Below are 225,139 nucleotides of genomic sequence, written 5' to 3' on the forward strand. Positions count from 1 at the left end.
GCGGAAAGGATCAGGTCCATCTCTTTTATCCCACGCCGCATCGAACGCATTTTCATGCGTTTGATCCGGACCTCGCGCGTTTCAGTCAACTGTCCCGCTCCAACATCAGGCGCAGCTTTTTCTCAAGACGCGCCGCGCGCTCGGCACAGGATCGCATCTCGCCCCGAATGGCGCGCAGTTCCGCAACGGCGTCCGCCAGCTCGATATCGCCTTCCATAGCCTCTTGTGGCGCATCCATCCCTTCGCCTTCGCCGGTCAGCAACCACATGATCGAGACATTGATCATACCCGCCATCATCGACAACCGGTTTGCGCGCGGCTCGGACAGGTCATTCTCCCAAGCGACGATTGTGGATTTTTTCACGCCCAGCCGCCGGGCCATCTCGGATTGGGTCATCCCCGCCGCTTCGCGCGCGCCTGCTAGCCGGTCTCCGAAAGTTGCTGCATCCGGACCGTACCAGTCGCTTTCGTCGTTCATCGGGGTCTCCAATTCCTGGGTTCATATCGCTTGATCGTCATTCGGGCGCACCCTATGACAGTCAGGTTGATCATTCAAACCGAGGCCGACCATGAGTTTCCTGTCTGCGACACTGTCACGCGTTAAACCGTCGCCCACGATCGCAATGACGGCAAAAGCCGCCGAATTGCGGGCCGCAGGGCGCGACGTTATCGGGCTGAGCGCAGGCGAGCCGGATTTCGACACGCCCCAGAACATCAAGGATGCGGCAGTGGCGGCCATCGCGGCTGGCAAGACGAAATACACTGCGCCGGACGGTATCCCCGAGTTGAAACAGGCCGCCTGCGCCAAGATGAAACGCGATCACGGGCTGGATTACACGCCCGCGCAAATCTCGGTCGGCACCGGCGGCAAGCAGACGCTATATAACGCGCTGATGGCAACGATGAACGAGGGGGATGAGGTGATCATCCCCGCGCCCTACTGGGTCAGCTATCCCGATATGGTGCTGTTGGCGGGCGGCACGCCGGTCATCGTGGAAACCACGCTGGAGAACAGCTTCAAGCTGACACCCGAACAGTTGGAAGCCGCAATCACGCCAAAGACCAAGTGGTTCATTTTCAACTCACCCTCGAACCCCACCGGCGCTGGCTACAGCCCGGCGGAATTGAAGGCGCTGACCGATGTTCTGATGCGCCACCCTCATGTCTGGATCATGTCGGACGACATGTATGAACACCTCGCCTATGACGGGTTCCAGTTCTGCACACCGGCTGAAATTGAGCCCGGGCTTTATGACCGCACGCTGACCTGCAATGGCGTGTCCAAAGCCTATGCCATGACCGGCTGGCGCATCGGCTATGCGGCGGGACCGGTCGAGATCATCGTCGCAATGCGCAAGATCCAGTCGCAATCCACCTCGAACCCCTGCTCGGTCAGCCAATGGGCGGCGGTTGAGGCGCTGAACGGCACGCAGGCGTTTCTGGCCCCGAACAACGAAACCTTCAAGCGCCGCCGCGATCTGGTGGTCGAGATGCTGAGCGCCATTGACGGCATCACTTGCCCCAAGCCGGAAGGCGCGTTCTACGTCTATCCCTCGATCGCCGGGCTGATCGGCAAAACCACCCCTGCCGGAACCGTCATCGACAGCGACGAAACCTTTGCAACCGCCTTGCTGGAAGAGGCCGACGTGGCCGTGGTGTTCGGCGCAGCCTTCGGCCTGTCGCCCAATTTCCGCGTCAGCTATGCGACCTCGGACGAGGCGCTGAAAGAGGCCTGCACCCGTATCCAACGCTTCTGCGCCGCCTTGACCTGACCGGAGCCGCACATGTCCACCGAGTTGCCCGAATACTATTTCCGCGTGCGAGAAAACGGGGCCGTTGTGTTCAGGATCGACACCGAGAACCGATTTCGGCGCATCGAAATGGACCAGATTGCAGTGATCAACATCCGCAACGGCGAGGTCAAACCCCATGGCCAGCGCACGCTGACCGAGGCGGATAGGGCCGAGATCACCCGCTGGATGGACGCGCGCAAGGCGTTGTTGGCGCAGCGGGATATCGACGACATTCACCGCGCGGTCGATTACCTGAACCTAACCGCGCAATGGGCGCAGTCAAAGGCGTCGGATCAGCAGCTTGAGGATGTGACCGACCGGTTGCTGATGGCAATGCACGATCTGCGCTCGGTGCTGGTGCGGAAAAAGGCGGACCGGCTGGAGAAGGACTAGGTTTATTCTGCCGGAACGCCGATTTCCCGCACAGATCTCAGCCAGAAGCGGGCCATCAGCAGCACCGCCGCGCAGGCCAGCCCCAGCACCAGCCCCGTCCACACACCGATCCCGTCCATCCCCTGAACGAACCCAAAGTAATACGAGGCCGGGATACCCACGGCCCAATAGCTGAGCGCCGCCATGACCATCGGAATCTTGGCGTCCTGCAGGCCGCGCAGCAGACCCAGCGCGATGACCTGCGCCCCATCCACCAGTTGGAACAGCGCCGCCATGGCCAGCAGGCCGGTTCCGATCAACAGGATTTGCGGGCGCTGAGGATCATCGCTTTCCATGAACAGCGAAATCAGCGGCTCGGCGCAGGTCAGGAACAGGATCACCGTCAGCACCGACGTGACCAGAGACATCCCGGTCACCGCAATCGCCCCCTTTTCCAGATGCGCCCGGTCCCGCCGACCCAGCGCATTGCCCGCCCGGATGGTGGCCACATTCGACAGGCCCAGATGCACCATGAAAGTCGCCGAGGCGAGGTTCAGCGCGATCCCATGCGCCGCCAGCGGCACGGGCCCCAGCCAGCCCATCATCACGGCTGAGGTTGCGAACAAAGAAACCTCGGCCAGCGTTGTCAGACCGATGGGCACGCCCAGGCGCAGGACGCTGAAAAACATCTCCCAATCCGCGCGCCAGAAGCGTTGGAACAGGCTGTGCTCGGGCAGCGCCCTAACCGCATAGATCACAACCGCCACCAGCGACACGACCTGCGTCAGGACCGAGGCGATGGCTGCACCGATTACGCCAAGCTCGGGCGCACCCCAGTTGCCAAAGATCAGCGCATAGTTCGTCACCCCGTTGACCACGGCGGCCACAACAGTGATCCACAGCACGATCTGGGTCCGCTCAAGCGCAGCCAGATAGGATTTCAGCACCATCACCAGCAGCGCAGGGAATAACCCCCAACCTGCCACCCGCAGGTATTGTGCTGCGGTTTCAGCAATTTGCGGCTCTTGCTTCAGGGCGATCAGGATCGGATAGGACCACCACAATAGCGGCATGACCACGACGGCATAGATCAGCGACAACCACAGGCCCATGCGGGTCGAGCGGCGAATACTGGTCTCATTCTCCTCCGCCGCGGCGGTCGCCACCATTGGCATCACCGCCCAGCCGAAGCCCGCACCAAACAGAAATAGGACAAAGAAATAGCTACTTGCCAGCGTGACCGCAGCCAAGGCCTCGACCCCGTACCAGCCCAGCATGATGGTGTCGGTCAGACCGATCGCATACTGCGCCAGATGCCCGCCGATCAGAGGCAGGCCCAGCACCGCAATCGCACGCGCATGGCCGGGATATGTCATCACTTTCATCATCGCCCCAGCCATATGCGCGGGCCGAAGCCGGGACAAGAGCGGAACGACAAAATTTCAATATGAGACAAACGGCCATCACGCCGGGCACCCCGGCGTGATGAAGTTACCGCGCCGGTTAGCGCGCTTCCGGATGCAGGGCCGTGCCCAGAATATGCTCTGAGCGGTGGATCACATGATGCGCCTGCCCGACGATCAACGGATCGGGCTCGCCGACAATTTTATGATCCTTGTCCGGGTAATCCAGCGTCGACAGGAAGTGACGCATGCAATTCAGCCGCGCGCGTTTCTTGTCATTGGATTTGACGATGGTCCAAGGCGCATCGGCGGTGTCAGTATAAAAGAACATCGCCTCCTTCGCCTCGGTGTAATCATCCCACTTGCTCAGGCTCGCCTTATCGATCGGAGACAGCTTCCACTGCTTCAAAGGATCGGTTTCGCGGCTCTTGAACCGACGCTGCTGCTCTTCCTGCGTCACCGAGAACCAGTATTTGTAAAGCTGAATGCCCGACCGCACCAACATCCGCTCCAACTCGGGCGTCTGGCGCATGAATTCCAGATATTCGTTGGGCGAGCAGAAACCCATCACCCGCTCAACCCCAGCGCGGTTGTACCAGGACCGGTCATAGAACACCATCTCGCCCACGGTGGGCAGTTGCTGCACATAGCGCTGGTAGTACCACTGCCCCTTCTCTTCCCAGGTCGGCTTGTTCAGCGCAACCACACGGGCCTGACGCGGGTTCAAATGCTCCATGAAACGCTTGATCGTGCCGCCCTTACCGGCCGCATCGCGTCCTTCGAACAACAGCACAAAACGTTGCCCGGTCTCTTGCGCCCATAGCTGAACCTTCAAAAGCTCGGCCTGAAGCTGCGCTTTCTCGGCCTCGTAAACCGAGCGCGCCATTTTGCGCCCGTAAGGGTATTTGCCACTTTCAAAAGCCTGCCGGATTTTTTCCAGATTGGGCGCAACCGCCCCTGTTTTGCCGACCGGCTCAGCGGTAATTTTCTGGGGTTTTGTATCGACCTTGGCAACTGCGTCCATGCATAATCTCCTAGCGTTCACTGTTCGCAGTGACGGCTAGCAGAAAAGGCCAAGACGCGCTTTGATTGGTATCAAACCTGAGTCTGGTACAGATAAAATATCTACGGACCACCCCTTCTTCTGTTCAAAAATACTTCGGGGAGCGCGAGGGGCTGGCCCCTCGCCCCTACCGATGTCCCCAATCGTCTGGACTATCCGAATTGTTCGGCGACAAGCCCAACACATCCCCCTCGGTCGAACACCCCAACCCCAGCACCGTGCGGTTGGCATATGAAAAATACGCGCAGACCTGATTGATCTCGAGTATCTCGCCGTCGTCCCACCCGGCATCACGAAGCGCGATCACGTCCTGTTCCATCAAATCCGCCGGGGTCTCGGTCAGCTTGCGCGCATAGTGCATCGCCGCAATCTGCGCCGCGTGCAACGGGGCCTGCTCGGGCGCGCGCGCCTCAATCGCCGCACGGATCGCATCCCCGCGCGCAGCATCACCCAGCAACCGTTGCAACCCGCTGAAATGATGTTCAACGCAATACCCGCAACGGTTCAGCGAACTGACCCAGACGCCAAGCACCTCAAGAAACCACTTGGGAACCTGATTGGCCGAATGGTGCAGCACGTTCTTGTATATCGCCATATGGCCTTCCATCGAATGCGGCCGCAGGGAATGCGCCATCATGATGTTGTCGATGTGGTCAATTGAGCCCACGCCTTTGAGTCGATCATATAACATTTTTAGCTTACCAGACGCTGCCGCATACTCGATCGTTTTGATCCATGCCATGAGTCTCTCCCTGCTTTAATGGGCACAGTTTAAAGGGTTTTCTATCTGCCTCGAAGAGGCACGTTGCCCGTCACGGCAATGCAAGGGACGCCGTTGGGGTAGCAAAGGAGATCCCAATGGCACTTGAAAAGCAGTTCAATCTGGAAGCAGCGGAAAAGCCCAAAACCACGCAGCCGTCACATCAGCGTCGTCAGAAATTCATCGCAGCCATCGAAAAGCAGTTGGCCGGTATGGCGACAGGGGAAATCAGCAACCCGACGAAAAGCACTTGGGTTTGGCAGTCGAGCAAAGGCGAATGGTTCATCTCGCCGAGGTACGGTAAAGCGTCTCTCGAACTGGCTCCGGGATTGTCAGCGATCAAATGCACGGACGCAGAGGACGTGGTGCAAAACCTTGAAAAGCTGAAAAGCCTCACGAGTGACGGCAAACTGGATGCGGTCCTTGAGACCGCTGCAACAGCCATCCGCAGCCGGTTCGGAAAGTGACATCAGCCAGTTGCTTTGGGCATTCAATTGGTCCCGTTGGGTTTGGATAGAACGCAATGGGACCTTTTGCTTTCCGGTCTGTTCTTATCACGAGCAACAAAAACCCAAACCATGCGAAGCACTTCACGAAGTGAAGTTGATAGCGAAACGGTAGCTGGATGATTGGGATGGTTGACAAGCGTTGATCTCATAGGGGCTGTCAGGTCCAATATGGATGGTAGTGGGATCAAGTTTATCATCCCGTCAGCCCAATCATCGAACCAAGATCACCAAGCACATGCGAAGCATTTCACGAAGTGAAATTGATGGCTATTCAATTGCTGGTGGATGGCAATAGGTAGAAATCATGTTCCATTTTGGTCCTGACGGCCACCAGACCGAACGCCATGGGACCAATTACTTTCCCCGGCCAGCCCAACCAACCGGTTGAAACAAGCACATGCGAAGCACTTCACGAAGTGAAGCAGGTAGCTATCTTCTGGCAATGATTGATCAATCGCTTGCTTCGCAAGACATTCGCTGCGCGAATGTTATTCCTTTTTGGTCAATTTGGATTTTGGACATACTTCTCCTATCCGTTGAGGAGAAGTCCGACGAACCCGGGGGTTCTGTCATACCATCCACACACGATTGCTTTTCCAAAGCACGGCTGGCGGTTATCCGGTCTCAGCCTACGTGCTGCTTAAACAGCGGACCGATATGCTAGCTTTGCGTGGACGGCGGCGGGGCTAGCTCGGCGACGGCACTTCCCCGTCTCGTGATGACAATTATTTTGCTCTGGCTCTCTTATGGGGGCTTTCATCCTTCCCCCGCTTTCGCTGTTTCCTGACCCTACTATTCGATGACGTCATGTCTGCTGGCCTACTGAATTCGGTTCGTCACCATCCGGCGGAAAGTACCTTCTGATCGCATGACGCTTCGGGCTGTCTATATGTGGTTTGCATCGCGGTCCTGATGCAAGAGAGCTACGAGCTGTGTTCGATGTGGCGATGTGTGTTGTCGTGTGTGGTGTGTGCCTGCGTATGATCTATTTAGGGGGCACAGATCGAAACTTGGTCGTGAATCCATGATTAAAACGGGGTCGGCACAAATTAGGGAGAATGTCCCACGTCATACGTGGATTGGGGCAAATTCTCCCACGACTGTGCAGTCGGACATCGGCAAAAAAATAGTAAAAGTGCCGTGTGGGTGTAAGGGATTAACAATTACCATTTTTGCCGCTATGGCAGCGTGGCACCTTCCAGCATTTTGATCTGAACTTGGGGTCCCATGCAAGCCAAACTCACTTTTCGGAATGACCAGTTTTATCCGAAGAACCAGAAGAACTCTCGGCACATTCGTTACCTCGTCATCGGCTTTGACACCGAGTACCAGAGGGAACCGTTTGTAAATGCAGATGGTCTGGCTGAGGTCCGTAATCAGGTGTTGTCCTACCAATACAGCTGCCATGTCATTACGCCGGGCAATGCAGGGGATGAACAGCACTGGTCAGGCATTGTATTGCCTAAGGGGCCAGCAGATGAAGACCGGCTGACCTTGGCCGAGTTTGTAGAACATGCGCTGCGGGATGGATTTACCCAGCACCCCAATCTGAAAGTGCCGGTGAATGTCTATCTGGTCGCTCACTTCACACGTGCAGATGTGCCGGGGTTCTCTGACTTCAAGGAGGAGAAAACCCGGAAGGCCATGAATCTGGAGAACGTCCGCAATCTGTTCATGAATGTCGAAAAGGACATCAAAGTTAATCTGAAGCGGGGTGGAACGCTCAGGCCGATCAAGCTGCATGTGGCAATCCGGGACACGATTGCTCTGGCCCCTGCAGGAGCCAAAAGCCTTGCCAAGCTGGGGGAAATCCTTGGCTTTGAGAAGCTGAAGCTGTCGGACGATCCAGAGCAGGAGCAATACTACAAGGAGCATATGGGAGAACTGCTGGATGCCAATTGGCCCCTGTTCCGGGACTATGCCATCCGGGATGCTGAGGTCTGTGCGCAATATACTGTTCGAATGATCCGGCTTTATTTTGAAAAGACCGGGGAGTTCAAATTGCCGGTAACACTGACCTCCATCGGCGTTAATCTGTTTCAAGCACATTGGTGGGAAAAAGGGATCGACCCGCTCGACGTTGTTGGCAAGGAAATCGTGTACGAGAAACACTGGAACAAGAAGCATGGTCGATACCAATCCAAGCAAAAGATCGTCCCTATTCGAAAGCTGTTTATCAATGAGGATTTCTTCACCGAATGCTATCACGGTGGCCGTAATGAACAGTTCTGGTTTGGCCCTGCACCTGATGGCGTTTGGTATGATTACGACCTGACAAGTGCGTATCCGTCAGCCATGGCACTTATTGGTGTGCCCGACTGGTCAAGCATTCGGGAGATACGGGATACTCATGAGTTGTTTAGCGGTGAGTTGGTTCATGGTGATCTGGCATTCGCCAATGTGAACTTCGAATTTCCGGATGATGTGCGGTACCCTGTTCTGCCGGTGCGGACAGAGAACGGTTTGGTGTTCCCGAGGAAAGGGAACAGTTCCACCCATGTCAGCGAAATATTCCTGGCCCAACAACTTGGGGCCGATATTGAGTTGGTGGATGGCAAGCGGATCGACTCCCGCAGAGTTGGTAGGGCTGATGGAATAGACGCTAAACGACCTTTCACCGGCTTCACCCATCACTGCATCGAAGAACGGGCCAAGCATCCCAAGAAGACCCTGCACAATCTGTTTTGGAAAGAGCTGGTCAATTCCACATACGGCAAGACGGCGCAGGGTTTGCGGGAGCGGCGTATCTACGATTTGAGGGAAGCCGAAACCAAACCGCTGGGGCCGAGCAAGATCACCAATCCGGTTTTTGCATCCTTCATTACGGCCTTTTGTCGGGGTGTTCTTGGGGAGATCATGAACGCTCTGCCTGAGGATGTCAGTATCTTCAGTGTGACGACCGATGGCTTTCTGACGACGGCCACAGATGAGCAGATGAAAGCAGCCGCGACCGGATTTCTTGGCCGCAACTATCTGGCATCACGACGCAGACTTACTGTTGGCGATGAGCCTTTCAACGAAACCAAGATTTATGAAATCAAACATATCGTACGAAAGCCGGTTGGTTGGCGTACCCGTGGCCAAGCCACATTGGAGCGGTCTGAGCCCAAGGATTGGGACGGCACCGGCATGGTGCCCAAGGGAGACGAACGGGTGGTGCTGGCCAAGGGCGGGATCAAACTGGAGTCCAAACTGTCGAAGGCGGAGCAGAATGGCAAAATCGTTGATCTGTTCTTTGACCGCAAGCCTACTGACACGATGACCGTCACGATGGGTGCTGGTATCCGGGAGATGTATGAACAGGGGATGGACTTCGTGGACAAGACGATGACCAAGCGACTGTCGATGGAGTTCGACTGGAAGCGGCGACCGGAGGCTGCAGGGGATGTGAACGTGGCGACCAAAGATGGTCAAACCCGTTCCCATTTGGCATTCTCGACGCAGCCGTGGGACACGGTAGATCAGTTCAACACCACTCGAGAAATCTGGTCGGACTACAACAAGCAGACTGCGCATTGTCTGAAGTCGCTGTCGGACTACCGGGCATGGGCTTTGTACTTTGAGGGCAAGCTGGCCGCTCAGGGTCCGGCTGGGGCTTACATTGCCAAAGAGGATGGTGTCCTGAAACGTCTCCGCCGGGACCTGAGCATTGCGCATAGGCTGCGGAAAGCAGGCACCCACAAGATTAACGTGGGGTCGTACCAGCGGGATAACATCACCCCTGACTACAAGCTGAAGGTGAAAGAGCTAGCCCAAATCCTGAATGATGGCTTTGGTATTCCCTGCACAAAAACGGATGTGGACAATGCCCGGAAGAAGAAGGTGTTCGTGCCACATCAGGTGCCTCGGACGGCACAATCCGTTGAGCTGTTGGAAAACATCAAGCAAGCGTTGTTCCCCGAACTTGATGTTGAACAATTCCTGACACCGAAAGCGGCGTTTGATCTGGCGGTGGAAGAGGCCGATATGACGCTACACCCTCGGGACCCTGTGAAAGATGCGCTGGATGCTTTGGTGAAAGGTGAGGCGTAAGTCGGTCCAATGTGTCTAGTTTTGGCCCAATAGAACCTGCTTCTGTGCAACTGACCAATGTCTTATTTAAGAATGTGGGCGCTTGACACAGTAGTCACGAGCTTAATTTACTGTCACGTCTTGCCGGGCGTCTTTTGATCGTAGGCCGCTGAGAAGTCTTACCCAATTCAAAAAAATCATAGGTGTCGCAAAGATAGGGTGATATCATGCTCGGCAAGTTTTCTACCTTTAGGTGAGTTTCCATAAGGCTTTTTCTATGAGGAAGATTTTCCAATTTGCGGACGTTTCTCTAAAGCGAGCGGGTGAGAATGCAGATTTTATTGCCGGTCTCTTTCTTGTTCTAGGGATTTGTGTCGCTGCGATGTCACCGTTGCTTGGTGTGGCCAGTGTTGAATGGGACGGCGTCATTGGTGGTCAGTCAGTAGAGGGGTTCGAGGGTATCACGTCTAAGCAGGTTGGGTATCTTTGGGCTCCCAATTGGGCATTGGCCTCGGTGATCCTGCTACCCCTTGCTCTGCGCAACTTGTTACTTGCGCGTCAGGCTATAGAACCGCTGATCGACAGCCTTGTCGACAATAACATGCTGATATCGACATCCGACACCCCGGTCGACAAAGCGACGCTAACACTAATCTGGGAAAAGACCTCCAGACGATGGTCCTTGGTCAGCCTTTTGCTTTTTTTAGTTGCAGCAATTTTCACCATTTTCGGTGACTTCTATGTGGTTGTCTTTCAGTGGAACGTTTTTCCGGAAAGTATGTTGGCACAGTTCAGCGCAGACGATCCGTTGGTTTTAAGTCACCCAATATTTGAGTTCGACTGGTCGGTAGCTTCAGCATTTTCGAACCCACAGGTTGGTCCACTTTCCAACTCCTTGTTTGCTTTAGCCGCCTACGTTCTTGTTGCTGTAATTGGCGCCGGTTTCTTGCTTTCTGGGTTCGTTTGGATGATTTGTTTTTGTATCTTCTTTTCACGTCCTCAACTGCGCAGACATGGACTTATCTTAGTCCCCGATACAGAAAGTACGGACTCGCGATTGGGTTTTGAACGCTTCGAGGAAATGTTTGATCACCTCGTTCAGGCGGCACTTTTTACCTCTTTGTTAGCGCTTGTGATGCATCTGCAGAATGTTTATTTGCGTTCTCCGACCCACGAAAATATTGTTCAGATGGTTTTCGGAGGTGCAACAGACACATTTGCCCAGTTCTTAAACGGGGACTGGGCGCTGGGGCTGATTTGGAAGTTCCTCACCACTGTTGAAGATGCGATAGGTGTCCAAATTGATGGTGCGAACTTTAACATCTTCATCTCGGCTTTAGCTATGATTCTGATTGCTGTAATCGTAGTTGGTTTTGTCTGGACTTGCCTAAGACGTGCTGCAATCGACGGGTCCCACTATCTTTTGGAGAAGTCCAACCTACCGGAAGAAAAGGAGGATCGCATCAATGCGATGGTAATCTGGCCTGTCGGTTGGATTTCTTTGAACTTGCTAGGGATAATTGTATTCGTCGTTTTCATGTCGATGTATTTCGTAAACTTCGTTTCGCTCGTGGTTTTGGGGGCCTTGGCATTCTTCGCAGCGCAGATCATTTCCAGGATAGTGAGGGCGGTTTTCTCGGGTGGACAATCGCAAAGAAACAACCGGCCTCCACGGTAGCGTTACGAGATTTCCGAAAGATTCTTATGCAGGTTAAGAATATGCTACTTTTTACTTTCCTTTTGATCGGGACCCTTCTGGCTGGCTGCGTGGTGGCGAACCGTTTCTATGTGCCACCAGAGCTAGAGGCGGCAGAGTTTACTTCTGGTAAAACCGCTCCGCTAGCAGGTGATCGCCTTTCCGTTATCACTTGGAACATCGGATATGCTGGGATGGGTAGGGAGAGCGATTTTGTCTTTGATTTGGGCGAGCAACGTCGCCCGCTCAATGCTGAAATCGTCGACAAAAACCTTTCAGGGATCCAGCAACAATTGTCTCGCATGGACGCAGATGTATTTTTTTTGCAGGAAGTTGCGCTGCCATCTTGGAACACCTATCAGCGTGACGTTCTTAGCGGTGTAACTGGAACCTTGAAAGACTACGCTTGGACTTTCGGGCCTGATGTGAACACTCGATTCGTGCCTCAAGCACTGAACGTCAGCGTGGGTAATATGATCCTGTCGCGATTGGATATCTCATCCGCCGAACGCCGTGGATTGCCTTTAGAGCCCGATTTTGAACTCGGTATGTTCCGCAAGGGATACCGCATGCACATCGCTCGTATTGAAGGCAATCGGAGTTGGGTTTTGGTGAATATACACCTCTCGACCTTCGACTCCGAGGAAGAGGACGTGCGGCGGCGCCAAGTTGCTGCTCTATTGAAATTCGCTGAAGCTGAATACAAAGCGGGTCATCACGTGATAATCGGAGGAGATTGGAACTTGCGCCTCTCGGATCGAGAGTTCCCGCATCGGACCGATGAACGCTTTCTTTTCTGGATCAGGGACTTTCCTAAGGAACTTATCCCAAATGGGTGGCGGTGGGCCGTGGACGCAGACGTTCCAACGGTGCGCACGGCCTATCAGCCCTATGTGCCCGGCGAGAACTATGTGTTAACTATCGATGGCTTCTTGACGTCACCTAACGTCTCGATTGTTGAGAGCAAGGGTTTAGAGCTTGGCTTCGAAATGACAGACCACAATCCGGTGCGCGCCATCTTTGAGGCCCAGCCGCAGTGAAGTGCGCAGAGCACAGGTGCCTCAAGCGCTTTACGACTCAGCGCTGTTCAATGTCACTGCGTAGTTGATCACTGTCTGCGGATGCCAGCGCCTGCTCGAACTTAGGGCGTATCATTTGGAAGAATTTTCGCTTCCCAGTCCTACGTTGTATCCGACCCGTTTAGGCGGACTTGACTTGGTCTTTGATTTAAAGCCAATTTTGATGTATTCTGTGCCCGAAACGTTTTTTGTAGCGTATATCAGTTTCAGGCTGGGAATTGCGCAATCCTTGGTTATCAATTAATTAGAGTTTGTTTTTGTGTTTGACAAAGACTTCCTCAAAAACGGTGTTATTGTAGGCCTTCCAGCCAAAGGGCGCTGTAAAAACAGAGAGTTTCGGCGAGCACGTTTTCACTGCTTGCGGAGCTTGGAATATGGATAACTTGTAAGCATCCAAACTTAGTAGAGAGGCGCTGTATTCTGGAAAACTTTACGTCATATTGCGTATCGGTCACTCCAAGATTTGAGTGAGTATTCGAGAAAGGCAGATCACCTCAAACGCATTGCAATGACGCTTTAGACTGGCTTTTGTACAAGACTGCATTGACGAATAACTTATTTAAATGAAAAGGGGAATTCTTATGTCCAGTGTTAACGTATCCGACAATCTAGTAAATTCTCAACCCGTGCCGACCGGAAACTATATTGTACAGATGCAGCCGGGGACAAAAACCACAACTGCGGTTAAAAAACTTGCGGCTGTTAGTAATATGAATGTTGCCGTTGCGTCTGATTTCGAGGGTCAGGTGGATTCCTATTCTGATGCTCTTTCGGAACAAGCCGTCTTGATGTTGGAGAATCTCAATGTCGCTGTCATAAGGCCGAGCGAGAACATGCCGGCGGCATCAATCATGACAGCTATGTCGAGTAGCTCGGATGTGAAATCGGTGCGTCCGGAATTTCATATGTTCGCAATCGATTCTCTAGAAGAACGCTACAACGAATGGGTTCGTCAGGGACTTCGTATCTTAGCAGACGGCCCCCTGCGCGCAGGACTGACGGATATGCCCACCAAGATTGCAAAGGTTCAAGCAGAAGACGTTGCCACTTGGGGCGTTCAAGCGGTCCGAGCTAGCAGTTCGTCTTTCAGTGGACGTGGGATTAAGGTGGCAATCTTAGACACCGGCTTTGATCTTGAACATCCAGATTTTGTGGGACGCGAGATTGTTGCTCGCTCGTTCGTCGCCGGAGAAACCGTACAAGATGGCAACGGCCACGGCACTCACTGTGTTGGTACAGCCGCAGGGCCGCTATCACCTTCGGGAGTGCCGCGATATGGTGTAGCGTATGAGGCTGAAATCTTTGTGGGAAAGGTCTTGAACAATATTGGTTCTGGTCGTGAAGGAGAAATTCTTTCGGGAATGAACTGGGCGATAGGGGAAGGTTGCCATGTTATTTCTATGTCACTTGGGCGCCCCACGTCGCCGGGCGAACCCTTTGATCCCATTTATGAAGACATCGGACAGACAGCACTAGAAAATGGTTGCTTGATTATTGCGGCGGCTGGCAACGAAAGCGCCCGCCAATTCAACCACATCGCACCAGTTGGAGCGCCCGCCAATTCTCCATCCATCATGGCGGTTGGTGCTGTGGATGAAGAATTCCGGGTCGCACGTTTCTCTTGTGGTGGCATTAATTCTGACGGAGGAGAGGTAAACATCGCGGCGCCAGGCGTTGATATTCTATCGTCCTCTCCTATGCCTCGTCGCCATGTTCGTTTACAGGGAACGTCTATGGCTTGCCCACACGTCGCTGGAGTTGCCACATTACTTGCGCAATCTGACAGTAATCTGAGAGGTCGTGAGCTTTGGGATGCTCTGCGTAGAAGCGCTGTCGATATCAGGTTGCCAATCCGTGATGGCGGAGCGGGGTTGGTCCAGTCCCCGGGCTCCGGAGGTTCTCTGATCGCCTGATATAGGTTGACCTGACGGTCCCTCACCCCCAATTATTGGTTAGGGATCATTTAGAAAGGTCGTGAGATCATGTCAGAAAAGAGGCTTGTAGTACTGGTTGCTCGTGAGCAGCGAGACCAAATTGCAGGTATTGCCGAAAAACTTGGTAGAGTCGGCATGAAGATTGAGCAAAAACTCAACAAAGTTGGCGTAATCACGGGTTCCGCTGATGAGTCCGTTGTCGATGCACTTCGAAAAATAGACGGTGTTGAAAACCTTCGCGACGAAGGCATTCTCCACGCTATCTAGGTTAGTTGGACGGAGCAGCCTACACATAATTGGCGATTTTGTTGACAGTCGCTAATTAAAATACTGAATTAGCGCTATAGTAGCGCATTTTGACGCGGGTATAATAAGGGACTAAGAAAAGAGGAATTTGCTACTTAGTGTCATCGATGAAAACGGAGTAATTCTTAACGGTCTGCGGATGCCAGCGGCCACCCTTGCATGTTGTCACACCACGTTCGTTCAGCAGTCTTGCCGCCCCTGAATATGATCCTGCCTCAGCAACCGCCCGTTCAAACTCAGTTCGGATGGTCTCGAAGAACATCCGCTTCTCTGTCTGCCGTTGGGCGGCCAACGCCTGTGCATTCCATCCGAGGACGGTTCCCCGGTTCTTTGCCGCTCTGAGTGCGGCTCTGGTGCGTTCTGATATCTGTCGGCGCTCCTCCTCGGCAAAGCAGGCCAGCAAGTGCAGAAAGAATGTTGACACGTTCGGGTGTTCGCAGACGACCAGCTCAATCCCTTGGTCGATGATCCCGGATATGAACGACACCTTCCGGGAAAATCTGTCCAGCTTTGGGATCAGCAGCTTTGAACAGGTCTTCTTCACAAGGTTGATGGCGTTCCATAGCTCGGCTCGGTCGTCCCGTTTGCCGGATTGGATTTCGGTGAACTCGGCAACCACTTGATCGGCGGGTGTCAGGAATTGTTCCACCATCGCCCGCTGTGCTTCCAGCCCAAGGCCGGAACGTCCCTGCCGTTCGGTCGAAACTCGGTAATAGACAACATACTCGACCATGGCTCATCTCTCCGTCACCGACAAACGTTGGTTTGTCGTAGAAGGCGTCGGAATTTTCGGAAGGGAGGGCAACGGGTAGTTGGTTTCGTCAATGGTTCTACGCAGATTGCCGTTGATGCATCAAAGCTGACGTTGGCTGTTAGGTAGCCGATCTTCATGGGAAAAGGCTAAAAAATCACGCCGAGATACGCACTGGATTTATGCACCATATCCACATCCTGATTTTCGGAGTCCTCACATGTGGTGCACAAATCGTGACTTATGCGCTGCGCTCTCAAAAGAAACGAGCGTAGCTCATTGCTAGGCCCAAGACTGCAAGTGACGTTCCGATCACCCATTTCCACTCCCGAGATACGAAACTGACCACGGCGCGCGCAACATTAGCAGACCAGTGCCGTCGGTATGTCCCTCCCATCAAGAAGACTCCGCTGTCGTCATCGTTGTCGTAGGGAACAAAAGTGCCATTCCACCAATGCTTGATCAATCATCTACCTCCTCATGAGGTTTATGAACCTTCCAACCATTCACATCGACATACACCACATCGGCAGTGTAGTCGTAGTGCGGTGGAAACTCATCACTAACCGTGAATGTCAAAACAGTCCCCGCTTCCAGTCCCTTTTTGTACGTGTCCATTCGTATCGTGACTTCTGAGCCAATCGGGGGAACGATGCCTGTTTCACTCTTAGCAACGACACTTCCGCTTATACAAAACCAAACTTCCATATTTTCCTCTTTGCATTTTTTGACTGCTATGCCGAAGTGACCAAACCGCCATAGACTTTGACCGCTTCGCGATCCCAAGCTTTGTTGAACCACTTGATGTGGTTTCTAACCTGATGTCTGATCTCTGACGCATCGAAAATATCAGCCGATTTATAAGCGTACTGAATAAAGTTACGCCGTATTCCTTTGTGCGTGTATCGACTCAACAGTTCTCGTTTGAACACCTTAAACGATGGAACTCCTTGCTGCTTCGCCGCTACTAATTTCGCATGGATGCCGTGTTTCATCTTTGAGCGGTATGCATCCATAGAAGAGGGCCGGATCAAGGTCTGCTCTCCATCGAAAGTGAATCCTAGGTACTGAATCGGTTTATCGCCAACCAAGGCACCGCCGTTGAAGTCTGCGGTTTCCGTTTTGTCGGTAGACAGCGCGAGCGCAAAGTCTGCGATGAACTTTTCAATAAGTCCTACAACATGATCTTGCTTTGCTCCTAGCGGCAGTGTGACCGCGATGTCATCGGAATAGCGACGGTAGGAACCGCCAATACTGTTCACCAATCGAAAAATTTCCTGATCAAAAGTCCGGAGGTAAATGTTGGCATACAGCCCAGAGACAGGGGTTCCTTGGGGGATACCAAAATCGAATTCATGCTTGCGGACCAAGCCACTTTTGCGACCTCTGACATGCGATTTGAATTGATCGGGTGTACACACCCTCCCGTGCCGCTTACGTTTTTTACCGAGCAACGTATCCAGATCATCGCATTCCACCCAAGAATATCGGGTGACATTGTGGAAGACCGTCCAGTCGTGATCATTCAACCGATCTACACCGACCAAACGCGAAACTTCATATTTCAGATGATCATGGTTGAGGCAGTCAAAGAACCCAGAAATGTCCAAGGCGAAAACACTGCAATTTTGCCGCTGTGAGATTTCGTCAAAGAGCGACTTTGCGTGGTGAATATTGGTTCCCCCTCCACGCCGATAGGCAAGGACACTGCCGCTCGTTCCGTCTTCCATAAGTGCGGCCTCATAGATTGGTCCAAGGTGATCAGCATATGCTTGCAGATATGCGGCATCTTCGTGAGCCGCAAAACGAATGGGCCGCTTCTTAATCTTTTCGTGTCGGTTGCCGCTATCGTCCCGAACAAACTTCCGGGTGATATCTGTGTACCCCAACAGTGGTAGAAAACGGCGTGGCGCGACCTCGGACGAAAAGTCGAACTGCTGGTTTCGAGCTTCATCTGATAAAGGGAGATCGAAGTGCTGATATTGGCGTTCTTTTGCCAGGCAGTGAAGAATGAAAGCGTCGGTGTGGGGATCGAATTCTTCTTCAGTAGGTAGGTAAAACCCGGGCATAGCGACTCCGTTCGTCAAAAACTGCCCGGGCTATTTGAACCTAGCTCCCATCAACAGGCGCAAGCGCCCTCCGGTACGGAATAACCTAGCGTGGTATATTACAACCACATTGTGCCAAGTAGGATGCGACATGAACCCAATCACGCCGATGATCCCGCCGCGCGCGAAGATAACGCTTGCGGTCCTTAACACGGTTCATCCGGGTCCGATGCCCCGAAGCGATATATACCTAGGCACTATAAATTCTGCTTCAAGGGTCTACCCGTACAAAATCTGGTGATTTCAGAATTGATAGGCGCATAGGCCCTTGTATGTTTTTCTGAACCGTCCAGTACAAAAAAAGCTGACCTTCGTGCTCGGCGCAGCATCCGGCAAAATGAGCTCTTAGCTGTCGTGTTTTGCATGAGATACAAATGTCAGCATTCAACTTTGGCCGTCTGTTTTATCCACTGCCAACGTTTTCTAGCCGCTCACTTTCGTCGCGCCAATCACGAATGGTCCGGCATATGGTGCTAAGCGCCATTCCCACCCGCAAGCCGCTGCTAAGAAAGACCACCCCTTCGGTGAACAATGGTTCAGTTTCGCCATCTGCGACAAATTGAAACTCACCAGTGTCCTCCTCTTCGTTTTTGATGAAGGTCCAGGTCCCAAGAAATTCACCGTCACGGGTAATCACGTCGCCACTGGTGGCACCGTGTTCAAAACCAACGAAGTTGATGGGGTATGTAAGTTCCATGTCCGACACGTAAGTCGTTAGATTCATGCATACAACCGTTTCGGCTGATGTTGTTCAATTGTTCATCATTGAGTGGCGGAAACACCCGCAATCTTGGGTGCGGCTAAAGTGCCCGTCGATATAGCCGAGATACACTGTTTGTTTGGCTTAAGTTCGAGTGGCCTACGTGCACAACAAAATTGTTAACTCTCGTGCAAATCTATTCCCGCAGTCGCTGTTGCAAGGGCCACAAAACGACGGAGTACGTCATTGGTAAGCCAAGTCTTTTCGGTCAAGTGTTGTACCCATCCCAAAATCTGCGTGCTCGTTTCGCATTTGTGCAAAGGGATATTGTATTCACTTGGGGCATCACACAGCTCGAATAGGTCGATAACAATATGACCATCCTTCACACAAACAATGCGCTCCATTTTTTCTCGGTGGGCCAGTGCTGCTGCTTGTGCCTCTTCAAGTGTACTCATTGCAAACCCCTATTTTTTGTGAGCAAACTAGCTGTCTATACTGTCTTCGCAACGGCAGAAAATTTGCGTCGCGTGTGAAGCTCTTACGTTGATATCAGTGGCGTTAATCTTAGTGATCTCTCGCCGGGTCAAGCTCCTCAATTACAGATGTGAGCCGGGCAAGCCGTCTTCATCAGAAAATAGCATGTGGTCTGGGAGTGGTTGACACTCATGACCAGTCCCCACTGGATACCAAGCCATGGTTTCGGTTACCGCACAACTCTCGTTCCGGGATGTGACGAGCTCAGGCATAAAGTAATTACCATATACCATACGGAGATCCGTCTCAGCGGGTTCAAATTCCATCATGACCTGTTGGTTGAGATGGTGACGAAGTCCATCAACACTGTTCCCTCCGTTGGCTTCATAGCCCACGTGGATTGCGCTAGGTATGTCGTCTGGAAGTTGTTGAGACGCCCGCCCCACCACGCTCCGAAAATGCCGTGCCTTTCGTTGAGCCGCAGCCTCAGAAGTGCTCCTCCATATAACGAGACTCGCTTGGTCTACCCAAGTCGCATGTAGGGGGCGTCCTTCTGCTGGTGTCCAACATCCATCCATCGAAAAATCCATTATGGGATCGTAATGTCCCAACACAAGCTCGACCATCCGACTGGACCCAAAGTAAATATCGTCATGTGCCATCACGGCACGCAAGTCGGTCCAAGGCATTTCGAATACTACACCATGACTGCCCTCTGCCTCCCATTCAACGGGCCCAGTGCTTTGGAGAAAGCGTTCAACTTTGTCGTCAAGGTATCGCTCACCTAAAGCAGTAACTTCTTCTGTGTAGTAAGCGAGCACTACTAAGGATTTGCCCGATTTTTTGGACAACGAATGTACGCTCGATGCGATTTTTTCCGCAGCAAGTCGCTCTTCATAGGCATAGCCGGATCGCCCTGTGCGCTTGCACTCAATGGCCCAATGTTCCGTATTACGTTCCACCCTAAGATCATTGCGTTTTCCCATCCCCGGAGTTTCCGCCAAGAATTCAACTTTTTCCCAGTCCCGGCTCTTGTAGGCTCCCGCCACCAGAAGCTCGTATATCCCGTCATCGGGTTGAGCCTTATCTCTTCTTAGTAAACGCTCAACGCAGTCTTCTGCAGCTTCGATTGTGCGCAATTGCGGGATGATCTGTCCAAGGCGTCTGAAAAGCGGTGCAATGCGGTAGCCTTCGGGCAAGAAAAAATCAGGTCTCAAGGCCGGATCAGCATATCGTAGCGCTTGATGCAGGTACCAAGAAATCTTGTCTTTTGGATTAAATAATGGGACACGATTTCCTTCTGCCCATTGCTGCTTTGCGGATTGAAAATAGCTCTCGGCTGCCTCTATTCGTCCCTCCAATTCAGCCGATGGCAATATTTCGTGTAACCAGTTCACTGCGGCCAGCACATATTCGTCGCGCCAGTCCTGACCATGACGTTGAGCAATCCAAACATTGCCATCACTTCCGCTCATTGTTTTTCCTGTCAAAGATTTAGTCGATGCGTGAACTAAATTGTGTTCATGATGCTTAGTGCTATCTTGGCGCGCCCATATCAAGCACCTATGTCTTTTCAATGCGTTTCGCGGTTTTTGAAGACAGTAGAATCGAGGCTGAGCCCGGTGCAGTCGGGTTTTGCCCGGGGTGCAACTCGTCGTTGGTTGCAAGGTGCGGCACTAAAAAGGTATGGCACTGGGCTCACAAAGGGCAGCGCCACTGCGACCAGTGGTGGGAATCTGAGACGGAGTGGCACCGATCTTGGAAGAATCGCTTCCCGACGGATTGGCAGGAAATTCCTGCCCGCGATGAACAAGGCGAACTCCATATTGCGGACGTGAAGACCCCGAGCAATTTTGTGGTGGAGTTTCAACACTCAAAAATTGACTTTGATGAAGCCCAGAAACGCACGGTGTTCCATGCACCCATGATCTGGGTGGTTGATGGTCTCCGGCGTAAGACCGACAAGACACAAATTGAGAATGCGCTGCGGTACAACCCGGGGCATCGATTTGAGGGTCACATCATATCGCGGTTGTCTGTCCACGATGTCCGTTTGATTGATGAGTGGTGTGACCTTCGAGTAATTGTCGCATTCGATTTCGGTGGTGCTAACGTATGGCTCATGAGCGGCCGCGACTATGCCTGCGGAATCGGGTTTTGGTATAATAAAGACGACCTCGTAAAGAACATCAGCACTGGTACGCCGATCCCTCATGTCTTTTTTGAGCGCACGAACCGCGCCGGGAAGGTCTTGAAGCGCACGCATACTATCCCGAATTCAATTCCGAAGGCTGATGTCGTTTGGGGAGTTTAGGGCGCAAGGCACCAAATTTGCCCTGCGCATTTTTTGTCCAGTCCAGCTAAACCAGACTGGCCCATCCTACTCAGGATACTGGCGCTGTGCAGTTGCTAGCCCAAGTTTCTTGCCGCCAGATTTCTTGGTACGGGCTACAGCGGACCATTCGTAGATATGTGCTCCGTTCGGTGGGCAAGGGCTTTTGTACTTGAACGCTCCCGATGACACAGTGCCATCCGCTGACATCTTCACAACGCCACCGCCGTGATTGTAAGAACGTACATCCAAGTCTTTCATCGTGAACCGGACATACTGTGTCCCCTCAGGCAATCCTTTGACCACAAAGCTTGGGTTGCCAACACGGTTGGGATTTCCTGACGTGCAGGGTTTCAGGCCATCCCATGTAAATGAGATTGTGAAGTCTTCGGCCACTGCCCCCGTGGCAAACAGAGACAGAAGTCCGGCAAAGACTATGCGATTGATCATTTTGATATTCCTTGGTTGTGATGCGAGTTCACCATCTTGGTGATTGGATGAAGGCCAACGACGAAACCGCACAGCAATTGCCTGCTGTGCGTCGCAAAGGTCATTCGGCGATTTCTGCGATCTGCCTGAGGTCGAAAGTGAATTGCCTATCAGTCAGTTTGGGCTTCGCTCCGAACAGGACAGAGCCGATGGTATCCAGGCATTGGTTTTCATACATATTGCCCGGCTCGAATGACCCTGAAAATGTGACCGACTTGCCGTCTTCGATGTTCAGCACCGTGTTCCGCAATGCCTCCGGCACTTCGGTACGGATTTCGTTGCCGTGGCCGATGTCGATCTCAACATACATTTTCGAGCTTGAGTCTGTCAGGTCAGCACCATCGAAAACTCCGACCCATCCAGTCTTCATGCCGAACGGGTCAAAGGTTTGACCAGAGCAAAGCTGTTCGTTGGCCGCAATATATGCTGCTGTCGTGGCTGCATCGTTGCTGGCGCTGTCAGCGGTTGCGATGGCCGAGCCGACTATATCGAGAAACACTCTCTGGTCAGTGGGTGCGCTTGTCTCAACCAACTCGTTGAACTGGTCGCCACGAGGGTCGGTGAAGAAAATCACGTACATAATATAGCAGACAACGCCGAAGCCGATGAGACGGAACACGTCCCAGATGCTGCCTTCGTCGTTGTTGTCGCCTGTGTCTTGTGTGTCTGTCATGTCTTAATGCCTGTTGTCATGGATTGATGTGAGGCGGGGTGCCCGCACCGCCCCCGATACGGCCAACACCGATGAAGGCCGACAGGGGATTTGAATGTTCAGGTGGTTTGAATTGGAAGCGGCGGGAACAGCGCCCTGTGCTTTGCTCTGCATCGATATTGTGAAGGTCTTTTCCGCATGCCCCGATCTGCGAGCGCCCTCGCGGTTGACTGGTGATCGGGGTGTTGGAAATCCGCAAGTACACGGACCCTGTGCCTTTAGCCGGAGCCTGTTGTATAACACAGGCACCCCGACCATAGGTCAAAGGTGTTCAGCCGAAATTTCGGCCTAGTACTTGAGGGGTTTCCACGCCCCAACATGGCCGCGTCTGCCATGTCAGGAGCAGTCCTAGCAGTTAATGGGGCGGAGCTAAAGGTCTGTTAAATGGCGAATAAGAGCGGAGCGCACTCTGTAACGATTAACCAATTTGGGATGCTTAATAACAATGCATTCTTTAGGGATGCTTCTTTGGACGGAAAACTCTTCACCGAAGCGTAATCGGGGCGAATTCACTTTTTCTCAAAACCCGCCATTCTTTCTGAGCGAATGACAATTGCCCCATCCACGCCCGGTCGGACATATCTGCTAACACCGTTTCGGAAAGTGACGACAAAGTACCTTTCACACTTATCATGCATCACTCTGCCCGTCTGCTTGTTCAGATATTCTGCGATCTTCTCACTAGTATCCATACCCATCTTTTCGACTATCCGTCTAAAACGGTCGGAAATGTTTTCCACTTCCCACGGAAACACTCGGAATCCGTTGAAGCATTCGATCTTTTCCACTGAGCGCTTTATGATACTTGAAAGGTGAAATCTCACCTCTCGGAGTTCAGCTTTATCGGACAAACATTCATACTTTTCTATGAAGTCATTTTGAGTGGATGCGACATTCTCTGCTGTCAGGTTTGCAATCGTATTGTCGATTTCCGTCAGTTCTGCTTTCGATGATTGCAGCTCAATTTGGGCGCTTTGTTCTCGTTTGGACAAGGCTGCAATCATCGTCTCGCTTAGATCTATTCGGACCATTCTGTTAACGATTGTGTCAATCGATTTCTCGATTTCTGCAATCTTCTCCTGGACCACAGTTCGTTGCTTGTAGAGTATTGCGGTCTGTTTGCCTGCATCCTCGCCAGCAAACACTTCAACGAAGTTCACCTCTTTGACGAACCGATAGAACGCTTCTTCAAACTCTGGGTACTGCCAGCCAGGACAATTGCAGCCTTTGTTCTGGTAGCTGCCTTGACAGCGCAGCATGTCTACGCCTTTTCCACTGGAACCGCGAGCACGGTAGACCATCGCCGAACCACATTTCCCACATCGAATTATCCGGCTGAACAGGTTAGTCTTTGTTTCACCTTTTCGCCCAGCACCCTTGATTCGTCTTCCAGCCATCGCTGATTGAGCAAGTTGGAATTTTCCTTCGCTGATGATTTTTGGGTAATAGTCCGTGATCACATCACCGACTTCTGACCGTTTGCCACTGACACTGCTGAATGGCTGCAGTTCGCCCAGCACATGACGAGAAGTCAGAATCTTTCCAACATATGCTGTGTTCCAGCCCTTTCCTCCTGAAAATGTGGGGAATTTCTCAAGGTTGGAGTTCATGTGTTTCGTGACAGAGTATGCCCCCATACCGTTGATACAAAGGTCGAAAATTGTCGTGATTGTCTCAGCCGCACCCTTTTTGACGTGAAATCTACCATCGACAACTTCAAGCCACGCAGGCGCTCTAGTCGTCATTAACTCGCCAGCACTCCGCTTTCGCTTCCAAGCTGCTATTTGGCGGACGCTTTTAGTCTTTGACTCATCATGTGCCCGCAGCATTGAGCCGAGAGACAAGAATAGCTTACTTACATCGTTCTTTACCGACTCAGGGGAATAGACCTGACGATCGACCAGCGTAACGATAGAGATACCTTTGCTAATAATTTGGGAAAACTGAGTGAACGCGCTCATCGGGTCTTGTCGGCTCAAGCGGTCAAGGCTTTCGACAATCAGCAAGCTGCCAGACACAATAACACCTTGGTCAATAGCGGACAGAAATCTGCTCAGCGCACCTTCTTTAGCATTCTTGCCTTGGAATGCAGAAACGCCCACATCTTGCAGAGTTTCAACGAGTTCGTATCCATGCTGTTCCGCATACTGTGCAGACGCTTCCATCTGCCGTTGGATGCCGCCACCTCGGGTTTGTTTTTCAGAACTGATTCTGAGGTATGAATATGCCTTCGCCATGGCTTACCCTTTGCCGCGCCGTGAGAGTGTGGTCAATCAGATATGACATCTTGTCCACATTGTTGTCGGGGCCAGTCACCCGCTCGTACAGCTTTTTTAGCTTTCCGGTGGCTTGGTCGAAGGGAATGGTTTTGATCCAGCTCATGATCGCCCTTTTGCTCGTTGCGTTTCTGGCCTTAAGCTGTTGCAGAGCAAGTCATTGTGCAAGCTATGAAATTACACAACCGCCCATTCTGCCGTTGAGTAGCCCTTGATAAGTACATCGGCTCGTCTACGCTGCCCGTACCCCCAAAAAGCGATTGGTTAACAGCTATGACATTCGCAAGACTGATAAAACTGTCCGGCCTGACAACGCTCCTGCCACTCTCTGCCTTTGCGCAAGAGGTTGCCGGAACCGACATCACAAACAAAATACTCACCAACAGGTCCGGAGACTGCGCGGACTATGTGGGCGCATACTCTGCCACAGTTGAAGACATCCAAAAATCAACGACCTATCAGGCGCAGGTCAAAATCGTGGCTGACGAGGAAACTTGCACCCTTGCGTCCAACGGCACCCCCAACCATGATTTCAACGGGGCAACCGCGCGTTTCGCCAATGATTTCAGACCTCTGATTTCCGAGTTCCAAATACCGCGAAACCCAAAGAATGCGGCACAGCCAACCCCTTTGGGACAACGGGCATACAACGCGGTCCTGTTCAACGGCGTGCCGGTCGATTTGCTGTCTGCCGGGTGCTACCGCCCGGACGGGCCGCGCGCGGACAAGAACGGCAATGTGTTGGCCGGTTGCACGGTCCGGGACCCGTGGCTGATCGACCCGCCCTCATACGACAAGTATTTCGGTGTGGATTTGCACAACGCCCATACCCAGCCCGATGGCCGGTATCACTATCACTCGAACCCGAACGCGCTGTTTGTTGACCGCGAAGTCACCGAGCCGTCACCCGTAATCGGCTTCGCATCGGACGGGTTTCCGATCTTCGGAACCATCTTCAAAGACGCCGATGGCACGATCCGGGCCGCAACCTCGGGGTACGAGTTGAAAACGCAAGAGCGCCCCTCCCCGCCGGGCGGTCCAGGCGGCATGCCCGACGGCACGTACATCGAAGACTACACGTTTACTGGCAAAGGAGACTTGGATGAATGCAACGGCATGACCGTTGACGGCCAATACGGCTACTACGTCACCACGACCTATCCCTGGATCATGAATTGTTACGTCGGCACTCCCGATCCGTCTTTCAGAAAGTGATCGTTTCCGGTCAAAGAGGGGCACAACACCTCGCGCCCCTCTTCCCCCGGACCACATCACCTGCCATAATGGGGAAAACTTGAAAACAAGAGCAGCACCCATGCCCGACGATCTTTTGACGCCCGAGAACACGACCGCCTATGACGCCTCCTCGATCGAGGTGCTCGAAGGTCTGGAACCGGTCCGCAAACGCCCCGGCATGTATATCGGCGGCACGGATGAGCGCGCTTTGCACCATATGGTCGCCGAAATCCTCGACAACTCGATGGACGAGGCGGTCGCAGGCCACGCCAACCGGATCGAGGTCGAGCTGCACGAAGACTACGCCCTGACCGTGCGCGACAACGGGCGCGGCATTCCCATCGACCCGCACCCCAAATTCCCCGACAAATCCGCGCTCGAGGTCATCCTGTGTACCCTGCACGCGGGCGGCAAATTCTCGGGCAAAGCCTACCAGACCTCGGGCGGTCTGCACGGCGTGGGCGCGTCCGTGGTCAACGCGCTTTCTGATTCCATGGTCGTACAGGTGGCGCGCGACAAAAAACTGTTCGAACAACGCTTCTCGCGCGGCATCCCGCTGGGTCCTGTCGAAAAGATCGGCGCGGCCCCCAACCGGCGCGGCACCACAGTGACCTTCCACGCCGATGCCGAAATCTTCGGCCACCACAAGTTCAAACCGGCGCGGCTGTTCAAATCCATCCGCTCAAAGGCCTACCTGTTCTCGGGCGTCGAGATTCGCTGGAAATCCCATATCGACGACGGCGAAACCCCGACCGAGGCCACCTTCCACTTCCCCGGCGGCCTCAGCGATTACCTCAAGGAAACGATGAACGGCTCGTCCACCTATGCCGAACAACCCTTTGCCGGAACCGTGGATTTCAACGAAAAATTCGGCACCCCCGGCAAGGTCGAATGGGCGATCAACTGGACCCCCTCACGCGACGGGTTCATCCAGTCCTACTGTAACACCGTCCCCACGCCCGAAGGCGGCACCCATGTGGCAGGTTTCTGGGCCGCCGTCCTCAAGGGCATCAAGGCGTACGGAGAGCTGATCAACAACAAGAAAGCCGGTCAAATCACCCGAGACGACCTGATCACCGGCGGCTGCGCGCTGGTGTCGTGCTTTATCTCCGAACCCGAATTCGTCGGCCAGACCAAAGACCGCCTCGCCACGGTCGAGGCGCAACGGCTGGTCGAAAACTCGGTCCGCGACCATTTCGACAACTGGCTCGCCGCCGACACAAAATCCGCCGGCGCGATCTTGGATTTCCTCATCCTAAGGGCCGAGGAACGCCTGCGCCGACGGGCCGAGAAAGAAACACAACGCAAGTCCGCCACTAAGAAACTTCGTCTCCCCGGCAAGCTGGTGGACTGTTCCAGTTCAACACGGGACGGAACCGAATTATTCATCGTCGAGGGCGACTCGGCGGGCGGCTCCGCCAAAATGGGCCGCGATCGCAAGACGCAGGCCCTGCTGCCCCTGCGCGGCAAAATCCTGAACGTGCTGGGCGCGGCCAGTTCGAAACTGGGCACCAATGCCGAGATCAACGACCTGACGCAGGCCTTGGGTGTGGGCCTTGGCACCAAGTTCAACGTCGACGACCTGCGCTATGACAAGATCATCATCATGACCGACGCCGATGTCGACGGCGCGCATATCGCCTCGCTGCTGATGACGTTCTTCTTCACCCAGATGCGCCCGATGATTGACGCAGGCCACCTGTATCTCGCGTGCCCACCCCTCTATCGCCTGACCCAAGGCGCCAAACGCGTCTATTGTCTGGACGAGGCCGAGCGCGACGAATGGCTGGAAAAAGGTCTGGGCGGCAAAGGCAAGATCGACGTGTCCCGCTTCAAAGGTCTGGGCGAGATGGACGCCAAAGACCTGAAAGAGACCACAATGGACCCGGCATCCCGCAAACTGATCCGCGTCACGATTGACGAGGACGAACCCGGCGAAACCGGAGACCTCGTCGAGCGCCTGATGGGCAAGAAACCTGAGCTACGGTTCCAGTACATTCAGGAGAATGCGCGGTTTGTGGAGGAGTTGGATGTTTAGGAGAGTGGTTTAGCTGTCTTTGATGATCCACCTGGTCAACTGTAGGAGATGATCAGGCAGCACAGCACCTAAATAAAGGTCGTTTTCATCAAAAATGGTGATTACTGGCTTTCGCTCTTTGCAGACTTTGTCGATTAGAAGCTTTATCGAAGTGTCTTTGGTTACCTTGTACTTATAGTTCGGGAAGCACACATCAAGAAACAATTTATGACAAGTTTTACGGTTCAAAATATTCACAAACTGTTCAATCCGCCCCATAATACTTTGATTTTCATGATGCCTTTGGCGCTCTCCGTCTTCGACAAAGAAGTGACTCATCGGAATAATCCAAACCTGTTTTTCATCCTTTACAACTTCCAAAAAACTGAGATTTGGTAGAAATTGAAAATAGGCCAGCAAAGCGGATGGATCATATCCCCCATCTTGATCTACGTTAAACCTTAGAATTTGGATCGCCTCAGCTTCCGCTTTTTCTAAACCCTTCAAATAATCAACTGATAGTTTTCGCAACGTCCTATTCTGAGAGACATTCAGCAACCGAGAAGCCCCAAATTCTTCAATTCTCGCCCAGAAGTCTCCTATTGGAGAGCTAAGGGCGAGCTCAAATTCAATGCCAAGCGCCTTAGCCTTAGAAATGACGCCGCCGAAAAGAAGGAAGAACAATAAAGGTAACATTCCGATAGCCACCCAGTGTGCCTCCAATTCCATTTCCGCTGGATAATTTTCACGCAGAGCCCCTAGTGCGAGAATAAGAAGCACGGAAGTAACGCAACCAAAAAAGAACACTAATTTCTTTCTTCTATCGAATTCCATGCTTCATTTACTCCTTAGGCGTTTCAATCCACTCTTCTTCTGGAAAAATATTTCAGTATAAACTATATTAAATCATTGGACGAGTGACTGTACTATTCAACTGGAATTTTCTGCATCATGTTTGTTCAACAACAACATCCTACTAAATAATTGAATATGTCAGATAGATACTCTGGGACGTCCGTGAAATCACTCCCCCTTGCCTAACCCGTTGATCCCGTTCACACTTACCCTCAATCCGTCATCCAAGAACGACATCTGAGGTTCCGGGCGTCCAAGACCCAAATCGAACGACAATTTCCGAACGGGAGGACGACATGAAAACACTAACCCTCGGGCTGGCGCTGACGCTGCTGGCCTCGGCAGCCGCCGCGCAGCAGACGCTGAGCCTCGCCTCACCCATTCCGGACGGCGCGGAAAAGCGGTTTTGCTATTACGAAGGTCTGGCCTATTCCGAGGACGCCTTTGTCTTGCTGACGGGCGACAACACCGTCACCAGTACGGTCAGCACGGTGCAGGAACGCCTGTTGCGCTGTCATCGCGAAAGTGACGATACGCTCAAATGGAAACCGCAAAGCACGTTTTCGACCAACAACTGACGTCGGGCCGGTTTAGCCCAGCTTTTCGTCCAGCCAACCGGCGATCTGCCCGGCGGGGCCTTCCCAGCCGGGCTCCATGAACAGGAAATGCGCGTGGTTTTTGACCGACAGAAAGGTCGCGCGGTCCCCGTAGAGCTTCGCCAGCGCGCGGCAGGTGTTGGGGTTCACGGCCCGGTCCTCGGTGCCTGAGACGATCAGCACCGGGCAGTCTACCTTGTCGATATCCACCTTCATCGCGTGGTGATCGTCGAACATCCAAAAGAACATCTCAAACATCGCCCGCCCGCTTTCCGGGCCGAGTTGGTCGAACACTTCGTGCTGCTGCGCCTCGGGCATTTTGTTCAACGCAAAGGGGGCCATCAGATCGAAATCGACGCGCATGGACTGTTTCCAGAAGGCCCCGCCCTCCATCAACGCACGCGGCACGGCGCGTTCGTCGTCGGTTTCGGGCAAGGTGCCCCAGGGCGCATTCGGGTTGATCAGGACGATGGCGCTGGCCAACCCGCGAGACGCCACCTGCTGGGCGACGACGCCCGCGATGGCATGGCCCAGCAGCACCGGTTTGCTGTCCAGCCCCTGCACGAAATCGGCGATGTCATCGGCGTAGTCCTTGACGCTGGTGTCGGTCAGGCCCGGATCGGGCTCGGCCCTTAGATCTCCGCCATGATAGCGCAGCGCGGGGGTGTGCACCGTCCAGCCGCGGTCGCGAAAGAACCCGGCATAGTCCCGCATGCACCACGGCCCTGCAAAGGCCCCGTGGATCAGAACGATTTCTTTGGTCATGGGTCATTCTCCCTCTGCGCAGGCCCAGTATCTCTATCCTGCAGCGGGTTACAACTGAACGTGATCACTGTTGCGTCACGGATCGGACTTCTTACACTTGAGGCCATGAGTTTTGTGACGGACAATCAACTGCCTCTGCTGATTCTGTTCTTTCTGATCGGATCGGTGGGCACCGGTTTTCTGTTCCGCAAACCTGCGGGACACCGGGCGTGGAAGGTGGCCGATCTGGTCTGGGTCGTGCTGGGCGGTATCGGCGCGCTGGTGGCGGTTCTGGCGGGGCTGTATTCGGCGGACAGTTCGCGGCTGGACCGGCAGATTGACGTGGCCTACGCCGCCACACTGGCCTTTGACCGCGACGCGGCGCGATTCCGGTTGCGGTTCTGCGACCCGGCCTATGACCCCGATACCGCCGTCTTGTGTGAAAAGGTCGAGTTCCTGTCGGCCTCAACCGCCAGCAACGCCGATCTGCCCCTGTTCATTGCGGTCACGAATGAGGTCGCGCCACTGCAGGGTCTGCACTTCCTGTTCGGGCGTCAGGCGAAAGATGACATGGAGGAAATCCGGGGCATGGCCGCCAAGGCCGACGCGTTCGACATCGATCAGTTTCTGGTCTTTACCTCGCTGGACGAGCCAACACAGGCCGCCATCGACAACATGCGCCGCAAGGTACCTGCGATTGCGGGCGACTATCTGATCCTGGCGCAGGCATATGACGATCTGATCGACCAGGTCAGCAAGCTGAAGGATGAATGGGAATACCTGCAGGCCAACGCCCATATTCTGGTGCTGCAGATCATCGCCCTGTGTCTGGTCAGCTTCGCCGCGCCGTTCCGATTGGGCAAATCGCTGGTCGAGCTGCGCGGCGCACGGCTTAACGCCGGTAAGCCTGCGCCAGCGCCTTTGGGTCGGCCCCAAGAAAGTAGCGCAGCAGAGTCCACAGATTCCGCGCCCCGCGCCGAAACCAGCCCGCCCTCTCGTACCGTTCCGAACTCGTAACCGCGTGGGATGGCAACAGGGTGATGCGGGGCAGTTTGCGGGCCAGCCCGACATCCTCCATCAACGGCTGGTCGGGGTATCCGCCTGTGGCCAGATAGGTGTGGCGGGGCAACAGCAGGCCCTGATCCCCGTAGGGCAACCCGAAGATGCGGCTGCGCAGGTTAGCCCACCCGGCCACCCAAGCCGGGGCGAAGCCCTTGGCGCGGAAGGCCAGCCTAAAGGCAGCGGGTTTGCCGGTTTGCAGGTGGTCCGCGACCACTTTCGTCCAACCCTCCTGCAACACAGTGTCGGCGTGCACAATCAGCAGCCAATCGCCTTTGGCCTGCGCGCAGCCCCGGCGCAGTTGGCCGCCTCGGGACGCTGGGCCTGTGACGAATTCGGCCCCTGCTTCCTCGGCCATCTCGGGGGTATGGTCCGCTGATCCGCCATCGCTGATCACAAGCTCGCGGATCAGACCTGCGTGCAACCCCTCCATCAGAGCCTGCAGGCAATCGGGCAAGGCGGCTTGCGCGTTCAGGGTCGGGATCACGATGCTGATGGGCGCGGGCACGTCGGATAACCTCTGGTCTTGGCGGCGAGACTTCCTATATCACGGTGCCCAAGCAATTGACGAGGACCAAGCCATGCCCACCCGCCGCATTCTGCGCCTGACCGGCTCGGACGCCGAGAGTTTTTTGCAGGACCTGATCACCAATGACATTCGCGGGCTGGACAACGGGCTGGTCTATGCCGCTCTGCTGACGCCGCAGGGCAAGTATCTGGCCGATTTCTTTCTGAAACGGGACGCAGAGGCGATCTTGCTGGACGTGGCCGAGGACCTGGCGGATGGGTTGTTCAAGCGCCTCAGCATGTACAAGCTGCGCGCGGATGTGGCGATCGAGGCGACCGACCTGAACCTGCAGCAGGGAACCGGGCCTGCGCCCGATGGGGCCCTGCCCGACCCGCGCCATGTCGATCTGGGCTGGCGTGCGTATGCCCCTGAGCCCGAAGGAGATGATGGCACCGATTGGGAGGCAATCCGCGTGCGCCACTGCATCCCCGAAAGCGGGATCGAACTGACCCCCGACAGCTACATTCTGGAATCCGGGTTCGAGGTTCTGAACGGCGTTGATTTCAAGAAAGGCTGCTATGTCGGGCAGGAAGTCACCGCCCGCATGAAGCACAAGACCGAACTACGCAAAGGCCTGCGCCGGGTGAACATCGACGGCAGCGCCCCGATTGGAACGGCGATCCTGTCTGGTGGGAAACCTGCGGGCACGTTGTTCACGCAGTCCGGGGATCAGGCGATTGCCTACCTGCGCCTCGACCGCGCCGGGGACGAGATGCAGGCCGACGACGCCAGGATCACTCTGACCGACTAGGCACCGTTTGTTGCGCGCGCGGCACACCGGATATTCAGCGACCATTTGAACCGCGCCAGCGGTCCTGTCACAGTGCAGGCAAACGATCAACACAGGTGCCTGCATGTTCCAGTTATACGCCGCCATCTGGCGCGCCAGCGCCGGGCGTCAGATCATCCTGATCCTACTGTCGCTGGCCGTGGCGGGGTTGGCTGCCGCACCGCTGGAGTTTCAGCGCAATATCATCAACCAGCTGACATCAGACGATATTGACACAAACCGCCTGTTTTTGCTGGGCGCGGGCATGTTGGCCGTGGTTCTGCTGAGCCTCGCGCTCAAGTGGCTGTTGGGCTACCGCGCGGGCACGTTGGGCGAGGATCTGATCCGGATGATCCGGCTCCGGCTTCTGGCGCGCTCGGCCGATATGGGTCAGACAGGTGAAACCGTCCGCAAGGGCACCATGACCACCGCAATCTCGGCCGAGGCAGAGGAGCTGGGCAAATTCGCGGGTGGTGCGTTTTCCGATCCGGTGGTTCAGATCGGCACCCTGATCACCGTCATCGGCTTCATCACCTCAACACAACCGGGGCTGGGCCTGATCGCCCTGTCGATGATCGCGCCGCAGATCGTCATCGTTCTGGTCTCGCAGCGCAAGGTGAACGTCTTTGTCGCCGAGCGGGTCCACATCCTGCGCAGTGCCACAGACACGCTCACGACCGAAGATATTGAAAACACGGTTGCGGATGTCGAGGCCAAATTCGATGACATCTTTGAGACACGGCGTCGGATGTTTGTCTGGAAGCTGTCCACCAAATTCCTGCTCAGCGCGATTAACGGGGCCGGAATGGTTGGCGTTCTGATGCTGGGCGGCTGGCTGGTTTTGCAGGGCCGGACCGATGTGGGCACCGTTGTGGCGGCCACCAGCGGGCTTGCGCGGATACAAGGGCCAACAGCCTTTCTGATCGCCTTCTACCGGCAAGTCAGCGCCAACCGGATCAAGTTCGACCTGATGCGCGGCCTGTTTGGCCCCGATCCCGCGCGATACCGCAAATACACCAGACATAAAAAATGACCGCGCAGCCCTGCTGACACGGTCATTTTCCGGAAATCGCCAAGCGTTATGCGCGTTCGGAATACTCCATGGTCTCGGTGTTCACCACGATCATCTCATCCTGACCGATGAACGGCGGCACCATCACCTTGACGCCGTTGTCCAAAACCGCCGGTTTGAACGAGTTCGCAGCGGTCTGACCTTTGACCACCGGCTCGGTCTCGACGATCTTGCAGGTGACTTTCTGAGGAAGCGTCGCGTTCAAAGCCTCGGATTCGTAGAACTCGACGACAATGGTCATGCCGTCCTGCAGAAACGGGCGGCGTTCACCCAGCAGATCGGCGGGCAGTTCGATCTGCTCATAGGTCTCGGTATCCATGAACACCAGCATACCGTCAGATTCGTAGAGGAACTGCTGATCTTTCTGTTCCAGACGCACACGTTCGACCTTGTCCGCTGACCGGAAACGTTCGTTCAGCTTGGACCCGTTGCGCAGGTTGCGTAGTTCGACCTGCGCAAAAGCACCGCCTTTACCGGGCTTTACGTGATCGACTTTGACAGCGGCCCACAGCCCGTCATTATGCTCAAGCACATTGCCGGGGCGAATTTCGTTCCCATTTATCTTGGGCATGACATAAATCCTTCACAAACGGTTGATGCGTCAGTTGCCGTCCCTATATCTGGCGGGACCACACCTGACAAGACAACGAGACCTAGTGCTGCACTTGCAGCAAGCCATGCAAATGACGCAACGTAGATATGCATTTTAGGTGTATCCGAATCGCACCTAATAGGTCATAAGGACCGTCACGCCGAAAATGCAAGAGCAAGAACAACAAGGAAGACGAGATGAGAGATTTCGTTGACGGCACTGCCTTTAACAACGAGCAAGGCAATCGTGCACGCAAGCTATTCGCGGCCGTTGTGCTGGCTGCTCTGGATGACGCCATCGCCGATGACAAGAAATACGGCAATGGCCCCGAACAAATCGCCCGCTGGGCCCGCTCGCGCGATGGGCGCGAGGTGCTGTCCTGCGCCGGAATCGACCCGAACGAACGGGTTGTCAGCGGACTGATGGAGTTCGTTGGCCGTGGCGTGCGCACCTCGGTCGCGCTGTCGCGTGAAGAAAGCGAGCGCCGTAACGCCGCTCAGCAGGCAGAAGCCGCCTGATCCAAGGCGCATTCTGATGAAAAAGCGCGCTCCCATAACCGGAGCGCGTTTTTCTTTTACCCTAACCTCAGAAGTATAGCAGCCACTGCCGGGCCACCCAGATTTCGGCAGCCAGCATGAGCGTAAAGAGCAGCTTGGCCCAGACGGGTGCCCCCCGCCGCCACAAGACAACGTAGGCCGTCAAACAGGCCGCCGCCGAAACCGGCGCGACCCACAGGGCATGATGGGCGCTGTCCCAATAGCTGACCGGGCTGTGAAAGACCCATGAACTGAGCGGCCAGAATTGCGGCCTGCCATCGCCTGCGTGCAGGAAGAAATCCAACGCCAGATGCAGCAACCCTGCGCCTGCGGCGACCGTCAGAAACCTCCATCCGCGCCAGAGGCCGAGCGCAAGGGCCAGCCCCCAAAGGATGAACGAGTTGTCGATGGCAAAGACCGTTTGCCATGCGGTTGAGAAGTAAAGCTGGTCGAAAACCACCTGCGGCGGAATGCCCAGAACGTAAAGCGACGTCCCGGCCATCAGATACAGCGACAGATCGGGCAATAGCGAACCCAGCAGCGCGGCCCACAGGGTTGCCCCCCTTGCAGGGCGCGCAAAAGCGGCGGCACCAATCAAAAGATGCGCGGGCGTGTTCATCCGGGGCTTTCCCTTTTCGGCCAAATCAGGTCATCTGCGCCTCAACGTATAGGAGACAGCCATGGTTCGCGCCATCATGATTCAAGGCACCGGCAGCAATGTCGGGAAATCGGTTCTGGTGGCCGGGCTGGCGCGGGCCTATACGCGGCGGGGGTTCAGGGTCGCTCCGTTCAAGCCACAAAACATGTCCAACAATGCCGCTGTGACCGAAAACGGGGGTGAGATCGGGCGGGCGCAGGCGCTGCAGGCGCGCGCGGCCAAGCGTCCGACGCATACGGATATGAACCCCATCCTGCTGAAGCCTGAAACCGATACCGGCGCGCAAATCATCGTGCAGGGCCAGCGCGCGGGTACGATGAAGGCGGGCGACTACCGAAAGGACAAATCCAAGCTGCTGGGCGCGGCGCTGGAAAGCTTTGATCGCTTGTGCAGCGATGCCGATCTTGTGCTGATCGAAGGCGCGGGCAGTCCGGCCGAGACTAACCTGCGCAAGGGCGACATCGCCAATATGGGCTTTGCCTGTGCCGCCGACATTCCCGTGGTTCTGGTCGGTGACATTCATCGCGGCGGCGTGATCGCGCAGATCGTGGGCACGCAGGCCGTGCTGGAGGCCGATGATCTGGCGATGATCCGGGGCTTTGCGGTCAACCGCTTCAAGGGCGACGTATCCCTGTTCGATGATGGGCGCGATGATATCGCTACCCGCACTGGCTGGCCCTGCCTAGGGGTCGTGCCGTGGTTCCATGACGCCTGGAAGCTGCCCGCCGAAGATATGATGGATATCCGATCCCATACCGGCGGTGCCTGCAAGGTAGTTGTCCCTCAGCTTGAGCGTATGGCCAATTTCGATGACCTGGACCCGCTCTCTGCCGAGCCCGGCCTCAGCGTTGAAATCATCCCCGCAGGCCGCCCCCTGCCCGGCGATGCGGACCTTGTGTTGCTGCCCGGCAGCAAGTCCACCATTGGCGATCTGGCCTATTTCCGTGCGCAGGGGTGGGATATTGACCTCTACGCCCATGTGCGCCGGGGCGGGCACGTTCTGGGCCTGTGCGGCGGGTATCAGATGCTGGGCAAAACGATCTCGGATCCGGACGGGGTCGACGGTCGCCCCGACAAAGTCGAAGGCTTGGGCCTGCTGGACGTGAACACGGTCATGGCGGGCAAAAAGCAGGTCACGCTGACCGAGGCCCGCGCCATACCCGGCGGAGAACCGGTCAGCGGCTATGAAATCCACATGGGCCGGACCGAAGGCCCCGACTGCACCCGCGCGTGGCTTGAGGTCGAGGGCCGCCCCGAAGGCGCTGCCAGCCCAAACGGTCGCATTTTTGGCAGTTACCTGCACGGTATCTTTTCGTCAGACGCCTTCCGCGCCAGCTATCTGTCAAAGCAGGGGGTCACGTCGGAAAACGCTTATGAGGACGGGGTCGAACAAACGCTGGACGCTCTGGCCGATCATCTGGAACGGTACATGGATCTGGACCTGCTGCTGGAACTGGCGCAGACGCCCCGGCGCTAGGCCTTATTCCAAGTCCTGCGCGGCCAAGGCGCGATGGATCTCGCGTCGCACCATTTTGCGGACGTTTCGGGTGATGCGCTCACCCAGCACGCCCTGCAATTCCTGCCGGACGACATCCGCGATCAATTCGCGCAGGGCATCTTCATCAATGGGTAAGGCCTGAGCGTTAGCTTCTTCCTGCGCGTCGATTTCCGGCTCAGGCGTTTCCCGCTCGACCTGTTCCGGTTCAGGCGCTGAGACTGTCGAGCTTCGGACGAAGGTCGCCGCAGCCTCAGGCTCTTTTACAAAGACGAAAGACTCTGGTTCATCCTGTGTTTCCGACTTCTCAGCGGCAAAGCCTTTTTCCGCATTCCACGGCAAGGACTGAACAGGCGTACCGGAATAGGCGTCATCGCTGTCGCCATCGGGTTCCCACTGATCCTCGGTTCGGGCAATCGCAGCCTCGAGCGCTTCGATCTTGGCGCTCAGGCTGACTGTCGGATTGTCTTGCGAGGCCGCTGGTTCACTTTCCGCCACAGGGTTTGCAGCAACCGCTGGTGCCTTATCATCCCGATTGGCCGGAGTGCCCGCACGAACAATATCGCAGGTCCGCAACAGCATCGGCTTCGCCGATTTCTCGGCGCTGTATTCCGGTTCAAGCTTCAGCGGTGCCGCATCCCCTTTCGGAGATTTGCCAATGCGCAGGGCATCCGTCAAAACCAGCCGCCCCGGCTTGCGCGCGGCAGCTTTCGGGTCCGACCCCGGTTCTTTCCGGGCTTCTTCGCTGACAAGACGTTTTACCGAAGACAGCACATCTTCGATACCGGCTTTTACGACATTATCCGTCATTGTTCTCTACCGCTCTATCCTCGGGATCGAGTGTAGCCAAACAATGCAGACCTCACAACAGGTAGTATCGCCCCTTAGTCCCGCCGCAACGCTTTGAGGACTCGATCCAGATCCTTGCTCTGCTTGCTGACGCGTGCCGGCGCTTTCTTGACCAGATTGTAATACAGTGTCGGATCATAGATTTGCACCGCAAGGCCCAACCGTTCCGCAGTCAGCAGCCCCTGCGCCTGCAGCAACTGATAGGCTGCCAGTGACCGTTCAGTGCGCGAGGCGACTTCGGCCAATTGCGCATCCAGCAAATCCTGCTGGGCGTTCAGAACGTCAAGCGTGGTCCGGGCACCCAAGGTGGCCTCCTCGCGAATCCCGTCAAACGCGACCTGTGACGCGCGTACCCGTTCGGTCGAGGCTGTCAGGCTGGCGGTTGCAGAATCAAAGCGGGCGAAGGCATCGGCGACCCCTTGCGTGATGTCCTTTTGCACATTTAACAGGTTGGCGCGGGATGCATCACGGGTCGCCATGGCCCGGCGCACCTCGGCGGCCAGACGGCCACCGGCATAAATCGATTGATTGAGCGTCAGCGCAACGCCTGCGGTGTTCTGGTAATCGTCATCGTCAAAGTTTTCCCGCACACCGGCATTCGCCCCAAAGCTCACGTTCGGGCCAAGATTGGCGCGTTGCTGCTGTACAATCAGGTCCAAGGCCCGCACCTGGTGCTGGGCCGACAGGATGGCCGGATGGTTTCGCTGCGCCAGGCTTACTGCCTCGGACTGCGAGCGCGGCAGATTGGGCAAGCCCGGCTGACCGGCCGTCCGGCCCGGGGACTTGCCGACCGCGTTCACATATTCGGCCTGCGCGGTGCTGAGATCGCCCCGCGCATCCGCCAGATCCGCACGCGAACTGGCCAATTGCGCCTCGGACAGGGCAACGTCCGTTCGCGTCACTTCACCCACTTCGAACCGGTCGTTCGAGGCGCGCAGTTCCTCGCTGGATACGTCCACGTTGTTCAGGCGAATCTGAACCGTTTCTTCCTGCAGAAGAACGCTCAGATACGCGGTTGCCGCGCGGAACAGAATCTGCTGTTCGATATCGATCAGCGTTTGCCGGGTCGACAGAACAGTCTCTTGCGCAGACTGCTTGCCCAACACAGACGCGCCGCCGTCATAGATCAGCTGGGTCAGAGTCAGCCCGGTGAAGAACCGGGCCGGGTTGGTCGTCGTTACCGTCGTTCCGGTGCGTGTTCTTGTGTATTCCTGGCTGATATCAACCGTCCAGTTGATGATCGGACGCAGGGCCGAAAGAGCAATTGCCACATCTTCATCCGCTGCACGCAACAGGGCCCGGTTCTGTTCCAGCAGGCCGCTGGTGTTATACGCGCCGATGAACGCATCTGTAATATTGTCCGCCCATGCTGCACGTCCGGGAACCACGCTGATGGCAATGCCAGCGGTCAAAGCCAACGCCCTGACCAGCTTACCTGTCGCCGTACCACGCATAACCAAATCCTCTCAAATCGAAATAACGCTGCCTCTCCGGCAGTTTGCGTCTTTGTTTTCAACTAATCAAGGCAGCAAAAATATCTGTCAAATAACTATAGCGAAAATGCACACTTTGCGGAAAAGCTTTCTAAAACCGGTGCGCTGGCGTTAAAGGCATCCCGCCAACTGACCCGTTCACCGGATTTGCGGCCGATCCGGACGGTTCCCAGATTGCCTTCGATGAACAGGCAAGCAATGCGGCCATGATCCTTGAGCTGACCCAGCAGATCGTCCGGTATCTCCTCGACCCCGCCCTGGATCATGATCACGTCATACGGCCCATGTTCAGCCGCACCCTGCGCCAGAGGTCCCACATGGACAATCGCATTGTCGGCATTCGCGTCACTGAGCAGGCTTTGCGCCTCGGACGCAAGGGTTTCGTCTTCCTCGACACCCACAACCAACTCGGCCATTCGCGCCGCAACAGCGGTGGAATAGCCAAGCGCCAAACCAATATCCAACACCGCTTCATCACCAGAGATATTCAGCAGATCCAGCATCTTAGCCAGCGTCCGCGGCTCAAGCATGCAGCGCCCGTTTCCCAGGTCGATCAAGCCATCGGCATAAGACGCCTCACGCTGTGACGCGGGCACAAAGCTTTCGCGCGGCACGTTCAGCATAGCGTCGATGATCGGAAATTTTGTGACGTCCGAGGGCCGAACCTGCGTGTCAACCATCGTGCGGCGCCGGGTGGCGAAATCTGTCATGTGATCTCTCGTCTTGAACCCTTGATTATCTGGCTTGTGCCACATCCCTTGAGCACCGGCAACGGCCCAGATGCCGCAACCGAGGTTTTGTGACAGGTTTGGTACCGGGGCGAGGGCGTTCAATTTGCGAGGCGAGCGCCGATTTTACATTCTTCCCACTGGACGCCCCCAGCGAAAGCTGCTAAAACGCCCTCCACACCACGGCAAGTATTTGATTTTACTTGAAAAGGCGAGTTGGCGGAGTGGTGACGCAGCGGATTGCAAATCCGTGTACACCGGTTCGATTCCGGTACTCGCCTCCATCTCTCTGAAACACCTCGGTTTTGCGGTTTGGCTGCCAGCGTTATTCTGCGGCGCGCCCTTGCGGGATGACTTCATATCCTGGCTCTTCAGGCTCATCATCCTCCATTTCAGCCGGAAAACCGGGCGCGCGGATGTCCAGGCCGGTGGCCTCTTCCAGCCGTCGGATGATGTTCGGCGACAGTTCGCGGTCGCCGTAGCGCGCGATCCCGTCTTCGAAAATCTTGATCATCAGCGGGTTGATCTCAAGCGGCACTCCGGCGCGGTCGGCCACGTCCTGAAACAGGCCAATATCCTTTTTCACCAGATCCATGGTGAACGAGATATCGCGCGAGCCGTTCAGGATGACTTGACTTTCCGTCTCATGCACAAAGGATGTCCCCGACGAAATCTTGATCGCCTCATAAGTGGTCCCGAGGTCCATCCCGGCGGCCTTGGCGGTCACCAAAGCCTCGGCGCAGGTGATCAGGTTGGCGGTGGCCAGATAGTTGGTCAGCACTTTCAGCACCGAGGCCGAACCCAGATCGCCCGTATGCAGGATGCGCCGCCCCATGGTGGTCAGGAAGGGCAGAATACGCTCGAACGTCTCGCGATCACAGCCCGCGAAGATCGAGATATTGCCGGTCGCAGCCCGGTGGCAGCCGCCCGAGACCGGGCAATCCACCGCAGCCCCGCCCCGCTCGATCACCATCGCGCCAAGGCGTTTGACTTCGGCTTCGTCGGTGGTCGACATCTCCATCCAGATTTTGCCGGGGGTGACCTCGGGCAGCATCTCTTGCATCACCGCATCCGAGGCAGCGGGGGATGGCAGGCAGGTGATCACCGCATCGCAATCGCGCATCAGCTGGGCCGGGCTTTCAGCGGCCTTGGCCCCTTGCGCAACAAACGCAGCCACCAGATTGGGGTTCAGATCATGCACCGCCAGATCGATCCCGTTGCGCAGCAGCGATCCCGAGAGCTTGCCCCCCACATTGCCCAGCCCGATAAACCCTACTTTCATGCGCCGCACCCTCCTGTTCGCGTCTTGCGAGCCATGCCAGCACGTTGGCCCAACCGGATCATGCCGCCCAGCGACCCGGACAGGTCGCTTTTTAGCCGCGCAATCACGGATCAGCGTGTTGCGCTTGACAAGCGGGGCAACCCTGCCGCATGTCCCTTTCGTTGGTGTCTGCGACAGCAGATGAAAAGGGAATGCGTCAGCGGGTTTTCCGTCAAACGCAGCCGCCCCCGCGACCGTGACCGGAGAGGGTGCCCAAGCCACTGGCGAATGCCGGGAAGGCGGGACATCCGACAGAGGACGCCTCTGACATCCGCAAGCCGGGAGACCTGCCAGCACCCGAGAATGAAACCGGACGGGGTGTTCCGGTGTCGGGTCAATGGACCCGCATGAAACCCCGTCCCCCACGAAGAGGATTTGGGGGGATGAGAGACATGACCGAGACCGCTCCGGTCGAATTGCTGGTTTGCACCACTTGCCGTCGCGGGCTGCCCGTCGAAGATGATGCGCAACGCCCCGGCACATTGCTGCACAAGGCGCTGGAACAGGCAGACCTGCCCAAAGGGATCACTCTGAAAGCCGTGGAATGCCTGTCGAACTGTGACGAGGGCTGTTCCATCGTGCTGCGTGGCGGCCCGGATCGCTGGACATTCGTCTATGAGCATCTGAACGAGGTCGACCACGTTGACGTGATCGTTGACGGCGCCACCAAGTACCTAGCGACCGAGGATGGCCTGGTCAAATGGCGCGAGCGCCCTGAACATTTCCGCAAAAACTGTGCGGCCCGCATTCCCCCGATTGGAGCCCTGAAATGAGCAATCTTGAGAAACTCCCCGTCACCGTGATCACCGGCTTTCTGGGCTCGGGCAAGACCACGCTGGTCCGTCATCTGATGCAGAACCCGCAGGGCAAGCGTCTGGCTGTTGTGGTCAACGAATTCGGCGATGTCGGCGTCGATGGCGATATCCTGAAATCTTGCGCCATTCCTGACTGCCCTGCCGAAAACATCATGGAGCTGGCCAATGGCTGCATCTGCTGTACTGTGGCCGACGATTTCATCCCCACCATCGAGGCCCTGATGGCATTGGAGCCACGCCCCGATCACATCCTAATTGAAACCTCTGGTCTGGCCCTGCCCAAACCGCTGCTGAAGGCATTCGATTGGCCCGATATCCGGTCCAAGATCACAGTTGATGGCGTGATCGCTCTGGCCGATGCCGAGGCCGTCGCTGCCGGTCGTTTCGCGCCCAATGTCGAGGCCGTGGACGCCCAGCGTCTGGCGGACGATTCCATTGACCACGAAACACCGCTGTCCGAGGTATTCGAAGATCAGATTTCCTGCGCCGATATCATCCTGCTGACCAAGCCCGATCTGGCCGGTCCCGAAGGTGTCGCGAAAGCGCGAGAGATCATCGCCGCCGAAGCCCCGCGCCCTTTGCCCGTCGTTGAGGTGGCCGAAGGTGCCGTAGACGTGCGCGTCGTGCTGGGCCTTGAGGCCGCCGCCGAAGATGACATGGACGCTCGTCCCTCCCATCACGACGGCCATCACGATCACGAGCATGACGATTTCGAAAGCATCATCGTCGAGCTGCCGGAACAGGCCGACCCGCTGGATCTGGTTGCCAAGATCGAACGTCTGGCCAAGGAACTCAACATCCTGCGCGTCAAAGGCTATGCCGCCGTTCAGGGCAAACCCATGCGCCTGCTGGTGCAGGCCGTAGGTGCGCGTGTGCGTCATCAGTATGACCGTCCGTGGGAGCCCGGCGAAGACCGCCGCTCGCGCCTTGTGGTCATTGCTGAGCATGACGACATCAAAGAGGCCGAAATCCGCGATATCCTTGTGGGCGTGACCGAGACCGCCGAGTAAGCCATGCACGTCGTCTTCCGCGAAAGCCACGGGCTCGAGGAAACCGAGACCCCGACCGATCTGGGCCAAAGCCCGGCGGATCTGGTGGTGCTGTCCTTTTCTGACAGTGACCTCGGCGCTTTCGCGGCAGGCTGGCATCGTGGCGGCGGCCCAGAAGGGCGGATGCCGACCCTCCGGCTGGCCAATCTGACGGCGCTGAAACATCCCTTGTCCATCGACACCTATGTCGAGCAGACGCTGGAAGGGGCCAAAGGCATCCTGATCCGTCTGATCGGAGGGGTGCCCTATTGGTCCTACGGTTTGCAGCAGGTTCTGGCGCTGGCGCAGGCCAAAGGGATCGCTTTGGCCGTCCTGCCTGCCGATGGGCGCGAAGACACGCGGCTGGATGAGTATTCCACCTTACCCGTCTCGACCCTCCGCCGTTTGGCGCATCTCTGCGACACGGGCGGAGAGGTTGCAGCGCAGGCGGCACTGGCGCAGATGGCGCTGGCAGCGGGGCTTTACGCAGGTCCCGTGATGGGGGCAAAAACCATCCCCGAATGCGGTGCATGGTGCCCGGATCGCGGTGTGATCCCGGTAGATGAGGCGTTCTCCGGCGATACCAAACGCATCCTCGTCACCTTCTACCGCGCCTATCTGACCTCCGCTGATACCGCCCCGGTCGCAGCCCTGATCCGCAGCCTGCGCGCGCGGGGTCTGGAGGCTGTGGGCCTCTTCGCCCCCTCGTTGAAAGCGCCCGCAGCCGCCGATTGGCTGCGCGACACCATTGCGGCCATGAACCCGTCTGCCATCATCAACGCCACGTCGTTCTCAGGTAAAGGCGCGTCGGGCACCTCGCCTCTGGACGCGGCGAATGTGCCAGTGTTTCAGGTCGCGCTGGCCACCTCGCGCCGCAAAGCATGGGCCGAAGCGGAACGCGGTCTATCTCCTGCCGACCTCGCGATGCATGTCGTTCTGCCCGAGGTGGACGGGCGGATCAGCGCAGGCATCGCGTCGTTCAAAGAACCCGGCAAACGCGACCCACATCTGGAATACTCCCGCTTTGCCCACCGCGCAGAGCCTGAACGGATTGAGGCCCTCATCGACCGCGTGACCGGCTGGCTAAACCTGAACGACAAGCCCAAGGCGGATCGGGTGCCCGCGCTGGTCATGTCCACATATCCCGGCAAGGATTGGCAGATGGCACATGCGGTGGGTCTGGACGCGTTGGCCTCGGCCGAGGCCATACTGTCCGACTTGCAGGCCGAAGGCTACAGCACTGCGCCGGCCGAGCCGATTGCTGAAACGCTGCCGGATGTCTGGTTGTCGTGGCCCCTTTCGGAGTATCAAACCGCGCTGGCGGACCTGCCTGAACAGTTGCGCACAGACCTGCAAACCGTCTGGGGCAAACCCGAAGACGACCCCGCCTGCACTGATGGTGCCTTCCACTTCACCGCTCTGCGCCGGGGCAAGGGCCTTGTCGCGCTGCAACCCGAACGCGGTACGCCCGAACTGCGCGATGACGATTACCACGATCTGTCTCGCACCCCGCGCCACGGCTATGTTGCGTTTTATTTGTGGCTGCGTAAATGCCTGCGGGCGGATGCTCTAATCCACATCGGTGCCCATGGCACATTGGAATGGCTACCGGGCAAATCGGTCGCCCTGTCCGCCGATTGCTGGCCCGAGGCGCTGATCCGTGACCTTCCGGTGATCTACCCCTTCATCGTCAATGACCCCGGCGAGGCCGCACAGGCCAAACGCCGGATCGGAGCCGTCACACTGGGCCACATCCCGCCCGCGCTGAAGGAAAGCGGCACGCCAGATCGGATGGTGCGGCTGGAGTCGTTGCTGGACGAGTTCTCGAACGCAGATGGGCTCGACCCCAAACGCCGCGACCGACTGCAGGAAGATATCCGGGACGAGGCACAGGCTATCGGTTTGGAAAGTGATTTGGGGCTGGATCAAGCCACCTGCACCGCCGAGGCGATCACCCGCATTGACCGCTTTGTCTGTGACATCAAGGAAAGTCAGTTCGGCGACGGGTTGCACATCTTTGGCCGGGTGCCCGAGGTCACTGGCAATTTCGACCCCGCACCCTCGGCCCATGCCGAACGCAAGGGCCTGCTGGCCGCGCTGGCCGGAAAGCGGATCGAGGCCGGTCCCTCTGGCTCCCCCTATCGCGGGCGCTCTGACGTGCTGCCGACGGGGCGGAACCTCTACACCACCGACCCGCGCTCGGTGCCGACCCGCGCCGCCTATACCCAAGGCGTGAAGCTGGCCGAGGAATTGGTGCGGCGGCATTTGCAAGAGGAAGGCGATTATCCAAAGGGTCTGATCGTTGACCTCTGGGGCTCGGCCACGATGCGCACGGCAGGGGAAGAATTCGCCATGGCGCTGCATCTGCTGGGCGTGAAACCGATCTGGGACAAGGGTTCGGAGCGGGTAGCGGGCATCGAAGTGCTGCCGATCACCGACCTCAGCCGCCCGCGTCTGGACGTGACGCTGCGGGTCTCGGGCCTGTTCCGAGACGTCTTCCCGACGCTATCAGCGCTTTATGGTCAGGCGATCCGGGCGCTGTCGGCGCGCGATGAGGCACCCGATTGGAACCCCTACGCCGGTCAGGAACCCGCAGCCCGCGTCTATGGCCCGGCCCCTGGCAGCTATGGTCTGAACATGACCCACCTGTCCGAAACCTATACTGACGAGGCCCGCGCACAGGCGGGCGAGGCATGGCTGGACGCCAGTTCCTTTGCGTTGGAAGGTGAGCATATCGCGCAGGACAAAGACGGGATCACGCAGCGCGTGGCCAATGCCGACAGCTTCGTCCACCTGCAGGATTTGACCGAGACCGACCTGCTGCTGGCCAACGACTTTGCCACGCACGAGGCCGGGTTCGCCGCCGCCAAGAAGACCACCGGCGGCAGCGCGCAGCTTTACCACTTGGACAATACCAACCCCGAAAACCCCCGCGCCCGCACTTTGCCCGAAGAGATCAGCCGAGTGGTCCACGCCCGCGCCGCCAATCCGGGCTGGATCGCAGGGATGCAGCGGCACGGCTTCCGTGGCGCGGCTGAGATCGCAGCGACGCTGGATCACATGGCCTCATTCGCACATCTTTCGGGCACGGTCGCGCCGCATCTGTTCGACCTTTATCACGATGCGACGCTTGGGGATGCCGAGGTCGACAGCTTCCTGCAAGAAGCCAATCCGCAAGCGTATCAGGCCATGCAGGACCGCTTCCGCGCCTTGCTGGAGGCGGGGCTTTGGAACACCCGCCGCAACTCGATCCGCGCCGATCTGGAGGGGCTGCGATGAGCGCCCCCATCGTCCAAGGCTGGTGCCCCGGCGCGCACCGCCCGATGATGTCGGGCGACGGGTTTGTGGTGCGGGTGCGGCCCCGGCTGGCGCGTCTGGATGCCGCGCAGGCCATGGGTCTGTGCGATCTGGCCGAACGCTTCGGCAATGGCACCATCGACCTGACCAACCGCGCCAATCTGCAACTGCGCGGGGTGGCCGAGACGGATCATCAACCGCTGCTGGCCGAACTGGCCGCGCTGAACCTGCTGGACGCCGAGCCGGGCATCGAAGTACGGCGCAATATTCTTGTCACGCCGCTCTACCAAGCGGGCGACCTAACTGCGCGTCTGACGCAGGAACTGATCAACCGTCTGTTCGAATTGCCCGGGCTGCCCGCCAAGTTCGGCTTTGCCATCGACACCGGACCCGCGCGCCTTCTCGCAGCAGATTCGGCGGATATTCGACTTGAGACCAGCCCCGATGGCCTGATCCTGCGCGCTGACGGGGCCGAGACGGGACGAGTCGTGTCCGAAGCTGAGGCCATCGATCACCTGATCGCACTGGCCGGATGGTTCGCCAAGACCTACACCCCCGAGACCCGCCGCATGGCACGGGCCGTCGCCGCACATGGTCTGCCGCCAGAGTGGCAAGGCACCGCGCCCGGACCGATTGGCGCAGCGCTGGGACCCGGCGCTTGCGCGCAAGGGACGCTCTATGGTGCAGCCTTTGGACAATTGCCTGCGCGCCAGCTTGCCGAATTGATTGAGACCAGCGGCGCAACGGCCCTGCGGGTCACTCCGTGGCGGCTGATCCTGCTGGAAGGCGGGGCGGCGATACCTGCCCCCGCCTTTGTCACGGACGGCACCGACCCGCTTATGACCACCGACGCCTGCCCCGGCGCGCCGTTCTGCCCGCAGGCGCAAGTAGAAACCCGCGACATCGCCCGGGCACTGGCCCCGCGCGCCCCCGGCACGTTGCACGTTTCGGGTTGTGCCAAGGGATGCGCTCGGATGGGGCCTGCCGATATCACTCTGGTCGGCCGAGATGGACGATTTGATCTTGTCAAACAGGGCCGCGCAGGGGATGAGCCCTGCCAGACCGGCCTGACCGAAGAAACACTTATGACCATGGACTTCACCTGATGCCCTACACTTATGAAACCGATGGCGCGGCGATCTATAGGGAAAGCTTTGCCACCATCCGGTCCGAGGCCGATCTGGCCCGGTTTGATACCGACGAGGAACAGGTTGCCGTCCGCATGATCCACGCCGCCGGGATGGTCGGGCTGGAAGAATTCGTGCATTTCTCACCCGGTTTTGTTCAGGCCGCCCGTACTGCGCTGGAAGGCGGCGCGCCGATCCTGTGTGACGCGCGCATGGTCAGCGAGGGCGTCACCCGGTTTCGACTGCCCGCCGAGAATGAGGTGATCTGCACCCTGCATGACGACCGCGTACGCCCCTTGGCCGCTGAGATAAGCAACACGCGCTCGGCTGCCGCGCTGGAGCTGTGGCGCCCGCATCTGCAGGGTGCCGTAGTCGCCATCGGAAACGCGCCCACGGCACTGTTCCACCTGCTGAACATGCTGGAAGACCCCGATTGCCCACGCCCGGCCGCCATTATCGGCTGCCCGGTGGGCTTTGTCGGCGCGGTGGAATCGAAAGACGCGCTCTGGGCTGCGCAACCGGTGCCGTGCTGCATCGTCAAAGGCCGTCTGGGCGGCAGCGCCATCACCGTCGCCGCCGTCAACGCCATAGCGAGCCGCGCGGAATGAGCGCGGGTAAAATATACGGCGTGGGCCTCGGCCCCGGCGATCCAGACCTGATGAGCGTCCGCGCCGACCGCCTGCTACGCAACGCAAGGCATGTGGCGTTTTTCCGCAAACCGGGCCGCAGCGGTCAGGCCCGCAAGATCGTCAACGGGATGATCCCCGAGGATGCTGTGGAATTCCCGATGGAGTACCCCGTCACAACGGAAATTCCGCTGACCGATCCTCGCTATAACAAGCTGCTTTCGGCTTTTTACGAAGACTGCGCGGCGCATCTGAAGGCGCTCTCCGAGCAAGGTGAGGATGTGGTTGTATTATGTGAGGGTGACCCGTTCTTCTACGGTTCTTTCATGCATCTTTACAGCCGCTTACGCACCATATCTGATGTAGAAGTTGTACCCGCCATCACCGGCATGTCCGGCGCTTGGACGGCGACCGGAGATCCGATCACATGGGGCGATGACGTGCTGACCGTGCTGATGGGCACCTTGCCCGAGGATACGCTGGCCGAGCGGATGACGCAGACGGACGCTCTGGTCGTGATGAAGATCGGGCGCAATATCGACAAGGTGACGCGGGCGCTGAAGACCGCCGGTCTTTATGACCGTGCGTGGATCGTGGAATATGCCCAGATGCCCAACCAGACGGTGACAAAACTGTCCGACGCCTGCGACAAGATCACCCCATATTTCTCGATCATCCTCGTCCACGGACAGGGCCGACGGCCATGAGCGGTTGGGTCAAGATCGCGGGCCTTGGCCCGGGTGATGAGGCTTTGGTCACACCCGAAGTGACCGCCGCTTTGGCCGAGGCCACCGATGTTGTGGGCTACATCCCCTATGTCGCCCGCATCGCCGAACGCCCCGGCCTGACCCTGCACGCCAGCGACAACCGGGTCGAGATCGACCGGTCACAGCACGCTTTGCAAATGGCGGCCGATGGCAAACGCGTTGTCGTGGTCTCGTCGGGTGACCCCGGCGTGTTCGCCATGGCAGCTGCGGTGTTCGAGGCGCTGGAGAACGGTCCGTCCGAGTGGCGGAACATTCCGATTGATGTGCTGCCGGGGATCACGGCGATGCTGGCGGCCTCGGCCCGTGCCGGGGCACCGTTGGGGCATGATTTCTGTGCGATCAACCTTAGCGACAACCTCAAGCCATGGGCGTTGATCGAGAAACGTCTGCGGCTGGCAGCGCAGGGTGACTTTGCGATGGCGTTCTACAATCCGCGCTCGAAGTCCCGCCCGGAAGGCTTTGTAAAAACGCTGGAAATCCTGCGTGAGGAATGTGAACCCGAACGGCTGATCCTGTTCGCCCGCGCGGTCTCGCGCCCGGACGAGGCGATCCGGGTTTCCACGCTGGCCGAGGCAACGCCCGACATGGCGGACATGCAGACGGTGGTCATCGTCGGGTCATCCCTGACCCGCATGATCCGGCGCGATGGCCTGCCGATCGTCTACACCCCGAGGTTCACAACGGAATGAGCGAGCCAGTCCAGAACCTGCGCGACGCTTTCCAGTTCGGTCCGCTGCGGCAAGGCCGGTCGGTCGATCATCAGCACCGGCACCCCCAGCCTCCGCGCCGCGTCCAGCTTGGCCCGCGCGCCGGTGCCGCCCGCATTCTTGGACACGACCAGTTGCGTGCCTTGTCGTTGCATCAACGCGCGGTCTCCGGCCTCGGTGAACGGCCCTCTGGACACGACAACTTCGCAATTCGGCAGCGGCAGCGCAGCGGGTTCATCGACCAGCCGCAGCAGATAGTGGTGGTGGGGCTGGGCCGAGAAATCCTCGAGATGCATCCGGCCCACGGCCAGAAACACGCGGCGCGGCGCACCCGCCAGCGCCTGCACCGCTGCGGGGATGTCGGGCACGTGCTGCCAGTTGTCACCCTCTTGCTTCACCCAAGCGGGACGGGTCAGCGCAGCCAGCGGCACGCCGGTCTGACCGCAAGCCTCGATCGCATTTCGGCTCATCTGCGCAGCAAAGGGATGCGTTGCGTCGATGACATGGGTAATCTGATGATCGCGGATATGGCGAGCCAGCCCGTCGACCCCGCCAAAACCGCCCACCCGCACCGGGATGGGCTGCGCGCGCGGAGTATCGACCCGGCCCGCGTAGGAATAGGTCGCCGCAACGCCGCGCTCTGCCACTGCGCGGGCAAGGGCATTGGCCTCAGTCGTGCCACCAAGGATCAGGAGGTGAGACATGCGTGAAGCTCCGTGGCTGACCGTTCTGGGGTTGGGCGAAGATGGACTGGATGGCCTGTCGCCCGCAAGCCGTCAAGTGCTGGACCGGGCCGAGGTCATCATGGGCCCGCCACGCCACCTCTCGCTGATCCCCGAAGGCCAGGCGGACCGCATTGAATGGCCTGTTCCTTTTGCCGATGGCCTGCCGATCCTGACAAGGTTGCGCGGGCGGCGCACTGTGGTGCTGGCCTCGGGCGATCCGTTCTGGTTCGGCGCAGGCTCAGTCGTCGCGCGCAATTTCGATGCCGCCGAGTGGAGCGCCCTGCCCGGCCAATCGACCTTTTCGCTGGCGGCGGCCCGGTTGGGCTGGCCGCTGGAAACCACGCTGACCTTCGGTTTGCATGCCGCGCCCCTGACGCGTTTGCGGCCTCACCTGTCTTCGGGTCTGCACGCCATTTTGCTGCTGCGCGACGGCAAAGCGGTGGCAGAGCTTGCGACCTATCTGACGGAGACCGGGTTCGCCGACAGCGCGTTGCACGTCATGGAAGCCCTCGGCGGGCCGCGCGAACGGTCGCGCAGCGTGTCGCTGACAGAGGCTCTGTTGGGAACGTTCGAACATCCGGTCTGTGTAGGGTTAGAGGTGCGTGGTAACGGACAAGCGTTACACAAGGCCTCGGGCAAGCCGGACGAGATTTTTGAGACCGACGGCCAGATCACCAAACGCCCGATCCGCGCGCTGACCCTGTCGGCGCTCGCCCCACGGCGCGGGGAGCATCTGTGGGATATCGGCGGCGGCACCGGCTCGATCAGTATAGAATGGCTGATGTGCGACCCGACCTTGACGGCCACAACGATCGAGCCGCTGGAGGACCGTGCGGATCGCATCCGCCGCAATGCCGATACGCTGGGGCAGGATCGGCTGGATGTCATACATGGCACTGCGCCCGATGCTCTGCCCGGTCTGCCCCATCCGGATGTGGTTTTCATCGGCGGTGGGCTGAGTACGGATTTGCTGGACTGGCTGCACACCAATCTGCCCGCTGGCACCCGGCTGGTTGCCAACGCCGTGACGCTGGAAAGCGAGGCGCTTTTGGCGCAGTGGCACGACAAACTGGGGGGCGATCTGCTGCGCATCGAACTCGCGCATTCGGCCCCGCTGGGCCCCCGGCGCGGCTGGAAATCCGCGTACCCGGTTGTGCAGTGGAGCGTGACCTTATGATCGTTGCGGGGTTCGGGTTTTCCTCGGCAGCTACAGCCGACAGCCTACGGGCGGCGTTTGACCTGGCCTGCGCAGGGCAGCATGTCGACGCGCTGGCCACTGTAGCCGACAAGCGGGGCCATGCTGGTCTTGCCGCCTTCGCCGAAGACACCGCTCTGCCCCTGCATTACGTTGCGCCGGGCGATCTGGACGGGCAGCGCACGCTCACCTGCTCGCCCCGCAGCCGGGCCACCCATGGCACCGGCAGCGTGGCAGAGGCATCCGCCCTTGCTGCCGCCGGACCCGGTGCCCGGCTGCTTGCCCCCAGACAGATTTCGGACGACCGGCTGGCCACCTGCGCCGTCGCCATCGGAGGACAGACATGACCGTTCACTTCATCGGCGCCGGTCCCGGCGCTGCCGACCTGCTGACCTTGCGCGGGCGCGATATCATCGCGTCCTGCCCAGTGTGCCTGTATGCGGGCTCGCTGGTGCCGGATGAGATTCTGGGCCATTGCCCTGATGGCGCGAAGATCGTCAACACCGCGCCGATGGATCTGGATCAGATCATGGCCGAGATCAAAGCCGCTCATGACGCCGGTCACGACGTGGCGCGCCTGCATTCCGGCGATCTGTCGGTCTGGTCGGCGATGGGGGAACAGATTCGGCGGCTGAAACAGATGGGCATCCCGGTCAGCGTCACCCCCGGCGTGCCCTCCTTTGCTGCTGCGGCAGCGACGCTGGGCGCGGAACTGACCCTGCCCGGCCTCGCGCAATCGGTGGTTCTGACGCGGACGCCGGGCCGCGCCTCGTCAATGCCCGAAGGCGAGACACTGGAGAACTTCGCCCGTACTGGCGCGACTTTGGCGATCCATCTGTCGATCGGCAATCTGGATAAGGTGATCGCCGATCTGACCCCGGCCTATGGCGCGGAGTGCCCGGTCGCTGTGGTCTACCGCGCCAGTTGGCCGGATGAGAGGGTAATTCGCGCAACGCTGGCCACCCTGAAGGGCGCGCTGGACGAGAGCATCTCGCGCACCGCCCTGATCATGGTCGGCCCCGCGCTGGCCGGTGAGGGCTTCGACGAAAGCTGCCTCTATTCTAAAACCTACGACCGCCGCTACCGCCCGCAAAGCGCGGACAGCCCGTGGTCAAGCTGGAGACATGGCGATGACTGAGGTGATGGCGAACCCTCCGGGCGTTCTGATCTCGGCGCCTTCGTCCGGCACTGGCAAAACGACGGTGATGCTGGGCTTGTTGCGGGCTCTGGCCGAGGATGGTCTGACCGTGCAACCATTCAAAAGCGGCCCGGATTACATCGACCCGGCCTTTCACCGGGCGGCGGCAGGGCGTGCCTCGTTCAATCTGGACAGTTGGGCGATGGGTGAGCCGCTTTTAGGCGCGATTTCGGCGCAGGCCGGGGGCGCGGATATCGTGGTGGCCGAGGGCTCGATGGGCCTGTTTGATGGCGTCGCGAAGCCCGGGGAGCTAGGGCACGGCTCCAGTGCCGAGACTGCGCTGCGCATGGGCTGGCCGGTGGTGCTGGTTCTGGATGTGGGCGGTCAGGCACAATCAGCGGCCGCCACGGCGCTGGGGTTTCGGATGTATAACCCGGACCTGCCCTTTGCCGGTGTAATCCTGAACCGCTGCGCCAGCCCGCGTCACGAACGCCTGACCCGTTTGGGGATGGAACGCGCGGGCCTGCCTATACTGGGCGTGCTGCCGCGTCGGGGCGATCTGACGCTGCCGGAACGCCATCTGGGCCTGATACAGGCGGTGGAACATCCCGATCTGGAAAGCGCCATTGCCGGATATGCCGCGTTTTTGCGCGAACATGTGGACCTTGAGGCGATCAAGCGGGCGGCCTCCTCAGGCCCTGTTGGGCCATCGTCAGCCGCGCTGCCGCGCCCTCCGGCCCAGCGGATTGCGCTGGCTCGGGATGAGGCGTTTTCCTTTACCTATCCACATTTGCTGGAAGGCTGGCGCGCAGCCGGGGCGGATATTCTGCCGTTCTCGCCATTGGCGGATGAGGCTCCGGCAGCGGATGCCGATCTGGTCTGGCTGCCGGGGGGATACCCGGAACTGCATGCTGGCAAATTGGCCGCAGCCGAGACCTTTCTGACCGGACTGCGCAAACATGCCGCAACCAAGCCCGTTCACGGCGAATGCGGGGGCTATATGGCCTTGGGCGAGGGACTGATCGACAAGGACGGCACCCGGCATGCGATGGCCGGGCTGTTGGGTCTTGTGACGTCTTATGAAAAGCGCAAGTTCAACCTGGGCTACCGCCGGGCAGAATTGCTGGCCCCGATGCCGGGTCTTGCTGTGGGCACCGCGCTGCGGGGGCATGAGTTCCACTATTCCTCGATCATCGAACAGCCGGATGCCCCTCTGGCGCGGGTGTTTGACGCCGAAGGGACCGAGGGGCCGCAAACCGGTTCCGTCCGGGGCAATGTCACCGGCACGTTCTTCCACCTGATCGCCGAGGCCTCGGCATGAGCGGGTTTGTTTCCTTCATCGGGTCCGGCCCCGGCGACCCGGAGCTCTTGACGTTGAAGGCCGTGGACAGGATGCAAAAGGCCGATGCGGTGCTGTTTGACGACCTGAGCAGCGGGCCGATCCTGACCCATGCGCGCAAGGACGCCGATCTGGTAGGTGTCGGCAAACGGGCCGGTCGCCCCTCACCCAAGCAGGATCATGTCAGCCGGTTGCTGGTGGAATACGCCCAGACCGGGCAGCGCGTCGTTCGGCTGAAATCCGGCGACGGCGGGCTGTTCGGACGGCTTGAGGAAGAACTGGTGGCCCTGCGCGCCGCCGGGATCGAGTATGAGATTATTCCGGGCATCCCCTCGGCCGTGGCAGCGGCAGCGGCGGCAGGCATCCCGCTGACCCGCCGCCTGACAGCGCGGCGGGTGCAGTTCGTCACCGGCCACGATGTCAGTGGCAAATTGCCCGAGGACCTGAACCTGCCCGCCCTCGCCGACCCCGGTGCGACGACGGTTGTGTTCATGGGCAAACGCACTTTCCCGCTATTGGTCGAGGCGCTGCATGCCCACGGCTTGCCGCTGGACACGCCCGCGTTAATGGCCGAGTCGGTTTCGACCCCCAAGCAATCCCTGCAACGCTCAACCGTTGGCGCGTTGGCAGGCCAGTTGCAGTCCGAGATCGGTACGGCCCCCGCATTGATCCTCTACGGCCCGCTGGCAGAGTTCGACGATGTATGACCTGACTCTGATCGGCATCGGTACGGGCAACCCCGATCACGTGACCTTTCAGGGCGCTAAGGCCATCCGTGCGGCGGACCTGATCCTGATCCCCCGCAAGGGTGAGAACAAGGCCGATCTGGCTGGTCTGCGCGAGCAGATCATCGCACAGGTGTCCGAGACGCCCCCCAAAATCGCCTATTTCGACATCCCCAAACGCCGCTCGGAAGGCGGCTATCTGCGCGGCGTTGATGAGTGGCATGATGCCATCGCCCTGCGCTGGCAAGAGGCGATTACGGCGCATCCCGAAGCGCGCAAAGTCGCGCTGCTGATCTGGGGCGATCCGTCGCTCTATGACAGTTCGCTGCGCATCGCGGCGCGGCTGGACCCGCAACCGCCAACCCATGTAATCCCCGGCATCACCGCATTACAGGCGCTGACCGCCGCCCACGCGATCCCGATCAACGATATCGGCGCGCCTTACGTGGTCACCACCGGGCGGCGCATCCGCGAGGAAGGCTGGCCCGAGGCCGGATCGAACGTGGCGGTGATGCTGGATGGCGAATGCTCGTTCCAGACCCTTGAGATGGCCGACTTTGACATCTGGTGGGGGGCGTATGTGGGCATGAAGGAAGAAATCCTGATCTGCGGTCCTTTGGCTGAGGTTGCGCAGCAGATACTCGACACCCGTGCCCGGGCCCGCGCCGATCACGGCTGGATCATGGACATCTATGTGCTGAGAAAGCGAGGGACCTGACGCACCGGTCTGCAAAGAATTGACGCACGAGACACAAGAATGTGACTGCCGTTTGCGTCGCTTTCTGGCATCAATCACGCACCCTTAGCTAAGGAGGTTGCCCCGATGAAAGCGCTCTGGTCGATGTTATGTGTTCTGGCCCTGCCCGTCAGCGCCGAGATTGCGGACCCGCCTGCAGGCTGGGCCGTCTATCCAACCGGCAAAAGCTATGCGCAACTGGTCGATGACACCAAGGCAGCCGTGAAGGAAAACGGGCTGATCGTGGTCACTCAGGCCGGACCGACCAAAGCCGCTGCCTCGCGCGGGATCACCATTCCGGGCAACCGGGTCATCGGGGCGTTCAACAATGACTACGCCGTTCGGGTCTTGGAAACCTCGACCGCCGCGATGATCGAAGCGCCGATCCGGTTCTATGTAACCGAGAACGAGGACGGAACGGCCACGCTGTCCTACAAAACCCCGAGCTTTGTCTTTGCGCCCTACGTTTACGAGGGCGGCGAGCCCCTGAGCGATATCGCGCTGGAACTGGACGAAAAGTTTCAGGCGGTGGCGGAAAGCGCAGTCAAATAGTCACACTGGCGTGATCCGGCTTGCTTCCGGGGGCATCCTCCGCAATCTGCATTGAAATAACGAATTCGGAGCACGATTGATGCAGGACCTGCCCCCCCGCGCCGCTGATCTTCTGGCACAACGACTGTACGAGGCCGGATGCCGCCACGCGTTCGGCATGCCCGGGGGCGAGGTTCTAACTCTGGTGGATGCCTTGGAACAGGCGGGGATTACCTTTCATCTGGCCAAGCACGAAAATTCCGCCGGGTTCATGGCCGAGGCCGTGCATCACCGCGATGGCGCGCCAGCAATCCTTGTAGCAACGCTCGGCCCCGGTGCGATGAACGGGATCAATGTGGTCGCCAATGCGCTGCAAGACCGGGTGCCGATGATCGTGCTGACCGGCTGCGTCGACGCGGATGAGGCGCTGACCTACACCCATCAGGTGATGGACCACGCGCAGGTCTATCGCTCGATCACCAAGGGCACGTTCCTGATGACGGCCGAGGGCGCGGATATCGTCGCCGACAAAGCGGTCACGCTGGCCAACCAGCCCCGCCCCGGCCCGGTGCATATCGACGTACCGATCTCGGTCGCCGATACGCGGGTATCAGGCGTCAAGCGCCGCCGCCGCGCCAAGATCGCCGCTGTCGCGCCCGAGGGGAACTGCGTGGAAAAGGCCCGCCGCTGGGTGGCCGAGGCCGAACGGCCCATCGCCGTTGTCGGTCTGGACGTGCTCTATGACGACTCGCGCAATGTAGTACAGGCGTTTCTGGAACATTTCAGCATTCCCTTCGTGACCACTTACAAGGCCAAGGGCGTCGTGCCCGAGGATCATCCGCTGTGCCTTGGTGGCGCGGGACTGTCTCCGCTGGCCGACAAGCATCTGGTGCCGCTGGTCGAACAGGCGGATCTGGTGCTGTGTCTGGGCTACGACCCCATCGAAATGCGCCCCGGCTGGCGCGAGATCTGGGACCCCGAGGAAAAGCGCGTCATCGACATCTCGGCCGTGCCCAACGACCACTACATGCATCAGGCGGGGTTGAATCTGGTCGCCCATACTGGTGCCACGCTGGAGGCTATCGCCAAAGGCAATCCCGCGCGCCAGACGTGGCCCGGAGGGGAACCGGCCAAGGTCAAGGCCGCGCTGGCGCAGGCCTTCCCGATCGGTGACGACTGGGGCCCGGCGGCTGTGATCGCCGAAACCCGCGCCGCCCTGCCGCCGGAAACGCTGGCCACCGCCGATAGCGGCGCGCATCGCATTCTGCTGAGCCAGATGTGGAATTGCTCTGAAGAACGCGGGCTGATCCAGTCCTCGGCGCTTTGCACCATGGGCTGCGCCGTCCCGATGGCAATCGGCCTGAAACTGGCCGAACCGGACCGTCCGGTGATCAGCTTTTCCGGCGATGCAGGGTTCCTGATGGTCGCCGGAGAGCTGTCGACCGCCGCCGAAATGGGCGGCAACCCGATCTTTCTGGTCTTCGTCGACGCCAGCCTTGCGCTGATCGAGTTGAAGCAGCGCCAGCGCCAGATGGGCAACCGTGGCGTGGATTTCGACCGCCATGATTTTGCGGCGATGGGGCGGGCTTTTGGCGGCTATGGTCATACAGTGCGCAACCGCTCAGAACTGCGCGCCGCCCTGAATGAGGCCTTGAAGGCCGACCGTTTCACCGTTATCGCCGCCGAAATTGAGCGCGGAGGATATGATGGCCGGATCTGAAGGACCACTGAAAGGCGTCAAGGTACTGGACCTGTCCCGCATTCTGGCCGGGCCGACCTGTACTCAGTTGCTGGGCGATCTGGGGGCCACCGTCATCAAGATCGAAAACCCGGCCACTGGGGGTGACGACACCCGCCAATGGGGTCCACCTTACGTGGAAGATGCGGACGGCAACCGATCAGAACTGAGCGCGTATTTCATGTCCGCCAACCGCAACAAGAAATCCGTCGCCATCGACATTGCAACACCCGAAGGACAGGCGGAAATCAAACGGCTGGCCTCGCATGCGGACATTCTGATCGAGAACTTTAAACCCGGTGGGCTGGCGAAATACGGGTTGGACTACGCGACCCTGTCGCAGGAGTTGCCGGGCCTCGTCTATTGCTCGATCTCGGGCTATGGCCAGACCGGACCCAACTCTGACAAACCCGGCTACGATCTGATGGCCCAGGGCTATGGCGGGATCATGTCTCTGACCGGTGACCCCGAGGGTATGCCGATGAAAGTCGGCGTCGGGATCGCGGATGTCATGTGCGGCATGTATGCGGCGGTGGGCATTCTGGCAGCACTGCGCCACCGCGACCTGACCGGAGAAGGCCAGCAGATTGATCTGGCCCTCGTGGACGCGCAAATCGCGTGGCTGATCAATGAAGGTGTGAACTACCTGACCTCGGGCAGCGTGCCCCAGCGGCGCGGCAACGGGCATCCCAATATCGTTCCGTACGAGGTTTACGAGACCTCGGATGGCCATGTAATTCTGGCGGTTGGAAATGACAGCCAGTTCAAACGGTTCTGCGGCTTTATTCAGATGCCCGAACTTGCCGATGACGCCCGTTTTGCCACCAACCCGGCCCGGCTGGAACATCGCGACGCGCTGAACGATGTGCTGCGCCCAGCACTGCGGGCGCTGGCAACGGAAACGGTGATCTCCCAGCTCGAGGCGGTCAAGGTTCCGGTCGGTCCCGTGCAGTCCCTGGATCAGGTCTTTGCCACCGATCAGGTTGCCGCCAGACAGATGCAAATTGCGATGCAGGCCGACCCCGGCGCGGTACAGTTGATCGGGAATCCCCTGAACCTGTCGCGCACGCCTGTAACATATCGCAACGCGCCGCCGGTCTTTGGGGCCGATACTGACGCTATTTTAAGCGCTGAAAATCCGTTCGAAGACTGAAACACTTGCCTTTTTCGGCAGCATGTTGCTGAAACATGCCCTTGAATCGGCGGTTTTTTTCGCTTTTTGCGTACACGGGTTTTCACCAATTCGAGAGCAGGGTCGATACTGATACGACGCATTCGCACACTCTGATAAATCGGACAGTGTCACATGTCGCAATCAGATTGGACCCAAGCATGAAACAAGACGTTTTTGGACAAATGAACACCCTGACCCAGCCGGCCAGTGTCGATGCCTGGAATGGTGTTCTGCTTGGGTTCATGGCGCACGCAGCAATCACACCTCAGCATCTGGGTAAAGTGCTAGAGCTTGAGCCCGATTTTGCTCTGGGTCACGCCACCAAGGGCCTGTTCATGGTTCTGCTGGGTCGCCGCGAGATGATTGCGGTCGCGGTCGACGCGCTGAACGCGGCCAAATCCGCGATGGAGCGTCAGCCGGTCTCGGCGCGCGAAAGGTTGTATGTCGAAGCGCTCGAGATGTATCTGGCCGACCTGCCCTCGCAGGCCATTCAGAAATTCGAAGAGATTTTGCGCGCCCATCCCGAAGACACGCTGGCGATGAAGCTGAGCCATGCGACCCGTTTCGTTCTGGGCGATTCTGCGGGCATGCGCCGGTCGATTGAACGGGTTCTGCCCGCATACGCGCCGGATCATCCCGGGCGCGGCTATCTGCTGGGCTGTCACTCCTTCGCGCTTGAAGAAACCGGTGCTTATGAGAAGGCCGAGATCGCCGGTCGTCAGGCGCTGTGGATGGTGTCGGACGATGCCTGGGGTCTGCACGCCGTGGCCCATGTGCACGAAATGACCGGCAACGCGCAGCTGGGGCTGGACTGGTTGGCCGGGCGCGAGGACGCCTGGGCGCATTGCAACAACTTTCGCTATCACGTCTGGTGGCACAAGGCGCTGATGCATCTGGATCTGGGTCAGGTCGATCGCGTCATGGAACTGTATGACGAACATATCCGCAAAGACAAAACCGACGATTACCGCGATATTTCGAACGCGACCTCGCTGCTGTCGCGGCTGGAGTTGGAGGGTGTCAATGTCGGCAACCGCTGGGAGGAACTGGCCGACCTCAGCGCCACCCGGACCGAGGATGGCTGCCTGATCTTCGCCGATCTGCACTATCTGCTGGCCCTAACCGGCGACAACCGCACCGAGGCGACAAGCCAGATGCTGCAGCGCATTCAGAAAGACGCGCAGCGCAATCAAGGCGACACACCTGTTCGCATGTCCGATCCGGGCATTGCGGCGGCCAAGGGTTTGGAAGCCTTTGGTGACGGTCTCTATGGCCAAGCCTTTGATTTTCTGTCAAATGCACGCGACGGAATGCAATTGGCAGGTGGCAGCCACGCCCAACGTGATGTATTCGAGCGCATCACAATTGATTCCGGCCTGCGCGCCGGTCGTCTGGATGCTGTCGAGCGCATCCTGGACGACCGCCGCGCCAAACGGGACGGAGGCGAGGACAATTACGCTCTGGCGCGCCGCGCATTGATCGACGCGGCCCGCGACAACGGAGACGCACAAAGCGTCCCGGCTGAATAACAAAAAGACCAAGAAGGACAGAAACCGTATGGCGACAGTATCGCCCGCTTCTGATTTTGCGCCTGTGGCGGCCTCGGCCGCCACTCCTGCCCGCACGCGCGATCCGCGATTGGATTTCTATCGCGGCATTGCGATGTTCATCATCCTGATCGCGCATATTCCCAACGACCCCTGGGCCAACTGGATTCCGGCGCGCTTCGGGTTCTCGGACGCGACTGAAATTTTTGTGTTCTGCTCCGGCATGGCCTCGGCCATTGCCTTTGGCGGGGCCTTTGCGCGCAAGGGATGGTTGATGGGCACGGCCCGGGTCGCGTTTCGGATCTGGCAGGTTTACTGGGCGCATATCTGCCTGTTCTTCTTTGTCGCCATGACCATGGCGGCGCTGGATAACTCGGGCCTGTTCCAGAAAAGCTATGTCTCGTCCCTGAACCTGCAGCATTTCTTCAAAGATCCCCTGCCGCAGATGGTGGGTCTGTTCACGCTGACCTATGTGCCGAACTACTTTGACATCCTGCCGATGTATCTGGTGGTTCTGGCGATGATGCCGCTGTTCATGGGACTGCACCGGATCGGGTTCTGGGCGGTTGCGGTGACGTCAATCGCCATTTGGCTGGTGGCCCAGTTCGGCGTTCTGGCCCTGCCTGCCGAGCCTTGGTCGGAGCGCCAGTGGTTCTTCAACCCCTTCGGCTGGCAGTTGCTGTTCTTCACCGGGTTTGCCTTCATGCGCGGCTGGATACCGGCCCCGCCGGTATCAAAAACGCTGATCTGGGCGGCTGCGCTGTTCCTGATCCTGTCCATGCCCTTTGGGTCGTGGAAGGTGTTTACCTGGATCAACGCCGCATTTCCTGATCTGGCCGAGGAAATCCGCAAGGTCTGGCCGATCACCAAGGAGCTTCGCAACAAGACCGAGTTTGGCTTGTTCCGTTACATCCACTTCCTGTCGCTGGCTTATCTGGGCTGGGTTGTTGCGGGGGAACATGGCCACCGCCTGATCGCCTCGGGGCACAGTGCTGCGGCGCGGGTCTGGCAGGTGGTGCTGACCCTGATCACCAAGGTCGGCCAGCAATCCCTTGCGGTTTTCGTGTTCTCGATGGCTGCCGCCCGTCTGATCGGCGTGGTGCTGGACCAGACCGGGCGGGATGTTGCCAGTGTGTTTGCAGCCAACATGATTGGCTTTGCCATGATTATCGGTGTGGCCTATCTGGCCGCTTGGTTTAAGTCTCAACCCTGGAAATCGAAAAAATGAATTTTACGCGTCGCGCATTTCTGGCATCGACCTCGGCACTCGCCTTTGCCCCGGCCACCTTTGCCGTGGGCGGGGATGTTCCCTTTGACCGCAACGACGTGATCGCGCTGGCCCGCGAGATGGCCAGCCGCCCCTATTCTGAGCGCGAGATGGTCCCGCAGGAATGGCAGGACCTGACCTATCAGCAGTATCGTTCCATCCGCTTCCGGCTGGACCGCGCGCTGTGGTACGAGACCGAGACGCCCTTCAACGTCGATTTCTTCACCCCCGGCCTCTACTTCCCTCGCACCGTCAAGGTGCACACGGTCGAGGACGGGATGACCAGCCCAGTCGCCTTCGATCTGGGAATGTTCGACAAGTCCGAGGATGTGCCGACCCTGCCCATCGACGACACGTTGGGCTTTTCCGGTCTGCGCCTTCGCACCGAAATGCACCGCCCCGGCAAAACCGATGAATTCTGCGTCTGGCAGGGGGCCAGCTATTTCCGCGCCATCGGATTGCATGAGGTCTACGGCCTGTCCGCCCGAGGACTGGCCCTGAAAACCGGCGACCCGGATGGCGAGGAATTCCCCGAATTCATCCGCTTCTGGCTGGAACGTCCCAAGCCCGGCCAGCGCAACATGGTCGTCCACGCCCTGATGGACAGCCCCAGCGTGACCGGGGCTTATCGCTTCAACGTCACTGCCGGTGCCGACTGCATCATGGATGTCGAGGCCACGCTGTTCCCGCGTGAGGAGCTGCCGCATGTGGGCATCGCCCCCGGCACCTCGATGTTCCTGTTCGATCAGACCAACCACAGCCGGTTCGACGATTTCCGCCCCGCCGTGCATGACAGCGACGGTCTGCTGATCCGCAACGGGGCCGGAGAGGTGCTATGGAGACCCCTGGCCAACCCCACACGCCTGCAAATTTCGTCCTTCGTGGACATGAACCCGCGCGGGTTTGGCTTGATGCAGCGCAAGCGCAAGTTCTCGGACTATGCCGATCTTGAGGCGAATTACCACAAGCGCCCCGGCCTGTGGGTCGAGCCGAATGGCGACTGGGGCAAAGGCACCGTCACGCTGGTCGAAATTCCGGCGGATCAGGAAATCTATGACAACATCGTCGCCTATTGGCGCCCGATGGAGCCCTATGCGGCAGGCAGTCAGGTCGATCTGTCCTATCGCCTGATCTGGGGCGAGGAACCCCAGCGCACCCCGATGCCGCGTGTGATCAACACGGCAATGGGTGAAAACACCTTTGGCGAGGGCCGTCTGGCCGTGATCGACTTTGAGGACAGCGAGCTCTTCGACGACCCCGAGGCGATGACGATCTTTGTGAACTCGCCCCACGCCGAAACCTCGGACGGTGTTCTGCAGCGCAATCCCGATACGGGCGGCCTGCGGCTGGCGTTTTCGTTTGAACCCGGTGAACGCACCTATGTCGAGCTGCGCGCGCAGTTGTTGAAGGACAAACAGCCAGCTTCCGAAGTCTGGCTTTACCGTTGGACCACATGAACCGCGATCTGCATATCATGCCGCCCGAGGCTCCTCTGGCGATGCCTGCGCAAGATTTCAGCGCAGGCTTCCGCGATGCGCAGGTGCCACAGGGCAAGCGCGCCTCGGCTGGGTTCTGGCGCGCTTTGGCGTTTTCGCCCGCAATGGCGGCGGCTCTGGGTCTGCTCTGGGTCATGTCCGACTGGTTCAGTGCGGAGGGGATCAATCTGGTCGAAGGCATTCTGCTGACGCTGATCTCGTTCAACTTCTTCTGGATTTCCTTCACGGTCTGCACTGTGCTGCTGGGCATGGTATCGCTGTCCCGGCAGGAGCAACCCAAGCGCGAAACCCGCCCGCAGCCCCTGCGCGTGGCGCTTTTGACACCGGTCTATAACGAGGTGCCGTGGAACGTGCTGGGCAATGCCCGCACGATGCTGGAAGACCTGCAAAAACGCGGCGGTCAGCATCACTATGCCATGTTCATCCTGTCCGACACGCGCGACCCCGAGATCGCCGCGCAGGAACAGGCCAGCGTCGAGGCGCTACGCACAACCCTGGCCCCCGGTCTGGAGCTTTATTACCGCCGCCGTCCCGAGAACACGGACCGCAAGGTCGGAAACATCGCAGATTGGGTCAGCCGCTGGGGCGCGGATTGGGATGCGATGCTGGTGCTGGACGCCGACAGCCTGATGACGGGCCGCGCCGTCAGCCGCCTGACCGACGCGCTGGCGCGCGATCCGCGCGCGGGCCTGATCCAGAGCTATCCGCAACTGATCGGCGCGCAGTCAGTCTTTGCCCGGATGCAGCAGTTTGCCAACGGCGTCTACGGCATCGCCTTCGCCGAAGGGCTCGCCCGCTGGTGCGGGCAAGAGGGCAACTATTGGGGCCACAACGCCATCATCCGCACGCGAGCCTTTGCCTCAAGCGCCGGTCTGCCGAAATTGCGCGCCTTGAACGGGCAGGAAAAGCTGATCATGAGCCACGATTTCGTCGAGGCCGGTCTGCTGCGCCGCGCCGGATGGGGCGTGCGCTTTCTGCCGCGCATTCGGGGCTCGTATGAAGAGACACCACCCACCCTCATTGACCACGCCCTGCGCGACCGGCGCTGGTGTCAGGGCAACCTGCAACATCTGAAACTGCTGGGCTCGGCAGGGTTCCGCGCTGTGTCGCGGTTCCACATGTTCCACGGCGCGGTCGGATATCTGATGTCGCCGCTGTGGTTTGCCCTGCTGGTGATGTGGGCCCTGATTGGTGAGGGCAAGGACGCCTCGGTGCTGCATTATTTTAGCCCCGACAACCCGCTGTTCCCGCAATGGCCCGAGATGTCGGAAACCCGGCACGTGCTGATCATTCTGGTGATGTACGCGATGCTGTTGGCCCCCAAGGTACTGGGCGTATTGGCGCTGCCTTTGAGCGGGGTGCGATACTCGGAATTTGGCGGCGGGCGCAAATTCCTGACGTCCTTTTTGGCTGAGGTCGTGCTGTCGATCCTCTACGCGCCGATCCTGATGGTACAGCAGATGATCGCGGTGATCCGGACGGCCTTTGGCATCCAGAAAGGCTGGACGCCACAGGCGCGCGACGGCGGCACGTATAACCTGCGCACGCTTATTCTGTGCCACACGCTCGAGACCATCAGCGGCGTGGCGCTGAGCGTGGGCATTCTGGCTGGGTTGGTCTCAGTCTGGTTGGCCCCGATTGCCATCAGCCTTGCCTTGGCGATCCCGCTATCCGCGCTGAGCGGCGTATCTGCAGGCGCGGCGCGGCGTATGGTTGGCATGCGCGAGGATGTACGTGAGCCTGCGATCACCCGCTCGGCCCGCCGTCACAGGGACGAGCTAAAGCGCCTGATCGAAGGCAAGGGCATCGTCACCCCGGCCGAGTGATCAGCCGCCCGGCAGCCCTTCGTACCAGTCCACCATCATGTCCGCCCAGCCTTTGGGAACGGTGTGCCCGCCCGGGAACAGGGCAAATTCAAGTGCACCACCTTGGTCGCAGCCGGTCCAATATCGGCGCATGAATTGATCCGTGGTGGAAAACCCGCTTGGCTTGGTATCGACGCAGCCATTGGCAACGCGCCAGATTTCCAGACCGGCAAAGATATCGCCCTGATGGAACCTGCCACCGCCCAATAGCCGCCCTTCAAGCGGTACAACGTTGTCGATCCAGCCGTGGGTGTGAAACATGCGGACCGGGCCGTCGCAGGCCTCGGGGTGCGGTCGCCAAAACCCGCCAGACACGGGGACATAGGCCGAGAACGTATCGGGCGCGGCGCAGGCCAAGTAGTAGACCATGAACGCCCCAGCCGAGAACCCGCCAAGAATGGACCGCTCCGCGTCGATACCGAACCTGTCTGCGGCGTCCTGCACAACCTCGGTCAGAAAGGCGGTTTCATCCCGATCGCCAAAGCCTGGATAGAAGTTCCAGCTTTTGACCCCGGGCCGGTTTGCGCGTTCCAGCCCCTCGGGTGCCATCACAGCGTACCCCCGCGCTAGCAGAGGGTCCACCATGCTACGATTTTTCATCGTCCCCGTGGCGCTGCCGCCATAACCATGCAGGAACACGACAAGCGGCGGGTTTTCGGCCTCGGGCAATTCGATGAAATATCCGCCGGATGCGGTTTCGCACATCTGGTCGGCGTCACCGCACGCGGCTGTGGCCGCTTGGCCTGCAATCGCAAGGCACAGGGCCAACCCGTATTTCACGCTCATCCGTCATCCTCTGTGTATGTCTCAATCGGCAACCCGGTGCGCACCCACCCCGGACCCGCCGCTGACCCCAACATGCCTTCGGGCACATCAATGATGTTGGTAAACCCGGCCCGCGTCAGTTGATTGCTCAACCGGGCCGAGCGGACACCGCGCGCGCAGATCAGCGCCACGGGCGCACCCCGATCACCGTCCACAAGCTGCGTCAGGGCCGCCACGAAATCGTCGCGCCGCATGTCCAGCGGGTGGGCTCCTTCGCCCACACCGGTCGCCCGCCATTCGTGCGGCGTGCGGATATCCAGCAGCAGTATCTCATCGGCTAAAGCCTGCCTGTGTGCCCGGGCAACATCAAGCTGGCCACCCCCATAGGCTTCGGGGATCAGGCGATATTCGCGGATCGCAAAACCCGCAGCGATCGCTGTGCAACCGCCCAACACTACCCACCTGCGGGTTTTTGTTCCTGTGTTCGCCATGTCGTGTTCTCCTGCGCCGACAGGTCGCTTTTACCACAGCCGGGGCGGCATTGCCGCGTTGAAATCAGACCTCGGGATCAAGTTCGCGTCATTTTTGGCACCAAACTGAATAGGACGTTCCGCACCTAGAACTCTGTGAAATACTTGCAATATCTGGACAGCCAATAAATTATCTTTAGAAATCGGCAGAACACAGACCGCCCAGACCGGAGTATCGCACTTGTCCCTATTCCTTATCGCGGCCCTTCCCTTTCTTGGCGCTGTCTTTCCAGCCCTTCTGATCCGGGCTGGACGAAACGCAGCAGCCTCGGCGGCAGGGTTGACCACGTTCCTCGCGCTGATGGGCCTGCTGATCCACATCCCCGCAGTCATGCGCGGCGAGGTCGTCACCGCCCGTTTCGACTGGATACCGGGGCTGGGGCTGAACGCGAATTTCATGCTGGACGGGCTTGGGTTTCTGTTCGCGCTGCTGATCCTTGGCATTGGTCTGCTGATCATCCTGTATGCCCGTTTCTACCTGTCGCGCGAAGACCCAATGGGGCAGTTCTACACCTATCTGCTGCTGTTTCAGGGTGCGATGGTGGGCATCGTTCTGTCCGACAACATCCTGCTATTGCTGGTTTTCTGGGAGTTGACCTCGCTAAGCTCATTCCTGCTGATCGGTTATTGGAAACACCTGCCCGAAGGGCGGCAGGGCGCACGGATGGCGCTGGCGGTTACCGGCGGTGGCGGTCTTGCGATGATCGCGGGGATGCTGATCCTTGGCAATATCGTGGGGTCCTATGACCTGAGCGTCATTCTACAGAACAAAGAGCTGATTCAGGCCTCGCCCCAATACATGCCCGCGCTGATCCTGATCCTGCTGGGTTGTTTCACCAAATCAGCGCAGTTCCCGTTCCATTTCTGGCTGCCGCACGCCATGGCCGCGCCGACGCCGGTTTCGGCCTATCTGCACTCGGCCACGATGGTGAAGGCCGGTCTGTTCCTCATGGCGCGCATGTGGCCGGTGCTGGCCGGGACGGACGCGTGGTTCTACATCGTCGCAACCACAGGGTTGGTGACGATGTTGATCGGGGCGGTGATCGCCCTGTTCAAAGACGACTTGAAGGCGCTGTTGGCGTTTTCCACGGTGTCCCACCTTGGGCTCGTGACCATGCTGCTGGGCTTCGGCACAAAATTTGCAGCCGTCGCCGCGGTGTTTCACATCATCAACCACGCGACCTTCAAGGCGGCGTTGTTCATGACCGCCGGGATCGTGGATCACGAGACCGGAACGCGCGACGTCAAGCGGCTGGGCGGGCTGCGCCACCTGATGCCGATCACCTTCACCATCGGCACCATCGCCGCCCTGTCAATGGCGGGCCTACCGCCACTGAACGGTTTCCTGTCGAAAGAGATGATGCTGGAGGAAACGGTCCACACCACATGGCTGCACTCGCACTATCTGGTGCCGGGGCTGGCGGTTCTGGCGGCGCTGTTCTCAGCCGCCTATTCCTTCCGCTTTATCAGCCATGTCTTCCTTGGGCCCAAGCGCGACGATTATCCTGCGCATCCGCATGACCCACCGGTCGGGTTGTGGCTTGCTCCTGCGTTCCTTGTCATTTTGGTAATCCTGATTGGCCTTTATTCCGCTGCCATTGTCGGCCCGCTGGTCGCAGTTGTGTCCAGCGCGGTGATCGGGGGCGAAAAGCTGCCCTATTACTCGCTGAAACTGTGGCACGGGTTCACACCCGCCCTGTTCATGTCAGCCGCAGCAACGGTTGGCGGTCTGGCCCTGCTGGCCGCACATAAACGTGGCGAGCAGATTTGGAACGCCCTGCCCCGCCCCGAGGCCAAGGCAATTTTCGAGGCGGTGATCCTCGCCCTCACCAAGCTCAGCCGCTGGATTACGGACGAGCTGCATAACGGTGTCCTAAGCCGCTATGCGATCATATTCGTCGCCTTCACGGTCGGGCTGGGCTACTACGCCTATTCGACCGGCACCATCGGCGTAGAAACGCGCGTGCCGCTTCCGGCGCAGATCATTCCGATCATCGGCTGGATCTGTCTGGTTGGTGCAACGCTGGCCATCATGTGGTTCCATCGCAACCGCCTGTTGTCGCTGGTTTTGATCGGTGTCGTCGGCCTGATCGTATCGATTGCGTTCAACTACCTCTCGGCCCCCGACCTCGCGCTGACGCAGATTTCGGTCGAGGTGGTGACGATGATCCTGCTGCTGCTGTCGCTGAACTTCCTGCCGACCGAAACGCCCTGGGACAGTTCCGCCGCGCGGCGCTGGCGCGATGCAGCGATTTCGGTAGTGGCCGGTCTGGGAACCGGGGCGCTGATCTATGCGATCATGATGCGCGACTTTGCGTTTCCGACGATATCGGAATTCCATCTTGCGAACTCGTATAAGGGTGGCGGCGGCACCAATGTGGTCAACGTCATCCTGGTGGACTTCCGGGGCTTTGATACGTTCGGCGAGATCATCGTGCTCGGCATCGCCGCCCTGATCATCTTTGCCCTGACCGAGGCGGTGCTGAGCACGAATGTGCGCGGCTACCTGCTGAACCGCAAACCGCATTGGCCTCAATCCGGCGACTCGCACCCGCTGATGATGGTGGTCGTAACCCGTGTGATGATGCCAATCGCGTTGATGGTAGGGGCCTATATCTTCTTCCGCGGCCACAACCAGCCCGGCGGCGGCTTCATTGCCGGCCTGATCGTCGCCATCGCCTATCTGATGCAGTACATGGCCAGCGGCTACACATGGGCCATCGAACGGCAGCGATTCTACTATCACGGCACCATCGGCTGGGGCGTTCTGATCGCCGCCGCCACGGGCCTTGGCGCGTGGTTCAACGAGCGTCCCTTCCTGACCAGCGATTTCGGCTACATCAACTGGCCGCCGCTGGAAGAGTTCGAATGGGCTACCGCCATGCTGTTCGACACCGGTGTTTTCCTTGCGGTGCTGGGTGCGGTGATGCTGGCGCTGGACAGCCTGTCGCGCTTTGCCTGGCAGCCGGGTATGGCGCAGGAGTTCCCGATGGATATCAACCCGCTGCGGGATGATCCGCCGGAAGAAGACGAAGAGAAGGAGCAGGCCTGATGGAAGCGCTCGTAGCCTCTGCCGTAGGCATCATGACCGCCGCCGGGATTTTCCTGATCCTGCGCCGCCGGACCTTCCCGGTCATTCTGGGCCTGTCCCTGATCACCTATGCGGTGAACGTGTTCCTGTTCGCAACGGGCCGACTGGCGCTGAACGCCCCGGCGGTTCTGAACAAATACGAAGAGGTCCCCTATACCGATCCGCTACCGCAGGCGCTGGTGCTGACGGCCATCGTGATCTCGTTCGGGATGACAGCGGTGATCGTGATGATCTCGCTCTCGGCCTATCTGTCCGCAAAGAATGACCATATCGACATGAGCGCAAGCGACAGCGTGGACGCGCCGGGAGAAGACGCATGAACCACTGGATCGTTGCGCCGATCGTCCTGCCCGCGATCCTGGCCCCGTTCATCATCATGGTCCTGCGATACCATCTGGATCTGCAACGCATCTTCTCGGTCGCAGGCGTTGTCGGGTTGTTGGGGATTGCCCTGACCATCACCGCGCAGGCCGCCGGAGGGGACATTCAGATATACGAACTGGGCGACTGGCCCGCACCGTTCGGCATCGTCATGGTGCTGGACCGGCTGTCCGCCATGATGGTCTTACTGACCGCCCTGCTGGCTTTGCCCATTGTGCTTTACGCCATCGCATCGGGCTGGGACGAGCGCGGGAAACACTTCCACGCGCTGTTCCATTTCCAACTGATGGGTGTCTGCGGTGCCTTCCTGACCGGTGACGCCTTCAACCTGTTCGTGTTCTTCGAGGTGCTGCTGATCGCCTCATACGGCCTGATGACCCATGGCGGCGGTGCGGTGCGACTGAAAGCAGGTGTTCAGTACGTGGCCTACAACCTGCTGGGCTCGACCCTGTTCCTGTTTGCGCTGGGCACACTCTATGCTGTGACCGGCACGCTGAACATGGCGGATATCGCCGTGCGCGTCGCCGAAATTCCGCCCGAGGATACGGCATTACTGCGGGTCGGCGCGGTCCTTCTGCTGCTGGTCTTTTGCATCAAGGCCGCTGTTCTGCCGCTGCATTTCTGGCTGCCTGCCAGCTATGCCAACGCGCCCCTGCCCGTGGCCGCGCTATTTGCCATCATGACCAAGGTCGGGGCTTATTCGATCCTGCGGATGTATACGCTGGCCTTCGGCCCCGAGGTTGAAGCGACCCAAGGACTGGTCGGAGCCTGGCTGCAACCGGCGGCACTTGTGACGCTGGCGGTTGGGGCCGTCGGCATTCTGGGATCGCAGCATATCGCCCGGATGGTGGCGTTCTGCGCGATCACCTCGATGGGCACGCTGCTGATTGCGATTTCACAGTTCACACCGGGTGCCACGGCGGCGGCGCTTTACTACGTGTTTCACTCGACGCTGGCGACCGCGCTGCTGTTCCTGGTGGCTGATCTGGTCATGGAACGGCGCGGCGGCGTGATCGAGCCCACAAGACCCATGGCACAAAGCGGCCTTATCGCGGCCCTGTTCTTTGTCGGCGCAATCGCTATGGCCGGTATGCCGCCCCTGTCTGGCTTTATCGGCAAGCTGTTGGTTCTGGATGCCTCGCGGGGCGCGCCGGACGCCCATTGGGTCTGGGCGGTGATCCTGATCGGGTCCTTTGTCACCATCGTTGGGCTGGCACGGGCCGGGTCGCTGATCTTCTGGAAGAGCCACGCGGCTGAATACAAGGGCGATCCCGACGCGGAAGAAGCGCCCTCCGCGCCAGAGCCCAAACCGGGCCTCGCCTTCAGCTCGGTCTTTGGTGTTGTGGCCGGTCTGATCCTGCTGACGTTGTTTGCAGGACCGGCGCTTGAATACACAAGCAACACAGCCGAACAATTGTTCACGCCCGATCAGTACATCTCGGCCGTTTTGGGAAGGGAAGAGTAATGAAGCTGCTGCACCGTATATTCCCGCATCCTCAACTGACGTTCCTGCTGACGCTGGTCTGGATATTTCTGGCGAACAAACCGTCGCTCAACTCGTTGGTCTTCGGTCTGATACTGGGGATCATCATCCCCTTTGTCACACAGCCCTACTGGCCCGACCGGCCAAAGCTGCGCAACTGGCCAATGATCGCCGAATACATGCTGGTGGTGCTCTGGGATATCGTGATGGCCAACATAACCGTCGCCCGGATCATACTGTTCAAACGGAACGACGACCGGCACCCGAACTGGATCAGCATCCCGCTTGAACTGCGCACGCCCGAGGCGATCACGGTGCTGGCCGGCACCATCACGATGACGCCCGGCACGGTCAGCTGCGATCTGTCTGCGCAGGGTCACAACCTGCTTGTCCATTGCCTGGACGCGCCGAACCCGGACGAGGTGCGCGACCAGATCAAGCACCGCTATGAACGCCGCCTGAAGGAGATCTTCGAATGATGGACTACGCGATTTACTTTGCATTTGCCTGTTTCGGGGCGGCGATCATGATGTGCTTGTGGCGCATCATCACCGCGGATGGCGTCGGCACCCGCGTTCTGGCGCTGGATACCATGGTCATCAACACGATCGCCCTCATGATCCTGTACGGCCTGTTTCAGAACACCGAGATATTCTTCGAGGCCGCCATGATCATCGCCATGCTCGGCTTTGTCTCAACCGTGGCCTACGCGCGCTTCATGCTGCGCGGCAACATCATCGAGTGAGGGCGGCATGACATTCATCTTCGAACTGCTGATCGCCTTATTCCTGATCGTCTCGGGCATCTTCGGCTTTGTCGGGTCGTTCGGTATGATCAAACTCAAGGATCCGATGTCGCGCCTGCACGCGCCGACCAAGGCGACGACGCTGGGCGTGGGCGGGGTGGTGCTGGCCTCGATCACCCATTCGGTTTTGATCGAGGGGTACCTGTCGCTGCATGAGCTGCTGATCACCCTGTTCCTGTTCCTGACCGCCCCGATCACGGCGCTGTTTATTGCCAAGTGGCACATTCACCGCCATGAAAAGCCAAGCGATCTGCCGGATGCGGGCGAGGACGAGTTGTGGGCCACCCACGCGGTCGAGCAGGTCGAAGACGTCCCTGATCACAGCACGAACTAGGTCCAATGCATAATCCTCCGCTGCCCCTGACCCGCGATCTGGTTCTGATAGGCGGAGGCCACACCCACGCGCTGTTGCTACGCAAATGGGGCATGAACCCGCTGCCCGGCGCGCGCGTCACGGTGATCAACCCCGGCCCAACCGCGCCTTATTCTGGCATGCTGCCCGGCTTTGTCGCAGGCCACTATGACCGGTGGGAGTTGGATATCGATCTGGTGCGGCTGGCAAGATTCGCTGGGGCACGGGTCATTCTTGGCTCGGCCCAGGGGATCGACACGGACCGGCGAGAGGTCCACGTGCCCGGACGCCCTCCCGCTGCTTTCGATGTCGCCTCGATCAATGTCGGGATCACGTCCGACATGCCATCGATGCCCGGATTTGCCGAACACGCGGTTCCGGCCAAACCACTCGGGCCGTTTTCCGCGCGTTGGTCCGAGTATCTTGCGGGCAGCGGACCGGCCTCGGTCGTTGTGATCGGCGGAGGCGTCGCCGGGGTGGAACTGGTCATGGCGATGGCCCACGCGCTACGGTCCAAAGGGCGGGCGGCGCAGGTGGCTCTGATCGACAATGCGCAGGCCCTGACGGCGACGAAACCCAAGGCTGCGGCCACCATCCGGCAGGTGATGCGCTATCTGGGCGTTGATGTCATCGAAGACGCCGCGATCACGCGGATTACCGGTGATCATGTGGACTTATCGGACGGTCGCCAAATCCCCGCCGCCTTCGTGACCGGGGCCGCCGGGGCCCGCCCCTATGAGTGGGTCGCGCACACCGGTCTGGCGCTTCACGATGGGTTCGTGAAGGTGAACGGGCACTTGCAGACAAGCGATCCGGCGATATTTGCGGCTGGCGACTGCGCGCACCTTACGGAGAACCCGCGCCCGAAGGCGGGCGTTTATGCGGTGCGCGAGGCTCCGGTCCTCTACCAAAACCTGCGGGCGGCTTTGGGGGCCGGTCAGATGCGGGCCTACGTGCCACAGAAGGACTACCTGAAACTGATCTCACTGGGCGGCAAGTCCGCCTTGGCCGAGCGATTTGGCACGTCGTTCAGCGGCCCGTTGATGTGGAAATGGAAGAACCACATCGACCAGTCCTTCATGAACAGGTTTCGCGATTTGCCACAGATGAAGCCGCCGGCGCTGCCGCGCGATCATGCGGCGGGTCTGCGCGAAACGTTGGGCGACAAGCCCATGTGCGGCGGCTGCGGCGCAAAGGTCGGGCGCGGCGCATTGCGGGAGGCACTGGACGGGCTGCCCGGCCCCACCCGGCCCGACATTACGCCTCTGCCCGGCGATGACGCGGCCCTGCTGACCACCGGCGGCGCGAGACAGGTGATTACCTCTGACCACCTGCGCGCCTTCGTCACCGACCCTGCCCTGATGACCCGCATCGCTGCTGTACATGCGCTGGGGGATATCTGGGCGATGGGGGCCAAGCCCCAGGCCGCGATAGCGACCATCATCCTGCCTCGCATGTCGCCCGCGCTGCAGCAGCGCACGATGGCCGAGATCATGGTGGTCGCCACCGAGGTCTTGCGCGAAGCCGGGGCCGAAATCGTCGGCGGGCACAGTTCGATGGGGGATGAGATGACCCTCGGCTTCACTCTGACCGGCCTGTGCGAGCAAGAGCCAATCACCCTGTCCGGCGGCAGGCCCGGAGACACTCTGATCCTGACCAAACCCTTGGGCAGCGGCGTGATGATGGCGGCAGAAATGGCTGGTCAGGCAAACGGCGCAGACATTGCCGCCGCGCTGCGTCAGATGTGCCAGCCGCAAGGCGAGGCCGCGCGCCTGCTGGCAGAGGCTCATGCGATGACCGACGTCACCGGATTTGGCCTTGCCGGTCATTTGCTTGGCCTCTGCGAAGCCTCGGGCTGCGGCGCGACCCTGAATTTGGACGCCGTACCGGTGATGGATGGCGCGCTCGAACTGAGCACTCAGGGCGTCAGATCAACGATCTATGCAGACAACCGCTCCATAGCGCCGGAATTGCTATCCGACGGCAAGGCCGATCTGCTGTTCGATCCACAAACCGCCGGCGGTTTGCTGGCCGCTGTCGATCCGGAACGGGCCGACGCGCTGCTGGATGAATTGCAGAAGGCAGGCTATCCTGCTGCGATCGTTGGCCAATTGACGGAATCTCCTGGCCTGCACCTTCACACCTGATCCAACAGGCTTTCGATCTGTGCCGCGGCAGCCGTAAGCCCCGCGTCATCCAGCGTTTCGATGTCGATTTCCGCAAGAACATCAACGCGCTGAGAACGACGGGATTTCGCATAGGCCGGGTCATAGTGCTGCTCCATCAACGCCCTGGTCAACGCCCGCCTGTCGCCCGCCTCGATCAGCTTCAGCCAGCCATCGACAACCTCATGCCCACGATGGAACCGCAGGGGCGAGAGCCGGTCGCGCAGGCGCTCAGAATCTGAGAGAATGTCGTCATAGGCCTGGGCCAAATAGGTCGAACGCGCCCCAATCGAAGCCGCGATTTGCACCCGAGGCGCGGCGCACAAAGCGGCCCAAAGACTGGGCGGCAGGATCAGGCTGCCGATCTTCGACGACTCGGCTTCGACAACGACGGGGCGCGTCGGATCAAGCCCGCACAGGGCAGCGGCCAGAGCGGATTCAAACGCTTTCTGGCTGGGTTGTCCGCCGGGCCGTTCCCCCAGCAGCGAGCCGCGATGGTTGGCCAGCATCTCAAGGTCCAGCACCTGAACCCCGCGCACGCCGAGGTGGTCCAAAAGCTCGGTTTTGGCCGTTCCCGTGTACCCATCCAGCGCCACCAACCGGTGCGGCAAGGCGTCCTTGTACAGATAGGCGTTCACCAGACGGCGATAGGTGCGGTACCCACCCTCGACCACCTCGGCCCGCCAGCCGATCTGTTGCAGCATCCAGGAGAAGGACCCCGACCGCTGCCCCCCGCGCCAGCAATAGACCAGAGGCCGCCAGCCGCCCTCATGATCACTGAGGCTGTGTTCGATGTGATTGGCCGCATTGCGAAACACCAAAGCGGCGCCAAGCTTGCGCGCTAGAAACGGGCTCTCCTGCACGTAGATCGTACCAACCCGCGCGCGTTCTTCGTTGTTGAGCACCGGCAGATTGATCGCCCCGGGCAAATGATCCTCGGCAAATTCCGCCGGGCTGCGCACGTCGATCACGCTGTCGAACGGGTGGGCATAAAGCTGGGGCAGATTGGCAAAAGATAACGGCATAGCAAAGGTCTAGCCTGCCGGTCTGGGGAAAGAAAGGCCGGGCTCACTGCGCCGCCTCGATCAGTTCCGGACCCTTGGCCTTGTTGGAGTTCACAGCCGGGTCGACGCGATGGAAGGTCAGAATACCCTCAGCCCCCGGTCGCATCAGACGCGCCGCCCCCTTGCCGCTTTCCCCCAGCCAGAGCGGCCAGTCGGCGGGCTCAACGACCAGCGGCATCCGGTGGTGGATCGCGCCAAGGTTTTGGTTGGCCGCCGTGGTCACAATCGCGCAGGTTCCCATCCGGGCCTCTTTCGGCCCCCAATCCTGCCAGACCCCCGCAAAGGCAATGGCAGCCCCGTCCTGCCGGTGGATGTACCACGGCAGCCGGGTTCCGTGTTCCGTCTTGGTCCATTCATAAAACCCTGTCGCCACGATCAGACATCGCCTTTCCCGGCAGGCGGACCGAAAGGCGGGTTTGTCGGCCAGTGTCTCGGCGCGGGCATTGATCAACAGGGGACCTGCTGTTTCGGATTTGTACCAGTGTGGCAAAAACCCCCATCTCAGCGCGCTTAGTCTGCGCTCATGCCCATTGGATCGCACCACATGCACCTGATTTGTCGGACAAACATTATAGTTCGGCACATCTGGTAAGAAATTCGCGGGCCGCGCCGAAAACAGGCGGGCCATCGCGTCAGAGGGAAGAGTTATTGCAAACCGTCCGCACATGGGTAATGAACCATCGACAAGCTTTTCATACAGGCACAGAATCTCACGGGGTCATATGGAAAATCAAACAACGAAATCCCTGAAGGGCAAGGCAGTTCAGCTTTTGGATGCCGGGAAACTGCCGCAGGCGCTGAAAAAGGCGCAGCTGGGTATCAAGAAATTCCCCAAGGATTCAGACTATCAGGCAATCGCCGGGTTTGTTCTGACCGAAATGAAGCAATACAAACGGTCGATCCCGCATTTTGTCGAAGCGTCGCGGATGAAACCGGACGATCCGCAATTCGTCGAAAACCTGGCCAATGCGCTGATGCAGACAGGCCAGATTGACCGCGCTTTGACTTATGCGGAACAAAAGGCAGAGAAATTCCCAAACAACAAGGAACTGGCCCGCGTTATCGAGGAGATCAAACTCAAAGGGCAGAACTGGCGATCCATAATCGACTACGCGACCGAAAAACTGAAATCTGACCCTGACAATCCGGAGCTTCTGACCAAACGCGCCCGCGCTTATGCTCGTGTTGGTTTCGTTGTGGAAAATACACGCGATATTTCTAAAGCTTACGAGTTAGCCCCGACGGATCCAAGAGTAGCTTTCGCAAAAGCTCTGAATCTACACCAAAGTGGCGACAAGCCAGGCAGCACGAAAATTCTGCAAGACGTTCTGGAGATTCAGCCGCATCATAGACAAGCGCTTTTTCAGATGTCTTCGATTGTGGACAAAGACGATGTTCCCGACCTGTTAAAATCTGTCGAAGATGCAATTCAGGAAAATGAAAACGTCTTGTCCGACCTGGAATTCGCCAAGGCCCAGTTGATCTCGAAAAGCGAAGGGCTGGATTTCGCCTTGCCGCAGTTTGCCCGCGCCAACGCGGCCCAGCACGAGACCAACCCGTATCGCTATTCCGATGAAGATAAGAAGTTTGAGCAGATTACCGGAATGTTTCCCGTCGGTGTCGACCTGCCAGCCTCTGATCTGGCAGAAGCGCCCCTGCCCATCTTCGTCATTGGGCAACCCAGATCCGGCACGACACTAATGGAAATGATGCTGAGCTCTGCACCAGACATCACCGGGTGTGGAGAGCTCATGCTGGGCGCTGACCTTTCGGCTGAGTTCGTGCAGGACCGACGAACCTTCGACACGGACGCCGCAGAGAAATATGCTCAGGATTTCCGCGACCTGATGCCGCCGCTGCCGAGCGACGCCATCGCTTTCGTCGACAAGATGCCCCACAACTATCAGCGTGTCGGCTTCCTGCTTTGCGCCTTCCCGAATGCGAAGATCATCAACATGATGCGTGACCCGCGCGACGTGGGTTTGTCGAAATGGATTAGGCGTTTCCCGGCGGGTGGGATGAACTATGCTTCAAATCTGGAGTCCATCGCGCATTCCGCCAACCTCTATCGCCGTTACATGCGGCACTGGGACGAGGTGTTTGGCGGCAGGATTCTGACGATCTCTTACGAGCAACTGGTTTCCGATCCCGAAACCTACAGCAAGCAGGTCGCCGAATTCTGTGGAATCGAATGGCATGAGAGGATGATGCATCCGGAAGAAAACACCAAACAGGTGCGCACGGCCAGTATTGATCAGGTCCGCAACAAAATCTCGACCAAATCCATTGGCGGCTGGCGCAAGGTGGCCGATCATATTCAACCGATGCTCGATGGGTTCGATCCCGAGCTTTGGCCGGAATATGATTTTAGCTGACCATTAAAAAAGGCCGCATCGGTTTGATGCGGCCTTTCTCAGCGAATTATTTCTGTTTGATACGACCGTCCAGATATGGCTGGTAGGGTGCGTTCTCGGCCAGGTATTCGGCTGTCACATCCGCCAAATCGGGGCCGAAGTCGTAGGCATTCTTGTCATCACCTTCGAACATTTTGTACCCGTCGCCGCCGTTTCGAACATAGTTGTTGGTCACGACAAGATAGGTCGCAGAAGGATCAATCGGCACAAAACCATCGCCCTCGGCAACCATAACGTCGCTGATACGGCCTTCGTTTGGAGCCACAGACGGATCCCATGCAAAAGTCAGGCCTGCGACCTGCGGGAAACGTCCCTTGACCTCTTCTACCTGGCTCACTCCGTTCTCAAGCGCGTCGATCACGCCCTGACCGCTGATCTTAAAAGTGGACAGGGTGTTTTGGAACGGCAGAACCGTCAGCACTTCGCCCATTGTCACATCACCCGGATCAATGGACGCCCGCAAGCCGCCAGCGTTCGCTATGGCGATTTGTGCGCCCTGATCCGCAACCCGCGCCAGCATGGCGTCGGCGACCAGATTGCCCATCTCGCATTCCTGCACCCGGCAGATATCGCGGTTCCCCTCGATTGCGGCAGCGGAGCTGGCTACGACGCGTTTTTTCATTTCCTCGATCGGTGCGCCCATTTCCGCCACGCGCGCTGCAATGTCCGCGTCAGGTGTGACCGAGGCGTCCAGCAAGATCGGTGCGCCCTCGGCCCCAATCAGATTGCCATCATCGTCGAAGGTCAGCGTGATCTCGCCCAGATATTTGGAATAGGCATAGGCCTGAACCACCGGCACATCGCCGACCATAGTCGGATATGATCCTGCCGCGTCTTCGTCCGTGTTCGACAACAGCGTGTGCGAGTGGCCACCAATCACCAAATCCAGCCCTGGCACTTTCTCGGCGATCTCCATATCTTTCGGAAGGCCAACATGGGTCAGTGCAATGACGATATTCACCCCTTCGTCGCGAAGGGCGGCAACATCTGCCGTCAGGCTTTCAATCTCATCCTGAAAAACGACATCCTTGCCAGGGCTTGAAGTATCCACCGTATCCGTCGCCAGCGCCGAGACGATGCCGACTTTCTGCCCACCGACATCCAGAACCACGTGGTTCTTCACCTTGCCCTTCAACTCGGCCGAAGACGACAGGTCGAGGTTGCCCGAGATAACCGGGAAACTCACCGTGTCAATGAAAGCGGCCAGACCTTCGGGGCCATCGTCGAATTCGTGGTTCCCGACGGCCATAACGTCATAGCCGATGGCTTCCATGAACTCGGCTTCGGCGGCCCCTTTGTATGTGGTGTAGAACAGCGAGCCCTGAAACGGATCGCCTGCATCCAGCAACAGAACGTTTTCACCCTGCATCGCCGCGCGTTTGGCGTCGACAGCCGATTTCAGACGCGCCACCCCGCCGAAGCATTTGCCTTCTGCTTCGTCCTCCGCATCGCAGGTGGAATCGTATTTGTTGATGGATTCAATCCGACTGTGAATGTCGTTTGTATGCAGAATGGTCAGCTTGTACTCAGCAGCAGCCATGCCTGCGGTCAGGCCCAGAACGGCCACGGATGTCAATATTCGGGTTAACACGTTCAAACTCCCAGTTGTTGTTTTTCGAAATCGTGCGCCGGGGCGGTCGGAGAGTCAAAGGGGAATTCCAGCTTGATTCCCCCCGCGCCCCAAGGCATCAGGAGCACATGCTGATCTACAAGATTTTCCGCACCGAGGAATGGGCGGCGCTGCAGGCTCAGGGTGCCTCGGACGGTGCGCCGATTGATGTGGCGGACGGGTTTGTGCATTTCTCGACCGCCGAACAGGCCGCTGAAACCGCGGCTAAGCATTTCGCCGGGGTTGATGGCCTGACCCTGCTGGCCTGCGATGCGGATGCGATGGGTGATGATCTGAAATGGGAAGTGTCGCGCGGCGGCGCGCTGTTTCCGCATCTCTACCGCCAGATTCGCACGAAGGATGTGATCTGGTCGCGCCCTTTGCCGTTTGACGGCCAGGCGCATCACTTCCCGCAGGAGTTGGCATGACCGCCTATATCGACCCCGAGCGTGAGCAATTCGAGGCTTTCAAGGCGCTGGACCGCGATCAGCCCATCGCGATGCTCAATCTGGTGAAGTTCCGAGACAAAGCGGCGTATCCGTCAGATCATGAACTGGCGAAAGCGGGGCTGACCGGCGCGCAGGCCTATAGAAACTATGGCCGCGACACCGCGCCGATTATCGCGCGGATCGGCGCGTCGATCCTGTGGCGCGGTGCGTTCCAAACGGTCCTGATCGGACCGGCGGATGAAGTTTGGGATGAGGTGTTCATTGCCCACTATCCTTCAGCCCATGCGTTTCTGGACATGGTGACAGACCCGATTTATCGCGCGGCTGTCGTGCACAGGCAGGCGGCTGTGGAAACATCCCGACTGATCCGCTGCGGATCGGCAGAAGGCGGAGCATCGTTCGGATGAATCTGACCGAGAAACTGGGGCTGACTGTCCTACACCGTTTTGACCCTGAGACCGCGCATGGCCTGTCCATCATGGCCTTGAAAACCGGTCTGGTCCCTGCGCCCGGGCCGGTCACATCCCCGCGCCTGCGCACCCGGGTCGCCGGCCTGGACCTGCCGAACCCCGTGGGCCTTGCCGCCGGGTTCGACAAGAATGGCGAGGTTCTGACGCCTCTGTGCCGCGCCGGGTTCGGGTTCATCGAAGTGGGGGCCGTGACGCCTCGCCCGCAGCCGGGAAACCCCAAACCGCGCCTGTTCCGCCTGACCGAGCACAAGGCGGCGATCAACCGTTTCGGCTTCAACAACGAAGGCATGGAGGTGATGGCGCAGCGTCTGGCGCAGCGCCCAAAGGACGCGGTGATCGGGCTGAATTTGGGGGCCAACAAGGACAGCGACGACCGACCCGGTGATTTCGCAAAGGTGCTGGCCCATTGCGCCGCGCATCTGGATTTCGCCACCGTCAACGTGTCATCCCCCAACACCGAAAAGCTGCGCGACCTGCAGGGTAAGGCCGCGTTGAGCGCGCTGTTGAACGGTGTCATCGAAACCCGCGATGCTCTGCCCCGACCCTTACCCATCTTCCTGAAAATCGCGCCGGACCTGACCGATGCCGAGTTGCAGGACATCGCCGAAGTCGCGCAAGAGACCAAGGTGGACGCGGTGATCGCCACCAATACCACTCTGTCCCGCGACGGGCTAAGCAGCGTGCATAAGGCCGAGGCCGGTGGTTTGTCGGGCGCGCCTTTGTTCGAAAAATCGACCCGCGTTCTGGCCCGTCTCAGCCAGTTGACCGACGACAGCATTCCCCTGATCGGGGTTGGCGGGATCAGCACCGCCGAAGACGCCTATGCCAAGATTTGCGCTGGCGCATCGGCGGTGCAGTTCTACACCGCGATGGTCTATGGCGGCCTTTCTCTGGCCGCCGAAATCGCCGAGGGTCTGGATAAACTGCTGGCCCGCGACGGGTTCGAGACCGTGGCGCAGGCGGTGGGCAGCAAACGAGAGGACTGGCTGTGATCGAATACTGGCACAATCCGCGTTGTTCGAAATCGCGGGCAGGTCTGGCGCTGCTCGAGGAGCGCGGGGCAGAGATCAAGCTGCGCAAGTACCTTGAAGATGCGCCGACCGAGGACGAACTGCGCGCGGCGCAGTCCCTGCTGGGCGTTCCCGCGGTTCAGATGATCCGCGCTGGCGAGAAGCGGTTCAAGGAACTTGGGCTGACGAAAACATCGCCGGACGCAGAGCTGATCCAGGCAATGGCGGAGAATCCGATCCTGATCGAGCGCCCTCTGGCGATTGCGGACGGCAAGGCGGCCATCGGGCGGCCTCCGGAGACCCTGCTGGCGCTGCTTTAGGCGACCTGCGCCTCTAGCTTCGGATAGCGCCAGCCCATCGTTAAGCCGCGTGCCGTGTTCAGAACCATCAGAGCAGCCCAAAGGCCATGGTTGCCGAAGGCGGGCACCAGAACGAACAGGGCGACGATGTAGATCGCAACCGATTGGATCATCGCGTTGCGCATGGCTCGGGTCCAGGTCGCACCGATATAGATGCCGTCGAACATCCAACTGGCAACGCCAATGACCGGCGCGATGGCGGCCCAGACCAGGAATTCACGCCCGGCTTCGCGCACCTCGGGCGAGGTGGACATAAGGTCGATCAACGCTGGCCCGGCAGCAAAGAAGATCACCGCCAGAAGAACCGCGCCGCCGACACCCCATTGCGAGGCCATGACCGAGGCGCGGCGCACCTGATACCGGTCCCGCGCCCCGACCGCGCCGCCCACCAACGCCTCAGCCGAAAAGGCGAACCCGTCCAGCGCGAAGGCGGTGATTTCGAGGAATTGCAGCAGCACCTGATTGGCCGCCAGATTGACGTCGCCAAGGTCAGAGCCAACGAACAGGAACGTGGTGAACGACCCGGTCAGCAGGACCGAGCGGATCATGATGTCCGCATTCACCTGCATCATCCGGCGCAACCGCGCGGCGTCAAAAATCCGCGCCCAATCGCGCCAGAGTCTGCCTTGGAACGCATCGCGGCACAGCCACAGGCCCAGCGCCAGCCCCGTCCACTCGGCAATCAGGGTAGCGATGGCGACACCTTCGACGCCCCAGCCCAGTCCGAGCACAAACCACAGGTCCAGCAGGATGTTCAGGCCGTTCATCCAGATTTGCAGGACAAAAACACCGCGCGTGCGTTCGACCGCAATCAGCCAGCCCGTCACGGCGTATAATGCGATCGTCGCCGGTGCGCCCCAGATGCGAATCTCAAGGTAGGCGCGTGTCAGCGCCTCAACCTCGGGGCTGGCCGGGGACAGGGCGAAGGCCCCGGCAAAGACCGCGACCTGTGCCACGATAAAGACCAGCCCGGCGGCACCGCCCAGCAACAGCCCTCGCATCAAAAGGGCGCGAGTCTCGGTCAGGTCCCCTGCCCCGCGCGCCTGCGCAGCAAGGCCCGTCGTGCCCATTCGCAGAAAGCCGAAAATCCAATAGATCGCGGACAGGATCACCGCGCCAATGCCCACTGCCCCGATGGGTGCAGCCTGCCCCATCTGGCCCACCACGCCCGTATCCACGGCACCCAGAATCGGCACCGTGGCATTGGACAGCACAATCGGCACCGCAATCTTCAGCACCCGCCTGTGCGTAATGGGCGCCGAGGCGTCCTGCATGCTCAGCCCTTGTCTTTCGCCGGTTGCGGCATCAGGAAATGGCCGGTTGCCTGCGCGAATAGTCTGGCGTGATTGTCCTGCCAGGCCTCGACCCGGACCGAGGCATAGCGTCGCCCGGCACGGTTGATAAACGCGCGCGCATAAGCGTCTCTTGGCAAGCCCGAGCGGAGGTAATCGACCGTGAAGTCGATGGTCTTGGGAAAGCGGATGCTGTGATCGCTCAGGATAGCATCGGCGTCAATTTCACCGTTTTCGATGCCGGGAAACATATGTTCCCAACTCAGGGTGATTACGGCGGTCACCTCCAGAAAGGCGGCTGTCACCCCGCCGTGGATGGCGGGCAGCAGAGGGTTGCCGATCAGCTTGTCGTCGAAATTCAGAACGCCGGTCAGCTCATCCCCGCGCCGGTCGAAACTGATGTTGAGAAAACGGATATAGGGCACACCATCGACCAAAGCGCGCAACGCCGCATCGCGCCGCTGTTTGACCACCTGCATGGGTTCGGGACGGGGACGACGGGCCATGTTACTTCCCCTCAACCGTGAAGGACCCGGTGGCGGTCGCCACGGGCCGGTCGTGATCGTCATCCATCGCCGTGGCCCGCACAAAGGCCACGTTGCGGGTGATGTGATAGCAGCTTGCCCGCGCGGTGATCGCCTGACGCGGCGTTGCGGCGCGCATATAGTCGATGCGCAGGTCAATCGTTGCCGTCCCACCGGGGGCCGACGGGTGGCTCATGACCGCCGCGCCACAGCACGTATCCAGAATGGTCGAGACCGCCCCGCCATGAATAACCCCGGTGCGCGGGTCGCCGATCAGATCTTCGTTGTAAGGCATCGAGATGACGGCCTCGCCTTCACCAATTTGCTGCAGCGTCAGGCCAAGCGCCCGGGCGTGCGGGATGGCCTCGATGAATTGACGGGCCAGGGCTGTCTTGTCGACCATGGGGATGCATCCTGTTGAGTTTCCCCTTTATGAGCCGCAGTTTCCGCAAAGGGCAAGACCGCCTGTTGCGCTTACCGCCACGACATCCTACGCTGCCGCCAAGGAGAACAGGAATGTCCGACAATCGTTTGTCATTCAAAGAGATGTGCGCCGAGTTCGACGTAACACCACGCACCCTGCGCTACTACGAATATATTGAACTTCTGCAGCCCGATCGCGAAGGCCGCTCGCGGTTTTACGGCCCCCGCGAATGCGCCCGTATGAAGCTGATCATGCGGGGCAGAAAGTTCGGCTTTCCGCTGGAAGAGATTCGCCAATGGCTGCTGATCTACGAAGATCAGGGCAACAAGGCGCAGATGGCGACCTTTGTTGAAATGGCCGACCGGCAGATGGAAGAGCTGCGCCAACAGCGCAAACAGTTGGATGAAGCAATGGACGAGCTAAAACGTCTGCGCGATCAGACCGAGAAATCGCTGTCCTGATCGCCCGGCCCCTTTCCGGAATACCCTGATCGTATCGACGCCCCCGGCGTGGCGTGTTTCAGGCGTTTCAATGCCCGCACCGACACCTGACGTTGGGGAAAGAAAATTGCGCTATTCGTTGCTGACGCATTCGGAAGTTACGTCAGCTTTGAAGTGACGCAGCGTCTAGATTACGTAAACGTCATTCTCGTGTTGTAAAGCGCATATCGACTGCGCAACTCATAGCTCATGACGCCAGCGACGAGAGTTTGACGAATGACCGAAGATGTAATGACCATCCGAGAGATGTGCGAGACCTATGACGTCACGCCCCGCACCTTGCGGTTCTACGAGGCCAAGGAACTGTTGTTTCCGATCCGCGAGGGTCAGAAACGCCTGTTCACCAAACGTGACCGGGCGCGGCTCAAGCTGATCCTGCGCGGTAAGCGCTTTGGTTTCAGCCTGGAGGAAATCCGCCAGCTTCTGGATCTCTACCATGTGGGTGACCAGCAGGTGACCCAGATGTCCCGCACGTATGAGATCGCGTGCGAACGTCTGGCCGACATGGAATCGCGCCGCGAGGAACTGACACAGGCCATCGACGAATTGAAAGAGCAGTTGCGCTGGGGCGAGAAGGTTATTGCCTCGATGAAACAGGAAAAGAAGGCGGCTGAATAAACCCGCCTCCGGACATATGAATTAAGGGAGCTTCACATGCCCGTCTACAACGCGCCAACCAAAGACACGCAGTTCATCCTGCATGACGTTCTGAAAATTTCGGAGTCCGATATTCCCGGATATTCCGAGCTTGAGGCCGATTTCACCGCTGCGGTTCTGGAAGAAGCTGGCAAGGTGGCAGCGAACGTGCTGCACCCCCTGAACGTGGTCGGCGACACTGAAGGGTGCCGGTTGGAAAACGGTATTGTGTATACCCCGACGGGTTTCAAAGAGGCATTCGAGCAGATGAAGGAAGGCGGCTGGCCCGGTCTGGACATGCCCGAGGAATATGGCGGCCAGAACATGCCCTATGTCATCGGGACTGCAGTGGGCGAGATGTTCTCGGGCGCAAACCAGGCATTTGTGATGTATCAGGGCCTGACCCACGGCGCGGCCTCGGCCATTCTGGCGCATGGCACCGACGCGCAGAAGAACACCTACCTGCCCAACATGGTCAGCTGTGAATGGACCGGCACCATGAACTTGACCGAGCCACATTGCGGCACCGATCTGGGCCTGATGCGCACCAAGGCGGAACCGCAGAGCGACGGCAGCTATAAGGTCTCGGGCCAGAAGATTTTCATCTCGTCCGGCGATCACGACATGGCCGACAACATCATCCATCTGGTGCTGGCGAAGATCCCCGGCGGCCCTGAAGGCATCAAAGGTGTCTCGCTCTTCATCGTGCCCAAGTTCATCGTGAACGAAGACGGCTCCTTGGGCGAACGCAACGGCGTGTCGGTCGGCAAGATCGAAGAGAAGATGGGCATCCACGGCAATTCAACCTGCGTCATGAACTATGACGAGGCGACTGGCTGGCTGCTGGGCGAGGAACACAAAGGCATGCGCGCCATGTTCACCATGATGAACGAAGCGCGTCTGGGTGTGGGCATGCAGGGTCTGTCTCAGGCCGAGGCTGCGTTCCAGAACGCCCTGGAATACGCCAAGGACCGACTGCAGGGCCGCGATGTGACAGGCGTGAAGAACCCTGACGGGCCTGCCGATCCGTTGATCGTTCACCCGGACATTCGCCGCAACCTGATGGATCAGAAAAGCTTCACCGAGGGTGCGCGCGCGTTCATCCTGTGGGGCGCGACCATGATCGACAAGGCGCATCGCTCGGGTGACGCGGATGCGGACGGGCTGATCTCGCTGCTGACCCCTGTGATCAAGGGCTTCCTGACAGATCAGGGCTACGACATGACCGTTCAGGCGCAGCAGGTCTATGGCGGCCATGGCTACATCGAAGAATGGGGCATGTCGCAGTATACCCGCGACGCCCGTATCGCGATGATCTATGAGGGCGCAAACGGCGTTCAGGCGCTGGACCTCGTGGGCCGCAAGCTGGCTCAGGATGGTGGCAAGCACGTCATGGCCTTCTTCGAGATGGTCAAAACCTTCTGCAAAGAGAACGGCGGCAAGGATGAGAGCTATGACAGGGCCTTCATCGAGCCACTAAAGGCTGCGTCCAAAGACCTGCAGGCTGCGAGTATGTATTTCATGCAGGAAGGCATGAAGAACCCGAATAACGCGCTGTCAGGGTCCTATGACTTCATGCACATGTTCGGCCATGTCTGCCTGGGCCTGATGTGGGCGCAGATGGCAAAGGCCGCTCAGGACGCGCTGGACGGCGGTGCCTCGGACACCGAGTTCTACGAGACCAAGATAGACACCGGCCGCTTCTACATGGCCCGCCGCCTGCCCGCGACTGCAATGCACCTGACTCGCATTCAAACCGGCGCGGACACGGTCATGGCACTGGACGCGGCAAACTTCTGATTTCAGTCTGGGTTCGGGCTAACCGCCCGAGCCCGTCCTGGAGGAGACATAATGCCAAAACGCTTCCGCCTAACCCGCCGCTTTCCGGTCGCCATGACCGAGGACGGCTACCGTCGCCTCAAAGGCTTTGCTCGCGAGGCCGGGTTGGATGAAGGCGAGGCGCTGTCTTTTCTGTTCGAAAATTTCAACAGCGTGATTGATGAGGAGAACCTGACTCACCGGCTGCGAATTTTTAATTCCGAGCTTGAGGCGCGCAAACGGTGAAGCCGCGCAACGAACAAAATCTGAGCATGCTCCATCCGCTCTATCCGCCTCCGGCGGCCGTATTTGGGACAAGAAGAAGATATGGACGCACGTCCACCCCGCCATCCGGGAACTGATCTCACTAAGTGGCACTCAGCCGGGACGGCGGGGCTTCTCCTCGTACGGTCATCGGCTCGGCAGCCTGTACCGCAAAAAGGATGAAACAGCATCAACCTTAAGAAATCGTTACGAGAAAAAGCGAAACCCGTCCTTCTTCTCGTTAAAAATACGGAAATACGGACAAAACCACACACGCCACGGGAGGGGCGTTCGCATGACCATCAAACTGCATTGCTTCGGAGAAAGCGGAAACTCCTATAAGGCCGCGCTAGCGCTAGAGATGTCGGGGCTGGACTGGGAGCCGGTCTTTGTCGATTTCTTCAACGGTGCAACCCGCACCCCCGAGTACCGTGCCGAGGTCAATGCAATGGGCGAGGCCCCCGTCATGATCGATGGCGATTTCCGTACCAGTCAATCGGGCGCGATTCAGGCCTATGTGACCGAGAAGTCGGGAAAATTCGGTGGCAAGGATCGTGATGAGAACTATGATATTTTCCGCTGGGTTCTGTGGGACAATCACAAACTCAGCTCGGGCGCCGGGATGACGCGCTTCCTGTGCAATTTCCTGCCCGAAGAACACCGCAACGCGGATGTCATTGCGTTCAACCAGGGTCGCCTGAAAGCCGCCTATGCAGTTCTGGATTCCCATCTGGATGGTCGTGACTGGATCGTTGGAGATGGCGTGACAAATGCCGATCTTAGCTGCTGCGGGTACCTCTATTACCCCGAACCCTTCGGCTTTGACCGCGCCGACTGGCCCCATATCGACGCCTGGCTGACGCGCCTGTCCGAACAGCCCGGCTGGAAAGCCCCCTATGACCTGATGCCCGGCAACCCGTCGGATCGAGCTTGAGGAGAAGACCCCATGACCGAAGCCTATATCTATGACGCCCTGCGCACACCGCGCGGCAAGGGCCGCAAGGATGGCAGCCTGCACGAGGTGACCTCGGTGCGCCTGTCCGCCCTGACCCTGAACGCGATGAAAGAGCGTAACAATCTGGAAGGTCATGCCGTCGAAGACGTGATCTGGGGCAACGTCACGCAGGTGATGGAGCAAGGCGGCTGTCTGGCACGCTCGGCTGTTCTGGCGTCCGATCTGGATCAGTCGATCCCTGGTCTGGCGATCAACCGGTTCTGCGCCTCAGGCATGGAAGCCGTGAACCTCGCCGCGAACCAAGTTAGGGGTGGTGCAGGCGAAGCCTATATCGCGGGTGGTGTCGAGATGATGGGTCGCGTCGCCATGGGCAGCGATGGGGCAGCGATTGCCGTGGACCCCTCGCTGGCGATGGAGACCTATTTTGTGCCGCAGGGTATCTCGGCCGATATCATCGCCACCGAATACGGGTTCAGCCGCGATCAGGCCGATGCGCTGGCGGTTGAATCTCAGAAACGGGCGGCAGCAGCCTGGGAAGACAACCGGTTCGATAAATCGGTCATCAAGGTCACCGACCAGAACGGCCTGACCATTCTGGACCGCGACGAATATATGCGCCCGGGCACGGATATGCAGAGCCTTGGCGCGCTGAACCCGTCCTTTGCGATGATGGGCGAGCAGATGCCTGGCTTCGACAAGGTGGCGCTGCTGAAATACCCGCATCTTGAGCGGATCAACCACATCCACCATGCGGGCAACAGTTCCGGCATCGTGGACGGGGCTGCGGCTGTGCTGATCGGCAACAAGGAATTCGGTGAGAAATATGGCCTGAAGCCCCGTGCCCGGATCAAGGCGACCGCCAAGATCGGCACCGACCCGACCATCATGCTGACCGGCCCGGTTCCTGTGACTCAGAAAATCCTCGCCGACAATGGCATGAAGATCGGCGATCTGGACCTGTTCGAGGTGAACGAAGCCTTCGCCTCGGTCGTGCTGCGGTTCCAGCAGGCGTTTGACGTGGACCCTGAGATCGTAAACGTCAACGGCGGCTCAATCGCGATGGGGCACCCGCTGGGCGCAACCGGCGCGATGATCATCGGCACCCTGCTGGATGAGTTGGAGCGTCAAGACAAGGAAACCGGTCTGGCCACGCTCTGCATCGCGTCCGGCATGGGCGCGGCAACCATTATCGAGCGTGTCTGATGCCCAAGATTGATCTGTCCAAAATCCCGTTTCGGAACGGGTCCGGTTATCCCGGCAAACTGGCGCGCGCGGGCGATGACCGGTACGTGCAGCCTTTGGGCGACGCCAACGGCCTGACCCAGTTCGGGGTCAACATCGTGCGGCTGGAGCCAAACGGCCTGTCCTCGCTGCGCCACTACCACATGGAGCAGGACGAGTTCGCCATCATGCTCAGCGGCGAATGCACCCTGATCGACGATGATGGTGAGCACCAGATGCTGCCCGGTGACTGCGCCGCATGGCCGGCGGGTGAGGCCAATGGCCATCACCTTGTCAACAGAACCGATGCGCCCGCGACATTCCTTGTGGTGGGCACGCGAACCCCGACCGAGACCGGCTATTACAGCGATATAGACATGATGGTGAAGTTCGACCCCGATGGTTTCGCCTTCACCCGCAAGGATGGCAGCCCGCTGACGGCTGACCAGATTGGAGATGACAATGACTGATTTCACCCTCAGCAAAGACGCCGACGGCGTCGCCTTCATCACCTGGGACGCGCAGGGCAAATCCATGAACGTCCTGACCCGCGAGGCGTTTCAACTGGTCAGCGCGCTGATTGATCAGGCCCTTGAGGATGATGAGGTCAAGGGCATCGTCATCACCAGCGGCAAGGAAGGCTCGTTCGCGGGCGGCATGGACCTGAACACGCTGGCGACGATCCGTCAGGAAGCAGGCGATGAACCGGCGCAGGCGCTGTTCGACTTTGTCATGGGCGGCCACCACATCCTGCGCAAGCTGGAACTGGCGGGCATGGACCCCAAGACCAAGAAAGGCGGCAAGCCCGTGGCCTGCGCCATCAACGGCACCTGCGCGGGGATCGGGACCGAGATCGCCCTGGCCTGCCATCACCGCGTCATGACCAGCAATCCGAAATCCAAGATCGGCCTGCCCGAGATCATGGTCGGCATCTTCCCCGGCGGCGGCGGCACCATGCGCTTTAGCCGCATGGTGGGCGCGATGGCAGCGGCTCCGGTGCTGCTGGAAGGCAAGATGATGGACCCGAAGAAGGCCAAAGGCGCGCAGTTGATCGACGCCGTGGCGGATGATCCGGTTGCGGAGGCGAAGGACTGGGTTCTGAACGCCACCGACGCCGATCTGGTCAAACCTTGGGACGCCAAGGGCTACAAAATGCCCGGCGGCGCGCCCTACCATCCGGCGGGTTTCATGACCTTTGTCGGGGCCAGCGCGATGGTGAACGGCAAGACGCAAGGCGCGTTCCCGGCGGCAAAGGCGCTGCTGAGCGCGATCTACGAAGGCGCGCTGGTCGATTTCGACACTGCCCTTCGGATTGAGGCGCGCTGGTTTACCAATGTGCTGATGAACCCCTCCTCGTCCGCCATGATCCGGTCGCTGTTCCTGAACAAGGAAGCGTTGGAGAAAGGCGCGGTGCGGCCCAAGGATGTGCCCGATCAGCGGGTCAAGAAGGTCGGCGTTCTGGGCGCGGGCATGATGGGGGCCGGAATTGCGCTGGTCTCGGCGCAGGCCGGGATGGAGGTTGTTCTGATCGACCGCGATCAAGAAGCCGCCGACAAGGGCAAAGCCTATTCCGAGACCTACATGGACAAGGGCATCAAGCGCGGCAAAGCCACGGCTGAGAAGAAAGAGGCCCTGCTGGCGCAGATCACCGCCACCCCTGACCTAGAGCACCTGAAAGGCTGTGACCTGATCATCGAGGCCGTGTTCGAAGACCCGGGCGTCAAGGCCGAGATGACCAGACGCGTCGAAGCGATCATCCCCGAGGATTGCATCTTTGCCTCGAATACCTCGACCCTGCCGATCAGCGATCTGGCCAAGGCCAGCGTGCGGCCTGAACAGTTCATCGGCATCCACTTCTTCTCACCGGTTGAGAAGATGTTCCTGGTCGAAATCATCAAGGGCAAGGAAACCGGCGATCGCGCCGTCGCCAAGGCGCTGGACTATGTGCGCCAGATCCGCAAGACGCCGATCGTGGTCAACGATGCACGCTTCTTCTACGCCAACCGCTGCATCATTCCCTACATCAACGAGGGTCTGCGGATGATCACCGAAGGCGTCAGCCCGGTGCTGATCGACAATGCCGCGCGTCAATTGGGCTTCCCTGTCGGGCCGATCCAGTTGAATGACGAGACCTCGATTGATCTGGGGGCCAAAATTGCCCGCGCGACTAAGGCTGCAATGGGCAATGCGTATCCGGAAAGTCCGGGTGATGACCTTATCTTCTGGATGGAGGCCGAGGGGCGTCTGGGCCGTAAAGCCAATGCGGGCTTTTTCAACTACGACGAAAAAGGCAAGCGCGTCGAATACTGGAAAGGTCTGCAGGACAAGTACCCGCTGGCCGAGGATCAGCCCGACCTGATCGAGGTGCAGGAACGCCTGATGTTCGCACAGGTTCTGGAAGCGGTGCGCGCGCTGGAAGAAGGTGTTCTGGAAGACATCCGCGAAGGTGACGTGGGAGCGATCCTGGGTTGGGGCTTTGCGCCGTGGTCGGGGGGCCCGCTGTCATGGCTGGACATCGTCGGCACGCCTTACGCCGCCGAGCGTTGCGACCAGCTTGCCGCGCAATATGGCGAGCGCTTCACCTGCCCGCCCCTGCTGCGCGAGATGGCCGAAAAAGGTCAAAGCTTCTATGGCCGCTTCAACCCGGAAGCCAAGGCCGCGTAACAAACCGAAACCGGCGCGGGATGGCCCGCGCCGGTTTGTACCTTACTGGTGGGTCAACATCATCCACTCTGGCTTCAGAAACAAGGTCGGCTGCGGTGGCCGTCCGGGCCGTCCGGGCCTGCGGCACCCCCTCATGGGGCGCAGCGGAATGACCGGGTTGTCTGATACCGGCGCGGGCAGCGCCCCCAGCGGGTTCGCCAAAGCCGTCATGTCTCCCCGCCGCGCAATCGAATCCACCAGAGCGCTGGCAACATCGTCGTCGGCCACCTGATAGCGGTTCAGGTTTGCCGTCCGACGCATGCTGAACCGGCCCGACGGGCAAAAGGCTTGCAGGCCACCTTCGACAAAGATCACCTCGTCTTCGTCGAAGAACAGGCTGGTCACATCGAAAGACGCCTCGGGTGCCTTTGATTTCAACCGTCCCAGACCGCTCAGCATCCGGGCTGGTATCACCGGACAGCCGTCGGCGACCACGTCGACCTTACCGGCATCCAGCGCCACGCCCTGTTCCGGCATCAGCCAGACAGGGCGCCCGTTATACGCGGTGCGCGCCGGAACGTAGACCGGCAGATACTCCGCCCGCCTCTCGCCCCTTGGGATTGTCACTGAACTGGTAGAAATCCGGCGCACCTCTTTGAATCCGTGATCCAGAGTGCGGACCAGATCGCCAACGGCAATCCTTTCGATCCGTTTCCAACCGCTGGTCGTGGCAACCTTGGTGCCTTGCAAGAATCCCCCGCGCCGCGCGGTGACCGCTTCGCGTGTATTTAAATGTTCAACATTCTCGGAAAAATCCGAGATACTCACTACTTCCAACACGTGCCTAGCCCCCCTTGGCACTGATTTATGATCCTGAAGTTCTAGCACTGAACCGCAGGCCACGGCTTATTTTTGACATATTTGCGCCTGATTTGGGCCATTTGGGGCGCTTTTGGACCCTTTGGCGGGAACAAAGCCGGGTGCGAGCCGTGCATTAGTTTAGAACAGGAAACCGATAGCTTAATGAGGCCGCCGAATCTGGGGGCAATCCCACACGAATGGCCTAGGCGTTTTGCTCTGCAGATGCCCCGGCGCGCCAGCCCAGCAGACCACCGGCAGTCGCAATCAGCCCAATACCGGCGATCTGCAGCGCGTCAAGCGACTGGCCGAAAGCGACCCATGCGAAAAGCGGGCCGAAGATCATCACCGAGTATTCGAACACCGCCACATAGGATGGTTCCCCTACCTGATAGGCCTTGATCAGCATGAAAACGGCGATGGTCGATCCGACCGCCTGCAGGATGATCCAGGGTGCCGCCGGTTGCATCTCCCAGACCCAGCCGCGGGTCACGAACCCCTCCGGTCCGTCCGGGACTGCGACGGGAAAGGCCGTAAAGATCGCCAGCCCGATGCCGCCTGCCAGCCCCAATGTGATGACCATCGCCGCCAGCAGCGCCACCGTGCTTTCACCCGCGCAATGGGTGCGGGTGATGATCGCGCTCAGCGCGTAGCAAAACCCGCCCGCAATCGGTAGCAACGTGCGTGTATCGAAATTGGCGGGGTTAGGTTGCAGGACCAGCAGAATGCCTGCGAAGCCAAGCAGGACGGCCAGAATGCGCCACGGGCCGACGGGTTGCTTTAACGCCAGCGCCGAAATCAAAAGCACGAAGATCGGCGAACAAAACAGCCCCGCCAGCGCCTGCGCAATCGGCATCAGGGCCAGCGATGAGAAATAGAACAGCATGGCCAAGGTGATCAGAACACTGCGCAACGCGACGGGTCCCGGGCGTTTGGGCCGCAATCCCCCAAGCCCGAACAGGGACAGCCCAACGATCAGCGGCAGCATCAACAACGCGCGGCTCAGGTGGAACTGCCACAGGCCGATATGTTCCGCCAGCAGGACCACGACATTGTCGATCACCCCGATGATCGCCATCGCCGCGATCATCAGCATCAAGGCCAGAACCGGCGATGTTGGTGTGTCTGGCTGCATTTGGGCCTCGATCCGTTGCGCCGTGCTATCCAGCACATTTCCAAAACCCTGCGCAACAGGTTTGCGCCCTGCGATTTCACCATGCTAAGCTGTAGCAAAACGAAAACGAGCAGACCTCAACCTGATGACGGCCCTGAAACAGTACCAGCGGATCGAAGCCACCGGTCTGTGGCGCCCCTCGCCCGATGAACAGCGGCGCGAGGTGGTGGTGTCGATTGGCGAGGCGACGCTGACGATTTCCGATTTCAACGACCGGGCGCTGACCCATTGGTCGCTGGCGGCGCTGGAACGGCAAAACCCAGGCGCGTACCCGGCCATCTTCAACCCCGATGGGGACCCAGATGAAACGCTGGAATTGGCCGAATCCGAAACCACGATGCTTGAGGCCATCGACCGGTTGCAACGCGCCATCGACCGCTCGCGCCCGCACCCTGGACGGCTGCGCTGGCTGAGCGTTGGGGGCGTTGCCGCGGCGGTGCTGGCTGTTCTGCTGCTGTGGTTGCCGGGGGCGCTGCAAAGCCATGTCGTCTCGGTCGTGCCCGAGGTCAAGCGGCAGGAAATCGGCGAAACGATCCTACATCGGATTGAACGTGTGTCCGGGCGCGCCTGCTCATCCGCGGACGCGAAGGTTTCGCTGGATCGGTTGGCCAAACGCACCGGGGTGCGCCAGATCATCATCCTGCCTGCGGGTGTAAAGGACAGCCTCAGCCTGCCGGGCGGGACGGTTCTGCTAAGCCGCGCGCTGGTCGAAGATCACGAGGACCCGGCCGTCGCCGCCGGTTACATCATCGCCGAACGCGCGCGGGCCGAACATCAGGACCCGCTGGACGACCTGTTGGACCGGACCGGCGCGTCATCGGCATTTCGGCTGCTGACAACCGGAGGGCTGACGGCAGATATTGTCGACACCTACACCGAACAGGTTCTGACAGAGCCACGGCCTTCTCTCAGCGATGAAGAGTTGCTGGCCGTGTTTGCGCAAGCCGCACTGCCCTCGACCCCTTACGCCTACGCCCGCGATATCACCGGAGAAACGGTTCTGGGCCTGATCGAGGCCGACCCGATGGCGGGTCGGACGCTGGAACAGGTTCTGCCTGACCGCGATTGGGTCCGGCTGCAGAATATCTGCGGAGAGTAACCGGATTACTTGGTGCCGAACATCCGGTCGCCCGCGTCTCCCAGCCCTGGCATGATGTAGCCCTTCGAATTCAACTCGCGATCCAGAGAGGCGGTGACGATATGCACATCCGGGTGCGCCTCTTTCATGCGGGCGACGCCTTCGGGCGCGGCCAGCAGGCAGAGGAAACGGATATCGGTCGCTCCGGCTTCTTTCAACAGATCAATCGCTGCGGCCGAGCTGTTGCCGGTGGCCAGCATCGGATCGACGGCGATAACCAGACGGTCCTTCAACCCCTCAGGGGCCTTGAAGTAATACTGCACGGGCTTCAGCGTTTCCTCGTCACGGTAAAGGCCGACAAACCCGACACGGGCCGAGGGTATCAGTTCCAGCACCCCGTCCAGCATCCCGTTGCCTGCCCGCAGGATCGACACCAGCGCCAGTTTCTTGCCGGCCAAAATGGGGGCGTCCATCTCCTCCATCGGGGTTTCGATATGGCGGGTCGTCAGTTTCAGTTCGCGCGTGACCTCATAGGCCAGAAGCAACGTGATCTCGCGCAGCAACTGCCGGAACACGGCGGTCGAGGTGCCCTTGTCCCGCATGAGCGTCAGCTTGTGTTGCACCAACGGGTGATCGACGACGGTCAGATGTTCGCTCATGATGTCTCCAGTCTTTTCTTGACCCGCGCGCGGGTGTCTTCATCGCAAAAAGCGGCGTTCAGGGCCATTTCGTTCAGGGCCGCGAAATCTTCAGCCTCCCAGCCAAAGGCCGCGTTCAACATCTCATATTCCTGCCGCAGGGTCGTGTGGAAAAACGGCGGATCATCGGTGGAGACCGTGACCTTTACGCCCGCATCGCGCAACCGCGCAATCGGATGCGCCGCGAAATCGGGAAACAAGCCCAGAACCACGTTCGAGCCCGGACAGACCTCGAGCGTGATGTCGCGGTCGATCAGTTCGCGGACCAGATCGGGGTCCTCAATGGCGCGCACGCCATGACCGACCCGTTCAACACCCAGATCGCGAACGGCGTCGCGCACGCTGTCAGGGCCGCCGAATTCTCCGGCATGGGTGGTCAGTCGCAGACCAGCTTCGCGCGCGCAGTCGAAGGCCCATTTGTAGTCGCCCTGCGTGCCAATGGACTCGTTGCCGCCCAAGCCGAACCCGGTGATCCAGTCCCCGGCGGTTTCCGCCGCGCAAAAAGCGCTGCGTTTGGCCTGTTCCGGGCCGAAATGTCGGACGCAGGTGACAACGCCGCGTAGGGTGATGTCGTATTTCCGTTCGGCTTCGTCGGCCGCGTCCTGAATGGCGGTCAGGTAGTCGCGCCAGGCGTGCAGGTCCCCGCCGCCGCAGAAATCGGGGCTGAGGAATGTTTCGGAATAGACGACTCCGTTCGCGGCGCTTTCTTCGAGAATCGCCAGCGTCAGGCGGCGGAAATCCTCGGGCGATTTCAGCACCTCGCAAGCGGCTTCGTAGACGCTGAGGAAATGAGCGAAATCGCGAAAGTCGTAGCTGCCGTCTGGCTTGAAAATACCGCTCAGGTCGATGCGTTTTTCATGGGCCAACTGGCGGATAAAGGCAGGCGGGGCAGCGCCTTCATGGTGCAGGTGCAATTCAATCTTGGGCAGGTCGGCGATGGTCATAGAAAGCTCTTTCCCGGCCCCTGCGCCGGAATGTTCAGGTGGTGCGCAATGCTGGCGGCGATATCCGCAAAATCGACACGACCGATCTGGCCCGCGCCCTGCCCTGCAACGAGCACCGGCACTTGTTCGCGGGTGTGATCGGTTCCTGTCCAGCTTGGGTCATTGCCGTGGTCTGCGGTCAGCAACATCAGATCGCCGGGGCGCAGGCGCGACAGGATCGCGCCGATTTCGCGGTCGAACCATTCCAATGCTCTCGCATAACCGCTGATGTCGCGGCGGTGGCCGTAAAGGCTATCGAACTCGACGAAGTTGGCGAAGGTCAGGCTGCCCTCTTCGGCCTCATCCACCAGATCGGACAGGTGGCGCATCAGATCAGCGTCCGAGCCCTTGCGCAGCGTGTCGATCCCCTGCATCGAGAAGATATCGCCGATTTTTCCGACCGCATGTACCCGCCGCCCGGCGTCCTGCGCCCAGTTGGTCAGCACCGGCGCGGGGGGTAGGATTGCGAAATCCTTGCGGTTGGTGGTGCGGGTGAAGCCTTGCTCAGGGCTGCCGACGAAGGGCCGTGCGATGACCCGGCCCACCTTCATCTCATGCAAGCGCGGGGCCAGCGTGCGGCACATGTCCAGCAGTCGGTCCAAGCCAAAACTTTCTTCATGCGCGGCGATCTGGAACACGCTGTCGGCAGAGGTGTAGCAGATCGGCCAACCGGTCCGCATATGCTCGGCCCCCAGATCGGCGATGATCGCGGTGCCCGAGGCGTGGCAGTCGCCCAGAATGCCCTCGGTCCCCGCAGCCTCAGCAGCGGCACGGCTGAGATCTGCGGGAAAGGCAGGCTGCGTGTCGGGGAAATAGTGCCAATCCCACGGCACCGGCAACCCGGCCAGTTCCCAGTGGCCCGAGGGCGTGTCCTTGCCCGGCGAGTGTTCCCGCGCGAAGCCCCACAATCCGGTGGGCTCCGCGTCCAGGCCCGGTGTGTCTGCGCCCGAGGCCAGACGGGCCGCCGCGCCCAGGCCCAACGCATCCAGATTTGGCATATGCAGCGGGCCAGAGCGCCCATCCTCAGCCCGACCCTCGGCGCAGGCCTGTGCGATATGGGCCAGCGTGTTGGCCCCAGTGTCGGGGGTCTCGCCGTTGAAGAACTGGTCTGCATCCGGCGCGCCGCCGATCCCGACCGAGTCCATGACAACCAGAAAGGCGCGGGTCATGCCCTGATCCTTTCGTGCACAAGGTCCGGCACCTCTGCCGGGGAGTCCTCGACCCGGATGGCGAACAGAACACTGTCTGCCGCAAGGCGCGCGGCGTCTTCCCGGGCCGCGTGGACAACGGCCAAAGGCGCACCCTTGGTCACCCGATCGCCCAGCCGCGCAATGTCGGACAGGCCCACGGCAGGGTCGATCTGATCGCTCTCAACCTGACGCCCGCCGCCCAGCGCGACGACGGCGAGGCCCAAAGCCTCACCATCAATGGCGGTCACATAGCCATCCTTTGGGGCAGGAACCTCCTGAATGACATTGGCCTCGGGCAGAAAGCGCGCCCAAGTCTCGACGAATTGTACCGGGCCGCCGACAGCGGCCATCATCCGACCGAACCGTTCTGCCGCACGGCCATTGCGGATCACCTCGGCGATTCTGGCGCGCCCCTCTTCCACCGTGTCGCACATCCCGGCATCGGCCAGCAGGACACCGCCCAACTCGGCGGAGATTACCGCCAGCGGGGAGTCATACGCACCCGTCAGAACCTTCATCACCTCGGCCACTTCCAGCGCGTTGCCCAAGGCCGACGCCAAAGGCTGGTTCATGTCGGTGATCACCGCCGAGGTCCGGCAGCCTGCGGCATTTGCCGTCTCGGTCAGGGCCGTGGCCAGCTTGCGCGCATCCTCAAGAGTTTTCATGAAGGCCCCGCTGCCGACCTTGACGTCCAGCACCAGCGCATCCGGGCTGGCGGCCAGTTTCTTGGACAGGATCGAGGCCGTGATCAGGTCCAGGCTTTCAACCGTCGCCGTCACATCCCGCACCGCGTAAAGCCGCTTGTCCGCAGGCGCGATCTGGCCGGTTGCGCCAACGATGGCTGCGCCGTGGTCCCGCATGATCTGAGCCAGCCGGTCCTGCCCGATCTGGGTGCTGACGCCGGGGATGGCCTCGAGCTTGTCCAGAGTGCCGCCGGTATGCCCCAGCCCCCGGCCCGAGATCATCGGCACATAGGCACCGCATTCCGCCAATGCCGGAGCCAACACAAGGCTGACGCAGTCGCCCACCCCCCCGGTCGAGTGCTTGTCGATCACCGGACCATCCACGTCCCAGTTCAGCACATCGCCACTGTCGCGCATGGCCACCGTCAAATCGGCGCGCCCCTGCGCGCCCAGCCCACCCATGCAGACGGCCATGGCAAAGGCCCCGGCCTGCGCGTCGCTGATGCTGCTATCGGCCAGACCTTGCGCGAACCAGATCAACTCGTCGCTGGTTGGCACCTCATTCCGCCGCAGCTTGGCAATGATTGAACGGGCGTCCATGGATCAGGCATCCTTCATGTGCGAGGCGTCAAACGCACCGGGCAGCAGTTGGCCGATGGTCGTTTCCAACTCGGCCCCGTCGACGGTGGCCAGCGTGACCTTGACGTCGCGCGCGCCGAATTCGGCCAGTTTCTGGCGGCACCCACCACAGGGCGGCACCGGTTGCGGGCTTTGGGCGACGACATAGACCTCGGACAGTTCCGTTTCGCCTGCGGCGACCATGGCGGCAATCGCACCGGCCTCGGCACAGGTGCCCTCGGGGTAGGCCACGTTTTCGACGTTGCATCCGATGTAGACCGTTCCGGACCCAGACCGGATCGCAGCGCCAACCTTAAAGTTGGAATACGGCGCATGGGCGTTTTCGCGGACCTTCAAGGCAGCATCTTTGAGCGACATGGCGATTCCCCGATTTTTGATCGTCTGGTCAGAAAAACTCACCTTACCGGAAACCGAAGGGAGAGTTGAAGCCCCCGCGCCGGTGTTTTTGCCTAACCGAAAGTGGTGTTGAAGGTGCCGGGCAACGTCACCTCGAGCAGTTCAACATCGTCCGATGGATCAGCCAAACGGGTGCGCATGCCCGGTGGGATCACGAACGCATCCCCCTGCTCGAGCCGGTACGGCTCGCGACCTTCGCCCTCAAGCGTGACCGCGCCGTCCATGACGAAAGTAAAGTGGATATCGGTGTCGTGACTGGCCCAGACCGGATCGCCCTTCCCCCGGCGCACGACCTGCACCCCGGCAACGCCTTTGGTATTTTCGGCAATCGTCGTGTCACGGCAGATATAGCCGGGCAGACGGAAGGGCACCCAGTCGGCATCCTTTGCCTGATTGTAAACGAACCGCTGCCCTTGCCATTCCCGATCCGGGTGGTAGTCGGGAGTGGGCAGCTCCATTTCATGATCAATCTCAGTGACATGCTCGGCAGGCACACCGATTTCGATCACCTGCACATTGTCCGAGGCCTCGAGCACGCGGTGGCGGATTTCCGGAGGCTGGATAAAGCAATCGCCTGCGGTCAGACGCATCTTTTCGCCCTGATCCTCGTAGACCACATCGACCCAGCCGTGGATGCAGAAGATCAACTGAAACCCGACCTTGTGGAAATGCACCATGTCGGGCACCGGGCCCCCATCGGGAATGCGGATATGGCTGGCAATGATCGAGCCGCCCAGCCTGTCGGGGACAAGATCGCGGTAGTGCATCCCGGCCCGTCCGATGATCCACGGGGCCTGATCCTTGAGCCTGCGCACCACGAAGGAATGCACCGTCTCGGGCATCACCAGCGGCGGATCACGTTCCTCAATCTCGATCCGGGTGCCGTTTGGGGCCACGAGCACACGTTTACCATCCGCAAACTCATCCGGGTTGTCTGTCAGAATCCGCAGGGTTCCCGGCGTTTCAGGCGCGTCTTTTTCGATGCGCAGCCGCAAGCCATGCCCGGAAAACACGCCGACCCGGGGATCGTCCGCCGGATAGATCATATCCATCTTCATCCCCAACACACGGGTAAAAAACGGGATGTCGTCGCGAAGCTCTTGCGTGGGTAGGCGAATTTCAGCGCGTGTCTGCTGTGTCTGGCTCATGAATTGTCTCGTCGATCTGCGATTTCGGCCATCCGATCAGAACCGAAGCCAAAATGCCAATCGAAAAGAGCATCTCGAGCGTTTCTTCCAGAACGAACAGCCGCGTCGCCATCGTCGTCGATAGATCCGTGTCGTAGAAACCGGAAACTTCTTCCAGCACTTGCGCGATCACGGCCGCCACTCCGGCAATCACGAAAACCTTGAGGAACGGGGCCCGCATCTTAAACGCACGCCAGCCATTGGGGACCCCGTGCCACAGAAACCCGCCAACAACCAGCAACGCCAGGACTATGCGCACGACGGTCATATCCAACAGGTTGTCCAAACCATTGAGCACAAGGAACGGCACGCTGTCGGTGGCATAAATTTCTGCCTCCAACTCTCGCTCCGCCAGCAACAGACAGACAAGCCCGATATACAAACGGTTCAGCCCCCGAAACCGACAAAGCGCCACCACACCCGCTATCAATAACCCGGCGGCTGACAATGTCTCAATCAGCCCACCTTCTTGGTTGAGTGCCGAGGCTTGTATGGGCCACAGGATCACAGCCCCCAGAAGGAGTGCAATCAGCAAGACCGCCGCCCAGACGGCATATCGGTGCCCGGTTGATCCACGCGCCGTTTCGCGCAGACCGTTCGCGGTCTGAATTTCAGAATTGTTCGCCATGCTGGTTTTTGTCGCTGCTACGCGGTCCAGGTTTTCAGGAAGCTGGCAATGTAAAAATTTTGCGACAAAAAGCAACCACGGGCTGCTGCGATCCGTCCGAGCGGTCAAAAGTGACGTAGCGTAGCCAAATAGTGAAAAACCCTTTAGCACTAACCCAAATTCATAATGGAGCAGAATCGCCGATGTCTGACACCCCAAACCTGCGACAGGCCGCGCTTGACTATCATGCCTATCCAAAGCCCGGAAAGCTTGAAGTCAGGGCGACCAAACCGATGGCCAACGGCCGCGATCTGGCCCGCGCCTATTCCCCGGGCGTGGCCGAGGCAAGTTTGGAAATCAAGGCCGACGCGTCGAACGCCGAACGCTACACCGCGCGTGGCAATCTGGTTGCGGTGGTGTCCAACGGAACGGCGGTTCTGGGACTTGGCAATATCGGCGCGCTGGCATCGAAACCAGTGATGGAGGGCAAGGCCGTCCTGTTCAAGAAATTCGCCGGGATCGATTGCTTCGATATCGAGGTCGATCAGCCTGACCCCGAAAAGCTGGCCGATATCGTGTGTTCGCTGGAACCCACCTTTGGTGCGATCAACCTTGAAGACATCAAGGCACCCGACTGTTTTGTCGTCGAAAAGCTGTGCCGCGAGCGCATGAACATACCCGTGTTCCACGACGATCAGCACGGCACTGCCATCGTAGTGGGCGCAGCCGCGAAAAACGCGCTGCACGTTGCGGGCAAGAGATTCGAAGACATCAAGATCGTCTCGACCGGTGGCGGCGCTGCCGGGATCGCCTGCCTGAGCATGCTGGTCAAGCTGGGCGTTAAGCGCGAGAATATCTGGCTGTGCGACATCCACGGGCTGGTCTACGAAGGCCGGGAAGAGGACATGAACCCGCACAAGGACCAGTTCGCGCAGAAATCCGACCTGCGCACACTGGATGACGTGATCGGCGATGCCGACCTGTTCCTGGGCCTCAGCGGTCCGAACGTTTTGAAGCCTGAGATGGTCGCCAAAATGGCCAGCCGCCCGATCATCTTCGCGCTTGCCAACCCGACGCCGGAAATCCTGCCCGATGCAGCGCGCGAGGTGGCCCCGGATGCGATCATCGCCACCGGGCGCAGCGATTTTCCCAATCAGGTCAACAACGTCCTGTGCTTTCCCTTTATCTTCCGGGGTGCGCTGGACGTCGGCGCGACCGAGATCAATGACGAGATGCAGATCGCCTGTGTGCACGGCATCGCCGAAATGGCCCGCGCCACAACCAGCGCCGAAGCTGCGGCGGCCTACAAGGGTGAACAGTTGACCTTTGGTCCGGACTACCTGATCCCGAAACCCTTCGATCCGCGATTGGTCGGCGTGGTGTCCTCGGCCGTCGCTAAGGCTGCGATGGACAGTGGCGTCGCGAAACGACCAATCGACGACCTAGAGGTCTATAAGGAAAAGCTGAACCAGACCGTCTTCAAATCCGCGCTGCTGATGCGTCCGGTTTTCGAAGCGGCAGCCGTCGCCTCGCGCCGGATCGTGTTTGCCGAGGGCGAGGACGAGCGGGTCCTGCGGGCCGCACAGGCCGTTCTGGAAGAAACCACCGAAACGCCGATCCTTATCGGGCGACCCGAGGTTATCGAGGCCCGCTGCGAGAGGTTGGGTCTGACCATCCGGCCCGGCACCGATTGTCAGATCGTGAACCCGGAAAACGATCCTCGGTACTACGACTACTGGAACTCGTATCACCAGATCATGCAGCGTCGCGGCGTGACACCAGATCTGGCCAAGGCGATCATGCGCACAAACACGACGGCCATTGGCGCGATCATGGTTCAGCGGGGCGAGGCTGACAGCTTGATCTGCGGCACCTTCGGCGAATACCGCTGGCATCTGAATTACGTGGAACAAGTGTTAGCCGACGGTGATGTGCGCCCTCACGGGGCCTTGTCGCTGATGATTCTGGAAGACGGCCCGTTGTTCATCGCCGACACGCATGTCAGGCAGCTTCCGACGCCTGAAGAACTGGCCGAATCCACAATCGGTGCAGCACGTCACGTGCGCCGGTTCGGACTGGAACCCAAGATCGCCTTCTGTTCGCAATCACAATTCGGCAATCAGGCCGAAGGGTCCGGTAAGCGGCTGCGCGCAGCGCTGGAGATTCTGGATCAGAAGCCGCGCGATTTTGTCTACGAGGGGGAAATGAACCTCGATGCGGCGCTGGACCCTGAGTTGCGGGATCGCATCTTCCCTGCCTCCCGCCTGACCGGCGCGGCAAATGTTCTGATCTTTGCCCACGCGGATGCCGCCAGTGGGGTGCGCAATGTTCTGAAAATGAAGGCCGACGGAATCGAGGTCGGCCCGATTTTGATGGGCATGGGCAACAAGGCACACATCGTGACACCGTCAATCACCGCACGCGGATTGCTCAACATGGCGGCCATTGCCGGAACCCCGGTCGCGCATTACGGTTAAGGCGGGCGGCCCCTTCGACTGGCCGTCCTAGGGGAGGTCCGCATGAAGGGGCACTGTCACTGCAAGGCGATACTCTGGGAAAGCGATGGCGAAGTGGCATGGAGCTGCTATTGCCATTGCGCCGATTGCCGCCGTAATTGTGCGTCACCGGTGACCACCTTTTTCGGCCTGCCGCACGAAACGGTCAAATGGCAGGGTGATCCGCCGAAAATCTACCGGTCCTCTGATCATGTCGAGCGGCTGTTCTGCGGCACCTGCGGGACGCAGATGGCGTACCGCAATGCCCGCGACACAGTTAATATCCACCTCTACACGGCAACGCTGGAAGAGCCCGACAGCCTTCCGCCCCGCTTTCACGTTTTTCACTCGGACCATTTGCGCTGGCTTACCATCCGGGACGATCTTCCCCGCTTTGCCAAAACTGCCAACTGAGCCGATTCCCAGGCTGCCCAATTTTTTTGCACCGAGGAGTTTGCAACTTTGCAAATCAGACCTTCAAATAGCAAAAAACGCCATTCCAAAAAGAGTTTTGCAAAAATTTGCAAGCCGGAATTGGCCGATCTGCAAAGGATTCGCGATAAACTGACGCGCCGTCACTCGCTCCGCTTGTGACCGGGGGTCAGTATGCCTAACAACAAGCCCGAGGAGTTTCGGAGGAGAATATGATGGCATATCAGGACGTGTACGACAGCTGGAAATCCGACCCCGAGGCGTACTGGATGAACGCCGCCAAAGGGATCGATTGGGTCAAAGCCCCCAGCAAAGCCCTGTTCGACGACAATGCCCCACTGTACGAATGGTTCAGCGACGCGCAGGTCAACACGTGCTGGAATGCTGTCGATCGCCACGTGGAAAACGGGCGCGGCGAACAGACCGCCATCATCTATGACAGCCCGATCACCCACACGAAACGCGAAATCTCTTATGTCGAATTGCGCAACCGTGTCGCCAACCTTGCCGGTGCGCTGCGCGCCAAAGGCGTAGAAAAAGGTGACCGTGTCATCATCTATATGCCGATGATTCCCGAGGCGCTTGAGGCGATGCTGGCCTGCGCCCGTCTGGGGGCCGTACACTCGGTCGTGTTTGGCGGCTTTGCGAGCAACGAACTGGCGGTGCGCATCGACGACGCCAAACCCAAGGCAATCATCGCCGCCTCGTGCGGGATGGAGCCGGGCCGCGTAGTGCACTACAAACCGCTGTTGGACGGCGCGATTGAGCTTGCTGCCCACAAGCCTGAATTCTGCGTGATCTTCCAGCGCGAACAGGAAGTGGCGCAACTGGTTGAGGGGCGCGATGTGAACTGGCACGGGTTCCAGTACGGAACCGAACCGGCAGAATGTGTGCCCGTCAACGGCAATGATCCGGCCTATATCCTTTATACCTCGGGTACCACGGGCGCGCCCAAAGGGGTCGTTCGCCCGACAGCGGGTCATCTGGTTGCGCTGAACTGGACTATGAAGAACATTTACAATGTTGATCCCGGCGACGTGTTCTGGGCCGCCTCGGATGTCGGTTGGGTCGTGGGGCATTCCTACATCTGCTACGCGCCGCTGATCCACGGCAACACCACCATCGTGTTCGAGGGCAAACCGGTGGGCACCCCCGATGCGGGCACCTTCTGGCGCGTGATTGCCGAGCACAAGGTCAAAAGCTTCTTCACAGCACCCACCGCCATCCGCGCCGTCAAGCGCGAGGACCCCAATGCCGAGATGATGGCGAAATATGACCTGTCCTGCCTGAAGGCTCTGTTCCTTGCAGGCGAGCGCGCCGACCCCGACACGATCACCTGGGCACAGAAGGCGTTGCAGGTTCCGGTCATTGACCACTGGTGGCAAACCGAAACCGGCTGGGCAATCGCAGGAAACCCGCTGGGGATCGAGGAATTGCCGATCAAGCTGGGCTCGCCCGCCAAGCCCATGCCCGGATATGACGTTCAGATTCTGGACGAAGGTGGCCATCCGGTGAAGCCGGGCGAACTGGGCGCAATCGCGGTCAAACTGCCGCTGCCGCCGGGGACTCTGCCAACATTGTGGAACGCAGAGGAACGGTTCAGGAAATCCTATCTGAACCACTTCCCCGGCTACTATGAGACAGGCGATGCGGGCATGATCGATGAGGACGGATACCTTTATATCATGGCCCGCACCGATGACGTGATCAACGTCGCGGGCCACCGCCTTTCCACCGGCGGTATGGAAGAGGTTCTGGCCGCCCACCCGGATGTGGCCGAATGCGCCGTGATCGGCGTCTCGGATCAGCTTAAAGGCCAGATGCCTGTTGGTTTCCTTTGCCTGAACGCCGGTGCCGCCCGCGATCATGGCGAGGTGGTGCAGGAGGTTGTGAAAATGGTGCGCGAAAAGATCGGCCCGGTCGCGGCCTTCAAGCTGGCGGTTGTGGTGGATCGCCTGCCCAAAACCCGCTCGGGCAAGATCCTACGTGGGACGATGGTGTCAATTGCCGACGGGCAGGACTACAAGATGCCCGCCACGATTGATGACCCCGCCATTCTGGGTGAAATCACCACCGCTCTGCAATCCATCGGATACGCGCAGTAAAAGGCCCCGGGCGGTCTTTGGCCGCCCAATCAGCGCTTTTGCTTGCAACCTGAAACAGCCCCCCTACTGTCACCGTAAGACAGTGAGGGTACATGGCAGATAGCGAAATCTGGCGCCTTGGCGCCACCGACCTGACAACGTTGACGCGCAGTGGCGAGTTAAGTGCCGAAGACGCCGTACAAAGCGCAATCACCCGGATGCATCAGGTGAACCCAACCCTGAACGCGGTGGTCGAGGACCTGAGCGCTGAGGCGCTGGATCGCGCGCGCACTCTGGACGCGGCTCGCGCCAAGGGCGCACAAACCGGCCCGCTGCATGGCGTTCCCGTCACGATCAAGGTCAACGTGGACCAAAAGGGCCACGCGACCACCAACGGCGTGGTCGCCCTGAAGGGTGTGATCGCCCCGGATGACGCGCCCGTGGTATCCAACCTTCAAAACGCCGGGGCCATCGTGATTGGGCGCACCAACACGCCCGAGTTTTCGTTCCGGGCCGATACCGACAATCCGCTCTATGGGCGTACGCATAACCCCTGGGGTCGGCATATCTCGGCCGGGGGGTCCTCGGGCGGGGCCGGTGCCGCGGTGATGGCGGGCATCGGGGCGCTGGCGCATGGCAACGATATCGGCGGCAGCCTGCGGTTTCCGGCGGCGGCGAACGGGGCTGTGACAATCAAGCCGGGCTTAGGCCGTGTTCCCGCCTGGAACCCGAGCCAGACCACAGAACGCGGAATGCTGGCGCAGTCCATGTCGGTGCAGGGGCTGCTCACCCGCTCAGCCGCCGATCTGCACCTGTCCATGCCCAGCCTGATCGCGCCCGACCCGCGCGACCCGTTTCAAGTGCCGCTGCCTTGGCGGGGTGAAACCCCGGACGGCCCGATCAAAGTGGCCTTTACCAAAAACACATTCGGCTACGCCCTGCACCCCGAGGTCGAAAAGGCGCTGGATACGGCCCGCGACGCGCTGGCTGATGCGGGTTATCTGGTCGAACAAATCGACCCGCCGGATGTGTTCGAATGCGGGCGCAATGGCTATCGCGCGCTGATGGGCGAGGTGCTGACCCTGATGCAAAGCGACATCGAGGCCGCCGGGTCACAGACCATTCAGGACATCTTTGGCGTCTATTTTCAGGAATTCCCGCCCATCGTCGAAAAAGAGCTGGTGCAGATGCTGGCCAAACGCAGCCACTATGCCCGCGAGTGGTCTTTGTTCATGCAGGATTATCCTTTGGTCCTGTCGCCGTTCCTGCCGCAGCCCTTTTTCAAGCCTGACCGCGATACGGAAGGGGCCGAAGGCGTGCATGAGGTTCTGGGCTGTGCCGTCTATTCCTACGCGATGAACTTCCTCGGCCTGCCTGCGGCCTGCGTCCCTGCCCGGCTCGCCAGTTTGCCTGGCGGCCTGCAGCCGATCAACGTGCAAATCGCGGCACGACGCTGGCGCGAAGATCTGGCCGTGGACGCTGCAGCCGCGATCGAGGCGCGTGTGGGGCGGATGTGCGAATCCCTATGGGATCGGATGGAAGTTTAAGGCGCCAAAATAAATAGACCCCGGGGTAACTTGCCCGGGGCCCAGCTACTAAAATATTCCCGGATTTCTGATGACGAGCGTAGCACCACCCACCCTCGCCAGCGCGAAAACTGCGCAATCATTCGAAAACACCGTTGGTGGCCACTCACTCCCACCTTGGCGTGTTCTCCGGGCAAGTTCAGAGTACCTCAAGGTCGATCAGTTTCGTGTGAACTGGTTCACATAAGCAAGAATATTTCGCCAAATTACTGAAAATCATGTGAATTGTTCGGAGATCAAACGCTCTTCCAACCCGTGTCCGGGGTCAAAAAGTATCCTGTGCGTGATCGCAGGCTCGGATTTGATTTCCACCCAATCGACGTCAGGGAAGGCAACTGAATCGGCGGACACGATGACCGGGCGCTTGTCCGCGTCCAGCACATCAAACCTTACCTTGGCGATCTTGGGCAGCAATGCGCCGCGCCAGCGACGCGGGCGAAAGGCGGCAATCGGCGTCAGCGCCAGAACGTCCGAACCAATCGGCAGAATAGGACCATGGGCCGAGTAATTATATGCCGTCGAGCCCGCCGCCGTAGACAGCAACGCCCCGTCGCAGACCAGTTCCCCCATCCGCTCGCGGCCATCCACGCTGATCTTCAGCCGCGCGGCCTGCGGTCCAGCGCGCAGCAGGGATACCTCGTTGATGGCCAGCGCCTCGTGCAGGGTGCCTGACTGATCCATCGCGCGCATGGCCAGCGGGTTGATGACCTCTTCCTCGGCATCGGCCAGACGGTCCATCAGGTCTTCTTCGTGATATTCGTTCATCAGAAACCCGATGGTGCCCCGGTTCATCCCGTAAACCGGCGTATCGAGATGATGCATGCTGTGCATCGTGTGCAGCATGAACCCGTCGCCGCCCAAAGCGACCACGACATCCGCGTCCCGCGGGGCGGCGTTGCCATATCTGGCGACCAGATTGTCACGGGCCGATTGCGCCACCTTGGCATCGCTCGCAAGAAAGGCGATTCTCTTGATCATGTTTTCCGGTTTCCGGTCCTGCACATTTGGTTCCGAAACAAACATACCTTTCCGCAATAGGCCAGTCTTGACGCCGCAGCGGGCCATTTCGTCGCTTTAGGGCTGTTACCCAGGGTATGTTTCCGATAGGAAATCCGCCAGATAAACCCCAGTTCTGTGGAGCCACTATGAACGCCAACCTTCGTGATACCGGTTTCTTCACCCAGTCCCTCGCAGATCGTGACCCAGAGCTGTTTGGCTCGATCACATCCGAGTTGGGTCGTCAGCGCGACGAGATCGAGCTGATCGCGTCCGAGAACATCGTCTCTGCCGCCGTGATGGAGGCGCAGGGCTCGGTCATGACCAACAAATACGCCGAGGGCTATCCGGGCCGCCGCTACTACGGCGGTTGCCAGTTCGTCGATATCGCCGAGAATCTGGCCATCGACCGCGCGAAAGAGCTGTTTGGCTGTGGGTTTGCCAACGTGCAGCCGAACTCGGGCTCGCAGGCGAACCAGGGCGTGTTCCAGGCTCTGATCCAGCCTGGCGACACTATTCTGGGCATGTCGCTGGACGCAGGCGGTCACCTGACCCACGGCGCGCGTCCGAACCAGTCGGGCAAGTGGTTCAACGCGGTGCAGTATGGCGTCCGCAAGCAGGACAACATGCTGGACTATGATCAGGTTGAGGCGCTGGCGAAAGAACATAACCCCAAGCTGATCATCGCGGGCGGCTCGGCCATTCCACGCCAGATTGATTTCGCACGTATGCGTGAGATCGCCGACATGGTCGGTGCCTACCTGCATGTCGACATGGCGCATTTCGCCGGTCTGGTTGCGGCAGGCGAGCACCCCTCGCCCTTCCCGCATGCGCATGTGGCGACGACGACCACGCACAAGACCCTGCGCGGTCCGCGCGGCGGCATGATCCTGACCAATGATGAAGATATCGCCAAGAAAGTGAACTCGGCCATCTTCCCCGGCATTCAGGGCGGCCCGCTGATGCATGTCATCGCAGGCAAGGCCGTAGCCTTTGGCGAGGCGCTGCAGCCCGCGTTCAAGGACTATATCAAGCAGGTCGTTGTGAATGCACAGGCGCTGTCGGATCACCTGATCAAGGGCGGCCTGGACACCGTGACCCACGGCACCGACACCCATGTCGTGCTGGTTGACCTGCGCCCCAAAGGCGTCAAGGGCAACGCCACCGAAAAGGCCTTGGGCCGCGCCCATATCACCTGCAACAAGAACGGCGTGCCGTTTGACCCCGAGAAGCCGACGATCACCAGCGGCATCCGTCTGGGCTCGCCCGCCGGAACCACCCGTGGCTTTGGCGAGACCGAGTTCCGCCAGATCGCGGACTGGATCATCGAGGTTGTCGACGGTCTGGCCGCCAACGGCGAAGACGGCAACGCCGAGGTCGAAGCGAAGGTGAAGGCCGAAGTCGCCGAACTGTGCGCGCGCTTCCCGATCTATCCGAACCTATAAACGATTTGAAACAAACGAGAACGGCGCCCATGTGGCGCCGTTTTTCGTGGCCTCTACGCGGCTGGTCAAATGAAACCGCGCCACAAAAGAACGACCAGAAACAGCACCGCTAGGGCCAACAGATTGAACGCCAGCCCGCCCAGCAGTCCAAGAAACCAGCCCCATCTGCGATCCGCCAGATTGATCGCGGTCAGATGCGCCTGCACCTCTTCCGAGGCTTGGATCAGTTTCGGGTTATCCAGAACAAGCCTCAGCTTGGGATGGGCAGCCATCTGCTCGGCCTGCGCCAGAACCATCGCTTTCTTGTAGATCCGGCGCGGCAGACGCCGTTTTGCATGCCGGACCGAGGCCGTCAGGGTCTTGCCCCGCACGCCCAGCTTCGCGCGCAGCAGCGCGATCGTTTCGGCAATCCGGTACTGGATATCTGTGTCCTGCGACATTGGCCCCTCCTGAACGGGTAATCTACCTGTCACCGGGGCTGTGAACAATGGGGCTGGTCGTTTTCGATCGCGCCGGGTATCACCCGACCATGTTGCACACGATCGTACATGGTGAACCGACCGAAAATCCCCCTTTGGTCATCGCGCATGGCCTTTACGGCTCGGCCCGGAACTGGGGGGTGATTGCGAAACGGCTGTCGGACGAGCGGCAGGTGATCGCGGTGGGCATGCGCAATCACGCGTTCAGCATCTGGACCGACCAGCACACCTATCCGCAAATGGCTGAGGATTTGACCGAAGTGATCGGCCATTTCGGCGGGAAAGCGGACGTGCTGGGCCATTCGATGGGCGGTAAAGCAGCGATGACGCTGGCACTGCAGCACGGCGATCTGCTGCGCAAGCTGGTCGTCGCGGACATCGCGCCGGTGGCCTACAGCCACAGCCAGATTCAGTTTATCGAGGCGATGAAGGCGGTGGACTTCTCAAGCGTCTCGCGTCGGTCGGATGTGGAACAACAACTGGCCGGGCTGGGTGTCGAACCGGCGTTGCAAAGCTTCTTTACCCAATCCCTGGATATTCCCGGCAAGCGGTGGTTGCTGAATCTGGATGTGCTGGCCACCGAAATGCCCAAAATCATGGGTTTCCCCGACATCCAAGGCGCGTGGGACGGCCCGACATTGTTCCTGTCCGGCGCAAGCTCGGACTACGTACTGCCGGAACACCGCGCCAAAATCCGCGCGCTGTTCCCACGCGCGCGCTTTGCCAAAATACCCGGCGCGGGGCATTGGCTGCATGCCGAGAAACCACGCGAGTTCGAAGCCGCCGTCAGAACCTTCCTGAACGCCTAAGGCGTTTTGCGTATTAGCTGAAACAGATCTATCGAAATGCGCGCTCGACCGAAGGAAGAGGCAGCGCATTTCGATTCAAATCAAACGCAAAACGATCCGATCAAGCGCCCTGATATAGGCGCTTGGCAACCAGCCAGGATGCAGGGGCGGCGACGATGGCCCCAACTGCCGCGGCCGAGACGATGGCCGCGACCGAGACCATCCCCATGGACAACACCGCGATAACGGCCGATCCAGCCAAGGCGGTTGCGATCAGAGAATACAATGTGGCGGCTAGGCGTGTCATGGCCGGTCATCCTGTTGATTGGAATTCTTCCACCATATTACGCAATTCGAATGTGAGTGGCCTTGATATGGGTCAGATCAGGCAGCCATGATTGGTAAACCTAATGCTCGCGGAACGCGCGGGACATGCTGTCTGTCACCGGCTTGGCGATATAGGCGGCGAAGGTGCGTTCCTCGGTCTGGATCATGATCTCAGCCGGCATGCCCGGCGTGGGGATGAACCCGCGCACCCGCTCCAACTCGTCCGGAGTAAGCGAAATACGCGCCAGATAGACCTCTTGCGGCACGCCTGTCGTATCCTCAAGCAGCGCGTCTGCCGAGATATAGAACACCTCACCCTGCAGAACCGGCGTGGTCCGCTGGTTGAGTGCGACCAGTCGCACCGTGGCCTCCTGCCCGGTTGCGACGCTGTCGATTTCGGTGCGGGGGATCTGCGCCTCGATAATCAGCGGGGCGTCGGCGGGCAGAATCTCGGCGATGGGCTCACCGGTTTCGATCACGCCGCCGGGGGTGTGGTAGTGCAACCGAACGACCGTGCCGGTGACCGGCGCGCGCACGACGGCGCGGGCCAGAACGCTACGCGCCTGCCGCGATTTCTCGCGGACACTTTCAAGATCGGCCTCGATCACGCCCAACTCGTCCAGCGCGGCCTCGCGATAAGCGGCCTTGGTACGCGCGATCTGTTCTTCGTATTTCAAAAGCATCTGGTTGATTTCTGCCGTTTCAGCCTGCAACCGGGCATGCTGGCCTTCGGCCTCGGCCTGAACGCGGCGGATGGTGTTCAGGTCACCCTTACGCACCAGTCCCTTGTCGAACAGAGACTTTTTCGTATCGTACTCTTCCTGCAGGATTTCCGCACGCCGCACCATGCTGGCCAGTTGCGCCTCGAACCCGCTGGCACGGATTTTCAGGGCCTCCATATTGCGTTCCAGCAGCGCCACGTCATTCAGCAGGGTCTTGCGCGACAGCTCAAAGCTGAGTTTTTGCCCATCAAGGATGGTCATCACCTCAACGTCCTTGGAGGCTTCGATCAGGTTGGCCGAGAAGTTCAGTTTGTCCTGCTCGCGATATTCGGCCAGAAGGCGTTCGGTCATGGCTTGCAGACGCGCCTGGCGGATGAACAGCTCGCGCTCATTCGCCTCGGCCGAGGTCTGGTCCAGCGTCATCAGCACTTCGCCAGCGGTCACGGTCTGCCCTTCCATGACTTTGATTTCTTCGATAATGCCGCCTTCCAGATGCTGCACAATCTTGTTGCGCCCGGTCGCAACAAAGCTACCCTGCGCGATCACAGCCGCCGCAAGCGGCGCGCTGAACGACCAGACGCCGAAGCCGCCGAAACAGACCACCAGCATCACCATGCCGATCACAATCAGCCGGTTGATCGAGCGCGGAACCTCGGCATACCAAACGGTGGGGTCCTTGGGAGAGTCGTCTACGGGTACAAGATCGTTCATGGTCAGACCCCCTATTGGCCTTCAATTCCGGGCTGTTTGCGCGATGCAGCCAACTGCTGCAGAACCTGCTCACGCTGTCCGAACAACGCCACGCGTCCGTCGGTCAGCAGCATGATCTTGTCCACCACGCTCAGCAACGTCGGTTTCTGCGTGATCACCACGACGGTGATCTTGCTTTCCCGCGCCTGTTCAATCGCTCGGGCCAGCGCCTTGTCGCCAGCCACATCAAGGTTCGAGTTCGGCTCGTCCAGCACAACCATCCGCGGGTTTCCGAAGAAGGCGCGCGCCAGTGCGATGCGTTGTTTCTGACCGCCCGACAGGGGCGAGCCATCGGCGGCCACCACGGTCTCGTACCCCTGCGGCAGGGTTGCGATCATGTTGTGCACGTCCGCCAGAACGGCGGCGTCATGGATTTGCTCATCCGTTGCGTCCGCGCGCATGCGTCCGATGTTGTCCTTGATGGTGCCGGGGAACAGTTGTACGTCCTGCGGCAGGTAGCCGATGCTTTCACCGAACTGGCGCGGGTCCCAGTTGCGGATGTCCATCAGGTCCAGACGCACACTGCCCGAGGTGGGCAGGATCGAGCCCACCAGCGTCTTGCCCAGCGTGGTTTTGCCCGCGCCGGAATTGCCGATGATGGCCAGCGTCTCGCCCGGGTTGAGCGAGAAACTGATCCCGTTCAGTACGACGCGCTTGGTACCGCCAGGCACATAGAGCAGCCGCTCGACATCCACCCGGCCCTCGGGGCGCGGCAGGCGCAGTTTTTCGAACTGCAGGGCCGAGCTCGACAGCAGTGCGTTGATCCGGCTGTAGGCCCCGCGTGTCATCAGGAAACTGTTCCACCCTTCGATGGAGCCTTCGATCGGCGCAAAGGCACGTCCGGCAATGATCGACGCGGCGATCACCATACCGCCCGTGATCTCTCCCTGCAGCGCCAGAAACGCGCCCCAGCCCAGAATGCCGATCTGGGTCAGCAGGCGTATCGCGCGTGAGATGGCGGCAAAAACAACATTGCGGTCCTGCGCCCGCACCTGCCAGGTCAGGGACTGCGCGGTGTCGCGGCCCCAGATCCGCACAGCTTCGGGGATCATGGCCAACGCGTTGATGATCTGACTGTTGCGCGCCATCGAATCCAGATGCTGGTTCGCCATGGATTGCGCCCGGTTCGCCTCGGAGAAGGGCTTGGCGGTCATCTTCTGGTTAATCAGTGCAATGGTCATCAGTAGCAAAGCGGTGACCACAACGATCATGCCCAATTGCGGGTGCACCAAAAAGATCATCAGGATGAACATCGGTGCAAACGGGACATCCAGAAACGAAATCAGCGTACCCGACACCAGAAAACCACGCACCTGCTGCAGATCGCCCAGCGTCTGATACTCGCGTCCGCTACCGTGAAGTGAGGCATGGGCGGCGGCGCTCAGCACCGGTGCCCCAAGGCGGGCTGCAATCTCGACCCCGGTCCGCATCAGCATGAACCGTCGGATCGCGTCAAATGCGGATTGGAAGATCACCGCCCCCGCAACGATGGCCGTCAGCATGATCAGCGTGTCCAGAGACCGGCTGGTCAGCACCCGGTCACTGATCTGGAACAGGTAGATCGGGATCGCCAGGATCAGGATGTTGGTTGCACAGGTCAGCACCAACACAAACGCCAGATTGCGCCAGATCGCCCGCATCGAGGTTTTCAGCGTTTGCTGAAAATCCTCGGGCGGGGTGCGCTTGTGGAAAGTTTGGGGTGGCCCATTCCCGCCACCGCCGCCGGACTTGGCCCGCATCAGTGGCTCGTTTGCTTTAGCCTCAATCGTGGTGCCTATGCGATCGCCGCCAGATGCGGGCGCTGAGGGGGTCGTGCGCGCTGTGGCATCCTTGGCGGTTTCGGGACCGAAGCCATCGCCATCGGCCACCCCTGCGCCACCGCCCGCAGGGTCTTGATCTTGCGCGGGCCGCGGCTGTTCGCGCCGTTGGGGAGGAACGGCACGTGTTGTCTGTTGATCTGCTGGGTTTTCCGGTTGCTGTGGCCGGGCAGTATCCTCCATTGAACGCGCGGGCGGTTCCGGTTCCGCTGCCACTTTCGCCGCCTGCCTTTCATCCGCTTCAAGCACGCGCATCTCCTCGGTCAGACTCAGGCGCGCTGCGCCTTTGGTGCCCGACTTCGGGCGCGCCAGCCTGTCGCCTGTTTCAGGCTTCAGCGGGCCAGTGCCACCGTGCCGATCCAGAGGGCTGGCATATAAGGTACGGCGCGACGAAAACATAATCGACATCTACTAACCTTCTGGTCACTCGTAAAAACATGGGAAACTCAGGCCAGCATGGACTGCAGGCCGTCTTCGGTACTGAACTCTTCTGTTGGCGTCAGTTGCGGTGCTGTTCCGGCCTCCATCTGTCCGCCAGAGGCTTCTTCCATGATCATGGCAATCGCCTCATTGGTCAGTTCCGCGATTTCTTCATTGTCCGGCATATCAATGAGGCTGGCCTGATGAATCAGCAGGTCGGAATACTCCCCCTCACCGGTCATGACGATGGAATCGACGCCTAACTTGGTGACGTCAGCGGCATTCAGAATGGCATTGCTGCCGGCGACCACTTCGGTTTCCGGGGCGTTCGGCCCCGACAGATGCACGTCGTCCTGATCAAGCATCATGGTGACCTGTTCCATAATGTTGACCTGCATCAGGTCACCATCGATCTTCAGGACCCGCATCTGCTCCATCCCGGCAAACATCGGGTCATTCAGCAACGCCTGTTCAAGCGCCTCCATGTCCATCTCTTGCAGCGCCATCGCGTTCGAGATGTTGTCGCCGAGATCCTCGTGCGTGTCTTCGCCCATCGTGGTGATCGAGGCGTCGTTCATCACCAGGTTTTCGTCGTCGCCGTCTTCGTGAGTGGCGGGGATAACGCCTGTAACGATGTCGTCATCCATCAGAGCGATGCTCTGTTGCAGCACATCGACCGAAATCATATCCCCACCGATCATGACCAGGTCGTAGTAGCTGCCAAGCTGAATGATGTCGGTCACGTTGACCATCTCGTTATCGCCCAGCGCGTACAGCGTGGACGAAGCCGAGATTTCGGTCTGAATGTGGTCGATATCCGTCGCGTCGATCAGTTGGCTGATGAAGTTCGCAACCACCATATCGCCGTGAACCCAATCGACCGTGATGAAAGCGGGTTGTTCCGTGCCGCCGTCCAGCCACGAGGCTTCGTTGGCCTCGACCACAATCTCGGTGGACTGAATGACATTGGTGCCACTTTCGGTGCCCGGCAGCCCCTGGTCCCAATCCGAAACGGCTGCCACTTGGCTGATCATTGTCAGGTTGATCGACTGACCGCCCACCGCGATGAATGGCGCATCGACCCACGCAACGGTCGTGGATATCGCATTGATCGCCAGATTTCCGCCAGCGATTACCGTATGTCCTTCATCGAAATCAGGGTCTTTCGATTGATCCCATTCGTCTGGGAACTGCGCTTCGTACTCGGCCTCGGCTTCCTCGTCCTCATCGGGTTGATGATACTCGGGAAGCAAATCGTTCCAGACCGGTGCTTCGTCCACATACTCACCGTTCACAATGATGCCCAGCGCATCTTCGCCGTGGAATTGGTGAATGGTGACGCCCTCGACCTCGGAGTTCAACGGGTTCTGCATCTGCTCGGCCAGCTCTTTCACGGCGTCGACGGATGCATAATCCGCAAGGCTGAAAGACGGCGCGGCAAATGCGTGCAGGGACAGGGCGGTATCCAGAAACGCTTCGCCCTCGGCAATCAGGGCCTCAGTGTCGCGAAAGTCGCCCTCGCCCACCGTATCGTTGTCGCGCAGGAACAGCTTTTGCAGCGTGAAGGTTACAGCCGAACCCAAGGGTTCGATTTCCGGACGAATGAACAGCACTTCAAAGTTTACATCAGGACCCCCGAAAAATGACTCGGGAACGAACCGTTCGGCCAGCGGGACGCCATCCAGATAGATCGCGGCCTCTTGAATGGGGCCAAACGGGGCCGGTGGCAGAGGAAGGTCTGCGGGCGGCGCGTCGAATTTGAAAGGAAGGGGTTTGTAGTCGCCCGGATCAAGTTCGAGCTTGGCTTTGACATTGATTTTGATGGGGTCTTCCAGTTCATCAAGCTCGGCTTTGCGCCGCATGGCCGTGAACTCTTCGTATTGATCCCGCAACCGGGCCTGTTCGGTGGTTAGCTCAAAAGTTCCAATAAAATGGGCAATCTTCTCGGTAATACTGTCAAGGGCCATATCGGTCATCCTTTACACCCGCAACGGCTACAATTTCCGCCTTGGGTTCAGCTTGACCGAGGCCGCAGATTACGGCCCCGGCGTTATCGTTAAAATCACGGGGCCCGAGAATGCGGACCCCGTTTTACTGTTTACGCGTCGGTGTCGTCGCTTGCGTAGGACGACGTCATCGAACCGCCAACCATGGTCGTATCGACCGAGTTACCAAGCACGTTGGCACCCATGACGATCGACTGGTTGAACGCCGATGTATCGACAACGGCTGCCGCCGAAGCGTAGGACTCGCCAGTCACGATACCATCGCCACTGTTGTTCGAACCCCATGCGCCGCCGTTACCGCCAGCACCGCCGTCGCCCGAGTAGGCGCCAGCCGCGCTACCACCGGTGATCGTGCCACCCATGGTGTCGCCGGACATCGCCGTACCGGTTGCCGCGCCGCTGGTTCCGCCGGTTGCAGCAGATGCACCACCGGCACCGCTTGCGCCCGAACTTGCCGCGCCGGTCGCGCTGCCGGACCCGGTCGAGGTCGCATCGTTGTCCGAGCTACCCGCACCGCCGTAACCGGCAATCGCTTCTGCCAAGGCGTCTGCCGAACCTTCGTTGTCGGAGTCGCCCATAACATCAGCAGCACCGCCAGCACCGGCCGTATTGGCTGCATCGGCAGATCCCGCACCACTACCGGTCGAGGTCGCTGTCGGCGTGGTCGTACCACCGGCACCACCGTCACCGTCGGCTGCTGCCGTACCGGTGCCAGTACCGTTTGCCGCACCGTCGGCATCGTTCGTGCCGCCGTCGCCGCCGCTACCATCGGTCGCTTGCGAGTTGTCGGCCGATCCGTTCACGTCGCCCGAGGTCTGGTCGATGTCAGGTCCGCTTGCGGACTGATCGCCAACCGCCTGCGAATCGGCATCCGAGTCAGCCGTACCGCCGGAACCGTCACCGCCGGAACCATCGCCGCCGTCACCGTCACCGCCAGAACCGTCGCCGCCGTTTCCGTCGCCGCCATTGCCGTCGCCGCCTTCACCGGCTTCGGCATCAACCATGCCAAGCTCTTCCTGCAGGGCCATGATTGCCGCTTCGACCAATGCCGCGAAACCGCCTTCGCCGTCACCACCGGTGCCGTCACCGCCAGTTCCGTCGCCGCCGTCTCCGTCACCGCCGGTTCCATCACCGCCGTCTCCATCGCCGCCGTCGCCGTCGGCCGAGCTGTCAGAAGCACTGGACGCAGTACCATCAGCATCATTGCTGCCTGCGGTCGCGTCATTGGCTTCGGTGTCCGCGTCGCCGGAGTTCGATGCCGAGTTATCCGAGGTCGCGTCGCCGTCGCCGCCGTCCGCACCATCGGCACTCGTATCGTTCGTCGCGTTGCCATTGCCGTTGCCGTTGGAGTCAGAGTCGCTGTCGCCGCCATCAGCGTCGCCATACGCGCCTGCACCAGACAGACCAAGGCCAAGGCCCAGACCGAACGAATCCGCGCTACCGCCAGCACCGCCGGTACCCTGACCGTTGGCGTCTGAAGAACCGGAATTGCTGGCCGAAGACGAGTTATCCGCGTCGCCGCCATTGCCGCCGGAGCTGTCGCCGTCAGATGCTGCATCCGAGGTGCCTACACCCATGCTGGCATTGTGTGCGTCACCGGTCGAACCGCCGTCACCGCCGGTCGAGGCCGCATCTGCGCTGCCAGTATGGCCACCCAGAGCATGTGCATGACCACCACTGGTCGCCGAGCTTGCATCACCGCCGTAGCTGGTGCCGCCATAACCGGAGTCACCGCCATTGGCGTTTGAACCGATGCCCTCTTCGGCATGGGCAGTACCGCCATGCGCATCGCCTTCCTGGTGGAACATGCCGTCATTCGACACGGACGCTGACTCGAGCGAGTCGTTGTCATCCAGGGTGTTCACCTGGTTGTTGACCGATGACATCGCGGTCCCGGCACCATCCATTGAGATGTCCAGGTTCATGTCGTCGCCGGGATCGTAGTCAAGATCGCCACCAGCGCTGATCACATCGCCAACCGATGCGTCATCGCCGAGATCCAGATCAACCTGATCGTCATCGCGCGGAATCCACTCGCCGCCGCCAAAGTCGATGTTGATGGCGTTGTTGTTCGAGTTGTCGTTGCTGTCGTCACCAGCATCCAGCGTCTGAGACTGGTCCTGATCCTGACCTTGGTCCTGACCTTGGTCCTGGCCCTGATCTTGACCCTGATCCTGACCTTGCTCTTGGCCCTGATCCTGTCCCTGATCCTGCGCTTGGTCGTTCGAGGATTCGACGTTCTGATCCTGCTGCTGCTGCTGAGCAGTCAGGTCCGCATCAATCGTCGCTTCTGCAATATCCACGTCTGCATCGAGATCGGCGGAGAGATTTTCGACATTAATTTCGTCGACGGTCGTAACATTGGTATTATTTACATTGCGTCTCATAACAATAATCCATCACTGATACGCCAGACCGCCATTCATCTACAAAGCGGTATTCGGCGTGTTGGAAACAAAAAACTCCACATACAGCCGCTGAATTGCGCTGAATGTGGTCGTCAAGCATGTGTCGTGCCCACCTCCCTTCTCGGCCAAGCCGAATTCGCGACCGCTGTTTAGTGCGCCACAATAGGCAGTGCACGGTCACGCAAGGATATTGAAGCTTCCTGAATTGAAGCCCTCTCATCGTTGCAGGGGCACCTGCGAACGCCTAGCTGCCTGAAAGTACTAAAGAGGTTAAAATTTTGATTTTGCTGTATTTTAAGTGCTCAAAAACTCATCTTGGCAAAAAGCGCGCTGAGTTTTGACCGAGGCCGGGAGGCACAAAGAAATCCAATTGTTTCCGCAATTTAGGCACAAAATTGCCTCAAATACCTAAACGAAAGTTCTATGTGAAGCTTCGATTTTCTTTTGCCTTATTGCTGAAAATTCTACTTTCAGGTATAGTCTCCTTACTATTTAATTGAATACACTGCCCTTTCACCGCCCTAAACTTCAGCTTAATTAACGAAACAATTATTATCTCAATTATTACCGGAGAGAATAATAATGAGTGAAACCGTAATGAGTAATTCCGATACCCAAAGCTCCGGTTACGAGGACTTCTCGATCAATTTTATTGGCAAAGAATTATTCTATTCGAATCAAACCCTAAGAAGCGTTCACAATGAATTTGGCGTTCAGGCCCTGCGCCACGAAACGCTTGATGCTCTGGCCGGGACCGCCGCAGCGGGTGGCAGTGTCATGGTTGTCGATCAACTCTTGCTGGATGACCTTCTGGCCCGCCCAAACGATTATATCCGCAATGCCGCGTCCGGGTGCCTGGCCTTTGCCTATCGCAAAGAAGAATCGGCCCGCATCCTTTTTGAGAACTGGGATCGAGAGCGATTCGGCGATATCGGCTATCTGCCCATGAACGTCGCGCCGGATGTTTGGCGGGCGATCCTTAGGCTGCTGATGCATGAGGAACTGTATCTGCCCTGCTTCCTCGCCAACGCCGTGTCCAAACCGAGCCCACGTCCAAACGGACCCGCCCCCGCATCGCCCCGCGCGGACAGTCCGAAACTTCAAAGCCTCTACGCCAAACTGACACGCCGGGAAAAACAGGTCCTGCGGCTGGTTTCTCAGGGGGAAAGCAACAAGGTCATAGCCTCCCGGCTGGGCATTACCGAGCACACGGTCAAGCTGCACATGCATAACGTGGTGGGCAAGATCGGGGTCAGCAACCGCACCGCTGCCGCTCATTTCTATTTTGAGGTCGCGCCAAACGACGCGCAGATTTCAATTGACTGATCCTTTCGAGGCCCGCTTCGACCGCCTGATCCTTCTGGTCGGCAAGCTGAACTATATGTGGACCAACACAGAAAGCCTGCTAATCCACCTGATCGCGGGCCTGAGCGGGACCTCAAAGGATGTCGCAGTGATCATCTTCCTTACTCTGAACACGACCAGAGCCAGGATAGATCTGGTCGAACGTCTGGCCAAAATGGACGGTCGCTCGGCTGAGATACGTGACCCGATTTTGCAGCACACCCATCGCCTCAGCAAACTGTCGGGCATCCGGAACAAATTCAATCACTGCATCTACTCGTTCGACAAGGAAAGTGGGAACCCAAAGACCATCCTGATGCGCATCTCGGACCGCAAAACCGACATCAAACTGGGCCGGGAAGACACGGTAGATGACGAAGCGATACACGAGATCGAGGACGTGGTCGAACAACTGTCAGCCGCAAACCGCGACATCTGGCGCCTGATCACCGAACTGGGTTATCCGGTCTAGTTGTTTCCCCGCAGCGTGGCGCTTGGAGTTAGCACCTTAGCGTCTAATTCCAACCATGCGCCTAAAAACTTGGTACCCGCGGCCGGACTCGAACCGGCACGGCGTTTCCGCCTGGAGATTTTAAGTCTCCTGTGTCTACCATTCCACCACGCGGGCAAAGCGCTTTGACCCGCCGTCGGGCCTGAGAAACCCCTAAAGCGACAAGGTAATGAAGACAATGCGTTTCAGCAGAGAAGAGACGGTTAATTTGAGGTACCTCACAAGCGGGTTTGCTGCCGCACGAGATCGATCATTGTTCAATCAAACGCCTCCGCCTTGGAGGCGCAAAGGTTGCGCCTGCCTAGGAGCGTTTCACTGTATTTGCTGAAAAATGGTGCCCCCACACGGACTCGAACCGCGGACCTACTGATTACAAATCAAGTAGCAAGGGTGTTGCAGGGGCGTGCGAGCCATTGCGATGCGTTACATCTAAGAGATTGATTTCATTCCATTAACGGTGCCAGCCGCATTGCGAGGCGTTATCATTCTTTACATGCGAATGCGACGCGTGATTTGTGAAATTGTCTGCCATATGTCTGACAGGATGAAATGAGAGGCTGGCCTTATCTGGATTGAGAGACTGACCCCGCCACGTGCCGGGCAATGTTCAGTCAAGCCTCAACATGCTGATTTGAAATGATGATTTCAGACCAAGAAAAGTGATCTTATTTCTTGTTGATGCACAGATCCTCGTCGCCCTACGGATGAAGAGGCCAGACCGGAAGTAGGTCGGCCAATTTGAAAGGGTTTGGATATGGTTGAACGTGTCAGATTGACGGATCGCTCGGTTGCTGCGCTCAAGGCACGGGACAAACGCTATGACGTATCGGACAGCCTGCGGGTCGGTCTTCGCGTTCGAATAACCCCAACCGGGATCAAAACATGGGTATTTGAAAAGCGCATTCGTGGCGGACCCTTGCGCAGCCACACCCTTGGCCGTTTTCCTGCCATAACCCTGTCCGAGGCACGAGAGAAAGCTATCGCTCTTGAGAAAGAGGCCATGGAAGGCGTAGACCGCAAAGCCGAACAAATCCGTAAGACCACGGTCGCCACAGTTTTGGAGGCCTACAAGACGCTTCATCTCGACAACCTGAAATCTGGCGCTGAGCGTTACCGCCAGTTGCAGGCAGCATTGGCTGACCAGGCGACCAAACCGATTTCCAAACTGACCCGGCGCGATATGCAGGCTTTCATTGACGCGACCGCAGCCCATGCGCCGATTCACGCAAACCGATACAAGGCTGCATTGAGCGCGTTCGGCAAGTTCGCGTGGCAGAGATCTTACACGGACGAGAACATCGGTGCAGGTCTGTCGAACGCAGTGCGTGAAAAGCCACGCGACCGGGTTCTGACATTGGACGAAATTCGCGCGATCTATGACGCCGCCGAGTTCCTCAGCCCCCTGTGGACACCGATAGTCCGCTTGCTCATCCTGACCGCTCAACGCCGCTCGGACATTTCTCATTTGCGTTGGTCTGAGATCGAACTAGAAAAGCAGCGCTTCACACTACCGGCAGCCCGAACAAAGTCTGGTCGTGCTCACATCGTCCACTTGTCAGAGGCATCGCTTGCGGAGTTACCCAAGCAAGGTAAATGGGACCTGCTGTTTACGACTACTGGCAACAGCCCGGTCTCTGGGTTCAGCAAAATGAAAAGGGAACTCGACAAGCTGCTGCCAAAACTTGAACCATGGCGGTTTCACGATTTCCGCACCTCGTTTGCAACTGTGATGGCAGAGTCAGGGGCCAACGAAGGTGTAGTGGACAGAGTACTCAACCACTCAGCCACAGGATCGGCGGCATCAGCGGTCGCGCGGGTCTACAATATGTCTAGCCAATTACCACAACGAGCCAAAGTACTCGATAAATGGGCCGCGCTCGTAACACAGAAAACCGCGGACGTGGTGAGGATCGCGTCTTGAAGCGGAGCACGCCCGAAGCCAGAAACAAGGCAAGACGAGCACTACTTTTATGGTTTGCAATGTTCAGGCGGGACTACTCTGTACGCCAAGGCGCTAAAATTTTTGCAGAAGTAGTCGGCAAGCAAGAAGGATCGGAGCTGCCTGCAGCGAATGCGGTCATAGAGGAAACTTCACGCCTCCTTGATGCTGAGGATGAACGTTTTAAAAGATTGCTGAACGCTGACGACGCGGACCTTTTAGCCGCCGCGAAATTGAACATGATTGGTTTTGACCCGACACGGCCAGTAGCCTCGCCTGCAGTAGCAGCGTTACTAGAAATTGATGCTGCAATTCACTCCATAGACAACCCGCATCAGTACTTCCCATACTTTGTTGAAGAGCCACTTTTCAAACAATCACACCTGCTAGAAAGACTTATTGTGGCATCGGGCGATCATGCCGATATCAATACCTTCACTGAACACCTGTTTGGTATCCTGCGCCGAAGTCGAGCATATGTGCCTTCAGTACATGGCAAACTACAGCAGCAGTTTCGGCGGGTTAGAAAGCCCATATGCCGACATGGACGCCCCGCCACTGTTGGCAACGAGATGCTGACGTACCTTATCAGAAAAACCATTCACGATATTGGTCTACCAAAGTCGACGGCCGCCAAGATTGTTCAGGAAATTACACATACGGTTCTCTGCACAGTATGGGAGGGCCAGACCGTCGTTCGTAGGCAGTTTGTTCCAACAGATGCGGCAATCAAGAAAATCGTTGAACGACTGTGACTTACTGCGCTCGGAACGGCGACCAGAAACAAAAAAGTTACACCTCATCTTTGCAATAATTTGATTTCAAACGATTTTTTCACTGCTTTTTGGGGAATATTTCTGCGCAACGACTCGCCGTAATTTGGTCATGCAACACAGCCAAGGGCGTAAGACATGACACAACATAAGCTATTGCGGGCGAAAGAGGTGGCCGACATGACCGGCCTATCCATTTCGACCTTCTACGCACAAATTCGACTGGGAATATTCCCCAAGCCCCTCAAAACTAGTGCGAACACGGTGGCTTGGCGCTACTCGGACATTGTCGGCTGGATCGACTCTTTGGAAGAGGCGGCGCGGTCATGAGTATTTTGGACAAAGAGATCGCAGACGTCCTCAACGGGAAACACACAAAATCCAGTTCTCAGGTAACGCAGCTAATTGAGCGCGTTCAGCACGAGATTCCCAATATCAAGGCTGAACAAGCAACGTTCGAGGCGAGTGCATCAAACCCAGCCATCTTGGGAGACGACGTAGAAGCTGCTCGGCAAAAAGTTGTAAGCGCGGAATTTCAACTGAAACGACTAGCCCGTGCCAAAGAGGCCTTGGTTGAATATCGAGACAAGTTGGTTGTTGCTGAACGCGACGAACGACAGAAAGCCGAACATGCAACATGGATAAAGGATCGCAAACGTTGCGAACGAGAAATTACGGAGTTTCTCAACAGGCTTCCACATTTCGCTCGGGTCTTGCATCGCGCAGTCGAACTTGACCAAGCAGGTCAACGTTTCTTTGCCCGTCCGATAGCAGGAACACCGATGAACCCGAAAGACGTGATGGTCAGTGATTATGAACGCCTGCCACCCGTTATTTCAGATAAAATGCGCAAAGAGATACGCCTTGTCAGCGCAGATGGCACTGTTCTCTTCGCCCACACTGAAACCAACCTTAGGCACCCCGGCAATGCGCGCATGTTGCCAGCCAAGTCCGAAAACTTTCGCATAGAAAAAGAAAGCCTTCGTCAGGCGCGGGAACACCAAATATTTGCGCGAACGCTGATCCGTGAGATCGAACAAGCGGCAGAAGCTCACAGTACCAGCGTCGAACAGGCGGCGGTGGTGAAAGGTTACGATGCAAAGGGGCTTTCTGTGCTTCGCAATCAGGCGGACGGTAAGTTTGTGAATGAAGCAATGGACGTTCTGAAAAAAGCCCACGCCAGCGCTTTGAACTCGACCCCCTGACAATTGATCAGCGGGTCTCTTTCGAAATCCCCAACAAATACAAGGCAGTATTGTCTGACACGCGAACCAAGCAGACGCATGTCAGACAATTCACCAATTTTTGCACTCAGAAGAGATCAAAATGACCAAGCTCGACTCCGTTTTTGACGCGTCCAGTGTTTTGCCGCAGGCGACCGAAGTTACGTCCCGCTTCGCCAAAATCCCAACGGAAATGCGGGAAGGTAAATGGTGGATGGTCTCGCACGCTGGCACCAAGAAACCCTGTCGTGTCTCTGACGGTAAAGTTCTGCCGGGCAGTTGGAACAACGCCGATCATCACTGCTCGTTTGACGAGGCTCTTGAAGTTATCCGGATAGAGCCTTCGCTGAACTTGGCCTTAATACTTGGGTTCGGAAACGATTTCGTTTGTTTCGATGTCGACCCGCTCCACAAAGTCGCCGATGAGCATCGAGAAGAGGCGATAAACATCCGGGCAAAGATCAAATTAGCCCTGTCTGAAATTACCTATTGCGAAACTTCAATGTCCGGGAATGGACTTCACTATTTGGGCAGAGCCTCGCAGCTGACCGAAGAAGAAAGAGCAACGCATAAAGCCCGACACTCCAAATACAACATCGACCTCTTGCTGCGGCACACACTGATTTTGACTGGGGATTGCCTCGGCACCAATAGTTTGGCCGATATTAGCGAGGAAACCAGACAAACGCTGAGTGCCTTTCGATCCAGCTCTGTACCTGCGCCGGTGCCTTCTATTGACGCCATCACACTAGCCCACTGCACTGAATCCCGTCTTCAGGCGATTATTGGCGGCAGCATTCACGGTCCGGCTTTCCGAACCGGCCGATACCTGCGGAATGGTTGGTCAGACGTTATGACGGCTGTCACAAACACTGCCGCTCAGTTTTGCACAGATGAAAACACCGTTTATCGCGTTCTGTGGAGGAGTGGCCTTGTTCAACTTGCCGAACCATCTGCCAGCGGAGAATGCCGCGCCGAAAAGTTCGCTCGACTGTGGACCTCGGAGTGGCAAAAGGCTCTTGCCAAAACAGAGCAGTCTCGACGCGATTTAGTAGTGGCCGACGCCAAGCCTAAGAAAGCCTCTCTTGCAGAGCTTTGGGATCAAACTCTGTTCGTAAAACGAATGGTGGAGAACCGCGCCGCAATGCTGGTCTCTCAAGCTTTGATGAACAAGTCCGAAGCCAGCACCTTTGCCCCCTACTTTCTATACATGCGCCCAGAACGGGCCAACGACTTGCAAGACGACTTGAAGGACACAGACGACGACTTTGGTGCGAAACTCATGGACGCAAGAATGCAAGCCTCTCGGTTGGATAAAACCAATGTTTCGATCCTAGATGACTTCATCAACGAGATGGTTGCAAAAGAGGCCAAAATAAATCGGCAAGCACGCACCAAATGGTACAACGATAACTACTACATAGTCGAAAACCATGGCGGCACTCCTATGGTTTTTGAGAATGCTTTTGACCCCTTCAGCGGGTCTCAAGGGAGTTGGCGCATTGCGCAATTCTGTCAGGCGAAATCTTACGACGAAATGCTGTGCGGTTGGGATGCAACCAAAGGGATGCCAAAGCTACGGCCAGCGGCCTTCGAGTGGTGCAACTCCGAAAAAGCCCGTCGTTACGTGAAGCAAGAGATGCGCTATGACACTTTGGACCGGACCATAGAGACGGACACCGGCAGAATCTTAAACACTTTTAGTGGGTGGATGACGACGCCAGTCAAGGGAGAGTGGCCAGCAATACACCACCTGATCCATGAAGTGATTTGCGCTCGCAATGATCAAGCTGCCGATTACCTGATGAACTACCTTGCCCACATGGTCCAGAAACCCATGCAGTTACCCGGAACGGCGATCATCTTGCAGAGCGAGGAACAAGGCACAGGAAAATCCACTTTTATGGATATTCTGCGCGAGTTACTCGGTGAGAGGTACTGCGCCACAACTGCAGATGCGAGCACAATGGTCGGCCAGTTCAACAACAGCGCCAAAGAGAAAGTACTGCTGCACTTCGAAGAAGCTGTCGCTCCAAATGACCGCGCTGTGGAAAGCAAGGTTAAGGCGCTGATCACTAACAAAACCATGACATACAACGCAAAAGGGATTGCCGCCGTTGAGGCGCGGAATTGCGCGAGGGTATTCATGACATCAAATGCATCGCAAGTCGCCCACATCGCCCGTCATGACCGCCGTATGTTCGTTTTGACAGTCTCCCCTAGGTTTGCAAACGACTGGGACTACTGGGGGGCATTTCGGCAGCGATATCCACATGAGATGGAAGCGTTTATGCACGCTCTGCAGACTCGCGACATTTCTTACTTCAAGCCGGGTGTAATCCCTCACACCCAAGGTCGGGATGATCAGAAACTTGAATCTGTGTACGGCGTGGACCAAGTACTTAGGGACTTGTTGGAAAACGGTGTTCTTCCACCTTGTTCCCGATACGTCGGGGATGCGTGGGAAGTTCGAACAAAGGCCCTCGCCGAGCATTTTAGGAACTTTAACGTTCGCATCGGATCCAGCGCGCCACAGCCTGCTCGCGTGTTGAAGCCAATTGTTTTGATCCCTGGGCGCAATCGCACCATGACAGTGAACGGCGACTCCGCGCAGACACATCGAGTGATCACTATCCCTGCTCTGCGAACCGCTCGCGCAGCGTTTCTCCGACATATGAATGTAACAGCATATGACTGGGGTGATGCAGATGACGCGGATTGGTCTCTGGAATGACCCCCCATATAGGTGGGGGGTGGGGGTAGCAAAGATCGGGAGGTTTCAATTTATACTTGAACAGTTTTTGAGGACCAAGATTGCTATGTCGCGTGTTCCCCTCAAGATCCACGGCTTGACTACTCAGGGCGTCGCGGTCTCGTTGCAGGGGAACACTACGGCTTTCCGTCGGTTAACAGCAGTTTCTTAAGCAAAACTTCAGACTAAAAACCCATGCCACCGAAGTGAGCAGGAATTTGAACCAACGCGCTCATGCGTTCCTTCTCTTTTGTTGAAAGATCCCGTGCTACGTGAGGAAATACAGTCAAAAGCAATTGCTTTAGCGATTCAAACGCCTCGTCAGAGTAGGCCACACCGGTTCGTTGATCATTAAGTACGGAAATTACCCACTTTAGAAACACCGTTGGGATCTTGATGTCAGAAATATCTTCCCAACTATCGATTAAGTCTTCCTTGTGCTTTTGCTTCCTCAGCACTTGGTCGCAATGTCCGCGGCATGTCCAACAAACGCTCTCAAAGACATCTGGTTTTGAATAATCTCCATTTTTCATGGTTTGCCAAAGCGTAACAATTCCATCACTACCGTGATCCAAAAGATCTTTATTGCACACGTGGCAGTTTAAGCTGGCTTGGTCAGCGAACAATTGCGCTGGCTGTGGGTTGTTAGTCTTCCAAGACTCCAAAGACCTTGGGAAATATCGCTCAGCGATTTGCAGCCCTTTGCTTGAATGTAACAACTGAGACTCAATCCGCTCTCGGTCATACACCGTTTGCTCAAAATTCATCCCTTCTAAGACAGTGTTTAGACCTGAACTCGGCAACGTCGAGTAAAAACCAAGAAAAGCATCGCATTTATTTGAAATCACCCGATCCATGATGTTGGTCTCATCGGTTGGGCTCACAGATTTCCCAGTTGATGCCTTATGCTTACAGCTGACTAGCCACTTAATAGTTGTTTCACCGCCGACACCAACTCGGGTTTCTTCGGCGATTATGTCCTTTCCTCCATCTGCCCCTCGATCCGGCGCAGAAATGATCCGAAATCCCATGAAAACAAGGAAATCACGTGCGAACAATTCGAATGTATCTTGCAATCCGCTGGCGATGTGGGCTTCGGGGATTTCTTTAAAGTCTAGGACTGGCATTGGTTCTTTCAGCTTTGTTGTTGTATGCTGGGGCCGCAAATTCGGCATGGTGCAGAATTCGCATTCAGCACAACTTAGACAGACCGTCCAGAAAAAAAATCTTCTTAAGATTGATACGCCAGCAACAGCTTATGCTAGAGCCTCGGCGTTGTATTCCCCGAAAAACACTGCCCACTTGCTTAGAAAACAATCATTTTCCAGTAGTCGCCCGACGGAGTCCGTTAACGTGCAACGCTGGCGTTCACAACCGCTGTCGTAAATTCCTAAATGCTCAATCTTCGTATCATATCCTCGGGGATCTTCACCTCGTTCAAAGATAACCATCGGATTTGTGTGCATCAGCCTAATCAGAGTGTTCCGAAACATCATTAGGTGAATGTCTTTGCCATATCCGTTCACCGATGGATGCAAATCAGAAATCCGGTTACCGGTCATCTCGTATGCAGCTTTGGCTATCGTGGAAACTTTCGAAGCTCTACTCTGATTTAGCAGTGCAGCCAACGCAGATGGTTCGTAAGGGTCTTTTCCATCGTGCATGCGTGAATAATCAATCTTGATAAACCTGTCGGGCATTTCCGGCTTCCACAGGTGGGCGTGAAACTTGGGTTGCTGCCCTCTCCCATCCATCACGTATACGAACGCATGTCCTACCTGAATGTTAGGACCGGCTGCACTCCATTTAAAGCAATTGTCTTGCATATCCGCCAACGCAACTTTGAAGTCATCAAATGAATAGTACTTGCGACCGTAGAGAGGTTTGGACAGCGGAGCCCCTCCTTCGTCCGGAGTACCGTACAAGCGAAAAGCGCCGAAAGTTCTGTTGAATCCTAGTGCGTGGTTTAGGTCAAAACGCATCTGTTTTTCGTCAAAATCCAGCCCTTCCGGCACCGCGTTTGTCATGATCATACCCTTTGCTTTGCTTGCGAACATTGTAATAAAAAATGAACCTCAAACCCATGAAAAATAAGATTTTTTTTGACTATCCATTAAGCGGGATGACTGACTTTTGCTCAGTGCGGCGATTGTGAAGCCGTCGTAAAATGACCCTATTAAAACAGGAGACAGTTGCAGTGACGCCCGAACAAGAAGCCAGAGTTAACGACGCGTTATTATTGCGGGCGCAAGGTGGCGATGCCGATGCTGCGCGCATTCTATTCAACGAAAAATCCAAGCGTATCAGGCCAGTCCGCTTCAGCGAATGTGATACGTTGGACCAGCTTAAGCGAGCGTTCGAAGACTACATGGCCCAATCCGACGTCACGAAAGCTGAATCTGAACATGCTGCGAAAGCTTTCGACCGACTTTTTAAGGTCATGGCCGCGCAGGAAGAGGCCAAAAACCATCAAAAAAAGTGGCTTGGTCAAGCTTCGGGTCTAATGCTGGTTCCAGTGATGACCGCAGTGGATTGGGAGGCTGAAGCCGAAACTTCCCAAAGCGAATTGAAACGCCATGCGCGTAACTGAGCCGCCGCTAGGCATTGGCTCAAAGCACTAATTTTTCTACCCACTAAGAATTTTTTGAGAATGGGGAGCTCGCGCCCCCCACTGAGTAATATACATCACTGTGCTTCTGACATGCGATCAGCTTTAACCGCCAAGTCAATCACATAATGCACAAGAAACGCCTCAATAAGTGATAGCGCATACTCGCTATCAATAGGTAACATGTCTTCCGACAGGTGGTGATTGTCTACGTAATCTTCGGCGTCCCAGAGTTGCCTAGTCAATTTCGGATGGTCTGGTTCAATCCGCTCGATGACCAACTCAAACGTCGAATTCGCAAGCTCTATGGCTTCTGCCCGGTATTCGGCGCTGAACGGCAAGCTCTCTATTTGATAACCAGAACTTGGCACATGAGGCGATCTAGAATGTTGGTCTTCGTATTTGCGTATAAGAAGGCTCCAACTTTCGAAACCCTCGTTCTTTGCAATTTGATCCAACGCTTGGTTGTGCGGCACGCCAGTCTCACGTCGAATCTGTTTTGCCTTACGTTTCAATTCATAGATAGGCGCAGATAGATTCATCTGAGGTTCTCCTATTGCGAGCTATAAACACAATCCCTCCTTATGTGAGTGCTCGAACAGAAAAATCTCTAGCTCATACCCTGCATGCTGAATGCTGTCCCGTCGGAGGGGGGAGGCTCGGGCTCAAGCCTGAGTTGAAAATAGGGAATTAATTTGCGGCGTACAAGTGCAATCGGCTCAGAAAATTGCAACTTTTCACAACCTAGTATCTGGGAAGCGCCCGAGCCAATATGTCAATCAGCTCTGTTAGTGATCAGTTCACCTCACAAAGCTCATTGGTTGTGCCGGTAGTTGCCAATTGGCTCGCAGGAACGGTGAATACCAAACTATTCCCGCGAAGCTTCACCGCAATCATTCATAGCTTTTTATGCTTGTTCTTTCATAAGGATAAGTTCACGTTGGCGTTAAGAAGAAGAAGTGATTTTCGGAAGTAAACATGAGCCTCCAAAGTGTTTTTGAACGCCAAATAATAGTTGATCACCCAGCCCCAGAAGACAGCTTCGAAGGAAAAGGACACCTTCGCACAGCGTCTCAACTTGCACGAACTATTTTGGAGTTCGACAACAGTGATCGGTCGATAGGGTTAGAAGGCGATTGGGGCGCGGGGAAATCGACTGTAGTCCAGCTCGCCTCTAAGGAGTTATCTGAGAAAGAGAACGACAGGTTCTTGTTCTTCACTTTTGACATGTGGAGCAACCAAACCAGCCCATTCCGTCGTACGTTTCTTGAGAAATTGATCGACTGGGGGAAACGTGAGTTTTCTGAGGACAAGAAGCGCTTAGCTCAACTTGATGAACAACTCGACAAAGTCCGAGACCGCACTGTTGAAACTAAGACAAACTCTTTCAGGCGGCTTGATTGGTTCGGGGTTCTATTTATTCTTCTCGCTCCGATGCTTCCTTTGGCGTTGGCTTGGCTCAGCCCCTTCTCAGTCAACCCATCCAACGGTTCGCCTCTATCATTCTCAGTTTTTGGACTTTGCGTACCGGCCTGGTTTCTGGCAATTCTACTCGTTTTAGGACTTTATTTTGCGTTCCTTGTGCGAGTTTGGCTTCGCGCGCGGAACGAAAAGGTCAAGTTTGTCGAAGCCTTGTCCATGTCTGCGTCGCTGTTTACCAAACAACAAGAAAATGAAACCACGACGCAAAATATCCGCGAAGCTGACCCCAACGAGTACGAGTTTGAAGCGACATTTCGGGATACACTGGATGTTCTACAGTCCGGCGGAGATCGTATCGTCATCGTCTTCGACAACATAGATCGCCTTCCAAAACATAGTATATCCAATGCTTGGGCTGATATCCGCGCTGTATTTGCCGGCGATCCCACAACCCCAAACAAAGACCAACGCGCCTGTACCGCTATCGTTCCTTATGACCGTGAGCACGTATTTTCAGCAATATCTGATGGAGGTCAAAACGGCTCATCAGAGAAAGATTTGTTTCGAAAAACATTTGACGAAATATTCCGGGTTTCACCTCCAGTTGCGTCAAATGTGTCTGAGCACGTCGAAGGGATACTCCGAAAAGGTTTGCCCAACTACAGTAACGCTCAAACAATTTATAATGTTGTAAAGATCTTCCAACGGTCAACTCAGAGGCAAGGTCGCCCAGTCACTCCACGGCAAGTCATTTCCTTCGTAAATGGAATTTCGGGAATATTTGCTCAATGGGAGGGGAAAATACCTCTCGACACCATCGCGCTTTTTCAGGTCTTCCGAAACGATATCGAACGCAAACCACAATCGCTAAATGAACTGTCAGAGATGCTCGCGCCATTTTTGGTGAACTGCGATGATGTGGACTTGCATCGTCATTTGGCAGCGATTGCCTATAACGTTGAACCCGAATTGGCGTACCAAGTTCTTCTGGAAGGCCCATTATCTGCGGCCCTATTGGACAAGGATCCGGAGCAAATTCAAGCCCTTGCGGAAGCTCCCGGTTTCCCGCAAGTACTGATTGGTATTGTGGAAACGCAGGCGTCAACCTGGGCAAAAGAGGCTGCCGCCACATATTCCCAAGTCGCCAAAAACCTGAATTCAATTTCTTTGGATGATCAGACTTTTTCGCATGTGCTGACCCTCTTTCTATCGGGTCTAGATGGTTTGAGGCCCGTCAAGATTGAGAAGCCCGAGGACATGGAATGCCTCCGTTCGATAATTGATCTATGCCCAAATGAAAAACGATCCTCTGTGTCACTTCGGCTGGCGGAATGGACGAAGAACTGCTTTGACCCGAAGGAAGCGACTTTCGACGATGGCAAGATTTGGGTCAAGTCACTCGGTATGCTGATCAACGACCCCGATGGACGGGTTGAAGCGTTTGCCCAACCGTTGCTCAATGCGTTGCGGTTGCCTCAAAATGTACAGTTTGTACTCGGTGTTGCCTATGATTGTGACGAAATTGGCCTGCCGTTCTCACAGTTCAAGCATTCTATTTCTTCGAAGGCATTCTTAGAACCGCTCAAAAAGATCTGGTCAGACGAACCCCTAACTTTTCACTATGTTTTCAAACAGCTGAAGTCGGCAAAGTCATTGAATGCGTCTGACCTTTTGGCGCTACTGCAACACCAGCACGATCAGCTAACGGGCCAAACATTCGGGGGTGAAGAAGGCTATTTCGCCGCTCGTGCTGAAAATTTCATTGCTACCTATGGAGCAGTTTCAGGTCACAAGAAAGCTAATGAGTTGCTTGGAACACTTTCTAACAACGGCACTCTTGCATGGCATGCAAACGCAACAAAACAATCAGATGAAGCGGATGAAGCCTTGGCCGCAGCGGTATGGTTGACGTTGCAGGACCTTAAAACGGCGAAATTTGAAGTCGGCGGAAACACGAACCAACAACCTTTTGGAAACCTTCACCCAGCACGACAGTGGTTTAGTCAAGTATTGACTGGTTCCGTCGAGTTGTCGGAGAAAGCGATCGATCAACTGGCTTCTCATGTTATTCGCCAGAACATGGTGTCGCGTTGGATTGGTTTGGCCGCCGAGACTTCACCGAGCCAAGAAATCTACTCCTCTGTTTTTGAGCGCTTGGGCGAGAGGGATGACCTGTATCCATTGCCCTTGACCACACTGCTTAGCCACTACGATCAAATACATGACACATTTGGAGATAGGACCGCCCAAGCTCTCAAAAAAACAGGTGGGATTGTTCGAGATGACCATTTGGAGAACCTAGATCTTAGTTCGATACCTATTGCACTTTTGCAGGATACGGCCAATCGCGAAGAAAACGGCTGGAAGCTTTTTCACACCGCCGTTGAAAAGGCCCTTACGGAAGTTTCGGACGAGAACTGGAAAACCCACCTAACATCCGACAGTGTTGTACTTACGATATTGTCGGTTGAGGCCACCCTGAGAGACTTCAAGCTACCCGCGCATAGGTTCCAAGAGCCGTTTTCTGATCTGATGGTTGAGTTGATGTCTGGGCAAACTAAGCTGGGTATGCGGCCAAATCTGTCTGAGAAACTCTTGGATCCGATCCCTCCTAGGGCACGAGCTGCAATGCCTAAGGCAATCGCGGACCGTATGACCAACGTTTCCACAAACAAAGAAACCTTCGGATACGTGCAAGCCAGATTTCCGGAACTTGTCGACAAGATTTATTCCAAGTCATCGGACGATGTAAAAGTGAGAAATTTTGCCACACCGGCCATCGCATCCGCGCGCGAACAAGGGGTGAATTTTGTGGAGAGGCATTCTAGGTCGTTGAAGTCTGCGCTTGCCAAGGTCACCGACGAGCAAAGAGGTCACTTTGTGGAGGTGATTGAAAGCGTTCGTTCCGAAGTCGATCTGCAACGCATCCACGCACTTGCCAATAAAGTAGGAATCGATTTGGAGCCATTTGAGAGCAATGAAGATGACGCCTCTGAAACCGAGAAGTGATGTTCGAAGTTAGTTCGGGTCGCGGAAGAAAGATACTTGGATGACGATAGTAAGATACCCATTCAAACACAAAAAAACAGCTGGACCGATTGAGTTTTCATTATAAAACAACGTGTTGATATCGAAATATGGGACTTCCGGGCTTCTTACATCACTTCATTTGTGATTTTGGCGTCCGATTACTGTGTTAAAACTTAATTTTTCAAACGACAGCGTATTTTCATATCAAAATATATCAAGATATTGAAAATTAAAGAAAAAAAATGGATGCGAGCAGTTCCATCCAGCCGTCTGGAGCGTATTGGACCTGTCAGAGTGATTTGGCGCGGGGTCAAGCGGGCCGGAATCGCCCAATGTCTGCTATGTGTCTGATTGCTCAGACAACAGCAAATGCGAACCATCAGATGTAACGTAAATATTTGATATTTATTGAAAAAGTGGTGCCCCCACACGGACTCGAACCGCGGACCTACTGATTACAAATCAGTTGCTCTACCAGCTGAGCTATAGGGGCGCTGTGGGTCGATTACTGTCTCTGGCGCGGGACTGCAAGCCACATTTTTCGCCCGACCTCAGAGATTGTTCGGATTTCTGAAAACCCGGGAACATTCCGAAACCCGGACCGCGGCATTTACGGACCGGGAAACAGGCTGTAACACACGCGACAGGACGTCAGGGCGCAGGGATTACAATGCAGGTCGTTATTCACGCCGGTGCGGCTTTTACCGATCACGGGCAATTGTTGGGGTCTCTTTTGGCGAACAGGCCTGGTCTGGCGGATCGGGGCCTTGCGGTGCTGGGCCCGCGTCCCTGCAGGCAGTTCGTGAAAGAAATGTCGGACGCTCAAGTGCAGGACAGACCGTTTGCAGAGGCTCACGAAACTCTGCGGGGTATCCTGCCCGACGGCGAGGCGATACGCCGCGTGGTTCTGTCCAGTGACAAGTTTTTTGGCCCCAGAAGAACCGCGTTGCAGCAAGGGCAGATTTACCCTTTTGCCGGGCAACGCACGGCATACACGGCGCAACTGCTTGGGGACTGTAACATCGAGCTTTTTGTGGGCCTGATGAACCCCGGTAGTTTTATCCCCAAAGTGCTAATGTCGCTGCACGAGACGCAGCGAGCGGCAATCCTGCACAGTACCGACCTGAGTTGCCTCAACTGGCTCAGCATGATCGAAGACCTGCAGGATCTGGCCTCCGATGTGCAGCTAACGCTGTGGGAAAACGAGGACACGCCCCTGATCTGGGGCGACATCCTGCGCGCTATGGCCGCTCTGCCAGAGGATGTTGCGCTGAAGGACGAACACGCGCTGCTGGCCTCGCTTCTGACGGAAACCGGTAAGAAACAGCTTTTGCAGCTTATCCGGGAAGAGACAGCCCAGCATCCCCGCGACCGCAGGGAAAAGCTGGAAACCATCTTTGAAGAGCACGCCCTGCCCGATCAGATCGAAGAAGAACTGCACCTTCCAGGTTGGAGCGCTGACGTGGTCGAGGCGTTTTCGGAACTGTACCAGCAGGATCTGGCGAAAATCAGGGCGATGCCGAATATCCGGTTCTTGCAACCTTAGCCCGCCTCTGGGGCCTTACATTCCCAGCGCTTCCTTATACATCTCGAGCACAGCTTCTTCTTCGGCAATGTCGTCCTTGTCGCGCTTGCGCAACGCGATGACCTTGCGCATGACCTTGGTGTCGTAGCCGCGCGCCTTGGCCTCGGCCATGACCTCTTTCTGCTGCTCGGCGAGGTCTTTCTTTTCCGCGTCCAGCCGCTCGAACCGTTCGATGAACTGGCGCAACTCGCCTGCTGTCACCCGGTAATTTGCGGTGGCCTGATCTTCGGTCATGTCTTCCATATGCGTCTCTCCCAAGGGCTGAAATCTGATGCTGTGACAGCGGGCAATATGCCGGATACATCGCAGCCGCGCGGGTCGCAAGCACGCAATCCGGGCGGCGGGCTTGTACCGGCCAACCTGATCCGTTAAGCGCGGAGGAAATCGGCAGAGAATTGTAGGGAACCATGTTCGAATTCATCACCTGGGGCGGGGCAGCCCTGTCTCTGGCCGGGCTTGCCGGTCTGATCTGGTGCATCCTGCGCGTAATGAAAGCGCGCAAGGCCGGTTTGTCGGATGAAGAACTGAGAGCTGCCGTTCAGGGCGTTTTGCCCTGGAACCTGGCGTCTTTGTTTTTGTCGGTGATCGGGCTAATGCTGGTCATCCTCGGGATATCCTTCGGATGACCGTTTGACTTAAATCGGCAAGTTGTCGAACTGCGCTTCCATTGCGTCTTCACACAATGCCGCATCCAACCGACGCAGGCGCGACGGGATGTGAATGCCTTGCTGACGCATGCGATCTACAACCTTGCTAAAGCTCGGCTGCAAGGCCAGACGCGTATCCAGGCAGGCGTCCTGAAGCTTTTGTTCCAGCTGCTCGGCTTCGGAATAGAGATTTGTGTGTGCCATATTCCATCCTCCCACGATGTCTCACTATGACAGATATATGTAACGAGAATAAGACCCGAAGGGGTTCACTTTACGTTGTGCGGAAAATTGCCGGGCATTTCGGCTTTTTCGGCAATCTGGCGCGGTTTGGCTAAAGTTTAAGCAAGTTTAACATGGGTTTCCTTGACAAGCGTCAAAGTGGCTCTGCTTATTGCAATGCATTCCGCTTTCTATATGTGTGCTGTCGTGAGGCCAAGCGACCCTGACATTCAACGGGATCACGTTAGTATTCCGCACGGCCCTCCGATGCTCGCTGGGTTCCCCCGTGCAGTGGGGTTCGTGCGTCAAATGTATGCCCATGCTGCAGGAAGCGAACACTGATGAAAGAAAAGGGAACTATCTGACATGAACACAGCTTGGATGTGGGGAGCGCTCGGCGGGTTGCTGATTGGCCTTGGGGCGGCAGTTTACCTTTTGGGCAATGGTCGGATCATGGGGGCCAGTGGAATTCTGGGCAGTCTTGTCGACAGAACCGACCCATCGCGTAACGCGGAACGTCTGGTCTTTTTGGCCGGTGCTATTGGGACGCCCCTACTGCTGCGCCCTTTGGTTGCACCGCAGGCCGAAACCCACCTGACCACCAATCTGGGGCTTGTGATCATCGCGGGGCTGTGTGTTGGCATCGGCACCCGTGTTGCGAATGGATGCACTTCGGGACATGGGGTCTGTGGTATCTCGCGCTTTTCCCTGCGCGGGATCGCTGCCACACTCGTCTATATCGCCGCCGGAGTGGTGACAGTAGCCCTGCTGCGCCACGTGTGGGGGTTGATCTGATGCGGTTTTTCATCTCGCTGATTGCCGGGTGTTTGTTTGGTGCGGGGCTTTTGATCTCGGGTATGACCGACACCACCAAGGTGCAGGGATGGCTGGACATCTTCGGGAACTGGGACCCGACCCTGGCCTTTGTGATGGGCGGTGCCATTCTACCAATGCTGGTTGCCTGGAGGCTGACCGCGGGGCGCAGCCCGCTAACCGGTGGGCAGTTTCCCGCACAGGCCGAGCCGGAACTGGATCGCCGGCTGATTGTCGGGTCGGCTCTGTTCGGGATCGGCTGGGGCGTGTCGGGTCTGTGCCCCGGGCCCGCGATTGCGTCGCTAAGCTATGGCGGCCTTGGCGGGATCGTATTTCTGGCCGCAATGATTGCGGGAATGTTGCTGGCCCAGCCTATGGGCGCGCGGCTAGACAGGGTCCGAAACGCGACATAAGGATTTGTCATGGAGATTCGACCAATAACCCCCCGCTACGCCGTTTCACCGCAAATCACCGTTGATGATGTGCCAGCCATCGCCGAGGCCGGCTTCGTCAAGGTCATCTGCAACCGGCCCAATACCGAGGTCCCCGCAGACATGCAGTCGGATGCGATCGGGGACGCGGTGCGCGCGGCGGGCCTGGAATACGAAGTGCTGGAATTGACGCATCAGACCATGACGCCCGAGAACGTAGCGCGGCAACGGGATATGGCCGAACGCTGTGGCGGGCCGGTTCTGGCCTATTGCGCCTCGGGCACCAGATGTTCTGTCGTGTGGGCGCTGGGGCAGTGTGACCGGATGAGCACCGACGACATCCTGACCGCGACAACCAACGCAGGTTATCAGTTGGAAAACCTGCGCCCTGCGCTGGATCAGATGCGCAATTCGACAGACTGACCAAACTTAGCCCTCGGGGCCGGTCAGGCCTGCCAGTTGCGAGATTTCGGCGGCAAGCTTGTCTGACTCAACCAGACCCAGATCATCTGGCGGTTCGTTCGAGCCCTTGGTTGCCGCCTCAATGGCGTAGCCGGGGTCATCCAGAGTATCCGGCATCAGCTCAGGCGCGTCGCTGATATCCGACTGGCGCGCACCCGACCTGCTTTCGATAAAGCTCTGATCTTCGGTCAACTCGGGTACCGGTGCCTGCTCATTCAAGCGAACCGCGCGCATGCCGCCGCATTGACCAAGCCGTCCAACCCCGGCGCGTGTTCGGTCGATGGTCAGGATTTCAGTACGGTCAAGCCGGGACCCGGTCAGCGGCAGCACCTCACCCAGTGTCAAGCCAGACAACCCGCCCAAGGGAAGCGTGACCCTGCACAGGATGGCGTTCAACTCGGCCCGAACCACGCCAGACGCTTGTTCAAGACTTGGCCCAGCGTTAAGCGGACTGTCTTCCCCCGCCTCTGACTCGCTCGGGCGCACCGGCAGCAGAACCGCGATCTGCCCCTGCCGCAGCCCGCCTGCTAGATCGACGGTTAGCTCAAAGGCACGGCAGCTCTCATCGGTCAAAGCCAGAGACAAGGCGCGCAAATCCGAAGCACGGGACGAGAATTCATGGCCCGACAAACTGCTTTGGTCCACTGCAGCATCTACCAACACAGACGCGCGTTTCAGTGCGTCCTCGATCAAAGGGCCCACCATCGCAGCGTCGGTATCCGTGAACGCCCGAACGGCAACAGCGCCGGGCATCACCTCACCTATGGTCTGCATCTGGACAATGGAGGACACGGCAGCGGGGTCCAGACACACAGCGGCAAGCCCTTCGGACCCGCTGAACGTCAACAACAACCAATCTTCGCCAACAATCCCAGTCAGGTCACAGGGCGCACGTTGACCCTGCTTCGCCCCGATCACGGCCAGAGGCAGATTCAGCCGGTCCCCCGCAGCCCGCGCAAAACCCAACCTCAAGGCGCGTGGAACCGAATGCGCGCCCTCGGCGGGACCATCCCGCCCTGCGGAGAGTTTTCGTTCCAAAGCTGCGCTGACGGGCCGTGCCATATATTTGGCTCACTCAAAGGTCCAAGGATCATCTATTGGTCTACCCCACCAAAGGTTACAAAGTCCTTTAGACACATGTCATTGCGCGGCCTGCCGATAGGCCAACGGAAGACTGACGCGGAAGGCAGCGCCGCCCTGTCCCGGCAGATAACTGATCTCGCCCCCAAGGCGATGCATGATCTCGCGGCAGATCGCGAGGCCCAGCCCCGCCCCACCCGCTTTGTCGACGCCCACACGCGCGAATTTCTCGAATACCAGCGATTGGGCTTCGGGCGGTATGCCGCTTCCATTATCCATGAAATCGACCACCACCTGCCCCCCCACATCATGGGCCGAGATGGTCAGCACCGGATCTTCCGCATCGCAATACTTTTGCGCGTTCGAGATCAGATTGATGAACACCTGCCCCAGTCGGTCCAGATCGGTGTGCAGCGCAATCCGTTCCGAGGCCTTGCTGCGTTGCACCCTCAGTGTCTGATCGGACCCGGCCAGAGCGCTGGACAATGCCCGGTCCAGAACGTAGCGCAGACTGTCATCACCCACGTTCAGGTTGACCCGCCCACTTTCCAGAACGCTCAGGTCCAGCAAATCATCCAATAACCGCGTCAAACGCAGGGCTTCGTCATGGATAATGGCGGCATAGCGTGTCTGATCCTCACCGCTTAAGCCCCTTGTATCGCGCATGATTTCGGAAAACGCCCGGATCGAGGTCATGGGCGTCCGCAACTCATGACTGACCTGACTGAGAAAACTGTCCTTCTGTTCGGACATCTGGGTCAACTTGGTATTTGCCTCGCGCAGCTTGCGTGCGGTGCGGCTAAGCTCTGCGGATTTCACCTCGAGCTGGCCGGAATATTCCAGAAGCTGGGCCGATTCATCCGCAACAGCCAGCAGGTCTTCGACCGAAACGGACGAGCCGCCCACGATCTGCCCGATCATCGCATGTGCGGTGGCCGCACCGACCGAACCGCTTAGCTCGCGTTCAAGACGTTCCAAAAAGCCCGGAGTGGGCTCTGGCAGGTGCGTCCTGCCGCCCTGCTGCTCGACCTCGGCCCGAAAGAACTCTTGCGCCGGACCGGTGCCCAGAATCCGCTGGGTCATGATCATCAGGTCTTCGCTTTGCGCCACCGATCCGGTCCATCCGCGCAACGCTACTGAGTGGTCGAACACATTGACGAACTGAGCGCCCTGCAACCGCTCCAACGGGCTGGGGAAGCTCAGCAATGAGGCGACACAGAACGCGACGGTGTTCAGCGACATGGACCACATGACCGTATGCACCATCGGGTCTATCCCTTCGATGCCGAACAGGGCATGAGGGCGCAGCCAGCCAATGCCGAACGGGCCGTTCTGCAACACCGATTCAGGCATCCAACTGCTCCCCATGCCCGGCAGCAACAGAGTGTAAATCCAAAGAACAAACCCGACCGTCAGGCCGACCAGCGCGCCGGTTCGCGTGGCCCCGCGCCAGAACAGCCCACCGACCAATGCGGGCAGGATCTGCGAAATCCCGGCGAAGGCGATCAGCCCGATCGAGGCCAGCGCCGCGCCGCCGCCCGACAGGCTGTAGTAGAAATAGCCCAGCGCCATGATGACCGCGATGGAAACTCGGCGCGCCATCAGAACGATGTTGCGCACATCACCGGACACTGACCCCGAGCCTTCCTGCGTGCTCAGCCAGATCGGCATGACCACGTGGTTCGACACCATGATCGACAGCGCCATCGCCGTCACGATCACCATCGACGTGGCCGAGGAAAACCCGCCGATAAAGGAAAGCATCGCCAGCCACTCATTGCCCTGCGACAATGGCACCGTCAGTACAAACAGATCCGGGTTCGAGCCTGCGGGCAACAGGTCCAGCCCGACCACGGCGATCGGGATCACAAACAGGCTCATCAACAGCAGATACAGCGGAAAGGCCCAGGCGGCGGTTCTTAGATGCCCTTCGTCATCATTCTCGACCACCATGACCTGAAACATGCGCGGCAGGCAGACAAAGGCGGCAGCCGAAAGGAAGACCAGCGTGGTCCAACGCCCGGCATCCACGTTCCATTGTCCGATTTCCGACGCGTCGATGCGGTCCAGCATCGGTCCTACGCCACCGGCCACGCCCCAGACCACAAAAGCGCCAACGGCCAGCAGGGCGAACAGCTTGACCACCGCCTCCAAAGCGATTGCGGTGACGACGCCGTGATGCCGTTCATTTGCGTCCAGATTGCGGGTCCCGAACAGAATCGCGAAAACCGCCAAGCCTGCCGCCACCCAGAATACGCTGGACCCTTCGCGATAGAGACCGGTCGGATCGGCCTCGGCAAAGATCGAGAAGGACAGCGTGATCGACTGCAACTGCAGCGCGATGTAGGGCGTGCCACCCAGTACCGCCAGAATGGTCACACACACGGCCAGCGTGTTCGACTTGCCATAGCGCGACGACAGCAGGTCAGCGATTGAAGTCACGCGCTGGCTGCGCCCGACCCGGACCAGCTTGCGCAGGCCCCACCACCAACTGACCATGACCAGCGTCGGCCCCAGATAGATCGTGACAAATTCCAGCCCGGATCGTGCGGCACTTCCGACCGCTCCGTAAAAGGTCCAGGCGGTACAATAAATCGACAGGGAAAGCGTGTAGAACAGAGGCGACCGAAGCCATTTTCCGCGTCTGCCCGTGGCCAGCTTGTCAGCGGCAAACGCCACCCCGAACAGCAAAACGACATAGCCCAGACAAACCAGTATCAGGACATTCAGCGTGGCCATCAGTCTGCGTCCGCATCCGCGTCATCGCGCGCCCCGAACCGCCGGGCGGCAAAGCCGAAGACCAACCCAAGAATGATCAGCAACGCCCAGCAGAAGAAAATATACATCATCGCCGCGGACAGGGGCATCCCGGCACCTTCGGCCTGATTATCTGGCCACAGCAAGGGGATGGCCAGCATCGCCGCCCCCAAAAACGGCAGCAGCCGGGCGGCATCCGTCAGCCTTCGGCGGCGATAGCTTTGCCGTTCCAGAAACAGAGCAGGCCTTTGCCCTGAAGGCGTACGACCTGTGCCCCCTCCCCCGGTCATAACCGCGAGGCCTGAGCATGCAGATCGCGCACGGCGGTCAGCACCTCGGCATTGGAAAACGGTTTGGTCATGAACCGGCTGACCCCGGCGTTTTCAGCCATCTGGCGGTCGCGGGATTGACCGCGCGCCGTGAGCATTAGCACCGGCAATCCCTGCAAGTCTTCCAAATCCCGCAGGTCGCGCAGGATGTCCATGCCGCTTTTGCCCGGCAACATGACGTCCAGAATAACCAGATCAGGCCGCGCGTTCTGGATGACCTGCACCGCATCCGCCCCATCGCCATGCGTTTCCACCTGCCACCCTTCACGAGTCAGCAGAAAGCGGATGGCCTCGGCAATGTTGGGCTCATCTTCTATCAGCAGAACCTTTCGGCTCATATTTTCTGTTCCTCCCAAAGCGGATCGCGCAATTTGCCATCCGCCTCAGTCAGATTAAGCGTTCTGTCAGGAAACTGTCAAAAGCCTTCGCTTAGAATCGAAGGCTCGCGGCGCGAGGCACAGTCCGCGCTTGGGCACACACGGCAACCGGGACCCACCTGCGCCGTTGCGTTTGACCCCGTATGGCCCTCGGGCACGGGCTGCACCATCATGATTGAGCGGTAGACCGGCTCAAGGTCGTGCCCGGGACGGGATTGGGGCCAGGCAAATGCGAAACAGTCAAACTCGGCTGCGGTGCGCCCTGTTTGCAAAACCCGCTTGCGAATCGGAACCAGGGGCCGATTCAGGGCTGCGTACAGTGGCCATAACGGGCAAGCATCCCCATGGCGAGGAACCGAAAACCCCGGAATTGTTTTCAGGAACAAAACACTGCCTGAAGCGTCACACAAAACCAATCCCACCGGGCGGGCCAGAGCGCCTTCGGGCAACGAGGCCAGACGCCGCAAAACCGTCGCCAGATCAACCGAGAATTCAACGGCGAGTGCCATCGGGTCGGGGTCGGACCCGCCCAAAGCAGCCGTCAGCGCATCCAGAGGCATGACCTGCGCATCCGCCGCGTAAGTCCGAAGCGCATCCTCGGCAACGGCGCGGGCGGCGGTCGTGCCCAAAACATCCAGCGCAATCGACGACCAATCACCATTTGCCTCGATTTCGGGAAAGTGATGCCCCTGTGCGCCCCAAAAGGCCTCGACCTCTTCCAACGGCACGCCGCGTGGATCGGCGGCCGAGTCACTTTCATCCAGATATGTGACCAGCGCTTTGGAACTGTCGGCAAGGCGTTCGGCATCCTGATGCAGGTTCTTGTGAAACCGATCCTGCCATTCCGCATCAATGTCCTGCGTGTCCGCAAGAATGGCAGCGGTCGACCGGATGGCAGCCGCAGTCGACAACACCTCATGCATGGACGCTGCCAATTGAGGGTCGTGCGTCAGCCGGTCCGACAGGGTCGCAACCGTGCGCTCCAACGAGACGACGCGGCGGTGCATATGGGCCAGAACGCCAGCCCAGCCAGGGAAGCGGCCCGCAAACTCCTCTAACCCATCTACCTCGGCCTGTTGGCCTACCGCATCGACCGCCGCTTCGCGAAGGGCCGAAATCAGCGTCGCTTCGATCCCCTGCGTCAGATGAGACGGCTCGACTGACAGCGCCCCGGCGATATCGACCAGCAACTTGCCCCCGATCCGGCGGCGGTTGTGTTCGATCAAGTTCAAATACGACGCCGAGATTCCGACCTGCCGCGCAAGTTCGGCCTGCCGCAGACCTGCGATCTGCCTGCGTTCCCGTATCCGGCTTCCGGTCAGCGCACTTGGCATCTGCAATTCCTTTCGCCTTGGGCCGATCTGGTATTACACCTTGGAATTTTCACGACTGCCCTGCCTTTTCTATAAGTTATCGCACAGTTTTCAATCAAAGTTTACATTCTTTACAAAAGAGCGGGCCTCGAACCACCCAATAGCCTTATCGGTCTCCTTCCGCCGCGTTGAACAAGATTTCCGATCGCCCCTTCATTTCCGCCCCGTTTCCCGGCACGATAAATAGATGAGCGACCCCGCATTCGAATACGCCCCGATTGGGCTGGTGGAATTGGAAAACCGGATTATCCGGCGCTGTAACCTGCAGTTTGCCCGGACCTTCGGTGGCGAGGAAGCCGAATATCGCAACATGCCGCTGCTGCACCTCTACCCCTCGGTCGCGGATTGGGAGAGGATCGGCCAACGGGGCCTGCGCGCGCTGCAGGACACCGGATATTACACCGATGAACGGGTCATGCGCCGCCGTAACGGAGACCTGTTCTGGTGCCGGGCACGCGGCCGGTCCCTGACGCCCGATGACCCGTTCCGGCACGGTATCTGGAGCTTCTCGGACATCTCGGAAGAGCGCCCACTGGTCGAATTGACCGTGCGCGAACGCGAAGTGGCGATCCTGTCCTGCCGGGGTCTTTCGGCCAAGGAAATCGGCGTTGAACTGGGGCTCAGCTACCGCACGATCGAGGCCTACCGCGCCCGGCTTCTGGAAAAATTCGGGGCCCGGAAATTGCCGGAACTGGTGGCAAAACTGTCGGGCATGCCGCTTTAACCCGTCCGGCGGGTGGTAAACTGTCTGAAACCCAGTTTGCCAAGCCCAGACTGCGCTTTTCATGGCCGCGCGCATAGCTTATAACGCCGCGTAATCAGACCAAAGCCCGCGAAGGACAGACGGGCCAAAGGGGAACCGTCGAGGACACTCATGACAGATACCAAACACGAAGCGGATGTGGCGTTCATCAAGGCACTGGCCGAGTTGCTGCGCGAAAACGACCTGACCGAGTTGCAGGTCAAGCGTGAATATGGTGAGGAGGACAGCCTGAACGTCCGCGTCAGCCGCATGTCGCAAACCGTGGCCGCCCCGGTTCAGGTCGCTGTTCCCGCCGCCGCACCTGCCCCGGCCCCCGTAGCCGCCCCGGCTGCCCCGGCTGAAGCCCCCGCCGCCGTCGATGATCCGGCCAGCCATCCTGGTGCCGTGACCTCGCCCATGGTTGGCACGGTGTACATGCAGCCGGAACCCGGCGCGCCCTCGTTCATCTCGGTCGGTGCATCTGTGTCCGAAGGCGAGACGCTGCTGATCGTCGAAGCGATGAAAACCATGAACCACATCCACGCCCCCAAATCGGGCACCATCAAGCGCATCCTCGTGGGCGATGGCGATGCCGTGGAATTCGGCACCCCTCTGGTCATCATCGAGTAAGGCGGGCGGATGTTCGATAAAATCCTGATTGCCAACCGAGGTGAGATCGCCCTGCGCGTCATCCGCGCCGCGCGTGAGATGGGGATCAAGACGGTCGCCGTGCATTCCACCGCCGACAGCGACGCCATGCATGTGCGCATGGCCGACGAATCGGTCTGCATCGGCCCCCCTCCCAGCCCGCAGAGCTATCTGTCTGTGCCCGCCATCATCTCGGCCTGCGAAATCACCGGCGCACAAGCGATCCATCCCGGCTATGGCTTCCTTTCTGAGAATGCCGAGTTTGTGCAGATCGTCGAAGACCACGGCATCACATTCATCGGCCCCACCGCCGAACATATCCGCGTGATGGGCGACAAGATCACCGCCAAGGACACGATGAAAGCGCTGGGTGTGCCTTGCGTTCCTGGTTCCGACGGTGGCGTTCCCACGCTGGCCGACGCCAAGCGCATCGGCGAAGAATTCGGCTATCCCGTTATCATCAAGGCCACCGCCGGCGGCGGCGGTCGCGGCATGAAAGTCGCGCAGACCGCTGATGAGATGGAAAGCGCCTTCATGACCGCGCGCGCCGAGGGCAAGGCCGCCTTCGGCAATGACGAGGTCTATATCGAGAAATACCTGACCACGCCGCGCCATATCGAGATTCAGGTCTTTGGCGACGGCAAGGGCAAGGCGGTACATCTGGGCGAGCGTGACTGTTCATTGCAGCGGCGTCACCAGAAGGTGTTCGAAGAGGCCCCCGGCCCCGCCATCAGCCCCGAAGAACGCGCCAAGATCGGCAAGATCTGCGCCGACGCCGTGGCCAAGATCAACTATATCGGCGCAGGCACCATCGAGTTCCTCTACGAGAACGGCGAGTTCTATTTCATCGAAATGAACACCCGCCTGCAGGTCGAACACCCGGTTACCGAGGGTATCTTCGGCGTCGATCTGGTGCGCGAACAAATCCGCGTCGCTGCAGGCGAGGATATGTCGTTCGGTCAAGACGACCTTGAGATCAGTGGCCACGCCATCGAGGTGCGGATCAACGCCGAAAAACTGCCCAACTTCTCGCCCTGCCCCGGCAAGATCACCGCGTATCACGCGCCCGGTGGTCTGGGTGTGCGGATGGATTCGGCGCTTTATGACGGCTATTCGATCCCGCCCTATTACGACTCGCTGATCGCTAAGCTGATCGTGCAAGGCCGCGACCGGGCCGAAGCTCTGGCGCGTCTGGAACGTGCGTTGGGTGAGCTGATCGTGGACGGTATCGACACCACCGTGCCCCTGTTCCACGCCCTTCTGCAGGAGCCCGACCTGCACAGCGGCGACTACAACATCCACTGGCTGGAGCACTGGCTTGCGGAGAACATGGCCGATTAAGACCACGGGGCCGGTGCCTCAGCCGGCCCTCGGGCGTTCCGTATGAGCCTGTCCCCCGAGCTTTTGATGCATGGGTACTCCATTGGCATCTTCCCGATGGCGGAACATCGTGATGACCCGGACCTGTTCTGGGTCGATCCGAAGTTCCGGGGGGTCATTCCGCTGGATGGGTTCCACATCTCACGCAGCCTCGCGCGCCGTATCCGGAACTGCGGGTTCACGATCACTATAGATACCGATTTCATGAGCGTCGTGGATGGCTGTGCTGACCGGGCCGATACCTGGATCAACACCGAACTGCGCGACCTGTATGCGCAACTACACCGTTCGGGCCACGCGCATTCTCTGGAAGTCTGGGAAACTGACCGGCTGGTGGGCGGTGTGTATGGTGTGGTCCTTGGGGCCGCGTTCTTTGGCGAAAGCATGTTCTCGCGCCGCACCGATGCCTCCAAGATTGCCCTGGCCTATCTGGTCGACCGCCTGCGGCAGACCGGTTTCCAACTGTTCGATACGCAGTTCCTGACAGCCCATCTTGCCACACTAGGGGCGATTGAGATTCCCCGCAGCCAATACCGTCAAGAATTGGAGGAGGCCATCAGCGCCAGCGCCGACTTCTCGGCAACCGTGCCTCAGTCAGCCGAAGGGGTGATACAACGGATCACCCAGACATCGTAACGGGAGTGATCCAGCGCGTTGAGCGCCGGAGAGGTCGCGATCATCCAGCCGTCAAACAGCTGATCCGCCTTGCCGGTTTCCCAGACCGTCAGATAGGCAAAGGCGTCACCGGTCGGGTTGTCCACCGGATACCGGCAATCGCCCAGCGCCACATCCAAACCAAAAATGGGCTGCGTTGCGCCATTCTGCATCTCGACATCGACGGTCTGGCCATTGACCTTGTCCAACCCGCGCAATATCGCGCCGGGGCCCGATTGCACCTTCTGCTGCGCCGCCGCGCCTGTCGCCATCAGCGCCAGAGCAATCAGAGCGCAGCGCATCATTCGTCGCCGCTTCCGGCCACGAATTTGACCAGCAGGGAAATCAGGCTGACCGCGCCCTGCGTGTCCTCTATCTGATCGCCGGGTTCAAAGAAAAACGGTGATCCGCCGGGCATCACCTCGACGAAATTGCCGCCCAGAAGTCCTTCGGACGAGATCACGATGGCGCTGTCATCCGGCACAAGGATGCTGTCCGCAATCGAAAAGGTCGTATCGGCGCGGTAGGTGTCCGGGTTCAGGCTGACATTGGTCACGGTGCCAATTTTTACACCGGCCAGACGCACGTCAGTGCCAACCCCGACCCCTTCGAGTGAACGGAAAGACGCGCCCAGCTCATACCCGGCGCTGCTTTGCGACAGGCCGGTGGATTGGCTGGCATAGACGCCAAACGCGACGGCACATGCCAAGACGGCACCGCCGACAAATACTTCGGTCCAGTTGTGGGTCGACATGACTCGCCTCGTTTATTCCGGGCTCCAGGCCTCGTAGTCCTTACGCTCAATCGGGTCGGCCCGGCGCAGTGACCCCGCAGGTGCATAGGCCAGCGCGGTGCCCGTCAGGTTTTCCTGATGCGGTTTTTCCCAGGCTTTGTGAGCCAGCGGCTTATCCGTCGGCGGCTCATCCCAGGTCCGGTGCAGCCAGCCATGCCAGTCGGGGTCGATCCGGCTGGCCTCGGCCTCGCCATTGAAAATCACCCAGCGCTTGCTGTCATCGGCGGTGCGATAAAAGACGTTGCCCTCATCGTCTTCGCCAACTTTGACGCCCTTGCGTGCAGTAAAAATCTGTGTGTTCAGGGTGGCCCCGTTCCACCAGGTCACGGCCCGCAAAAGAGTGTTCACGATTCCCATCATCTGCCTCCGGCATTTCGGTTGGGTGAAGGTATGGACCAAAGGCCCGCCGAGGTCCAGTGCAACAGGGATGGCTGCGTCACTCAGGCAAAAAGGCGGTCACTTCGATCTCGATCCGGTATTTCGGATCGATCAATCCGCATTCGATCATCGTCGCTGCCGGAGGGTTCTTGCCAAAGGTGTCCGCCAGAATGGGCCAGCAGGGTTCAAATTCGGACCGGCTCGGCAGCATATACGTGACCCGCACGACGTCCGAGAAACTTGCCCCAACCTCTTTCAGCGCCTTTTCGATTATGGCCAAAGCGGATCGGCATTGTTCTGTTACCGTATCGCCCTGTCCCACTGTCCCGGCCACGTGCACCCAACCGCCCGCGACGACAGCCCGACAATACCCGGCTTTGGCTTCAAATTCGCCACCAGATGAAATGCGTTGGATTGTCATTGGACCTCTCTTATGAAATGCGCGTTATTGTGGAAAGACATCCGCAGGTGCGAGGCTCTGCCTCGCGCTCCGGGATATTTATAGCCAGATGAAGTCCGGATCCCCTGCTTCATCTGTTCGAAAATTCTTCGGGGAAGTCGCGGCTTGCCGCGGTGGGGCAGCGCCCCCTACCCGATCGATAGGATGAATTGGCCTGAGTTTAGCCTGCCGAGGCCGATTCCGCCGAGTCCTCGTAGATGATCAAGGGCTGCTTGTCGGAGGTCACCGCCTCTTCGTTCACCACAACTTCGGTCACGTTCTTCATGCCCGGAAGTTCGAACATCGTATCCAGCAGGATGTCTTCGAGGATCGAGCGCAACCCGCGCGCGCCGGTTTTGCGTTCGATCGCCTTTTTGGCAATCGACTTCAGCGCATCGTCGGTAAAGGCCAGTTCGGCGTCTTCCAGCTCGAACAGACGCTGATACTGCTTGACCAGAGCGTTCTTCGGCTTGGTCAGAATCGTGACCAGAGCGTCCTCGTCCAGATCCTCAAGCGTTGCCAGAACCGGCAGACGGCCCACGAATTCAGGGATCAGACCGAATTTCAGCAGGTCTTCGGGTTCCAGATCCTTGAAAATCTCGCCCACGCCGCGTTCGTCATTGTCCCGCACATCGGCCCCAAAGCCCATGGCCGAGCCCTTGCCGCGCTGTGCGATGATCTTGTCGAGACCTGCAAACGCGCCGCCGCAGATGAACAGGATGTTGGTGGTGTCCACCTGCAGGAACTCCTGCTGAGGATGCTTGCGGCCACCCTGGGGCGGAACGCTGGCAACGGTGCCTTCCATCAATTTCAGCAGAGCCTGTTGCACGCCCTCACCCGACACATCGCGTGTGATCGAGGGGTTCTCGGACTTGCGCGTGATCTTGTCGACCTCGTCGATATAGACGATGCCGCGCTGCGCGCGTTCGACGTTGTATTCGCTGGCTTGCAGAAGCTTGAGGATGATGTTCTCGACATCCTCCCCAACGTAACCGGCTTCGGTCAACGTGGTCGCATCTGCCATGGTAAACGGCACGTCCAGAATCCGCGCCAGCGTCTGCGCCAGCAACGTCTTACCGCAGCCGGTCGGGCCGATCAGCAGGATGTTCGACTTGGCCAGTTCAATATCGCTGCCCGCTTTTTGGGCATGGTTCAGGCGCTTGTAGTGGTTGTGCACCGCAACCGACAGAACCCGCTTGGCGGTGGCCTGGCCGATCACGTAATCGTCCAGAACCTCGCAGATATCCTTGGGCGTCGGCACACCGTCCGAGGACTTGAGCCCGCTGGCCTTGGTCTCTTCCCGGATGATATCCATGCACAGTTCGACACATTCATCGCAGATGAACACGGTGGGTCCCGCGATCAGTTTGCGGACCTCGTGCTGGCTTTTGCCGCAGAAGCTGCAGTAGAGCGTGTTCTTGCCGTCGCCGCCTGAATTCGTCGCCATGATCTACCTTTCGGGCTCCATCCTCAGCCGCCCGAAACCGGGCCGCTTGCCGCCTTTTGGTGCAGCTTAGGGCAGCACCGGGGCAGCTACAATCTCAAAATCACACCTCGCGCCGGAAGCGCGAGGATTTGAACCTAGGCCTCGTCCGTATCAATTTTTGCACGGTTTTCGACGATCTCGTCGATATGGCCCCATTCCTTGGCTTCTTCCGGGCTCATGAAATTGTCACGGTCCAGCGCTTTTTCAACCGCCTTTTTGGTCTGACCGGTATGGCGCACGTAAATGTCATACAGGCGATCCTTCAGCTTTTGCGTCTCGGCCGCGTGGATCATGATATCGCTGGCCTGCCCCTGATAACCACCGCTGGGCTGGTGCACCATGATCCGGCTGTTGGGCAGCGAAAACCGCATCCCGGTCTCGCCACCGGCCAGCAGAACCGACCCCATCGAGGCCGCCTGACCGATCACCAGAGTCGAACATTTCGGCTTGATATACTGCATTGTGTCGTAAATCGACAAACCGCTGGTCACGACACCGCCAGGCGAATTGATGTAGATCGAGATTTCCTTGTTCGGGTTCTCCGCCTCAAGATGCAGCAGCTGGGCCACAACAAGATGGCTCATCCCGTCGTGGATCGGGCCATTGATGAAAATGATCCGCTCTTTCAACAGGCGTGAGAAAATGTCGTAAGCGCGTTCGCCCCGGCTGGTCTGTTCGACCACCATGGGGACGAGCGTATTCATGTAAGTGTCTACTGGATCGAACATTTGAACCTGCCTGCTTTGCTATGGATCGGGACGTTACCCCAACAAGAGTTACCCGAGTCTTAGTGTCGCCACCGGGGGGCTGCAAGGGGGACTGCCGGTTTCGCGCACCTATTGTGGTTATCCTTCCCGCCGGGCTCAAAAATCGGCACGCCGAGGGCGCCGGGTTTCGGCCCCGCAAGACGGGCATCGGCAAACTTCAGCCAGCTTGCTTTCTTCCATCACGGTATTTTGATTCATGCATATGGAATGAATTGTACGAAACTTGTAATTAGGTGACCCGTCCAATGCGACTGGGGTCGAGGAAACAACGTTCGCGCAATGCGGACCTGAAGGAACAGATGAGTATGGCACTGCCCCAGTTGTCCCCGGACATGACCAAACACGAACTTGACAGAATGGTCGGCAACGCGACCCGCGCCTCGAATTTCCTTAAAGCGATCAGCCATGAAGGACGGTTGATGATCTTGTGCCATCTTGTTTCCGGTGAAAAATCCGTAACTGAACTGGAAGAATTGTTGTCCGCACGGCAAGCCGCCGTGTCCCAGCAACTGTCGCGTCTGAGACTCGAAGGTCTGGTCACGCCGCGCCGCGAGGGCAAGGCGATCTATTATCGGCTTGCCGATGACCGGCCCCGCCGCATGCTGGAAGTGGTTTACGAACTGTTTTGCACCGACAGCAAGGATTGAAACCTCGGGTCCAGGGGCTGTCGAACAAGCCGCATGGCAGTAGGGCGACGCCCTGAGGATCATCCTGTCTCAACGCATCTCCAAAACACTGGTTCGGCGCAAAAAAAGGTGCTACCGAAAAGAAGATCGAGCACCAAGGAGATGAGTATGATCCGCGTAATTCTAATCGGCCTGAGCCTGTTTGCCCTGACCGCCTGCGAGACCGCGAAAGGGGCTGGCAAAGACATCGAGAAAGCTGGCGACGCGATCCAGGACGCCGCTTCTGACGTTCAGGAGAATATCTAACCACAAAGCCATATATTGCGCGGCTAGCAAACCGGCCCGCGATATATGGTTGCCTCAGGGCTGCAAACCCGTTAAATCTACCCGTACAGGTGCATAGACGCGGCATTGCATCATCTGACGCTAAATCGGGGCTCTTTTGCACACGCAGAAGAGCCCCGTTCCCATTCCGAAGGGGGTGAGTGGTAGCCTGTATGAAGCCGTGGAACCGGCAAAAGAAAAGGCGTCAGGTGCGCAGACGCGGTCTTTGCATGCATCCTTTCGGACACCCCCTGACGCCTTACCGGGCCGACGCGCCCCGAGGGGCGCTCCGATCCAGTTGCCCCAGCCCCCGAAAGGGCTGCAGCCGCCGCTTTGAACCCGAGGGTCATCGCAGCATGCTCAGGCCGTCTGAGAAGCTGATCATTCGAACACGGGGCCAGCCCCCTATCCGAACAATCACCTACCGGTAAGCCTCTGCAGTAAAAGGGAAACCCTAGAGTTCGCCCGTTTCTGCCATGACCCCCTGGCCCTTGCGTTCCACCTCTGGCTCCGAAGAACCTGTGCGGTAACGGAACTGTTACACTGCGGCGTGCAACCGGCAAGAAAATAGCACTGCAGCATGAGATTTAGACGGGGATAAGATGTTGGTATCCGCCGGGATAGCTTTGTGGATAAGCCGAGAAGTTCTGGTGCCAAGCAGGTTTGGAGATGGAAAAGTCCCAACCTGACTTTCGCGCTTAGAATTCTACCAATGCTGCATGTGCAAACATCGAGTCAGGCCAGATTTGCGGCAACACCGTCTTGCCCGCCCCGCTGAGCTTTCGAATCGCTTATCAAAATCGGGGCCGGACAGCTTACACACCACCGCGCGAAGCCGCGCTGAAGGTCCGCGAGATCCAGATGCCCCGGTGCCGAGGAACGCCGCATTCAAACACAAGACCATCTGAACCTTTTCGCAGGCGGTGAACTGGCCGCCCGGCCCGTCTCCTCCCCTCGGAGACCCTGGTTATGAGAAGCGCCCCGACCCGACCGGGATTACCTACTACTCTCTGCCGCAGTCTTGGATCAACGGCAGTCCGTACCCCCTACAGCCGGTCGGGCCAGAGACGCTTCAGTTCACCTGACGTTCCAGAACGGTGCTGTAGGTCGTTCCGGACCGCAGGCTACGGAAATCGGCGTAAATCTTGCCATCCTCGTACCGCGCATCAATCAGCGCGTTCACTCCGATCGTCGGCTCGGATGAGCTTTCGACGATCCCAATCTTACCCGACCCGTCCAGGCTGACATTGCCGGTAGCCTCGTACACGGTCCATTCGTCAGCGGCGTTGCGACGCCACATGCTGGGCCCCCAAAAGACGTTTTCGTGCTGCTTCTGGATATCCAGCACCCATTCCGCACTGTTGAACCTGGGCGCATCGCCCGTGGCCGCGTTCGACGGCGACACCGTGTTGTAGGTGCCCGCCCAAACGCCGCGCAAGTCCGGCGGGGTTTCGGCCATCGCAGCCGATCCAAGGGCGAGGGTCGCGGCCAGGGCGGCTGCTCCGGCAGTCATATATCTGGTCATTGGCTCTCTCCTCCTGTCGGGCCGTCGCTGGCCTGCTGAACAGATGTGGAGGCTATGGGCCGCTTACAACATATCTAAAGGAGACTTCATCTTGGGTTCAGCTTCGCGTCAGGTCCCGGTCAAGCCCATGCCAGTGCCGTGCCGATAATGACCAGCGCGATGCCCAACACCTCACGGTATGAGAAATTCTCGCCGAACAGGAAGTAAGAGGCGATGGCGATCAGGATCACCTCGGCCCCCAGAATGCCGGTATAGATGATCCCCAACCGCTCCTCGCGCAGCGCGGCCAGTTCCAGCGTTGCGGCAGCCAGCAGGGTCGCAACGATCAACAGGCTGAGGCCGACCCCGGGGATTTTCCACCAGAACTTCATCGCGATCATGGCAACGGAATAGAGACCAGCCGATCCGAGGGCGATGATGGGGATCATGGATGCGGACATTGGAGACTCCTGCGGAGTGTTTCCGTAGAGTCAACAATAACATGCTTGAAGGGTTGGGGCTGTGAGGTTGGTCACAGACGGTTGTTTGGCACAGCGGAGGGCCGCGACCGATCCTAGGGGAGGCGCAAACGCGCCGCTCCTTGGCGGCGGGTCGGCGCGGCCCGGCGGTGTCGCCGGGCGGGCGGCATCGATGCAATGCACGACCAAACCGAGTAAGATCGATAAACTAGAACGCTTTTCCTTGAGTAATCTCTAGGCCGGAGCGATAGAGCATCGGTACTTTGTAGTTCTCGCCTTCTTGTTCCAAAAACCCCAAGTCAAGTAGGCCCTTCAGAACTTTCTCGAATTTCTTCTCATTTTTGAGAACTTTCATAAGGGAAGCCTTATTGTGTTCGGATTTTCCATCTCGAAACTTTTCCACATAGGGCGCAAACTCACCCGCTTCCGCAAGTAATGTGTCCTGCACTCGCTTTTCAGAAAGCTGTGCAAATGCTCGCTTAACCGATTGAGCTTCCAATATCGGCCCTTGCTTTATATCGATTTCACGCCCATCTCGGTTTTCTTTTCGAGCTTGAGCCGCTCTTGCATCATTAAAAATATCAATGACGCTCCGAGGCGGTTTAACGTTGTTTCCATCTCGTACTCGGTTAAGTATCCACTTCAATGAGTGAGATTGTTTTTCTCCTATGTCGATTTGAGGAGGGAGAAGAACGTCTAAAATACTATCTGGAACGACGTTTCCCTCAAAGAATTCTCTGAAGCCTAGTGACTTACTGAGCCTCCTGGAAATCATGCTCCACAAATCTTCGTCATCCCACACTATTTCGACCGTGCGGGCGTTGATGTGTGACAGATTTACGAAACCACCGTCAATTATTCGACGGAATAAGTCCCGTCTGAGGAACAACTTTAGCTCGATACCTGGCAAACCAATTAGGTCTAGGTACGTGCGTAACAATGCACGCAGAGAGGGAATCTCCAAATCCGGCTGACCTGCGAAAGCCTCGTCCAAACGGTCAAAAAGCACCCAAAGACGATATCCTGTGGTCTCAACCGCGCGAGAAAGTACCAGTAAGAAGTCGTCGCAGTAAATCTCTTCGCCAACTTCCTTTTCTTCCCCAAACTCAATTTTTGGCACCACAATCGGCATACCAGTTTCTGTAAAAGTAAACGCCGTTTCCGCCGACTTAAGTCGTTTAATGGATGAAACAATTTTCGAGAAAATAGTTGCGGGTGCAGGATCCGCAGATTTCAGATCAAGTTGCCGAAGTATCGCATCGAGTTTTCTTAGCTCACTATTGTATTCCGCCGGATAAATATCCAAAAGCCAATTTCCCACAAGCGAGAGAATGTAACTCTTCCATACGGTTCTGAGTTCCCCTTCAGTGAGCGAATCCGTCTGGCTTAGGCGCTGAAAAACCGGATTGCCAACAAGATTGAAACTGTCAACTAGCTCAACATCATTCAGTTCATTGTACGAGCGATGCGTCTCCTTGAGAATTCTATAGATTGCAGACTTTCCAGTTCCTTTGTCACCGGCAACAATATCGCCCCTGCCTTTAACAAATTCCTTAAACGTCGATGTTTCTACGAAGTAGTCTTTTAGGTCGCTGTCGTGCTCTGCGACCGAGTTACCGAACGCGACATGATCCAATATATCCTTAGCTAACAATGAGTTATCCATCCATCTTCAACGCTGAAATAAACGCCTCCTGCGGGATATCCACCTTCCCGAACTGGCGCATCTTCTTCTTACCCGCCTTCTGCTTGTCCAGCAGTTTGCGTTTCCGCGTGGCGTCGCCTCCGTAGCATTTGGCGGTCACGTCCTTGCGCAGGGCCGAGAGGGTCTCGCGGGCGATGACCTTGCCTCCGATGGCGGCCTGGATCGGGATTTTGAACATATGGCGCGGGATCAGGTCTTTCAGCTTTTCGCACATCGCGCGGCCCCGCATCTCAGCCCGGTCGCGGTGAACCATGGTTGACAGGGCGTCAACGGGTTCGTCATTCACCAGCACCGACATCTTGACCAGATTATCCTGCGTATAGCCGGTCATCTGGTAGTCAAAGCTGGCGTAACCCTTTGTTACCGATTTCAGGCGATCATAGAAATCGAACACAACTTCGTTGAGGGGAAGGTCGTACACAACCATCGCGCGGGAACCCGCGTAGGTCAGGTCCAGCTGGATGCCGCGGCGGTCCTGGCAGAGTTTCAGCACGTCGCCCAGATATTCGTCTGGAACCAGAATGGTCGCCTTGATGCGCGGTTCCTCGATATGGTCGACCTTGGACGGGTCGGGCATGTCGGCGGGGTTGTGCAGCTCGATCATTTCGCCGTCTTTCATGTAGACGTGATAGATCACCGACGGCGCGGTGGTGATGAGCTCGATATCATATTCGCGTTCGATGCGGTCGCGGATGACCTCAAGGTGCAGAAGGCCAAGGAAGCCGCAGCGGAAACCAAAACCCAGCGCGGCCGAGGTTTCCATTTCGAACGAGAATGAGGCGTCGTTCAGCGCCAGTTTGTCGATGGCGTCGCGCAGGTCTTCGAATTCGGAGCTGTCAACGGGGAACAGGCCGCAGAACACCACCGGCTGCGCGGGTTTGAAGCCGTCCAGCGCGTCTTCGGTGCCGTTGCGGTCATTGGTGATCGTGTCGCCAACGCGGGTGTCGCGGACCTGTTTGATTGAGGCGGTGAGAAAGCCGATCTCACCGGGGCCAAGCGAGTCCACCATCTCCATCTCCGGGCGGAAGACGCCGACGCGGTCGACATGGTGCAGGGTATTGTTCGACATGAACTTGACCCGCATCCCCTTTTTCAACGTGCCGTCCATGATGCGGACCAGAACGATGACGCCGAGATAGGCATCGTACCACGAATCCACCAGCATCGCCTTGAGCGGCGCGTCCAGATTACCCTGTGGTGCGGGCAGTTGCTGCACGATGGCTTCCAGCGTTTCGTGGATGCCCTGCCCCGTCTTGGCGGAGACCTGAATGGCGTCGGTCGCGTCGATGCCGATCACATCCTCGATCTGTTCGGCCACGCGGTCACAATCGGACGCGGGCAGGTCGATCTTGTTCAGCACCGGCACGATCTCATGATCCGCGTCGATGGCCTGATAGACATTCGCCAGCGTCTGCGCCTCGACCCCTTGGGTCGAGTCAACGACCAGCAGAGAACCCTCGACCGCGCGCATGGACCGGCTGACCTCATAGGCAAAGTCCACGTGGCCGGGGGTGTCGATCAGGTTCAGCACGTAGGCCTCGCCGTTGTCGGCGGTATAGTCGATGCGGACCGTGTTGGCCTTGATGGTGATGCCGCGCTCGCGCTCGATATCCATGCTGTCGAGCAGCTGTTCCTTCATGTCGCGATCCTTGACCGTTCCGGTCTCTTGGATGAGCCGGTCAGCAAGGGTGGATTTGCCATGGTCGATATGCGCGACGATGGAGAAATTGCGGATATGAGCGAGGTCTGTCATGGGTTGGGGATATGCGTCGGAAATGGGCTGTGGTCAAGGTGGGACGACGTGCGAAGAAACCCTGTGTTTATGTGGCCTCCGAACGGTCAGACCAACCCGTTCTTTACCAACTCAGCGTTCATCCAATGTTTCTCGCTTTGCACATGGCCCTCGCGTACATATTTCGCAAGTTTCGTGGGCATCTCCTCTTCGTTGAAGGCCGCTGTCGTGCGCACGACAAATCCTTCTTGAGTGTTGAGGTTCAGACCCGCGATTACGTCGTCCACAGCCTGCGCAGAGAACCGGCCGCGATACAGTTCGGGGACGGAGGCGATCCCAAGTTCGGTAAAGCGCGCAAGGGTGGCGTCCCAAGATTGAACCACTTCGGCCTTGATCCATGCAAAACCCAGAAAATAGGTCGGTAATTCTGAATACGCGATTGAATGACGGGCGAAGAGATACTCACCGACAATGCGCTCATCCTCGGCTAACTGCGGCGCAACACCGGCGGCGAATGCCTTCATCCAATCGCGCGACGGATGATATCTCGCGTCAATGCTGCGGGGGTGGCAGCCTTGGCTGTGAATGGTTGTATTCTCGCCGTCCATCTTTTCGGTGAAGACCACCTCATCAGCCGCTACCAGCGCATCAACGCTGGACATGATCTTGTCATCGCTGGTCGTGCCCGGAGACTGCGGCAGGTGAAACGTGCGCCCGTATTTTTTAAGCATCTTGGAGTATCTGAAGTTTCTAAAGTAACGTCGCGCCAGAAAACGCGACTCACCAGACGCATGCAATCACTTTTTCGAACCACCCGATTGATCCCGAATCCACTTTGATTCATACTCCCGCGCAGACCGAGAGGGGCAGCAGACCCCTCCGGGCAGGCAAAAAACGAGGCTCGAGTATGAAACAGTTCCTCCTAATCGCATTTTGTGCGGCGTCGCTGACGGCGGTCGCCCCAACAGCAGACGCGGCGCAGATAAAGCGGGCGTGTTTGGCGTCAGACCGCGAGGCGGCGACGCGGGCGCGGTGTTCTTGCATTCAGCGCGTGGCGGATCAGGCGTTGACGCGCAGCGATCAGAAGACCGTGTCGAAATGGTTCGAAGACCCCCATCAGGCGCAAGAGTTGAAGATGTCGCAGACCGCGCGCGATGATGCGCTGTGGGATCGGTATCAGAACTTCGGCCAGATGGCGCAGGCGATCTGTAGTTAACCCCTGTCAGTCCTTGACCTGACCTGCCCTGCGTCCCAGAAAAGGCGCAGCGAAAGGTGTGTCTTATGGTGATGAAAGGGCTGACCCTGCGGGGCCTTGAGGTGTTCGAGGCACTGGCAAGGACCGGATCGGTGGCGCAGGCGGCCGAGATCACGGGGCTCAGCCAGCCCTCGGTATCGCAGCAGTTGCGCAATCTGGAAAAGGCTCTGGGCACCGATCTGGTGGATCACGGGCGGCGACCGATGCGGCTGACGCAGGCCGGACGCAGCTTTTTAGCGCGCGCCGAGGCGGTTCTGGCCGAGCTGCAGATGGCCCAGAGCGAGCTGACGGTGATGGACCTCGGCCATCTGACCACCTTGTCCATCGGCCTGATCGACGATTTCGACAATGATCTGACGCCCCGGCTGGCGACCCTGCTGGCCGACAATCTGACCCGTTCGAAATTCAAGCTGATCACCCTGCCCAGCCTGGATCTGTTCGAGGAATTAGAGGCGCAGCGCCTGCATCTGATGGTCTCGGCCCATAGTGGGGAGGTGCTGGAGGGCGTGGTTGAGTACCCTCTGGTGCAGGACCCGTTCATACTGGTAGCCCCCAAAGGGACCGCTGGGGCAGAGGCCGTGATGCAGGATCTGCCGTTCCTGCGCTATGCGCGCGAGCAACTGATCAGCCGCCAGATTGAAAGCCACTTGGCCCGTCAGCAGTTGGTGTTCGAGGAACGGTTCGAAATCGGCTCTCACCTGGCGCTGATGGCAATGGTCGCGCGCGGACTGGGCTGGTCGATCACCACGCCTCTGGGCTTCATGCGGGCCACACGGTTTCACGAGGGGCTCGAGGCTTACCCCCTCGGGTTTGGGGAATTCGCTCGCACAATCTCACTGTTCACCCGAACCGATTGGTCGGATCAGGTCCCGCAAGAGGTGGCAGGGATGATCCGCCGACTGATGCAAAGCCAGATCGTTGATCCCGCCACGGCCAAGCTGCCATGGCTGAGCGGGCAGTTGAAGGTGATGGCGGATTAGCCGTCCAAATGAGCACGAAGGCCCTCGACCGCGGTTTCGATCAGGTCCAGCGCCCCGTCGAAATCCCGTGTGTAGTAGGGGTCGGGCACGTGGCCGGCACCGGTTTCGGGCGCAAAGTCGGTCATCAGACGGACCGGGGTTTCGCTGCCCTGCGGGCGCAGGGCCTCGATATCCGCGATGTTGTTGGCGTCCATGCCGATGATCAGGTCAAACCGGTCGAAATCAGCGGCGGTGAATTGCCGGGCGCGCAGATCGCTCAGATCAAATCCGCGCGCGCGGGCGGCGGATTGCATCGGGGCATAGGGGGGACCGCCCACATGCCAGTCCGAGGTTCCGGCACTGTCGGTTTCAAATTGCGGCGCGCGGGCGCGAAAGACGCCCTCCGCCGCCGGGGAACGGCAGATATTGCCCAGACAGACAAAGAGGATACGGTGTGTCATGCGCCAAGGTGTAACGCGCGGAGGGCAAATGGAAAAGATCGTCATACTCACCGGGGCCGGGATTTCCGCCGAAAGCGGGCTCAGCACGTTTCGCGACGAAGACGGGCTGTGGGCAAAACACCGGATCGAGGATGTCGCCACGCCCGAAGCCTTTGCCCGCAACCCATCGCTGGTTCAGGGGTTCTACAATGCCCGCCGCGTACAGGCGGCCAAGGTGCAGCCCAACGCGGCGCATCGGGCGCTGGCTCGGCTGCAGCGGGAGTGGCCCGGAAAGGTGGTGATCGTCACCCAGAACGTGGACGGACTGCACGAGGCCGGAGGGGCAACGGACGTGATCCACATGCATGGCACTCTGGCTGGGGCGCTCTGTGCCAGTTGCGGCCATCGCTGGCCGTCACCGCCTGAGATGGCCGTGGGTGAGCCCTGCCCTGCCTGCGCCGCCCCGATGGCGCGGCCCGACGTCGTCTGGTTTGGCGAAATGCCTTATCACATGGACGAGATATTCGATCATCTGGCCAGCGCGTCTGTTTTCGCGGCCATCGGCACCTCGGGTCAGGTCTACCCGGCGGCCAATTTCGTGCACGAGGCGCGGGCCGCCGGGGCGCATACGGTCGAGATCAATCTGGAACCCTCCCTCGGCGCATCGGGGTTTGCCGAACGGCTTGTGGGCAAGGCCACCGAGACAGTGCCGCGCTGGGTCGATCAATTGCTGAGCCAACCCACCCAATGACTGCAGACAGACCGGTTTTTTCCCGGTTATTGTGAACGCGTAACAACTTCAGGGCGACCCATGACAGATCAAGACCCCCGGACCGGTGAAATTCTGGAGGACGGCAGCATGAAAGGCCGCGACCAGTTGAGCGAGCAACTGGCCAGCCTTTGGTGGACCTTTCTACTGCGGGGCCTTGCCGCCGCTGCGGTGGGCGTCGCGGCACTGTTCTGGCCGAAACAGGGCATCGAACTGCTGGTGCGGCTGGTCGGAGTGCTTTTGGTTCTGGACGGCGGCCTGACGTTGCTGGGCTTCGGACGGCGCGGCCTGATCGGCGGCGTGGGGATCGGCGCGGCGCTTATAGGTTTGGTGTTGCTGATCTGGCCCGAGGGCACCGTCAGAATAGCCTTTTTCCTCATCGGGGTCTGGGTGCTGATCATCGGGATCGGTTCTCTGGCTGCGACCCAGCAGATGCATGAGAGCGACCCCCAACGCGGGTCCATGCGGGTTTCGGGGTTTGTTGCCCTTCTGTTTGGGCTGATGCTGATGGTCTGGCCAACGGTCATCTTTGTCGCTTTGGGATGGTTCATCGCCTTTGGCGCGCTGGCCATGTCTGTTGTGATGTTCTGGCTCGCATCGCGCTTTCGCAAAGCGGGCGACCGGGTCGGGATGAAAAACATCAACCGATAGCCCGCAACGACAGCAGGCCGGGCAAAGCCCGGCCTGACATGTGGATGACGGCCGCTAAGCGGCCCGAAGACGGGCGTGGCCTCAGTTCGAATGGCCGCCGTGGTCCTGACGCTCTAGATCAACCGGGATCTCTACTTGAACCTCGCCCGCCTGTTCGAAGATCAGCGTGACGGGCACGGTCGCGCCCTGTTCGAACGGCTGGGCCAGGCCCATGAACATCACGTGATCCCCGCCGCGTTTCAGGCTGTGGGCCTCCCCTGCGGGAATCACAAAGCCTTCCTCGACATGGACCATCTGGGCGACGCCGTCGTCATTGATCTTGTGCGTATGCAATTCAACCCGCGCCGCTGCGTCCGAGGTGACGCCGATCAGGCGATCATCGGTCTCACCCTGATTTTCGATGATCATAAAGGCGGCCCCAGCCTTGGCGGCCTTGCCGCCCGAGCGGGCATAGGCGTCATCGACCACGATGGGGCCTTCGGCCAAGGCGGGAACGGCCAGCGTGACAGCGGCCAGGGTTGCAAACAGAGTAGTTTTGAGGGACATCGTGCCTCTCCTGTATAACAGTTTGAAATTTTGGGTGTTTTCAAACCGAAACAGGCGGAGCGCGCGCGGGTCTTTTGGGAATCGGCAGCGCGATCAGGTTTCCTGTGTTCCGCACTGGCGCAGGCAGGGCCTGCTGCGGTTTCTCGGGCAAAAGCGTTGGTGGCCCAGCAAGCGCCCCGAGCAGAAACAGCGCATAGTCCGGACAGTAATGAGGCGCACGCGTCGGTTGCCCCTCCCGGTCCATATAGACCACAACAGGCCCCGTCCCGGTGCACAGCACCATCTGGCCGACAGCATTGTCGACCCCGCGCGATGCGGCAATGCCCTGTCCTGTCACAATCAACAGAAGCGACAGCGCAAAAGGTAGAATTTTGGCGAACCCGGTTTTCATCCTTCGGATGGTATAGGCCCGGACATCAAATGGCTTCAAGCGCCAAACCGTCGCGCTTGAAGCCGTTTTTCAGTAGTCTATGCCCCGCCGTTTGACCGAGCCTTTTGTAAGGCTTGTATGCGACCGGTTCACCCATCTTTGCATCCGGTTACAGGTCGTAAACGTGTTGCGGTACAGCGACGAAAGCACGGTAAAAAAATTGAAACTCTTAAATGTCATTTATTCGCCCCGTCAATTGAGTGCTCTCAGTTTGGCCCAAGCGGCGGGGCGGCGTCTGTGAACAACGTCACGAAACGTCAACTTTTGTTCAAAAATTACGAACAATCGAAAAAGGCTTGGTCGCAATAACGAAAAAGCCCTGCGCCAAGGGGGCACAGGGCTAAAATTCAATAAGTGCGAAAGGCTTAGGCCGAGGCTTGTGCCTTGGCGATTTCTTTCTTCACTTTCAGCGCGTTCGTGGACAGGTCCTCGTCCTTGGCTTTGGCCAGGAACGCGTCCAGACCACCGCGGTGGTCCACCGAACGCAGCGCAGCCGCCGAGATGCGCAGCTTGACGCCACGGCCCAGGGTTTCCGACTGCAGGGTAACGTCGTTCAGGTTGGGCAGGAAACGACGACGAGTTCTGTTTTTGGCGTGGCTGACATTGTTGCCAGTCATCGGGCCTTTTCCGGTCAGTTCGCAACGGCGCGACATGGTTTCTTCCTTTGTTTCTGGAGGCCGGGCAAACCGCCCGCGGCCAAATCACAAGGGGCGCAACCCGAAGTCGCGCCCGAAAACTGGTTGGATGCGTGTAGTGGGAATCGCCGGAAGGGTCAAGACAGATCGCAGGAATTCTTCGACATTGGTCTTTGGCATGGAAATGGCCCCTGCGGGCCATGCCTCCGGCGGGAGTATTTGGGAAAAGATGAAGGGGTTGTGGTGCCTTTGTCAGGTGAGGCTCGCCAGCATCTTCTTCGCGGCGGCTCCGGGGCTGATCTGGCCTTTTGACACCTTTTCGTTCAGCGCCGCCAAATCGGCTTTGGCCTGCGCCGTTTCTAGCTTTGCCAACAGGGCGTGGCGCACTTCTTGCTCGAACCAGTATTGGGCTTGCGCCGCGCGGTTTGTAGCCCAGTGCCCGGCCTCGCGCCGCCATTCGGTGAGGGTCTGCATTTCGGTCCATGCATCAGTCAGGCCATGTTCCTCAACCGCCGAGACGGTCATAGCTTTGGGAAACCCCTCCGGATCCTGCGACCGTTTGCGCAGCAGGCGCAGCGCGCCCGCGTAATCGGCGCAAGTGCGGGTGGCTGTTGCCTTCAGGTCTCCGTCCGCCTTGTTGATCAGGATCATGTCGGCCATTTCCATGATGCCGCGCTTGACGCCCTGTAGCTCATCCCCTCCGGCGGGGGCCAGAAGCAGAAGGAACAGGTCGGACATCTCGGACACCACAGTTTCCGACTGGCCGACCCCAACGGTTTCGATCAGGACCACGTCATACCCCGCTGCTTCGCAGAGCGCGATGGCTTCGCGGGTCCGGCGGGCGACACCACCAAGGTGGGTTTGGCTGGGGGAAGGACGGATAAAAGCGTTCTTATCGCGACTCAGACGCTCCATCCGGGTTTTGTCGCCCAGAATCGAGCCACCAGAGCGGGCCGAACTGGGATCAACAGCCAGAACCGCAACGCGCAGGCCCTGCCCTGTCAGCATCATGCCGAAGCTTTCGATGAAGGTGGATTTGCCGACCCCCGGCGTGCCCGACAGGCCGATGCGCAGGGATTGCCGGTCAGATTGCGACAGAAGGGCCAGCAACTCGGCTGCCTGCGCGCGGTGGTCTGTGCGGCCGCTTTCGACCAGCGTGATGGCGCGGGCGAGCGCACGGCGCTCTCCGTTCAAAATCCTGTCACTGAGGCTGTCTATGTCCATGTCGACCCCGATCTGTTGCGGCAGGACTACTTGCCGCCGCCGAGGGCGATTTGTCCAGCCCGCTCGGCAGCCGAAATCTGCCATGCACAGAGTGCGCCAGAGTCTGTTGCCGCTGATCCTCATGCGAAACAGGGGCGCTAGACCTCGGCCACCACTTGACGGATAAAGCCGGAATGACGCACCGCCTGCCTATCGACGACGCTATCCCGCAGCTGTTGGCTGCGCTGAAAGCCCATGGCCGTGCCGTGCTGCAGGCCCCTCCGGGCGCGGGGAAGACCACGCGGGTGCCTTTGGCGATGCTCGAGGCCGGTCTGTGCGACGACAGGATCGTGATGCTGGAGCCCCGCCGTCTGGCCGCGCGGGCGGCGGCGGAACGCATGGCAGAAACCTTGGGTGAACGCGCCGGGCAGACCGTGGGCTATCGCGTGCGGGGCGATGCGAAAGTGTCAAAAGCGACGCGGATTGAGGTTGTGACCGAGGGTATCCTGAACCGAATGCTGCAATCCGAGCCCGACTTGCCGAGCATTGGCGCGGTGATTTTCGATGAATTCCACGAACGCTCACTGAACGCTGATCTGGGGCTGGCGTTGTGCCTTGAGGTTACCGAGGCGCTGCGCGATGACCTGATCCTTCTGGCGATGTCGGCGACGCTGGATGCGGAACCCGTGGGTCGCTTGATGCAGGCCCCGCTGGTGACGTCCGAGGGGCGCAGCTACCCGGTGGAAACGCGCTGGCTGGACCGGCCAATGGGCGCAACGGCCCGGCGCTTGGATGCGCTTGTCGATCTGGTGGTGCAGGCCGAGCATGAAACGCGCGGCATCGGTGGCGGTATGTTGGTGTTTTTGCCGGGCGAGGGTGAAATCCGGCGGGCGGAGGCCGCTCTGACCCATCGTCTGCCGCAGGATTGCGCCCTGCGGCCCCTGTTCGGGGCCCTGCCTTTTGCCGCCCAGCGCGCGGCAATTGCGCCTGTGGAGTCCGGTCGCAAAGTGGTTCTGGCGACATCGATCGCCGAGACCTCGCTAACCATTCCCGACATTCGCGTGGTCGTGGATATGGGACAGGCGCGGCGGGCGCGGTTCGATCCCGGCTCGGGCATGTCGCGGCTGATGACTGAACGAGCCACGCGGGCTGAAGCGACTCAGCGTGCGGGACGCGCGGGGCGTGTGGCCGAAGGAGTTTGCTACCGGCTGTGGTCCAAGGGCGAAGATGGGGCGCTGGCCGCCTATCCGCCTGCCGATATCGAAGCGGCGGACCTGACCGGCCTGGCGCTGGAACTGGCCCTGTGGGGCGCGGATGCGAGCGATCTGGCCTTTCTGACCCCGCCGCCCGAAGGCGCGATGACCGAGGCGCGAGCTTTGCTTGGGATGCTCGGCGCACTGGATCAACACGCCCGGATCACCGATCACGGGCGGGCCTTGGCCGCGCTGCCGCTACATCCGCGATTGGGACATATGCTGGTGACGGCGGGCGCACAGGCCGCCCCCCTCGCCGCGCTGATGGCCGAGCGGGACCCGTTAAAAGGTGCTCCTGCCGATCTGTTGTTGCGGATGGAGGCCCTGCGCGACCTCCGCGCGTTTCAGCGCAATCGGGTCTGGCAGGTCAACGCAGGCGCGATCGACCGGATTAAAGCCGAGACCAAACGGCTGCGCACACAGGCCGAGGGCGCGTCCAGCGACCTGAGCGTTGCGGCGATGGCGGCACTGGCCTATCCCGACCGCATCGGGCAGCGGCGCAAGGGGGATGCACCGCGTTACGTGCTGTCGGGCGGCAAGGGTGTTGTGCTCGACGGCGGGGATACTCTGGCTGCCGCGCCTTATCTGGTGGTGACGGATACGGATGGCAATCCGCGCGAGGCGCGGGTTCGGATGGCCGCCCAAATCTCGGAGCGTGAGATCAGGAATCTGTTCGCCGATCAGATCGAATGGGTTGAAACCTGCGACTGGTCCAAACGGGAGCGGCGCGTGATTGCCCGGCAGCAAGAGCGGCTGGGCGCGATCACCTTGGCGGACCGCATCTGGAAAGATGTGCCCGACCAAATGGTTGCGCAGGCCATGCTGGACGGCGTCCGCGATCTGGGGCTGCGGCTGGACGGGGCAGCGGCCCGGCTGGCGGCGCGGGTGGAACTGGTGCGCTCCGATGGGGTGGACCTGCCGGATTTTTCGGAAGCCGGGCTTATGGCCGATCTGGAGGACTGGCTACTACCAATGCTGACCGGAGTGCGCAATGCCGAGGACTGGAAGCGGTTCGATCTGATCCCAGCATTGCGGGCACGGCTGGACTGGGTCCAGACGCAGGAGCTGAACCGCCTTGCCCCGGGCGCATTTGAAACGCCCCTGGGGCGCAAGGTGCCGATTGACTACAGCAGCGCTGCCCCCGAGATTTCAGTGCGCCTGCAGGAAATGTTCGGCGTCACCCGCCATCCGACTGCCGGTGGCGCACCGCTGAAAATCACGCTGCTGTCCCCTGCGCAGCGTCCGATCCAGATCACCCGCGACCTGCCCGGGTTCTGGGCCGGATCTTATGCGGATGTTCGCAAGGACATGCGGGCGCAATATCCCAAGCACCCCTGGCCCGAAGATCCCACACAGGCCGATCCCACGCTGCGGGCCAAGCGCCGGAGCGACTGACGTAAAATTGCCGAAATCGGGACGTAACTTGTTAATTACTAACGGTTTCATTGTAAAAACTGCATTTCATAGTTATTTCTTATTTACATGAAATAACACACCGGCCTGAACACAAGATACATGATGTCTGCGCTGAAAAAAATCTGGCATGAGGTCGGCAGACCTCTGTTTCTGCGCCCCAGACGGGTGCAGTTTGCAGCCCTGTGCACGCGGGGAAACGGGCCAGAGCAGGAGGTGTTGCTGGTCACCAGCCGGGAAACCAAGCGCTGGGTTATTCCCAAAGGCTGGCCCATCGACGGGCTGGACGGGGCCGAGGCGGCCCGGCAGGAGGCCTGGGAAGAGGCTGGCGTTCAGACGGCGGAAGTCGAAAAAGAGCCTCTGGGTCAGTATACTTACGACAAGATCCTCAAGGACGGCTCGGCGCAGCCGGTCCTGACCAGCGTCTACCGCATCCATGTCCGCGAACTGTCCGACACCTTCCCCGAAGTGCATGAGCGCGAGCGGTGCTGGGTGTCACCCCAGATCGCCGCCGAACGCGTGGACGAGCCGGAACTGCGCGCGCTGCTGCATCAAATATAGCCATCCGGGTCGCGATTAAGCGCCATTGCGGTTGCCTCCGGGCGTGGAAACCGATAGCGCCAGATGTCAATCTGAAAGATCGCAGGAAAGATGCCGGATACCCGTTTGAAATCCCGCTGGCAGGCGCTGGACAATGACTTGAACCGTATCTCGCGGGTCGAGTCGGCGAACTCGCATGTCTCGCGCCCTTTGTTGGCGCCCGGGATGGCAATGGTCTTCATGGCGCTGGCCGGGCTGATGGCTGCGGTGCTGTTCGGTCAGGCGCATGGCAGCCTGATCGTAATCGCCGCAGCGGCCTTTGGGGCCTATATGGCGATCAATATCGGTGCCAATGACGTGGCCAACAACATGGGTCCGGCGGTTGGCGCCAATGCAATGTCCATGGGGGCCGCGATAGCAATCGCCGCCGTTGCGGAAAGCGCGGGCGCGTTGCTGGCGGGCGGCGACGTGGTTGCGACGATCTCGCAGGACATCATTGATCCCGCCTCGGTGCAGAACAGCTCGGTCTTCATCTGGGCGATGATGGCGGCGCTGATCTCCTCGGCCCTGTGGGTCAATCTGGCGACATGGGTCGGGGCTCCGGTTTCGACCACGCACTCGGTTGTGGGCGGCGTCATGGGCGCGGGCATCGCCGCCGCCGGCTTGGGCGCGGTGAACTGGAGCACGATGGGCACGATTACCGCCAGTTGGGTGATCTCGCCCATTCTCGGCGGTGTGATCGCGGCGGGTTTTCTGGCGCTGATCGAGTCCAGAATTCAGTATCAAAACGACAAGATCGCAGCCGCCCGGTTCTGGGTACCCCTGCTTGTTGCCCTGATGGCGGGGACATTCACCACCTATCTGGCCGTCAAGGGACTGTCGCGGATTGTGTCGGTCGAGCTTGCAACGGCGGCTCTGATCGGGCTGGTCGCCGGTCTGATCACCTGGGCCATCACCGGCCCCTGGGTGCGGCGCAAATCCGAAGGGTTGGAGAACCGCACCCGGTCCCTGAAAGCCCTGTTCGGCCTGCCGCTGGCGGTCTCTGCCACGCTGCTGAGTTTTGCGCACGGGGCCAATGACGTGGCCAATGCGGTCGGACCTTTGGCTGGCATTGTCTATGCGGCGAAATCCGGCGGGTTTGCGGCGCAGGTCGCCATTCCCACATGGGTGATGATCATCGGCGCGTTCGGCATCTCGTTCGGCCTGTTCCTGTTCGGGCCCAAGCTGATCCGCATGGTAGGCAGCCAGATCACGCGGCTGAACCCGATGCGCGCCTTTTGCGTGGCGCTGTCGGCGGCGATCACCGTGATTGTCGCCAGTTGGCTGGGGCTGCCGGTCAGTTCCACCCATATCGCCGTCGGGGCCGTGTTCGGCGTCGGGTTCTACCGCGAATGGCATCTGGAACGGCGCTGGAAACTGACCCACCATCAGCGCCCTCCGGGCCACAGGCTGGCGCGGGAAGAGCATCAGCGCCGCAAGCTGGTGCGGCGGTCGCATTTTATGACCATTGTGGCGGCCTGGGTTGTCACCGTGCCCGCCACGGCGACCATGTCGGCGGTGATCTTCTGGATGCTAACCGCCTTTGCCTGACGCGCAGGTTCACGGCCTGATCTGATCCGGTGTCAGAGACGTTTCGGGCGCGTGTTTGATCAGGTCTGACACCCGAACACAAAGCGGCGTCGGAGTCCCGGTTGACTGCCCGAGACGTATGACCTCACCCTGCAAGCAATCGATTTCCGTGGGACGGCCTGCCGACAGATCGTACGCCATCGACGTGCGGGCATTGGGATCAATGGTCAGCATGCGCGCGGCAATGCGGGTGAACAACGGTGTCGGCAGGCGCAGGATATGAGGCGTCATCCAAGCAGGCAGCGGCGTGGTCGACGCGACGGGGTATCCGGCGGCTTTCAGAACGGTCAAAGCCTCGGCCATCTGATCTGCCATCAGGTGCCGCCATGTGCGGTTTAGCAACTGCTCAACCAACGTCAGTCCCGACAGGGCATTCAGCGCATTGTTGAGGTTGATGACAAGCTTGCCCCATTGCACCGCCTCGATCTCATCGCTTTCCGTCACCGGCAGGTCGGGGTTGTCGAGTTGTTCTGCCAAACCACCGGGACCCGACTGGATAACGATATCCCCCGACGTGGCCCGGTGATAGGTCGCCGCCTCGGTCGGCACCACGTTGAAGGGCACCATCCCCGCGCGCACGTTACGCCCCGGCAAGGCGGCGCGCAGGATACGTGCGTTCTCCATGCCGTTTTGCCAAGACAGAACCGGCGCAATGTCCGGCGCGTTGGCGGCGATCAGCTCGGCCATACCCGGCGTCGCGACGGATTTAACCGTCACGATGACCAGCTCGGCAGCGCCGAGGCTAGTGGGTTCTTCATCAGTGGTCAGACTGTCAGCAGGCACCGAGCGGCTCAGACCCGAGAAATCCGTCAGCGTCAGCCCGTGCGCCCGGATCGGGTCCAGCACATGGGCGCGGCCCAGCAAAGTCACATCATGACCCGCATGCGCCAGCAAGCCCCCGCAGTAGCAGCCAATGCTGCCTGCGCCCGCAAACACGATCTTCATGGCGACCCTCCTCACCTGATGGAAGGATCGCCGGGAATTCATGATCGCGCAAGTAAGGTTAACCCTGACCTGACAGCGCGGTTTTTGCCAGCCGGGGCTTGGTGCGCGCCAGCTCATCCGAGATGGGAATGAACTCCTGATCGTCACCGGGCGGCAAGTGGAAGGCCCCGTTGGCCCAATCTGCCCCTTGCCATTCACGTGTCGCAGTTTCGATCTTTTCCTTCGAGGATGAGACGAAATTCCACCAGATATAGCGATCTTCGTTCAGCGTCGCCCCGCCAAGCAGCATCAGCCGCGCGCCTAAAGGCCCGGCCTTAGCCGAGAGCCGATCACCGGGGCGAAACACCATCATGCGGCCCGTTTCGAAAGTATCCCCGGCGATTTCAATCGAGCCTTCGGTGACATAGACGCCGCGATCCTCGTGATCGTCGGGCAGTGGGAAGGATGCGCCGGGGTCCAGTTGAACGTCCAGATAGAAGGTTTCCGACAACATGGTCACCGGGCTGTTCTCGCCATAGGCCGAGCCAAGGATCAACCGCGCGCTGACACCTGTATCCTGAATATGAGGCAGCGCGCCCTGTTTGTGGTGTTCGAAATCGGGGGCCATATCCTCATGCGCTTCGGGCAGCGCGATCCAGGTTTGGATACCGAACAGGCTGTGCTTTGTGTCTCGGGTTTCGTCGCTGGTACGTTCGGAATGGGTGACGCCACGCCCGGCGACCATCCAGTTCACCTCGCCCGGATAGATCATCTGATGAGTGCCCAAGCTGTCGCGGTGTTCAAACTCGCCCTGATACAGGTAGGTGACGGTGCCCAGCCCGATATGGGGGTGCGGGCGGACGTCGATACCGCCTTCGGTGATGAATTCAGCCGGACCCATCTGATCGAAGAATATGAACGGGCCCACGAGCTGACGCTTGACCGAGGGCAAAGCGCGGCGCACCTCGAACCCGCCCAGATCGCGGGCGCGCGGGATGATCAGCGTCTCCAGCGCCGGGTTTTCGGATACGCATTCAGGGGTGTGGGTGGGATTCCAACTCATGCCTGTTCTCCAAAATCCTGTGGGGCCGCAATCGGCCCCTGTTCATGATTGCAAATGTAGAGCATGATTTTGGATTGAAAAGTGCGCCACCGCACATATCAGGTGCAAGCGCTATGCCTGCTCTCGCGGCCAGAGCTGCGGGAAAAACGGCCCCGCAATCCGGTCGCCCTCGCGATACCCTGCGGCCTCGAACTGCGCGCGCTCGTCTTTGGCCCAGTCGCCGCGATAGCGGATCACACCGTCCGGCGCGGTCATTCTGAGGGTGAACCGGCGCACCGTCTCGGTCGGCGTGGTCGAGGACAGCCCTCCATGCAGGGTGCGCATGTCGAAGAAAATGCAATCGCCGGGTTCCATATCCCATTGCAGCAGGTCATAGGCACCGGGGTCGGCGTTGACATCGGGGGGCGGGTGATAGGTCTGCCCTGCAACCTTGGTCGGTTCATAGCTGGGATGCCCGTCGGCAAACCGCACGCGCATAAACAGCTTGTCCCACATATGCGAGCCCTTCACGAACGCGATGCCGTTTTCTTTGCTGACAGGTTCTAGCGGCAGCCAGAGCACGCACATCGTGCCTTCGAAATCGAAATAGGACAGGTCCTGATGGAAAGGCGGACGTGAGGTCGATCCGGCCTCGCGCAGAAACCAGTTGTCCATGACGAGGTTGATCGACGGGGCACCCAGCAGTTCGGCGGCCAGCGGCGCGCAGGGGGAGTGGCGAACAAAGCTGGTGAATTGCGGGATCTTGTTCCAGGCCCAGTAGTCCTCGAAATAAGCCGGGGCGCGTGGGTCTTTGGTGTGACGGGTGAAGTTATCCGTGGGGTGCGCGAGATCGGCGTCGATGCCCTTGCGCAGCAGGTCCAGCCACTCGGCCGAGAATTTCGATCTGAGGACAACCGCCCCGTCTCGCTGAAATGCGGCGATGTCTTCGGGGGCGATGTGGTTTTGCATTGTCATGGGCTGACCTTTGGCATGATCCAAAGGATGGCATCCCGGCCCGCGTGGCGTCAAAGAATTTCGGTTGGATTACACTGGTCGCGCGTGGGGTCGCAATTCTCTGCCAGTGCGATCTCGGAATTCGCCGAAAGCGTGCTATCTTGGACGGTGGACGCCACAGACTGACCCGAATGGATTGCCTATTGCAGGAGGTCGCCCGATGACTGGATTGCTTTTCTCCCGCCGTTCCGCGATTGCCGCGGGTACTGCCGCAGTGGCCACCGGCCTTTGGGTTCCGGCGCGCGCGGCGGGGCTTGAGCCCACGCCCACAATGCGGGGTGGGGCCAACAACTATCGCCCCGGCGCGCCGATCGTCGAACGGATCGGCGGCGGCGGGTTCTGGATGACCGGCACGGTGCGGCGCGCGGGCGATGGAGCCCCCCTGCCCGGCCAGCGCATCCAGATCTGGGCGCATACGACCGAAGGGCATGAGCGCGATCAGCGCAGCCATGGGGCGACGCTGACCGACGCCAATGGCGAATTCCGGTTGGAGATGCCGCAGATCGTGCCCGCCTTTGGGCAGGCGCATGGGCATCTGGCCTATGACAGCGGCGAGTTTGAGGCGGTGTTTCTGCGGCCCGTCATGGCCAGTTCGAAAGACACGACGCTGGCCGCGCATTTCGTGTTGCAGCCTGTCTGATTGGTGCTGCGCAGTTTTCTGATTTGGGGCGCGGTGGTCGTGGCCGTCTTAGTGCCGGTCATCGCTGCGGCGTTCAGCCCTCTGCTGGCGTGGCGGCAGCCGGTTTACATCGTGGCCGGGTTTGCCGGGATCATTGCGATGGGGCTGTTGCTGATGCAGCCCTTGCTGGCGGGGCGTTGGTTGCCGCTGTCAGCGATGGCCAGCCGTCGCTGGCACCGGGTGTGCGGGCTGGCGTTGATCGCGGCGATTGTGGTTCATGTGGTCGGGTTGTGGCTGACCAGCCCGCCGGATGTTGTGGATGCGTTGCTGTTTGTGTCCCCCACGCCGTTTTCCGTCTGGGGTGTGAGCGCAATGTGGGCAGCGTTTGCCGCCGTGTTGCTGGGGGTTTATCGACAGCGGCTGGGCGTGCGGTTTCGTTTGTGGCGGTTGGCCCACGCTGGACTGGCGATTGTCACCATATCGGGCAGTGTTGTGCATGCGCTGCTGATTGAGGGCACGATGGAGGTCATGACCAAGGTGGCGCTGTGTGTGCTTGTTGTGTTGGCGAGCGTCGCGACGGTGATCAGGCTTCGCATCTGGAAGATCGGGCGGCGCAGTTGAATGCGGATGCGCCGCCGGGTGCCGGTTATGATCCGACCAGCCGTTTGGCATAGGTCGCGCGGTTCATTTGAACATCCTGCACCGTGATGCTGCCGACCTGCGGCAGGGCGTTAGCCAGAACATCCAGAACAAGGGCGTTAAGCGCCGTGCGCGTGGCCTCGTCACGCCCCTGCATCAGCAGAAGCGTGGCGTGGACAAAGCTTTGGGGCTCGGAGCCGATGCGGTAATACGCGACCGAGGTGGCGCGGACCTTGATTGTATCGGCGTCGAACTCGGGATGGGCAGCCAAGACCTCGAACAGCCGATCGCAGAGGGCCTGAACATCATGGGTCTGCTCGATCTCTTTCGAGAATTCCAGTGTCACGTGGGGCATAGTGCGGTCCGCTCAGACGTCCAGACACCAGCGCATCACCGCCTTTTGCGCATGCAGCCGGTTTTCGGCCTCATCGAAGATGACCGAGTTGGGGCCGTCCATGACCTCAGATGTGGCTTCTTCCTCGCGGTGGGCGGGCAGGCAGTGCATGAACAGCGCGTCCGGTTTGGCGTGAGACATGAGCTCGGCATTGACCTGATAGGGGCGCAGCATGTTGTGGCGGCGTTCTTTGGCGGACTGACTATCATGCATCGAGACCCAGGTGTCGGCAACCACGAGATCTGCGCCCTCGACGGCCTTATAGGCGTCGCGCTCGATCACGATTTTTGAACCCTTCTGGCGGGCGAAACCCATGAACTCTTCCTCGGGGTCGAACTGGGCCGGGCCCGTGAAGGTCAGGTCGAACCCGAACTGGCCCGCGGCGTGCAGGAATGAGGCGCAGACATTGTTGCCATCGCCGGTCCAGACCACTTTTTTGCCCGCGATGGGGCCGCGGTGTTCTTCGAACGTCTGGATATCGGCCATGATCTGGCAGGGATGGGTGCGGTCGGTCAGGCCGTTGATCACGGGCACGTCCGAGTATTCCGCCATCTCGGTCAGGATGGTTTCATCGAAGGTGCGGATCATAATCATGTCGACATAGCGCGACAGGACGCGGGCGGTATCGGCGATGGTTTCGCCGTGGCCCAGTTGCATGTCTTTGCCCGAGAGGACCATGGTCTGCCCGCCCATTTGCCGCACGCCGACATCGAAGGAAACGCGGGTGCGGGTTGAGGGTTTCTCAAAGATCAACGCCACCATGCGGCCTGCCAGCGGTTGTTCGTCATCGGGGGCGGCCTTGGGGCGGCCGAGGCGGGCCTGTTTCATGGCACCCGCCTGGTCGATCATGGACCGCAGGGCGGTGGCGTCGGTTTTGTGGATGTCGAGGAAGTGATTCATATCGTTTCGCTTTTGGCTGGGGTCGCGTGGGGGCCAGCCCCCACACCCCCGAGGTATTTTTGAACAGAAGAAGGGTCAGGCGGTTTCGAGATCGGCCTCGATCTGTGTTGCGGCCTTGTCGAGGCGGATCAGGGCTTGGGCGATGTCATCCTCGGTGATCGTGAGCGGGGGGAGCAGGCGGATGACGTTGTCGGCGGCGGGGACCGTTATGACCTGATTGTCGTAGCCTGCGTTGACCACGTCTGTGTTCGTGGGCTTGCATTTGAGGCCAAGCATGAGGCCGGTACCACGGACCTCGTCGAAGACATCCGGGTGGTCGGCGATGAGGCCTTCGAGTTTCTGACGCAACAGGCCCGCCTTACGGTTGACGCCTTCGAGGAAGGCGGGTGTGGCGACCTGATCGATCACCGCGCAGCCAACGGCGCAGCCGAGCGGGTTGCCGCCATAGGTCGAGCCGTGGGTGCCTGCGGTCATGCCGCTGGCGGCCTCTTCGGTGGCCAGGACCGCGCCCAGCGGGAAACCCCCGCCGATGCCTTTGGCGACCATCATGATGTCGGGTGTGATGCCAGCCCATTCATGGGCGAAGAGTTTGCCGGTGCGGCCGACGCCGCATTGCACCTCGTCCAGGATCAGCAGCAGGCCGTTATCGTCGCAGATCTGGCGCATGGCTTTTAGTTCGGCGTCGGGAACGGGGCGGATGCCGCCTTCGCCTTGCACCGGCTCGATCAGAATTGCCGCCGTGTTCTCGGTGATGGCGTTGGTGACGCCGTCGAGGTCTCCGAAAGTCAGGTGCACGAAGCCGGGCAGCAGGGGGCCGAAGCCTTTGGTCATCTTCTCGGACCCGGCGGCGGCGATGCCTGCGGAGGAGCGGCCATGGAAGGAGCCGTCGAAGGTGATGATCTCGACCCTTTCAGGCTGGCCTTTGTCGTAGAAGTATTTGCGGGCCATTTTCACGGCCAACTCGCAGGATTCCGTGCCGGAATTGGTGAAGAACACCGTGTCGGCGAAGGTGTGTTCCACCAGCTTGTCGGCCAACGCCTGTTGCTGCGGGATGTGATAGAGGTTTGAGACATGCCAGAGCGCGTGCGCCTGTTCCGTCAGCGCCGCGACCAGTGCCGGGTGCGCGTGGCCCAGCGCGTTCACCGCGATGCCCGCGCCGAGGTCAAGGAAACGTCGGCCATCCGCCTCGGTCAGCCAGGCGCCTTCGCCCTTCACAAAGGTCAGGGGCGCGCGGTTATAGGTCGGCAGAACGGACGGGATCATCGGATCATCCTTTTTACGTAGCTTGAGCCCAAGTGAGTGATACACCGGGGCCGGGTTCGTCAACTGATTTGGCGGGAGATGCGCCGGTTTGTCGGGCGCAAAGGGATCAAACGGGGCCGGTTACGCGATCAGGCGTCGGCGTCGGAGGATATGTGCGCGTTTGATCATGCGGGCCGTATAGCGGGCCGGACGCCGTCTGGGAAGCCGGAAAATCGGCCCCGGGGGAAATTTCAGGGGCCGGGCGCATTTCCCGCTTGCCATTTGCCGCGCCCTGCCCCACCGCTGGGCCATGTTCGTTGCCAAGGCCCATAACCCGCCGCTTGCGGCGTTGCTGATTGTTGCGGCCAGCGCGCTGATCGCGGGCACAACGCTGCTGGCCAAGGCGCTGGGGACCGGTACGCTCGGCCCCGCGCTGCATCCGATGCAGATCAGCCACGGGCGGTTTCTGTTTGCCTTTCTGGTGATCATCAGCGCCGTGGGCATCCTGCGCCCGCACCTCAGCCGCCCGCATTGGGGGTTGCATGTGGGGCGGACAAGCTTTGGCTGGCTGGGGATTACGTTGATGTTCGCCTCGGTCGCGTTTATCCCGATTGCGGATGCCACGGCGATATCGTTCCTGAACCCGGTCTTTGCCATGGTGCTGGCCATCCCGCTTCTGAAAGAGGGCGTTGGCCCGTGGCGCTGGCTTGCGGCTGGCGTGGCGCTGGCGGGGGCGCTGGTGCTGCTACGCCCGACACCTGCAAGTTTCCAGCCCGCCGCATTGCTGGCCCTGACAGCGGCTGCGGTGATCGGGATGGAGCTGATTTTCATCAAGAAACTCTCGGGCCGCGAGATTCCGATCCAGATTCTGCTGATCAACAATGCGATGGGGCTGACCATCGCCTCGGTCGCGGTGAGTTTTGTGTTTCAGTGGCCGACGCCCGCGCAATGGGCGGCACTGGCAGGGATCGGGGTGCTGATGGCCTGCGCGCAGGCCTGTTTCGTCAATGGCATGGCGCGGGCGGATGCGTCCTTTGTGGCCCCGATCAGCTACGCGACGCTGATCTTCGCCGCCTTCTACGATTTTTCGGTGTTCCACGTGATCCCGGATAGGGTCAGCATGATCGGATCAGCCATCATCCTGACCGGCGGTCTAATCCTTGTCTGGCGCGAGGCGCGGCAGCGTCAGGCCTTGAGACGGTAGCCCGTGCGCAACATCTGCCATGTCAGCGCGCCGACCAGCAAGGTTGCCCCGGTACAGATCATCATACCCAGCCATGGAGAGCTATCGGAAACGCCGATCATCCCGTTTCGCAACCCGTCGATCAGGTAGAAGACCGGGTTCCCATGGCTCAGCCGGTTCAGCACCGGCGGCAGCGCCTGCACCGAGTAGAAGGTGCCCGACAGGAACGCCAATGGCGTGACGATGAAATTGGTGATCGCAGCCATCTGGTCAAACTTGTTGGCAAATATCCCGGCAAAGAGGCCCAGCGCGCCCATGAACGCACCGCCCAGTATCACGAAGATCAGCGCGATCATGGGGTTCTGCGGCACGATGCCCAGCACCAGTGCCAGCGCGATGGCCACGACAAATGCGATCAGAACCCCGCGGGCGATTCCTCCGGCCAGATAGCCTAACAGGATCTCAAGCGGAGAGAGTGGGGGCATCAGCGTATCGACGATGTTGCCTTGCACCTTGGCGATCACCATCGACGAGGACGTATTGGCAAAAGCGTTCTGGATCACCGTCATCATCATGATGCCCGGCGCAAGGAAGGTCAGAAATGGCACGCCCATCACGTCGGACCGGCTGGGGCCGATGGCGATGTTGAAGATCAACAGGAACAGGCCCGCCGTCACCAGCGGGGCCAGCAAGGTTTGCGTCCAGACCGCCATGAAACGCTGCGTTTCGCGCTGCGCCAACGTGTAGAGGCCCATCCAGTTGACCGCACCGAAACGGCGCGCATCCTGATCCGTGAAATTCTGCATGATCTGCCCCATACCTGATTCGAAGCCGCTTGTAACTCGGGGCGCAGTGATTAAAATAGGAGGCTGAGACGAATTCCCAAGGCGGCCCGAATCCGGGGCCGCTTTCCGCTTTTGAAAGGCAAATGATGTCCTGGACTGACGAGCGTGTAGAGCTGCTGAAAAAGATGTGGGGCGAGGGCCAGTCGGCCAGCCAGATCGCCAAGGAACTGGGCGGCGTAACCCGCAACGCGGTGATCGGCAAGGTGCACCGTCTGGGCCTGTCGAACCGCGCGACCGGTGCCGCACCGGCCAAGGCTGAACCCAAGGAAAAACCGGCCCCAGCACCCAAGGCCGAGGCCAAGCCGAAACCGGCCCCCAAGACCGAACCCGCGCGCCCCGCGCCCGCCCCGGCGGCTGAGGCGAAACCTGCCATTCCGGCCCGCCGCCAGATCATTCCTGCCGGTCAGCCTCTGCCGCCACAACCCTCGGCCAACGAAATCAGCCCCGAGGCGCTGGCCAAGGTCAATGAGGTCGAGAAGAAGGCCAAGAAGCTGACGCTGATGGAACTGACCGAGAAAACCTGCAAATGGCCCGTCGGCGACCCTGCGACCGAGGATTTCTGGTTCTGCGGCCTGCCCGTTGAGGCAGGCAAGCCCTATTGCGAGGCGCATGTGGGCGTGGCCTTCCAGCCGATGAGCTCGCGCCGCGACCGGCGGCGGTAAGGACGGTGCGCCAGGATCCAACCGCGATGGAGGATACCTGGCTGGCCCGTGCGAAACGCTTACTGGCGCTGGCCGAAACCGGCCAGCATTTCACCAAAGACCCTTTTGATCGCGAACGATATGACGAGATCGCCCAGATGGCCCGCGCCATGCTGGCCGATCTGGGCCGCGTACCGCTGACGCGGATCGAGGGGCTGGTTTCCGAACATGCGGCGGGCTACGCCACGCCCAGTATTGACCTTCGGGGGGCGGTGATCCGCAACGGACGGATACTACTGGTCCGCGAGCGCAGCGATGGCCGGTGGGCCATGCCGGGTGGCTTTGCAGATATCGGCAGCTCTCCGGCTGAGAACATTGAACGCGAAGTTTGGGAGGAAGCCGGGCTCAGGGTGCGTGCGAGACAGCTTTACGCCGTGCGCCACAAAGCGCGGCATCCTTACCCCGCTGATACCCGGGATTTTTACAAACTCTTCTTTCTATGTGATGAAATTGACGAAACCGAACCTTTGGCCGGTAACGAGACCAGTGCGGTTGGGTTCTTTGCTCCGGACAAGCTGCCCGAACTCTCACTGGGACGAAACATACGTTCCGACATCTCGGCGGCCCTTCAGGCCCATTCAAACAGTCAAAGCGACGCCCAGTTCGACTGACCTACTGCGCCGGGTGCGACGGCAAATCCGGCATCGGCACCCAACGGGGCAACTCATCCGGTGACACTGAAACATGCAACCGCTCGGACTGATCCCGCCCGACCTTCCGGTGCTTGCGCAGCAGGAAAATCTTGCCCCAGCCCCGCCATGTGCCGACCGAAGGCCCGGCGGTTGAGGTCGGGAAGCGGTCGCGCCAGCCTTCGGGCAGCGGCAGGCCATGCATCTCGGCCTTGTCCAGCATCCAGATCAGGGAGATGTTGCTCAGGGGGCGGGCCTGTTCAAACCCGTTCAGTTGCCCTCCAACATCGCCATGGGTGCCACGGAACCAGACCTGTTCCACATGGCCCTTGAATTCCGGGGTACATTTCCACAGGACCGGCTCGAACACCTCGCGAGTTTCGTCCAGCGCCATCGCGTGATAGCCGTGACGGGTGGCGGGGCCAAGCTGATGGTTGTGGAAGGCATGCCGGTCCTCGGCCCAGCGCCAGAGCAGTGGCAGCCGCAGGCCCAGCGCCTTGACCGTGTCCCAAACGCCGATCATCTCAATCGCCACATCTTCATGGCAGAAATTGCGGCGAAAATCGCGGGCCGCCGTGCCGCTGGGATTGCATTCATAATGGCGGTAGGCCTGCTTGATATTACGCTCGGTCGCGTGTTCGGCCTTGAGCAAACCGATCATGTCGATCACGCCCGCCAGACTGCGCACGCCATAGGCTCCGCGCGAATAGCCAATGAAAAAGATGCGGTCGCCGGGTTTGTAGCGCGAGGCAAGATAGCCATATGCACGACGGATCTGTCGGTTGATCCCTCGCCCCATCATCACGTCCAGCGAGGATTTCCAGCTTTCCCACTGCACTCCGGCCTCGTAAAACACCGACACCTTGCTGCCCATCTCGCAGCACAGGCGCAGGGTCTGGCCTGCGTGGGTTTCCCGGCCGGGTTCCAACGTCGACATAGTACCGTCGAGAATAATGACATGGCTGATCGGTTCGCGATGGCGCGACTCGGCCGAGTGCTCGGACCGTAAGGGCCGTCCGAGCCATCCCAGTACCTTTCTACTCAGCCGCGACAGAACCATCGTTCAGCAATTCCCATACTTTGTGAGGTGTGAAAGGCATATCCGCCTGCCGCACCCCGTGATCCCAGAGCGCATCCTGAACCGCGTTTGCCACTGCGGCCAGCGCGCCTACGGTCCCAGCCTCACCACAGCCTTTCATCCCCATCGGGTTGGCAGTTGACGGAACCGGTGCCGAGGTAAACTTAATCATGGGTATCTCAGCCGCACGGGGCAAGGCGTAGTCCATCAACGAAGCCGTGAGCAGTTGCCCCTGCGCATCATGCACCACGTGTTCATTCAAAGCCTGACCGATGCCCTGAACCACGCCGCCATGCACCTGACCTTCGGCCAGCATCGGGTTGATAAGATTTCCGAAATCGTCAACCACAGTGTAGCGGTCGACGCGCGTTTCACCGGTGTAAGAATCGATCACGACCTCGGCAACATGCGCGCCGTTGGGATAACTGCGCGCCTCAAGCCGGGCGTGACCCTCGTGCCGCAGCAGGTCAGTGCGCCCATCGGCGCGGGCCATCGCTGCGGCCTCGGTCAGGGTCGGCGTCAAGTTCGATCCCGGCGCGCGAAAGGTTTCGTGGTCGAAGGTCACATCATCTTCCTCGACCCCCATTTTATCGGCCTGATAGGGCGTGAATGCGGCAATCATGACGTCAATTGTGGCCAGCGTCGCGGCGCTTTGCACCGTGACCGACCGGGACCCGCCCGTGCCGCCCCCATGCATCATCTGATCGCTGTCGCCCTGCACCACGGTGATGCGGTCCATCGGTATCCCCGTCTGATCCGACAGGAACTGAGCATAAACCGTCTCGTGCCCCTGCCCGTTGGACTGGGTTCCAACATAAAGGTTCACCGATCCGTCCTCGCAAAACTCCACCTTCGCGTTCTCGGAAGGGTCACCCAGAATGCTTTCGATATAGTAACAAAGTCCCTGTCCCCGGATCAGGCCACGTTCCGCATCAGCGGCCTTGCGGGCGGCAAAGCCCTGCGTCTGGCCGCCGGCACGTGCCAGAACCATGTCGAAATCGCCAACGTCATAGGTCTCGCCCGTGGCCGAGACATAGGGGAAGCTCTCGGGCCGGATGAAGCTCTTGCGCCGCAATTCCCACGGATCGACGCCCAATTCGCGCGCGGCGCGGTCCATGACGCGTTCCAGCACATAGATCGCCTCGGGTCGCCCCGCACCGCGATAGGCATCAACCTGCGTGGTGTTGGTATAGAACCCTTCGACCCGCAAATAAGTGGTCTGCACGTCGTAAGCCCCCATCAGCACCTTGCTGAACAGGTTGGTCTGGATCGCCTGCCCGAAATGGCTGCTATAGGCCCCAAGGTTTACCTTGGAGTGCACGCGATAGGCGGTGATCCGGTGATCGGCATCAAAGGCCAGTTCCGCCAGTGAGGTCAGGTCGCGCCCGTGATGGTCGGACAACATCGCCTCAGACCGATCCGACATCCAGTGAACCGGGCGTCCCAGCTTCATTGCGGCAACAGCGACCGAGAAATACTCGGGGTACGGCATCGCCTTCATCCCGAACCCGCCCCCGACATCGGGCGTGGTGACTCGGATCGTATGGGGCTTGAGCTTCAGCTTCTGCGCCAGTTGCGCCCGCATGCCCCAAACGCCCTGTCCGCCATAGGCGAAATGCAAACGCCCATCGACCCAATGTGTCTGACAGCCGCGCGGCTCAATCGAGGTCACGATCACCCGGTTGTCCAGAACATCGAGCGAGACTGTGTGGGCCGCCGCCTGAAACGCCGCCTCGGTCGCGGCCTCATCGCCCAGACCCCAGTCAAAAGCGCGATTGTCCGGGGCTTCGGCGTGCAAGGGTTCACCGCCTGCAGCGACATCAATCTTTGCGGGCAGATCGTTGGTCTCCATCCAGATCAACTCAACCGCATCGCGGGCCTGGGCCAATGTTTCAGCGATAACGACCGCGACAGGCTCGCCAACGAAACGCACCCGGTCTTTCGCCAGCATATGCCGGTCCGGTGCCGCAGTTTTTGATCCGTCCCGGTTCGGGACCGTTGCCGCAGACATCACGGTGTCGATCCCGGCTTCGGTCAGATCATCCAGCGCCATCACCAGATGCACGCCCTCTGCTGCGCGCGCGTCGTCAAGCTCCAGCGACGCAATCTCTCCATGCGCAACGGGGCTGCGAAAAAAGGCGGCGAACAGAGCATCTTCGGGCACCGCATCATCCATGTACTGGCCCTGCCCGGTCAGAAACCGTTGATCCTCGGTCCGTTTGACGGGCTGGCTTTTACCGAACTTTTCCATGGGGCGATCCTTTAGGCTGCGTCATCGCGAGAGTAGGCTGTGCAGGTTCGTTGTCCAGAGCACGCGCAGGCCCTTTCCCTTGCCGCGCGCATTCGCTATTGCAATCGCTGACCAAGGATTGATGACGCAGGACGCACCCCATGGCGATGGAAAAGACATTCAACGCGGCCGAGGCCGAGGCCCGCATTTATAAGGCCTGGGAAGAGGCCGGAGCCTTCAAGGCAGGCGCGAACCGTTCGCGCGAGGAAAGCTTTACCATCATGATCCCGCCGCCCAACGTGACGGGTGCTTTGCATGTGGGCCATGCGTTCAACAACACGCTGCAAGACATCCTGACCCGCTGGCACCGGATGCGCGGGTTCGACACGCTGTGGCAGCCCGGTCAGGACCACGCAGGCATCGCCACGCAGATGCAGGTGGAAAAGATGCTGATGCTGACCCAACAGCCGGGTCGGCGCGAGTTGGGGCGCGAGAAGTTCCTTGAGAAGGTCTGGGAATGGAAGGGCGAATACGGCGGCACGATCATTGAGCAGTTGAAACGTCTGGGATCGTCCTGCGACTGGTCGCGTAACGCCTTCACCATGGCCGGTGCGGCGGGTGATCCGCGCACGGGGCACGAAAATTCTGCGAATTTTCACGACGCGGTGATCAAGGTTTTCGTCGATATGTACGAGAAAGGTCTGATCTATCGCGGCAAGCGGTTGGTCAACTGGGACCCGCATTTCGAGACCGCGATCTCGGACCTTGAGGTCGAGAATATCGAAACGCCGGGCCATATGTGGCATTTCAAGTACCCCTTGGCGGGCGGTGAGACATATGAGTATTTAGAAAAAGATGAAGATGGGAATGTTATCTTCCGCGAGGAGCGCGATTACATCTCGATCGCCACGACGCGCCCCGAAACCATGCTGGGCGACGGTGCGGTTGCGGTTCATCCATCGGATGAACGCTATGCGCCAATCGTCGGGAAACTCTGCGAAATTCCGGTTGGACCGAAAGAACATCGCCGCCAGATTCCGATCATCACCGATGACTATCCCGATCCCGAGTTCGGCTCGGGCGCGGTGAAGATCACCGGCGCGCATGATTTCAACGACAACATGGTGGCCAAGCGCGGCGGCATTCCGATGTACCGTCTGATGGACACCAAGGGCGCGATGCGGGCCGATGGCGCGCCTTATGCCGAAGAGGCCGACAAGGCGCAGGAATATGCGCGTGGGCGCGAGTTCACCGAGAACGAGATCGACGCGATCAACCTGATCCCCGATCACCTGCGCGGGCTCGACCGGTTCGAGGCGCGCGCGAAGGTGGTGGAAGAGATCACCGCGGACGGCCTCGCCGTGATGTGCAGCCCGGATGATCCGCGTCTCGGGCAAAGCCGGGCTGAAGCCCGGCCTACAGAGGACGAAGACGGTAGGCCGGGCTTCAGCCCGGCACTCGTCCCGTTGGTCGAGAGCAAACCGATCATGCAGCCTTTCGGTGATCGTTCAAAAGTGGTGATCGAGCCGATGTTCACCGACCAGTGGTTCGTGGACGCCGAAAAGATCGTTGGCCCCGCGCTGGATGCGGTCAAGGACGGCACGGTCAAGATCATCCCCGAGTCGGGTGAGAAGACCTATTACCATTGGCTGGAAAACATCGAGCCCTGGTGCATTTCGCGCCAGTTGTGGTGGGGGCATCAGATTCCGGTTTGGTATGGGCCTGAGAAGGAGCTTCCCGACCCATTTGACAAAGCGAAGGTCAAGCAAATGGCTTTCTGCGGCGCCAATGAACAAGAGGTCTTTGCCAAAGCACGTGAATACTACGGTCAAGACATTGAGCTTGAGTTTGGTGAAGGCGACTATGAATTCGTTGCCAACACTGAGTCAGTGAACCTCGAGAAGGTGTGCTTGCGTCGCGACCCTGACGTCCTCGACACCTGGTTCTCCTCCGGCCTCTGGCCCATCGGGACACTGGGCTGGCCCGAACAGACCGAGGAGCTGGAGCGCTACTTCCCCACCGACGTTCTGATCACCGGTGCGGATATCCTGTTCTTCTGGGTCGCCCGGATGATGATGATGCAACTGGCCGTGGTGAACGAAATCCCGTTCCACACCGTCTACCTGCACCAGCTTGTCCGCGACGAGAAGGGCAAGAAGATGTCCAAGACCACCGGCAACGTCATCGACCCGCTGGAGATCGTGGACGAATTCGGCGCTGACGCCTTGCGCTTCACCAATGCCTCGATGGCGGCGATTGGCGGCGTGCTGAAACTGTCGCGCGACCGTATCACCGGCTATCGCAACTTTGGCACCAAGCTGTGGAACGCCGTCCGCTTTGCCGAGATGAACGAGGTCTTCACCGATGTCGTTCCACAACTGGATGTGGCCGACCTGAAACCCAAAGCGGCCGTGAACCGCTGGATCATCGGCGAAACCGCCCGCGTGCGGGCCGAGGTTGACGCGGCGCTGGAAAGCTATCGTTTCAACGATGCGGCGAACGGACTTTACGCCTTTGTCTGGGGCAAGGTCTGCGACTGGTACGTGGAACTCTCCAAGCCTCTGCTGCAAGGCGACGATGCCGAGGCACAGGCCGAGACCCGCGCCACCATGCGCTGGGTTCTGGATCAGTGCATGATCCTGCTGCACCCGATCATGCCTTTCATCACCGAAGAACTCTGGGGTCTGACCGGCACGCGGCCCAAGATGGTTGTCCACGCCGACTGGCCGACCTATGGCACCGAACTGGTTGACGCCGAGGCCGATCGCGAGATGAACTGGGTGATCTCGGTGATCGAAAACACCCGCTCGGCCCGGGCGCAGATGCGGGTTCCGGCAGGCCTCTATGTGCCGATGCTGGTGACGGAAATCGACGCCAACGGCCAGGCCGCATGGGATCGCAACGAGGCACTGATCAAGCGTCTGGCGCGGATCGACAGCCTGACCAAGGCCGATGAACTGCCCAAAGGCACCATCTCGATCGCCGCCCCCGGTGCCTCCTTCGGCCTGCCGCTGGCCGATATCATCGATATCGGCGCCGAAAAGGAACGGCTGGAGAAAGCCAAGGGCAAGCTGGCCAAGGAACTGGGCGGATTGCGCGGACGTCTGAACAACCCCAAATTCGTGGCCTCGGCCCCGGAAGAAGTGGTTGAGGAAGCCAAAGCCAACCTCGCCGCTCGCGAGGAAGAAGAGGCGAAACTGAACGAGGCGCTGGCCCGTCTGGCAGAGATCGCCTGATCTTCTTCTCGTTCCAAATACGGAAATCCCGAACCCTGCCGCACAAGCTGTCGGCGGGGTTTTTCGTGCCGCGCCAGAGTTTTATCCTGTTCACACGCCGGGACGATTGCTAGCACAGATATATGACCCAGCCCGCAACCCCGCTTCCGCCAATGCAGACCGTCTCGACCGGGCTGGTGGTGGCCATCGTGGGGTTCTTCAGTTCCTTCCCAATCGTGCTGCAAGGGCTGGGCGCGATGGGCGCGTCACCCGCGCAGGCCGCATCAGGGCTGATGAGCGCGGCGATTGCCATGGGGCTGGCGGCGATCCTCCTCAGCCTGCGGTACAAGCTGCCGATCAGCGTTGCATGGTCCACGCCGGGGGCGGCGCTGCTGGCGGTGTCCGCCGCCCCGGTCGAGGGCTATTCCGCGGCCATCGGGGCCTTCCTGTCCGCCGGGGCGCTGACCGTTCTGGCGGGTTTGTGGAAACCGCTGGGGCACTTGGCGGCCGCGATCCCCACGACACTCGCCCAAGCGATGCTGGCAGGCGTGCTGTTGCCGCTGTGCCTTGTGCCCTTCCGGGCGGCGGTCGAGATCCCGTGGCAGGCGTTGCCGGTGATCCTGACATGGTTCATCGCGGGGCGGTTCAACCGATTGTTCGCCGTTCCGGCAGCTGTGGTCGCCGCCGCCATCGTCGTGACCCTGAATGCCGGAGCGCAGGTGACGCCTGACCGGCTGATCGCCGCGCCGGTCTGGACCATGCCCACGTTCACCTTCGCCTCGGTCATCGGCATCGGTGTGCCATTGTTCATCGTCACCATGGCGACGCAGAACATCCCCGGCGTCGCGGTGCTGCGCAGCTTTGGCTTTGCGCCTGTCCCCGGACCTCTGTTCTCGGCCGTTGGCGGCGCAAGCCTGCTGTCGGCCCTGTTCGGCGCACCGGCGACCTGCCTTGCCGCCATCACCGCCGCGATGTGTTCGAACGAGGACAGCCATCCCGACAAGGCCCTACGCTATTGGTCGGCGATCATGGGCGGCGTGTTCTACTGCCTGTTCGGTGTCTTCGCGGTGGCAATCACCAGCTTTGCCGCCCATGCCGATCCGCTGTTGATGGGAACCTTGGCCGGTGTCGCGCTGATCGGCGTGATGGCCAACGCCATCCACGCCGCGCTGGACGTGCCCGCCGAGCGGGAGGCCGCCATTCTGACACTGGCCGTCACCGCATCCGGCATCACGGTCTTTGGACTGGGAGCGGCGGTCTGGGGGCTGGTGGCGGGCGGCATCGTATATCTTGTCTCGACCAGGGTGCGCTAATCGCTTTTCCCCTGCCGTGACAGGCGGTAGAATGGGGCCATGTTCGGATCGTTGGGAAAACTGGTGGAACGCCAGATCAAGAAGGCGCAGGCCGAAGGTCAGTTGGAAGGCCTTGACGGCGAAGGCGCGCCCCTGCCCGACCGCTCATCCGAGGCGCAAAGCGATCCCGCTATCGCCGCCGGTCACCGGATCATGGCGCAGGCGGGCGTGCTGCCCGAAGAGTTCGACATCAAGAAACAGCTGGACGCGGCGCGCAAGGACTATGCCACGCTGACCGACGCCGAGGACCGCAAGGCCGCGATGGCCAAGATCGCGGACCTTGAGATGCAGTACAACATGGCCCGCGATGCGCGGCGGGCGTTCATGCGTTAAGGACGCTCCACAAAGGCCCGACTAGAAACCGAAATTGAGTTCTTCGACGGGTCTTTTGTGTTTGCAAACTGGTACCCGTCTGCTTGATGAATTGGTCCAAACTCCAATCCATTCTGGCGTGCGAGGGCGCTAAAGGCCGGTACGTCAGCAACATCGAAAACGAGTTTGACAGTAACCTGACCTTCGCGCGTGGCGTTACCCGCCGGATGCAGCAAAAGATGCGCTCCGCCTGTTGCTGGGACAAGCTCCACAATGCGGTCACTCGCCCTTCTTTGGGCGGTAAATCCGAAATGTGTTTCATAGAACCACACCAGATCGTCCACGCGTTTCGTATACAGGATTATTCGGGTGATCGCGCAGTGCATCATTTGAACTCGGGCTTGCGGCCCTGCATCTGCGCCATGACGACCTCCATCTGGTCCGGCTTGCCGATCAGGTCCACCTGTTCCGACGACTCGGCCAGCAGCACATCGGCCCGACCCCGGGTTTCGGCCACGTCGATCAGGCGTTTGGCGGCGCGGATGGCCGAGGGGCTTTTGCCTGCGATATCCTCGGCCAGTGCAAGGGCCTCGGTCAGCGGGTCATCGGACAGCTTCGTCACCAGCCCCCAATCGGCGGCCTGCTGCGCGCCGATGGGACGGGCCGTGTAGGTCAGCAGGCGCAACACATCCGAGCGGACGAGCTCCGGCAGCAGTACCATGCCGCCCATGTCGGGGATGATGCCCCATTTCATCTCCATCACCGCCAGCTTGGCCTCGGGGTGGGCGATGCGGATATCGGCGCCCAGCGCGATCTGCAGCCCGCCGCCATAGGCCACGCCCTGAATGGCGCAGATCACCGGGACCGGGACGCGCCGCCAGATCAGGGCGAGTTCTTGCATCTCATTGGCGTCCTCGTGGCTGCGGGTCATCAGCCATTCGGTCGGGTCTTTATGGGCCATGCTGGCAAAGCTGGCCATGTCGAGCCCGGCGCAGAAGCTTTTGCCCTCGCCCGACAGCACCACGGCGCGGGCGTCCGAGGCGGCGACCTCTTGCCCTGCGGACAGGATCGCCTTGATCATCGCATCATCCAGCGCGTTCATCTTGTCGCCGCGGGTCAGGGTGACATGGGCGATGTGGTCTTTGTAGGCGATGGAAACGCGGGACATGGGGACCTCCGGACTGCACTGTAGCGCCAACCCTGCCAGACCGCTGGCCCAAGCGCCACCGCGACGTCAGGGCAGATCGGCGGTCGGAATGCGCCCGGACCCCGGCGGCGCGGGCTGGCTGCACGGGCAAGGCTTGCCCCGCCCCGGAGGTTGCGCTTATCTGCGGCCATGACCGGCCCTCGTTACACTCCGCTTGCGCAATCGCTGCCCGCCACCGTGCCCTTTGTCGGCCCCGAAACGCAGGAGCGTCAGCGCGGCGCGCCGTTTGCGGCCCGGCTGGGCGCGAACGAAAGCGTCTTTGGCCCCTCGCCCCGTGCGGTTGAGGCGATGCAGCGGGCGGCGGCTGAGGTCTGGATGTATGGCGATCCCGAGAATTTTGACCTGCGTCATGCGCTGGCCGAGCATCATGGGGTCGCGCCCGAAAATATCGTGGTGGGCGAAGGGATTGACGGGTTGCTGGGCTATCTGGTGCGGCTGCTGGTTGGGCCGGGCGATGCGGTCGTGACCTCGGACGGGGCTTATCCCACGTTCAACTATCATGTCGCCGGGTTTGGAGGGGTTTTGCACAAGGTGCCTTATGCCGGGGATCATGAGGACCCGGTGGCCTTGTTCACCAAGGCGGCAGAGGTGGAGGCCAAACTGGTTTATTTGGCCAATCCGGACAACCCGATGGGAAGCTGGCATTCGGGGGCTGCGATTGTTGCGGCGATGGAGGCTTTGCCCGCTGGGTGCCTGCTGGTTCTGGATGAGGCCTATGTGGAATGCGCGCCCGAGGGGACGGCTGCGCCGGTCGCGGTGGATGATCCACGCGTGATCCGGATGCGGACCTTTTCCAAGGTGTATGGGATGGCGGGAGCTCGGGTTGGTTATGCGATGGGTGCGGTCGGGTTGATCTCCGCGTTCAACAAGGTGCGCAATCATTTCGGCATGAACCGGGCCGCACAGGCCGGAGCGTTGGCGGCGTTGCAGGATCAGGGTTGGTTGGCAGAGATTCAGGCGAAGATCGCAGCGTCTCGTGACCGGATCGGGCAGATTGCGCGGGCGAACGGGTTGGAGCCTTTGCCCTCGGCCACGAATTTCGTGGCGATTGATTGTGGGCGGGATGGGGTGTTTGCCAAGGCTGTGCTGGATGCTCTGGTCGATCAGGGGGTGTTTGTGCGGATGCCGTTTGCGGCCCCGCAGAACCGGTGCATCCGGGTGAGCTGTGGTGGCGATGCCGAGATGGCGGCGTTTGAGGCCGCTTTACCGCGGGCGTTGGCGCGGGCCCGGGCCGTGTAGGGGGGCTGTCTGCCCCCCATCGCGCCTTTTGGCGCGATCCCCCCCGAGGATATTTTTAGCCAGATGAAGAGTGGATCAGTTGGCCAGAGTGGCGGCGGCGGCTTCGAGGGCGCCGGTGCCGCGGGGGATGTTGAGTGCGGCCATCGCCGTTTCCATGCTGCCCAGCATGGCCATCACCATCTGGGCGTTGACGTGGCCCATATGGCCGAGGCGGAAGCAACCGTCCCAATCCTGCATCCCCAGACCGATGCCGAGGGTCAGGCCGAGTTGGGTTTCGGTGTAGCTGCGCAGCGACGTGCCTCGGCCTTCAGTCAGGCGCAGCGCGGTGACCGCGTGACTGCGGTGGGCCGGGTCGGCGACGTTGAACTGCAGGGCTCCGCCGTCGGACCAGACCTCGCACGCGGTCCAGATGGCATGGGCGAGGCGGGTGTGGCGGGCCCAGACCTGTTCGAGGCCTTCGGCGTGGATCAGGTCGAGCGCGGCGCGTAGGCCATAGAGGTGGTGGGTCGGCGCGGTGCCGTTGAAATGCTGGTAGAACAGGTCGGGATTGGCGCGCGGCTGCCAGTCCCAATAATGCGAGACGCGGGGCATTGCGGCGCGTTTGGCCTGTGCCTTGTCGTTGAAATAGACAAAACCCATGCCAGCAGGCGTCATCAGCCCTTTCTGGCAGGCGGTGACGGTGACATCGACGCCCCAGGCGTCCATCTCGAACCGGTCACAGCCCAGCGAGGCGATGCAGTCGGCCATCAGCAGCGCCGGGTGCTTCAGGTCATCCAGCAGGGCGCGCAGGGCGGGGATGTTGTTGCGGATCGAGGTGGAGGTGTCCACATGGACGGCCAGTACCGCCTTGATCCTGTGGTCCGTGTCGGCACGTAGCGCCTCGGCAATGCGGTTGAAGTCCCAGGGCGCGGACATGCCGAAGTCGATCACCTGCGCTTGTGCGCCGAGGCCTTCGGCCATCTCGGCCCAGCCTTCGGCAAAGCGGCCCGAGGCGGGGGCCAGCACGGTTTCGCCGGGGGCGATGACGTTTGACAGCGCCGCCTCCCACGTGCCGTGGCCGTTGGCGATGTAGATGGCGACGTCATGGTCGGTGCGGGCGACACGGCGCAGGTCCTGCAGCAGGGCGGGCATCATCTCGACCAGTTCGCCGTCGTAGATATTGGGCGACGGGCGGTGCATGGCCTGCAGCACCGCGTCGGGCATGACCGAGGGGCCGGGGATGGCCAGATACTCGCGCCCCTGCGCGAGGGAGGTTTGGTTTGTCATGAGGGCAACCTGTTTGATTTGCGGTTTACCCTAGCGCCGGGTGGCGGCGCGTCAATCCGTCAGGTGGGCGGCCTCGCGCGCCAGTGTTTCGATCCCCGCCCAGTCGCCATCTTGGACCATCTGCTTTGGCGCGACCCAGCTGCCACCGGCGCAGATGACATTGGACAGCGACAGGTAATCGCGGGCATTTGCGGGCGAGACGCCGCCTGTGGGGCAGAAGGTGATCTTCGGCAGGGGCGCTCCGATGGCTTTCAGGGCGGGGGTACCGCCCGAAGCCTCGGCCGGAAAGAATTTCAGCATGTCATAGCCCTTTTCCAGCAGGGCCATCGCCTCGGTGGCGGTGGCTGCTCCGGGCAGAAGGGGCAGGTTTTCGGCTTCGCAGGCGGCGATCAGCGCGTCGGTCGCGCCGGGCGAGACGCCGAATTGCGCGCCTGCGGCTTTGGCGGCGCGGACGTCTTCGGGGGTGATCAACGTGCCTGCGCCGACGACGCCGCCGGGGACGTCCGCCATGGCGCGGATAGCGTCGAGGGCTGCGGGGGTGCGCAGAGTGACTTCAAGAGCGGGGAGGCCCCCGGCAACCAGAGCCTCGGCCAGCGGGCGGGCGTGGGTGGCGTCATAGACGACCAGCACCGGAACGATGGGAGCCAGCGCGCAGATCTCGCGGGTGCGTTGGGTTTTGGACATGGGTCAAACTCCGAAAATGCTGGCACCGGTGTCGGCGGAGCCGACATTCTGGCGGAACGCGCCGAAGAGGTCGCGGCCGACGCCGTGCTGGTTCGCGGTCAGGTCGGCAGTGGCGGGCGCGCGGTCGAGGACGCCGGGGGTGAGGATTTCCAACTCGCCCTTCACCGCGTCGACGCGCAGCAGGTCGCCGTCTTGCAGATAGGCGATTGGGCCCTGATCCAGCGCCTCGGGGCAGACATGGATGGCGGCGGGGACCTTGCCCGACGCGCCGGACATGCGGCCATCGGTGACGAGCGCCACTTTTTGGCCCCTGCCTTGCAGGATCGACAGCATCGGCGTGAGCGAGTGCAATTCGGGCATACCGTTGGCCTTGGGGCCCTGAAAACGGACGACGACGATAGTGTCGCCCGTGAACTCTCCGGCCTTGAAGGCGTCTTTGACGGCGTTTTGGTCGTGGAACACGCGCACTGGCGCTTCGACCACCTGATGTTCGGGCGCGACGGCTGAAACCTTCATGACACCGGTGCCCAGATTGCCGGTAAGGCGCGAGAGGCCTCCGGTCGGCTGGAACGGATCGTTGGCGGGGCGGACGATCTTGTCGTTCAGGCTGTGGCCTGCGCCGTCCTCCCACATCAACTCGCCGTCCTTCAGCTTTGGTTCCTTGGTGTAGTTGTGCAGGCCCTGCCCCGCGACGGTCAGCGTGTCGGGGTGCAGCAAGCCTTCGTTCAGCAATGTGCCGATGGCAAAGCCAAGGCCACCTGCGGCGTGGAAGTGGTTCACATCGGCCAGACCGTTCGGATAGACCCGCGCGACCAGAGGGACCACGGCGGAGATGTCGGAAAAATCCTGCCAATCCAGCACGATACCGCCTGCGCGCGCCATGGCGATCAGGTGGATCAGCAGGTTGGTCGAGCCCCCCGTGGCCATCAGGCCGACGATGCCGTTCACAAAGGCACGCTCGTCAAGGATCTGGCTGACCGGGGTGTAGTGATTGCCCAGCGCACTGAGGGACAGGGCACGGCGGGCGCCTTCCTCGGTCAGGGCATCGCGCAGGGGCGTGTTGGGGTTGACGAAGCTGGAGCCCGGCAGGTGCAGGCCCATGAACTCCATCAGCATCTGGTTGGTGTTGGCGGTGCCGTAGAAGGTGCAGGTGCCGGGGCCGTGATAGGCGGCCATTTCGGCCTGCATCAGGGCGTCGCGCCCCACTTCGCCGGCGGCGAATTGCTGGCGGATTTTGGCTTTTTCGTCGTTGGGCAGGCCGCTGGTCATGGGACCGGCGGGCAGGAAGACAGCGGGCAGATGGCCGAAGGCCTGCGCGCCGATGATCAGGCCGGGCACGATCTTGTCACAGACGCCGAGGAACACGGCCGCGTCATAGGTGTTGTGGCTGAGCGCCACGCCGGTCGCCAACGCGATCACATCGCGCGAGAACAGGGACAGTTCCATCCCCGCCTCGCCTTGCGTGACGCCGTCGCACATAGCAGGCACACCGCCTGCAACTTGCGCGGTACCGCCCGCGGCCCGGATCGCATCGCGGATCAGGGCGGGATAGCGTTCGAACGGCTGGTGGGCCGAGAGCATGTCGTTATAGGCGGTGACGATGCCCAGATTGCCTGCGGTGCCGGTGGCCATCGAGGTCTGATCTTCGCCCGCACCGGCATAGGCATGGGCCTGACCGCTGCAGGATAGATGCGCGCGGGCGGGGCCTTTGGACTTGGCCTGCTCCATCCGCTCAAGATGCGGGCCGCGCAGATCCGCGCTGCGGTCGATGATGCGTTTGGTGACGTCGGATATGACTGTGTTGAGCATGATTATCCTCCGATCTGACGCCAGCGGCGACCATCGCGATGCATCAGCATCAGGGCTTCTTCTGGGCCGGAACTGCCCTGATCGTATTTCGCGGGCTTGTCGCCGCGCTCTTCCCAGCCGTGAATGATGGGATCAACCCAGGCCCAGGCGGCCTCGGCCTCATCCCCGCGCATGAACAGGGTCTGATCGCCGCGAATGACGTCCATGATCAGGCGTTCATAGGCATCGGGAGATTGCCCATCGTCGCCCAGCGCGTCGGCAAAGCTCATATCCAGCGCCACGTCGGACAGGCGGAACCCGCCCTGCCCCGGTTCCTTGATGGTGGTGCGCAGGGTGATGCCCTCGTCCGGTTGCAGGCGGATCACCAGCACGTTGCCGCGCAGAGGACCCACGTTCGGGAAAATCGTATGCGGTGGGTCACGGAAGAACACCGCGATCTCGGATTCGCGGGCGCGCAGGCGTTTGCCGGTGCGCAGGTAGAACGGCACCCCGGCCCAGCGCCAGTTGCCGATATGGGCTTTCAGCGCAATGAAGCTTTCGGTGCGGCTGGCGGGGCTTCCGACGTGATCGAGATAGCCGTCGCCCCCCTTATCCGTGCGATACTGGCCGCGCGCGATATCCTTGGGCTCGACCGGTTCCAGCGCCTCGATCACCTTGACCTTTTCATCGCGCACCGCGTTGGGGGAGAACTTCGAGGGCGGCTCCATCGCGGTCAGGCACAGCAATTGCACCAGATGGTTCTGGATCATGTCGCGCATCGCGCCGGATTGATCGTAATAGGCCCCGCGGCCTTCGACCCCAACCGTCTCGGCCACGGTGATCTGGACATGGTCGATATGGGTGGCATTCCAGAGCGGTTCGAACAGCGAATTGGCAAAGCGCAGAGCCATCAGGTTCTGCACGGTTTCCTTGCCCAGATAGTGGTCGATTCGATAGATCTGATGTTCTTCAAAACAGGCGCGCAGCCCCTCGTTCAATGCCTTGGCCGAGGCGAGGTCATGGCCGAAGGGTTTCTCGACCACGATGCGGCTGTCGGGCGTGGCCATGCCGTGATCGTTCAGCCGCTGTGCGATGCCCGAAAACAGGCTCGGCCCGACAGACAAGTAAAAGGCGCGTACGGCGTCGGGTCGCAGGGTCTTCGCCAGATCGGGCCAACCCGCATCGCCCAACGCATCGACCGGCACGTATTCGACACAGGACAGGAAACGGTTCAGAGTGGCCTTGTCGTATTTCGGCGCAAATTCGTCCATCGACGCGCGCAGTTGGGCGCGGAAGCCGTCGCTGTCCATCTCGGATCGCGCGGTGCCGATGATGCGTGCCCCTTCGGGCATCTGGCCGACCTCGAACCGGTGATACAGTCCCGGCAGGATTTTCCGCTGCGCCAGATCGCCGGTCGCACCGAACAGCACGAGGTCGAACGGATCAACCGGTATGACGCGTGAAACCATGGCGAGGCTCCTTCTCGGGGTTTGACGCCTGTTTATCAGCAGGCGGCCCGGATGTGCAAAATTGATATGTTATCGCTAACATTCAACGCCTGAATAAGAAACCCCAGCCCGAAAATCAAGCCCGGATTTTCGTGCGGCATTGAAACCTGGTGCTGACGGTTTCTTCAAAAGAAACCGGGCCTGAAACTTTGAAAGTTTCAGGCATCGCAAGTCAGGACTGGGTGCGCAACCAGTCCATCACCGCCGGACGCACAGATTGTTCCCCGCGATGGCGGGCGTCGGCGATGATCTTGCGTACATCCTGCAAGTTCGACCGCAGCAACAGGCTTTTGACCGGCCCGATTGAGGCCGGGCGCATCGACAGAGTTCGAATGCCCATCGCGGCCAGACACAGTGCCTCGACCGGGCGGCCCGCGTCTTCGCCGCAGAAACTCAGCGGCGTGTCCGAGATATCGCAGCGTTCCACGATCCGTTCGATGAAGCTGAGGAAACTGACATTCAGCGTATCATACCGGCGACGCACCAGTTCGTTTTCCCGGTCGGCGGCGAAGAAGAACTGTTTCAGGTCGTTGCCGCCGATCGAGATAAAGCCCACCTCGTCAAAGAACTTTTGAGGCGCGAAGCCCAGCGATGGGGTTTCGAGCATCGCCCCGACCTCAAGCGTTTCGGGCAGGACATGACCCAGTCGCCGTTCACGCTCGATCGTTTTTTTGACCTCCCAACGCGCCTCGCGGAATTCGTCGGCTTGCGCAACGAAGGGGAACATGATGGTCAGCGGACGGCCATTTGCGGCACGGAGCAGCGCCTGCAGTTGCATCCGCATGACACCGCGTTTGTCCAGACCGACACGGATCGCGCGCCAGCCCAGCGCCGGGTTCGGTTCGGCCACATGTTTCATATAGGGCAGAACCTTGTCCGACCCGATATCGAGCGTGCGGAACACCACCCGCTTGCCGCCCGCGGCATCCAGCACGCGCTGATATTGCGTCACAAGCTCGGACCGTTTGGGCATCTGGTTGCGGATCAAAAATTGCAGTTCAGTCCGGAACAGGCCAACGCCCTCGGCTCCGGAATGTTCCAGCGAGGGCAGATCGGCCATCAGACCTGCGTTCATCACAAGGTTGATCCGCGCCCCGTCGCGCGTCACGCAGGGCGTTTCCCGGATTGAGGCATAGCGCTCCTGCGCCTTGGCCTGCATGGCGATCTTGTCACGGAATGCGTTGACCACCGTGTCTTCGGGGCGCAGGTGGACAATGCCCTGATCTCCATCGACCAGAATATGGTCGCCATTCAGCGCTTCCGTCGTGATCCGGCCCACATGAACCACCAGCGGAATCGCCAGCGCTCGAGCCACTATGGTCGCATGGCTGCCGACCGAGCCTTCTTCGAGCACGATGCCTTTCAGCGACCGGCCATATTCCAGCAGATCACCGGGGCCGATATTGCGCGCGATCAGGATCGGGTCCGGCGGCAGATCGGCCCCGTTCGTATTGCCCTGCCCGGTCAGAATGCGCAAAAGCCGGTTGGAGAGGTCATCCAAGTCGGCCAGACGTTCCCGCAGATAGGGGTCCGTCACCTGCCCCATACGCGCGCGCGCTTGGGATTGTTCTTTTTCCACCGCCGCCTCGGCGCTCAGGCCCAGGGCGATGTCCTCTTCCATCCGACGCATCCAGCCTTTGGAATTAGCGAACATCCGATAGGCTTCCAGAACCTGCAGCTGCTCCTTGTCGCCGCCCTGCGAGATTTCGAGCATTTTGTCGACACCGACACGCAGTTCCTCAACCGCCTCGGTCAGACGTTCGCGTTCGCGGTGCGGGTCTTCGGCAATCGGGTTGGTGACAACGACCCGGGGTTCATGCAGCCAGACATGACCCTCGGCCGAGCCCTCCTGCGCCGGGCCGCCGCTAAGCTGGACCGACTGCTGGTGCAACGGCGAGAGGGCCGCGCCTTCACCGACAAAGGCCCCCAGCTCGGCCATTTCGGCCAGAACCATGGCGACAACTTCCAGCGCGTAAATCTCATCGGCTGAGAACTGGCGCGCCTCACGGGACTGCACCACCAGAACGCCCAGCTTTTCGCCCAAGCGCTGAACCGGCACGCCAAGGAATGAGGAGAACCGCTCCTCCCCCGTTTCGGGCATATAGCGGAAGCCCTTGGCCGAGGGCGCGTCGGCGGTGTTCACCACTTTCCCGGACTGCGCGACACGGCCCACAAGCCCCTCGCCCAGACGCATCCGCGTCTTGTGCACCGCCTCGGGCGACAGACCTTCAGTTGCGCAAAGCTCCAGCGTGTCTTCGTCGCGGAACAGGTAGATCGAGCAGACCTCAGCCCGGATACTGTCGGCAATCAGATGGGTGATCCGGTCAAGACGTTCCTGACCGGCGGCCTCGCTGGCCATCTCTTCGCGCAGCCGCCCCAGCAGCTTGCGGGATTCAGTTTCGGTGCCGTCCGCCATGGCCCACCCAAATTAGTGCGTCAGACGAGACCTTTGGCAGAAAATGCTCAGGCCGCCTTGTCCAGTTCAAAGGCATCATGCAGCGCCTGAACCGCAAGTTCCATGTATTTCCGATCAACAAGAACGGAAATTTTGATCTCAGAGGTTGTAATGACCTTGATGTTGATCCCCTCATCCGAGAGAATCCTGAACATCTTCGCCGCCACACCGGATTGCGATCGCATGCCGATCCCCACGACAGACACCTTACAGACGTCTTCGTCGGCGACCAGTTCGGCATAGTTCAGCTCGCCCTTTTCCTTAATCGCCAGCAGCGCTTTTTCGGCGCGCGTCACCTGATCCGTCGGGCAGGAAAAGGTCATATCCGTGCGCCCTTCGTCCGAGATGTTCTGGATGATCATATCGACATTGACACCCTCATCGCTGAGCGCGGTAAAGATGGTCGACGCGATGCCGGGGCGGTCGGCCACAGATACGACGGTCATCTTGGCCTCGTCGCGGGAATAGGCCACACCGGCCACAACATTGGATTCCATGATATCCTCCTCATCGACGACCAGCGTACCGGCCTCGTCGGATTGTTCTTCGAAACTTGAGAGCACGCGCAGTTTCACCTTGTACCGCATCGCCAGCTCGACCGAGCGGGTCTGCAGCACCTTGGCCCCCAGCGAGGCCAGTTCAAGCATCTCTTCAAACGAGATGCGGTCCAGCTTGCGCGCCTTGTCGCAAACGCGCGGGTCGGTGGTATAGACGCCGTCCACATCCGTATAGATATCGCATCGCTCGGCCCCGAACGCGGCGGCAAAAGCCACAGCAGTGGTGTCCGAACCGCCCCGGCCCAGCGTGGTGATGCGACCTTCGGGGCTGATGCCCTGAAAGCCCGCGACCACGGCGACCTTCATGCCCTCGTCGAATTTCTGGCTGATGTTGTCGGTCGGGATTTCCTCGATCCTGGCCTGAGAATGGGCGCTGGTGGTCATCAAAGGCACCTGCCAACCCTGCCAACTGCGCGCGGGAACGTCCATTTCCTGCAGGGTCAGCGCCATCAGACCGGCGGTGACGTTCTCGCCCGAGGACACAACCGCATCATATTCGCGCGCGTCATACAAAGGCGAGGTTTCATCGACCCAACCGACCAACTCATTGGTCTTACCCGACATGGCCGAAACGATGACGATAACGTCGTATCCCTTGGCCACCTCGACACCCACGCGTTTCGCCGCGCGGCGGATGCGATCAAGATTGGCAACCGATGTGCCACCGAATTTCATCACGAGTACGGGCATGGGGGCAAGTGTCTCCGCGCCTTGGATTTCTGGTTCTGAGCCTCTTATGCGAGGGGGGCCGCAAGAGCAAGGCGCAATGAAACCCCGCCCGAGCGACGGCGTGGCTTTACAATACGCGGGCGTGATGTCAGCTTACCCGAAAATTTATCCAAGAGGTTGTTCATGCTCCGTTTTGCCGCCGCACTTGCCCTTATGTCATCCTCCGCTTTGGCGCAGGTCGCCAGCCTGACCGCAACTGATGGCCAGAACGCACTTGGGACTGTTCCTTGCGCCGCAAATGCGGGCGATCCCCTGCAAAGCTGCAACGCGGAACTGCGCCGTCATGACGATGGCACCGCAACTCTGGCTGTGGCGATCGGGGCTGGAAACGTCCGCAACATCTATTTCAAGGATGGCGTGCCGGAATCCAGCAGTTCGACATCGCAACTCACCCACGAAACCCGCGGTGATCTGATCGTCATCTTCATCGAACCGGGTGAGGTCTACGAACTGCCCAAAGCAGCGCTGAACCCTCAGTAGGCGCGCCCGCTCCGGGTTTTCAAGCAATCCGAGTTGTCCAGTGGCGGCGCGTCAAGCCGTTCGCCTACGCCTGAGACCATCCGAATCCGAGATTGGCTTCGGTGCTCAAGATATAAGGAGTTCAGTTTGTCTTTCTGCTGGGAATGAACGGTAGCGGTGCAACCGGGACGCCATCGTCGATCAGGGCCTTGGCCTCATCGGGTTTGGCTTCGCCATAGATCATGCGATCCGGGGCCTCGCCCAGATGAATCTTGCGCGCCTCGCTTGCAAAATCCTTGCCGACATAATCCGAGTTTTCCTCGACCTTGCGGCGCAATTCTTCCAGAACTTTCTGCACCTCGGGCGACGGGGTTGCCACGCTGATTTCATCCGCTGCGGGCTGTGCCGCCCCGGGCTGCACCTTCGCGTTTCGGGCCGGACGCACGCGCGGAGTCATGATCGCCTTTTCGACATGCACACAGCCGCAGACCGCACATGTCACCATGCCCGCAGCAGCCAGCTTGTCGTAGGCTTCAGCAGATTGGAACCAACTGTCGAAAGTGTGGCCTTCGCTGCATTTCAATGCGTACTGAATCATGTTCCGTCCAAAATGTCGGTTGCCGAATAGATACCGACCGGGTCACCAATATCAAGCCTGCCTGATGGCGCACTAGTTCGTATATGGCCGAAAACCGCGCAAAATTTCAGCAAGTTCCGGCGGTCTGACTTTTTGCGCAGCCTTTTTAGGCGAAAACCACTTGCGTTTTCTCTCGCCTCGTTCCGGGAAATTCATAACCAGAGACTGCACATACAGGGGAAACACATCTACCAGACACAGCGCCGCACCCTTATTGGTGCGTTGTTTAAGATACGCATACTGGCCCAAAGCGACTGAGCCGCACTGCCCCACGGCACCCGCTTCTTCCCAGGCTTCCTGCACAGCGGTCTGCGCCGGGCTTAGCCCGTCGATCAGCCAGCCTTTGGGAACAATCCAGTGTCCCGACCGTCGTGTTGTGACCAAAAGAACCTCGGGCCGCCCTTGTTTAATGCGATAACACAAGGCACCCGATTGCGGCAGAACCGGCAGACTCCCGGATTTGAGCAATTGGTTGGGCGAAAGCCTTGCGTTCATACCGCCAAGACGCCTTTCGAATGGGATCAATGCCTGTCCACCAAACCGCTGTTTTTTGAGCTATTTTGCGGTTGGCTAGGCAAAGCATACCACATGATGCGGAATCGGCCAAGGCGAACGATAGCGCGGGCGGTTCCAATTCACATACGGGCGGCCAGTTTCCTTACCAGATCATCATGCGGAATATCGGCATCCATCGCCAGACGGCGCAGGCCAAAATGCACGCGCGCGATCTGTTGGTAATACTTGGTGTAGATATAATTTGTCCCACCGCCAGCAAGCGCGCCCAAAACGGGCACCGACTGCGCCGCCAGTTTCTGCCCAAGAACGATCGACAGACGCGGCGCAACGGCCGCGATCAACCGCTGCATAGCCGGTCCGGTCAGCGTGAGGCGCACGGAAAAGAACCCCAGATCAGCCCCGTCATCATAAGACAGAGGCCCAGCGGCTGACAGCACCTGAACGCAATCGAATTTCACATTTTCTTCCGCCGGATCAAAGCCTTCCCGTGCAGCCGCCCCCTGAATAGAGCGCAAAAGCATTGTGGTTGTCGCCGGAAGCTCAACCAGCGCGGTTGAAACACCCCCCAACCCTCCGGCAGCGCCCATGGCGGTTGTGACGGCGGTATTCACCCAAGGTTGCTGGTCAGGCACGGCCTGACGGGAGCCTTGCGCCGCGTGAACGGCAAACCACAGCGCCTGCTCGGTCGCGCCGGTCAGGCCATTTCGCACTGGTTCCGGCAATTGTTCTAACAGAGATTCCGCCGACCCGCCCAGCCGGTTTAGCAATTTCACCCCCGCCCCACCGGCGGTTCGGTAATGTTCAGCCAGCCGGTCCAATTCGGCTTCGGCATCCACTTTGTCGACCAGAACAACGTCCTGCATGCGCATCCTCCTGCCCTAAAGACATCGGCGCTGCGCATCGCGGTTTCAATAGGTCAGCCGCCCCAGCGCGTGACCGGACCCCGGATTTCGGCCCAAACACCCGGCTTCAGTTCCAACCCCAGAACCCGATCCGGGTTGGTGGGCGGAGGCATCTCAACCCCCTTCAATGGATAAAACCCGAATCTTTTGTAATAAGGCGCATCACCGACCAGCATGACCCGTTCCCAGCCTAATCCCCGACCGGCCTCGACCCCTTCGTGGATCAGGTATCCGCCCAAGCCTTCGCCCTGATGGGTCGGGTGGACGGCGACGGGCCCAAGCAATAGCGCATCATGATCTCCGACATGGACCGGCCAGAACCGGATCGCGCCCGCCAGAATACCCTGCCCATCCCGCGCCACCAGCGACAGATCGGCAACGGGCGGCACATCATCGCGCAAGCGGTACGAGGACAGTGCCTCACGCCCCGGCGCGAAACATAAGTCGTAGAGCGCTTCGACCTCCCACCAATCGTCCGGCTTTTCCGGCTTGATCCCGAACTGCTGCACGCCCGCCCTCTTTTCCTTGCTGGAATTCGCCCTAGCACTTCGATACGCCTTGGGCAAACGCTTGGAGATCAGATGTTCTATCGCCCCGAAGACGGCCATGGATTGCCGCACAACCCGTTCAACGCCATCATCACGCCGCGACCCATCGGATGGATTTCGACCCGCGATGCGGAAGGTATCAACAATCTGGCACCCTATTCCTTCTTCAACGGGGTCGCCTACACGCCCCCGCAAGTCATGTTCGCCTCAACGGGCACGAAACACGACCAGGACGGCGGCAAAGACAGCATCGCCAATATCGAGGCTACAGGCGTGTTCTGCGTCAACGTCGTCGCCCACGCCCATCGCGACGCGATGAACGCCAGTTCCGAAGGCCTGCCCAAACATATCGACGAGTTCGCCCATGCTGGCCTAATCCCGGTGGATTGTGAAACCATCCCCTGCGCCCGGATCAAAGGGGCACCCGCGTCACTGGAATGCAAACTGACCCAAATCGTGGCTCTGCCCGGCGAGCACAACAGGGTCGTCTTTGGCGAAGTGACAGGTATACACCTGCACGATGACCATATTCGAGACGGTAAGTTCGACGTCACCTCGTTCCGACCGCTGGCGCGGCTGGGGTATCGGGACTACTCGGTGGTGAACGATCTGTTCAGCCTCAGCCGTCCGGACGACTGAGTACGCCGCACACTGGGGGCGCTGCCCCCGCCGCGGCAAGCCGCGACTCCCCCGAAGTATTTTTGAACAGAAGAAGCAGGGGATCCTTTCTTCATCTGTCTAATAATATCCCGGAGCGCGAGGCAGAGCCTCGCAAATCCTCAGTGCCCGCCCAGAATGCCGGTGCGGACCGAGTAGTCCACGGCGATTTCGTAGTCCGGGTCGTCGTCACTATCGACCATCAGGTGCCCGGCCTTGTTCAGCAGCTTGTGGCAATCCCGGCTGAGGTGGCGCAGCATCACGCGCTTGCCCGCGGCCTCGTATTTTGCGGCGATGCTCTCGATCGCCTGCAGGGCCGACTGATCCACAACCCGGCTTTCGACGAAATCCACAATGACCGTCTCCGGATCATTGGCCACATCGAACAGTTCAACAAACCCTTCGGAGGAGCCAAAGAACAGCGGCCCCTGAATTTCGTAGACCTTCGCGCCCTTCTCGGTCTCGGACTCCCGTGTGACCGCATGGATGCGCTTGGCGTTGTTCCAGGCATAGGCAAGGGCCGAGACGATGACACCCACAACCACCGCAACCGCAAGGTCTTCCATCACGGTCACGACCGTCACCAGAACGATGACGAAAGCATCAGTCAACGGCACTTTGCGCATGATCTTGAACGAGTTCCAGGCGAAGGTCCCGATCACCACCATGAACATCACTCCAACAAGAGCCGCCAGCGGGATTTGTTCGATCAGCGGCGAGGCAAACAGGATGAAGACCAGCAGGAACAACGCTGCTGCGATGCCCGCAATCCGGGTGCGCCCGCCGGATTTCACGTTGATCATCGACTGACCAATCATCGCGCAGCCGCCCATACCTCCGAAGAACCCTGTCACGACGTTGGCTGCGCCCTGCGCGATGCATTCCTGAGACGCACCGCCCCGCTTGCCAGTCATTTCGCCCACAAGGTTCAGGGTCAGCAGCGATTCAATGAGGCCGATGGCGGCCAGAATGACAGCATATGGCAAGATGATTTCAAACGTTTCCCAATCCAGCGGCACCATCGGAATGTGGAACGCAGGGAGCCCGCCTTCGATCGACGCCAAGTCACCAACCCGAGGCACGTCCAGCCCGAACCCAATCACCAGCGCCGCCACCACAACGATACCTGCCAGCGGTGCGGGGATGACGCGGGTGATGCGCGGCATGATCCAGATCACCGCCATGGTCAGGGCGACAAGGCCCAGCATAGTATAAAGCTGCATGCCCGACAGCCACTCTCCGCCACCCATTCCGTGGCCGGTGTTTTCCATTGTGCCGGGGACTTTGAACTGGCCCATTTGGGCCAGGAAAATCACGATGGCCAGACCGTTCACAAAGCCCAGCATGACCGGGTGCGGCACAAGGCGGATGAACCGGCCCCAGTGCATCGCCCCGGCGATCACCTGCAGGATGCCCATCAGAACAACGGTTGCGAAAAGGTACTCGACCCCGTGCTGCGCCACCAGCGCCACCATCACAACCGCCAGCGCCCCGGTCGCACCCGAGATCATGCCCGGACGCCCGCCGATCAGTGCGGTGATGAGACCGACCAGAAACGCCGCGTAAAGACCAACCAGCGGGTGCACGCCAGCCACAAAGGCAAAGGCCACGGCCTCGGGCACCAGCGCAAGGGCGACGGTCAGCCCTGACAAAAGCTCGATCCGCAGGCGGGACAGGGTCAGCCCCTCGTCCGGCGACCAGCGCAGATCGGGAATGGCAAGGCGATTGGCAAAGCTTGCCAGCAAGGCTCGGGGCATTGGACAGTCCTATAGGTCGGTGTGTTCGCGCGAAGGGGTCCTTGTAGCGACACGCCTGCAGTTGAGCCACCGCACCAAGCGGGATGCAGCCATGCGGCAGGCGCATAGCCGGCCCTCGCAACATCGTGACTTGTCGGTCGTCGCGCACACGGCAATTGTGGTGCATGCGCTGGATGCTCCTGTTTTTGCTAACCGCCCTGCCCGCATTTGCGCAGGATTTACAAGGCAATGACACGCCTGGAAACTGGCGCGTGACCCATCATCAGGTCTTCGGCATCTGGACCTCGATCTGCGATGAGCGCGAAGAGGACGGCGCATTACGGCAGCGTTGTTACATCCGACGGGTCGATGTTTTTTCGGGGCGGCCAGAATTCGCAGCGCAGTTCATGTTCATCACGCCCGAACCCGAAGGCACGAGGATTGAATTCGGGATGGAGCCGGGCACCCTGTTCTCTCCATCCGGGTTTCGCATTGATCAGGGGGATCAGGTCATCTGGCGCACCCGGCGACCGGGGTGTCTGACCGGTTTGAGTTGCGTGTTCGAGGGCGAAAGAGCGGAGGACATCATTGATGCCATGCAGACCGGCGACGCTTATCGCTTTGTGTTCAGAGATCGTCACGGGCAGTCCCGAGATTTAACTTGGCCGCTGGACGGGTTTGACAAAGCCTGGGCAGATTTCAACGCGCAAGCACAGGCGCGCAATCTGCCGGACCAGACCGAATAGCCCCCTTGCCAAAGCAGGGCCCAGACCACACAAATCTGTCACCACATATCCACGCGGAGGCGAAACAGTGACTCAGACCAAAATTGCCGTTATCGGCGGCTCGGGCATCTACGACATTGACGGGTTGGAAAATGCGGAATGGGTTACGGTCGAAACGCCCTGGGGCGCACCTTCGGACCAGATCCTGACCGGGTCGCTGGAGGGTGTCGAAATGGCATTCCTGCCGCGTCACGGGCGCGGGCATGTGCATTCGCCGACCGAGGTGCCCTATCGCGCCAACATTGACGCGCTGAAACGGCTGGGCGTGACGGATGTGATCTCGGTCTCGGCCTGCGGATCGTTTCGCGAGCACATGGCTCCGGGGGATTTCGTGATCGTTGATCAGTTCATCGACCGGACCTTTGCGCGCGAGAAGAGCTTCTTTGGCACCGGCTGCGTGGCGCATGTCAGCGTGGCCCACCCTACCTGCCCCCGCCTGAGCGACGCGTGCGAGACGGCTGGCAAGGCGGCGGGGATCAACATCCATCGCGGCGGCACCTATCTGGCGATGGAGGGGCCGCAGTTTTCGTCATTGGCGGAATCCAAAATGTACCGCGAGCACTGGGGTTGCGACGTGATCGGCATGACCAATATGCCCGAGGCGAAACTCGCCCGCGAGGCTGAGCTTTGCTATGCCTCGGTCGCGATGGTCACGGATTACGACAGTTGGCACCCCGATCATGGCGAGGTCGATGTGACCGCCATCATCACAACGCTGACCGGGAATGCCGAAAAAGCCCGTACGCTGGTCAAAGGCCTGCCCGCGCTGTTGGGGGCTGAGCGGGCCCCGTGTCCGCATGGCTGCGACCGGGCGCTGGAATACGCGATCCTCACCGCGCCTGAAAAGCGAGACCCGGCCTTGCTGGCCAAGCTGGATGCGGTGGCCGGGCGTATCCTCTGATCGAGATTAGTGCTGTGGCAGGCTGGCTTGAACCTGCTGCCACAGACCATGCGACCACAGATCGTTATGGGTGCCGTCAGGGATCAGGAACAGTTGCACGTTGTCGCCGGAAAGCGCGGCCAGAGCCTCACTATGGTGAACCGGGACCACGATATCGTCAGTGCCGTGGAAAATCAGCGTGGGCACCTCGATCTGGTCAATGACGTCGCGTGTCGCGAACTTGTCCTGCATCAGCAAGTTCACCGGCAGCCACGGATAGCGCTCGCCCGCGACGTCAACAGTTGCGGTGAACGGAGCCTCAAGCACCAGCAATTCCGCTGTCGGGCGCTGTGCGGCTACGGCAGCGGCCACGCCGGTTCCAAGGCTCTGGCCGTGCAGGACAACCGGTTCGCCCTGCTCGGTCAGCCGGTCGAACAGTTCCAGACCGTCGGAGACAAAGGCGACCTCGGACGGCTGGCCTTCGCTTCCCGGAAACCCGCGATAGCTGGGGGCAAGCAGCCCGTAGCCGCTGTTCAGGATTTCCCGCATCCTGTCCGCGCGGTCGCCCAAATTGCCGCTTTGGCCGTGAAAGAACAGAACGGTGGGCGCACCCTCGGCCACGGCTGGCGCGGACCATGCGGTCAGCACCACCCCGTCGGACATGGGCAGAGAAACAACGTCGACATCCGACAGCCCCACCGCGCCGGGTTCGGGCAACTCGCCTGACGCTTTGAACAGCAAGTCGCGCTGGTTCACGTACATGTAGCCAACGGCGGCCACGTAAGCCAACACGACCACGGCAGCCAGAGTGTAAATGACTCGCAAAAAGCGCCGCGCGCCGGACGCGTCGGGCCGCGTGACCGCGTTTGGAAAATCGTCTCGTGTCTGTGCCATCGGATCCTCCGCCATACGTTGATAGTATCAGACTGGGGACCATCCGCGCAGATTCAAGGATTATGCAGCAAGCTTAATCTTCCCTTCAGGAATTCAGATCTGCACGTTACGGGCTTGACGCAACGATGACTTCGGTGCTTGCTGCAGGTCGCGCAACCAAGGATGACCCATGTCTTTCGAACTCTGGCTGGCCTTCGTGGCCGCATCGACCGCATTGCTGCTGATCCCGGGACCGACGGTGTTGCTGGTGCTCAGCTATGCGCTGTCCAAGGGCCGCAGCGTGGCCGTTGCCTCGGCCACCGGGGTTGCGGTGGGCGATCTGGTGGCGATGACGGCGTCGCTGCTGGGGTTGGGGGCGCTGGTTCTGGCCTCGGCCACCCTGTTTTCCATATTGAAATGGGCCGGTGCCGCGTATCTGGTCTGGCTGGGCATCAAGCTGCTGCGCAGCGCGCCCGCGGGCGGGCTGAGCACGGTGGACACAGGCCGCGACGTGTCGGCCCGCAGCGTTTTCGGGCATGCGGCGGCAGTGACCGCGCTGAACCCGAAATCCATCGCCTTCTTCATCGCGTTTGTGCCGCAATTCCTGCGCCCGGCAGAGCCTCTGGGCCCGCAATTCGCCATCCTTATCGCAACATTTGTCGGTCTGGCCTGGCTGAACGCGCTTGCCTATGCGCTGCTGGCGGACCGTCTGCGCCGCATGATCGGACGCGCTGGCGTGATCACCGCAATAACCCGTTTCGGCGGCTTGACTCTGATCGGAATGGGTGTGGCCACGGCCGTTCTGCGCCGCCCGGCCTGATCTAGTCTTCGGCGTGTTCCTTCATGAACCCGCGGATAAAGCGGCGGATTTCCCGCGCGGCTGAGGTGTCCATCTCGCGGCACAAATCGACAAACGCATCCCGTTCATCCTTATCCAACCGCAGAACTAACTGACTGTTTTTCTTGGTAGACTTTTTGCCGTCTTTCTTAGCCACGCGTATTGATCCCATCTTGCCCTTGATTCTCGCCTCTATGCTTTGTATATACATAGCATAGAGGTTGTAATTATCGGGCACCTAACAAAAAACAAGGAACAAGGCAATGAATCTTCATGTCGCGCAGGCATTTCTTTTGCGAGATCAACGCAATTGGCGCAAACCTCACCTGTCGTGGCTGCCCGCCGCGCTGTATCGTTATTACGGCTTGCCAAAGGCCCTTCCGGAACGTCGCAAGTAGTCGCTGGCAATCAATCCTTGCATGACTGACCCCGATGGGCCAAACACCCCTGCGTGTTATGACGCCAGAGGGGCCCGCCATGTCCAGAAACAAGTCGGTCAAGGATTACATCCGCACCATCGTTGATTTCCCGCATGAGGGGATCATGTTCCGGGACGTCACAACCCTGTTCGCGGACCCGCGCGGGTTTCGCATGGCGATCGACCAGATGCTGCATCCTTACGCGGGTGAGCGGATCGACAAAGTGGTCGGGCTCGAGGCGCGCGGCTTCATTCTGGGCGGTGCGATTGCGCATCAGCTGAGCGTGGGATTTGTCCCGATCCGCAAGAAGGGCAAGCTGCCCGGCACCACGATCAGTCAGGACTACAAGCTGGAATATGGCGAGGCCATCGTGGAAATCCACGATGACGCCATCATGCCGGGCGAGAAAATCCTTGTGGTCGACGATCTGCTGGCCACCGGCGGCACCGCCGAGGCCGGGATCAAACTGATCGAGCGTCTGGGCGGCGAGATCATGTCATGCTCGTTCATCATCGACCTGCCCGAGCTCGGTGGCCGCAAAGTGCTGGAAGACATGGGCATGGATGTTCATGTCCTATGCGAATTCGAGGGGCTTTGACCTCATCGTGTTCACAAAACCGTGATTGGAAATGAGGTGCTGGGACGGCTTAGCGCAGCACCTCCGGATTTCAACCCGAATACCTCCGCACGGCCAGTGATCTTTTTGCGATAACCCTCCGTACCCCAAGTGATGCTGCATAAAGCATTTCAACTTATGGGAGATACGATATGTTCCGCAAATTCGCCGCCGCCAGTGTCGCAACCATTGTTCTCAGCACCTCTGCAATGGCTGACGGTCACGGTAAAGACATCGTTGATACCGCCGTCGCAGCCGGAGATTTTGAAACCCTCGTCGCAGCGGTCCAGGCGGCTGAACTGGTCGACACGCTGAAGGGCGAAGGCCCGTTCACCGTGTTTGCCCCGACCGACGCAGCCTTTGCCGCGCTGCCCGAGGGCACGGTTGAAAATCTGCTGAAACCTGAGAACAAGGACCAGCTGGTTGCGATCCTGACCTATCACGTTGTTCCGGGCAAAGTGATGTCCGGGGACCTGTCCGACGACATGACTGCAGCCACCGTGCAGGGCGGTGACATCACCGTCGATCTGGACTCGGGCGTCATGATCAACGACGCCAATGTGGTTCAGGCCGATATCGAAACCAAGAATGGCGTGATCCACGTGATTGACAAGGTGATCCTGCCTGCGTCGTAATTTGCTACCGGAACACGGCCTTTGTGGGCCGTGTTCACCCCTTCAATACGGCTCCGGGGTTCATGATCCCCTTCGGATCGAGCGCAGCCTTAATCGCACGCATGGCGTTCAGCTTGGCCGGGTCGCCGTACTTGACCAAATCATCGGTTTTCAGACGTCCCACCCCATGCTCGGCGCTGACCGAGCCCCTAAACTCATGCACCAGATCATAGACGGCATGCTGGATCGCGGCGCGTTTATCATCGAATTCCGCCCTGTTGAAACCGCGCGGCGGAAACACATTGTAATGCAGATTCCCATCGCCAACATGCCCGAAACAGTTGATCCGAAACGGGCCGATCGCGCGGATGGCCTCCGCTCCGCGCCGGATGAACTCAGGGATTTCCGAGATCGGGACTGAGATATCGTGGCTTGAAACCGACCCAATCAGGCGGTTCGCCTCGGGGATACGCTCGCGGATCGCCCACAGGTCAGCGCGCTGCGCCTCGCTCTGGGCAATGACACTGTCATTGATCAAACCCTTCGCATCGGAGGCGACATATATCGCCTCCAGAGCATCCGCAGGCGACTGACCGGCAGACAGGCCAAGCTCGACCAGAGCGCACCACTCGGGTTGCACGTCGAAAGGCTGCCGAACATCCGGCAAAACCTCGGTCAGAAATTCCAAACCCTGCCGATGGATCAGTTCGAACGAACTGATAGTCTCGCCCACAAGATCCCGGGCAAGAGCCAGCAGGTCGATGGCCGCCTCAGCTGAGGTCACTCGAAACATCGCCGTCCCAACCGCCGCCGGGCGCGGGTAAAGTTTCAGCGCGGCAGCTGTGATAATCCCCAATGTCCCCTCGGACCCGATCAGCAGGTTGCGCAGATCGTAGCCCGTATTGTCCTTCCGCAACCGGCTGAGACCGTGCCAGATTTCGCCATTCGGCAACACGGCCTCAAGCCCCAGACACAAATCCCGCGCATTGCCGTAACGCAGAACGTTGACCCCACCGGCATTGGTCGCAAGGTTGCCACCAATCCGGCACGAGCCCTGCGCCGCCAGCGACAGGGGGAACAAACGATCCGCCGCCTCTGCCGCAGACTGAACATCGGCCAGAATGGCACCAGCCTCGGCGACCAGAACGTTCTCGGTCGGGCAGACGGCGCGGATGGCCGTCATCCGCTCCAACGAGACCAACAACGGTGCCGGGCCATCGGTCATCACCTGCCCGCCCACCAGACCGGTGCCACCGCCGTAAGGCACGACCGGCACCCGGGCATCCGAAGCCAGCCGGACAAGCGCCGCAACCTCCTCGACCGTGCGTGGCGAGGCCAGCACGCCCACATGACCCGCAAACCGGTTGCGCGGCTCGGTCAAATACCGCTCGGCAACCGGGCGCAGAACATCACCCCCCAGCTGCGAGCGGATCAAATCGGCGAAACTGTCATCGGCGGGGTTCAGGCTCATACCCCTTCATGGCCCAACGCAACGGACGCCGACAAGCCCTATTCCAGATCAATCAGATAGCGCGGCTCCAGCACGACCACCGTTGGCCGGTCGGGCAAGGTGCGTAGCGAGACGGTGATTTCCGACACGCCCTCACGTTCCACCGGAAAATCGTTCCGGATATCGACCAGAAACCGGTCCAGCGAAAAACCGGAAAACCAGTGCATCGGGATGATAACCGAGCTTTTGAGCCGCCTGAGGACCGAAATCATCTCGGGCAGAGGCATGGTCGTACCACCATCCACCGCTGCCATCACCACATCCAACCGTCCCAGTGCGGCGAATTGCTCGTCTGACGGAACATGATGCAGATGGCCCAGATGGCCGATGCAAAGGCCCTCAACCTCGAACACGAAGATCGAGTTCCCACGCTCCTCGACCCCGCCATAGACCGAGCGGATATCGGTCGAGACGTTGCGCACCAACATTTCACCCAGATCGAGGTAATGATCGATCCCCTGCCCGAACTCGCCCCACCCCGGCAACACATGCGGGATGGCTGGATCGGGATGAGCCGTCCAATGGGTGGAATGGGCGTGGTTCATTGTCACCACATCCGGAATCAGATCGGCGCTGCCGATGAACCCGGTGAAATCGGTGACCGCATTTAACCCGCCCTGCGTCTGGATCATGAAAGAGGCATGAGCGATGTAACTGATCCGCACCGAAAACTCCGGCACCGGATCCTGCCACGCCGCCTTATGCAGGTATTCGATCCCCGGTGCGGCATCCGCAATGGCGATACAATGGCTCGGCCGCCGCTCCTGCGCCGCAGCCCCGCCCGAGATCACCATCAATGCCGCAACCAACCAGCGCATGACCAGAGTGTAGCGCATCCCGCCGCCAAGTCATGCCCCTTGTTCATCTGGCCCAAAATATCCCGAGGGAGTCGCGGCTTGCCGCGGCGGGGGCAGAGCCCCCTACCCCGCGTCGGTCTTGCCCCGACGATCCGACCGCAGGCTGGCGTACAACACATGCGTCCGCCACCGCCCATTGATCTGCAGATAAGACTGCGCAACGCCCTCGTATTTGAAGCCCGAGCTTTCCAGCAACCCCCGCGAGGCCGCGTTTTCCGGCAGGCAGGCGGCCTCGATCCGGCTCAGGTCCAGACGGGTGAAAGCGTGGTGTACTACCGCCCCGATGGCCTCGCGCATATACCCCTGACGGGCAAAGGGCTGACCGGTCCAGTACCCCAGCGTCCCCGCCTGTGCCGGTCCGCGCCGGACGTTGTCCAGCGTGATCGCCCCCACCAAAGCGTCATCCGAGCGGCGGAACAGGAACAGCGGAATCGCCGTGCCCCCGGCGACCGAGCGTTGCGCCCAATAGACCCGATTGGTGAACGACTTCCGGCTCAGGTGATCCTTGGCCCAGATCGGCTCCCACGGGGTGAGGTAATCTTTGGACGCCCGCCGTAGCGCCGCCCATTCGTTGAAGTCGGAATGGATGGGCGGGCGCAAGCTCAGGCGCTCGGTTTCGAGTTTCAGCTTGCGTCGGCCCAGAAGCATCACGCCGCGCGCCTCTCCTGCAATTCCGCCAGCGAGGGCGCGCCTAAGACCGGGCCGTAAAGTGCCAGCGCCGCCGGGGCCTGTAACGCCATGGTTTCAGCAAAGGCCAGAACATCCCTGGTGGTAACAGCGTCGATCTTGGTGACCGTATCCTCAAGCGAGGGCACACGTCCCCAGATCTGCACCAGCCGCGCCAGACGCTCGGCCCGGTTCGAGGGGCTTTCCAGCCCCATCAGCATGCCCGCTTTCATCTGCGCACGCGCACGGGCAACCTCTTCGGGGCTCATATCCTCGGCGGCGCGCTTCATCTCATCAATGGTGATGGTCGCCAATTCGCCCACCTGATCGGCCGAGGTTCCGGCGTAGATTGTTGTCGTCCCGGTATCGGCATAGGCCCCGGTCTGCGCAAAGATCGTATAGCACAGCCCGCGCGACTCGCGCACTTCCTGAAACAGGCGCGAGGACATGCCACCGCCCAGCGCCGTTGAATAGATCTGCGCGGTATAGATCGCATCATCGCGATAGCCCGGGCTTTCCAGCGCCAGCGCGAAATGAGCCTGCTCTAACTCTTTCTCTTGCCGCGCTTCGCCACCGGTGAAGCGGGCGGTTTCCGGGATCAGACCTTTGCGCGGCTGGAGATGACCAAACATCTCTTCAGCCATTTTCATCAGCGCATCGTGATCCACGGCTCCGGCTGCCGACAGGATCATCTGTTCCGGCCCGTAATGCTCGGCCACAAAACCCGACAGGTCTTCGCGCGAAAACGCGCTGACCCGCTCGGTTGGCCCCAGAATGGTACGGCCCAGGGGCTGGTCGTGATAGCTCTGCTCTTGCAGCCAATCAAAGATTACGTCGTCGGGCGTGTCATAGGCCTGCCCGATTTCCTGCAGGATCACACCGCGCTCGACCTCGATCTCGCGCGGGTCGAAGATCGGGTTCAGGACGATGTCGCCGATCACATCCATCGCCAGCGCCACGTCGTCTTTCAGAACGCGCGCGTAATAGGCCGTCACCTCGCGCGAGGTATAGGCGTTGATATAGCCGCCCACATCCTCGATCGCCTCGGCGATTTGCAGCGCTGTCCTCCGCTCGGTTCCCTTGAACGCCATATGCTCAAGGAAATGCGCAATGCCGTTCTGTTCGATCCGCTCGTTCCGCGCACCGGCGGTCACCCAGATGCCGATGGCCGCCGATTGCAGCCCCGGCATGTGTTCACTGACGATACGAAATCCGTTCTTCAGCTGGTCTTGTCTGACTGTCACTCAGCGATGTGCCTTCTGATATGATCCTCAAGGGCCCCCAGATCGTTGGCAATGCGGGTCACCCGTTCGGGACGTTCATACAGATCAGACATGCGGGATGGAAGGGGGGCATGTTCACCGCTTGCCTTCTCGACCGCCGCCGGGAATTTCGCCGGGTGCGCGGTGGCCAGAGTGACCATCGGCACCTCTGCCGTGCGGTGATCCTCACCAACCTTGATCCCAATGGCCGAGTGCGGGCAGACCAGTTCAGCGCTGTGCGCCAGCGTGTGCTTGATCGTCTCCAACGTTTCATCCTCGGACACGCGCCCCGAGTCGAAGCTTTCGCGCAGGGCCTCCATCGCGCCTTGGCTGACGTTGAAGCCGCCGCTTTTCAGTTCATCCATCAACTGCGCCACGGCGCTACCATCCTCGCCATAGGCATAATACAGCGCGCGTTCAAAGTTCGAGCTGACCTGAATATCCATCGACGGGCTGATCGAGGGTATGGTTTCGCCCTTGAAATACCCCTCACCCGACAGACACCGGTGCAGAATGTCGTTCTGGTTGGTCGCCACGACCAGACGGTCGATGGGCAGCCCCATTCGCTTGGCCAGATAACCCGCGAAGATGTCGCCGAAATTGCCGGTCGGCACCGTAAAGCTGACCTTGCGGTGCGGCGCGCCGAGGCTGACGGCCGCCGAGAAGTAATACACGATCTGCGCCAGCACCCGCGCGAAGTTGATCGAGTTCACCCCGGCAAGCTTCACCCCATCGCGGAAGTCGAAATCGTTGAACATATCCTTCAGCGCGGCCTGACAATCGTCGAAATCACCATCCACGGCCAAAGCATGCACGTTACTGTCGGCGGGCGTCGTCATCTGACGGCGCTGCACCTCAGACACGCGGCCATGCGGGAACAGGATGAACACATCCACCGCATCCAGCCCGCGAAACGCCTCAATCGCGGCGGACCCGGTATCGCCACTGGTCGCGCCCACGATGGTCACACGATCATTGCGCCGCTTCAACGCCACCTGAAACAACTGGCCAATCAGCTGCATGGCGAAGTCCTTGAAGGCCAGCGTTGGCCCGTGGAACAGTTCCAGCAGGAAGTGGTTCTCGTTCAGCTGCTTCAGCGGCGCGCGGGCATCGTGGCCGAACCCAGAATAAGCGCGGGCGATGATGTCCTTGAACTCATCTTCGGTGAACGAGCCGCTGACATAGGGCCACATCACCCGAAACGCGATCTCTTCATAGGGCAGACCGGTCAAAGCGGCGATCTCGTCATGGTTCATCACCGGGATCTCGGCGGGCAGGTACAGGCCGCCGTCGCGGGCCAACCCGGTCAGCATCGCTTCTTCAAAGGTCAGTTCGGGCGCTTGGCCTCGGGTCGAGATATATTTCATGTCGCTTCACTCTCAGACGGGGCGCGGCTGCGCCACAGGAAATATGCGGTCATCGCGGCCCAGACCAAGGCCAGACCAAACCATGTGATTGCGTATTGCAGGTGATCGTTCGGGATGCCTGCCGTATCCACCGGCAGAGGCGTCACACCCGGATCAGTCTCAGACCGGGCGATCAGCAGAATGGGCTCGGCCCCCAAAGCTGCGGCCAGATTGGGCACGTCGCGGGCGAACCAGATGTTGCTGTCGATGTCCGGCTCAGGCGTGTAGCTGTCGATCTCGTCGGGCCAGTGCAGGTTGCCGGTGACCTCCATCGGACCGGTCTGCCGCTCGACCTGCTTCGCGGTCGTCGGCACAAAGCCACGATCCACCAGAATGGTCCGGTCTTCGGTGCTGAAGGATTGAATGATCCGGTACCCCGCACCGACCTGTTTGACCGACACCAGAACGTGAATCTCCCCGGGCTCCATCTCGCCCGAAACGATGACCGGAAGGTATTTGTCCGCGCCCTCGGACACCGCTGATGGCAGGGCGATCGGGTCAGCAGAAATCCGACTATCGATCTCGGCCAGCACAGCCTGTTTCCACCCAAGCCGCTGCACCTGCCACACGCCCAGCGACAACAGCACGCCCAGACCGGCAAGGCCGAAGATCAGCAGGAACAGAGTGCGGCGCATGGACGATCGTACCTCGTTGCAGGAACCGGCGTCTTGTTAAGGGGCAGGTCACGGGGTTTGCAACCGCCCAATTGTATGGGGCGCAATTTTGCGCCCCGGAATAGAGAAAAAGCCGCCCCAAAGGGCGGCTTTTACAATTGGATCACCTGACGCGGCTTACATCAGCGGGGCTTGGCCCCAGATGTAGACGGCGAAGAACAGGAACAGCCAAACCACGTCAACAAAGTGCCAGTACCAGGCGGCCGCCTCGAACCCGACGTGTTTCTCGGGGGTAAAGTCCCCTTTCAACGCCCGGATCAGACAGACCGACAGGAAGATCGTCCCGATGATCACGTGCGCGCCATGGAAACCGGTCGCCATGAAGAAGTTCGAATAGAACTGATCATCGCCGAACTTCCAGCCCTCGTGGGCCAGCAATTCATAGTATTCATAGCCCTGCAGCGCGGTAAAGGCGATGCCCAGAACGATACCGATGGCCAGACCGTTTATCAGCGCTTTGCGGTCATTGTCATGCACCAGCGCATGGTGCGCCCATGTGATCGCACAACCCGACAGCAGCAGCACCAGCGTGTTGATCAGCGGAAGGTGGAAGGGGTCAACCGCGTGGATATCCGGCTGGATGTACTCGGTACCGGCATAGTCGTACATCGGGTACATGCGATGTTTGAAGAACGACCAGAACCAGGCGAAGAAGAACATCACCTCGGACATCACGAACAGGATGAAACCATAGCGCAGGCCGATGCGGACAACCGGCGTATGGTCGCCCTGACGGCTTTCGACCACCACCTCGGACCACCAGGCAAACATGGTGTATAGAACGCCAATCAGGCCAGCCCAGAACATCCACGGGGTGATGCCGTGCATCCAGAGGACGGCTCCGAACAGCATCACGAAGCCGCCGATCGCGCCGATCAGCGGCCAGATCGAGGGGTTCAGAATGTGGTAGTCGTGATTTTTAGCGTGTGCCATCAAAGTCCCTCACCTAAAGGCGTTAGTTCGTGTTTGTATCTGCCTGCACATCAAGGGCGGCATAGCCCTCGGGCAGGTCAATTTCGTAGAATGTATACGACAGAGTGATCGTATGCACATACTTGGCTTCAAGATCGTCAACCATTTCAGGATCGACGAAGAATGTGACCGGCATCTGAACCCGCTCGCCGGGCTCCAGCACCTGTTCTTCAAAGCAGAAACAGGCGATTTTCTGGAAATACCCGCCCGCCGAATAAGGCGCGACATTATAGGATGCCTGACCGGCTATGGGCCGGTCGGTCGGGTTGTAAGCTTCATAAAACGCCAAACCGGTCTCGCCAATGCGCACTTCCATCTCACGTTCGACCGGCTTGAACTCCCACGCCATATCCTTGGCTTTGGAGGCATCAAAGCGAACTGTAACGGTGCGGTCCAGAATGTCCTCGGGCGCGGCGGCGGCCACGCCGGTGGTGCCGCCAAACCCGGTGACCCGGCAGAACCAGTCATAAAACGGCACTGCCGCCCAGGCGAGGCTACCCATCAGGACAACCACCCCTACGGTCTGTGCAACCGTTTTTTGCGGACCCGACAGCGCCATCAGTTCTGCACCTCTTGCGTCGCCATGTTGAAATCGGTGCCCGAGACCTTGACGACCGTCAAGCCAAAGATGATCACGATGAACGCCGCCAATGTCAGGCCTACGCCCAGATTGCGGCTGAACCGGCGTTGATGCAGCTCGTGGCTTTTGCGCAGGCTCATGACCAGCCTCCCAAGCCGTAAGGCTTCAACAGCGCCTCAACGAGAATCGCGCCGAAATGCAGGAACAGGTACAACAGCGACAGCTTGAAGAAACTGCGCTCAACCTTGAAGTTGTCGGCCTCCGAGTCATCCTCGGTCCGGCGCGAGATCTGCCACGCGCCGCGCAGGAACAGGGCGTTCATTACCACGGCGACGGTCAGGTAGATCGGGCCGCCAATGCCCGAGAACGCGGTGCCGATGGCCAGCGTGGCCAGCAGAGCGGTATAGACCAGAATGTGCCAGCGCGTTGCACGGCGACCATGGGTCACGGTCAGCATCGGCACGCCCGCGTCGTCATAATCCGAGCGCATGAACAGCGCCAGCGCCCAGAAATGCGGCGGTGTCCACATGAAAGTCAGGGCAAACATCAGCCACGGCTCCACAGACATGGAGCCGGTCGCAGCAACCCAGCCGATCACTGGCGGGAAGGCCCCTGCCGCGCCGCCGATCACGATGTTCTGCGGTGTCGAGCGTTTCAACCACATCGTATAGACGACGACGTAGAAAAAGATGGTGAAGGCCAAAAACGCCCCAGCGAACCAGTTGGTCGCCAGCCCCAGCATGATCACCGACAGGCCAGACAGTGCCAGACCCAAGGCCAACGCCTCGCCCTCTTGCACCTTGCCCGAGGGGATCGGACGACCTTTGGTCCGTTTCATCACCCGGTCAATATCCGCATCCCACCACATGTTCAGTGCGCCGGACGCCCCGCCGCCAATGGCGATGAACAGAATCGCGCAGAAGCCCACAAATGGATGCACCGGAACAGGTGCCGCCAGTAGCCCAACCAGAGCCGTGAACACGACCAAAGACATCACGCGCGGCTTCAGTAGGGCGAAGTAATCGCCAAAGCTGGCCTCGTCCGCGTGCGCCTTGGCGGTCACTTGGCTGGCATTGATGCTTGCGTCGCTCATGTCCGGTCCTTCTGGGGCAAAAGCTGCGCGATCCCCGCGCAGCCTGCTATCTTACCTAGGCCAATAGCGGCTTAGTTCGAGGCAACCTGATAGGCGGCAGGCTGGCCCGCATACTCTTCCAGAGCACCTTGCAGCCATTCCTCATACGCTTCTTCGCTGACCACTTTGACGGTGATCGGCATATACGCGTGGTCCTTGCCACACAGTTCCGAGCACTGTCCGAAATAGACGCCCTCTTTATCGGCTTGGAACCACAGTTCGGCCAGACGCCCCGGAACGCCGTCCTGCTTTACACCGAAGGACGGAATGGTCCACGAATGGATCACGTCCGACGCGGTAACCTGCATCACGACGATCTTGCCGACCGGCACAACAACGGCGGTGTCGGTGGCCAGCAGCCATTCATCATCGCTGTAGCCTGCATCAGCCAGCTTGGCGCGCATGGCGTCATCCAGAACAAACGGCGTCACGTCTGCGTCGGCAGGGCGCGCGCCCTCGTCCAGTGTCGCCGGATGACCCAGCAGATAGCTGTCAAAGGCGAAATCGTGATCGACATATTCGTAGGTCCAGTACCACTGGTTGCCCACAACCTTGATCACCACGTCACCTTCCGGAATTTCCTGCTGCTTGAACAGCACCGGCAGCGAGAAAGCCCCGATGAAAACCAGAATCAGGATCGGGCCAAGGGTCCAGGCGATCTCAACCGGCGTATAGTGCGAGAACCGCGCCGGGGTCGGGTTAACACGGCTGTTGTAGCGCACAATGCAGTAAACCAGCAGTGCCGCGACAAACAGGCAGATCACGGTGATGATCACCAGAATCATGTTGTCCAGCTTGTGAATTCCCTCGGCCAGGCTGGTTGCTGCGGGCTGGAACCCCAGGCCGCCATCGACCGGTTTGCCAATAATCTCAAGCTCCTGAGCCATGGCGGGGAGGCTGGAGAGGGCTGTCATCAACCCCGAAAGCATCAAAGCATTCTTCATATTCTGTCCTGATCGTTTGATCTTTACGTCCCTGGCGAAAAGGTGTGAATCAGTCGCACCTCTCCCGTTGTCTTTGGACGCGTTAAAAACCATATTCCAGCGGGTAGATAAAGCAAAATGCTTGCGTCAAACAGACGCTATTTTTGATCTGGATCAAACCCGAAAGGTCGCAACCGATGACTCAGGCCCCGTTCCGCCCCTTTGACAGCGCTTTACCGCAGGATGAGGCCTTGGCCATTTTGCGCTCAGCCACGGCTGGTGCCGAGGATGGAGAGCTGTTTGTCGAGCGGCGAAAATCCGAGTCTCTGGTATTTGATGACGGACGTCTTCGTACCGCGTCTTACGACGCCTCCGAAGGGTTCGGTTTGCGCGCAGTTCAGGGCGAGGTCGCGGGTTATGCCCATTCGACCGACGTGTCGATCCCGGCGCTGAAACGCGCCTCGGAAACCGCGCGGCTGGCGGTGGGGGACGGCGGCGGAACGCTGGCCGATGCGCCGATGGCCACCAACAAACGGCTTTATACCGACGAAGATCCGATCGAAACGGCGAGCTTCCCGGTCAAGGTCGAAACCCTGCGCGAGATCGACGCCTTTGCCCGCGATCTGGACCCCCGCGTGGTTCAAGTCAGCGCGACCATCGCTGCGGCTGTGCAGGAGGTCGAGATTCTGCGCCCCGACGGCGTTCTGGTCCGCGACGTGCGTCCGATGACCCGCGTGAATGTCTCGGTCATCGTCGAACAAAATGGCCGCCGCGAAAGCGGGTCTGCCGGGGGTGGCGGGCGCGTCGGTCTCAGCGGTCTGATCGACCCCGCCGACTGGCAGGCCAAAGCGCGCGAGGCTCTGCGGATCGCTTTGGTCAACCTCGACGCGGTCCCTGCCCCGGCAGGTGTCATGGAGGTCGCGCTTGGCCCCGGCTGGCCCGGAATTCTGCTGCACGAAGCCATCGGGCATGGGCTTGAAGGTGATTTCAACCGCAAGGGAAGTTCAGCCTTTGCGGGCCTGATGGGGCAGCAAATCGCGTCGAAAGGCGTAACCGTGGTAGATGACGGTACGATGGCTGACCGGCGCGGCTCGATCACTGTGGACGACGAGGGCACGCCCAGTTCGCGGACGGTTCTGATCGAGGATGGCATCCTGACCGGCTACATGCAGGACCGGCAGAACGCCCGCCTGATGGGCGTTGCGCCAACCGGCAACGGACGGCGGCAGAGCTATGCCCACAAACCTATGCCGCGCATGACGAATACGGTTATGCTGGGCGGCGAAGCCGATCCGGCCGCGCTGGTAGCCGACATCAAAGACGGCATCTGGGCCGTTGGATTCGGCGGCGGACAGGTGGATATCACCAATGGCAAATTCGTGTTCTCGTGCACCGAGGCCTACCGGGTCGAAAACGGCAAGATCGGCGCGCCGGTCAAAGGCGCGACCCTGATCGGTGACGGGCCGTCTGCGCTGAAACGCATCCGCGGTCTGGGCAACGACATGGCACTGGACCCAGGCATGGGCACCTGCGGCAAGGATGGCCAGTGGGTGCCGGTGGGCGTCGGGCAGCCGACGGTTCTGATGGACGGGCTAACGGTTGGCGGCTCGGCCACCTGAGTCGGAAAACAGCTAATAGTGAGGCGCTCGGTTAACGCTGGGAGCCTTTCGCAACGCGCCCACTCCTGTCTGCCCAAGAAAATTCGCAAGAATTTTCTCCGCCTTTTCAAACATATATACAGATATCAAGAAACGCGTTCAGAAAAAACGCATCTAATTTTCTTCGATTCACAAGCTGTTAACCCCATACCCCGTAAACCAGTTCTGCAATCAGGCGGAGCATCGGATGACCGAAGAGCAGCTTTCTTCCAATCACCCCACACTCCCACCCACCACGGAAGAGGATCGGTTTTCCTGGCTTCGTCTGTTGCGCTCGCGCAAGGTTGGCCCGGCGACGTTTCGCCGGCTGCTACGCGAACATGGCTCGGCGCAGAACGCGCTGGCCGCGCTGCCCGAAATGGCACGTGCTGCCGGGATCGACGGGTATGAAACCTGCCCCCCCGGCGTGATCGAGGCAGAGCTCAAGGCAGCAAAAGCCGCCAATGCGCGGCTTTTGTGCCTTGGGTCTGCAGATTTCCCTGCCGCTTTGAATGATATCTCTGATGCTCCTCCGATCCTTTGGGCGATTGGCGATACGTCCCTTTTGCAACGATCGGCGATTGCAATGGTTGGGGCGCGAAATTGTTCCTCCCTCGGGGCCCGGATGGCACGCGGGCTGGCGAAAGAGTTAGGCGAAAAGGGGTTTGTTGTCGTGTCGGGGCTGGCCCGGGGGATCGACACCTCGGCGCATATGTCTGCTTTAGAAACCGGAACCATTGCCGTGATGGCGGGTGGAGTCGACGTGATCTACCCAGCGGAAAACACAGATCTGGCGCGGAACATCGCCGACAAGGGCCTGCGCCTCGCGGAACAACCAATGGGCGTAACGCCCCAGGCCCGGCACTTTCCGCGCCGCAATCGGATCATCTCGGGCCTGTCGCAAGCGGTGATCGTTGTCGAAGCGGCGGCGAAATCAGGCAGCCTGATCACGGCCCGCGATGCGCTTGATCAGGGGCGAGAGGTTTTGGCCGTGCCCGGCCATCCGATCGACGCCCGCGCCGCTGGGTGCAATCTGTTGATCCGCGACGGTGCAACGCTGGTGCGCAACGCCGAGGACGTGATTGACGCTCTGCCGCCGCAGCAATCGGTTCTTTTGCCATCTGAATACACCGACGCGCCCTGCCTCAAGGACAGCCAAACCGTGACAAGCGGATCGCTGCATACCGAAATCCTGACCAGGCTTGGCCCATCCCCGATTGCCGAGGATCAACTGATCCGCGACATTGCCGCCCCAGCGGGTGCTGTTGGTCCGGCGCTGGTGGATCTGGAGCTCGACGGGCGGATTCAGCGCCAACCTGGCGGGTTGCTGTCGCTGGCCAGCTAGCGCAGCGGTTCATAAAGACGCCATATTTTCAGGGTCAAAAGGAACGCATTGACAATTCGATCTTGCCGCACACATTTTGCACGGCCATACAAAGCGCAAAGCCTGTCGAGCGAGGATTCCTCTTAAATGCCCGTAGTTGTTGTAGAATCTCCGGCCAAAGCAAAAACGATCAATAAGTATCTTGGCCCCGACTACACTGTTTTGGCCTCGT

The 225,139-nt window shown here is 59.4% G+C and carries 218 protein-coding genes, 4 tRNA genes, 2 pseudogenes and 1 riboswitch (2 of these 225 cut by a window edge); of the genes and pseudogenes, 111 read left to right on the plus strand and 113 right to left on the minus strand.

Annotated features, from left to right (window positions below):
• Together ACR0JN_RS05785 and ACR0JN_RS05790 are read right to left on the minus strand one after the other, a co-directional pair.
• Positions 1–89, minus strand: partial view of a succinate dehydrogenase assembly factor 2 gene (locus ACR0JN_RS05785; protein ID WP_480884701.1) — the 5' end (the start) only. 169 nt of this gene lie to the left of the window's left edge; the window shows 89 of its 258 coding nt (coding positions 1–89); it begins with the start codon at positions 87–89; its stop codon lies off the left edge, out of view.
• Complete coding sequence (locus tag ACR0JN_RS05790; protein WP_480884702.1) at positions 86–478, minus strand: helix-turn-helix domain-containing protein; 393 nt, start codon at positions 476–478, stop codon at positions 86–88. The genes ACR0JN_RS05785 and ACR0JN_RS05790 overlap by 4 nt, the downstream gene beginning before the upstream one ends.
• A 91-nt stretch (positions 479–569) precedes the next feature.
• Between ACR0JN_RS05790 and ACR0JN_RS05795 the strand changes: the two genes are divergently transcribed.
• Positions 570–1,772 (plus strand): pyridoxal phosphate-dependent aminotransferase, encoded by a 1,203-nt coding sequence (locus ACR0JN_RS05795; protein ID WP_480884703.1) that lies wholly within the window; start codon positions 570–572, stop codon positions 1,770–1,772.
• A gap of 12 nt (positions 1,773–1,784) precedes the next feature.
• Positions 1,785–2,186 (plus strand): hypothetical protein, encoded by a 402-nt coding sequence (locus ACR0JN_RS05800; protein WP_480884704.1) that lies wholly within the window; start codon positions 1,785–1,787, stop codon positions 2,184–2,186.
• A gap of 2 nt (positions 2,187–2,188) precedes the next feature.
• Here ACR0JN_RS05800 and ACR0JN_RS05805 read toward each other — a convergent pair whose 3' ends face one another.
• The 3 genes from ACR0JN_RS05805 to ACR0JN_RS05815 all read right to left on the minus strand — a co-directional run bounded on the left by ACR0JN_RS05805 (position 2,189) and on the right by ACR0JN_RS05815 (position 5,373).
• Positions 2,189–3,553, minus strand: coding sequence for an MATE family efflux transporter (locus tag ACR0JN_RS05805; protein ID WP_480884705.1), 1,365 nt, complete (start codon positions 3,551–3,553; stop codon positions 2,189–2,191).
• A gap of 115 nt (positions 3,554–3,668) precedes the next feature.
• On the minus strand, positions 3,669–4,592 hold the full coding sequence (ppk2, locus tag ACR0JN_RS05810) for a polyphosphate kinase 2 (protein ID WP_480884706.1): 924 nt from the start codon (positions 4,590–4,592) through the stop codon (positions 3,669–3,671).
• 166 nt (positions 4,593–4,758) lie between these two features.
• The gene (locus tag ACR0JN_RS05815) at positions 4,759–5,373 is read right to left on the minus strand and encodes a carboxymuconolactone decarboxylase family protein (RefSeq protein WP_480884707.1); all 615 of its coding nucleotides are present in this window, start codon (positions 5,371–5,373) and stop codon (positions 4,759–4,761) included.
• A gap of 116 nt (positions 5,374–5,489) precedes the next feature.
• On the opposite strand from ACR0JN_RS05815, the gene ACR0JN_RS05820 reads away from it, so the two are divergent.
• The 6 genes from ACR0JN_RS05820 to ACR0JN_RS05845 all read left to right on the plus strand — a co-directional run bounded on the left by ACR0JN_RS05820 (position 5,490) and on the right by ACR0JN_RS05845 (position 14,887).
• Entirely contained in the window at positions 5,490–5,858 is a 369-nt protein-coding gene (locus ACR0JN_RS05820) for a hypothetical protein (protein ID WP_480884708.1), read from the plus strand.
• A gap of 1,269 nt (positions 5,859–7,127) precedes the next feature.
• The gene (locus ACR0JN_RS05825) at positions 7,128–9,932 is read left to right on the plus strand and encodes a DNA polymerase (RefSeq protein WP_480884709.1); all 2,805 of its coding nucleotides are present in this window, start codon (positions 7,128–7,130) and stop codon (positions 9,930–9,932) included.
• Between the two features lie 256 nt (positions 9,933–10,188).
• Complete coding sequence (locus ACR0JN_RS05830; RefSeq protein WP_480884710.1) at positions 10,189–11,589, plus strand: hypothetical protein; 1,401 nt, start codon at positions 10,189–10,191, stop codon at positions 11,587–11,589.
• A 41-nt stretch (positions 11,590–11,630) separates the two neighbouring features.
• On the plus strand, positions 11,631–12,647 hold the full coding sequence (locus tag ACR0JN_RS05835) for an endonuclease/exonuclease/phosphatase family protein (RefSeq protein WP_480884711.1): 1,017 nt from the start codon (positions 11,631–11,633) through the stop codon (positions 12,645–12,647).
• A gap of 620 nt (positions 12,648–13,267) precedes the next feature.
• The gene (locus ACR0JN_RS05840; protein ID WP_480884712.1) at positions 13,268–14,599 is read left to right on the plus strand and encodes a S8 family peptidase; all 1,332 of its coding nucleotides are present in this window, start codon (positions 13,268–13,270) and stop codon (positions 14,597–14,599) included.
• Positions 14,600–14,668: 69 nt separating this feature from the next.
• The gene (locus ACR0JN_RS05845; protein WP_480884713.1) at positions 14,669–14,887 is read left to right on the plus strand and encodes a hypothetical protein; all 219 of its coding nucleotides are present in this window, start codon (positions 14,669–14,671) and stop codon (positions 14,885–14,887) included.
• A gap of 130 nt (positions 14,888–15,017) precedes the next feature.
• On the opposite strand, the gene ACR0JN_RS05850 is transcribed toward ACR0JN_RS05845, so the two are convergent.
• The 6 genes from ACR0JN_RS05850 to ACR0JN_RS05875 all read right to left on the minus strand — a co-directional run bounded on the left by ACR0JN_RS05850 (position 15,018) and on the right by ACR0JN_RS05875 (position 20,437).
• Positions 15,018–15,659, minus strand: coding sequence for a recombinase family protein (locus ACR0JN_RS05850; protein WP_480884714.1), 642 nt, complete (start codon positions 15,657–15,659; stop codon positions 15,018–15,020).
• A gap of 480 nt (positions 15,660–16,139) precedes the next feature.
• The gene (locus ACR0JN_RS05855; protein ID WP_480884715.1) at positions 16,140–16,385 is read right to left on the minus strand and encodes a hypothetical protein; all 246 of its coding nucleotides are present in this window, start codon (positions 16,383–16,385) and stop codon (positions 16,140–16,142) included.
• Between the two features lie 26 nt (positions 16,386–16,411).
• Complete coding sequence (gene drt2 / locus ACR0JN_RS05860) at positions 16,412–17,746, minus strand: antiviral reverse transcriptase Drt2 (RefSeq protein WP_480884716.1); 1,335 nt, start codon at positions 17,744–17,746, stop codon at positions 16,412–16,414.
• Positions 17,747–18,188: 442 nt separating this feature from the next.
• Positions 18,189–18,482: a hypothetical protein gene (locus tag ACR0JN_RS05865; protein WP_480884717.1), complete on the minus strand. Its 294-nt coding sequence runs from the start codon at positions 18,480–18,482 to the stop codon at positions 18,189–18,191.
• 182 nt (positions 18,483–18,664) lie between these two features.
• A complete protein-coding gene (locus ACR0JN_RS05870) occupies positions 18,665–18,943 on the minus strand; it encodes a hypothetical protein (RefSeq protein WP_480884718.1) in 279 nt (92 codons plus the stop codon).
• A 141-nt stretch (positions 18,944–19,084) separates the two neighbouring features.
• Entirely contained in the window at positions 19,085–20,437 is a 1,353-nt protein-coding gene (locus ACR0JN_RS05875) for a hypothetical protein (RefSeq protein WP_480884719.1), read from the minus strand.
• A 101-nt stretch (positions 20,438–20,538) separates the two neighbouring features.
• Between ACR0JN_RS05875 and ACR0JN_RS05880 the strand changes: the two genes are divergently transcribed.
• A complete protein-coding gene (locus ACR0JN_RS05880; RefSeq protein ID WP_480884720.1) occupies positions 20,539–21,276 on the plus strand; it encodes a competence protein CoiA in 738 nt (245 codons plus the stop codon).
• Positions 21,277–21,342: 66 nt separating this feature from the next.
• On the opposite strand, the gene ACR0JN_RS05885 is transcribed toward ACR0JN_RS05880, so the two are convergent.
• The 4 genes and pseudogenes from ACR0JN_RS05885 to ACR0JN_RS05900 form a co-directional block, all read right to left on the minus strand.
• On the minus strand, positions 21,343–21,744 hold the full coding sequence (locus tag ACR0JN_RS05885; RefSeq protein ID WP_480884721.1) for a hypothetical protein: 402 nt from the start codon (positions 21,742–21,744) through the stop codon (positions 21,343–21,345).
• 100 nt (positions 21,745–21,844) lie between these two features.
• The gene (locus ACR0JN_RS05890) at positions 21,845–22,456 is read right to left on the minus strand and encodes a hypothetical protein (RefSeq protein ID WP_480884722.1); all 612 of its coding nucleotides are present in this window, start codon (positions 22,454–22,456) and stop codon (positions 21,845–21,847) included.
• Positions 22,457–23,004: 548 nt separating this feature from the next.
• Positions 23,005–24,732: a recombinase family protein gene (locus ACR0JN_RS05895; RefSeq protein WP_480884723.1), complete on the minus strand. Its 1,728-nt coding sequence runs from the start codon at positions 24,730–24,732 to the stop codon at positions 23,005–23,007.
• Positions 24,733–24,780: 48 nt separating this feature from the next.
• A pseudogene (locus tag ACR0JN_RS05900) lies at positions 24,781–24,877 on the minus strand (alkylhydroperoxidase); the annotation flags it as partial.
• Positions 24,878–25,044: 167 nt separating this feature from the next.
• Here ACR0JN_RS05900 and ACR0JN_RS05905 point away from each other — a divergent pair.
• Together ACR0JN_RS05905 and parE are read left to right on the plus strand one after the other, a co-directional pair.
• Entirely contained in the window at positions 25,045–25,986 is a 942-nt protein-coding gene (locus ACR0JN_RS05905) for a YHYH protein (protein ID WP_480884724.1), read from the plus strand.
• A 100-nt stretch (positions 25,987–26,086) separates the two neighbouring features.
• Positions 26,087–28,045: a DNA topoisomerase IV subunit B gene (parE, locus tag ACR0JN_RS05910; protein WP_480884725.1), complete on the plus strand. Its 1,959-nt coding sequence runs from the start codon at positions 26,087–26,089 to the stop codon at positions 28,043–28,045.
• Positions 28,046–28,054: 9 nt separating this feature from the next.
• On the opposite strand, the gene ACR0JN_RS05915 is transcribed toward parE, so the two are convergent.
• A complete protein-coding gene (locus ACR0JN_RS05915) occupies positions 28,055–28,858 on the minus strand; it encodes a hypothetical protein (protein ID WP_480884726.1) in 804 nt (267 codons plus the stop codon).
• Positions 28,859–29,175: 317 nt separating this feature from the next.
• Between ACR0JN_RS05915 and ACR0JN_RS05920 the strand changes: the two genes are divergently transcribed.
• Positions 29,176–29,457 (plus strand): hypothetical protein, encoded by a 282-nt coding sequence (locus ACR0JN_RS05920; RefSeq protein ID WP_480884727.1) that lies wholly within the window; start codon positions 29,176–29,178, stop codon positions 29,455–29,457.
• Positions 29,458–29,469: 12 nt separating this feature from the next.
• Here the strand turns inward: ACR0JN_RS05920 and ACR0JN_RS05925 are convergent, their stop codons facing one another.
• Entirely contained in the window at positions 29,470–30,240 is a 771-nt protein-coding gene (locus ACR0JN_RS05925; protein WP_480884728.1) for an alpha/beta hydrolase, read from the minus strand.
• Positions 30,241–30,345: 105 nt separating this feature from the next.
• On the opposite strand from ACR0JN_RS05925, the pseudogene ACR0JN_RS05930 reads away from it, so the two are divergent.
• Positions 30,346–31,101 (plus strand): annotated as a pseudogene (locus tag ACR0JN_RS05930) (hypothetical protein); the annotation flags it as partial.
• A gap of 10 nt (positions 31,102–31,111) precedes the next feature.
• On the opposite strand, the gene ACR0JN_RS05935 reads toward ACR0JN_RS05930, so the two are convergent.
• Entirely contained in the window at positions 31,112–31,786 is a 675-nt protein-coding gene (locus tag ACR0JN_RS05935; protein WP_480884729.1) for a TIGR04283 family arsenosugar biosynthesis glycosyltransferase, read from the minus strand.
• 73 nt (positions 31,787–31,859) lie between these two features.
• On the opposite strand from ACR0JN_RS05935, the gene ygfZ reads away from it, so the two are divergent.
• Both ygfZ and ACR0JN_RS05945 read left to right on the plus strand, forming a co-directional pair.
• Positions 31,860–32,597 carry a CAF17-like 4Fe-4S cluster assembly/insertion protein YgfZ gene (gene ygfZ / locus ACR0JN_RS05940; protein ID WP_480884730.1) on the plus strand — a complete coding sequence of 246 codons (738 nt, stop codon included), beginning with the start codon at positions 31,860–31,862 and terminating at the stop codon, positions 32,595–32,597.
• Positions 32,598–32,700: 103 nt separating this feature from the next.
• Positions 32,701–33,648 carry an ABC transporter transmembrane domain-containing protein gene (locus ACR0JN_RS05945; protein ID WP_480815177.1) on the plus strand — a complete coding sequence of 316 codons (948 nt, stop codon included), beginning with the start codon at positions 32,701–32,703 and terminating at the stop codon, positions 33,646–33,648.
• A gap of 46 nt (positions 33,649–33,694) precedes the next feature.
• Here the strand turns inward: ACR0JN_RS05945 and efp are convergent, their stop codons facing one another.
• Positions 33,695–34,258 (minus strand): elongation factor P, encoded by a 564-nt coding sequence (gene efp, locus ACR0JN_RS05950; protein ID WP_480815176.1) that lies wholly within the window; start codon positions 34,256–34,258, stop codon positions 33,695–33,697.
• Between the two features lie 218 nt (positions 34,259–34,476).
• Between efp and ACR0JN_RS05955 the strand changes: the two genes are divergently transcribed.
• A complete protein-coding gene (locus ACR0JN_RS05955) occupies positions 34,477–34,797 on the plus strand; it encodes a DUF6280 family protein (RefSeq protein WP_037310273.1) in 321 nt (106 codons plus the stop codon).
• A gap of 67 nt (positions 34,798–34,864) precedes the next feature.
• Here the strand turns inward: ACR0JN_RS05955 and ACR0JN_RS05960 are convergent, their stop codons facing one another.
• On the minus strand, positions 34,865–35,434 hold the full coding sequence (locus ACR0JN_RS05960) for a cobalamin biosynthesis protein CobQ (protein ID WP_480884732.1): 570 nt from the start codon (positions 35,432–35,434) through the stop codon (positions 34,865–34,867).
• Positions 35,435–35,495: 61 nt separating this feature from the next.
• Here ACR0JN_RS05960 and ACR0JN_RS05965 point away from each other — a divergent pair, with 61 nt between their 5' ends.
• Complete coding sequence (locus tag ACR0JN_RS05965) at positions 35,496–36,950, plus strand: cobyric acid synthase (protein ID WP_480884733.1); 1,455 nt, start codon at positions 35,496–35,498, stop codon at positions 36,948–36,950.
• A 3-nt stretch (positions 36,951–36,953) separates the two neighbouring features.
• Here the strand turns inward: ACR0JN_RS05965 and ACR0JN_RS05970 are convergent, their stop codons facing one another.
• From ACR0JN_RS05970 to ACR0JN_RS05980, 3 genes are all read right to left on the minus strand, one after another.
• Positions 36,954–37,778: a hypothetical protein gene (locus ACR0JN_RS05970; RefSeq protein ID WP_480884734.1), complete on the minus strand. Its 825-nt coding sequence runs from the start codon at positions 37,776–37,778 to the stop codon at positions 36,954–36,956.
• A gap of 74 nt (positions 37,779–37,852) precedes the next feature.
• Positions 37,853–39,271, minus strand: coding sequence for a TolC family outer membrane protein (locus tag ACR0JN_RS05975; protein ID WP_480815172.1), 1,419 nt, complete (start codon positions 39,269–39,271; stop codon positions 37,853–37,855).
• Between the two features lie 95 nt (positions 39,272–39,366).
• Positions 39,367–40,020, minus strand: a complete 654-nt coding sequence (locus ACR0JN_RS05980; RefSeq protein WP_480884735.1) for a protein-L-isoaspartate O-methyltransferase family protein — start codon at positions 40,018–40,020, stop codon at positions 39,367–39,369.
• A 228-nt stretch (positions 40,021–40,248) separates the two neighbouring features.
• On the opposite strand from ACR0JN_RS05980, the gene ACR0JN_RS05985 reads away from it, so the two are divergent.
• Positions 40,249–40,322: transfer RNA gene (locus tag ACR0JN_RS05985), tRNA-Cys, on the plus strand.
• Positions 40,323–40,363: 41 nt separating this feature from the next.
• On the opposite strand, the gene ACR0JN_RS05990 is transcribed toward ACR0JN_RS05985, so the two are convergent.
• Positions 40,364–41,500 carry an NAD(P)-dependent oxidoreductase gene (locus tag ACR0JN_RS05990; protein WP_480885012.1) on the minus strand — a complete coding sequence of 379 codons (1,137 nt, stop codon included), beginning with the start codon at positions 41,498–41,500 and terminating at the stop codon, positions 40,364–40,366.
• Positions 41,466–41,668, plus strand: a riboswitch (cobalamin riboswitch). (Overlaps the previous gene by 35 nt.)
• 83 nt (positions 41,669–41,751) lie before the next feature.
• Here ACR0JN_RS05990 and ACR0JN_RS05995 point away from each other — a divergent pair.
• The 7 genes from ACR0JN_RS05995 to cobJ are packed head-to-tail and all read left to right on the plus strand — an operon-like array spanning position 41,752 to position 49,708.
• A complete protein-coding gene (locus ACR0JN_RS05995) occupies positions 41,752–42,132 on the plus strand; it encodes a DUF1636 family protein (protein ID WP_480884736.1) in 381 nt (126 codons plus the stop codon).
• Positions 42,129–43,184 carry a cobalamin biosynthesis protein CobW gene (gene cobW, locus ACR0JN_RS06000; RefSeq protein WP_480815169.1) on the plus strand — a complete coding sequence of 352 codons (1,056 nt, stop codon included), beginning with the start codon at positions 42,129–42,131 and terminating at the stop codon, positions 43,182–43,184. The genes ACR0JN_RS05995 and cobW overlap by 4 nt, the downstream gene beginning before the upstream one ends.
• Before the next feature lie 3 nt (positions 43,185–43,187).
• Positions 43,188–46,481 (plus strand): cobaltochelatase subunit CobN, encoded by a 3,294-nt coding sequence (gene cobN / locus ACR0JN_RS06005; RefSeq protein WP_480884737.1) that lies wholly within the window; start codon positions 43,188–43,190, stop codon positions 46,479–46,481.
• Positions 46,478–47,605, plus strand: a complete 1,128-nt coding sequence (gene cobG, locus ACR0JN_RS06010; protein ID WP_480884738.1) for a precorrin-3B synthase — start codon at positions 46,478–46,480, stop codon at positions 47,603–47,605. The genes cobN and cobG overlap by 4 nt, the downstream gene beginning before the upstream one ends.
• A complete protein-coding gene (locus ACR0JN_RS06015; protein ID WP_480884739.1) occupies positions 47,605–48,234 on the plus strand; it encodes a precorrin-8X methylmutase in 630 nt (209 codons plus the stop codon). The genes cobG and ACR0JN_RS06015 overlap by 1 nt, the downstream gene beginning before the upstream one ends.
• Entirely contained in the window at positions 48,231–48,959 is a 729-nt protein-coding gene (locus ACR0JN_RS06020; RefSeq protein WP_480884740.1) for a precorrin-2 C(20)-methyltransferase, read from the plus strand. The genes ACR0JN_RS06015 and ACR0JN_RS06020 overlap by 4 nt, the downstream gene beginning before the upstream one ends.
• A complete protein-coding gene (gene cobJ, locus ACR0JN_RS06025; RefSeq protein ID WP_480884741.1) occupies positions 48,956–49,708 on the plus strand; it encodes a precorrin-3B C(17)-methyltransferase in 753 nt (250 codons plus the stop codon). The genes ACR0JN_RS06020 and cobJ overlap by 4 nt, the downstream gene beginning before the upstream one ends.
• On the opposite strand, the gene ACR0JN_RS06030 is transcribed toward cobJ, so the two are convergent.
• Positions 49,681–50,430, minus strand: a complete 750-nt coding sequence (locus ACR0JN_RS06030; RefSeq protein ID WP_480884742.1) for a cobalt-precorrin-6A reductase — start codon at positions 50,428–50,430, stop codon at positions 49,681–49,683. The two genes, cobJ and ACR0JN_RS06030, sit on opposite strands and share 28 nt — an antisense overlap.
• Between ACR0JN_RS06030 and cbiE the strand changes: the two genes are divergently transcribed.
• The 13 genes from cbiE to mdoH all read left to right on the plus strand — a co-directional run bounded on the left by cbiE (position 50,429) and on the right by mdoH (position 65,163).
• Positions 50,429–51,628: a precorrin-6y C5,15-methyltransferase (decarboxylating) subunit CbiE gene (cbiE, locus tag ACR0JN_RS06035; RefSeq protein ID WP_480815162.1), complete on the plus strand. Its 1,200-nt coding sequence runs from the start codon at positions 50,429–50,431 to the stop codon at positions 51,626–51,628. The two genes, ACR0JN_RS06030 and cbiE, sit on opposite strands and share 2 nt — an antisense overlap.
• A complete protein-coding gene (locus tag ACR0JN_RS06040; RefSeq protein ID WP_480815161.1) occupies positions 51,625–51,993 on the plus strand; it encodes a cobalamin biosynthesis protein in 369 nt (122 codons plus the stop codon). Before cbiE ends, ACR0JN_RS06040 begins: the two co-directional genes overlap by 4 nt.
• The gene (gene cobM, locus ACR0JN_RS06045) at positions 51,990–52,784 is read left to right on the plus strand and encodes a precorrin-4 C(11)-methyltransferase (RefSeq protein WP_480815160.1); all 795 of its coding nucleotides are present in this window, start codon (positions 51,990–51,992) and stop codon (positions 52,782–52,784) included. The genes ACR0JN_RS06040 and cobM overlap by 4 nt, the downstream gene beginning before the upstream one ends.
• Positions 52,777–54,105 (plus strand): cobyrinic acid a,c-diamide synthase CobB, encoded by a 1,329-nt coding sequence (locus ACR0JN_RS06050; RefSeq protein WP_480885013.1) that lies wholly within the window; start codon positions 52,777–52,779, stop codon positions 54,103–54,105. The genes cobM and ACR0JN_RS06050 overlap by 8 nt, the downstream gene beginning before the upstream one ends.
• On the plus strand, positions 54,102–54,830 hold the full coding sequence (gene cobA, locus ACR0JN_RS06055) for a uroporphyrinogen-III C-methyltransferase (RefSeq protein WP_480884743.1): 729 nt from the start codon (positions 54,102–54,104) through the stop codon (positions 54,828–54,830). Before ACR0JN_RS06050 ends, cobA begins: the two co-directional genes overlap by 4 nt.
• Positions 54,823–55,566, plus strand: a complete 744-nt coding sequence (cobF, locus tag ACR0JN_RS06060; RefSeq protein ID WP_480884744.1) for a precorrin-6A synthase (deacetylating) — start codon at positions 54,823–54,825, stop codon at positions 55,564–55,566. Before cobA ends, cobF begins: the two co-directional genes overlap by 8 nt.
• 105 nt (positions 55,567–55,671) lie before the next feature.
• Positions 55,672–56,136 carry a DUF302 domain-containing protein gene (locus ACR0JN_RS06065; protein WP_480884745.1) on the plus strand — a complete coding sequence of 155 codons (465 nt, stop codon included), beginning with the start codon at positions 55,672–55,674 and terminating at the stop codon, positions 56,134–56,136.
• A gap of 79 nt (positions 56,137–56,215) precedes the next feature.
• A complete protein-coding gene (locus tag ACR0JN_RS06070; RefSeq protein ID WP_480884746.1) occupies positions 56,216–57,835 on the plus strand; it encodes a thiamine pyrophosphate-binding protein in 1,620 nt (539 codons plus the stop codon).
• Positions 57,822–59,006: a CaiB/BaiF CoA transferase family protein gene (locus ACR0JN_RS06075; protein ID WP_480884747.1), complete on the plus strand. Its 1,185-nt coding sequence runs from the start codon at positions 57,822–57,824 to the stop codon at positions 59,004–59,006. The genes ACR0JN_RS06070 and ACR0JN_RS06075 overlap by 14 nt, the downstream gene beginning before the upstream one ends.
• Before the next feature lie 179 nt (positions 59,007–59,185).
• Complete coding sequence (locus ACR0JN_RS06080; RefSeq protein ID WP_480884748.1) at positions 59,186–60,556, plus strand: tetratricopeptide repeat protein; 1,371 nt, start codon at positions 59,186–59,188, stop codon at positions 60,554–60,556.
• A gap of 28 nt (positions 60,557–60,584) precedes the next feature.
• A complete protein-coding gene (locus ACR0JN_RS06085; RefSeq protein WP_480884749.1) occupies positions 60,585–61,802 on the plus strand; it encodes an OpgC family protein in 1,218 nt (405 codons plus the stop codon).
• Positions 61,799–63,298, plus strand: a complete 1,500-nt coding sequence (locus ACR0JN_RS06090; protein WP_480884750.1) for an OpgD/OpgG family glucan biosynthesis protein — start codon at positions 61,799–61,801, stop codon at positions 63,296–63,298. Before ACR0JN_RS06085 ends, ACR0JN_RS06090 begins: the two co-directional genes overlap by 4 nt.
• On the plus strand, positions 63,295–65,163 hold the full coding sequence (gene mdoH, locus ACR0JN_RS06095; RefSeq protein ID WP_480884751.1) for a glucans biosynthesis glucosyltransferase MdoH: 1,869 nt from the start codon (positions 63,295–63,297) through the stop codon (positions 65,161–65,163). Before ACR0JN_RS06090 ends, mdoH begins: the two co-directional genes overlap by 4 nt.
• On the opposite strand, the gene ACR0JN_RS06100 is transcribed toward mdoH, so the two are convergent.
• Complete coding sequence (locus tag ACR0JN_RS06100; protein WP_480884752.1) at positions 65,164–65,988, minus strand: CE1 family esterase; 825 nt, start codon at positions 65,986–65,988, stop codon at positions 65,164–65,166.
• On the minus strand, positions 65,985–66,458 hold the full coding sequence (locus tag ACR0JN_RS06105) for a rhodanese-like domain-containing protein (protein WP_480884753.1): 474 nt from the start codon (positions 66,456–66,458) through the stop codon (positions 65,985–65,987). Before ACR0JN_RS06105 ends, ACR0JN_RS06100 begins: the two co-directional genes overlap by 4 nt.
• A 220-nt stretch (positions 66,459–66,678) precedes the next feature.
• On the opposite strand from ACR0JN_RS06105, the gene ACR0JN_RS06110 reads away from it, so the two are divergent.
• From ACR0JN_RS06110 to selD, 7 genes are read left to right on the plus strand one after another with little or no spacing between them, the layout of a single operon-like run.
• On the plus strand, positions 66,679–69,549 hold the full coding sequence (locus ACR0JN_RS06110) for a monovalent cation/H+ antiporter subunit A (RefSeq protein ID WP_480884754.1): 2,871 nt from the start codon (positions 66,679–66,681) through the stop codon (positions 69,547–69,549).
• Complete coding sequence (locus ACR0JN_RS06115; RefSeq protein ID WP_480815146.1) at positions 69,549–69,908, plus strand: Na+/H+ antiporter subunit C; 360 nt, start codon at positions 69,549–69,551, stop codon at positions 69,906–69,908. Before ACR0JN_RS06110 ends, ACR0JN_RS06115 begins: the two co-directional genes overlap by 1 nt.
• On the plus strand, positions 69,905–71,434 hold the full coding sequence (locus ACR0JN_RS06120; protein WP_480884755.1) for a monovalent cation/H+ antiporter subunit D: 1,530 nt from the start codon (positions 69,905–69,907) through the stop codon (positions 71,432–71,434). Before ACR0JN_RS06115 ends, ACR0JN_RS06120 begins: the two co-directional genes overlap by 4 nt.
• Positions 71,434–71,931: a Na+/H+ antiporter subunit E gene (locus ACR0JN_RS06125; protein WP_480884756.1), complete on the plus strand. Its 498-nt coding sequence runs from the start codon at positions 71,434–71,436 to the stop codon at positions 71,929–71,931. Before ACR0JN_RS06120 ends, ACR0JN_RS06125 begins: the two co-directional genes overlap by 1 nt.
• Positions 71,928–72,197: a K+/H+ antiporter subunit F gene (locus tag ACR0JN_RS06130; RefSeq protein WP_480884757.1), complete on the plus strand. Its 270-nt coding sequence runs from the start codon at positions 71,928–71,930 to the stop codon at positions 72,195–72,197. The genes ACR0JN_RS06125 and ACR0JN_RS06130 overlap by 4 nt, the downstream gene beginning before the upstream one ends.
• A 7-nt stretch (positions 72,198–72,204) precedes the next feature.
• The gene (locus ACR0JN_RS06135; RefSeq protein ID WP_480815142.1) at positions 72,205–72,591 is read left to right on the plus strand and encodes a Na+/H+ antiporter subunit G; all 387 of its coding nucleotides are present in this window, start codon (positions 72,205–72,207) and stop codon (positions 72,589–72,591) included.
• A 5-nt stretch (positions 72,592–72,596) separates the two neighbouring features.
• Complete coding sequence (gene selD, locus ACR0JN_RS06140; protein WP_480884758.1) at positions 72,597–74,756, plus strand: selenide, water dikinase SelD; 2,160 nt, start codon at positions 72,597–72,599, stop codon at positions 74,754–74,756.
• Here the strand turns inward: selD and mnmH are convergent.
• Both mnmH and ACR0JN_RS06150 read right to left on the minus strand, forming a co-directional pair.
• Entirely contained in the window at positions 74,747–75,799 is a 1,053-nt protein-coding gene (mnmH, locus tag ACR0JN_RS06145; protein WP_480884759.1) for a tRNA 2-selenouridine(34) synthase MnmH, read from the minus strand. The two genes, selD and mnmH, sit on opposite strands and share 10 nt — an antisense overlap.
• A 43-nt stretch (positions 75,800–75,842) precedes the next feature.
• Positions 75,843–76,505 (minus strand): SOS response-associated peptidase, encoded by a 663-nt coding sequence (locus tag ACR0JN_RS06150; protein WP_480884760.1) that lies wholly within the window; start codon positions 76,503–76,505, stop codon positions 75,843–75,845.
• A gap of 55 nt (positions 76,506–76,560) precedes the next feature.
• Between ACR0JN_RS06150 and ACR0JN_RS06155 the strand changes: the two genes are divergently transcribed.
• Positions 76,561–78,213, plus strand: coding sequence for a tetratricopeptide repeat-containing sulfotransferase family protein (locus ACR0JN_RS06155; RefSeq protein ID WP_480884761.1), 1,653 nt, complete (start codon positions 76,561–76,563; stop codon positions 78,211–78,213).
• Positions 78,214–78,259: 46 nt separating this feature from the next.
• Here ACR0JN_RS06155 and ACR0JN_RS06160 read toward each other — a convergent pair whose 3' ends face one another.
• Positions 78,260–79,843: a bifunctional metallophosphatase/5'-nucleotidase gene (locus ACR0JN_RS06160; protein WP_480884762.1), complete on the minus strand. Its 1,584-nt coding sequence runs from the start codon at positions 79,841–79,843 to the stop codon at positions 78,260–78,262.
• 107 nt (positions 79,844–79,950) lie between these two features.
• Between ACR0JN_RS06160 and ACR0JN_RS06165 the strand changes: the two genes are divergently transcribed.
• From ACR0JN_RS06165 to arsC, 4 genes are read left to right on the plus strand one after another with little or no spacing between them, the layout of a single operon-like run.
• Entirely contained in the window at positions 79,951–80,289 is a 339-nt protein-coding gene (locus ACR0JN_RS06165) for a DUF952 domain-containing protein (protein ID WP_480884763.1), read from the plus strand.
• On the plus strand, positions 80,286–80,717 hold the full coding sequence (locus ACR0JN_RS06170; protein WP_480884764.1) for a DUF1330 domain-containing protein: 432 nt from the start codon (positions 80,286–80,288) through the stop codon (positions 80,715–80,717). The genes ACR0JN_RS06165 and ACR0JN_RS06170 overlap by 4 nt, the downstream gene beginning before the upstream one ends.
• Positions 80,714–81,772 carry a quinone-dependent dihydroorotate dehydrogenase gene (locus ACR0JN_RS06175; protein ID WP_480884765.1) on the plus strand — a complete coding sequence of 353 codons (1,059 nt, stop codon included), beginning with the start codon at positions 80,714–80,716 and terminating at the stop codon, positions 81,770–81,772. The genes ACR0JN_RS06170 and ACR0JN_RS06175 overlap by 4 nt, the downstream gene beginning before the upstream one ends.
• Complete coding sequence (gene arsC / locus ACR0JN_RS06180; RefSeq protein WP_480884766.1) at positions 81,769–82,110, plus strand: arsenate reductase (glutaredoxin); 342 nt, start codon at positions 81,769–81,771, stop codon at positions 82,108–82,110. Before ACR0JN_RS06175 ends, arsC begins: the two co-directional genes overlap by 4 nt.
• Here the strand turns inward: arsC and ACR0JN_RS06185 are convergent.
• Genes ACR0JN_RS06185 through ACR0JN_RS06195 form a run of 3 tightly spaced genes read right to left on the minus strand, consistent with a single transcriptional unit; the run spans position 82,107 to position 84,368 of the window.
• Entirely contained in the window at positions 82,107–83,423 is a 1,317-nt protein-coding gene (locus ACR0JN_RS06185) for an MATE family efflux transporter (protein ID WP_480884767.1), read from the minus strand. The genes arsC and ACR0JN_RS06185 overlap by 4 nt on opposite strands.
• Positions 83,424–83,425: 2 nt before the next feature.
• The gene (locus ACR0JN_RS06190) at positions 83,426–83,947 is read right to left on the minus strand and encodes a PaaI family thioesterase (RefSeq protein ID WP_480815131.1); all 522 of its coding nucleotides are present in this window, start codon (positions 83,945–83,947) and stop codon (positions 83,426–83,428) included.
• 1 nt (position 83,948) lies between these two features.
• Entirely contained in the window at positions 83,949–84,368 is a 420-nt protein-coding gene (locus tag ACR0JN_RS06195) for a PaaI family thioesterase (protein WP_480884768.1), read from the minus strand.
• A gap of 113 nt (positions 84,369–84,481) precedes the next feature.
• On the opposite strand from ACR0JN_RS06195, the gene ACR0JN_RS06200 reads away from it, so the two are divergent.
• From ACR0JN_RS06200 to ACR0JN_RS06235, 8 genes are all read left to right on the plus strand, one after another.
• Positions 84,482–84,850: a MerR family transcriptional regulator gene (locus tag ACR0JN_RS06200; RefSeq protein WP_480815129.1), complete on the plus strand. Its 369-nt coding sequence runs from the start codon at positions 84,482–84,484 to the stop codon at positions 84,848–84,850.
• Between the two features lie 255 nt (positions 84,851–85,105).
• The gene (locus ACR0JN_RS06205) at positions 85,106–85,507 is read left to right on the plus strand and encodes a MerR family transcriptional regulator (protein ID WP_480613402.1); all 402 of its coding nucleotides are present in this window, start codon (positions 85,106–85,108) and stop codon (positions 85,505–85,507) included.
• A gap of 36 nt (positions 85,508–85,543) precedes the next feature.
• Positions 85,544–87,325: an acyl-CoA dehydrogenase C-terminal domain-containing protein gene (locus ACR0JN_RS06210; RefSeq protein WP_480884769.1), complete on the plus strand. Its 1,782-nt coding sequence runs from the start codon at positions 85,544–85,546 to the stop codon at positions 87,323–87,325.
• Positions 87,326–87,376: 51 nt separating this feature from the next.
• Complete coding sequence (locus ACR0JN_RS06215) at positions 87,377–87,589, plus strand: hypothetical protein (protein WP_170609554.1); 213 nt, start codon at positions 87,377–87,379, stop codon at positions 87,587–87,589.
• Between the two features lie 313 nt (positions 87,590–87,902).
• Complete coding sequence (locus tag ACR0JN_RS06220; protein ID WP_480884770.1) at positions 87,903–88,541, plus strand: glutathione S-transferase family protein; 639 nt, start codon at positions 87,903–87,905, stop codon at positions 88,539–88,541.
• 12 nt (positions 88,542–88,553) lie between these two features.
• A complete protein-coding gene (locus ACR0JN_RS06225) occupies positions 88,554–89,765 on the plus strand; it encodes an acetyl-CoA C-acetyltransferase (protein WP_480884771.1) in 1,212 nt (403 codons plus the stop codon).
• Positions 89,765–90,253, plus strand: coding sequence for a cupin domain-containing protein (locus tag ACR0JN_RS06230; RefSeq protein ID WP_480884772.1), 489 nt, complete (start codon positions 89,765–89,767; stop codon positions 90,251–90,253). The genes ACR0JN_RS06225 and ACR0JN_RS06230 overlap by 1 nt, the downstream gene beginning before the upstream one ends.
• Positions 90,246–92,447, plus strand: a complete 2,202-nt coding sequence (locus ACR0JN_RS06235; RefSeq protein ID WP_480884773.1) for a 3-hydroxyacyl-CoA dehydrogenase NAD-binding domain-containing protein — start codon at positions 90,246–90,248, stop codon at positions 92,445–92,447. Before ACR0JN_RS06230 ends, ACR0JN_RS06235 begins: the two co-directional genes overlap by 8 nt.
• Before the next feature lie 42 nt (positions 92,448–92,489).
• Here ACR0JN_RS06235 and ACR0JN_RS06240 read toward each other — a convergent pair whose 3' ends face one another.
• Positions 92,490–93,176: a Hint domain-containing protein gene (locus tag ACR0JN_RS06240; RefSeq protein WP_480884774.1), complete on the minus strand. Its 687-nt coding sequence runs from the start codon at positions 93,174–93,176 to the stop codon at positions 92,490–92,492.
• Positions 93,177–93,489: 313 nt separating this feature from the next.
• On the minus strand, positions 93,490–94,455 hold the full coding sequence (locus ACR0JN_RS06245; protein WP_480884775.1) for a DMT family transporter: 966 nt from the start codon (positions 94,453–94,455) through the stop codon (positions 93,490–93,492).
• 88 nt (positions 94,456–94,543) lie between these two features.
• On the opposite strand from ACR0JN_RS06245, the gene ACR0JN_RS06250 reads away from it, so the two are divergent.
• A complete protein-coding gene (locus ACR0JN_RS06250) occupies positions 94,544–95,557 on the plus strand; it encodes a hypothetical protein (RefSeq protein ID WP_480884776.1) in 1,014 nt (337 codons plus the stop codon).
• Between the two features lie 5 nt (positions 95,558–95,562).
• Here ACR0JN_RS06250 and upp read toward each other — a convergent pair whose 3' ends face one another.
• The 7 genes from upp to ACR0JN_RS06285 all read right to left on the minus strand — a co-directional run bounded on the left by upp (position 95,563) and on the right by ACR0JN_RS06285 (position 102,015).
• Positions 95,563–96,195 (minus strand): uracil phosphoribosyltransferase, encoded by a 633-nt coding sequence (gene upp, locus ACR0JN_RS06255; protein WP_480815119.1) that lies wholly within the window; start codon positions 96,193–96,195, stop codon positions 95,563–95,565.
• Complete coding sequence (locus ACR0JN_RS06260; protein WP_480884777.1) at positions 96,192–97,178, minus strand: adenosine deaminase; 987 nt, start codon at positions 97,176–97,178, stop codon at positions 96,192–96,194. The genes upp and ACR0JN_RS06260 overlap by 4 nt, the downstream gene beginning before the upstream one ends.
• Positions 97,175–98,386 (minus strand): phosphopentomutase, encoded by a 1,212-nt coding sequence (locus ACR0JN_RS06265; RefSeq protein ID WP_480884778.1) that lies wholly within the window; start codon positions 98,384–98,386, stop codon positions 97,175–97,177. The genes ACR0JN_RS06260 and ACR0JN_RS06265 overlap by 4 nt, the downstream gene beginning before the upstream one ends.
• Positions 98,383–99,690 (minus strand): thymidine phosphorylase, encoded by a 1,308-nt coding sequence (locus ACR0JN_RS06270; RefSeq protein WP_480884779.1) that lies wholly within the window; start codon positions 99,688–99,690, stop codon positions 98,383–98,385. The genes ACR0JN_RS06265 and ACR0JN_RS06270 overlap by 4 nt, the downstream gene beginning before the upstream one ends.
• A gap of 3 nt (positions 99,691–99,693) precedes the next feature.
• Complete coding sequence (locus tag ACR0JN_RS06275; RefSeq protein WP_480885014.1) at positions 99,694–100,107, minus strand: cytidine deaminase; 414 nt, start codon at positions 100,105–100,107, stop codon at positions 99,694–99,696.
• Between the two features lie 71 nt (positions 100,108–100,178).
• Positions 100,179–101,273, minus strand: a complete 1,095-nt coding sequence (locus tag ACR0JN_RS06280) for a cupin domain-containing protein (protein WP_480884780.1) — start codon at positions 101,271–101,273, stop codon at positions 100,179–100,181.
• A complete protein-coding gene (locus ACR0JN_RS06285) occupies positions 101,245–102,015 on the minus strand; it encodes a hypothetical protein (protein WP_480884781.1) in 771 nt (256 codons plus the stop codon). Before ACR0JN_RS06285 ends, ACR0JN_RS06280 begins: the two co-directional genes overlap by 29 nt.
• Positions 102,016–102,122: 107 nt before the next feature.
• Between ACR0JN_RS06285 and ACR0JN_RS06290 the strand changes: the two genes are divergently transcribed.
• The 4 genes from ACR0JN_RS06290 (at position 102,123) to ACR0JN_RS06305 (ending at position 108,477) form a co-directional block, all read left to right on the plus strand.
• Positions 102,123–104,396, plus strand: a complete 2,274-nt coding sequence (locus tag ACR0JN_RS06290) for an NADP-dependent malic enzyme (protein ID WP_480884782.1) — start codon at positions 102,123–102,125, stop codon at positions 104,394–104,396.
• A 42-nt stretch (positions 104,397–104,438) separates the two neighbouring features.
• Positions 104,439–104,828, plus strand: a complete 390-nt coding sequence (locus ACR0JN_RS06295) for a GFA family protein (protein ID WP_480884783.1) — start codon at positions 104,439–104,441, stop codon at positions 104,826–104,828.
• 233 nt (positions 104,829–105,061) lie between these two features.
• Entirely contained in the window at positions 105,062–106,951 is a 1,890-nt protein-coding gene (gene prpE, locus ACR0JN_RS06300; protein WP_480815111.1) for a propionate-CoA ligase PrpE, read from the plus strand.
• A gap of 92 nt (positions 106,952–107,043) precedes the next feature.
• The gene (locus ACR0JN_RS06305) at positions 107,044–108,477 is read left to right on the plus strand and encodes an amidase family protein (RefSeq protein WP_480884784.1); all 1,434 of its coding nucleotides are present in this window, start codon (positions 107,044–107,046) and stop codon (positions 108,475–108,477) included.
• Positions 108,478–108,732: 255 nt separating this feature from the next.
• On the opposite strand, the gene ACR0JN_RS06310 is transcribed toward ACR0JN_RS06305, so the two are convergent.
• Positions 108,733–109,494, minus strand: coding sequence for an NAD kinase (locus tag ACR0JN_RS06310; RefSeq protein ID WP_480884785.1), 762 nt, complete (start codon positions 109,492–109,494; stop codon positions 108,733–108,735).
• A gap of 167 nt (positions 109,495–109,661) precedes the next feature.
• Here ACR0JN_RS06310 and glyA point away from each other — a divergent pair, with 167 nt between their 5' ends.
• Positions 109,662–110,957: a serine hydroxymethyltransferase gene (glyA, locus tag ACR0JN_RS06315; protein WP_480884786.1), complete on the plus strand. Its 1,296-nt coding sequence runs from the start codon at positions 109,662–109,664 to the stop codon at positions 110,955–110,957.
• Between the two features lie 65 nt (positions 110,958–111,022).
• On the opposite strand, the gene ACR0JN_RS06320 is transcribed toward glyA, so the two are convergent.
• Positions 111,023–111,397 (minus strand): hypothetical protein, encoded by a 375-nt coding sequence (locus ACR0JN_RS06320; RefSeq protein WP_480884787.1) that lies wholly within the window; start codon positions 111,395–111,397, stop codon positions 111,023–111,025.
• Between the two features lie 47 nt (positions 111,398–111,444).
• Here ACR0JN_RS06320 and ACR0JN_RS06325 point away from each other — a divergent pair, with 47 nt between their 5' ends.
• The gene (locus ACR0JN_RS06325) at positions 111,445–112,245 is read left to right on the plus strand and encodes an alpha/beta fold hydrolase (protein ID WP_480884788.1); all 801 of its coding nucleotides are present in this window, start codon (positions 111,445–111,447) and stop codon (positions 112,243–112,245) included.
• Positions 112,246–112,345: 100 nt separating this feature from the next.
• Here the strand turns inward: ACR0JN_RS06325 and ACR0JN_RS06330 are convergent, their stop codons facing one another.
• The 5 genes from ACR0JN_RS06330 to ACR0JN_RS06350 form a co-directional block, all read right to left on the minus strand.
• Positions 112,346–112,531, minus strand: coding sequence for a hypothetical protein (locus ACR0JN_RS06330; RefSeq protein WP_480884789.1), 186 nt, complete (start codon positions 112,529–112,531; stop codon positions 112,346–112,348).
• A 100-nt stretch (positions 112,532–112,631) separates the two neighbouring features.
• Positions 112,632–113,984, minus strand: coding sequence for an HlyD family type I secretion periplasmic adaptor subunit (locus tag ACR0JN_RS06335; RefSeq protein WP_480815104.1), 1,353 nt, complete (start codon positions 113,982–113,984; stop codon positions 112,632–112,634).
• A gap of 11 nt (positions 113,985–113,995) precedes the next feature.
• A complete protein-coding gene (locus ACR0JN_RS06340) occupies positions 113,996–116,248 on the minus strand; it encodes a type I secretion system permease/ATPase (RefSeq protein ID WP_480884790.1) in 2,253 nt (750 codons plus the stop codon).
• 38 nt (positions 116,249–116,286) lie between these two features.
• On the minus strand, positions 116,287–118,227 hold the full coding sequence (locus tag ACR0JN_RS06345; RefSeq protein WP_480884791.1) for a type I secretion protein: 1,941 nt from the start codon (positions 118,225–118,227) through the stop codon (positions 116,287–116,289).
• Between the two features lie 131 nt (positions 118,228–118,358).
• The gene (locus tag ACR0JN_RS06350; protein ID WP_480884792.1) at positions 118,359–120,653 is read right to left on the minus strand and encodes a hypothetical protein; all 2,295 of its coding nucleotides are present in this window, start codon (positions 120,651–120,653) and stop codon (positions 118,359–118,361) included.
• Between the two features lie 618 nt (positions 120,654–121,271).
• On the opposite strand from ACR0JN_RS06350, the gene ACR0JN_RS06355 reads away from it, so the two are divergent.
• Together ACR0JN_RS06355 and ACR0JN_RS06360 are read left to right on the plus strand one after the other, a co-directional pair.
• A complete protein-coding gene (locus ACR0JN_RS06355; RefSeq protein WP_480884793.1) occupies positions 121,272–122,000 on the plus strand; it encodes a helix-turn-helix transcriptional regulator in 729 nt (242 codons plus the stop codon).
• Positions 121,993–122,490, plus strand: a complete 498-nt coding sequence (locus tag ACR0JN_RS06360; protein WP_480884794.1) for a hypothetical protein — start codon at positions 121,993–121,995, stop codon at positions 122,488–122,490. Before ACR0JN_RS06355 ends, ACR0JN_RS06360 begins: the two co-directional genes overlap by 8 nt.
• Before the next feature lie 70 nt (positions 122,491–122,560).
• Here ACR0JN_RS06360 and ACR0JN_RS06365 read toward each other — a convergent pair.
• Positions 122,561–122,646 (minus strand) — tRNA-Leu (locus ACR0JN_RS06365).
• A gap of 215 nt (positions 122,647–122,861) precedes the next feature.
• Positions 122,862–122,932 (minus strand) — tRNA-OTHER (locus ACR0JN_RS06370).
• A 351-nt stretch (positions 122,933–123,283) separates the two neighbouring features.
• Here ACR0JN_RS06370 and ACR0JN_RS06375 point away from each other — a divergent pair.
• The 5 genes from ACR0JN_RS06375 to ACR0JN_RS06395 all read left to right on the plus strand — a co-directional run bounded on the left by ACR0JN_RS06375 (position 123,284) and on the right by ACR0JN_RS06395 (position 129,198).
• Positions 123,284–124,450, plus strand: a complete 1,167-nt coding sequence (locus tag ACR0JN_RS06375) for a tyrosine-type recombinase/integrase (RefSeq protein ID WP_480884796.1) — start codon at positions 123,284–123,286, stop codon at positions 124,448–124,450.
• Entirely contained in the window at positions 124,447–125,223 is a 777-nt protein-coding gene (locus tag ACR0JN_RS06380) for a hypothetical protein (RefSeq protein ID WP_480884797.1), read from the plus strand. The genes ACR0JN_RS06375 and ACR0JN_RS06380 overlap by 4 nt, the downstream gene beginning before the upstream one ends.
• Before the next feature lie 156 nt (positions 125,224–125,379).
• On the plus strand, positions 125,380–125,571 hold the full coding sequence (locus ACR0JN_RS06385; protein ID WP_480884798.1) for a helix-turn-helix transcriptional regulator: 192 nt from the start codon (positions 125,380–125,382) through the stop codon (positions 125,569–125,571).
• A complete protein-coding gene (locus tag ACR0JN_RS06390) occupies positions 125,568–126,446 on the plus strand; it encodes a hypothetical protein (RefSeq protein ID WP_480884800.1) in 879 nt (292 codons plus the stop codon). Before ACR0JN_RS06385 ends, ACR0JN_RS06390 begins: the two co-directional genes overlap by 4 nt.
• A gap of 121 nt (positions 126,447–126,567) precedes the next feature.
• Positions 126,568–129,198 carry a primase-helicase family protein gene (locus ACR0JN_RS06395; protein ID WP_480884801.1) on the plus strand — a complete coding sequence of 877 codons (2,631 nt, stop codon included), beginning with the start codon at positions 126,568–126,570 and terminating at the stop codon, positions 129,196–129,198.
• 203 nt (positions 129,199–129,401) lie between these two features.
• On the opposite strand, the gene ACR0JN_RS06400 is transcribed toward ACR0JN_RS06395, so the two are convergent.
• Together ACR0JN_RS06400 and ACR0JN_RS06405 are read right to left on the minus strand one after the other, a co-directional pair.
• On the minus strand, positions 129,402–130,343 hold the full coding sequence (locus tag ACR0JN_RS06400) for a restriction endonuclease (protein ID WP_480884802.1): 942 nt from the start codon (positions 130,341–130,343) through the stop codon (positions 129,402–129,404).
• Positions 130,344–130,472: 129 nt separating this feature from the next.
• Positions 130,473–131,243 (minus strand): hypothetical protein, encoded by a 771-nt coding sequence (locus ACR0JN_RS06405; protein ID WP_480884803.1) that lies wholly within the window; start codon positions 131,241–131,243, stop codon positions 130,473–130,475.
• 140 nt (positions 131,244–131,383) lie between these two features.
• Between ACR0JN_RS06405 and ACR0JN_RS06410 the strand changes: the two genes are divergently transcribed.
• A complete protein-coding gene (locus ACR0JN_RS06410) occupies positions 131,384–131,806 on the plus strand; it encodes a hypothetical protein (protein WP_480884804.1) in 423 nt (140 codons plus the stop codon).
• A gap of 95 nt (positions 131,807–131,901) precedes the next feature.
• Here the strand turns inward: ACR0JN_RS06410 and ACR0JN_RS06415 are convergent, their stop codons facing one another.
• The gene (locus tag ACR0JN_RS06415) at positions 131,902–132,366 is read right to left on the minus strand and encodes a hypothetical protein (RefSeq protein WP_480884805.1); all 465 of its coding nucleotides are present in this window, start codon (positions 132,364–132,366) and stop codon (positions 131,902–131,904) included.
• A 436-nt stretch (positions 132,367–132,802) separates the two neighbouring features.
• On the opposite strand from ACR0JN_RS06415, the gene ACR0JN_RS06420 reads away from it, so the two are divergent.
• A complete protein-coding gene (locus tag ACR0JN_RS06420; protein ID WP_480884806.1) occupies positions 132,803–136,255 on the plus strand; it encodes a P-loop NTPase fold protein in 3,453 nt (1,150 codons plus the stop codon).
• Between the two features lie 438 nt (positions 136,256–136,693).
• Here the strand turns inward: ACR0JN_RS06420 and ACR0JN_RS06425 are convergent.
• Positions 136,694–136,769 (minus strand) — tRNA-Thr (locus tag ACR0JN_RS06425).
• A gap of 177 nt (positions 136,770–136,946) precedes the next feature.
• Here ACR0JN_RS06425 and ACR0JN_RS06430 point away from each other — a divergent pair.
• Positions 136,947–137,822: a hypothetical protein gene (locus ACR0JN_RS06430; protein ID WP_480884807.1), complete on the plus strand. Its 876-nt coding sequence runs from the start codon at positions 136,947–136,949 to the stop codon at positions 137,820–137,822.
• Positions 137,823–137,837: 15 nt separating this feature from the next.
• Here ACR0JN_RS06430 and ACR0JN_RS06435 read toward each other — a convergent pair whose 3' ends face one another.
• Complete coding sequence (locus ACR0JN_RS06435) at positions 137,838–138,104, minus strand: DUF2312 domain-containing protein (RefSeq protein WP_170530827.1); 267 nt, start codon at positions 138,102–138,104, stop codon at positions 137,838–137,840.
• A gap of 164 nt (positions 138,105–138,268) precedes the next feature.
• On the opposite strand from ACR0JN_RS06435, the gene ACR0JN_RS06440 reads away from it, so the two are divergent.
• Positions 138,269–138,487, plus strand: coding sequence for a hypothetical protein (locus ACR0JN_RS06440; RefSeq protein WP_480884808.1), 219 nt, complete (start codon positions 138,269–138,271; stop codon positions 138,485–138,487).
• 9 nt (positions 138,488–138,496) lie between these two features.
• On the opposite strand, the gene ACR0JN_RS06445 is transcribed toward ACR0JN_RS06440, so the two are convergent.
• The gene (locus ACR0JN_RS06445) at positions 138,497–138,712 is read right to left on the minus strand and encodes a hypothetical protein (RefSeq protein WP_480817324.1); all 216 of its coding nucleotides are present in this window, start codon (positions 138,710–138,712) and stop codon (positions 138,497–138,499) included.
• A 384-nt stretch (positions 138,713–139,096) separates the two neighbouring features.
• Between ACR0JN_RS06445 and ACR0JN_RS06450 the strand changes: the two genes are divergently transcribed.
• Genes ACR0JN_RS06450 through ACR0JN_RS06460 form a run of 3 tightly spaced genes read left to right on the plus strand, consistent with a single transcriptional unit; the run spans position 139,097 to position 140,397 of the window.
• On the plus strand, positions 139,097–139,525 hold the full coding sequence (locus tag ACR0JN_RS06450) for a YeeE/YedE family protein (protein WP_480884809.1): 429 nt from the start codon (positions 139,097–139,099) through the stop codon (positions 139,523–139,525).
• Entirely contained in the window at positions 139,525–139,956 is a 432-nt protein-coding gene (locus ACR0JN_RS06455) for a DUF6691 family protein (protein WP_480884810.1), read from the plus strand. Before ACR0JN_RS06450 ends, ACR0JN_RS06455 begins: the two co-directional genes overlap by 1 nt.
• A 9-nt stretch (positions 139,957–139,965) precedes the next feature.
• A complete protein-coding gene (locus tag ACR0JN_RS06460; RefSeq protein WP_480884811.1) occupies positions 139,966–140,397 on the plus strand; it encodes a protein tyrosine phosphatase family protein in 432 nt (143 codons plus the stop codon).
• Between the two features lie 6 nt (positions 140,398–140,403).
• On the opposite strand, the gene ACR0JN_RS06465 is transcribed toward ACR0JN_RS06460, so the two are convergent.
• From ACR0JN_RS06465 to ACR0JN_RS06485, 5 genes are all read right to left on the minus strand, one after another.
• Positions 140,404–141,498, minus strand: coding sequence for a FliM/FliN family flagellar motor switch protein (locus ACR0JN_RS06465; protein ID WP_480884812.1), 1,095 nt, complete (start codon positions 141,496–141,498; stop codon positions 140,404–140,406).
• Between the two features lie 78 nt (positions 141,499–141,576).
• The gene (locus tag ACR0JN_RS06470) at positions 141,577–144,255 is read right to left on the minus strand and encodes an ATP-binding protein (protein ID WP_480817319.1); all 2,679 of its coding nucleotides are present in this window, start codon (positions 144,253–144,255) and stop codon (positions 141,577–141,579) included.
• On the minus strand, positions 144,255–144,563 hold the full coding sequence (locus ACR0JN_RS06475; RefSeq protein WP_480817318.1) for a hypothetical protein: 309 nt from the start codon (positions 144,561–144,563) through the stop codon (positions 144,255–144,257). The genes ACR0JN_RS06470 and ACR0JN_RS06475 overlap by 1 nt, the downstream gene beginning before the upstream one ends.
• On the minus strand, positions 144,560–144,940 hold the full coding sequence (locus ACR0JN_RS06480) for a response regulator transcription factor (protein ID WP_480817317.1): 381 nt from the start codon (positions 144,938–144,940) through the stop codon (positions 144,560–144,562). The genes ACR0JN_RS06475 and ACR0JN_RS06480 overlap by 4 nt, the downstream gene beginning before the upstream one ends.
• A 77-nt stretch (positions 144,941–145,017) precedes the next feature.
• A complete protein-coding gene (locus tag ACR0JN_RS06485; protein WP_480817316.1) occupies positions 145,018–146,313 on the minus strand; it encodes a helix-turn-helix domain-containing protein in 1,296 nt (431 codons plus the stop codon).
• 226 nt (positions 146,314–146,539) lie between these two features.
• Here ACR0JN_RS06485 and ACR0JN_RS06490 point away from each other — a divergent pair, with 226 nt between their 5' ends.
• The 4 genes from ACR0JN_RS06490 to aat all read left to right on the plus strand — a co-directional run bounded on the left by ACR0JN_RS06490 (position 146,540) and on the right by aat (position 149,758).
• Positions 146,540–147,076, plus strand: a complete 537-nt coding sequence (locus ACR0JN_RS06490; RefSeq protein ID WP_480817315.1) for a LuxR C-terminal-related transcriptional regulator — start codon at positions 146,540–146,542, stop codon at positions 147,074–147,076.
• A gap of 150 nt (positions 147,077–147,226) precedes the next feature.
• The gene (accB, locus tag ACR0JN_RS06495; protein ID WP_480817314.1) at positions 147,227–147,724 is read left to right on the plus strand and encodes an acetyl-CoA carboxylase biotin carboxyl carrier protein; all 498 of its coding nucleotides are present in this window, start codon (positions 147,227–147,229) and stop codon (positions 147,722–147,724) included.
• A 9-nt stretch (positions 147,725–147,733) separates the two neighbouring features.
• On the plus strand, positions 147,734–149,083 hold the full coding sequence (gene accC, locus ACR0JN_RS06500) for an acetyl-CoA carboxylase biotin carboxylase subunit (protein WP_480884813.1): 1,350 nt from the start codon (positions 147,734–147,736) through the stop codon (positions 149,081–149,083).
• A 42-nt stretch (positions 149,084–149,125) separates the two neighbouring features.
• Positions 149,126–149,758: a leucyl/phenylalanyl-tRNA--protein transferase gene (gene aat, locus ACR0JN_RS06505; protein ID WP_480884815.1), complete on the plus strand. Its 633-nt coding sequence runs from the start codon at positions 149,126–149,128 to the stop codon at positions 149,756–149,758.
• Here the strand turns inward: aat and ACR0JN_RS06510 are convergent.
• From ACR0JN_RS06510 to ACR0JN_RS06535, 6 genes are all read right to left on the minus strand, one after another.
• Positions 149,713–150,081 (minus strand): DUF2155 domain-containing protein, encoded by a 369-nt coding sequence (locus tag ACR0JN_RS06510; protein WP_480884816.1) that lies wholly within the window; start codon positions 150,079–150,081, stop codon positions 149,713–149,715. The genes aat and ACR0JN_RS06510 overlap by 46 nt on opposite strands.
• Complete coding sequence (mlaD, locus tag ACR0JN_RS06515; RefSeq protein WP_480817310.1) at positions 150,078–150,530, minus strand: outer membrane lipid asymmetry maintenance protein MlaD; 453 nt, start codon at positions 150,528–150,530, stop codon at positions 150,078–150,080. Before mlaD ends, ACR0JN_RS06510 begins: the two co-directional genes overlap by 4 nt.
• A 12-nt stretch (positions 150,531–150,542) precedes the next feature.
• Complete coding sequence (locus ACR0JN_RS06520; protein WP_480884817.1) at positions 150,543–150,926, minus strand: NADH:ubiquinone oxidoreductase subunit NDUFA12; 384 nt, start codon at positions 150,924–150,926, stop codon at positions 150,543–150,545.
• A gap of 79 nt (positions 150,927–151,005) precedes the next feature.
• A complete protein-coding gene (locus tag ACR0JN_RS06525; protein ID WP_480884818.1) occupies positions 151,006–151,368 on the minus strand; it encodes a RidA family protein in 363 nt (120 codons plus the stop codon).
• 199 nt (positions 151,369–151,567) lie between these two features.
• Entirely contained in the window at positions 151,568–152,833 is a 1,266-nt protein-coding gene (gene clpX, locus ACR0JN_RS06530) for an ATP-dependent Clp protease ATP-binding subunit ClpX (protein ID WP_480817308.1), read from the minus strand.
• Positions 152,834–152,967: 134 nt separating this feature from the next.
• On the minus strand, positions 152,968–153,600 hold the full coding sequence (locus ACR0JN_RS06535; RefSeq protein WP_480617214.1) for an ATP-dependent Clp protease proteolytic subunit: 633 nt from the start codon (positions 153,598–153,600) through the stop codon (positions 152,968–152,970).
• Positions 153,601–153,944: 344 nt separating this feature from the next.
• Between ACR0JN_RS06535 and ACR0JN_RS06540 the strand changes: the two genes are divergently transcribed.
• Together ACR0JN_RS06540 and ACR0JN_RS06545 are read left to right on the plus strand one after the other, a co-directional pair.
• Positions 153,945–154,286 (plus strand): ArsR/SmtB family transcription factor, encoded by a 342-nt coding sequence (locus tag ACR0JN_RS06540; RefSeq protein WP_480817307.1) that lies wholly within the window; start codon positions 153,945–153,947, stop codon positions 154,284–154,286.
• A gap of 147 nt (positions 154,287–154,433) precedes the next feature.
• Positions 154,434–154,571, plus strand: a complete 138-nt coding sequence (locus ACR0JN_RS06545; protein WP_480817306.1) for an entericidin A/B family lipoprotein — start codon at positions 154,434–154,436, stop codon at positions 154,569–154,571.
• Between the two features lie 1,090 nt (positions 154,572–155,661).
• On the opposite strand, the gene ACR0JN_RS06550 is transcribed toward ACR0JN_RS06545, so the two are convergent.
• The 5 genes from ACR0JN_RS06550 to ACR0JN_RS06570 all read right to left on the minus strand — a co-directional run bounded on the left by ACR0JN_RS06550 (position 155,662) and on the right by ACR0JN_RS06570 (position 160,671).
• Positions 155,662–156,114 (minus strand): hypothetical protein, encoded by a 453-nt coding sequence (locus tag ACR0JN_RS06550; protein ID WP_480817305.1) that lies wholly within the window; start codon positions 156,112–156,114, stop codon positions 155,662–155,664.
• Between the two features lie 119 nt (positions 156,115–156,233).
• Positions 156,234–156,554: a hypothetical protein gene (locus ACR0JN_RS06555; RefSeq protein ID WP_480884819.1), complete on the minus strand. Its 321-nt coding sequence runs from the start codon at positions 156,552–156,554 to the stop codon at positions 156,234–156,236.
• Positions 156,555–156,780: 226 nt separating this feature from the next.
• Positions 156,781–158,238: a P-loop ATPase, Sll1717 family gene (locus ACR0JN_RS06560; RefSeq protein WP_480884820.1), complete on the minus strand. Its 1,458-nt coding sequence runs from the start codon at positions 158,236–158,238 to the stop codon at positions 156,781–156,783.
• Complete coding sequence (gene lepA / locus ACR0JN_RS06565) at positions 158,231–160,030, minus strand: translation elongation factor 4 (protein ID WP_480884821.1); 1,800 nt, start codon at positions 160,028–160,030, stop codon at positions 158,231–158,233. The genes ACR0JN_RS06560 and lepA overlap by 8 nt, the downstream gene beginning before the upstream one ends.
• Positions 160,031–160,116: 86 nt before the next feature.
• The gene (locus ACR0JN_RS06570) at positions 160,117–160,671 is read right to left on the minus strand and encodes an RNA ligase family protein (RefSeq protein WP_480884822.1); all 555 of its coding nucleotides are present in this window, start codon (positions 160,669–160,671) and stop codon (positions 160,117–160,119) included.
• A gap of 245 nt (positions 160,672–160,916) precedes the next feature.
• Here ACR0JN_RS06570 and ACR0JN_RS06575 point away from each other — a divergent pair, with 245 nt between their 5' ends.
• The gene (locus tag ACR0JN_RS06575; protein ID WP_480884823.1) at positions 160,917–161,225 is read left to right on the plus strand and encodes a hypothetical protein; all 309 of its coding nucleotides are present in this window, start codon (positions 160,917–160,919) and stop codon (positions 161,223–161,225) included.
• 65 nt (positions 161,226–161,290) lie between these two features.
• Positions 161,291–162,244 carry a LysR family transcriptional regulator gene (locus tag ACR0JN_RS06580; protein WP_480884825.1) on the plus strand — a complete coding sequence of 318 codons (954 nt, stop codon included), beginning with the start codon at positions 161,291–161,293 and terminating at the stop codon, positions 162,242–162,244.
• Here ACR0JN_RS06580 and ACR0JN_RS06585 read toward each other — a convergent pair.
• Positions 162,241–162,684: a low molecular weight protein-tyrosine-phosphatase gene (locus tag ACR0JN_RS06585; RefSeq protein WP_480884827.1), complete on the minus strand. Its 444-nt coding sequence runs from the start codon at positions 162,682–162,684 to the stop codon at positions 162,241–162,243. The genes ACR0JN_RS06580 and ACR0JN_RS06585 overlap by 4 nt on opposite strands.
• A 28-nt stretch (positions 162,685–162,712) precedes the next feature.
• On the opposite strand from ACR0JN_RS06585, the gene ACR0JN_RS06590 reads away from it, so the two are divergent.
• Positions 162,713–163,414 (plus strand): NAD-dependent deacylase, encoded by a 702-nt coding sequence (locus ACR0JN_RS06590; protein ID WP_480884828.1) that lies wholly within the window; start codon positions 162,713–162,715, stop codon positions 163,412–163,414.
• A gap of 60 nt (positions 163,415–163,474) precedes the next feature.
• A complete protein-coding gene (locus tag ACR0JN_RS06595; RefSeq protein ID WP_480884829.1) occupies positions 163,475–164,083 on the plus strand; it encodes an HdeD family acid-resistance protein in 609 nt (202 codons plus the stop codon).
• An 81-nt stretch (positions 164,084–164,164) separates the two neighbouring features.
• Here ACR0JN_RS06595 and ACR0JN_RS06600 read toward each other — a convergent pair whose 3' ends face one another.
• The 4 genes from ACR0JN_RS06600 to meaB form a co-directional block, all read right to left on the minus strand.
• Positions 164,165–164,629 carry a copper chaperone PCu(A)C gene (locus ACR0JN_RS06600; protein ID WP_480884830.1) on the minus strand — a complete coding sequence of 155 codons (465 nt, stop codon included), beginning with the start codon at positions 164,627–164,629 and terminating at the stop codon, positions 164,165–164,167.
• Positions 164,630–164,669: 40 nt separating this feature from the next.
• On the minus strand, positions 164,670–165,059 hold the full coding sequence (locus ACR0JN_RS06605; RefSeq protein ID WP_480884831.1) for a hypothetical protein: 390 nt from the start codon (positions 165,057–165,059) through the stop codon (positions 164,670–164,672).
• 365 nt (positions 165,060–165,424) lie between these two features.
• Positions 165,425–165,712: a 50S ribosomal protein L28 gene (gene rpmB / locus ACR0JN_RS06610; protein WP_480746174.1), complete on the minus strand. Its 288-nt coding sequence runs from the start codon at positions 165,710–165,712 to the stop codon at positions 165,425–165,427.
• A gap of 234 nt (positions 165,713–165,946) precedes the next feature.
• On the minus strand, positions 165,947–166,918 hold the full coding sequence (gene meaB / locus ACR0JN_RS06615; protein WP_480884832.1) for a methylmalonyl Co-A mutase-associated GTPase MeaB: 972 nt from the start codon (positions 166,916–166,918) through the stop codon (positions 165,947–165,949).
• Positions 166,919–167,091: 173 nt separating this feature from the next.
• Between meaB and hrpB the strand changes: the two genes are divergently transcribed.
• The 3 genes from hrpB (at position 167,092) to ACR0JN_RS06630 (ending at position 171,693) form a co-directional block, all read left to right on the plus strand.
• Positions 167,092–169,545: an ATP-dependent helicase HrpB gene (gene hrpB, locus ACR0JN_RS06620; RefSeq protein WP_480884833.1), complete on the plus strand. Its 2,454-nt coding sequence runs from the start codon at positions 167,092–167,094 to the stop codon at positions 169,543–169,545.
• 120 nt (positions 169,546–169,665) lie between these two features.
• A complete protein-coding gene (locus tag ACR0JN_RS06625) occupies positions 169,666–170,124 on the plus strand; it encodes an NUDIX hydrolase (protein ID WP_480884834.1) in 459 nt (152 codons plus the stop codon).
• A gap of 90 nt (positions 170,125–170,214) precedes the next feature.
• Complete coding sequence (locus tag ACR0JN_RS06630) at positions 170,215–171,693, plus strand: inorganic phosphate transporter (protein ID WP_480884835.1); 1,479 nt, start codon at positions 170,215–170,217, stop codon at positions 171,691–171,693.
• 9 nt (positions 171,694–171,702) lie between these two features.
• Here ACR0JN_RS06630 and ACR0JN_RS06635 read toward each other — a convergent pair whose 3' ends face one another.
• From ACR0JN_RS06635 to ACR0JN_RS06645, 3 genes are all read right to left on the minus strand, one after another.
• The gene (locus ACR0JN_RS06635) at positions 171,703–172,677 is read right to left on the minus strand and encodes a 2-dehydropantoate 2-reductase (protein WP_480884836.1); all 975 of its coding nucleotides are present in this window, start codon (positions 172,675–172,677) and stop codon (positions 171,703–171,705) included.
• A gap of 58 nt (positions 172,678–172,735) precedes the next feature.
• Positions 172,736–173,719, minus strand: a complete 984-nt coding sequence (locus ACR0JN_RS06640; RefSeq protein ID WP_480884837.1) for a pirin family protein — start codon at positions 173,717–173,719, stop codon at positions 172,736–172,738.
• A gap of 111 nt (positions 173,720–173,830) precedes the next feature.
• Positions 173,831–174,673: a phytanoyl-CoA dioxygenase family protein gene (locus ACR0JN_RS06645; RefSeq protein ID WP_480884838.1), complete on the minus strand. Its 843-nt coding sequence runs from the start codon at positions 174,671–174,673 to the stop codon at positions 173,831–173,833.
• Between the two features lie 199 nt (positions 174,674–174,872).
• On the opposite strand from ACR0JN_RS06645, the gene ACR0JN_RS06650 reads away from it, so the two are divergent.
• Both ACR0JN_RS06650 and ACR0JN_RS06655 read left to right on the plus strand, forming a co-directional pair.
• Positions 174,873–175,352 (plus strand): twin-arginine translocation pathway signal, encoded by a 480-nt coding sequence (locus ACR0JN_RS06650; RefSeq protein WP_480884839.1) that lies wholly within the window; start codon positions 174,873–174,875, stop codon positions 175,350–175,352.
• Between the two features lie 6 nt (positions 175,353–175,358).
• Entirely contained in the window at positions 175,359–175,952 is a 594-nt protein-coding gene (locus tag ACR0JN_RS06655) for a ferric reductase-like transmembrane domain-containing protein (RefSeq protein WP_480885016.1), read from the plus strand.
• A gap of 25 nt (positions 175,953–175,977) precedes the next feature.
• Here ACR0JN_RS06655 and ACR0JN_RS06660 read toward each other — a convergent pair whose 3' ends face one another.
• From ACR0JN_RS06660 to ACR0JN_RS06670, 3 genes are all read right to left on the minus strand, one after another.
• A complete protein-coding gene (locus tag ACR0JN_RS06660; protein WP_480884840.1) occupies positions 175,978–176,325 on the minus strand; it encodes a 5-carboxymethyl-2-hydroxymuconate Delta-isomerase in 348 nt (115 codons plus the stop codon).
• Between the two features lie 12 nt (positions 176,326–176,337).
• On the minus strand, positions 176,338–177,264 hold the full coding sequence (gene argF, locus ACR0JN_RS06665; RefSeq protein ID WP_480884841.1) for an ornithine carbamoyltransferase: 927 nt from the start codon (positions 177,262–177,264) through the stop codon (positions 176,338–176,340).
• Between the two features lie 75 nt (positions 177,265–177,339).
• Positions 177,340–178,527 (minus strand): acetylornithine transaminase, encoded by a 1,188-nt coding sequence (locus tag ACR0JN_RS06670; protein WP_480884842.1) that lies wholly within the window; start codon positions 178,525–178,527, stop codon positions 177,340–177,342.
• Positions 178,528–178,816: 289 nt separating this feature from the next.
• Here ACR0JN_RS06670 and ACR0JN_RS06675 point away from each other — a divergent pair, with 289 nt between their 5' ends.
• Positions 178,817–179,710: a DMT family transporter gene (locus ACR0JN_RS06675; RefSeq protein ID WP_480884843.1), complete on the plus strand. Its 894-nt coding sequence runs from the start codon at positions 178,817–178,819 to the stop codon at positions 179,708–179,710.
• Here ACR0JN_RS06675 and ACR0JN_RS06680 read toward each other — a convergent pair.
• Positions 179,692–180,495: an ABC transporter permease gene (locus tag ACR0JN_RS06680; RefSeq protein WP_480884844.1), complete on the minus strand. Its 804-nt coding sequence runs from the start codon at positions 180,493–180,495 to the stop codon at positions 179,692–179,694. The genes ACR0JN_RS06675 and ACR0JN_RS06680 overlap by 19 nt on opposite strands.
• Before the next feature lie 125 nt (positions 180,496–180,620).
• Between ACR0JN_RS06680 and ACR0JN_RS06685 the strand changes: the two genes are divergently transcribed.
• Entirely contained in the window at positions 180,621–181,196 is a 576-nt protein-coding gene (locus ACR0JN_RS06685) for a GcrA family cell cycle regulator (protein WP_480817279.1), read from the plus strand.
• Between the two features lie 5 nt (positions 181,197–181,201).
• Positions 181,202–181,846, plus strand: coding sequence for an NUDIX hydrolase (locus ACR0JN_RS06690; protein ID WP_480884845.1), 645 nt, complete (start codon positions 181,202–181,204; stop codon positions 181,844–181,846).
• A gap of 1 nt (position 181,847) precedes the next feature.
• On the opposite strand, the gene ACR0JN_RS06695 is transcribed toward ACR0JN_RS06690, so the two are convergent.
• The gene (locus ACR0JN_RS06695) at positions 181,848–182,924 is read right to left on the minus strand and encodes a DUF2235 domain-containing protein (RefSeq protein ID WP_480884846.1); all 1,077 of its coding nucleotides are present in this window, start codon (positions 182,922–182,924) and stop codon (positions 181,848–181,850) included.
• On the minus strand, positions 182,902–185,193 hold the full coding sequence (locus tag ACR0JN_RS06700; RefSeq protein ID WP_480884847.1) for a xanthine dehydrogenase family protein molybdopterin-binding subunit: 2,292 nt from the start codon (positions 185,191–185,193) through the stop codon (positions 182,902–182,904). The genes ACR0JN_RS06695 and ACR0JN_RS06700 overlap by 23 nt, the downstream gene beginning before the upstream one ends.
• A 140-nt stretch (positions 185,194–185,333) precedes the next feature.
• On the opposite strand from ACR0JN_RS06700, the gene ACR0JN_RS06705 reads away from it, so the two are divergent.
• From ACR0JN_RS06705 to ACR0JN_RS06715, 3 genes are all read left to right on the plus strand, one after another.
• Positions 185,334–188,408, plus strand: coding sequence for a valine--tRNA ligase (locus tag ACR0JN_RS06705; RefSeq protein WP_480884848.1), 3,075 nt, complete (start codon positions 185,334–185,336; stop codon positions 188,406–188,408).
• A gap of 122 nt (positions 188,409–188,530) precedes the next feature.
• Positions 188,531–189,700, plus strand: a complete 1,170-nt coding sequence (locus ACR0JN_RS06710; RefSeq protein WP_480884849.1) for a benzoate/H(+) symporter BenE family transporter — start codon at positions 188,531–188,533, stop codon at positions 189,698–189,700.
• A 39-nt stretch (positions 189,701–189,739) separates the two neighbouring features.
• Complete coding sequence (locus tag ACR0JN_RS06715; protein ID WP_480884850.1) at positions 189,740–190,072, plus strand: DnaJ family domain-containing protein; 333 nt, start codon at positions 189,740–189,742, stop codon at positions 190,070–190,072.
• Here the strand turns inward: ACR0JN_RS06715 and ACR0JN_RS06720 are convergent.
• Both ACR0JN_RS06720 and ACR0JN_RS06725 read right to left on the minus strand, forming a co-directional pair.
• Positions 190,069–190,440, minus strand: coding sequence for a VOC family protein (locus tag ACR0JN_RS06720; RefSeq protein WP_480884851.1), 372 nt, complete (start codon positions 190,438–190,440; stop codon positions 190,069–190,071). The genes ACR0JN_RS06715 and ACR0JN_RS06720 overlap by 4 nt on opposite strands.
• Positions 190,437–191,219 carry a crotonase/enoyl-CoA hydratase family protein gene (locus ACR0JN_RS06725; RefSeq protein ID WP_480884852.1) on the minus strand — a complete coding sequence of 261 codons (783 nt, stop codon included), beginning with the start codon at positions 191,217–191,219 and terminating at the stop codon, positions 190,437–190,439. Before ACR0JN_RS06725 ends, ACR0JN_RS06720 begins: the two co-directional genes overlap by 4 nt.
• A 168-nt stretch (positions 191,220–191,387) precedes the next feature.
• On the opposite strand from ACR0JN_RS06725, the gene ACR0JN_RS06730 reads away from it, so the two are divergent.
• Positions 191,388–192,497 carry a pyridoxal phosphate-dependent aminotransferase gene (locus tag ACR0JN_RS06730; RefSeq protein WP_480884854.1) on the plus strand — a complete coding sequence of 370 codons (1,110 nt, stop codon included), beginning with the start codon at positions 191,388–191,390 and terminating at the stop codon, positions 192,495–192,497.
• Positions 192,498–192,572: 75 nt separating this feature from the next.
• Here ACR0JN_RS06730 and ACR0JN_RS06735 read toward each other — a convergent pair whose 3' ends face one another.
• The 6 genes from ACR0JN_RS06735 to ACR0JN_RS06760 form a co-directional block, all read right to left on the minus strand.
• Positions 192,573–193,763, minus strand: a complete 1,191-nt coding sequence (locus tag ACR0JN_RS06735; RefSeq protein ID WP_480884855.1) for a pyridoxal-phosphate-dependent aminotransferase family protein — start codon at positions 193,761–193,763, stop codon at positions 192,573–192,575.
• 51 nt (positions 193,764–193,814) lie between these two features.
• Positions 193,815–194,447, minus strand: a complete 633-nt coding sequence (locus ACR0JN_RS06740) for a bifunctional 4-hydroxy-2-oxoglutarate aldolase/2-dehydro-3-deoxy-phosphogluconate aldolase (protein WP_480884857.1) — start codon at positions 194,445–194,447, stop codon at positions 193,815–193,817.
• Between the two features lie 3 nt (positions 194,448–194,450).
• Positions 194,451–196,256, minus strand: a complete 1,806-nt coding sequence (gene edd, locus ACR0JN_RS06745; protein WP_480884858.1) for a phosphogluconate dehydratase — start codon at positions 196,254–196,256, stop codon at positions 194,451–194,453.
• 2 nt (positions 196,257–196,258) lie between these two features.
• Positions 196,259–197,704: a glucose-6-phosphate dehydrogenase gene (gene zwf / locus ACR0JN_RS06750; protein WP_480884859.1), complete on the minus strand. Its 1,446-nt coding sequence runs from the start codon at positions 197,702–197,704 to the stop codon at positions 196,259–196,261.
• A gap of 211 nt (positions 197,705–197,915) precedes the next feature.
• Positions 197,916–200,159 (minus strand): phosphoenolpyruvate--protein phosphotransferase, encoded by a 2,244-nt coding sequence (gene ptsP / locus ACR0JN_RS06755; protein ID WP_480884860.1) that lies wholly within the window; start codon positions 200,157–200,159, stop codon positions 197,916–197,918.
• Positions 200,160–200,206: 47 nt separating this feature from the next.
• Positions 200,207–201,445: an aspartate kinase gene (locus ACR0JN_RS06760; protein ID WP_480817264.1), complete on the minus strand. Its 1,239-nt coding sequence runs from the start codon at positions 201,443–201,445 to the stop codon at positions 200,207–200,209.
• 162 nt (positions 201,446–201,607) lie between these two features.
• On the opposite strand from ACR0JN_RS06760, the gene ACR0JN_RS06765 reads away from it, so the two are divergent.
• Positions 201,608–201,964, plus strand: a complete 357-nt coding sequence (locus ACR0JN_RS06765) for a hypothetical protein (RefSeq protein ID WP_480884861.1) — start codon at positions 201,608–201,610, stop codon at positions 201,962–201,964.
• A gap of 121 nt (positions 201,965–202,085) precedes the next feature.
• On the opposite strand, the gene ACR0JN_RS06770 is transcribed toward ACR0JN_RS06765, so the two are convergent.
• The 4 genes from ACR0JN_RS06770 to ACR0JN_RS06785 form a co-directional block, all read right to left on the minus strand.
• Positions 202,086–202,541, minus strand: a complete 456-nt coding sequence (locus ACR0JN_RS06770) for a DUF1178 family protein (RefSeq protein ID WP_480884862.1) — start codon at positions 202,539–202,541, stop codon at positions 202,086–202,088.
• 72 nt (positions 202,542–202,613) lie between these two features.
• Entirely contained in the window at positions 202,614–203,105 is a 492-nt protein-coding gene (locus tag ACR0JN_RS06775; RefSeq protein WP_480884863.1) for an NUDIX hydrolase, read from the minus strand.
• Positions 203,106–203,215: 110 nt separating this feature from the next.
• On the minus strand, positions 203,216–203,959 hold the full coding sequence (locus tag ACR0JN_RS06780; RefSeq protein WP_480884864.1) for an EcsC family protein: 744 nt from the start codon (positions 203,957–203,959) through the stop codon (positions 203,216–203,218).
• A 53-nt stretch (positions 203,960–204,012) separates the two neighbouring features.
• Positions 204,013–204,507, minus strand: a complete 495-nt coding sequence (locus ACR0JN_RS06785; protein WP_480884865.1) for a GNAT family N-acetyltransferase — start codon at positions 204,505–204,507, stop codon at positions 204,013–204,015.
• A gap of 72 nt (positions 204,508–204,579) precedes the next feature.
• Between ACR0JN_RS06785 and ACR0JN_RS06790 the strand changes: the two genes are divergently transcribed.
• A complete protein-coding gene (locus ACR0JN_RS06790; protein ID WP_480884866.1) occupies positions 204,580–205,185 on the plus strand; it encodes a flavin reductase family protein in 606 nt (201 codons plus the stop codon).
• 140 nt (positions 205,186–205,325) lie between these two features.
• On the opposite strand, the gene ACR0JN_RS06795 is transcribed toward ACR0JN_RS06790, so the two are convergent.
• Positions 205,326–206,960, minus strand: a complete 1,635-nt coding sequence (locus ACR0JN_RS06795; protein WP_480817258.1) for a SulP family inorganic anion transporter — start codon at positions 206,958–206,960, stop codon at positions 205,326–205,328.
• Positions 206,961–207,124: 164 nt separating this feature from the next.
• On the opposite strand from ACR0JN_RS06795, the gene ACR0JN_RS06800 reads away from it, so the two are divergent.
• Positions 207,125–207,685 (plus strand): invasion associated locus B family protein, encoded by a 561-nt coding sequence (locus ACR0JN_RS06800; protein ID WP_480817257.1) that lies wholly within the window; start codon positions 207,125–207,127, stop codon positions 207,683–207,685.
• Positions 207,686–207,752: 67 nt separating this feature from the next.
• Positions 207,753–208,625 carry an S-methyl-5'-thioadenosine phosphorylase gene (locus ACR0JN_RS06805; protein WP_480884867.1) on the plus strand — a complete coding sequence of 291 codons (873 nt, stop codon included), beginning with the start codon at positions 207,753–207,755 and terminating at the stop codon, positions 208,623–208,625.
• 6 nt (positions 208,626–208,631) lie between these two features.
• Here the strand turns inward: ACR0JN_RS06805 and ACR0JN_RS06810 are convergent, their stop codons facing one another.
• On the minus strand, positions 208,632–209,498 hold the full coding sequence (locus ACR0JN_RS06810) for an alpha/beta hydrolase (protein WP_480884868.1): 867 nt from the start codon (positions 209,496–209,498) through the stop codon (positions 208,632–208,634).
• A 169-nt stretch (positions 209,499–209,667) separates the two neighbouring features.
• Here ACR0JN_RS06810 and ACR0JN_RS06815 point away from each other — a divergent pair, with 169 nt between their 5' ends.
• A complete protein-coding gene (locus ACR0JN_RS06815; RefSeq protein ID WP_480884869.1) occupies positions 209,668–210,297 on the plus strand; it encodes a LysE family translocator in 630 nt (209 codons plus the stop codon).
• Position 210,298: 1 nt separating this feature from the next.
• On the opposite strand, the gene ACR0JN_RS06820 is transcribed toward ACR0JN_RS06815, so the two are convergent.
• On the minus strand, positions 210,299–210,472 hold the full coding sequence (locus ACR0JN_RS06820; RefSeq protein WP_480884870.1) for a hypothetical protein: 174 nt from the start codon (positions 210,470–210,472) through the stop codon (positions 210,299–210,301).
• A gap of 320 nt (positions 210,473–210,792) precedes the next feature.
• On the opposite strand from ACR0JN_RS06820, the gene ACR0JN_RS06825 reads away from it, so the two are divergent.
• Both ACR0JN_RS06825 and ACR0JN_RS06830 read left to right on the plus strand, forming a co-directional pair.
• Positions 210,793–211,332: an adenine phosphoribosyltransferase gene (locus ACR0JN_RS06825; protein ID WP_480817252.1), complete on the plus strand. Its 540-nt coding sequence runs from the start codon at positions 210,793–210,795 to the stop codon at positions 211,330–211,332.
• Positions 211,333–211,502: 170 nt separating this feature from the next.
• Positions 211,503–211,985, plus strand: coding sequence for a fasciclin domain-containing protein (locus ACR0JN_RS06830; protein WP_480884871.1), 483 nt, complete (start codon positions 211,503–211,505; stop codon positions 211,983–211,985).
• 34 nt (positions 211,986–212,019) lie between these two features.
• On the opposite strand, the gene ACR0JN_RS06835 is transcribed toward ACR0JN_RS06830, so the two are convergent.
• The 11 genes from ACR0JN_RS06835 to coxB form a co-directional block, all read right to left on the minus strand.
• Entirely contained in the window at positions 212,020–213,435 is a 1,416-nt protein-coding gene (locus ACR0JN_RS06835) for an FAD-binding oxidoreductase (protein WP_480884872.1), read from the minus strand.
• Between the two features lie 38 nt (positions 213,436–213,473).
• Positions 213,474–214,292, minus strand: coding sequence for an MBL fold metallo-hydrolase (locus ACR0JN_RS06840; protein ID WP_480817343.1), 819 nt, complete (start codon positions 214,290–214,292; stop codon positions 213,474–213,476).
• A 102-nt stretch (positions 214,293–214,394) separates the two neighbouring features.
• Positions 214,395–214,979 (minus strand): GNAT family N-acetyltransferase, encoded by a 585-nt coding sequence (locus tag ACR0JN_RS06845; protein WP_480885017.1) that lies wholly within the window; start codon positions 214,977–214,979, stop codon positions 214,395–214,397.
• The gene (locus tag ACR0JN_RS06850; protein WP_480884873.1) at positions 214,979–216,241 is read right to left on the minus strand and encodes a M16 family metallopeptidase; all 1,263 of its coding nucleotides are present in this window, start codon (positions 216,239–216,241) and stop codon (positions 214,979–214,981) included. Before ACR0JN_RS06850 ends, ACR0JN_RS06845 begins: the two co-directional genes overlap by 1 nt.
• Positions 216,238–217,626 (minus strand): threonine synthase, encoded by a 1,389-nt coding sequence (gene thrC, locus ACR0JN_RS06855; RefSeq protein ID WP_480884874.1) that lies wholly within the window; start codon positions 217,624–217,626, stop codon positions 216,238–216,240. The genes ACR0JN_RS06850 and thrC overlap by 4 nt, the downstream gene beginning before the upstream one ends.
• Positions 217,623–218,300: an SURF1 family protein gene (locus tag ACR0JN_RS06860; protein ID WP_480884875.1), complete on the minus strand. Its 678-nt coding sequence runs from the start codon at positions 218,298–218,300 to the stop codon at positions 217,623–217,625. Before ACR0JN_RS06860 ends, thrC begins: the two co-directional genes overlap by 4 nt.
• A gap of 156 nt (positions 218,301–218,456) precedes the next feature.
• Positions 218,457–219,272: a cytochrome c oxidase subunit 3 gene (locus tag ACR0JN_RS06865; RefSeq protein ID WP_480884876.1), complete on the minus strand. Its 816-nt coding sequence runs from the start codon at positions 219,270–219,272 to the stop codon at positions 218,457–218,459.
• Positions 219,273–219,294: 22 nt separating this feature from the next.
• A complete protein-coding gene (locus ACR0JN_RS06870; protein ID WP_480884877.1) occupies positions 219,295–219,870 on the minus strand; it encodes a cytochrome c oxidase assembly protein in 576 nt (191 codons plus the stop codon).
• Positions 219,870–220,031 (minus strand): hypothetical protein, encoded by a 162-nt coding sequence (locus ACR0JN_RS06875; protein ID WP_170721067.1) that lies wholly within the window; start codon positions 220,029–220,031, stop codon positions 219,870–219,872. Before ACR0JN_RS06875 ends, ACR0JN_RS06870 begins: the two co-directional genes overlap by 1 nt.
• Positions 220,028–220,984 carry a heme o synthase gene (gene cyoE, locus ACR0JN_RS06880; RefSeq protein ID WP_480884878.1) on the minus strand — a complete coding sequence of 319 codons (957 nt, stop codon included), beginning with the start codon at positions 220,982–220,984 and terminating at the stop codon, positions 220,028–220,030. Before cyoE ends, ACR0JN_RS06875 begins: the two co-directional genes overlap by 4 nt.
• Positions 220,985–221,055: 71 nt before the next feature.
• Positions 221,056–221,967 (minus strand): cytochrome c oxidase subunit II, encoded by a 912-nt coding sequence (gene coxB, locus ACR0JN_RS06885; RefSeq protein WP_480817243.1) that lies wholly within the window; start codon positions 221,965–221,967, stop codon positions 221,056–221,058.
• A 176-nt stretch (positions 221,968–222,143) separates the two neighbouring features.
• Here coxB and tldD point away from each other — a divergent pair, with 176 nt between their 5' ends.
• From tldD to topA, 3 genes are all read left to right on the plus strand, one after another.
• Complete coding sequence (tldD, locus tag ACR0JN_RS06890; protein ID WP_480884879.1) at positions 222,144–223,565, plus strand: metalloprotease TldD; 1,422 nt, start codon at positions 222,144–222,146, stop codon at positions 223,563–223,565.
• 226 nt (positions 223,566–223,791) lie between these two features.
• Positions 223,792–224,928, plus strand: a complete 1,137-nt coding sequence (gene dprA / locus ACR0JN_RS06895) for a DNA-processing protein DprA (protein WP_480884880.1) — start codon at positions 223,792–223,794, stop codon at positions 224,926–224,928.
• Between the two features lie 126 nt (positions 224,929–225,054).
• On the plus strand, positions 225,055–225,139 hold the 5' portion of the coding sequence (gene topA / locus ACR0JN_RS06900; protein WP_480884881.1) for a type I DNA topoisomerase. The gene runs 2,534 nt beyond the window's last position; the window shows 85 of its 2,619 coding nt (coding positions 1–85); it begins with the start codon at positions 225,055–225,057; its stop codon lies beyond the right edge, outside the window.

This window comes from Ruegeria sp. G12, assembly GCF_056533565.1.

Coding starts and splice junctions, on each gene's coding strand:
- ACR0JN_RS05865 (WP_480884717.1), bottom strand. CDS start 18,482: ATGGAACTTACATACCCCATCAACTTCGTTGGTTTTGAACACGGTGCC.
- ACR0JN_RS06710 (WP_480884849.1), top strand. CDS start 188,531: ATGACCCAGCCCGCAACCCCGCTTCCGCCAATGCAGACCGTCTCGACC.
- ACR0JN_RS05965 (WP_480884733.1), top strand. CDS start 35,496: ATGGTTCGCGCCATCATGATTCAAGGCACCGGCAGCAATGTCGGGAAA.
- ppk2 (WP_480884706.1), bottom strand. CDS start 4,592: ATGGACGCAGTTGCCAAGGTCGATACAAAACCCCAGAAAATTACCGCT.
- ACR0JN_RS05920 (WP_480884727.1), top strand. CDS start 29,176: ATGAAAACACTAACCCTCGGGCTGGCGCTGACGCTGCTGGCCTCGGCA.
- ACR0JN_RS06290 (WP_480884782.1), top strand. CDS start 102,123: ATGTCTGACACCCCAAACCTGCGACAGGCCGCGCTTGACTATCATGCC.
- ACR0JN_RS06810 (WP_480884868.1), bottom strand. CDS start 209,498: ATGGCACAGACACGAGACGATTTTCCAAACGCGGTCACGCGGCCCGAC.
- ACR0JN_RS06150 (WP_480884760.1), bottom strand. CDS start 76,505: ATGTGCGGACGGTTTGCAATAACTCTTCCCTCTGACGCGATGGCCCGC.
- ACR0JN_RS06040 (WP_480815161.1), top strand. CDS start 51,625: ATGATCGTTGCGGGGTTCGGGTTTTCCTCGGCAGCTACAGCCGACAGC.
- ACR0JN_RS05790 (WP_480884702.1), bottom strand. CDS start 478: ATGAACGACGAAAGCGACTGGTACGGTCCGGATGCAGCAACTTTCGGA.
- ACR0JN_RS06600 (WP_480884830.1), bottom strand. CDS start 164,629: ATGTCCCTCAAAACTACTCTGTTTGCAACCCTGGCCGCTGTCACGCTG.
- ACR0JN_RS06085 (WP_480884749.1), top strand. CDS start 60,585: ATGGCGACAGTATCGCCCGCTTCTGATTTTGCGCCTGTGGCGGCCTCG.
- glyA (WP_480884786.1), top strand. CDS start 109,662: ATGAACGCCAACCTTCGTGATACCGGTTTCTTCACCCAGTCCCTCGCA.
- ACR0JN_RS05815 (WP_480884707.1), bottom strand. CDS start 5,373: ATGGCATGGATCAAAACGATCGAGTATGCGGCAGCGTCTGGTAAGCTA.
- ACR0JN_RS06050 (WP_480885013.1), top strand. CDS start 52,777: ATGACTGAGGTGATGGCGAACCCTCCGGGCGTTCTGATCTCGGCGCCT.
- ACR0JN_RS06185 (WP_480884767.1), bottom strand. CDS start 83,423: ATGCAGGACGCCTCGGCGCCCATTACGCACAGGCGGGTGCTGAAGATT.
- ACR0JN_RS06155 (WP_480884761.1), top strand. CDS start 76,561: ATGGAAAATCAAACAACGAAATCCCTGAAGGGCAAGGCAGTTCAGCTT.
- ACR0JN_RS06525 (WP_480884818.1), bottom strand. CDS start 151,368: ATGACAATCCAACGCATTTCATCTGGTGGCGAATTTGAAGCCAAAGCC.
- ACR0JN_RS06560 (WP_480884820.1), bottom strand. CDS start 158,238: ATGGATAACTCATTGTTAGCTAAGGATATATTGGATCATGTCGCGTTC.
- ACR0JN_RS06865 (WP_480884876.1), bottom strand. CDS start 219,272: ATGGCACACGCTAAAAATCACGACTACCACATTCTGAACCCCTCGATC.
- ACR0JN_RS06535 (WP_480617214.1), bottom strand. CDS start 153,600: ATGTTCGATCCAGTAGACACTTACATGAATACGCTCGTCCCCATGGTG.
- ACR0JN_RS06550 (WP_480817305.1), bottom strand. CDS start 156,114: ATGACCAGATATATGACTGCCGGAGCAGCCGCCCTGGCCGCGACCCTC.
- ACR0JN_RS06410 (WP_480884804.1), top strand. CDS start 131,384: ATGACCCTATTAAAACAGGAGACAGTTGCAGTGACGCCCGAACAAGAA.
- efp (WP_480815176.1), bottom strand. CDS start 34,258: ATGCCCAAGATAAATGGGAACGAAATTCGCCCCGGCAATGTGCTTGAG.
- ACR0JN_RS06595 (WP_480884829.1), top strand. CDS start 163,475: ATGACAGATCAAGACCCCCGGACCGGTGAAATTCTGGAGGACGGCAGC.
- ACR0JN_RS06250 (WP_480884776.1), top strand. CDS start 94,544: ATGACGGCCCTGAAACAGTACCAGCGGATCGAAGCCACCGGTCTGTGG.
- ygfZ (WP_480884730.1), top strand. CDS start 31,860: ATGCCCACCCGCCGCATTCTGCGCCTGACCGGCTCGGACGCCGAGAGT.
- ACR0JN_RS06705 (WP_480884848.1), top strand. CDS start 185,334: ATGGCGATGGAAAAGACATTCAACGCGGCCGAGGCCGAGGCCCGCATT.
- ACR0JN_RS05795 (WP_480884703.1), top strand. CDS start 570: ATGAGTTTCCTGTCTGCGACACTGTCACGCGTTAAACCGTCGCCCACG.
- ACR0JN_RS06215 (WP_170609554.1), top strand. CDS start 87,377: ATGCCAAAACGCTTCCGCCTAACCCGCCGCTTTCCGGTCGCCATGACC.
- ACR0JN_RS05805 (WP_480884705.1), bottom strand. CDS start 3,553: ATGATGAAAGTGATGACATATCCCGGCCATGCGCGTGCGATTGCGGTG.
- ACR0JN_RS06845 (WP_480885017.1), bottom strand. CDS start 214,979: ATGCTTCTGGGCCGACGCAAGCTGAAACTCGAAACCGAGCGCCTGAGC.
- ACR0JN_RS05840 (WP_480884712.1), top strand. CDS start 13,268: ATGTCCAGTGTTAACGTATCCGACAATCTAGTAAATTCTCAACCCGTG.
- ACR0JN_RS06280 (WP_480884780.1), bottom strand. CDS start 101,273: ATGAGCCAGACACAGCAGACACGCGCTGAAATTCGCCTACCCACGCAA.
- ACR0JN_RS05870 (WP_480884718.1), bottom strand. CDS start 18,943: ATGAGTACACTTGAAGAGGCACAAGCAGCAGCACTGGCCCACCGAGAA.
- ACR0JN_RS06780 (WP_480884864.1), bottom strand. CDS start 203,959: ATGCAGGACGTTGTTCTGGTCGACAAAGTGGATGCCGAAGCCGAATTG.
- ACR0JN_RS06385 (WP_480884798.1), top strand. CDS start 125,380: ATGACACAACATAAGCTATTGCGGGCGAAAGAGGTGGCCGACATGACC.
- ACR0JN_RS05955 (WP_037310273.1), top strand. CDS start 34,477: ATGAGAGATTTCGTTGACGGCACTGCCTTTAACAACGAGCAAGGCAAT.
- ACR0JN_RS06235 (WP_480884773.1), top strand. CDS start 90,246: ATGACTGATTTCACCCTCAGCAAAGACGCCGACGGCGTCGCCTTCATC.
- ACR0JN_RS06165 (WP_480884763.1), top strand. CDS start 79,951: ATGCTGATCTACAAGATTTTCCGCACCGAGGAATGGGCGGCGCTGCAG.
- ACR0JN_RS05855 (WP_480884715.1), bottom strand. CDS start 16,385: ATGGAAGTTTGGTTTTGTATAAGCGGAAGTGTCGTTGCTAAGAGTGAA.
- ACR0JN_RS06480 (WP_480817317.1), bottom strand. CDS start 144,940: ATGAGCCGAAAGGTTCTGCTGATAGAAGATGAGCCCAACATTGCCGAG.
- ACR0JN_RS06440 (WP_480884808.1), top strand. CDS start 138,269: ATGTTCGAATTCATCACCTGGGGCGGGGCAGCCCTGTCTCTGGCCGGG.
- ACR0JN_RS06740 (WP_480884857.1), bottom strand. CDS start 194,447: ATGTCCAAAACCCAACGCACCCGCGAGATCTGCGCGCTGGCTCCCATC.
- ACR0JN_RS06790 (WP_480884866.1), top strand. CDS start 204,580: ATGTTCTATCGCCCCGAAGACGGCCATGGATTGCCGCACAACCCGTTC.
- ACR0JN_RS05915 (WP_480884726.1), bottom strand. CDS start 28,858: ATGGAATTCGATAGAAGAAAGAAATTAGTGTTCTTTTTTGGTTGCGTT.
- drt2 (WP_480884716.1), bottom strand. CDS start 17,746: ATGCCCGGGTTTTACCTACCTACTGAAGAAGAATTCGATCCCCACACC.
- ACR0JN_RS05885 (WP_480884721.1), bottom strand. CDS start 21,744: ATGATCAATCGCATAGTCTTTGCCGGACTTCTGTCTCTGTTTGCCACG.
- ACR0JN_RS06115 (WP_480815146.1), top strand. CDS start 69,549: ATGGAAGCGCTCGTAGCCTCTGCCGTAGGCATCATGACCGCCGCCGGG.
- ACR0JN_RS05830 (WP_480884710.1), top strand. CDS start 10,189: ATGAGGAAGATTTTCCAATTTGCGGACGTTTCTCTAAAGCGAGCGGGT.
- ACR0JN_RS06485 (WP_480817316.1), bottom strand. CDS start 146,313: ATGCCAAGTGCGCTGACCGGAAGCCGGATACGGGAACGCAGGCAGATC.
- ACR0JN_RS06015 (WP_480884739.1), top strand. CDS start 47,605: ATGCCCTACACTTATGAAACCGATGGCGCGGCGATCTATAGGGAAAGC.
- ACR0JN_RS06730 (WP_480884854.1), top strand. CDS start 191,388: ATGACCGGCCCTCGTTACACTCCGCTTGCGCAATCGCTGCCCGCCACC.
- ACR0JN_RS06590 (WP_480884828.1), top strand. CDS start 162,713: ATGGAAAAGATCGTCATACTCACCGGGGCCGGGATTTCCGCCGAAAGC.
- upp (WP_480815119.1), bottom strand. CDS start 96,195: ATGAGCGAACATCTGACCGTCGTCGATCACCCGTTGGTGCAACACAAG.
- ACR0JN_RS06840 (WP_480817343.1), bottom strand. CDS start 214,292: ATGCGCTGGTTGGTTGCGGCATTGATGGTGATCTCGGGCGGGGCTGCG.
- ACR0JN_RS06130 (WP_480884757.1), top strand. CDS start 71,928: ATGATGGACTACGCGATTTACTTTGCATTTGCCTGTTTCGGGGCGGCG.
- ACR0JN_RS06320 (WP_480884787.1), bottom strand. CDS start 111,397: ATGTCGCAGGACACAGATATCCAGTACCGGATTGCCGAAACGATCGCG.
- ACR0JN_RS06795 (WP_480817258.1), bottom strand. CDS start 206,960: ATGCCCCGAGCCTTGCTGGCAAGCTTTGCCAATCGCCTTGCCATTCCC.
- ACR0JN_RS06675 (WP_480884843.1), top strand. CDS start 178,817: ATGTTCGTTGCCAAGGCCCATAACCCGCCGCTTGCGGCGTTGCTGATT.
- ACR0JN_RS06205 (WP_480613402.1), top strand. CDS start 85,106: ATGACCGAAGATGTAATGACCATCCGAGAGATGTGCGAGACCTATGAC.
- ACR0JN_RS06725 (WP_480884852.1), bottom strand. CDS start 191,219: ATGTCCCGCGTTTCCATCGCCTACAAAGACCACATCGCCCATGTCACC.
- cobG (WP_480884738.1), top strand. CDS start 46,478: ATGAGCGCCCCCATCGTCCAAGGCTGGTGCCCCGGCGCGCACCGCCCG.
- ACR0JN_RS06635 (WP_480884836.1), bottom strand. CDS start 172,677: ATGAAGATCGTGTTTGCGGGCGCAGGCAGCATTGGCTGCTACTGCGGG.
- mdoH (WP_480884751.1), top strand. CDS start 63,295: ATGAACCGCGATCTGCATATCATGCCGCCCGAGGCTCCTCTGGCGATG.
- ACR0JN_RS06645 (WP_480884838.1), bottom strand. CDS start 174,673: ATGACAATGCAAAACCACATCGCCCCCGAAGACATCGCCGCATTTCAG.
- ACR0JN_RS06125 (WP_480884756.1), top strand. CDS start 71,434: ATGAAGCTGCTGCACCGTATATTCCCGCATCCTCAACTGACGTTCCTG.
- ACR0JN_RS06330 (WP_480884789.1), bottom strand. CDS start 112,531: ATGACACGCCTAGCCGCCACATTGTATTCTCTGATCGCAACCGCCTTG.
- parE (WP_480884725.1), top strand. CDS start 26,087: ATGCCCGACGATCTTTTGACGCCCGAGAACACGACCGCCTATGACGCC.
- ACR0JN_RS05890 (WP_480884722.1), bottom strand. CDS start 22,456: ATGACAGACACACAAGACACAGGCGACAACAACGACGAAGGCAGCATC.
- ACR0JN_RS05960 (WP_480884732.1), bottom strand. CDS start 35,434: ATGAACACGCCCGCGCATCTTTTGATTGGTGCCGCCGCTTTTGCGCGC.
- ACR0JN_RS06520 (WP_480884817.1), bottom strand. CDS start 150,926: ATGGGAATCGTGAACACTCTTTTGCGGGCCGTGACCTGGTGGAACGGG.
- selD (WP_480884758.1), top strand. CDS start 72,597: ATGCATAATCCTCCGCTGCCCCTGACCCGCGATCTGGTTCTGATAGGC.
- accC (WP_480884813.1), top strand. CDS start 147,734: ATGTTCGATAAAATCCTGATTGCCAACCGAGGTGAGATCGCCCTGCGC.
- ACR0JN_RS06680 (WP_480884844.1), bottom strand. CDS start 180,495: ATGCAGAATTTCACGGATCAGGATGCGCGCCGTTTCGGTGCGGTCAAC.
- ACR0JN_RS06510 (WP_480884816.1), bottom strand. CDS start 150,081: ATGATGCGCTGCGCTCTGATTGCTCTGGCGCTGATGGCGACAGGCGCG.
- ACR0JN_RS06345 (WP_480884791.1), bottom strand. CDS start 118,227: ATGGCCCTTGACAGTATTACCGAGAAGATTGCCCATTTTATTGGAACT.
- ACR0JN_RS06735 (WP_480884855.1), bottom strand. CDS start 193,763: ATGACAAACCAAACCTCCCTCGCGCAGGGGCGCGAGTATCTGGCCATC.
- ACR0JN_RS06835 (WP_480884872.1), bottom strand. CDS start 213,435: ATGAGCCTGAACCCCGCCGATGACAGTTTCGCCGATTTGATCCGCTCG.
- ACR0JN_RS06390 (WP_480884800.1), top strand. CDS start 125,568: ATGAGTATTTTGGACAAAGAGATCGCAGACGTCCTCAACGGGAAACAC.
- cyoE (WP_480884878.1), bottom strand. CDS start 220,984: ATGAGCGACGCAAGCATCAATGCCAGCCAAGTGACCGCCAAGGCGCAC.
- ACR0JN_RS06670 (WP_480884842.1), bottom strand. CDS start 178,527: ATGATCCCGTCCGTTCTGCCGACCTATAACCGCGCGCCCCTGACCTTT.
- ACR0JN_RS06265 (WP_480884778.1), bottom strand. CDS start 98,386: ATGACCCGCGCCTTTCTGGTTGTCATGGACTCGGTCGGGATCGGCGGC.
- ACR0JN_RS06340 (WP_480884790.1), bottom strand. CDS start 116,248: ATGTCGATTATGTTTTCGTCGCGCCGTACCTTATATGCCAGCCCTCTG.
- ACR0JN_RS06020 (WP_480884740.1), top strand. CDS start 48,231: ATGAGCGCGGGTAAAATATACGGCGTGGGCCTCGGCCCCGGCGATCCA.
- ACR0JN_RS06295 (WP_480884783.1), top strand. CDS start 104,439: ATGAAGGGGCACTGTCACTGCAAGGCGATACTCTGGGAAAGCGATGGC.
- thrC (WP_480884874.1), bottom strand. CDS start 217,626: ATGAAATATATCTCGACCCGAGGCCAAGCGCCCGAACTGACCTTTGAA.
- ACR0JN_RS06310 (WP_480884785.1), bottom strand. CDS start 109,494: ATGATCAAGAGAATCGCCTTTCTTGCGAGCGATGCCAAGGTGGCGCAA.
- ACR0JN_RS05925 (WP_480884728.1), bottom strand. CDS start 30,240: ATGACCAAAGAAATCGTTCTGATCCACGGGGCCTTTGCAGGGCCGTGG.
- ACR0JN_RS05945 (WP_480815177.1), top strand. CDS start 32,701: ATGTTCCAGTTATACGCCGCCATCTGGCGCGCCAGCGCCGGGCGTCAG.
- ACR0JN_RS06700 (WP_480884847.1), bottom strand. CDS start 185,193: ATGGAAAAGTTCGGTAAAAGCCAGCCCGTCAAACGGACCGAGGATCAA.
- cbiE (WP_480815162.1), top strand. CDS start 50,429: ATGCGTGAAGCTCCGTGGCTGACCGTTCTGGGGTTGGGCGAAGATGGA.
- ACR0JN_RS06715 (WP_480884850.1), top strand. CDS start 189,740: ATGTTCGGATCGTTGGGAAAACTGGTGGAACGCCAGATCAAGAAGGCG.
- ACR0JN_RS05995 (WP_480884736.1), top strand. CDS start 41,752: ATGACCGAGACCGCTCCGGTCGAATTGCTGGTTTGCACCACTTGCCGT.
- ACR0JN_RS06225 (WP_480884771.1), top strand. CDS start 88,554: ATGACCGAAGCCTATATCTATGACGCCCTGCGCACACCGCGCGGCAAG.
- ACR0JN_RS06630 (WP_480884835.1), top strand. CDS start 170,215: ATGCCGGATACCCGTTTGAAATCCCGCTGGCAGGCGCTGGACAATGAC.
- ACR0JN_RS06650 (WP_480884839.1), top strand. CDS start 174,873: ATGACTGGATTGCTTTTCTCCCGCCGTTCCGCGATTGCCGCGGGTACT.
- ACR0JN_RS06580 (WP_480884825.1), top strand. CDS start 161,291: ATGGTGATGAAAGGGCTGACCCTGCGGGGCCTTGAGGTGTTCGAGGCA.
- ACR0JN_RS06325 (WP_480884788.1), top strand. CDS start 111,445: ATGGGGCTGGTCGTTTTCGATCGCGCCGGGTATCACCCGACCATGTTG.
- ACR0JN_RS06660 (WP_480884840.1), bottom strand. CDS start 176,325: ATGCCCCACGTGACACTGGAATTCTCGAAAGAGATCGAGCAGACCCAT.
- ACR0JN_RS06830 (WP_480884871.1), top strand. CDS start 211,503: ATGTTCCGCAAATTCGCCGCCGCCAGTGTCGCAACCATTGTTCTCAGC.
- ACR0JN_RS06825 (WP_480817252.1), top strand. CDS start 210,793: ATGTCCAGAAACAAGTCGGTCAAGGATTACATCCGCACCATCGTTGAT.
- ACR0JN_RS05850 (WP_480884714.1), bottom strand. CDS start 15,659: ATGGTCGAGTATGTTGTCTATTACCGAGTTTCGACCGAACGGCAGGGA.
- ACR0JN_RS05875 (WP_480884719.1), bottom strand. CDS start 20,437: ATGAGCGGAAGTGATGGCAATGTTTGGATTGCTCAACGTCATGGTCAG.
- cobF (WP_480884744.1), top strand. CDS start 54,823: ATGTATGACCTGACTCTGATCGGCATCGGTACGGGCAACCCCGATCAC.
- tldD (WP_480884879.1), top strand. CDS start 222,144: ATGACTCAGGCCCCGTTCCGCCCCTTTGACAGCGCTTTACCGCAGGAT.
- aat (WP_480884815.1), top strand. CDS start 149,126: ATGAGCCTGTCCCCCGAGCTTTTGATGCATGGGTACTCCATTGGCATC.
- ACR0JN_RS06335 (WP_480815104.1), bottom strand. CDS start 113,984: ATGAACGATCTTGTACCCGTAGACGACTCTCCCAAGGACCCCACCGTT.
- ACR0JN_RS06460 (WP_480884811.1), top strand. CDS start 139,966: ATGGAGATTCGACCAATAACCCCCCGCTACGCCGTTTCACCGCAAATC.
- ACR0JN_RS06860 (WP_480884875.1), bottom strand. CDS start 218,300: ATGCGCCGCACTCTGTTCCTGCTGATCTTCGGCCTTGCCGGTCTGGGC.
- ACR0JN_RS06065 (WP_480884745.1), top strand. CDS start 55,672: ATGAAAGCGCTCTGGTCGATGTTATGTGTTCTGGCCCTGCCCGTCAGC.
- ACR0JN_RS06695 (WP_480884846.1), bottom strand. CDS start 182,924: ATGGTTCTGTCGCGGCTGAGTAGAAAGGTACTGGGATGGCTCGGACGG.
- ACR0JN_RS06455 (WP_480884810.1), top strand. CDS start 139,525: ATGCGGTTTTTCATCTCGCTGATTGCCGGGTGTTTGTTTGGTGCGGGG.
- ACR0JN_RS05845 (WP_480884713.1), top strand. CDS start 14,669: ATGTCAGAAAAGAGGCTTGTAGTACTGGTTGCTCGTGAGCAGCGAGAC.
- meaB (WP_480884832.1), bottom strand. CDS start 166,918: ATGGACATAGACAGCCTCAGTGACAGGATTTTGAACGGAGAGCGCCGT.
- ACR0JN_RS06305 (WP_480884784.1), top strand. CDS start 107,044: ATGGCAGATAGCGAAATCTGGCGCCTTGGCGCCACCGACCTGACAACG.
- ACR0JN_RS06135 (WP_480815142.1), top strand. CDS start 72,205: ATGACATTCATCTTCGAACTGCTGATCGCCTTATTCCTGATCGTCTCG.
- ACR0JN_RS06575 (WP_480884823.1), top strand. CDS start 160,917: ATGAAACAGTTCCTCCTAATCGCATTTTGTGCGGCGTCGCTGACGGCG.
- ACR0JN_RS06080 (WP_480884748.1), top strand. CDS start 59,186: ATGAAACAAGACGTTTTTGGACAAATGAACACCCTGACCCAGCCGGCC.
- ACR0JN_RS06195 (WP_480884768.1), bottom strand. CDS start 84,368: ATGGTCGACAAGACAGCCCTGGCCCGTCAATTCATCGAGGCCATCCCG.
- ACR0JN_RS06800 (WP_480817257.1), top strand. CDS start 207,125: ATGCGCTGGATGCTCCTGTTTTTGCTAACCGCCCTGCCCGCATTTGCG.
- ACR0JN_RS06355 (WP_480884793.1), top strand. CDS start 121,272: ATGAGTAATTCCGATACCCAAAGCTCCGGTTACGAGGACTTCTCGATC.
- ACR0JN_RS06760 (WP_480817264.1), bottom strand. CDS start 201,445: ATGCCCGTACTCGTGATGAAATTCGGTGGCACATCGGTTGCCAATCTT.
- ACR0JN_RS06570 (WP_480884822.1), bottom strand. CDS start 160,671: ATGTCCAGCGTTGATGCGCTGGTAGCGGCTGATGAGGTGGTCTTCACC.
- ACR0JN_RS06075 (WP_480884747.1), top strand. CDS start 57,822: ATGGCCGGATCTGAAGGACCACTGAAAGGCGTCAAGGTACTGGACCTG.
- ACR0JN_RS06400 (WP_480884802.1), bottom strand. CDS start 130,343: ATGCCAGTCCTAGACTTTAAAGAAATCCCCGAAGCCCACATCGCCAGC.
- ACR0JN_RS06875 (WP_170721067.1), bottom strand. CDS start 220,031: ATGAGCCTGCGCAAAAGCCACGAGCTGCATCAACGCCGGTTCAGCCGC.
- ACR0JN_RS05880 (WP_480884720.1), top strand. CDS start 20,539: ATGCGTTTCGCGGTTTTTGAAGACAGTAGAATCGAGGCTGAGCCCGGT.
- ACR0JN_RS06555 (WP_480884819.1), bottom strand. CDS start 156,554: ATGTCCGCATCCATGATCCCCATCATCGCCCTCGGATCGGCTGGTCTC.
- ACR0JN_RS06545 (WP_480817306.1), top strand. CDS start 154,434: ATGATCCGCGTAATTCTAATCGGCCTGAGCCTGTTTGCCCTGACCGCC.
- ACR0JN_RS06175 (WP_480884765.1), top strand. CDS start 80,714: ATGAATCTGACCGAGAAACTGGGGCTGACTGTCCTACACCGTTTTGAC.
- ACR0JN_RS06200 (WP_480815129.1), top strand. CDS start 84,482: ATGTCCGACAATCGTTTGTCATTCAAAGAGATGTGCGCCGAGTTCGAC.
- accB (WP_480817314.1), top strand. CDS start 147,227: ATGACAGATACCAAACACGAAGCGGATGTGGCGTTCATCAAGGCACTG.
- ACR0JN_RS06430 (WP_480884807.1), top strand. CDS start 136,947: ATGCAGGTCGTTATTCACGCCGGTGCGGCTTTTACCGATCACGGGCAA.
- ACR0JN_RS06450 (WP_480884809.1), top strand. CDS start 139,097: ATGAACACAGCTTGGATGTGGGGAGCGCTCGGCGGGTTGCTGATTGGC.
- ACR0JN_RS06475 (WP_480817318.1), bottom strand. CDS start 144,563: ATGACCGGGGGAGGGGGCACAGGTCGTACGCCTTCAGGGCAAAGGCCT.
- ACR0JN_RS05895 (WP_480884723.1), bottom strand. CDS start 24,732: ATGGCGAAGGCATATTCATACCTCAGAATCAGTTCTGAAAAACAAACC.
- ACR0JN_RS06090 (WP_480884750.1), top strand. CDS start 61,799: ATGAATTTTACGCGTCGCGCATTTCTGGCATCGACCTCGGCACTCGCC.
- ACR0JN_RS06270 (WP_480884779.1), bottom strand. CDS start 99,690: ATGGACGCCCGTTCAATCATTGCCAAGCTGCGGCGGAATGAGGTGCCA.
- ACR0JN_RS06445 (WP_480817324.1), bottom strand. CDS start 138,712: ATGGCACACACAAATCTCTATTCCGAAGCCGAGCAGCTGGAACAAAAG.
- ACR0JN_RS05800 (WP_480884704.1), top strand. CDS start 1,785: ATGTCCACCGAGTTGCCCGAATACTATTTCCGCGTGCGAGAAAACGGG.
- ACR0JN_RS06465 (WP_480884812.1), bottom strand. CDS start 141,498: ATGGCACGGCCCGTCAGCGCAGCTTTGGAACGAAAACTCTCCGCAGGG.
- ACR0JN_RS05970 (WP_480884734.1), bottom strand. CDS start 37,778: ATGACGGATAATGTCGTAAAAGCCGGTATCGAAGATGTGCTGTCTTCG.
- cobM (WP_480815160.1), top strand. CDS start 51,990: ATGACCGTTCACTTCATCGGCGCCGGTCCCGGCGCTGCCGACCTGCTG.
- ACR0JN_RS06490 (WP_480817315.1), top strand. CDS start 146,540: ATGAGCGACCCCGCATTCGAATACGCCCCGATTGGGCTGGTGGAATTG.
- ACR0JN_RS06230 (WP_480884772.1), top strand. CDS start 89,765: ATGCCCAAGATTGATCTGTCCAAAATCCCGTTTCGGAACGGGTCCGGT.
- ACR0JN_RS06435 (WP_170530827.1), bottom strand. CDS start 138,104: ATGGAAGACATGACCGAAGATCAGGCCACCGCAAATTACCGGGTGACA.
- ACR0JN_RS06770 (WP_480884862.1), bottom strand. CDS start 202,541: ATGATTCAGTACGCATTGAAATGCAGCGAAGGCCACACTTTCGACAGT.
- cobN (WP_480884737.1), top strand. CDS start 43,188: ATGCACGTCGTCTTCCGCGAAAGCCACGGGCTCGAGGAAACCGAGACC.
- ACR0JN_RS06105 (WP_480884753.1), bottom strand. CDS start 66,458: ATGGCGAACACAGGAACAAAAACCCGCAGGTGGGTAGTGTTGGGCGGT.
- clpX (WP_480817308.1), bottom strand. CDS start 152,833: ATGGCGACGAATTCAGGCGGCGACGGCAAGAACACGCTCTACTGCAGC.
- ACR0JN_RS06470 (WP_480817319.1), bottom strand. CDS start 144,255: ATGGCCACGCTGAATGTCCTGATACTGGTTTGTCTGGGCTATGTCGTT.
- ACR0JN_RS06640 (WP_480884837.1), bottom strand. CDS start 173,719: ATGAGTTGGAATCCCACCCACACCCCTGAATGCGTATCCGAAAACCCG.
- ACR0JN_RS06405 (WP_480884803.1), bottom strand. CDS start 131,243: ATGACAAACGCGGTGCCGGAAGGGCTGGATTTTGACGAAAAACAGATG.
- ACR0JN_RS06210 (WP_480884769.1), top strand. CDS start 85,544: ATGCCCGTCTACAACGCGCCAACCAAAGACACGCAGTTCATCCTGCAT.
- ACR0JN_RS06190 (WP_480815131.1), bottom strand. CDS start 83,947: ATGGCCCGTCGTCCCCGTCCCGAACCCATGCAGGTGGTCAAACAGCGG.
- mnmH (WP_480884759.1), bottom strand. CDS start 75,799: ATGCCGTTATCTTTTGCCAATCTGCCCCAGCTTTATGCCCACCCGTTC.
- ACR0JN_RS06870 (WP_480884877.1), bottom strand. CDS start 219,870: ATGGCGCTGTCGGGTCCGCAAAAAACGGTTGCACAGACCGTAGGGGTG.
- ACR0JN_RS06070 (WP_480884746.1), top strand. CDS start 56,216: ATGCAGGACCTGCCCCCCCGCGCCGCTGATCTTCTGGCACAACGACTG.
- ACR0JN_RS05825 (WP_480884709.1), top strand. CDS start 7,128: ATGCAAGCCAAACTCACTTTTCGGAATGACCAGTTTTATCCGAAGAAC.
- cobW (WP_480815169.1), top strand. CDS start 42,129: ATGAGCAATCTTGAGAAACTCCCCGTCACCGTGATCACCGGCTTTCTG.
- ACR0JN_RS05980 (WP_480884735.1), bottom strand. CDS start 40,020: ATGACAGATTTCGCCACCCGGCGCCGCACGATGGTTGACACGCAGGTT.
- ACR0JN_RS06585 (WP_480884827.1), bottom strand. CDS start 162,684: ATGACACACCGTATCCTCTTTGTCTGTCTGGGCAATATCTGCCGTTCC.
- ACR0JN_RS06120 (WP_480884755.1), top strand. CDS start 69,905: ATGAACCACTGGATCGTTGCGCCGATCGTCCTGCCCGCGATCCTGGCC.
- ACR0JN_RS06765 (WP_480884861.1), top strand. CDS start 201,608: ATGCTCCGTTTTGCCGCCGCACTTGCCCTTATGTCATCCTCCGCTTTG.
- edd (WP_480884858.1), bottom strand. CDS start 196,256: ATGCTCAACACAGTCATATCCGACGTCACCAAACGCATCATCGACCGC.
- dprA (WP_480884880.1), top strand. CDS start 223,792: ATGACCGAAGAGCAGCTTTCTTCCAATCACCCCACACTCCCACCCACC.
- zwf (WP_480884859.1), bottom strand. CDS start 197,704: ATGGTTTCACGCGTCATACCGGTTGATCCGTTCGACCTCGTGCTGTTC.
- ACR0JN_RS05975 (WP_480815172.1), bottom strand. CDS start 39,271: ATGCGTGGTACGGCGACAGGTAAGCTGGTCAGGGCGTTGGCTTTGACC.
- ACR0JN_RS06030 (WP_480884742.1), bottom strand. CDS start 50,430: ATGTCTCACCTCCTGATCCTTGGTGGCACGACTGAGGCCAATGCCCTT.
- ACR0JN_RS06540 (WP_480817307.1), top strand. CDS start 153,945: ATGGCACTGCCCCAGTTGTCCCCGGACATGACCAAACACGAACTTGAC.
- cobA (WP_480884743.1), top strand. CDS start 54,102: ATGAGCGGGTTTGTTTCCTTCATCGGGTCCGGCCCCGGCGACCCGGAG.
- ACR0JN_RS05905 (WP_480884724.1), top strand. CDS start 25,045: ATGACATTCGCAAGACTGATAAAACTGTCCGGCCTGACAACGCTCCTG.
- ACR0JN_RS06815 (WP_480884869.1), top strand. CDS start 209,668: ATGTCTTTCGAACTCTGGCTGGCCTTCGTGGCCGCATCGACCGCATTG.
- ACR0JN_RS06415 (WP_480884805.1), bottom strand. CDS start 132,366: ATGAATCTATCTGCGCCTATCTATGAATTGAAACGTAAGGCAAAACAG.
- rpmB (WP_480746174.1), bottom strand. CDS start 165,712: ATGTCGCGCCGTTGCGAACTGACCGGAAAAGGCCCGATGACTGGCAAC.
- ACR0JN_RS05835 (WP_480884711.1), top strand. CDS start 11,631: ATGCTACTTTTTACTTTCCTTTTGATCGGGACCCTTCTGGCTGGCTGC.
- ACR0JN_RS05820 (WP_480884708.1), top strand. CDS start 5,490: ATGGCACTTGAAAAGCAGTTCAATCTGGAAGCAGCGGAAAAGCCCAAA.
- argF (WP_480884841.1), bottom strand. CDS start 177,264: ATGAATCACTTCCTCGACATCCACAAAACCGACGCCACCGCCCTGCGG.
- ACR0JN_RS06260 (WP_480884777.1), bottom strand. CDS start 97,178: ATGACCATCGCCGACCTGCCCAAGATTGAATTGCACCTGCACCATGAA.
- ACR0JN_RS06685 (WP_480817279.1), top strand. CDS start 180,621: ATGTCCTGGACTGACGAGCGTGTAGAGCTGCTGAAAAAGATGTGGGGC.
- ACR0JN_RS06720 (WP_480884851.1), bottom strand. CDS start 190,440: ATGATGCACTGCGCGATCACCCGAATAATCCTGTATACGAAACGCGTG.
- prpE (WP_480815111.1), top strand. CDS start 105,062: ATGGCATATCAGGACGTGTACGACAGCTGGAAATCCGACCCCGAGGCG.
- ACR0JN_RS06170 (WP_480884764.1), top strand. CDS start 80,286: ATGACCGCCTATATCGACCCCGAGCGTGAGCAATTCGAGGCTTTCAAG.
- cobJ (WP_480884741.1), top strand. CDS start 48,956: ATGAGCGGTTGGGTCAAGATCGCGGGCCTTGGCCCGGGTGATGAGGCT.
- hrpB (WP_480884833.1), top strand. CDS start 167,092: ATGACGCACCGCCTGCCTATCGACGACGCTATCCCGCAGCTGTTGGCT.
- lepA (WP_480884821.1), bottom strand. CDS start 160,030: ATGACAGACCTCGCTCATATCCGCAATTTCTCCATCGTCGCGCATATC.
- ACR0JN_RS06220 (WP_480884770.1), top strand. CDS start 87,903: ATGACCATCAAACTGCATTGCTTCGGAGAAAGCGGAAACTCCTATAAG.
- mlaD (WP_480817310.1), bottom strand. CDS start 150,530: ATGTCGACCCACAACTGGACCGAAGTATTTGTCGGCGGTGCCGTCTTG.
- ACR0JN_RS06375 (WP_480884796.1), top strand. CDS start 123,284: ATGGTTGAACGTGTCAGATTGACGGATCGCTCGGTTGCTGCGCTCAAG.
- ACR0JN_RS06420 (WP_480884806.1), top strand. CDS start 132,803: ATGAGCCTCCAAAGTGTTTTTGAACGCCAAATAATAGTTGATCACCCA.
- ptsP (WP_480884860.1), bottom strand. CDS start 200,159: ATGGCGGACGGCACCGAAACTGAATCCCGCAAGCTGCTGGGGCGGCTG.
- ACR0JN_RS06350 (WP_480884792.1), bottom strand. CDS start 120,653: ATGAGACGCAATGTAAATAATACCAATGTTACGACCGTCGACGAAATT.
- coxB (WP_480817243.1), bottom strand. CDS start 221,967: ATGAAGAATGCTTTGATGCTTTCGGGGTTGATGACAGCCCTCTCCAGC.
- ACR0JN_RS06395 (WP_480884801.1), top strand. CDS start 126,568: ATGACCAAGCTCGACTCCGTTTTTGACGCGTCCAGTGTTTTGCCGCAG.
- ACR0JN_RS06625 (WP_480884834.1), top strand. CDS start 169,666: ATGATGTCTGCGCTGAAAAAAATCTGGCATGAGGTCGGCAGACCTCTG.
- ACR0JN_RS06100 (WP_480884752.1), bottom strand. CDS start 65,988: ATGAGCGTGAAATACGGGTTGGCCCTGTGCCTTGCGATTGCAGGCCAA.